Below are 222,022 nucleotides of genomic sequence, written 5' to 3' on the forward strand. Positions count from 1 at the left end.
TCCGACGTGGCTGGCGGCCCAGCCACCGCTGAGGAACAGCAACCAGACCAGCCCTCGGCGCGTCTCCGGGTCCGTGATGCGCCGTGCGCGGACGACGCTGGCGAAACAGACCAGCGCGGCGGCGCCGAAGGCGGCCACGTACGCGAACAGCAGTGGGTCGATACCCCGGTCTAGCACTGCGCTGTACTTCGAATCATCGCCGGATAAACATGCGTTCTAGATACTATGACTGGAGGGCACTCAGCAGCGCCACGGCGCCGCCGAGGAGCAGGACCAGTGCGAGCGACGACCCGCCGCCGACCAGCCGGAAGACGCCGTACGAGACGCCCGCCCCGAGGGCCGCGAGCAGGCCGCTCCCCGCCGCGTGCGCCCCGACCGCGCTCGAGACGCTGGCCCGGCGGCCGACCTGTTCACCCAGTCCGACGGCGTGTTCGGCGGTATCCCAGGCCACCAGTCCGGCGCCCGCGGCGACGAGCAGCGCGACCGGTCCGGCGCCGAAGGCCCCTGCCAGCAGCGTCCCCACCAGCAGCGTGAGTCCCCCGCCGCCGACGAGGTCCCGGCGCCCGTGATGGGTGCCGACGGCGAGCAGTCCGAGCCCCAGCGCGCCCGCGAGGGCTGCCGGACCCCCGGTCAGCAGCACGAGCGCCGAGACGACCCCGGGGACCAGCACGATGGCCAGCGCCGCGCGTCCCGGCCGGTCATCGAACGGCTCCGCCTCGTCGACTCCCGCCGACCCGCGTCGGGCGTCGACGCTCACGTCGACCACCGCTGGTCGGCCCGCACGAGGGCGGTCGCGAGCGGTTCGTCCTCCCAGTCGACCACGCGGACGCCGGCGCTCCGCAGGGTCGAGAGCCGGCGGTCGCGCTCAACGGCCGCAAGCGCGTGCCCGGCGGTATCACGCGCCGTCGGGTCGGGACTCACGACGGTCACCCGGTGGCCGTGGGCGTCGAGCCGGCGCGCGAGGTCGACGGGCCGGTCGTCGGCCAGCGGACTGAACAGCAGGACCTGTGCGTCCATCGGGAGCCGGCGCTCGACCCGTCGACGGGCGATGGTGGAGAGGAACGTCCGGTCGGGCGGGGTGGGGTCGAACGCCGGGTGCGTCCCGAGCAGTTCCCGGGCGCGGGCCCGATGCTCGCCGCCCGTTCCGGGGGCGAGCCAGCACGCCGTCGGCCCCCACGCCGCGATGCCGGCCCGGTCCCCGGCGTCCAGCAGCGAGGTGAACGCTGTCCCCGCCGCCGTCACACTCCGTTCGAGCGCCGTCGGCGCATCCGGTGCCGGCGCGCGGTAGGTCTCCTCGCGCGTATCGAGCAGGCAGACGACGGTCGCGGCCCGCTCCTCGCGGAACTGTCGGGTGGCGAACTCGCCGGTCCGTGCGACCCGGGCCCAGTCGACGCGCGAGAGCGGGTCCCCCGGACGGTAGCTCCTGACGGAGTGGAACTCCGCGCCCGCGCCGCCGAAGTCGGTCGTGACGCGACCGGAGAAGCCGGTCGTCTGCGGCCGGAGCGGGACGGCCTGCCCCTCGCCGAGGCGCGGGGCGCACGCGAGCCGGCCCGTCGTGCTCGTCGAAGCCTCGTCACCCGCGGCGGTCGTTCCTTCCTCCGTCTCCGTCGCCGTCTCTCCTCCCGTTTCTTCGCTCGGTGACTCCGGGGACGCGGCGGGCACCGCCAGCTCCCGCTCGACGGCACCGGTGAACCCCCGCAGCAGGACCGTCGCCGGGCCGAAGCGGTGGCGCCCACGACTCGCCCGGACCGCGTAGGAGAAGGTCGCGCGCTTGCCGGGGCGCAGCGCGGTGGCGTGCCGGGGTGACCCCTCGGCGACCGTCAGCCCGTCGGGAACGCCGTCGACGACCCGCACGTCGGGGAGCAACGCGTCGCCGGTGTTCGCGACGGTGACGGTCACCCGGACGGCCTCGCCGGGCTCGGCCCGTTCCCGCTCGACCTCCCGGTCGACGGCGACCGACGAGGCCGGCGGCCCGGCGGTGTGCGCGGCCGCGCCGAACAGGACGCCGGCCGCGCCGGCCAGCGCCAGCGACGGCCGCGACAGTAACACGCCCAGCGCACCCGCCAGCAGGGCGAACGCCGTCACCCCACGCCATCGCCGGGTCGTCCGGTCGATGGGGTCCCCCGGACTCGCCCGCTGGCCGGGCGCACGTGGGTCGCCGAGATGCGGGTCCGGGACCGGGCTACTCACGCTCGACACCTCCGTCGGCCGCTGCGGAATCGACGCTCTCCGGCGGGTCGGCGGCGTCACGCCCCGTATCCGCTTCGTGCGTGCCGACGCCGGGCGGTGGCACCTCGCGCTCGGCGTGGGCCGCGATGGCTGCCACGGCGCGCCGGGCCCGCCGGGTGAAGGCGAGGTCCGACCCGAAGACATCGCGCAGGCGCGCGCCGAACGACAGCTCCCGGTCGGCGGCGGGGACGAAGAAGCTCGCTGCCCGTTCGTCGGCGGTCCACGTCCCCGAGCGGAGATGCCGACGGGCACCGTCCTCGTCCAGCCCACGGGCGACCAGCACGTCGACGGCGACGTTCTCCAGTCGCTCGCGGATGGCCGCCCGCTCCTCGTCGCGCCGCCTGACGCGCAGGTCGGGCAGGTCCGTCAGGCGGTCGTCGAAGTCGTCGCCGGGAACGGGTGCACGGAACCGCCGTTCGACCGCACCCGGCTCGGCGGCGCGCCCCCCTCCGACGAGGCGGGCACTGACCGCGATACCTCCCTGTAGCAGCGCCAGCGACGCCAGCACCGTCACGACCACACGGTCGGTCCGGAGGCCGACCAGCGACGCGAGCCCCGGCTCCACAAGCACCGCGACCCCCGCGAGGACGGCGGCAGCGCCCACGACCGACAGATAGCCGCGTACGTTCATCCTCCGTCCCTCGTGCCCGCGTCACCGGGCGTCCGGTCGCCGGCATCCGTCGGCGCGTCAGCCGCCGGGTGCTCCCCGGACGGCGCCTGCTCGTCGGTCGCAACCTGCTGGCCGGCCGCCGCCTGTTCGGCCGGCAGTCCGTCGCCGTACGTGCGCTCGATGCGGCGGAGTGCGGCCGTTGCGCGCTCGGCGCGCTCCGCGGTCGCGGGCGCGTCGCCGTAGCGGACCGCCTCGAAGAGCCGGGTCAACTCGGCCACGTCGTCCCGGTCCATCCCGGCGGCGACGGCGGCGTCGGCGAACTCCGCGGGCGTGCTCGCGTCGGGCCGCTCGATGTCGAGGTGGGCCGTCATCTCGTGCCAGGAGCGGTAGACCGCGTTCTCGAGGTCGTCGGCCGCATCGAGGCGGTCGGCGGCACGGCCGGCCGCCTCCGCGACGCTCTCCACGTCCGACTCGGACGGTGGCTCGGGCGTGTCGGGCGTCGCGAGGGTGACCCGCTGGTCGCCGCTCGTCCGGACGATGACCGCGACGGCTCCGAGGAGGACGAGCCCGAGTGCCGCCAGCAGCGCCGTCGGCGGGTCGACAGCCTGCGAGACCGTGTCGGCGGCGCTCCCGCCTCCACCGGTCGGGAGCGACGGCTCCCCCGACTGCGGGCCGGAACCGGCGCCCAGCTCCGAGGGACGCAGTAGCGACAGGAGCCCGTAGAGTACCAGTGCGACGACGACGCCGACGGTGGCGGCGGTGACCAGCTGTCCGGCGCCGTACTCCCGGTAGAGCTCGTAGGTGCCGTATATCCCGACGAGCAGGACGACGACACTCAGGAGCGTGCGGGCCCAGTCCGGCAGGAACCCCTCGGGCGGGTCGAGTTGCTCGACACCGCCGCCGAGGCTGAACCGCGAGTCCGAGCCGACGCCGGACCCGTCCCCCTCGCCAGTACCGACACCGTCGGCCCCGGTCGCCGTGTCCAGCGTGGCGGCGATGCCCCCCAGCGCCAGCACGGCGAGGAGCGCCAGCAGCCCGCTCGCGACCTGCTCGCGGTTCACGGCTTCCGGTAGTCCACCGCGGCGTTTAGACGTTCGGGCGGCCGCGTCGGATGGGGCGCGTGGGGACGACTCAGCTTCCGCTCTGCCCGGCGGCCCGGCGCTCCAGCCACTGCGTCACCCGGTCGACGAGCGACTCGAACCACGCGCTCCCGAACAGCGCCACGACGAGCGCGCCGAGGGTGTCGAAGACGAGGTCGACGAGGCTGTCCTCGAGCCCGTACTGGATGAGGACGGGGTCGAACCCGAGTGCCTCTGCCAGTTCACGGGCACCCAACTCCAGCACCTCCCAGAGGACGCCCGCGGCGAGCGTGAACAGGACGATGAACACGGCGAGAAAGCGCGGCGGGACGTGGACAGCGTCGGAGTGGCGGTCGAGTGCCCGGACCGTCGTGTAGCCGACGCCGGCCACCAGCGTCGCCGACAGTGTGTGGGTGGCGTGGTCGTACCACCAGACCCCGTCGTAGAGGCCGAGCATCCCGAGGCTGTGACAGAACAGCGCCACCGTGAGCGCCAGCACCAGCCAGGAGTCGAGGTGGAGGTCGAGGTCGCGGGCCAGCACGGCCGGCAGGAACGTCGCCGCTAGCGCGAACGCGGCGTTGACGACGACACTCAGGGTCCGCGTCACCGTTCCCGCGAGCAGGATGCCGCCGATAGCGACCTGGAGCAGCCGGCTCATCTGCCGGGCACTGGGTCGGAGTGCGACGAGGCGGGCCACTTGCGTCCGTAGCCCGGGCGGCGACTTAATCCCCGGGCGGGCGCGTCGGCTAGCGGGGTTCTGTCCTTCAGTGCCCGATACGTGTATATTTCCGCGTCACGAACAACCGATGATGATGGCCACCACGCACGTGCTGGTCGCGGCCGGGGTCGCGAGCCTGACGGCCCTCGTCGCGCCCGAGTACGCCCCCGCAGCGGCCGCTGCCGCGGGCCTGGGCGGCCTGTTCCCCGACCTGGATATCTACGCCGGCCACCGGCGAACCCTCCACTTCCCGGTGTACGCGAGCGGGACGGCGCTCGCCGCGCTGGCCCTGGCCGTGACGACCACCTCGGCCGTGACGGTCGCGGTCGCCGCGTTCCTCGTCGGGGCCGCCCTCCACGCCGCGATGGACGCCCTCGGCGGCGGCCTCGAACTCCGGCCCTGGGAGGGCCGCTCCGAGCGGGCCGTCTACAGCCACTACCACGGCCGCTGGCTGTCCCCCCGGCGCTGGGTCCGCTACGATGGCGCCCCCGAGGACCTCCTCGTCGCCGCCATGGCGGCCGTCCCGACGGCGCTGCTGGTCGACGGGGCGCTCCCGGTCGTCGCCGCGATTCTGGGCGTCTCGACGGTCTACGTCACGCTCCGGCGGCGGCTGGCCGCGCTGTGGGCCCGCCTCGCCGACGCCCTCGTCCCGCGGCTCCCGCCGACCCTCAAGCACCGCGTCCCGGAACGGTTCGTCGACGCGGACTGACCGCTGCGCTCCACGTGAGCACGGGGCCCGGCACCCCGATTTATCCCGCCGCCCGTCGAACCCCACGAGCATGCAGTACGAGCGCGAGGCCGCTGATTTCGAGTCCGAGGGTGAGCTGTGCGCCGCGTGGCTCTACCGACCGGAGACGCCGGCGATGGCCGACGGCGAGGACCCGCCGGTCGTGGTGATGGCCCACGGGTTCGCCGGCACGCGGGAGATGGCCCTGCCGCAGTTCGCCGAGCGATTCGCCGAGCGCGGGTTCGCGGTGCTGCTGTTCGACTACCGCTCGTTCGGCGACAGTGCCGGCGAGCCCCGCAATCTCGTCTCCCCGGACCGCCACGTCGCCGACTGGCGGGCCGCCGTCGACCACGTCCGCTCGCTGGATGGCGTCGACCCCGACCGGGTGGCGGTGTGGGGCTCGTCGTTCTCCGGCGGCCACGCGCTCGTGACGGCCGCCCGGGAGAACGTCGCCGCCTGCGTCGGGCAGGTCCCGTTCCTGGACGGGATGCGGACGCTCCCGTACCTCGTCGAGCAGAACGGGCTCTCGTTCGGCATCGACGCCACCGTCGCCGCGCTCGACGACTTCGCGCGCAAGTACACCTTCCGCGAGCCGCGCTACATCCCCGTCGTCGGACAGCCGGGCGAGCTGGCCGCGCTCAGCACGCCCGGCTCCGAGGCAGGCTACCGCGAGATGGTCCCCGACGACCTGCGGGAGGAGGAGTGGAACCGCTGTGCCGCGCGCATCCTGCTGACCGTGGCGACCTACCGACCGCTCGAACACGCCGGCCGGGTGGACTGCCCGGCACTCCTCGTCGAGGCCCGCGAGGACCAGCTCGTCCCCGGGAGCGCCGTCGACGCCACGGTCCAGCGTCTGGGCGATGTCGAGCGCGTCCGCATCGACGGCGACCACTTCGACCCCTACACGGACGCCTTCGAGCCGGTCGTCGAGCGCGAGGCGACGTTCCTCGAACGACACCTCGCCTGATTCCCTCCGGTCGAGCCCGTGTTGCCGGTCGGAGTCCGGCTCAGAACTCCTCTTCGCCCCCTTCCTCGAACCCTCCCTCTTCTTCGAAGCCGCCTTCCTCCTCGAACTCGCCCTCTTCCTCCTCGTCGCCGCCGAGTGCGCTGGCGATGGTACCGAGGATGCCCTCGTCCTCCGCTTCCTCCCCCTCCTCTTCGTACTCCTCCTCGAACTCGTCCTCGAACTCGTCGTCGTGGTCCGAGTGGTGGTGGCGGTGGCGGTGGTGCCCGCCGTGGCTCTCGGTCAGTGCCTCCAGCTCACCGGGGTCGAGCCAGACGCCACCACAGCTCGGACAGTAGTCGATCGTCACGCCGTGTTCGTCGCGCTGTGCCATCGATTCCCCACAGGACAGGCAGGATAACCCCTGGCGTGTCGTCATGACAGAGCGATATTCCGCATTCCTGTTAAATGTTGACGCTGAGCAGGGCTGGACCCCACACTCGGGCGCGTCGGGGGCAGCGGTGCGACCGAGGTCCGGCTTCAGTCGAAGCGGGGGACGGTCGCTACGCGCTCACTCCGGCTGGTGTCCATGACCCAGCGCCACCGTCGTGGCGTGGAGCGCCAGCAGTGCCGGGAGGGTTCCGACGGTGGCGATCGGGTCCGCCGACAGGACTGCGGTGTGGGCCGCTGCCGGGGCCGGGAGCGCCCCCGCAGTGTGGAGCAGTGCGGCCGGGTAGAGGACCGGCAGGACGACGGCGACCCAGAAGGCGACGCGACGGAGGGACGCGACCACGAGATCGGCGCCGGCGCGCAGTTCGGCCGCGACGCGACGGAGTACCGGCCGGCGGGCGACCGGGTCCGGGACGGAGGGGGAGGGCGTATCGGACATGGTCGACCGTGCGGACGGCTCCACCATCAACCACCCGTAGGGACAAACATCCGCTTGAGCCATCCGGGTGCCGGGTCTGCAGGCCATCGAGAGCCCGGCAGCTGGCAGGCCATCGAGAGCCGGCGGGGAGCGAGTCAGCCGGGGCTCACTCGACGCCGGACTGGAGGTTCTCGAGGAGTTTGCCGACGAACAGGCCCATCCGTGGCGAGAGGTCGTCATCGCCGCGGGGCTGTTCCGGGAGCGCACGCAGTGATTCGACGAAACCGCCGTCGTGTTCCATCGCCGCCAGCATGTCGCGAACGTCGACGACCAGCCCCTGGTCGCTCGTGTCGAGGTCGGGGTAGCGCTCGCGCTCCCAGTCGGAGTAGTCGATGGTCCACGCGGGGCCGCCGACGGCCTCGATGACCGCCGCGGCGTCGCCGACGAGAAGCGGGCCGTCGTCGCTCTGGACGTACACCTGCCCGTCCTCGATACGCGTCCGGTAGCGAACACCCTTGTCGGCGCCCCGACGCCCACGCCCGTCCATGCCGTGCCACTTGGGCACACGGACACATCAACGTTCGCAGTGGCCCAGCCCCCGAAGCGCTCACCGGCTGTCGACGGCCGGGTGTGCCGCGACGTCGTCGACCAGCCTCGAGAACGCTGCCACGGCGCGGTCACCGACCGCGCTCGGATCGAGGTGGTAGTGACCGGCGTGGCCGCCGACCCGGATTCGGTCGGCCATCGTCTTGCAGAACCGGAGCGTCCGCCGTGGTTCGGCGAACTGCAGCAGGACCGTCAGCGAGTCCAGGCAGACGACGACGCGGCCGTCGCCCCACGTGTCGAGTCGGTCGCTGATGGCCATCCAGAGGCCGACCAGATCGGGCGCCGGCCCGATCCGCTCGACGGTCGCGCTCGCGTCGCTCCCCGGAACCGGGAGCCGCTCGGTCTCACCGTCCGCGACGCCGGGCGCGAGGACCGCCACGCGCTCGGGCGGGGACGTGGTCGCCCGCTCGCGCCACGCCGCGAGGCGTGCATCGGGGCTGCTCGCGAGGCTCACGAGGACGACCCCTTCGGGTGCCGCCGTCTCGCATAGCAGGCCACCGCATGGTGCGCCCGCCCGCTCGCCCATCGACGGGCTCAGGAGCAGGACGTTCGCCGCGTGTGCCACGTCGCCCTGGACAGGCTCCGGAGTCGGCTCGTCGGCGGTCGGGGCGCGTGCGGCGTGCCAGCCCTGTGCCATCTCGTCGGGGCGTAGCGGGCTGCTACGCATAAAATCGTGTCAGACGGCCGGCAGACGTCGGGAACGGCTTCTACAGGTTGTCCAATCTTGCATCGATTAGATACTCCTCGTGCCAATTGATTCCGACCGATTGATTGTTCGCAGGAGGTGTCAGACGGATTTCCATCTTCCCCGCGGCTGCGTCTTCGACTGGAACCAGATATACGTCGTCGACGACCGGGTTGTATACCGCGAATAAATCAGAATCCCCGTGGTATGCGCGGCGTTCGTACCCGCTAGCGGTCCTTCGGGTACTCACCGTCTCGAATTGGACTGTATCCGGACCACCGTAGGCCGTCTTGCACTGGAGTCGGTAGAACTCCCCATCCACCTCAATTGCGAGGTCGTATGGCTCGTTATCGTATTCAGGGACCAGGACCGGAACGTCTCTCACCACCAGTTCCGCCTTGATTATCGCCTCAGATGCTTGCCCGCGTTTCTGCGGTTCATCAAGCCGGTTGAATCGATTAGTCTCATCGGACATACGGGAAGTGGTTCCCGATGTCAGAAGAGATTATGTCCGGACAGGCAGACGGTGTTCGTCGCTGTGTAGATAGTTCGGAAGGAGAAGGACGCCACCTCCAGGGCTCGAACCTGGGACCACCTCGTGTCTGCGGCCCGTGGGCAACCCCACGCACCTTAACAGCGAGGTGCTCTACCAACTGAGCTAAGGCGGCGCGCACTCCCCGATAGATTGGTCCGATAAAAACCGCTTTCGCTTCGCCGGCACCGTGTGGCTCGGCCGCACGATACCGTCCCCCACCGTCTCCGGCGGCGGGACCGCCACCCTTTCGACCGGACCCCGACAACCCCAGCGCATGAGCGACGACGCTGCCGGCAGCGACGACCCGTTCGAGCGGGTCGTGGCCCGCGTCCGCGAGCGGGTGGTGCCCGACGACGACGAGCGGGCCGAGATGGAGGCCGCCGCGGCCGAGGTCGTCGACCGGGCCGCGGCGGCCGTCGCGGAGCTGGACGTCGAGGCGGACGTGGTCCGGGTCGGCTCCACGGCACGGGGGACGTGGCTCTCGGGCGACCGCGACCTCGACGTGTTCGTCCGGTTCCCGCCGGCCCTCGACCGCGCCGCCCTCGAACGCTACGGACTGGAGGTCGGCCACGCCGTCCTGCCCGACGGCCACGAGGAGTACGCGGAACACCCGTACGTGAAGGGCGAGGTCGACGGCTTCGACGTGGACCTGGTCCCGTGCTACCGGCTGGACGACGCCACCGACATCCGGTCGGCCGTCGACCGGACGCCGTTCCACACGGAGTACCTCCGCGAGCGGCTGGACGACGACCTCGCGGCCGATGTCGTCGTCGCGAAGGCGTTCCTGAAGGGGATCGGCGCGTACGGCTCCGACCTCCGGACGCAGGGGTTCTCGGGCTACCTCACGGAACTGCTCGTACTGGCGTACGGCGGCTTCCGGGGACTCTGCGAGGCGGCAGCCGACGACTGGCACCCGCCCGTCGAGTTCGACCCCGAGAACCACGGCCGCGTCTCCTTCGATGACCCGCTCGTCGTCATCGACCCGACGGACCCCGAGCGGAACGTGGCCGCCGTCTGCTCGGCCGCGGCGGTCGGGCGGCTCATCCACTACGCCCGCGACCTCCTCACGGACCCGCGCGAGTCGCTGTTCGAACCCCGGGCGCCCGCGCCCATCGACGCCGCGGCGGTCCGGGACGCCGTCGCCGACCGCGGCACGCATCCGGTCGCGGTCCGGTTCCGTGCGCCGGACGTGGTCGAGGACCAGCTCTACCCGCAGCTGGACCGCTCGCTGGCCGGCTTCCGGGGCGAGCTGGAACGGCGCGGCTTCGAGCCCGTCCGCGCCGACCGGTTCGCGCAGGCCGACGGGGATGTCGGGGCCGGAGAGGCGCCGACCGCCGCACTGCTCGTGGAGTGCGCCGTGGCCGAGTTGCCGGCGGTCGAGCGTCACGAGGGTCCGCCCGTGGCCGTCCGCCAGCACGCCGAGGGGTTCTACGGGAAGTACGCCGACGACGAGGGCGTGTACGGGCCGTTCCTCGACGGCGACCGCTACGTCGTCGAGCGCCCGCGCGACGTGCGGACACCCGCGGGACTGGCCGAGACGGAGCTGTTCGACTGCTCGCTCGGGCCACACGTCGAGTCGTCACTGGAGGACGGGTACGACGTACTGGCCGGGGCGGCCGTCGCGGAGCTGGCCGAGCCGTTCGGGACGGAGCTGGCGGCGTACTTCGACCCCGTACCGTAGTACGTGAATGTCTCATATATGTCAATATGCCCAATAATTATTCACTAATCTCGGATGCAAGATTGGGGAGAAAATACTAACAGCGTTATAGACACCTCCGAGTTCCTCGCGCTCTCTCACCGAGACGACGAACACCATCGGGACACCCACGAAGCCCTCGCGCTCTGCGAGTCCACCAGGACCGCACGCTGGTCAGTCGTGCTGTGTACGCCTCATACCTCCCCAACCGCCTGCGATACTCGCCGTGCTCACTTCGTTACGCGCGGCTGCGCTTCTCGGCCCTCGCACGGTGTAGAGGCGGCTGGCCTGCGGCACAGCCGCCAGCGCGCGCCCGTTCGACTGACGGGCTACACGCACCAGCCGAGCAGTGAGGCGGCCGGCCGGTTCCGAGACCAGAAAGCGCGCGAGCGCCACTCGCGCCGAACCACGAGCCGGGCGGGGGCTTTCAACAAGACTCCGTCGTCGTTGTCGTCGTCATAGAGAGAGCGAGCGGGAGGCTTTCGACAGGGCCCGGTCGTCAGTATTCGTGCTGTGATCCGAGCAGACAAGAGCTATCGACGTGGCTCCATCGGGACCCGCAACCCTAGCCCGAATCATTCGCGTCCAGATTGAAGTACGGGGCCGCGGAACCCCCGCGTATGTACGACCATATCTGCCTCCCGTCGGACGGGAGCGCCCACGCCACGAACGCGGCCGAGCACGCGCTGGCCCTCGCGCGGGCCTTCGACGCCACCGTCCACGTTCTCGGTGTCGCCGATATCGACCGTGCGGCCGGGCTGTTCGATGCGGGCGGCGTGGATGCCGAGTTCGTCGAGCGTGTCGAACAGGAGGCCGAGGACGCTGTCGAGCGGACGGCCTCGCTGGCGGCGAGCGAGGCCCACGTCGAGACGGCCACTGTCCGGGGAGACCCGGGCGAGGCCATCGTCGACTACATCGACGAGCAGGGGCTCGACGCCGTCGTCATGGGGACCCACGGTCGGCGGGGACTCCGTCGGTTCATCGCCGGGAGCGTCACCGAACACGTCGTCCGGGTGGCCGAGGTCCCCGTGTTCACCGTCCGGCGGCCGGACGACACCGACGAGGGCGACGAGTCGACCGGCGCGGCCGGCGACCTCCCGGCGTACGAACGGGTGCTGGTGCCGACCGACGGCAGCGACACGGCCGACCGCGCGGTGGACCACGCGCTCGCCATCGCCGAGGCGTTCGACGGGGAGCTCCACGCGCTCAGCGTGGTGGACGTGGGAGCCGTCGCGTCGAGTTCCGACATCGTTCCCTCGGACAGGGTCATCGAATCGCTGACAGAGCGCGGCGAGCGCGCCGTGGGGTCGGTAGCCGACCGGGCCGAGGACCGGGGCGTCGAGCACGCCACCGAGGTCGTCCAGGACTTCCCCGGGAGCGGCATCCTCGGCTACGTCCGCGACGAGGGGATTGACATCGTCGTGATGGGCACGCACGGCCGGACCGGCCTCGGCCGGGCGCTGCTCGGGAGCACCGCCGAGCGGGTCATCCGCCGCTCGGATGTGCCGGTCTGTGCGGTTCCCGCCGAGGGGCGCAAGGAGGCGCTGGAGGAGGAAGAGGCGGAGGACGGGCTGCTGTGAGCGCGAAACGGCTGTTCGTGAGTGTCGACCTCGACGGCCTGACCGACGCCGTCCGCGAGGCACAGGCGCCGTTCCGTGACCAGCCGGGGATAGCCCCCACGGACCCCGAACAGGTCCACGTGACGCTGAAGTTCCTCGGCGACACAGACCCCGACCGGCTGGACGAGTTGCGCGAGGCACTCCCCACGGCCGTCGCAGACGCCGGCGTTGGGGCCTTCACCGCCGATATCGGTGGCTACGGGGTCTTCCCCTCCCTCGACTACATCAGCGTCGTCTGGCTCGGTGTCCGGCGGGGGAGCGGGGAACTGACCGCGCTCCACGAGGCCATCGAGGCCCGGACGACCGACCTCGGCTTCGACCCGGAGGACCACGAGTTCACCCCCCACGCTACCATCGCCCGGATGCGCGACGCCCGCCGGAAGGAACACGTCCAGGAGGTAGTCCGCGAGCGGACGCCCGATATCGGCACGCAGCGCATCGAGGAGGTTCGTCTCACAGAGAGCCTGCTGACCGACGAGGGGCCCGTCTACGAGACGCTGGCGGCGGTTTCTCTGTAATCGCCAGCCGACGGCACGGCGTCGCCGTTTAGGCCCGCCGAAAACATCAACTCCGTGACAGTTATGCGTGGCGGCACGTTACCCTCCGATATGGCCGACGTGACGCTCGCCGCGCTGGTGCTCGTCTTCGTCGCCGGGCTCATCACGGCTCTTGCGACGGGGCTGGGCGCGTTCCCGTTCTTCGTGCTCGATGAGGTGAGCGACCGGCTCAACGTCGTGCTCTGGGGACTGGCCTCCGGTATCATGCTCGCAGCCTCCCTGTTCGGGCTCGTTCGCGAGGGGCTCGCCGAGGCCGACCGCGGACCCCAGCTATTCTCGCTCGGCACGTACAGCGGTGAGGTCGCGGTCGTGGTGGGCCTGCTCGCGGGTGTCCTCCTCGTCGTCGTGGCCCACGAGGTCGTCGAGGGTGCCGAGGTGAACCCGCGCCAGTACGAGGAGGCCGACTTCCGGAAACTGGTGCTCATCCTGGGTATCCTTACGGTCCACTCGTTCCCGGAGGGGGTCGCTATCGGCGTCTCCTTCGCCGACCTCAACATCGAGGGGATGACCCTGCTCGGCTTCACCGTCCCGCTGCTCGCGGTGTTCATGACCGTCGCTATCTCCATCCACAACATCCCGGAGGGCGTGGCCATCTCCATCCCGCTGCGGACGATGGGCGTCTCGAACTGGAAGATGGTCTGGTGGGCGGTGTTCTCCTCGCTTCCCCAGCCTATCGGCGCGGTGCTGGCGTTCTACTTCGTCCGCCTCGCCCGGGCGTTCCTGCCGGTCGGCTTCGGCTTCGCCGCCGGCGCGATGATCTACCTCGTTCTGACGGAGTTCGTCCCGGAGGCGCTGGAGGAGGGCGCCGGGTTACCGGGTAACGGCTACCGGGAACTCGTCGCCGGAATCGTCGTCGGGGTCGCGGTGATGGTGCCGCTCGCGTTCATCTGAGAGCGGGCACGACTGCCGGGAGCGAGTGCGGGAGCCGAAAAGGGATGCCGCGCCGAGCAGCGCCGGCTCAGAACTGCGGGCCGCGGATGTCGTTCCGGGTGGAGGACCGGCCATCGGAACGGTTCCGCATCCGGAACCACTTCGCGATGCCGAGGACGCCGCCGGTGGCGCTCAGCCCGACCAGCAGCGGCCCCAGCGTGTTCGCCGGGAGCTGCGCGTAGATGTACGACCCCGTCCCCAGCCCGAAGAGCGCCACCGCCAGCGTCGCGGCGACGATGAACGCGTCGAGTGCTCGCCCCATACGAGGACGAACGGTAGCCCACGCTATTCCCGTTCTGCCGGGTATACGGCCCGGTTTAAGACACGTCCTCGCCGGCGTCCGCGTCGGTGTCGGAATCCGGCGTCGTCGGTTCGGGTGTGTGCTCCGTCGGCGCGTTCGCGTTCGTCGCGTCCTCGAACAGCGGTTCGGCAGGACGCGTCAGGTCGTACGTGTCCCGGACCGTCTCCGCGACCATGCCGCCCTTCTCGACGACGATGTAGACGACGACGTACGGGTCGTCGGGGTCGAGGACGAACGCCTCGAACGGCGGGTCCTCGCCCTGTGCGAGGCGGTCGACCAGCGGGTCCAGTGGCTTCACGCCGTCGCGGAACTCGGCGAACAGGTCCCGCTGTCCGGGCTGGTCGGCGAACGTGTAGACGACGCCGGCGGGGTCGCCGTCGGTGGTGTAGGTCACCCGGGAGTTCATCGCCTGTCCGTCGCGGCGGGCGGTCTCCCAGCAGGACTGTGCGGCCTCGAACACGGGGTCGGCGTCGGCCACGAACGCGAACAGGGAGCGCTCCAGCACGTCGAGCGACTCGACGACGGGGTCGTCGCCGGTCCAGTCGAACTCGGCGTCGACGCGGTAGCCCGGGCGGAGACCGCGGACCCGCTCGTCGAGGGCGCCGTGGCCCTCGTGGGGCACGTACGTCGGGTCGCCGGCTGGGTCGATGAACAGCCACTCCTCGCGGTCGCGCGTGCTCTCGAGGACCCGGTACGGCCCGTCGAGCAGGGGCTCGTCCGGGTCCTCCCGTTCGGTCGTCGTCTCCGGGCGCCTCCCGGCCGCCTCTGCGGGGTCGTCGGGCGCGTCCGGTACGCTCGGTTCCGTCACTGCGCAGTGCTTGGTCGTGCGTGGACAAAGGCGCCCCGGGTTGGGTCCGAAGGCTGTCCCGGTGAGGTTCGTGTCCGCCGCGACGACGGAACCGCGTAGAAAGCCCCCGGCCGCTGAGGGCCCCGCGGCTCGCTGTGCGCGCTCGCTTCGCTCGCGTGCTTGCTTCGCCGGGGTGGTTCGATGAGCGAAGCTCATCGTCATCCCAGAAATCTCCGATTTCTGGAGAGACCGCTCAGCGGGTGGCCCCTTTCAGTCCCACCCTGTGGCCCGTCGCACCTGAGCGTTCGCGCGTGGTGGTTCCGGCGGAGTGCTCGTGCCCCCACACCTCCCCGCGCCAGCGCCGTGGTGGCTCACCACGCTCGCGTTGCTCGCGGGTTCGCCAGGGTGGCGCTGGCGCGCTTCCTGGTCCCGGAACCGGCCGGCCGAGCAACCGTCACCCGGACGGGAGCGTCAGAGCTTCGCAGCCGTCCCCGTTGTCGTCGCTGTCATAGCGGTGTTGGGGGATATCCTCCATAAATACGACATTCTATACATAAAATCTACACTTTTATGTAAAATTCGAGGGTAACTCAATTACGGGAGAAATATGACTACTACGTCAGCGAGATGCTCTCGACCACGTTCTCGTGGTAGGCGTCCCACACGTCGATACGCTCGATATCCCACTCTATCGGCCCCGCTTCCCGTCCGCGCAGTTGCCCTGCATCCCCACCGCGAGCGATGGTCACGTGGGGTTCGTACTCGTCGCCCTCCAGCACCTGGCCGAAGGGGTCGACGATGTCGCAGCAGGCCTCGTGGACGTTCATCAGGCCGGGCGAGTGGACATCGAGATAGGCAACCGGCGCCGCGCCGCTGGGCGGGGCCTCGAACGTGTCGACGCCCTCGACCCGGGCCGGAATCGGCCCCGTCCCGTCCAGCAGGTCCCGGACCTGGCCGATGAGCCGGCGGTAGTCCTCGGCCTCGCCGAGGCGCTTCAGCACCATCGTGTGGTGTTCACGGGGCTCGGCGGTCAGACACTCGGTCGCGAGCCCGGCCGCGAGCCGGGCGACCTCGGAGGGAACCGGGACGTTGAGGCTGTACGCGGGCACTGGAAGGCGGTACGAGTCGAGGCGGAAAGAGGGTGTCGAGAACGGTCGGTCCGGAGCCGCGGCGAGCGAACCGCCGGTGAGCGAACCACCGGCGGGGAGCCCTGACGCGTGGAGGGGTCGCTGTGGGTGGTCGTCGTGCTCAGATGTAGTCGAGGAAGTAGAGGACGATGAGGACGACGATGACGAGTCCGATGAGGTTGGTGAGCGGCCCGAGGAGGGGGGCGAGCGCGAACTCGATGAGGTCGAAGAGGAGGTTGACGACGATGTAGACGATGACCAGCGCGAGGATTATCTTCAGCAAGTCCTCCACGTCGAGGTCGGCTCTGTCGAGCATGACGGGCGGGACTGCGACCGGATACCGCAAAAGCGTGCTGGCCGTATCGACCGGCCCGAGAGCGACCCCCACGACGAACGGGCGTCAGTCGTCGTCACGGCGGAGCAGGAGCAACACGAGACTGGCGAGGACGACCGCCGTGACAAGCGGCGTGAACGGACCGAGCGCGACGTTCAACAGCCACGAACCGAGCCACAGCAGCCCGAGCGCGACCCCTACGGCCAGCGCGAACCCGAGCAGCCGCGTCCCGAGCGACCCGTCGGCCATGCCCCCGATTCGCCGGGGGCACGCAAAAGCGCCGTGGCCCGCGAGTCGTGGCGGGCCCGTGAGGACCGTGCGAACGCCGACGGGCTTAACCCGGAGGCGACGAACCTCCGGTCGATGACCAGGAGGGACTGGCGCGCAGTGCTGGCCGTGTGCGCGCTCCTGACCGCGAGTCTCGCCGCCGTACCGGCCGGCGCCGTCCACGATACGGGTCGGCAGCTCACCGTGCAGGTCCACGAGAGCGGCGCCGCGACGGTCACGTTCGAGCGCTCGTACAACCTCTCGGTCCCCGCCGAGCGTGACCGGTTCGACCGGCTGGCGAACAACACGACGGCGCTGCGCGAGCGGCGCGCCGCGTTCGGCCAGCAACTGCGCGCCGCCGCCGCCAACGGGACCGACCGGACCCCTCGCGAGATGCGCATCGAGAACGTCACCGTGGCGACCCGGACCGTGAACGGGACGGGTGTCGTCGAGTTCCGGGCGCGCTGGGTCGCCCTCGCCGGCATCTACGGGTCACAGGTCGTCGTCAACGAGCCGTTCGGGACGAGTTTCGACCCGAACGGGACGCTGGTGGTCCGTGGCCCCGAGGGGTACGTCCGCGAGCAGATGAGCCCGCCCCCGGACCGAGCTCTGAAGAACAGCGGGTTCTGGGGCGAAGGAACCGACCTCGAGGGCTTCTCCGCGCGGTTCGTCGACCCCGATGCGACCACCACCGGGGAGGAGTCGACGCCGCCACAGCCCAGCGGCTTCGGACGCCTCGTCGGCGCGAGCGGCCTCGCCCTTCTCCCCGCGCTGCTGGTCCTGCTTGGGGCGAAGCGCCGTGACCTGCTTGGCGGCGACCGCGGTGGCGACGGGAGTGGGAACGACGGGAGCGGCAGCCGCGATGGTGACGGGTAGCAGTTCCACCGTGGTCACGGCCCGTTCAAGTACCCCCACGACCGAGAGCCGGTATGGCGAACTCGAACGCGAAGGGTGACCGCCGGGAGCGCGAACTCGTCAACCGGCTGGACGAGCGCGGTTTCGCGGTGATGCGGGCCCCCGCCTCGGGCAGCGCGACCGAGCGCGAGCTCCCGGACGTGCTGGCTGGCGACGGCGAGGTCTTCTACGCCGTCGAGGCGAAATCGTCCGCGGGCGACCCCATCTATCTCGACGGGCAGGAGATCGAGAACCTCGTCTACTTCGCGCAGAACTTCGGTGCCGCCCCGAAGGTCGGCGTGCGCTTCGACCGCGAGGACTGGTACTTCTTCCACCCCGCGGACCTCTACGTCACGGACGGCGGGAACTACCGCGTGAAGAAGGAGGTCGCACTCGCCGAGGGCGAGGACATGGACGAGCTGACTGGCCACTCCGAGCGGACCGGACTCGACGACTACGCCGACACCGAGGACGAGGAGGACGACGACGAGGACGGGACGGGCGTCCGCGACGTGCTGCTGGCGTTCGAGCAGGGCGCCATCACGCTGGAGGAGGCCACGGCGATGCTGGAGTGAGGAGATTTATCCCGTCGCGGGGCGCCCGCTCCGGCGTGGCCGAGTCGATTCATCGCCGGAACCGCCGCCGGGGGATGCTGTTGCTACTCTGCTCGCTCTGTCTGCTCGCGCAGCCGGTCGTCGGCAACGGGCCCGGCCCCGACTCCCAGACCGTCTACACGGGCCAGCCCGTCGACCCGGAGACGGAGGCCACGGACGGAGTGCTGGCGCTTCACCCCGGCGTCAACGGCGATTTCATCATCACCGGCACGGTCCGGCGCGCGGCGAACGGCACGTTCGAGCGCCCGGCGGAGAACGTCAGCGGCAACCTCCGGGCGCTGACCGACGCCGAGTTCTACTGGGACAACGGCGGTCAGCAGTACTACGCGGTGAACGCCACGGTGAGCGATGGCATCTTCCGGCTGCGTGCCGAGGCCGTGCCGGCCCGGCAGGTGGCCGAGGGGCTCGAGGTGCCCGTCGCCGAGGTCTCCGAGCCGGTGGCCCGTGCGGCCCGGTCGAGCAACCACCGCGCGGTGGTCGACCGCGGCCGGACCGCCCCCGTCGACTCGGACCCGACTCTCGTGGCGACGGGCGAGGGCTACGTGTTCGTCACGCGCTCGCTGGAACCCGCGCGTGACCCGTACCGGGCCGCGAAGCTGGGGCTCTACGCGCTCGCGGGGTCGGGGATGGTCGCCGGGGTCCTGCTGCCGATTCTGACGCGGCTCCGACGGACCTGAGTCCGACGCCGGTCAGAACGTCTCGCGGAGGTGTCGAACACGCTCGTCGACCGACCGGTGTGCGGCATCGAGCAGGACCCGTCCGAAGAACAGGTCGTACGGGGCACGGAGGACCGACCGAACGGTGCGCACGCGGCTGGTGGACGGTGAGATACGCCCGCTCCCGTCGGCGACGGCCGCGCCAGCGCCCCTGGCCTGAAGCGCCTCCAGCCGACGCAGCGCCCGGACCGTCGCGTCCGGCCCGACCGCCCGGGCGGCGTGTTCGTCGGCGGCCTGCTCGGCCGCCGCGTAGTCGTAGAACGCCAGCAGCGCGTTCCGGCCGCCGAAGCCGAGGCCGGCGAGCGCCGCCGCCGCGGCCGCCGTCAGATCGCGTCCGTCGAGGTGATGGGCCTCGTGGGCGACGACGGCGCGGAGTTCGTCCGCTGCCAGCGTCTCGACCACGGGCCGGTCGACGAGGACGCCGCGCCACAGGCCCGCGACGGCCACCGGGCGTACGAGCGGCCGGTCCGTCGAGACGACGCGAACGGGAACCGGGAACGCGTCGGGGACGCCGTCGCCGGTGTCGCGGGCGGCCGCGTCGAGCGGCTCCGACCGGGCGAACGCCGCGAGTCGCCCGCCGACGCTCCCGGCGAGGTGTGCGCCCCAGCCGACGGCGAGGAACGCCAGCGGCGCCACGAGCAACAGCGTGAACCCGGCCACCGCCGGGTCGCCACCCAGCGCCGTCCGGAGGGCTGCGCGGGACGGGACCACCGGCACCGGGCGGCCGGTGACGACGGCGAGAAAACCGAGGCCGACGCTGCCCGCGAGGACGAGCGTCAGAGCGCCGTAGCCGGCCGCTGCCAGCGCACGGTACCGGCGGGCGACGGGCGCCAGCCGCGCGGCCCGGAAGCGCCGGAGCGCGAGGTGACAGTACGCGACGAACAGCGCCGCGAGCACGAGCGCGAGCGCGCCAGCCAGCCCGACCGCGAGCGTAGGCGACCGTGCGTCCCGCAGGAGCGCGCCCCCGACGAGGAGGTTCGTCGCGGCGACGAGCGGCGCGAGCAGCCCCGACAGTGGCACGTCGAGCGCGGTCACGCGCCGGCCCGTCCCCGCGAGCAGGTACGCGCCTGCCCCGATAGCGGTCAGGACCGTGACGGGCGCGGCCGCCACGGTTGGCGGGAGTGTTCCCCGGAGCGTGCCGAACAGCGCCAGCGCCGTCGCCGCGTAGGGCGCCAGCGTGGCCGCGGTCAGCCCGCGGTCGACGACGTGGACGCCCGGCGTGTCCGGGAGTGGGCCGACGAGCAGATGGCCGACGGGGAGCAGCGTCAGCACGACGCCGCCCCAGAGTGCCGGGAGGAAGGTCCACGGGGGCGCTCCCAGGGCCAGCCCCGCGGCGACGGCCAGGAGGAGGCCGACGGCCCCCGGCGCGTACTCGCGGGGGAGCGCGACGCTGACCCGAAGGTCGCCCGTGGCCGCGTCGAGTTCCGCGGTCGTCCGGTAGGGACCGCGCCGGGCGACCCAGCGGCTCGTGGCGGGGGTCTCGGCCGCTTCGTCCCGGTCGTCGTCCCCGCCCTCGCTGTCGGCGGTGAAGCGCGCGTCGTCCTCGAACGCCGCCCGCACGAGCGCGGCGGGCCGGTCGAGCGCGCGGGTCTCGTGGTAGGCCTGCATGGATGGTCGGTGGGCAGGTGGGCGTGGACGCGGGGAGCGTCGGGGGGAGCGACGGCGGGAGCCGCCTCAGGGCGGCGGGAGGAAGCCGGGCATCCGCAGCAGTGCCTCGGTCATCGCGCCGTCGTCGCCCGCCGTGGGGTGGCCGGCCTCGTCCGGCAGGAGCGCGAGCAGCTGCGCCGTCGAGAGCAGGTAGACCGAGGGGTTCTCGGCGTCGACCATCTCCTCGTAGGCGAGGTAGACGACCCGCGACTCCGGTTCGAAGTTCGACCGGACGACGTCGTCCAGTCGTTCGGGCGGGCGGACCCGGCGCTGTCGGTTCTCACCGCCGTCGTACACCTTGTACCGGCCCACGTCGACGTACTCCGGGGCCTCCAGCGGTCGCCGCGAGAGGACGACGTAGTCGGAGTGGCGCTCGTAGTTCCAGTGGACGCTCTCGCCGTCCAGCGGATGCTCGAACGCGATGGTCTCGCGGACGGCGGGCGGGAGCGGGACGTACCGGTTCGCCCCGACCGTCTCCTGCACCGCCAGCGTCCAGTCCCGGCTCATGTAATCACTTCCGCGCGTGCAACACCTGAACCTGCCGCGCTTGTCACGGTGTGACTCGTTTCACGGGTGTAACTCTTTCCTCGGTGACGGGGCGTTTTCTTGTATGAAGTTTGATATTTTGTAAGTGGGTCGGGTGTGTGGGTTGGGTATGGAGTTCACAGAACTGGTGCGGGACGACGAGGCGGTCTCGCCGGTCATCGGCGTCATCCTGATGGTCGCGATTACGGTGATTCTGGCGGCGGTTATCGGGACGTTCGTGCTAGGGCTGGGGAGTGAAATCGAAGGGGGCCAGCCACCGCAGGCGACATTCACGTTCGACTTCGAGTCGGGGACCACCACATCGCCAGATTGTGACACCGATTTCACCGGCGGATCCTCAAGTGACACAGACGGGACCCTGACCGTCACTCATGACGGTGGAGACGGTATCGCCCCGGCACAGCTAACCCTCCGAGACGATGACGGGAACAGCAACACGTTCGACGGCAGCAGCGGATGTGGGTTGAGCAGCGAGGTAAGTGCCGGTACCAGCGTCACAGTCAATTCGGAGACGAGCGACACCGTCCGCGTCACCTGGGAGTCCTCGAACGGCGGTGACACGGCCACCCTCGGCAAGTGGACTGGACCGGACGCCTAAACGCAGTACACTATTCACCTCAATTATTGGATAGACAGACGGTTTCAGATTTTATGGCCCAAATTATGGGCTAATACTGCGCACTCGAATCAAATACCTACGAAGCCCTCACGCTCTCGACTCGGGGGCCTCGCTGCGCGCCTCGCAGTCCGGGCATGCGGCGCTCGCTTCGCTCGCGCCGTTCCGGGCATGTGCTGCGGTGCTTGCGTCGGCCGCCGTCGTCGAGAGCGTTCGCCCTTCGAGTCCACCAGGAGGTTGTGTTTAGAGTCGAGCGACGCAAATAGTGGTTCCAGCGAAGTGCTAGTGCCCCCACACCGCCCCGCGCGGGCGCCGGAACTCGGCGGGCCCTCACCCGCAAGGGGTTCGGGCACCGCCTGCGGGGAGGCGCCCGCGCGCTTCCTGGTCCCGGAACCGGCTGTCCGAGCAACCGCCATCCGGCCGGGAGCGCGTGGCGGAGCGAAGCGGAACCCGCGCGACCTGGGGAAGGGCAGGGGCGCCGCGCCCGTGACACGGCCGACACCCCTGGCGGAATCGAAGGGCGAGCGCGCGAGGGCTTCGTAGGTCGTTTTGCTGTCCGAGCCGCTGTCGTCGTGGAGCGCGAGGGGCCCATCAGCGGTGCCGACCACACTCGCAAAATCGCAGAACTAGAACTCTCAGAGCCAGTACCAGCCCTACACTAGCCGGTCACGGAAACGGAAGGCCACACCTGCAACCACCAGCACCACGACCCCACCGACCACGACAGGCAACCCACCCAGACGCTGGACCACGCCATCCACAGCCCCACCGGGCGCGAAGAACGACCCTCGACCCGCAGCCGCATCCAGCGTGCTCGCGCACGCCTCCTGCTGGTCGAGGCTGAACGCCGTATCACCACTCAGATTGTACGTCCCCGCGGCGCCCTGGTCGGCGATGGTGGGGCCGCCGTCCTCGTTCCCGTTGGAGACCCGCGCCACGTCGTACACCAGCCACGGGGCGTACACCTCCCAGACCACCTCGCCCTCGGGCGTGACTTCCAGCACGCGGTTGTGCCGGGAGTCGCCGACCAGCGTGTTCCCGTTCTCCAGACGGTCGGCGTCGCGGGGCCACTGGAAGGACTCGGCGCTGCCGAGGGTCCACGTCCGGCGCCAGGCGCCGCCCTCGCCGGCGGTCCCGGCCGTCGCGTTCGCGCCCTCGCGGAGTTCGTACTCGACGAGGCGGTCGTTCTCCGAGTCCGCGACGAGGAACGTCGGCCGGCCGGAGTCGCTCTCCAGGTACATCGGGTTGTGCTGGGCGTGGAGCGTGGACCACTGCTGGTCGCGGCCGAGGCGGGCCTCGATCTCCCCGGACGAGCGGTCCACGAGGATGACCTGGTCGAGGTTGCGCGGGGAGGCGAGGAACGCCTCGCCGCCGCGGACGGGGTCGATGTCGTTGACGTGGGTCCAGTCGTCGCTGTAGTTGCCGCCGACGCTCGGCGGGTAGTGGTCGTCGAAGTGCCACTCCCACTCCACCTCGCCGGAGGTGCGGTTGAAGATGGCGAGGCTGTCACCGTTCGTGCCGTTGGCGGGGTCCGGGTCACGCATGTTCGCGACGGCGATGCGGTGCTCGTCCAGCAGGTCGGCGTCGTGGGTGTCGTGGAAGTCGGCGGTCACGGACCAGACGGCCGACTGGTTCTCGGGGTCGAACCTGACGAACTTCGTCTTCCCCTCGCCCTCGACGCGGGTCGTCGCCGTGAGGAACAGGTCGCCGTCGGGGAGCGGGTCGATGTCGTACGACCAGACGACGCCCTCGGGTTCGTGGACCCACCGGACGTTCCCGCGGGGCCCGAACGCCACGAGGCGGGCGGTCGTCTTCTTCACCTCCGGGCGGAAACGCGCGCCCTGCACGCTGACGACGGTGATACCGTCGGCAGGGTCGGTCATCGTGCCGGTGCAGGCGCCCAGTTCGGGCGTCGGCTCGGCAGTCGCGGTCGCGTTGGTCGTGCCGGTCCCCGTGGCGCCGTCCTGCGCGACCACGGGCGCCACCGGCCCGAGGACGAGACAGACCGCGAGCACGGCGACGGCGAGTCGGGACATGCCACCTCCTCGCGGGGTGTTGGCAATCAGTCTTTCCTCACGCGGTCGGAGACGTGCCCCGCGGAGGAGAGGCCCGTTCTCAGTCGGCCGCCGGACCCGACCCGCCGGCGTACTCGCGTGTGATATCGACCAGCGCCTTGCGGTACTCCGAGTCGTCCGTGTCGGCCGCGAGCGTGCGGAAGTGCGTCTTGAACGCAGACAGCGACACCTCCGGCGCGTCGGCCGCGGCGGCCTCGGCGAGGTCGTAGAGCCGGTGGTCCCGCGAGAGGAGGTCGTGGCGCTCGCAGAGCGCGAGGGCGAACGCCGCGTTCACCGCGGTTATCTCGGGGTCGGCCGCCGGCGTGAGCCGCTGCCAGCCGCCGCCGTCGCGGGTCGTCCCCGCTGGTCCGGACGCCGTGGCCGCGGGCGCCCCGTCCGGCCGCCACCCGCCACGGTCGCCGGCCTCCGCCGGGCGGTCCGCGACCGCGGCCGCGAGCGAGGACTCGAGGAACGACACCAGTTTGTCCGCCGGCGCGACGTCGAGCGTGATGTCGTCGGCGTAGATGTCCTTCATGTGGTTGGCGATCTGGTAGCAGTGGGTGAGTTTGCGGCGCTCGACCGAGCGCCCGGCCAGCGCGAGGAACAGCGCCTCCTCCATCGACTGCGTGTGGGAGGGGTGGGCCTCCTCGTAGCGGAGCATGTGCGAGAACTCGTGGAGGGCGAGTTCTCGGGCCATCGCTCCGCGGGCGGCCTGCTCGCTCATCACGAGGACGTGGCGCTCCTCGTCGTCGTAGTGGCCGGTCAGCGTCCGTTCGTCCGGGTCGGCGCGGACCTCGACCTCGACCGGCCAGTCGAGGTCGTGTTCCGTCTCGAAGAGGTCGCGGGCCGAGAGGAAGGGGTCGGCCGGCCCACGACCCTGTACGCGTAGGTCCATGTCACCCACACAACGGGTCCGTACCGTTTGAGGCTTATCCCCACGGCCGACGTGACCGGATGACGGCACCCGGCCGTGCGGCCGCGACCTCGTCAGACGGCTGTCGTCGCCCCGGGCGAGGGGTTTACAACGACGGGAGACGTTCACACGGGCGTGGACACCGGATGGCTCCTCGTCGGGGTGGCCGGCCTCGCCGGCGGTCTCGCGCTTGTGCTCGTCGGAGCCGGCATCGCGGCCGCGCCGCTGCTGCTCCCCGTCGGACTCCTCCTCGCCGCCGGCGCCTACCTCGCGTGGGCCGCCGGGAGCGCCCGTATCGTCGCGACCGTCTACGAGGAGGTCGGCGATTCGGGACGGAGCGCCGCGGCGGACGGCCGGACCGGTCGCCCCGAGGACCGGGCGGACCCGGACGGTAACTGGCGGAGCACCGCGGCCGACGGCGGTGCGGCCAGCGGCCGAGCCGCGTCGGACCAGCGGTCCGACGGTGGTCGGGCGGACGCCAGCGCTGGTCCCGGCGCTGGCACCGGTACCGGCACGTCCGACGACGGGCCCACGCCCGGTGAACGCCTCGGCGACGCCGGCGGCGAGAAGAGGCGGGCGGGTGGCCGAACCGCCGGCGGAGGTGACGGGGCCGGCGCCGGACTCGGCCCGGGCGGGGAACGTATCTGGGACGCCGACGAGCGCGACCGCGTCGGCGGCTGGGACGACTGGGACGCCGACTGGGAGTGGGCCGACCGCCACTGGCGCTCGTTCCAGCAGGAGTACGACCGGGCGGACGACGGGACGAGGCGCGGTACCCGGTCGCCTGGCGCCGGGAGCCGCCGTGAGCGACACGGCGGCACCGCCGGCCGGGCCGGTGCCCGACAGCGCGGCCGGCAGAACCAGCAGCGCCGCGACCGCCAGCGACACACCGGGCCGGGTGACCGTGGCCGCGCGCGCCGCGAGCGACGACCCGACCGCCGGGCGGAACAGGCCCGCGAACTGCTCGACGTGACCGCCGATGCAGACTCCGAAACCATCCGCGAGGCGTACCGCGCCCGGGTGAAGGAGGTCCATCCCGACCGCGGCGGGGACCCGGAGCGCTTCAAGCGGGTCCAGTGGGCGTACGAGTACCTCACCGAGGACTAGCTCGGGACGGCGCAGGCAGCGGTATCGCCCCGGGACGGCGCGGGTCACCTTCGGGACGGGTGCCGCCTGGAGAACGTGTGTTGCCGTCGCACGGCCCGAGACCCGGGCGCACGGCGAAACACTACCCTTTTCACGGTGCTACCGGTACCCCTCTCCATAATGGGCCGACGCAAGAAGATCGTACAGGAGTGCGAGAAACTGATGGACAAGCCGGAGCAGATCCGGAACATCGCCATCGCCGCACACGTCGATCACGGCAAGACAACGCTGACTGACAACCTTCTCGCGGGCGCCGGGATGATCGGCCAGGAGAGCGCCGGCCAGCAGCTCGCGATGGACACCGAGGAGGACGAACAGGAACGTGGTATCACCATCGACGCGGCTAACGTGTCGATGACCCACGAGTACGAGGGGAACAACCACCTCATCAACCTCATCGACACGCCGGGTCACGTCGACTTCGGTGGCGACGTGACCCGTGCGATGCGTGCCGTCGACGGCGCGCTCGTGGTGGTCGACGCTGTCGAGGGTGCCATGCCCCAGACGGAGACGGTGCTGCGGCAGGCGCTCCGCGAGGGCGTCAAGCCCGCGCTGTTCATCAACAAGGTCGACCGACTCATCTCCGAGCTCCAGGAGGGGCCCGAGGAGATGCAGCAGCGCCTCACGAAGGTCATCCGCGACGTGAACGAGCTCATCCGTGGGATGACCGAGGAGATGGACGACGTGGACGACTGGACTGTCTCCGTCGAGGGGGGTACCGTCGGCTTCGGGTCCGCCCTCTACAAATGGGGCGTCTCCATGCCGTCGATGCAGCGGACCGGGATGGACTTCGGCGACATCATCGACCTGGAGCGAGCGGACAAGCGCCAGGAGCTCCACGAGCGGACGCCGCTCTCGGACGTCGTCCTCGACATGGTCTGTGAGCACTTCCCGGACCCCATCGACGCCCAGCCCCGGCGTATCCCGCGGGTCTGGCGTGGTGACGACACCTCCGATGTCGCCGAGCAGATGCGTCTGGTCGACGACGACGGCGAGGTCGTCCTGATGGTCACCGACATCGGTGTCGACCCCCACGCCGGCGAGATCGCCGCGGGCCGTGTCTTCTCCGGTACCATCGAGAAGGGCCAGGAGCTGTACGTCTCCGGGACCGTGGGCAAGAACCGCGTCCAGAGCGTCGGCATCTACATGGGTGGCGAGCGTGAGGAGGTCGAGCACGTCCCCGCCGGCAACATCGCGGCCGTCACCGGCCTGAAGGACGCCATCGCCGGCTCGACGGTGTCCTCCATCGAGATGACCCCGTTCGAGTCCATCGAACACATCTCGGAGCCGGTCATCACGAAGTCCGTCGAGGCCAAGAACATGGACGACCTCCCGAAGCTCATCGAGACGCTCCGGCAGGTCTCCAAGGAGGACCCCACCATCCGCATCGAGATCAACGAGGACACCGGCGAGCACCTCATCTCCGGACAGGGTGAGCTCCACCTCGAGGTCATCACCCAGCGTATCGAGCGCAACCAGGGCATCCCGGTCACGACGGGTGAGCCCATCGTCGTCTACCGCGAGGCACCCACGCAGGCCACCCCCGAGGTCGAGGGTATCTCGCCGAACCGCCACAACCGGTTCTACGTCTCGCTGGAGCCGCTCGACCAGGATATCATCGACGTGCTGAAGAAGGGTGAGGCGACGATGGACATGCCCGAGCTGGAGCGCCGCGAGGCGCTGCAGGAGGCCGGCATGGACAAGGAGACCTCCCAGAACGTGGAGCACATCTTCAAGTCCAACATCTTCATCGACGACACGAAGGGTGTCCAGCAGCTCAACGAGACGATGGAACTCGTCCTCGAAGGGTGGGAGGAGGCACTCGAGGACGGCCCGCTGGCCGCCGAGCCCGTCGAGGGCGCCCTCATCCGGCTCCACGACGCCCGGCTCCACGAGGACGCCATCCACCGTGGTCCGGCGCAGGTCATCCCGGCCGTCCGGAACGCGGTCCACCGAGCGCTCATCCACGCCGAGGTGCGGCTGCTCGAGCCCATCCAGAACGTCCGCATCGACGTGCCCAACGAACACATGGGCGCCGCCTCCGGCGAGATCCAGGGACGCCGTGGCCGCGTCGACGACATGTACCAGGAGGGCGACCTCATGGTCGTCGAGGGCATCGCACCGGTCGACGAGATGATCGGCTTCTCCAGCGACATCCGCTCGGCCACCGAGGGTCGAGCGTCCTGGAACACGGAGAACGCTGGCTTCCGCGTCCTCGCGGACAACCTCCAGCCGGAGATCATCGAGGAGATCCGCGAGCGGAAGGGCATGAAGCTGGAGCTGCCCGAGGGCGTCGACTACTTCTAAACTCGAGCTTTTTCCCGCTCGGGTTTCCTCGGCGCTCGCCTCCGGCGAGCGCCTGCGGAACCACTCACGGAAAAAACGTTCAGAAAAAGGCCGCTCTCCGTTCGCTTCGCTCACTCCGAGCGGTGAAACGCGCGCCGAAGGCGCGCGTATGCAAGACGAATAATTCTGCCTCACCGAGCCTCGCTACCAGCTCCCCTCGCCTTCCTCGGGCGGCCAGTCGAGCGCGTCGAGTTGCTCCAGCATCTCCAGCGAGTCGCGGGTCGCCCGGATGCCGGTGATGTGGCCGTCCGCGACCTCGTAGAGCGCCCACTCCTCGTAGGAGAGGCTGTTGCCCGTCGGCGCAATGCCCGCGAAGTTGCCGTCGTGGGTGGCGGTCACGTGCCAGCGGACGAACACCCGGTCGCCGTCCGGGGCGGCGAACAGGTCTTGGATGGTCGCCGTGGCGTCCGGGAACGACTCGAAGAAGGCCATCTCGGCGTCGAGTTGCTCGGCGCGGGAGCGCGTGTCGGGTTCGGCGTTCGGGACCGCGAGTTCCTCGGCGTACCGTTCCGCCATCGCCTCGCGGTCGTGGTCGTTCCAGGCCTCGGTGAGCCGCTCTCTCACCGTCGTGGGTGTCGCTGTGGATGCGTCCATGGTGGTGTGTCGGGCCGCCTGCCCCCTCGGGGCGAGAATCCCTGGCTCAGGTGCGCGTGACGGGGGCAAAGCGTTTGCCCCGGTCACGGGGTCAGTCCCCGGACCAGTCCGTCGGCACGTACTGCTTGAACCGTGGCCCGGGGGAGAGCGCCGTCGGCCGGAACGCCGGCTCGCCGTCACGCCGGAACCCGCGAATGATCGCCTGTGCCGGACCAGTCAGGTAGCCGACGTAGGCCATCGCGAGCGGGTAGGCCACGTTGTGGCGAGCCGGGTTGACCGGGATGAGTCCGTACCCGTTGCGCAGGAGCGGCGGCGGGTCCGCGATGCCGCGGTCGACGTGGGCGACGAGGTCCACGTCCGGGCGGAGCGTGAGGAAGGTCCCGCGGTCGGTCAGGGTGTAGGCGTCGACCTCGTCGGCCGTCGTCAGGGTGTCGCCCATGCCCTGTCCGGTCTCGCGGTACCACGTGCCGGCCGGGTCGACGCCGGCGGCGTCCCAGACACGGCGCTCCCGGACGTGGGTGCCGGAGTCGTCGCCGCGGGAGAGGAACGGCGTCTCGGCGCCGGCGATTGCGCGGAACGCCGCTGTGACGGGGCGGCCGGCCGCATCGGCCGGGTCACCGGGTGGACCGACGAGCAGGAAGTCGTTGCGCATGAGCGCCCGCCGGTTGACGCCGTGACCGTCGCGGAGGAACCGGTCCTCGAGCGGGCGGGCGTGGACGAGTACCACGTCGCAGTCCCCGTCCCGGGCGGTGCGCAGCGCCGCGCCGGTCCCCTCGACGAGCGTCCGCACCTCGACCCCGAACGCGTCGCGAAAGCCCGAGTTGAGCCGCCCCAGCAGGCCGCTGTCATGTGCCGTCGTCGCCGTCGCGAGCGTCAGCCGACCGGCAGCGAGCGACGGCGACCCGGAATCCCCCTCACCGTCCGCGACATACCCCGAGAGCGACGCCGCCCCGCCGACGCCGAGCACCCGGAGGTAGTCGCGCCGGTCCATGTCGGGTAATGGCTCGGCGTTGCATTAGTCATTTTTCGGAATCGATTCAGGTTTCGCATGGTCAGAACGGGAGGTACTGCTCGTACAGCTCGTCGAGTTGCTCGTTGTACTCGCGGCCGGACGCCTCGTCGACGCCCCAGGGATGCCGGGAGAAGTAGAACGCGGCCGCGGCGGCGACCCCGACGCTGGTGGCAGCCCGTGGTGCGACGATGCTCATCGGGAAGGCGACGAGCCCCGCGATGAGTCCGGCGAGCAGGATATCGACGATCTGGTGGGCGGTTGACATGGGGTCGGCTTCGGGTCGAACCGGCAACGGGATTGCGGTTTGCCGTCTCGCTGGCGAGCGATTTCCTATCGAAACCGCGATATAAGTCCATAATTCGACGCATTAATGGCCAAATATCGGGTGGGACTATTTATCCACCGGCAGCGGAAGGACCGAGCGGACGCCCCCGGCTCACGCGACCCATCGCAGGAGTAGCACCGCGAGCACGACCACCACCAGTGTCCCGGCGAGACCGACGCCGGGGTCGGGACTGGCGGCGCCGGAGACGGCGGCCGTGGTCGTGGTCGGGGAGGGCGTCGGTGGGAGCGTCACGTTCGTCTCGAACGGTGCGGAGGGCTTGAAGCCGACGCGAGCGGGCGCGGCTGTCGGGCACGATAGCCTGCCCGGGAGCGGGCACGGCGAGACTGCCGGGTTCCGGGGGGCTTATGCCCGGCCGTGCCGGGTATCCGGCCATGCAACCGAGTCGTCACGCACGTGAGGTGATGGCGTGAGCGAGTCCGAGCCGGTCCGGGCCTACACCGTCCGCCTGGAGCTGCAGGACGAGCCCGGCGAGCTGCTGCGGGCGCTCGAACCCATCGCCGACAACGGCGGGAACCTGCTCTCCATCTTCCACGAGCGCGGGAACATCACCCCCCGGGGCCACATCCCCGTCGAGGTGGACCTGGAGGCGACGCCCGAGCGGTTCGAGGAGATCGTCGCCGCGCTCCGCGAGAACGGCGTCAACGTCGTCCGCGCGGGCGCCGAGGAGTACGCCGAGGAGCTCGTCGTGCTGCTCGTCGGGCATCTCGTCGACACGGACCTCTCGGATACCCTGTCGCGCATCGAGGACTGCGGCGGCGCGAGCATCGACGACGTGGCGCTGTCGGCGCCGGACGGCACGGACGAGCTCTCCTCCGCTCGCATCCGCATGGACACGCACGCGGGCGCCGCCAGCGCCGCGCTCGCGACCGTCCGCGAGGTGGCCGAGGAGAAGGGCCTCGATGTGGTGGAGCCGCTCGCCGGGGGTGGTGACGCGTGAAGCTCGCAATCCTCGGCGCGGGCGCGGTCGGGCGCTCGGTCGCGGAGCTGGCGGGCGAGTACGGCCACACGGTGACGGCGCTCGCGGATTCGTCGGGTGCCGCCATCGACCCCGACGGGCTGGACGTGGACGCGGTGCTGGAGCGGAAGGACGAGACCGGCACGGTCGGTGACGACACCGTCGACGCCGCGCTCGACACCTCCTACGACGCGCTGGTCGAGGCGACGCCGACGACGCTGGACGACGCCCAGCCGGGCTTCAGCCACGTCGAGGCCGCCCTCGAACGCGACCGGCACGTCGTCCTCGCGAACAAGGGCCCGGTCGCCGAGCGGTACGACGAGGTCCGGGCGCTCGAAGCCGAGTCGCGCGGCCGCGTGCTGTTCGAGGCGACCGTCGCAGGCGCCATCCCCACGCTCTCGACGGTCCGCTCGCTCGGCCCCGAGCGTGTCACCGCGGTGCGCGGTGTCCTCAACGGGACCGCCAACTTCGTCCTCTCGCGGATGGCCGCCGAGGGGCTGGACTACGAGCACGTCCTCGCCGAAGCACAGGACCTCGGGGTGGCCGAGGCCGACCCCTCCTTCGACGTGGAGGGGACCGACGCGGCACTGAAATGTGTCATCCTCGCGAACGTGCTGTACGACGGCGGCTACACGCTCGACGACGCCGAGGTGGCCGGCATCCGTGATATCCCGGGGAGTGCGCTCGAACTCGCCGCCGAGGACGGCCGTACCGTCCGGCTCATCGCCGAGGTGGCCGACGGTGACGTGCGGGTCGGGCCGCGGCTCGTCCCCGAGCACGGGACGCTGGCGGTGGGCGGCACGACGAACATCGTCCAGCTGGAGACCGAGCACGCGGGGCGGCTCAACATCTCCGGCGCGGGCGCGGGTGGTCCGGAGACCGCGAGCGCGGTGCTGGCGGACGTGGGGCTGCTGGAGCCGCTGGAGTAGCCGGGCGGACACTTTTCATTCCGGGGTCGGACGCGCCGCTATGTCCACCCGTGCCTGCCCGGACTGTGACGTGGCCCTCCAGCGTGTCGACTACTCCGCCGGCCCGCAACGAGAGCGTCCGCATCGACGACTCCGGCTCCGACAGCCTTGGGGTAGTGGGCGGGAGCGCCTCCCTCGATGCGTGTCTCCGTGGTGAATGCGGGCCGGTCCGGTTCTACGCCAACTGACGGCAGCCTGGCCCCACCGAATGCGGGACCCGTGTGAACGGCACGCACGGCCCGCGAAACGGGCGGATTCGTGGGATTCCGGCCCGTGGTATCGAAATCTTCTTACGGGCGTCGGGGTAACGTTCTCCGCACATAGCGCCACGCGAGGCGCGACATCAACCATGAGCGACAAACCGCACCAGAACCTGGCCGTCATCGGCCACGTCGACCACGGGAAGAGTACGATGGTCGGGCGGCTCCTGTTCGAAACAGGGAGCGTCCCCGAGCACGTCATCGAGCAGTATCGAGAGGAGGCCGAAGAGAAGGGCAAGGGCGGCTTCGAGTTCGCCTACGTGATGGACAACCTCGCAGAGGAGCGCGAGCGTGGTGTCACCATCGACATCGCCCACCAGGAGTTCGACACGGACACCTACTACTTCACGATCGTCGACTGTCCGGGTCACCGCGACTTCGTGAAGAACATGATCACGGGCGCGAGCCAGGCCGACAACGCCGTGCTCGTGGTCGCCGCCGACGACGGCGTCCAGCCCCAGACCCAGGAGCACGTCTTCCTCGCGAAGACCCTGGGCATCGACGAGCTCATCATCGCGGTCAACAAGATGGACCTCGTCGATTACCAGGAGAGCCGCTACGACGAGACCGTCGAGGAGGTCAAGAAGCTCCTCAAGCAGGTCCGCTTCGACACGGACGACGCGAGCTTCATCCCGACCTCGGCCTTCGAGGGCGACAACGTCTCCGAGGAGTCGGAGAACACGCCCTGGTACGACGGTGAGACCCTGCTGGAGGCGCTGAACAACCTGCCGGAGCCCCAGCCGCCGACGGACGCGCCGCTGCGGCTGCCCATCCAGGACGTCTACACCATCTCCGGCATCGGTACCGTGCCGGTCGGCCGCATCGAGACCGGTGTCATGAGTCCGGGCGACAACGTCAGCTTCCAGCCCAGCGACGTCGGCGGTGAGGTCAAGACCGTCGAGATGCACCACGAGGAGGTCGACCAGGCTGGCCCCGGTGACAACGTCGGGTTCAACGTCCGCGGCGTCGGGAAGGACGACATCCGCCGTGGCGACGTCTGTGGCCCCGCCGACGACCCGCCGAGCGTCGCCGAGACGTTCCAGGCCCAGATCGTCGTGATGCAGCACCCGTCGGTCATCACCGCGGGCTACACGCCGGTCTTCCACGCCCACACGGCGCAGGTCGCGTGTACCATCGAGTCCATCGACAAGAAGCTCGACCCCTCGTCGGGCGAGGTCGCCGAGGAGAACCCGGACTTCATCCAGTCCGGCGACGCGGCGGTCGTCACCGTCCGCCCGCAGAAGCCTCTCAGCATCGAGCCGTCCTCCGAGATCCCGGAGCTCGGCTCCTTCGCCATCCGCGACATGGGCCAGACCATCGCCGCCGGGAAGGTCCTGAGCGTCAACGAGCGATAGAATGCAGCAGGCACGCGTCCGTCTGGCGGGGACCAGCCCCGAGGACCTCGACGACATCTGCGACGACGTCCGTGAGATCGCCGACAACACGGGCGTCCAGCTGAGCGGCCCGGTGCCGCTCCCGACGAAGAACCTGGAGATTCCCTCGCGGAAGTCCCCGGACGGCGAGGGGACCGCCACGTGGGAGCACTGGGAGATGCGCGTCCACAAGCGGCTGATCGACATCGACGCCGACGAACGCGCGCTCCGGCAGCTCATGCGCATCCAGGTTCCGAACGACGTCTCCATCGAGATCGTCCTCGAGGACTGAGTGAACGCTTCGCGTTCACGAGGGTCGGCGAACTCCGTTCGCCGGAACTGAGCGGATGCATCGCATCCGCGAAGGCCGGAAGGCGCGTCGCACCTTCCGGAACTGAGCGCCCGACCTGCGGGTGCACGGTCGAGGGACGCGGTGTGTCTCTCGGGACCGCCGGGCCTCGGCCGACGACATCAAACCGCGAGGCCGGACCACCCGGCACCGTGACGGCCACGGTGCGGCTTTTGCTCTCGCTCGTTCACGGGCCGCTGCATCCTCACCATCGCGACCCGCGGGTGCGCCCAGCACGCATACACCCCCACTTCAAACAGCGAACTATCCGGCTGCACCGACACGGAGGGGGCGATGGTAGGGCCGGGTGCTATGGACGAGGCACTCGAAGCCGCGGAGGCCGTGGAGGGGACTGAACTGGAGGGCATTCTGGTGACGCTCCTCCGGGTCATCGGTGCCATCATGGTCCTCGCCGGCCTCGGGCTGTGGCTGTTTACCAGCATGAGTATCCTCTGGACGCCCGCGCTGCTCATCATCGTCGGCATCGTGTTCATCACCATCCCCGGCCTCGCGTTCGAGTTGCTCGGCGCGTAGTCGGGGAAACGGAATCCTCAAGTGAACCGCTCGACTTCTTCGGATTGCGGGCTCGTAGATCAGCGGCAGATCGCTTCCTTCGCAAGGAAGAGGCCCGGGGTTCAAATCCCCGCGAGTCCATTCCGTTCGGTCGTTCCTTCGCGAGAGTTGTTCCCGACAGTGGCACCGCCGCGTGCTCCCTCGACCACCGGAGCCGAGCAGCGGGACACGGGCCGAGAGCCCCCACGCCCTGCGTCCGGAGACAACTATTTGCGGCGTCTACCGGGATACGGCGTATGGGTAACGAAGACGAGTCCCGACCAGGGGAAGCCAGAGACCCGCCACCCGTTCTCGAGGACGTGTCGACGCCGGGCGAGCGGGTTCCGGCGACGGAAGCGGCGGCCAGGGAGGCCGGGCACGAAGGGCCGTTCGAACGGCACCCTGTGTACGAAATCCGTGAGGCATCGGACCCGCCTGTAGACGTGCCAGTGCCGGGGATTCGCTGTGAGAACTGCGGACGGAAGGGGACCGAGCCGGCCGACTTCGAGGAGACGGAGTGCAGGTCGATAGACCCCGGAGCCCTCGCGAAGAGCGAGACGGATTCCTCCGAGGGCGAGTGACGCCGCGTGGTGACTGCAACGGGCGGCGTCCGCCCGCGGCGAATGCGTGGCCTCGGGAGCACGCGCTTTCGCGTACGACCACCAGCAGGGGGGAGCGCCGGGAGCCGAGGGACTTCGGCCCGTCCTCGGAGGGGCCCGTCGGCAAGCCGGGTCGCCGCGGGCCCGCACTTGTGGCCACCGTTCTAAGAGGAGACGACGAGAGGAGTCAGTCCCCGCTGGAGCGGGCCTTGTCGAACCGACTCGCCGGCAGGAGTAGCTCCTCGAGTCCCGGCAGATGCTTCACGTTGAACACGACCTGCATCTCGTCGGAGACGGGGGCACTCACGCAGGAGAGCCGGATGCCGCGGTCGATCCACTCCTGCGGGAGGATGTGGCTGGAGTGCATCGGCATCTCGCCGTCGATGACGGCGACGGCACAGTTGGTACAGGCGCCGCCACGGCAGGCGAAGGGCCATGCGTGGCCTGCTTCCTCGGCCGCTTCGAGCAGCGGCGTCCCCGGGTCGGCGACGAAGGTCCCGTAGTCGTCCCCGTCGAGGTCCGTGTCGGCGGCCTTCTCGAACAGGTCCGCGTCGGTCAGCTCCCAGCCCTGGTCGGCGAGCGCCTGGTAGTCGAGGTACTCGACGGTGACACCGGCCGCATCCGGTTCGTCGGGCTCGGTGCCCTCGTCCTCCGGCGCCGGCGTCGCTCCGTTCTCGCTGGGGTCGTACCCGTTCTCGATGCGCTCGTAGGCCCGACGGATGCGCTGGAACTCGGCCGCGGAGCCGCCGTGGTCCGGGTGCGCCTCGAACACGCGTTCTCGGTACGCCTGCTCGATGGTTTCGTCGTCGGCCTCGGGGTCGACCCCGAGCACGTCGAACGGAGATGCCACGTTCGAGCGTAGGCAGTCGGGCCGGTAAAACCTGCTTCTCGCGGTAACCGGGCCGAGTCCGTCGTCAGCGTATGAATCACCTTACAGAACCGGTCTGTTTATATGACTGTATCTCATCGGTGCGAACAGTTGGCATGAGTTTGTATCCCACGGGGCAGTGGTTGGAATCCTTCGGGCGCGCACTCGACCGAAGCCGCAGGCTCGACACGATCGCCTCGGGCTGGGGTGTGGGATTCAACGGGGACGTGATGCTGGTCATCGACGACATTCCGCTGGCCGAGACCACGCTCGGTGACCTGCCCGACCCGGTGCTGGCGGACCTGCCGGAGAACATCCGGGCCGGCGTCAGCGATGTCTCGCTCGAGGAGGCCCCCGAGCGGTTCGGGGAGACGTTGCGCCCCTCGCTGCCCGCGAACGTACAGGACCTGCTCTATCAGATCGAGACGAAGGTACACGACGGGACGATCTACGCCTATGTCGGGCTCGAGGAGGGTCAGTGCACCGGAACCGAGGTCCTCGACGACCCGACCGAGAAGGACGTGGGCTACGTCGTGAAGGGCCCGTACCAGACCTGGCGGCGCATCGTCGACGGCCGCCCGGTCACCTCGGCGTGGCTGAACGGCGACCTGGTCATCGAGGGGAACAAGGTGCGGCTCCTCCGGCACGGCTCGGTCCTCCAGGTCGTGGGTGACGTCGCCGCCGACGTGGAGACGACCCATCTCTTCCCCGGCGAGGCCGCCACCCCCGGCGAACTCGTGCTCGACGAGGCCGTCCGCCAGCCCATCGCCGTCGGCCTCCTGGCCGAACAGCAGGCCAGCCTCGTCACGAATACGCTCAGCCCGTTCTGACGCGTTCGGCCCGGAACGCCTTCGAGTCGTCCCGCCGCCCGTTCGACCCGTACCGTTACGTGACCGTCACCCGAGGGTCCAGCCATGCCAGCCAAGGTGACCGCCGCACCGACCGGATACGAGGAGGGGCTCCGCTGGGCCCATGGCGTCGAGTGGCTCGTCCATCCCGAGGAGACGATGGAGCGTGCCAGCACGGCGCTCGCGACCGACGAGGGCGTCTACCTCGTGGACCCGCTCGACGCGCCCGGCGTCGACGACCTGCTCGCCGAGTTCGGCGAGGTCGCGGGTGTCGTCCTCCTGTCGAACCACCACACCCGCGACGCGGGGCTGTTCGCGCGGCGCCACGACGTGCCCGTCTACGTGGGCGGGGGCGTCCCCGACGAGGAACTTCCCGACCTCACGGTTCCCATCGAGCGCGTCGGCGCGGGCGAGCGACTGGGAGATTACGAGTTCGTCGAGGTCGCGACCGGGACGGCGCTGGGCGCGCCCTGGTACGAGTACGCGCTCTGGAACGGTGAGACGCTGCGTGTCAGCGAGTGTGTCGGGACGGCCGAGTACATGCGTGTGGGCGACGAGCCACTGGGCGTGATGACGATGCGCCGGCGCCACCCGCCGACGGCGCTCCGGGGCCTCGAACCGGAGCGAATCTGCTCCGGCCACGGTCGGGGGCTCGACGAGAACGCCGCCGCGGCGCTGGAGGCGGCCATCGCGAACGCCGAGGACGACTTCGCGAAGGCGCTGCTGACGAACGGTCTCGACCAGGCCCGGACGGTGCTAGCGGCGCTCCGGTCGGACCTGCGGGACTGACCGACCAGTCGCTCCCCGGCGGACCCGGACTCGTCCGTCGGTCGGGCGACGGCTTCAAGTTCACTTGTCCGAAGACAACCACAGTGACTCGACAGCGACACCCGGCTGGAGGTGCCCGATGACCCGGTTCGTCCTCGTTGCGGGGGGCACCGCCACCGCCGAGATCGAGGGCATCAGCGCCGCCGGGGCCGACCCGGCGCTGATGGCCCACACGCCCAGTGCGGACGCCGAGATCGTCCTCCACGGCGAGCCGACCGCGGCGCCTGTCGTCCCGGTCAGCCCCGCCGGCTGTCCGACCCCTGCCGTCGTGACACGGGCGGTCCGCGAACTCCTCGACTTCGACGCGGCCGTCGTCGACGCCGGGCTGTCGGCTCCGACGGGTGCCGAGACGACGGCACTCGCCGACGGGCCCGGCGCCGACATCCGGACCGCCGAGGCGGTGCCCGACGCCGGTGAAATCGTCGAGCGAGCCCGGAACCACGGCCGCACCCTCGCGGCCGAGACAGACGACCTGTGGCTCGCCGAGACCATCCCCGGCGGGACGACGACGGCGCTCGGGACGCTGGCGGCGCTGGGGGAGCCAGCGACCGTCTCCTCCTCGCTGCCGGCGAACCCGCTCGACCTGAAGCGGCGGGTGGTCCGCGAGGGACTCGACGCGAGCAGCATCGACACCGGTGCCCACGCTGACGCCCCCGTGGCGGCCGTGCGGGCGATGGGCGACCCGACGCTGGCGGCGACGCTCGGCCTCGTGCAGGGCGCCGCCGACGCCGGAGCGACCGTGACGCTCGCGGGCGGGACCCAGCAGGCGACGGCGGCGTTGCTCGCCCGCCACGCCGGCGTCGAACACGACCTGACGGTGGCCACCACGGCGTTCGTGGCGGGCGACGAGAGCGCCGACTTCCGCGCCCTGGCGGCCGCCGCGGACGCCGACGTCCGGGTCTCGGACCCCTCGTTCGACGGGCGCGACCACCCCGCGATGCGGGCCTACGCCGACGGCGAAGCGAAGGAGGGCGTCGGGATGGGCGGCGCGCTGGCCCTCGCGGCCGATGCCGGAGTCGGAACAGGAGCCGTCCACGAGCAGATACGGGCCGTCTACGACCGACTGCTGGCCGGGACCGAGCGAGAGCCCACGGCCGGGGGCGAGCGCTGATGCGGGGCCTGGTGCTCGGCGGCACCGCCTCGGGCGTCGGCAAGACGGTCGCCACGCTGGCCGTCTGCCGCGCCCTCGAAGCCGAGGACGTGGATGTTCGCGCGGGCAAGGCCGGCCCGGATTTCATCGACCCGAGCCACCACCGCGCGGTCACCGGCCATCCATCGCGGACGCTGGACCCGTGGCTGGAGGGCGCGGACGGCGTCCGCCGCAACTTCCACCGCGACGCGGGCGAGTTCCGCGTCGTCGAGGGCGTGATGGGGCTGTACGACGGCACCGTCTCCTCGACGGCGGACGTGGCTGCGGCACTGGACCTGCCGGTCGTGCTCGTGGTCGATGCGGCGGCGGGGATGGAGAGCGTCGCTGCGACGGCACTGGGCTTCCGCGAGTACGCCGCCGAGGCCGGCCACGACATCGACGTGGTCGGCGTCCTCGCACAGCAGGCCCACGGCGGCCGCCACGCGGACGGAATCCGCGAGGCGCTCCCGGACGGCCTGACCTGGTTCGGCCGGGTGCCGCCGAACGGCGACCTCGAAATCCCCGAGCGCCACCTCGGCCTCCACATGGGCGCGGAGGACCCGCTCCCGGACGATGCGCTCGACGCGGCCGCCGAACACGTGCGGGCCGACCGGCTGCTCGCCGCCGCGCGCGAGGCCCGACAGCCCGACGAACCGGCACCCGAGCACTCCTGGACGGGCGCCCGGGTCGCGGTCGCGCGGGACGCCGCGTTCCGCTTCTGTTACCCCGCGACCCGCGAGCGCCTCCGGTCCCGCGCGGACGTGACGACGTTCTCGCCGGTCGCGGGCGACCCCGTCCCCGACTGCGACGGGGTCTACCTCCCCGGCGGCTACCCTGAACTCCACGCCCCCGCTCTCGCGTCGTCCGGAACGCTCGACGACCTCGGCGAGCGCGCGGCCGACGGCCTCCCCGTTCTCGGGGAGTGTGGCGGCCTGATGGCGCTGGCGGAGTCGCTGGAGACCGACGACGGGACCCACGCGATGGCGGGCGTCCTCCCCGCCGAGGTACGAATGTGTGACCGTTACCAGGCGCTCGACCACGTCGAGCTGCGGGCCCGCGACGGGACGCTCACCGCACCCGCCGGAGCGACCGTGCACGGCCACGAGTTCCACTACTCCGAGGCGACGCTCGGTCGGGACGCCCGGTTCGCGTTCGACGTGGTCCGCGGCGACGGCCTCGACGGTGGCCACGACGGCCTGACCGAACACCGGACGCTCGGGACGTACGCCCACGTCCACGCGTCGAGCGGCGCGTTCGACCGGTTCGTGGAGGGCCTCTGAGCGATGAGTGGCGCGAGCGACCCGGATGGGCCCGACGCCCCGACCCTGCTCGTCGCCGGCACGGCCAGCCACGTCGGCAAGTCGACGGTCGTCGCGGGGCTCTGCCGGGCACTCGCCGATGCCGGCGTCGACGTCGCGCCGTTCAAGGCCCAGAACATGAGCAACAACGCCCACGTCGCGCTGCGGCCGGCGGCGGTTCGGGGTGACGACGGGGCGGCCGACCGAGCGGGCGACGGGACGACGAACGGCCGGGTGGACGAAGAAGCGACGGACGACGACCCCGAGCGTGGCGCGAGCGGCCAGTGGGGGGAGATCGGCGTCTCCCAGCACACGCAGGCCCGGGGCGCCCGCGTCGCGCCGACGACGGACCTGAATCCGGTGCTGCTGAAGCCCCGCGGCGACGGCGAGAGCCAGGTCGTCGTCGACGGCGTCGCCGTCGGCCACTACAGCGCCGGAACGTACTACGACGACCACTGGGAGGAGGCCCGCGACGCGGCGGTCGCGGCCCACCGGCGGCTCGCCGCCAAGCACGACATCGTGGTCGCGGAGGGTGCCGGCAGCATCGCCGAGATCAACCTCCACGACCGCGACCTCGCCAACATCGAGACCGCACGCTTCGCCGACGCGTCGGTCCTGCTCGTCGCGGACATCGAGCGCGGCGGCGTGTTCGCCTCGCTCGTCGGGACGCTGGAGTTGCTCCCCGACGATGTCCGGGAACGGGTGGTCGGCGTCGTCGTCAACAAGTTCCGCGGCGACCGCTCGCTGCTCGCGCCGGGGCTCGATGCCTTCGAGGACCGCACCGGCGTCACCGTCCTCGGTGTCCTCCCGTACGAGGACCCGGGGCTGCCGGACGAGGACAGCCTCTCGCTCCCCGCCCGCGGCGAGCGGGCGGTCAGGGGCGCCGACGACGGCGTGCCCGACGAGGCGGCCGTGACGGTCGCCGTCGTCCGGCTCCCGCGCGTCTCCAACGCCACCGACGCCGACCCGCTGGCGCGGGTGCCGGGCGTCCGGGTCGCGTTCCGGCCGCCGGACGCGTCGCTGGCCGACGCCGACGCGGTCGTCCTCCCCGGGACGAAGAACGCCGTCGACGACCTGCTCGCGTGTCGTGAGGCGGGCCTCGGCGACGAGTTGCGGGCGTTCGATGGCCCCATCGTCGGCATCTGCGGCGGCTACCAGCTGCTGGGCGAGCGACTCGAACGGGTCGAGCACGAGAGCACGCGTACCGAGGGGTGTGTCGCGGGGTTCGGCCTCCTGTCCGCCGTCACACGGTTCGCACCGACCAAGCGGGTCACCCGGGCCGACCACACGATGACACCCGCCGGGCCGCTGGCCGACGTGGTGGCCGCCGCCGACACCGCCGGAGCGACGGCCGGGGACGATACTGGGGCCCCGACGGTCACCGGCTACGAGATCCACGCCGGGACGACGACGGCCACGGGCCCGGTCGCCCGACCGCTTGGACCGGACAGTGCCGCCGAGGGGTCCGTTCTCGGCACGTACTGTCACGGGCTGTTCCGGTCGCCCGCAGTCCGTCGGGCGTTCCTGACCCCGCTGTTCGACGGCGACCCCCCCTCGGCGACGGCGGCTGGCTCGCCCCTGGACGACGCGGCGGCGCTGGTCCGCTCGGGCATCGACCTCTGTGCGGTGCCGGCGCTCGACGAGTCACTGCCAGCATCGGGCCCGTAGCCGACACGACGGCCGGCGCTGGCACCAGCCTTAACCCCGCCCACGGAGAGGTGAGAGTATGCGAGCGGAGGACCGGAGCTGGGGCGTCAAGCTCCTGATGGTCATCGTACTGGCCGCAGTCGCGTGGCTCGGCGGCGGCGCGGTCAGAGCGGGCCTCCTGTTCCTGGGGAACGACGCCGACTTCGCCAGCGACGTGGGTGCCATGTCCGCGGTCGCGCTGTTCCTCCTGCTGGTGCTCGGCTACTGGCTCTACGACTACGTCCCCTGGTCGCAGGGCGAGCCCCGGAGCGGCCGGACCCGGTGAGGTCGTCAGAACAGCCGTAGCGCCGGCGCCACGCAGTTCTCGCGCACCACCGCGCGGTCGTCCCTGTCCCTCCTCCGCCCGAGTGCCGTGTCGCCGTACCGCCCACAGTCTGCCCCGAGGAGCACCGCGACGGCGTCAGTCATCCGCACCTCTCGGAGCGCGGCGACCAGCCATCGTCGGGTCCGTCGATGCCGTCCCCACGCGCTCGCCGCCGCGGTCGACGAACGCCGCGATGCGGCGCAGGTCCTGTTCGGAGACCATACGCCCGCTCCGGCGACCCGACGGAGAACGGTTGCTATGAGCGGTACGGACCGCGCTATATCCCTCGGGACCGGTCGACAGCGGCGATGGGCGGGCGCAGTGGCGACCCAGTTGGCGGGAAGTTCCGGCATGACGGGCGACCCGCCGGAAACTAATTGCGCCTCCTGCCCGTAGGGTCCCCGTGAACGTCACCGGTAGCTGGTCGGCCGCCGAAGCGAACTCCTTTCTCGCCGAGACGACCGTCCCCATCCGTGTCGCCTGCCGGACGCCCGGTGGGGGCCTCTGGATGCTCTCGCTCTGGTTCCTCCCGTGTGACGGGTCGCTCTGGTGTGCCACCGGGGCCGACGCCGACGTGGTTCGTTACCTCGACCACGATGACGGCGTCAGCTTCGAGGTGTCGACCAACGACCCACCCTACCGGGGAGTCCGCGGCGCCGGGACGGCGACGGTCGAGCCCGACCACGACAAGAGCCTGCTCCGAGCCCTGTTCGACCGCTATCTCGGCGGCACCGACAACGGCCTGGGCGACCGGCTGCTCCGCGCGGACCGCGACGAGGTCCGAATCCGCATCGACCCCGACCGGCTGTACACCTGGGATTTCACCGAGCGGATGCACGACGCCGTCGAGTAGCGCCCACGACCCACGTGACCGTCACTGGACGTGCCCGTTCGGTGGGTAACGGCCCGCTGTCGCCGGTTCGTGCCGTTCGGGGGCGACTTATACCAGCCCCCCATGCAAGGGGAAATGAATATCCTACTAGGTCTACTAGCGATATCGCCGGCGTGGAGGACACCCGCTGCCATGTACGTCGGGTCCCGTTTACGGACCCGACATACGTCCCCACCATCCCACCACCACACCGTGCTCCGGCGCCGGCACCATCTCTCTACTTTCCCGACGAACGGCGAGCGACGGCTCAGACGCTCTCCGGCCCGCGGTGGACCTCGATAGCCACGTCACGGCGCTCGCCCTCCAGGTCCTCGGCGATGCCGGCGACGATGCGCTCGGACTCGCTCACCACGAGCGGCCTGATACGGTCGAACAACCGGTCCAGCGTCCAGCCACCGAGCGGCACGGCCCCGAGCGTGTCCGGGTCGAACTGGATGCGGAGCCGGACCCGGGTCGCGTGGTCGTGGTCGTCGGGCGGCTCGACGTTCGGAAGCGGTTCGATACCCCAGTAGCCGCGCGCCTTCAGCCCCTCCGTGGTCCGCCAGTCCACGCGCTCGGGCGGGTCCGTCCCCGTGACGGTGGTGTGGGAGGTGTAGGAGAGCCGCCACCAGGAGACCACGATCTCGTAGTCGGTCCCGGGGCTGCCGTCCCCGTACTGGCGAATCTCGTCCAGATGCGGCGAGTACTTCGAGTAGCCACGCATCCCGGTGACGAACTCGTACAGCTCCTCGGGCGGTGCGTAGAGAACTGCGCTGACGTCGAGCCCGTCCACACCGTAACAAGGCGGGGGAGCCGCATAACGATGCCCCCGTGGCGTGCGGTTCGACGGGCACCACACGACTCCATATCAATCATCACAAATAATGTCGAACGTGTTCGGCGGAACCACCAGTGTGGTGGCGCCACCACACTCGTCGTGATGACGGAGGGGTCGCGGTCGCTCGCACGAATCGGTGCCACTCTCGAGCGTGGGCGCCCGCTCGTCCTGGCCGGGACGGCGTGCGTGCTGGGTGCCCACCTGCTCGCCGGGTGGCCGGGAATCTCGGTTCCACACGGCCCGCTCGCAGTGGTGAACCGACTCCTGGCGAGCTACTACCTGACCGACCTGGGTGTGGACCTGCTCCGGCACGGGCCGGAGTGGTTCCTGGCCGAGCGAGCAGCCGACGCCGCCGCGTACCTCCCTCACGCGTCGCTCGTCGCGCTGTCGGCGCTGGGAGCAGCCGTGGCGCTCCCCGCGTGGATGGCGTGGGTAGAGCCCGCTTGCGGAGCGGCCTGCGTCTACCGCGAACTGGTCGCGCTGGACCTGCTGCTGGGCGGCGAACTACTCCGGAAGGCAGTCCCCGGTGGCGTGGTCGTCTCCCTGCGGAGTGGCGACGGCGAGTAACGCCGCCCCGGGTCAGTCGCGGAGTGCGTCGACGGGCTCCTCGTTGGCGGCCCTGTACGCGGGGTAGAGGCCGGATGCGAGGCTGATGAACACGCCGAACGCGAACGCGACCACGAGGTAGACGCCGTTGCTCGGGTGGAGGACCACGTCCAGCCCGATGGGACTGAACTGGTAGAGGGCGCCGACGGCGACGGCCGTCAGCACGACGCCACCGAAGCCACCGACGATGCCGAGCAGCGTCGCCTCCACGACGAGCGTCCGGAGCACGTCGTCCTTCTGCACCCCGACAGCCCGGAGGACGCCGATCTCCCCGCGACGCTCGGTCGTGGACATCAGCATCACGTTGAAGATGGCGACACCGGCGACGACGAGCGAGACGGCACCCAGGGCGACGAGGAAGCCGTTCAGGAGGCCGAAGAACTCGTTGATGCGGTCGAGGATGCTCGACAGCTCGAAGACGCTCACCCGGCGCTCGCGGGCGTTGAGCCGGTCGCGGACCGTCGAGGCGACGTAGGAGGCGTCCTCGCCGGAGTCGGCCTGGACGACGATCTGACTGGGGGCGTCCTGCGCGAACGCGTCGCGGGGCAGGACGACAGCGTTCGACGGCTGGATGGGCGTGATGTCGTCGCTCTCGGCCAGCACCGCGATGACGCGGAAGCGCTGCCCCTCGATCTCGACGGCGCTCCCGGGCTGGAGTCCCAGGCGGCCGGCGACCGAGGAGCCGACCAGCGCGCCCTGGCGGTGGAACTCCGGCACCGTCCCCGCCCGGGCCGTGAACAGCGCCCGTGGCCGGTCGAGGCCGTACAGTTGCGCGAACGTCTGCCCGCTCGGGCCGTTCACCACCGCGCCGTCGGTCACCAGCGGGACCGCCGTCCCCCGGCCCTCCGCGATGCGTTCGACCGCCGCCACGTCCCGTGGCGAGAGGGTCTCCGCGCCGGTATCCTCGTTCGGACTGACGATGACCTGGTTGCCGAGGCCGCCGAGTTCGTTCGTCGCCGAGAGCTGGAGGACGTTCCCGAAGATGCCCAGCGTCGCGATGGCCAGCACGCCGATGACGATGCCCAGCGCCGCCAGCCCGGAACGGAGCCGGTTGCGCGAGAGGTTCCGCCGGGCCATCAGCACCGACGGGAAGCGCTCGAGGAGGCCGAGTCGCCCCTCTGCGTCGGGGCCGGGTGACGAGTCGCTATCGGACATCGCGTATCACCCCGTCGACGAGTTCCACGACGCGGTCGGCGAACTCGTTGACCAGCGGGTCGTGCGTGACGGTGACGACGGCGACCCCCTCCTCGCAGACGGCGGCGAACTCCTCGAGGATGGTGGTGCCGGTCTCCTGGTCGAGGTTCCCCGTCGGCTCGTCGGCCAGCACCACGGCCGGCTCGTTGATGAGCGAGCGCGCGATGGCGACGCGCTGTTTCTGCCCGCCCGAGAGCTGCGTGGGCCGGTGGTCGAGGCGGTCGCCCAGCCCCACCCGCCGGAGGAGGTCCTCCGCGCGCGCCTCCGCGCCGGGGTCGCGCTGGTAGACGGTCGGGAGCGTGACGTTCTCGACAGCGGTGAGCGCGTCGATGAGGTAGAACTGCTGGAAGACGAAGCCGATGTACTCGCGCCGGGCGTCCGTGCGCTGGGTGTCGTCGTAGGTCGCGGCGTCGACGCCGTCCAGCAGCACCTCGCCCGACGTGGGCGTGTCAAGCAGGCCGAGCATGTTCAGCATCGTCGACTTGCCCGACCCGGAGGGGCCGATGACGGAGACGAACTCGCCGCGCTCGACGGCGAAGTCGACGCCCTTCAGCGCTCGCACCGTCTCCGCGCCCGACTCGTACGCCTTCACCACGTTCGTCAGTTCCAGCGGGGTCTCGGTGTCGGCTCCGAGCGAGGCGTCGGCGCCGCCCGCCTCGGCCCCGTCCGCACCGCCCGCCTCGGCCCCGTCTGCGCCCGCCGCCACGCCGATGTCCTCGCTCATCGCCGGCGGAGGTAGACGAGCGGTGCGCCGACGACCAGTAGCGCGGCCGCGACACCGAGCCCGGTCAAGGGCGCGATGCCGAGCGAGAGCAGGCCACCGCGCTTCCGCTCGGGCGGTTCGAGGTCCCGGTCGAACGGGAGCGTCGCCTCCCGGGTGCGCTCCTCGCCGTCCACGACGTAGGTGACCCGGACGGGGAGCTCCGTGGCGTTCGCGGCGTCCACGTCCGCCGTGAGTTCGAAGGGGGCGAACTCGCTGCCGTCGACGGTGCCGACGAAGTACGTCCGGCCCGGGTAGGCGGGCTCGACGAACTCGTTGCTGCCCATCTGGACGACCACGCCGTCGACCGGGGCGGTGCCGATGTTGCCGGCGTTGCCGCTGATACGAAGTGTGCCGTCGTCGTCGAAGGCCAGCGAGACATCCGTCACGCGGATGTCGCCGGCGGGCTGGCGGAACTCGAAGCTCCCCCGTGCGCGTCCCTGCCGGGCGCGAGCGTCCGCGTCGCGAACGTCGGCGTCGCGGGACCCGGCGGGCCCTGTCCCAGCGACCGTGTAGTTCGCGGCCGCGACGACTGTCGCCGAGCCCTCGACGGTCGAGAGGTCGACCTGGACGGTACCGGTCTCCCCGGGTGCGAGGCGGCCGACGTACTGCCGGGGGAGTCGACGGTCGCCCGCCCGCGGCCGGACGACGACGGTCTCCAGGGGCGCGTTGCCGAAGTTCGTCACCGCGACCTGCACGCGCTCGGCGGTGTCCTCGCCGCCGCCCTCCTCCTGGAGCGCACCGCCGCCACCGCCGCCGAGACCGGCCGCGCCGCCAAGCAGAGCGGCGACGTTCGCGTTCCCGCCGCCCTCCTCCGGCGGCGGCACGCGCGAAATCGCGACGCCCACGTCCTCGCGGAGCGGCGGCGCGTCGACGGTGACGCGCCGACGGGTCACGTCGCGCTCGCCGGTGGCGGTGGTGTAGGCCGTCGCGACGACGAGCGTCTGTTCGCCCGCCGTCGGGCGCATCGAGAGATTGACCGAGGTGGTCGCGCCCGACGCGAGCGTCGGGACCGTGGCGCGCTTGCGGACGCCCCGGTCGCCCTCGAGCGTCACCTCGAGGTCGCTCACGGCGTCGGCGTTCGGGTTCGACAGTTCGACCGCGACCCGGCTTTCGACGCCGGCGACCGGGTCGGGGACGGTCACGTCCATCCCGGGCGGCGAGTCACGGACCACCAGCGTCACCGGGCGCTCGATGCGGACGGTCTCGTTGGCGGTCGAGGAGTTGGCGACGGCGACGAGGGTGAGGTCCTTCTGCCCCCGGGCCTCGAAGGAGGTGACGAGGTCGACGGTGAGGCTGTCGCCCTGTGAGAGCGACCCCGGGCCGACGGCGCGGGCGAGGGTCGTCGAATCGTTGCGGAGGAGGACACGCTCGATTTCGGCGGTGGCGGCGCTGCCAGCCGAGAGCTGGACGGTCGCGGAGACGGTGACGGGCTCACCCGTCGTCGGGGCAGCCGGCGCAGCCGCGACGCTCGAGAACTGCAGGCGGGCGTCCGGCACCGCGGCGGCCGTACCGAGGGTCGACGCTGCCGGTGCGAGCACCAGGCAGGCGACGACCAGGACGAGTCCTGCACGGGCGGGCGAAATCGCGGGCTGGCGGCGCATCTGGTTGCCAGAAGTAGGGGGCGGACGCGCAAAAGGGTTCGCGTGGCGGTCCCGACGACCCGACGCCGGCGTCGGATTTCCGGTGACTCCACCGAACGAGTGGGCCGCTCACGATGCGCCGGCGGGATATCCTTCACTCCGCTTGCGAGCGCAGGCGCGCGAGCGCAGGGTGGTCGAATTCGAATCCGACAGCCGGGCGCGGCTCCGCCGCGGATGCCCCGGACGCCCCGAACCGGGCGTCGAACCGCCCTCCCAGAACCGCCGGCGGGTGGCCGTCGGCCGTCCCCGGGACCCGGACGGTGATGCCGGTGTCGTACGGGCGGTCGGGGAGCGCGGCCAGCGAGACCTCGACCCGCTCGACCACCTCACCGGCGGCATCGAGGACGGTCCGGAGGTCGTCGACGGCCGACCGGACGGCCTCGGAGCCGGTCAGGTCGGCCAGCGCGTCCAGGTCGGTGATTCCGACCCCGACCAGTTCGGCCAGCGTGTCCGCCTGGCCGTAGTTCATGCCGGCGTCGACGAGCGCGTCGTGGTACGCCTCCGTGGTCGTGTCGTGGGTCGCCGTCGCCGCCAGGGCGGCCTCGATGTCGATATCGCCGCTGAACGAGTCGAAGACCGCTGCAAGGAGTCCCCGGTGGGAGACGCGGAGCCTCGCGGCCGGGCCATCGAGGCCACACGCATCGAGCGCCGACGCCGCGAGCGACAGCAGCTCGGCGTCGGCATCGGGGCCGCCCCCGGTGTGGATAGCCGCCGTGCGGTGGAACTCGCGGCGGTCGTCGGCACGGACGCCGGCTGCCCGCCAGCAGGGTCCCGTCGCCCGCCACCGCCCCGACTGCTTCGGGTCGGCGTCGTCACCCGCCGTGACCGCTCGGGCGAGTGCCATCGTCAGCTCCGGGGCCAGAACCGTCTCCTCCTCGGTGTCGTCAGTGTCCTCGTCACCGTCGTGGGCCAAGCGCTCGCCCGACTCGTCCGCCGGGTCGGCGACTGAGAGGAGCCCCCCGTGGCCGTGGTCGGCGTACCGGCTCGCGGGGGCCAGCGTCGGGTAGTCGACCGGCTGGTACTCCTGCCGACGCAGGGTCGTCTCTAGGCACTGCCGGACGGGGCGCGTGGTCGGCTCGGTCGTGTCTAGGTTGGTCATAGGTGTGTGGCGACCGGTCGCCCGCCGGGCGGCCCCGGTGGCGGCCGTCGTCCTGAAACGCTCCGCGAGACATAAAAAGGAATACCCGAACCCGTTCGCCCCGGCTTCCCGCCCACTGGGCGCCGGCTTCCCGGTATATCCGGAGGCGGGGTCGATGGACGGATGTGAGCCAAGCATGACGACACGGCGAACCCTCATCCGGAGTCTGGGCGCAGCGACGGCCGTCGGCCTCGCCGGCTGTACGTCCGGCGACGGTGGCGACGGCGATACCGGCGGTGACGGCGGCGGCGGTGGCGATGGCGGGAGCGACGGTGGCGACGGCGGCAGCGGCGGCGACGGCTGGACGCAGACCGACACCGTCGACATGACCGACGAGCTGGCCTTCGACCCCCCGAAGGTCGAGGTGGAGGCGGGCACGACGCTCACCTTCGAGAACGTCGGCAGCATCGGCCACACGGTGACCGCATACGAGGACAAGATCCCCGACGGCGCCACGTACTTCGCGTCTGGCGGGTACGACTCCGAGTCGGCGGCAGTCGAGGCGTACAACAACGAACAGGGCGGCAACATCCCGAAAGGCGAGACCTACGAGGTCACGCTCGAGACGACCGGGACGTACGAGTACTACTGCGTCCCGCACGAGATGAACGGGATGGTCGGCGAGATAAAGGTGATCTGATATGTCCACCGATGAGCGCCGTGACCCGAACGACGTGATCGAGGAGTACGAACAGCGGCTCGACGACGTGCTCGCGGAGGTCGAGCCAGCCCCGGACGACCGAGCAGCCGACGAGCCGGTGGTGTCGCTGGACCTGCCGGACCTGTCGCTGAACCGGCGGGACTTCATGAAGGCCGGCGCGGCCGCCGGCGCGATGGGGGCGCTGGCCGGCTGTTCGAACATCACTGGCGGCGGTGGCGGCGACGGCGGTGCGAGCGGCTCCGGCCCCGACCACAAGGTCGCGCCGGGCGAGCACGACGAGTACTACGGCTTCTGGTCGGGTGGTCACTCCGGCGAGCTCCGCGTCGTCGGCATCCCGTCGATGCGCGAGCTGACGCGTATCCCCGTGTTCAACACGGACTGTGCCACCGGCTACGGCTACACCGACGGCTCGAAGGAGCTGCTGGAGGAGGGCGGCGACTACACCTGGGGTGACAACCACCACCCGAACCTCTCGGAGACGGACGGCGATTACGACGGTGAGTACCTCTACGTCAACGACAAGGCGAACGGTCGCATCGCCCGGGTGAACCTGACGTACTTCGAGACGGACGCCATCACGGATGTCCCGAACATGCAGGCCATCCACGGCTGCTGTGTCCTCTCCCCGGACACGAAGTACGTCCTTGGGAACGGGGAGTTCCGGGCGCCCCTGCCCAACGACGGCCGCGACGTGGACAATCCGGACGCGTACACGTCGCTGTTCGTCGCGGTCGACCCGGAGTCGATGGAGACCCTGTGGCAGGTGAAGGTCGACGGGAACCTCGACATCGTCGACAGCGGCAAGGAGGGCCGCTGGGCCATCGCCTCCGCGTACAACAGCGAGGAGGCGACCAGTATCACCGGGATGACCAAGAACGACCGCGACGACGTGAAGGCGTTCGACATCCCGGCCATCGAACAGGCCGTCGAGAACGGCGACTACGAGGAGGTCAACGGCGTGCCGGTCGTCGACGGGACGAAGCAGAGCGCCCTCAACCAGGGGGACCGCCCCATCGTGAAGTACATCCCGACGCCGAAGAGCCCCCACTGCGTCGAGGTGGGGCCGAACGGGGACTACGCGTTCATCGCCGGAAAGCTCTCCCCGACGGTGACGATGCTGGATATCAACGCACTGAGCGAGGTTTCGGACCCGTCCGAGGCGGTCGCCGGGCGCCCCCGGGTCGGCCTCGGGCCGCTCCACACCACCTTCGACGGTAACGGCCATGCCTACACCTCGCTGTTCATCGACAGCCAGGTCGCCAAGTGGGACATCCAGGCCGCCGCCGAGGCCGAGACCGGCTCCGAGGACCCGATCATCGAGAAGCAGGACGTCCACTACAACCCCGGCCACATCCAGGCGCTGGAGGCGATGTCGACCGACCCCGACGGGGAGTGGCTGGTCTGCCTCAACAAGCTGTCCAAGGACCGGTTCCTCCCGGTCGGGCCGACGATGCCGGATAACGACCAGCTCATCCACATCGGCCAGGGTGAGACGTCGATGGAGCTGGTGGCCGACCACCCGGCGTACCCGGAGCCCCACGACTGCGTCTTCGCCCACCGGGACAAGATCGACGCCAAGAAGGTCTACGACCCGGCCGACTACGAGGAGACGTACATCGAGGAGGCCGACTCCGGCGTCGAGCGCACCGGTGAGAACAGCGTCCACGTCAAGATGATCACCAAGCGCTCGGAGTTCGGCCTCCCGGACTTCACGGTTCAGGAGGGCGACGAGGTGACGCTGACGACGACCAACATCGAGAGCGTGCAGGACATCGTCCACGGGGTCGCCATCCCCCAGTACGACATCAACTACGCCGTGCCGCCCCAGGACACGGAAGCGGTGACGTTCACCGCCGATGAGCCCGGGGTCTACTGGATCTACTGCACGTTCTTCTGCTCGGCACTGCACCTGGAGATGCGCAGCCGGATGCTCGTCGAGCCCGCCTGAGAACGGAGGTGACAGGAGATGCAACGACCGACCCTCGACGAGTTCACCGAGGTCCGACGGGCGTTCCCCGTTGCAGCGGCGGTGCTGTTCGTCGCCGCGCTGGCGTTCCCGATGTGGCGCATCAGCGTCCACGCCGTCCAGTACCCGAGCACGGTGCTGCAGGTGGAGCTGTACGCCTACCCCCGTATCGCGGGCGACTTCACGGAGATGGCGCGGCTGAACCACTACATCGGGTTCTACTTCCCGGACCCGGTGTTCGTCGAGCCGAACTATCCCGTCCAGGACGGCGCCATCGAGGTGCCCGAGTGGTCGCTGGGACCGGTCGCGTTCGTGCTCGTCTCGCTGCTGTCGGCCTTCGTCGCGCTCGCGCCGACAGTAGAGAAGCTCAAGCGCGGCCTGACCTACCAGCTGGTCGGCACCGTCGCCGTCTTCGCCGTGCTGCTGGCGGACATCCAGTATCGGCTCCACCAGGCCGGCCACACGCTGGACCCCGACGCCCCGGTGATGGGTGTCGCGGGGTTCACGCCGCCGCTGTGGGGCCGTTACGAGGTCGCAAACATCACGAGCTACTCCCGGTTCGGGGTCGGCGCCTACATGGCGATGACCGCGGTCGCGCTGCTCGCGGTGGCGTACTACTACCGCGACACGACCGTCGGCCTCCGGGACCTCCCTGGCCGCGTCCGGAGTCGAGTCGCGGTCATCCGCGAGCGGCTGCCCGGGGGCGGCTCCGGGGAGGTGCCCGGGGACCAGGCGACCGGGGACCGCACGTCGGTGGACGACCGCGCACCGACGGAGAACCACGCATCGGCGGACCAGCCGACGGAGAGCGGCACGACGACGGGCGCGTCGACGGAGAACCACGCGGTGAACGCCATCGAGGACACGACGACCGCGGACTGACAGACGATGCTCGATACAATCGCGCTGGAACGGGCGTTCGCCGTCGCGGCAGCCCTGGCGCTGCTGTGCTCGCTCGGGGCGGCCGCCGCCGTCGCGCCCGGCGACGCATCGTCGGACTCGGCGCCCTCGGGATTCGAGCCGTCCGTGCCCGACACGGACGCGTACGAGGCGCCGACGGCCGACGGCGTCGCGACCGTCGATGGCGAATCGTACGACAGTCTCCAGCGCGCCGTCGCGGCGGCCGAGCCGGGCGCGACGGTGACTGTCGACGGCCGCCTCGACGGGACGGTCGTCGTCCGGACGCCGAACGTCACCATCGCGGGGAGCGGCGTCGACTCGGCGCTCCTCCACGGCGACGGCGAGGGCGACGTGCTCACGATTCGGGCGCCCGGCGTGACGGTGCGTGACCTCTGGGTCCGCAACAGCGGCCGCGACGCCTCGGGCAACGACGCCGCCGTCTTCATCAACGCCAGCGGCGTCACGGTACAGGACAGCCGCATCACCCGGACGACGTTCGGCGTCTGGCTGAACGGGGTCAGCGACGCCCGCGTGTCGAACACGACCATCGTCGGGCGCGAGGAGATCACGACGCTGTCCCAGCGCGGGAACGGCATCCAGGTCTGGAACACCGAGGACAGCGTCATCCGGAACAACGACATCACGACCGTCCGGGACGGGCTCTACTACAACTGGGCCTCGAACGTGACCGCGAGTGGCAACCGGCTGTGGAACCTGCGCTACGGAGTCCACTACATGTACTCCGACGACTGCCGGCTCGTGGACAACGTCGCGTTCGACAACGACGCGGGCTACGCGCTGATGGTGTCGAAGCGGCTGGTCGTCGCGGACAACGTCGCGGTCGACAACACCGGCCAGTCCGGCCACGGCATCCTCCTGAAGAGCATCGATGACACGACGGTCCGCGGGAACCACCTCGTCGGGAACGGCAACGGCGTGTTCATGTACAACTCGGTGGGCAACACGCTGACCGATAACCTCGTCGCCGACAACGAGGTCGGTGTCCACCTCACCGCGGGCAGTACGGACACGACCGTCACCAACAACAGCTTCCTCCGGAACGACCGCGCCGTGCTGGCCGTGCTGGAGGAGCAGGTGTACTGGAACACGAGCACCGGCAACTACTGGGCCGGCGCGAACCCGGTCGACCTCGACGACGACGGGGTCGGGGAGACCCGCCACCAGCCTGCCGGGGCAATCGAGCAGGTGACCGCCAGGCAGCCGGCGACCCGGGTGTTCGCCACCAGCCCGGCGTTCGATGCCGTCCGCCTGGCCGAGGCGACCGTCCCCGCCATCGAGTCGCCGGGCATCGTCGATAGCCGACCGCGTACCGAACCAGCACACGACGACTGGAGGCAGTACTACGATGATTGAGATTACCGATGTTTCGGCGGCGTACGGCGACGTGCAGGCGCTCGATGGGGTCTCGCTATCGGTCGGTCGCGGCGAGTCCGTCGGCGTCTTCGGCACCAACGGGGCCGGGAAGACGACCCTGTTCAAGCTCCTGGTCGGGCTGAACCGGCCGGACGAGGGGACCGTGCGCGTCGCGGGCGCCGACCCGGCCGACGGGAACCGGGTCCGGGAGCTGGTCCGCTACTTGCCCGAACACGCGGGCTTCCCGGCGAACCTGACCGGGCGCGAGGTGCTCCGGTTCCACGCCCGCGTCCGGGGCGTCCCCGCGGACGGCCGGGACCACCACGTCCGGCGGATCCTCGCGACGGTCGGGCTGGCCGATGCCGCCGACCGCCGGGTGGGCGGCTACTCCAACGGGATGAACCGTCGGCTCGGCCTCGGGACGGCGCTCGTCGGCGACCCGGCCGTGCTCATCCTCGACGAGCCGACCGCGGGGCTCGACCCGGACGGCATCGCCGCGTTCCACGATGTCGTCGGTGGCCTCGCCGACCGGACGGACGTGACCGTCCTGTTCTCCTCGCACGCGCTGTCGGAGATCGAGCGGCTCTGCGACCGGGCGGTCCTGATGAACGACGGGCGGGTCGCCGCCGACGGCCCCGTCGAGCGGCTCCGCCGGTCGGGGGACACGGTGACCGTCTCGCTGGCGCTTCCGGGCCCGGAGGCCGCCGCCGCCGCCGCTCGACTGCTCCGGGAGCGGGCGGCCGTGGCGGCCGTCTCGCAGCGCGGGACGCGGGTGACCGCGGACTGCCCGCCGGGCGAGGCGTACGACGCGCTGGTCGCCGTCGGCGAGGCCCACCCCCTCGAACGGTTCGAGGTGACCGAACCGGGGCTGGAGGCCGCGTTCCACGAGGCCGTCGGCGGCACCGAGGACGACGGGACGCGCCCGGAGCGCCCCGCCGGAACAGGAGGTGAGACGGCATGACCGACGAGCGGGATTCCCGGGGCGACGACCAGCCCGGGGGAGCCGACGGTGCCGGAGCCAGCACGGGCGACCCCTCGCCCGACGGCGGCGTGGCGGCTTCGGGCACGACGGGAACCGGGGACGCGGCAGCGACTGCGGAACCGGTCCGGCGGTCGGCCCGGTTCCCGAGCGGTGACCCGCTCGCGGCGGTCGCCATCCGGGAGTACCGCATCCTCGTCCGGAGCCGGTGGGCGGTCGGTCTCGTCGCCCTGTTCGGGCTGTTCACGGTCGCGGTGGTCCGGTTCGGCGGCTCGGCGGTCGGTCCGGTCCGGGCCGACGCCGTCGTCGCGACGGTCGTCGAGCTGGGAGTCTACCTCGTCCCGCTGGCTGCGGTCGCGGTTGGCTACGACACGGTCGTCGGGGCCGACGAGCGCGGGTCGCTGGAACTCGTGCTCGCGTTGCCACTCTCCCGCGCGGAACTCCTCGTCGGCCGGTTCGCGGGCCGTGCGGCGGTGCTCGGCGGCGCCACGCTGGTCGGCTTCCTCTCCGGCGGGCTCCTGCTGGCCCTGACGCTCGGGACGAGCGGCCTCGGCGCGTACGCCGTCGTCGCGCTCGCCGCGGTCGCGCTGGGCTGGGCCGTGCTCGCCGTCGCGGTCCTGGTCTCGACGGTGGCCGCCGAGAAGACCCACGCGCTGGGGCTCTCGCTGGCGGGCTGGCTCTGGGTCGTGCTGTTACACGACCTTGTCGCGTTCGCCGCCATCGCCGGGCTCGACCTCGGGTCGCGGGCGGTCGCGGTCGCCGTGCTGCTCAACCCGGTGGACTGCTTCCGCGTGCTGGCGCTCTCGCAGGTTGACGTCGTCGCGGGCGGCTTCGGGAGCGTGCTGGCGGCCGCCGGGCTCTCGTTGCCGGTCGTCGCCGCCGCGCTCGCCGGCTGGGTCGTCGTGCCGACGGCCGTCGCTGCGCGGCTGCTCGGGCGCCGGCGAGTCTGAGCGCCGGGTGACGGTTCGCCGGGTGACGATTCCAGGTCGCCGGCGCGGCCGGCGAAACCCACATGCCGCCGCCCCGTGTCCGGCCCGTATGACCGACGCCGACGCGCTCGTCATCGGTGGCTCCCGCTTCATCGGCCGCCACACCGTCCAGGCCCTCCTCGCCGAGGGGTACGAGGTGACCACGTTCAACCGCGGCAACCGCGAGTCACCGTTCGGGGATGCGGTCGGCCACGTCGAGGGCGACCGCCGCGAGGACGAGGACCTCCGTGACGCGTGCGACGCCGTCGACCCGGATGTCGTCGTGGACTGCGTCGCCTACTACCCCCGCGATGTGGAAGTCGCCTGCGAGGTCTTCGCCGACGTCGACGCCTACGTCTTCGTCAGTTCGGGTGCCGCCTACGGCGCCGAGCGCATCCCCAAGCGCGAGGGCGAGACGCCCCTCCACGACTGCACCGACGAGCAGGCCACCGACGACACCTGGGACACCTACGGGAACAGAAAGGCCGAGGCCGACCGGCGGCTGTTCGCCGCGGCCGAGGACGGCGTGAACGCGATGAGTCTCCGCCCGCCCATCGTCTACGGCCCCCACGACTACACGGAGCGGTTCGACTACTGGGTCGACCGTGTGGACGGCGCCGACCGTGTCCTGGTGCCGGGCGACGGTACCAACCTCCGCCACCTCGTCTACGTCGCGGACGTGGCCGACGCCATCCTGACGCTCATCGACCGTGGCGAGCCGGGCGAGGCGTACAACTGCGGCGACGACCACCTGCCGACGCTGGGCGAGTGGGTCGACCTCGTGGCCGATGCCTGCGACTCGCACCCCGAGATCGTCACGGCCGGCACGCGGGAACTCGAGGCCGGCGACCTGACCCACGAGGACTTCCCGCTATACCGGGGCTACCCCCACGTGCTCGACACGACGAAGCTCCGGGACCTGGGCTGGCGGTCGACACCCCACGAGGAGGCCGTGGCGGCGACCGTCGAGCACGTCCGCGAGCGCGGCTTCGAGGGGGAGCGTGGTCCCGAGCGCGAGAACGAGGAGCGCGTGCTGGACATTCTCGAAACGATGTAGAACGGGTCTGGTGGAGGAGTTGCGTTTTGTCATTCGGGGCCCGGCGACGGCTGAGACCCCTGCGAAGCCCTCGCGCTTCGAGTCCACTAGGATTCGGCTGTTCACCGGAACGTTCGCGCCTGGTGGTTCCAGCGGAGCGCAGTGTCCCCACACCTCCCCGCGCTCGCGCCGTCAGAGCAAGCTCTGACGAGCCCTCGTTCGCTTCGCTCACGAGGACGCCGCGGTGTTCCGGCACGCTCCCTGCGGTCGCGGTCGTCCGAAAACCGGAGATCTTCGTGATCACGAGAGGGCGTCGCTCTCTCGAACGACCTCCACGGCGGAGGCACAAGCGCGCTTCCTGGTTCCGGAACCAGCCGGTCGACCCAGCCGCTCGTCTGGTGCGTGCCAGCCTCGTCAGCCCAACCGGCGCGCGCTGGTGGACGGCGCCCGCCTCCGCGAGCGGCTTCATGCCGCGAGCTGCCAGCGGTCGCCGTCCATCTCTAAGCGCGCGAGGGCTGAGGAGCGCAGCGGTAGCGAGCACCGCAGGCGGCTGGGGAGGCATGAGGCCCATGGACCCGACTGACCCACGCGCGGGCCTGGTGGACTTCCGAAGGGCGAACCCGCTCGACCCATCCCGGACCCGGCAAGCACCGCAGGCCGGAGCGTAGCGGAGGCCGAAGAGCGCAGCCGTCGCCGAAGGCGACGCGAGGGAGCGAAGCGACCGAGCGGGTCCCGGATGGTCGAGCGGGTGAGGGCTTCGGGAGCGGTTCCGTCGGAGTCACACACCACCCCGGGAGAGCGGGTGAGGGCTTCGGGAGCGGTTCCGTCGGAGTCACACACCACCCCGGGAGAGCGGGTGAGGGCTTCGGGAGCGGTTCCGTCGGAGTCACACACCACCCCGGGAGAGCGGGTGAGGGCTTCGGGAGCGGTTCCGTCGGAGTCACACACCACCCCGGGAGAGCGGGTGAGGGCTTCGGGAGCGGTTCCGTCGGAGTCACACACCACCCCGGGAGAGCGGGTGAGGGCTTCGGGAGCGGTTCCGTCGGAGTCACACACCACCCCGGGAGAGCGGGTGAGGGCTTCGGGAGCGGTTCCGCCGTAACAGTGATATAAGTCGATGTGGGAATCTGTATGCCTGTATCTATGTTATGCTTTCAAAGTGGGGGATTAGTGATGGAGGTGTCGTATAAGTCCCGAAGTATTTCGTTTCTGGTAAAATGAACGAATTTATCAGTCTACTCGTAGATGCCGAACCCGCGCTGCAGGTTCTCGCAGATGTCGCCGATCGCCTCGTGGGCCCGCTCGAGTTCGACGGGTTCGGTGAGCATCGTGAGGAATCCGTGGATGACATCGTCGTAGTTGCGGTGCTCGACGTCGACGCCGGCCTGTCCCAGCTTCTCGGCGTAGGCGATGCCCTCGTCCCGGAGCGGGTCGAACCCGGCTGTCACGACCGTTCCCGGGGGCAGGTCGTGGAGGTCGCCCTCCAGCGGGAACGCGTACGGGTTCTTCTGGTGGATGTCGCTGCCGTAGTAGCAGTCGAAGAACCAGAGCATGTCCTCCTCGACGAGGAAGTAGCCCTCCCTGTTCTGCTCCCAGGAGGGTCGGTCCTGCCGGGCGTCGACGGCCGGGTAGAGGAGCACCTGCCGGTCGATGTCCGGGATGGGCATCGCGGGCTCTCGCGTTCCCTCGCCGGTTTCACCGGCTGCGGCGGGGTCCGCCTCCTCCCGCCGGTCACGGGCCATCTGACAGACCGCGGCCGAGAGGTTGCCGCCGGCGCTGTCGCCCATCACGGCGAGCTGGCCGTTGCCGTCGACCTCCTCTGGATGCTCGTGGACGTAGCTCGCGGCGGCGTAGGCGTCCTCGATTGCCGCGGGGAACGGGTCCTCCGGAGCCAGGCGGTAGTCCACGGAGACGACGTTGACCTGCGCGCGGTTGCAGATATGCCGGCAGGTCACGTCGTGGCTGTCGAGGCTCCCGATGACGAACCCGCCGCCGTGGTAGTAGACGACCGTCGGGCGGTCCTCGTTGGCCTCGCCGGGGCGGTAGTGCCGGACTGGCACGGGGTCGCGCTGCTCGCCCTCCTGGGGCTGGTAGCCGGGGACGGTGAAGTCGTGGACGCGCCCGACCTCGGGCTCGTCCTCGTCGGCGTTGAACTGCGAGAACAGGTCGCGGGCGCCCCGGGGGCCGTACTGGTTGAGCGGGAGCGCGTTCAGGGCGGCGAGTTGTTCGAGAACGAGTTCGACCTCGGGATGTGGTTCGTCGGCTCGCAGAGCCATACCCCCGCCTCTCGCCCCGGTCGCATAAACACGGTGCGACCGATTCGGGGCTCGTTTAACCGCTGCCCGCTGGCGGTCAGCCACCGCACCGACGCGGCGCCGGTCGCCGACCGCTCGGTTGCGGTTGGGGTGCGCTGGCGACCGGGTGGCGGGCGTATTTGTGGCTCCCACCCCTCGATGCCGGTATGGACCCATCCACGAGCCGGCGTCGCCTTCTCCGGGTGGCGGCTGCCGGCGCCGCGGCCGGCCTCGCGGGCTGTACGCTCCCGGGCGACGGCGGCGACGGCGGCGACGGCGCGAGCACCCCGACCGACGAACTCCCCGAGGAGACCGACCTCCCGGATGCGGTCGGGCTGGAGCCGTTCGTCGAGGGACTCCGGGCGCCGCTCGATATCCAGTTCGCCCCCGACGCCGACCGCTCGTACGTCGCCGAACAGCAGGGCATCGTCCACACGATAGAGGGTGGTGAGCGCCGCGAGGAGCCGTTCCTCGACCTCCGAGAGACGGTGACAGCGGGCGGCGAGAAGGGACTGCTCGGCATCGCGCTCCATCCCGACTTCGCCGACAACCGGCGCGTCTTCGTCCGCTACAGCGCCCCCCCGCGCGATGGGACGCCGTCGAACTACTCGCACACGTTCGTCCTCGCCGAGTTCGCGGCCACGAGCGACGGCCGCCACGCGAGACACGACAGCGAGCGCGCGCTGCTGGAGATTCCCGAACCGCAGGGTAACCACAACGCCGGCGACCTCGCGTTCGGTCCCGACGGGTTCCTCTACGTCGCGGTCGGTGACGGCGGTGCCGGTGGCGACCAGGGCACCGGCCACGTCGCGGACTGGTACGACGCGGTCGGCGGCGGCAACGGGCAGGACGTGACCGAGAACCTGCTCGGCTCCATCCTCCGCATCGACGTGGACGGCGAGGGCGACAGCAGGCCCTACGCCATCCCCGAGGACAACCCGCTCGTGGGTCGCGAGGGGCTCGACGAGCACTACGCGTGGGGCCTGCGCAACCCCTATCGGATGGCGTTCGACGATGGCCGGCTGTTCGTCGGCGACGTGGGACAGAGCAAGTTCGAGGAGATAAGCCTCGTCGAGAAGGGCGGCAACTACGGCTGGAACGTCAGGGAGGGCCGGCACTGTTACGGCGCGGACGACTGTCCCGATTCGACGCCCGAGGACGTGCGCGGCGGCGAACCGCTGGCCGGCCCCATCGTCGAGTACCCCCACTCCGGCGACGGCGTGAGCGGCATCTCCGTCATCGGCGGCCAGGTGTACCGCGGTGACGCGATTCCCGGGCTCGAGGGTGCCTACGTCTTCGGCGACCTGCAGGTCGACGGCCGGCTGTTCGTCGCGACCCAGCCCGAGTCGGACGGCCGCTGGCCCACCCGGACGCTCGGCCTCGGCGACGACGCGAGCGCCCTCGGTCGGCTCCTCTCGGTCGGCCGCGACGCCGACGGCGAGCTGTACATGCTTGGGACGGGCGCGAACGGTGGCGGGGTCTACCGGCTCGTGCGCGCCGAGTAGTCCCGCCGGGACCTGCATCCGGCCCCGTGATTTTTGCCGCTTGTCCTCCGAGAGCCGACCATGCGCCGCCGACGCACCCGGCGCCGGGTACTCGCGACCACGGGAGCGGCGCTGACGACCGGCCTGGCGGGCTGTTCCGGGCTGACCGGCGACGGGAGCGACGGCCCCGACCCGACGGCGTCGGGCGAGTCGCCCGTCTCGCCGACCGACCGTACGCCCGCAGCCGGGAGCTTCCGGTTCACCAGCGTCCCGGACCTGTTCAACGCCGACATCCCGTATCCGATGGCGGGCTGGGCGGACGCCCTGAGCTGGTTCCTCGACCGGCTCAAGCGCGAGGGCCCGGCCTTCACGCTCGTCGCTGGCGACATCATGGACGCGCGGTGGTGGGAGTCTCACAAGCAGGTCCGGCTGTACGCCAACGCCTACTGGGGCGGCTACGTCCGCCGGATGCGCGACCACGACATCACGCTCTACCCCGCTGTCGGCGACCACGAACTGGGCGACGACGAGTGGGAAACGGAGGACACGTACGGCCTGACGCCGACGTTCGAGCGCCAGTTCGCCCGCCAGTTCGACACCCCACGGAACGGGCCCGAGGGCTACCGGGGGCTCGCCTACACCGTCGAGCGGGAGAACTTCCTGCTGGTCACCGTCGACACCTTCGAGCGGCGCGACGGCGAGGTCCACGTCTCGGTCACCGGCGAGCAGCTGGCGTGGCTCCGCTCGGTCCTCTCGGCGACCGACGCCGACCACGTCGTGGTCCAGGGCCACGTCCCTGTCCTGCGACCGGTGAAGTCGCGCCACTCCAGCGCGCTCTACCTCGACGGCGGCCGCGAGTCTGGCTTCTGGCGCGCGCTCCGCGAGTTCGACGTGGACACCTACCTCTGTGGCGAGCACCACGCGCTCACCGTCGACCGTGCCGACGGGGTCTGGCAGGTCACCCACGGCGCGCTCTGGGGGGCCCACTCCCCGGTCAACTACCTCGTCGGCGCCGTCCGCCCCGACGGGCTCCGGCTGGAGCTGAAACGGTTCCCGCTGGAGTACAGCGGCCCGACCATCTACCAGATGAACCGCCCGAGACCGTTCGTCAGGACCGAGGTCACTGTACCGGACACGGTTCGGGAGGACGGCCCACGGTCGGCCGGCCGCGTGCTCATCGGCGCCGACGGGAAGAGCCGGGAACGGACCGGCGTGTTCGCCTGACAGCCGCCCCTCGTCGCGTCGCCGCGGCCGCCCCGCTCCGCGAACGTTTAACACGGGAGTGGCCCGAACCTGTAGCAATGGACGACGAGCGGTCCGGCGGACAGGTACTGGTCGGCGTCGGGAACCCGGAGGCCGCCCAGCAGCTGGTCCGGACCGCGGGTGACCTCGCGGCCCTCGGCCCCGGCACGGTCCGGCTCGTCACCGTCGCGGTGAAGCCCCACGACTCCCCGTTCGGCGTCTTCGCCGACGAGACCATCGTCGACGAGTTCGCCGAGGAGAGCCACGAGCTGATCGAGTCGGTGACGACGCCGGAGGGTGTCGCCCTCGAGCGCGACGTGGTCACCGGACGGTCGGTCGCGAAGGGGCTGCTCGCGACGGTCGCGGAGACGGACCCGGCTGCGCTCGTCGTCGGCTGGCACGGGCAGCGACGCCGGAGCGACGCCGTCCTCGGGAGCACCATCGACACGCTCGTCGAGCGGGCACGCTGTGACCTCTACATCGAGCGCGTCGGCCGCGAGGCGAACGGGGTCGAGTCGGTCCTGCTCCCGGTCGCGGGGGGGCCTCACGCCGACGCGGCGGCCAACGTCGCGCGGGCCATCGCCGCCCGGAACGATGCCCGCGTCCTCGTGCTCTCGGTCGCCACCGACGGGACGGACACGGACACTGCGGAGGCCTTCGTCGCCGAGGAACGGGAGGCCCTAGCCGACGACGGCCCGGACGTGTCGACGGCGACGGCGGTCGGGGCGGCCGACGACGTGGCCGACGCCATCGTCGCGGAAGCGAGCGACCACGACGTGGTCGTCATGGGGGCGACTCGACAGGGGGCCATCAGGCGGAAACTGGCCGGATCGGTCCCACGGCGGGTCGTCGACCGCACCGGCCGGACGGTCATTCTCGCCCGCGATGGCGACACGGTTGGGGGACTCCGCCACTGGATCGGGGGGCTGCTCCGACGGTGACCGCGGTCGTCTTCTGGGGTCTGGTCGTGCTCGCGACGGTCACCAGCCTCGGGACGGCGTGGGCGCTCGGCGCGAACAGCAACTCGCCGCCCTTTGCCCCCGCTATCGGCGCGAACGCAATCTCGACGATGCGGGCGGCCTTCCTCATCGGCATCCTCGCGGCGCTGGGCGCGCTCACGCAGGGCGGGAGCATCTCCGAGACGGTCGGCGCCGGCCTCATCGACGGCGTCGCCATCACGTCGCTCGCGGCGACGGCCGGCCTGCTCACGGCGACGGCGTTCATGGCGTTCGGCATCTTCACCGGCTACCCCGTCCCCGCGGCGTTCGCCACCACGGGCGCGATGGTGGGTGTCGGCCTCTCGCTTGGGGGTGCCCCCGCCATCGACACCTACCGTCGCATCGCCGTCTTCTGGGCGCTGGTCCCCCCTGTTTCCGGCGGACTGGCCTACCTGACCGCCACCCTCCTGCGCCGCGACGACGTGCCCGAGACGGTGAGCATCCCCCTGCTCGCGGGGGTCGTCGGCGGCATCGTCGCGAACGTCGAGTTGAGCATCATCCCCGCGCCCGGTGAGGCCACGCAGAACTCCATCGCCGGGTATCTCGCTGGAGCCGTCTCCTCCCCGGTCGTCGCCGATATCGACCTCGCGGTCGTCGCCGCGACGCTGCTGGCCGCGGCTGCCAGCTTCTGGTTCATCCGCCGACGGACGCAGGCCTCCGTCGACCGGGGCGTGAAGACGTTCCTCGTCGCGCTGGGTAGCATCGTCGCGTTCTCCAGCGGCGGGAGTCAGGTGGGACTGGCGACGGGCCCGCTGGAGAACCTCTACGTCTCGGAGCTGGGACTGCCGGGAATCGTCCTCCTGTCGGTCGGTGCGGTCGGCATCCTCGGGGGCGCGTGGATGGGGGCGCCGCGACTCCTGCAGGCCACCTCACGGGAGTACGCCCAGCTCGGCATCCGGCGCTCCATCGCCGCGCTCGTCCCGGGGTTCATCATCGCCCAGGTCGCCATCGCGCTCGGCATCCCCATCTCGTTCAACAACATCATCATCTCCGGCGTCATCGGTGGCGGTCTCGCCGGGGGCTCGGCGGGCGTCTCGCGCCGGAAGATCGGTATCACGCTGACCTTCTGGGTGCTCACGCTCGGCACGTCGGTCGGCATCGGGTTCGGCCTCTACCGGGTCTTCGCGACGGTGCTGGGCTCGTAGCTATCGGATGACCGCGCCGCGTTGCTACCGGACGACCGTCACCGTCACCGACGCCTCGCCGACGACCTTCGTCGCGACGGTTCCGAGGAGCCGCCGCGCGAGGTCGCCCCGCGACCCGCCGTGCCCGCCCATCACGACGTGGTCGATGTCGTGGTCCTCGACGTACCCGAGGATGGTGTCGGCGGGGTCGCCCGCTTCGACGGCGGTGTCGATGGTCCTTCCGGCCTCCTCGGCCCGGCGTTTCGCGTCCGCGACCAGTTCGTCGGCCCGCTCGCGGGCGGCCGCCTGTCGCTCCTCCGCGGTCTCGAGGACGCCCCCCTCGCTCATCCCGGCGTCGAGCGGTGTCACCACGTTCAGCACCGTCACCGGACAGTCGAACACCGCGAGTGCGTGGGCCAGCGCGTCGTCCGCGAGCGGCGACCCGTCCAGCGGGACGAGGACGTGGGACGGCTCCATGCCCACGCTCGGTGGCCGAGGTACAAGTATGTCGGCGGTGCCCACCGGCCGCGCCGCTGGAGATTCCACCGGCCGCCCCGCGGGCCGCTCCACCGGCCGCGTCGTCGCGGTATCCGCGGGTGTTCGCCGCTCTCCACCCACATCGTGTCATGATTTAACACCCATGGTTCGCAAGGACAACCTGAGATGAGAGGGGAACCACGGGAACAGCCATCCGGGACGGAGGGTGGCGCCGGGACGGGGGGTACAGGACACGGGAGCGCCAGCGTCGAGGACCGGCTGGCGGATGTGTACCAGGGCCGGCCCAGCCTGGACTGGCGGTATCTGGTCGTCGGGATCGGACTGCTGGTCGGGTGGTGGGTCCTGTTCGGGCCGTTCAGCGCCTTCCTCGCCATGATGGGGCTGGTGGCCCTGGCAGTGGGCCTCGCCCCGGCACGAACGGCGCTCGCGGCCCGGGGGTGGCCGACCACCGAGGCCGTCGTCCTCGAGTCGCGGGTGTTCACGCTGCGCGAACTCCGGGACAGCTTCGGCGGCCTCACCACGACTGGCTCGACATCTGGCGGCTACGTCCCGTTCGTCCGCTACGAGTACAGCGTCGACGGTGAGACCTACGTCAACGTCCGGGTGTCCCCGTTCGACGGGCCGATCCGCCGCCGCCGCTACGCCGAGCGTATCGCCGACAGCTACGAGGAGAACACCCGCGTGACGGTCCCGTACGACCCCGCGGACCCGTCGCGGTCGTTCCTCCGGACGTGGACCTGGTCGACGCGGCTGCTGTTCTTCCTCGTCGGCTCCGTCGTCTTCCTCGTCCCGGCTATCGTGCTCGCGGCGGACGTCCCCGTCGGCATCCCCACCGCCATTGCCGGCGACATCCCGCCGGTGACCCTCGTCTTCGCCTTCGGCGGGCTGTTCCTGCTGTTCGGCCTCCGAACCATGGTGAAGGGGCTCCGGACCTACCGCTGGCCGACGACGAGCGGTGTCGTCCGTGGACAGGATATCACGAGCAGTACCTCCTCGGAGGGGGGCTCGACCAGCTACAGCCCGAAGCTCCGGTACGAGTACGAGGTGGACGGCACCACGTACGTCAGCTCCCGCATCGCCGTCGGCAGCGGTCCGTCGTTCAGCTCCCGCTCCGGGGCCCGCGAGTGGCTGGAGGCGTACCCGACCGACAGCGAGGTGACCGTCCACTACAACCCCCGTCGCCCGGACCGCTCGGTACTCCAGCCGGGGGGCGTCCTCGGAGGACTCTTCCTGGTCGTGCTCGCAGCGGCCGGGCTGACGGTCCTGATGGCCCTGACGACCGGTCTCCCGGCGCCGGTCGAACGGTTCCTCGACCGGCTGCCGCTGGAGCGGTTGCTCCAGCGCGTGCTCGGCTGAGGGCACGACACCGGAACCGCTGCCCGTCCGGTGATGTGCGAGCGTTCGAGCGAGATGCCGGGCGACCGATGTCAGTACGACGCGATGCCGGCGGCGATGCGGTCCAGGCCGGTCCGGAGGCGTTCCTTCGAAGCAGCGAAGGAGAGCCGGAGCCGTCCCTCGCCGGCGGTCCCGAAGCCGCTGCCCGGCGCGAGCACGACGCCGTGCTCCCGGAGGAGGTACTTCGCGAACGAGAGGGCGTCGGCGTCGACATCGGGGTCGAGGAACGCGTAGAACGCCCCCTCCGGACGCGGCGCGGAGAGGCCGTCGATGTCGGCGATGCGGTCGACGACGAGGTCACGCCGCTCCGCGAACGCCTCGTACATCGCCTCGAACGGTTCCTGTGACCCGGTGAGCGCCTCGATGGCCGCCGCCTGGGCGACACTGGAGGGGCAGGCCGTCGTCGACTCGCGAACCTTCGTCACCTCGTCGATTACGGCCCGGTCGCCGGCGAGCCAGCCGAGGCGCCAGCCCGTCATCGCGTACGTCTTCGAACACGAGCCGACCGTGAGGACGTGCGGCGGGTGCCCGGTGAGTGCCGCGACGCCGCGCGGGTCGCGGTCGTAGGTCAACCCGGCGTACACCTCGTCGGCGATGACGTACGCCCCGCAGTCGGCGGCCGCCTCGACGACCGCCCGGATGGCCGCGGGCTCGAACACCCGCCCGGTCGGATTCGACGGCGTCGTGAGGACGACCGCCGCCGTCTCGGGACCCATCCGCTCGACCAGCCGGTCCGGGTCGAGGGCGAACCCCGTCTCGGCGGGCATCGGGACCTCGACCGGCTGTCCGTCGGCCAGGAACGCCTGCGTCTCGTAGTTCGGCCACGCCGGCCCTGGATAGAGCAACTCCTCCCCCGGGCCGACGACCGCCATCGTCGCCAGGTGGAGCGCCTCCATCCCGCCGACCGTGACGACGATCTCGTCGATGGTATGCTCGACCCCGTAGTCGGCCGCCATCGCGTCCCGGATGGCCCGCCGGCACTCGGGGGTCCCCGCGTTCGGCGTGTAGTGGGTCGCGCCGTCCCGGGCCGCGGCCGCGGCGGCATCGATGACGTGCTCGGGCGTGTCGAAGTCCGGCTCGCCGACCTCCAGCCGGACGAGGTCGCGGTCGGCCGCCTCCGCGAGGTCGTACATCACCCGTATCTGGGAGCGTGAGGCCCGCTGCACCCGCTCGGTCGGTTCGTGCACGGGCGTGATTGGACGGGTGCGGGTAAAGGGTTGGTTCGTGGGGGAGAACTCCTCCCGGACTGGTGTCACGACGGTCGTGACGCCGGACTCACGATGCCGAATAACTCGGTAAAATGTGAAGTTAAAGAGTTATAGTCCATCCTGGATTCGAACCAGGGTCGTTGCCCCCAGAAGGCAACAGGATTGGCCGATCTACCCCAATGGACTGCGTCTACAGACATCGCTAGCGGACATCGATATATGAGTGTTGCGGAGTCCCGTTACTGGCTCCCGGTTCTCAGTGTTCATCGGGCGCTGGCGGTTCGTGATGTTCCCGCCGGTGGCAGTTCGCACAGAGGACGACGCAGCGGGCGATCTCCTCTCTGATTATCTCGTACGGTCGGTCGTTCGCCAGTAACCGGGCGACGGTCGTCCGCTTCGCTCCGTCGTGGTGGCAGTCGAGGGCCACCGGGTCGTCCTCGTCGCAGCGCCCACACCCACGGGTCGCCTTGTGGGCGTGGACCCAACCCCGCAGGCCGTCGGTTGCCGTGTCGTGATGCTCCCGCCGGTGACAGTTCGCGCACAACACCTCGCAGGCGTCGAGTTCCTCCCGGAGCCGCTCCCGGCCGTGGCCGTGGGTGATGAGCTTCCCGACGGCGCGCTCCTTCGCGGCCGGGTCGGTGTGATGGAGGTCCAGACAGGCGGGGTCGTCTTCTGTGCATCGTCGGCAGCCGCGTTCCTCCTTCCGCTCGTTCACCCACGCCCGGTGCCGTGCGCGTCGCTTCAGGGTCAACTGGGCGTTCCGTTCGCGGTTCCGATAGTCCCAGCGCCGGTCGACCGACAGCTCAGCCCACTCTTCGTCGGTCACGTTCACATCGTCGGGCCTGGGGCCCACCCTGGACCCTGTGGAGGCGTTCGTTTCCAGGCCCGCTTGCTCCTTCGCCACGTTCCAGCCCCCGACCTGTCGGATGATCGTCGCCGACGCGGGCTGCAGTCCAAGCTCCTCGTATGCCGCTTTCGTCGGCGATTCCTCCAGTCGCTCGGCGGCCTCTCGTAGCGCGTCCAGGCACTCCTCCGGCGTCGTCGCCATGCCGTCGGTGCCCACGTCATCGGAGAAAAGTATCGGCCGACCGCCGCGGAACTAGAACGGGCGTTCAGGTCACTCCGTCCGCGCGAAGGCGAGCTGGCCGGAGATGTTCTCGATGTAGACATCGACCACGTCGCCCTCCTGGGTGCCGGGGACGAAGATGGTGTAGCCGCCGCGCTTGGCGACGCCGTCGCCCTTGCGGCCGGTGTCGGTGATCTCGACGGTGTAGCGGCCGCCCTTCTCGACGGCGTCGGCCTGCTGCTGGCTGGACGAGCGGCGCTTCGAGACCGGGCGGAAGGCACCACAGGCGTCACAGCGGAGCATCTGCGTGCCGTCCTCGTTCACGATGCGGGTGTCCGGCAGGCCACACTCCGAGCAGCGGACGTACTCCTCGATGTAGTCGGTGATGGCGGCGTCGAAGTCGGCGCCGTCGAAGCGGCCGTTGTAGCGGCCGACGCCCTCGCTGAGCTGGCCGGCCGTCGCGAGCGCGCGCTGGACGAACGAGTGGACGTGCTCGGTCTCGCGGCTGAGCGCGTCGGCGACATCGTCGAGGTTGGTGAACCGGGTGAAGGCGCCGTCGGCCTGGCCCTCGGGGTCCGGGACGGAGAGGCGGGAGCTCTCCGCGCTCCGCTCGGGGAGCGCGTCGAGCGCTCTGGTGAGTGAGGCTTCGTAGTCCATACGCGAGTGAGTCCGTGCGAACGTATACGCGTTCCGTGTCGCTCTCTGACGGGCCGCGTGGCCCCGAACGACACGGTTCCGGGGCTCCCAACGGTTATTGTCGGTCCCGGCCGACCGGCCCGTATGACCGACGACCTGCCGGCCGACGGGTCGGCGCCGCGGGCCGACGAGAATCAGCCGACCGACCGCGAGGTGGCGTGCTTCGAGGCGGGTGTGAAGTTCGGCTCGCTCTACCATCAGTTCGCCGGGACACCGCTGTCGCCCGACAGCGCCGACGCGCTGGCGACCGCGATGGAGGCGAGCATCGAGAACCAGCCCCACTGCGAGGACGTGGCCGTCGAGATGCGCGACGAGGAACTCGCCGCCGCGCTCGCAGAGGGCAGCGCCGATTACACCGAGTGGACCGGCCGGTTCTCCGAGGTCCGGATGCGCATCGAGTACGGGGACGTGACCGTCCACACCGAGATGGCGATGCAGGACGGCTACCCGCTGATGTCGGTGGACTCGGTCGAGGAGTCCTGAGTTTTCGGAATCTTCGGCGAGTAGCCTGCGTACCTCTGGAACAATCGGCGAGCTTCGGAAACCTATCGATAATCTCCACTTCCGTCCGGTTTCGGGGTGTGGGATGGTCCCACACCTGACGGGAGCGGCCGTCACGAAAGGGTTTAGTAGAGCGCTGTGCCCAGAATCATTCACGATGACGACGGACTCCCCCCTGTGCTCGGTCGCCCCGAGCGCCGGGGCCCGGACTGCGGGCGTGCCCGCAGTCTCGTTCGATGGCGGCAGCGCCGCCATCCGTCACTTCGCCCCGCGACGACCGCGACCGGGCCGTTAGGCCCGACTATTCTCACTTCCCCTGACGACCGCATCGCTCCCTGGCCGCGCCACTCGCTCGTGGCGCGGCCGCGGATATCGAACGACCCATCACACACCGCACGCACCACACATCCATGACACACGAGAAAGTCGCGCTCGCGTTCTCCGGCGGGCTCGACACCACCGTCTGCGTTCCGCTGCTGGAAGAAGAGTACGGCTACGACGAGGTCATCGGCGTCACCGTCGACGTCGGGCAACCGGCCGACGAGTTCGACGAGGCCCACGAGACCGCCGAGGCGCTCGGCCTCGAGCACTACGTCGTCGACGCACAGGAGGAGTTCGCCGACCTCTGTATGGACGCCATCCGCGCGAACGCCACCTACCAGGGCTACCCCCTCGGGACGGCGCTCGCGCGCCCGGTCATCGCGAAGGCCATCCTCGCGGTCGCCGAGGAGAACGACTGCACCGGCATCGCCCACGGCTGCACCGGGAAGGGCAACGACCAGCTCCGGTTCGAGGCCGTCTGGCGCGACTCCGACCTCGAGGTCATCGCGCCGGTCCGCGAACTCGGCCTGACCCGCGAGTGGGAACAGGAGTACGCCGCCGAGCGCAACCTGCCCGTCGAGGGCGGCGATGGCGGCGCCTACTCCATCGACACCAACCTCTGGAGTCGCTCCGTCGAGGGGAGCGAACTGGAGGAGCCGAGCCACGTCCCGAGCGAGGACATCTACGACTGGACCTCGGCCCCGGGCAGCGAGACACAGGAACTCATCATCGAGTTCGAGGAGGGCTACCCCGTCGCCCTCGACGGCGACGACCTCGACCCCGTCGAACTCATCGAGACGCTGAACGAGACCGCCGGCTCGTACGGCGTCGGCCGCACGGACGTGATGGAGGACCGCATGCTCGGGCTGAAGGTGCGCGAGAACTACGAGCACCCGGCGGCGACGACGCTCCTGAATGCGCACGAGGCGCTGGAGTCGCTCGTCCTCACCCAGGAGGAGCGCCAGTTCAAGAACTACATCGACCAGGAGTGGGCCGAGAAGGGGTACCAGGGCCTCGTCGACGCGCCGCTCGTCCGCGCGCTGGAGGGATTCATCGACGAGACCCAGCAGCGCGTCACCGGCAGCGTCACCGTCCGCCTGGAGGGCGGCCAGGCGCGCCCGGTCGGGCGCGAGAGCCCGTACGCGGTCTACTCCGCGGAGGCCGCCTCGTTCAACACCGAGGACGTCATCGGCGGCATCGAACAGAAGGACGCCACCGGCGTCGCGAAGTACCACGGGTTCCAGCAGCGCCTCTCGAACAAGGTCACGAAGGCCGCCGACGCTGGCCAGCCCCTCGCCGACGGAGGCGACGAGGACGACGAGTAGACGGATGACCTGGCGCGAGCACGAGGACGACGTGGATGCGGGAACGGGCACGAACGACGCGGTCGCCACCGATGGCGGGAGCGACGGCAACGATGTCGTCCGCCGGGACCGCTTCAGCGGCGGCCCCGCCCGCGAGTTCCTCTCCTCGCTCGCGCAGGACGAGCGCATCTTCGCCGCGGACCTCGCGGTGGACCGCGCGCACACGGTGATGCTGGCCGAGCAGGACATCATCGGCGACGACGAGGCCAGCGAGATACTCGGGGCCCTCGCGGACGTAGAAGGGGCCGGCCACGCCGCCCTCGACGGCGGCGAGGACGTCCACGCCGCCATCGAGACGGCCGTCATCGAGCGCGTCGGTCCCGTCGGCGGGAAGATGCACACCGCGCGCTCGCGCAACGACGAGGTGGCGACGTGCATCCGGTACCGCCTCCGCGAGGACCTGCTCGATACCGTCGAGGCGGTCCTCGCCGCGCGCGACGTACTGCTGGAGGCGATGGACGCCGAACGCGAGACGCTCGCGCCCGGCTACACCCACCTCCAGCCCGCACAGCCCACGACCGTCGCGCACTGGCTCGGCTCGTACGAGGGCGCGCTGGCGCGTGACACGGGTCGCCTGCTGGACGCGTTCGAGCGCACCAACCGCTCGCCGCTGGGCGGGGCTGCCTTCGGCGGGACGCCGTTCGACATCGACCGCGAGCGGACGGCCGACCTGCTGGGCTTCGACGGCCTCGTCGAGAACAGCATGGACGCGTCCTCGGCGCGGGACTTCCTGCTTGAGGCGACGAGTGCGCTCGCGACGCTCGCGACGCACCTGTCCGGACTGGCAGAGGACCTCGTCGTCTTCGCCAACCGCGGGTTCGTGGAGCTGGACGACGACTACGCCTCGACGTCGTCCATCATGCCCCAGAAGAAGAACCCCGACACGCTGGAACTCGTCCGCGCGGTCGCGGGCGACGCGGCGGGCGACCTCCAGGCCATCCTGACGAGCCTGAAGGGGCTGCCCCGGGCGTACAACCGCGACCTCCAGCGGGTCCACCCGCACGCGTTCGACGCGGCCGACGCCGTCTTCGACGCGGTGGAGGTGGCGGCCGGCGCCGTCGCCACCGCGGACTGGAACGAGGCCGCGCTCGCCGAGGCTGCGGGCGAGGGCTTCTCGACGGCGACGGGTGTCGCGGACCTGCTGGCGATGGCCGGGGTGCCGTTCCGCACCGCGCACGAGGTGGTCGCGCGGGCTGCCGAGGAGGGAGACGACTTCGAGACCGTCGAGCGCGTCGCCGCCGACGTGCTGGACGCGCCGCTCGCGGAGTACGTCGACCCCGACGAGGTGCGCCGTGCGCTCGACCCGGCCGAGAGCGTGGCGATGCGTGACTCCCGTGGCGGGCCCGCACCCGCGGCGATGGCGGACGCACACGAACGCGCCGCCGAGCGCCTCGCGGCCGACCGTGCAACACTCAGAGCCCGTCGCGAGACGCTCGACGAGGCGGCCGACCGACTCGCCGCGGAGGTGGCGGACTATGTCTGAGGGTGACCACGCGGTGGCCACCCGTCCGGCCCGCGGTGTACGGCCCTCACCCGGCGGGCCACGGGCGCCGCCGCCGTCCCCGCCGCGGTGACTGACAACTATCTGATACAGACTGCTGGAGTGGGGTTATGGGCGTTCTGCGGACTGTTAGCGGACGGTGCGATTATACCATCTTTTCGACAAGTTCGACATGCTTAAGTGGCGAGGCCCCCAGGTACGGGTACAATGGTAGACTGTCCCGAGTGTGGGGCCGACGTGGACCTGCACGACGACCTCGAGGTCGGAGAGATCGTCGACTGTGCGACCTGCGGTGCCGAGCTCGAAGTGGTCAACGACGACCCCGTCGAGCTGGACACGGCACCCGAACTCGAGGAGGACTGGGGGGAGTAAGATGACCGTGCCCGGCGCGATTCGTGCCCTCCTGCTCGCGGCTCCGCCGCTCGCAAGGGGCGGCAGTGCCGCCCCGCAGGCCCGGCGCGACCGCGCCGGGCGACCGACGCCACCGGCAGCAGTAGCCACCACCTCCCGGGGAGGTGACTGCTGATGCAGGTCGGCATGCTGTACTCGCGCATCCGGCGCGACGAGAAGCTCCTGCTCAGCGAACTGCGCGACCGCGACCACGAGGTGACGAAGGTCGATGTCCGCAAGGAGCACTTCGACGTCCACGAGACACCCGAGGCGTTCCAGGACGTGGACCTCGTGCTGGACCGCTGTCTCGCGACCAGTCGCTCGCGCTACGCCACGGAGTTCGTCGCCCACTACGACGTGCCTGTGGTCAACGACCCGCGGACGGCGGCCATCTGCGCGGACAAGGCCCGGAACAGCCTCGTCCTCGCCGAGGCCGACGTGCCGACGCCGCGGACGACGGTCGCGTTCACCAAGGAGTCGGCGCTGGAGGCCATCGAGAACTTCGGCTACCCGTGTGTGCTGAAGCCCGTCGTGGGCTCGTGGGGTCGCCTGATGGCGAAGATCGACTCCCGGAATGCCGCCGAGGCCATCCTCGAACACAAGGAGACGCTCGGCCACTACGAGCACAAGGTGTTCTACATCCAGGAGTTCGTCGAGAAGCCGGGCCGTGACATCCGCGTCCTGGCGACGGACGGGGAGCCGGTCGCGGCGATGGCCCGCTCCTCGGACCACTGGCTCACGAACGCCGCGAAGGGTGCCACCACCGAGCGCATCGAGGTGACCGACGAGATGCGCGACCTCGTCGAGCGCGCCAGTGCCGCGGTCGGTGACGGCCTCCTCGGTGTCGACCTCATGGAGACGGGCGAGAACTACACCGTCCACGAGGTGAACCACACGGTCGAGTTCAAGGCGCTCAACGAGGTCGCCGACGTGGACGTGCCCGGCACGGTCGTCGACTGGCTGGAGGGGAAGGCCGACACGGAGACCGCGGAGGTCCAGACATGACCACGACCGCCAGCGTCGTCGGCGGCACCGGCTTCACGGGCGGGGAACTCCTGCGCCTGCTCGACGGCCACCCCGAGTTCGAGGTCGTGCAGGCGACCTCGCGCTCGGAGGCGAACAAGACCGTCGGCGGCAGCCACCCGAACCTGCGCCACATGGACCTGCGGTTCTCCGACCCGGAGGACCTCGAGTCCGTGGACACGCTGTTCGCGTGTACGCCCCACGGCGTCTCGATGGGCCAGGTCGACGAGTTCCGCGACGCCGCGGGCACCGTCGTCGACCTCTCGGCGGACTTCCGTCTGCCCGAGGAGCAGTACTACGACGACTACTACGACGGCCACGAGCGGCCGGAACTGCTGGACGAGGCCGAGTACGCCCTGCCGGAACTCAACCGCGAGAACCTGCCGGGTGCCGACCTCATCGCGGCGGGTGGCTGCAACGCCACCGCCAGTATCGTCGGCCTGCTCCCGCTGTTCGAGGCGGGCATCCTCGACGGCGACGAGCAGCTCGTCATCGACATCAAGGTCGGGTCCAGCGAGGGCGGCGCCGGCGGCGGCGCGGCCTCCTCGCACGCCGAGCGCTCGGGCGTCGTCCGCCCGTACGCGCCGACCGGCCACCGTCACGAGGCCGAGATAGAGGCGTACCTCGGCACGAGCGTCTCGTTCACCGTCCACGCCGTGGACATGATCCGCGGCGCGAGCGCGACCTGCCATATCTTCCCGAACGGGCCCGTCTCGAAGGGCGACCTCTGGCAGGCGTACCGGGGCCAGTACGAGGACGAGCCGTTCGTCCGCATGGCCGCCGGCGGCGGTGGCGTCTACCGCTACCCCGAGCCGAAGGCCGTCGCGGGCTCGAACTTCGCCGAGGTCGGATTTGAAATCGACCCCGGCAACAAGCGCCTCGTCGTCTTCTCGGCCATCGACAACATGATGAAGGGCTCGGCGGGCCAGGCGGTCCACGCCGCCAACGTCGCGCTGGGCTTCGAGGAGACCGCCGGGCTGGAGCACACCGGGTTCCATCCCATCGGCGCACCCTGAGGACAGCAACGCAACTGCAAAGCGTGCGGAATTTTTCGAAAACGATGCAACTTCACGACGAAAACGCGTGTTCTACGACGAACGATTCGACGAGCAGCCCTGGGGCGCCCGTATCTGGGCGACCAGTCAGTCCACGAGCGGCTGCTCGACCACCCCGCACGCCAGCCACGGTGCACGGAGGTGAGGCGGCGTGAGCGACGTGGCAGACTACGACTGCGTCGTCGTCAAGATCGGCGGCGCGAAGGCCGTCGAACCGGAGGGTGCGCTGGCCGACATCGCCGACCTCGTGGACGAGAGCGTCGAGATGGCCGTCGTCCACGGCGGCTCGACGGCGGTCGACGACACGCTCGAACGGATGGGGATGGAGCCCGAGTACGTCGAGACCCCCTCGGGTGTCGTCGGGCGCTTCACCGACGAGGAGACCATGGACGTGTTCAAGATGGCCATGGCCGGCCTCGTGAACACCGACCTCGTGACGGGCCTGCGCGACGCCGGCGCCGACGCCGTCGGCCTCTCCGGGGTGGACGGCGGGCTCCTGACGGGCTCGCGCAAGTCCGCGGTTCGGGTCGTCGAGGACGGGAAGAAGAAGATCCGCCGCGGCGACCACTCGGGCACAATCAAGCAGGTCAACGGTGACCTGCTCGAGACGCTGCTCGATGACGGCTACACGCCGGTCGCGTCGCCGCCGATGCTGGCCGACGACGGTGTTGCGGTGAACACCGACGCCGACCGCGCGAGTGCGGCGGTGGCGGGCGCGCTCGGCGCGACGCTCGTCTCGCTCACCGACGTGGAGGGCGTCTACCGTGACCCCGACGACGCCTCGACGCGCATCGAGACGGTCGAGACCGCCGACGACTTCGCGGAACTCGAATCGGCGGCGGAGGGGTTCATGAGCCGGAAGGTGATGGCCGCGACGGAGGCGCTCGAGGGTGGGTCCCCCGAGGTCGTCGTCGCCTCGGCCAACGCCGACCGCCCCGTCCGCGCGGCGCTGGAGGGCGGCGGCACGCACGTCCTGCAGCGCGCGCTCCCCGAGGGGGACGAGACATGACCGACCGGCAGCACTGTCACGGACCGACAGGTTCGATAACGCAGGCCCGCCACACGTACGCATGACCGGATTCGTCTTCTCCGAGAAGCCCATCCGCATCGAACGCGGCGAGGGCGTCCACCTCTACGACGCCAACGGGACCGAGTATCTGGACTTCGGCGCCAGCTACGCCTGCACGCCGGTCGGCCACTGCCACCCCGAGGTGGTCGACGCCGCGACCAGCCAGCTGGAGGACCTGATGTACGTCCAGGCCTCGTACCCGACCGACGTGCGCGACGCACTGTACGAGGCGCTCGCGGACTCTGCGCCGGGCGACCTGGACTACGTCTGGCTCTGCAACTCCGGGACCGAGGCGAACGAGGCCGCCCTGAAGTTCGCCCGGAGCGCGACGGGGAACGAGAAACTCGTCGCGACCACGCGTGGCTTCCACGGCCGCACGATGGGCGCGCTCGCGGCCACCTGGAAGGACAAGTACAAGAAGCCGTTCGAGCCGCTGGCCGGCGGCGTCGAGTTCGTGGAGTACGGCGACGCCGACGCGATGGCCGAGGCCGTCGACGACGAGACCGCCGCGGTCATCCTCGAACCGCTGCAGGGCGAGGGTGGCATCAACCCCGCCGACCCCGAGTACCTGCACGCGGTCCGCGAGACCGCGACCGAGCACGGCGCGGCGATGGTGCTGGACGAGATACAGACGGGGCTCGGGCGTACCGGCCACATGTGGGCCGCCGAGAAGCACGACGTCGTCCCGGACATCCTGACCACGGCGAAGGGCCTCGGTAGCGGGCTCCCCATCGGCTCGACGGTCGTGAAGGAGTGGGTCGCGGAGAACTGCGGCGACCACGGCTCCACCTTCTCGGGTGGGCCGGTCGTCTCGGCTGCGGCGGGCGCCACGCTGGACGTGCTCCAGCGCGAGAACGTCCCCCAGCACGCCGCCGAGGTGGGCGACTACCTCATGGGCGAGGTCGAGAGCCGCCTCGGTGACGAGGTGCGCGACGTGCGCGGGCACGGCCTGATGGTCGGCATCGAGGTGAAACGTGGGGCCAACCGCCTGCTGCGCGACCTCGCCATCGAACACCAGATACTCGCGCTCCCCGCGGGCCGGACGGTGCTGCGGCTGCTGCCGCCGCTCACCATCGAGCGCGAGCACGCCGACGAGGTCGTCGACGCGCTGGAGGCGATCATCGCGTGAGCGACGCCGCCGAAGCGCCGGCTGAGGCCGCGGTGCCCGTCGACGAGGAGGCGCGCGACCTCCTCGAACGCGTGGTCGATACGCCCTCTCCGACGGGCGAGGAGTCGGCCGCGGCCGCCGAACTCGTCGCGTTCTTCGAGTCTCACGGTCGGGAGGCGTGGACCGACGAGGTCGGCAACGTCCGCGCGCCCGCGGACGAGAGCGTCCTGCTCACCTCGCACGTCGACACCGTCCCCGGCGACATCCCCGTCCGCGTCGAACCCGGCGAGGGCGACGAGAGCGACGTGCTGTGGGGCCGGGGCAGCGTCGACGCGAAGGGGCCGCTGTGTGCGATGGCCGTCGCCGCGGTCCGCACCGGCGTCTCCTTCGTCGGCGTTGTCGGCGAGGAGGTCGACTCCCGGGGTGCGCGTCATCTCGTCGAGGACCGCGAGGCGCCCGACGCCGTCGTCAACGGCGAGCCGTCGGGCTGGGACGGGGTGACGCTCGGCTACCGCGGGTTGACCGCGGGCCGCTACGTCTGCACCTCGGAGTCCGGGCACACCTCGCGCGAGGACGCCAACGCCATCCAGTCGGCCATCCGCTGGTGGGCCCGCGTCGAGGACCGCTACGAGACCGACGAGTACGAACCGGTCTTCGAGCAGGTCACGACCAAGCCCGTCGCGATGGACGGCGGCCTCACCGAGGACGGCCTCTCGGTGGAGGCGACGATGGACGTCCAGTTGCGGGTGCCGCCGTCGCTGACCGTCGAGGGCGTCCGCGAGGCCGTCGTCGCCGAACTCGACGAGGGGACAATCAACTGGAAGGACGCCGTCCAGCCGGTGATGGTCTCGCCGCGGACCGACGTGGCGCGGGCGTTCCGCGTCGCCATCCGCGACGTGGGCGGCGACCCGCGGCTCCTGCGTAAGACCGGCACCAGCGATATGAACGTTTTCGCCGGCGCGTGGGATTGTCCGATTGCGACCTACGGCCCCGGCGATTCCGACCTGGACCACGCGCCGAACGAGCACCTGCCGCTGCGCGACCTGGACCGTGCCGTCGCGGTGCTCGAACACGTCGCGAGCGATTTCACCGACGACGCGGCCGACAGCGACCCCTCCCACGATGACTGACGACACCGAGCCACGCAACTTCGTCGATATCGACGACCTGACCACCGAGGAACTGCACGCGGTGCTGACCCGCGCGACCGACCTGAAAGAGCGCGAGCGCCGCGGGAAACACCACCCGCTCCTCTCTGGGCAGACGCTCGGGATGATATTCGAGAAGCCCTCGACGCGGACGCGGGTGTCGTTCGAGACAGGGATGACCCAGCTGGGTGGCCATGCCATCTTCCTCGGCCCGGACGACATCCACCTCGGGCACGGCGAACCCGTCAAGGACACCGCCCGCGCGCTCTCGCGCTACGTGGACCTGCTGATGGCTCGCGTGTTCGACCACGCCGACATACAGGAACTGGCCGAGTACGCCACCGTCCCGGTGGTCAACGGCCTGACCGACGACGCCCATCCATGTCAGACGCTGGCGGACCTGCTCACCATCCGCGAGCGGTTCGGCGACTTCGAGGCCGAGGTCACGTGGGTCGGCGACGGCAACAACGTCGCACAGTCGTTCGTGCTGGGCGCGGCGATGGTCGACCTCGACCTGACGGTGGCGACGCCGCCGGAGTACGCCATCAGCGACGAAGTGCTCGACCGGGCGGCCGAACTCGGGACGCCGCCCGAGACCACCGACGACCCCGAGGCGGCCGTCGAGGGCGCCGACATCGTCTACACGGATGTCTGGGTCAGCATGGGCCAGGAGGACCAGCGCGCGGAGAAACTGGAGCGGTTCCAGCGCGGTGGCTTCCAGGTGGACGACGACCTGCTCGACCCGGGCACGGAGGTGATGCACTGTCTCCCCGCCCACCGTGGCGAGGAGATCACCGACGAGGTGATGGAGTCCGACCGTGCCCTGGTGTGGGACCAGGCGGAGAACCGGCTCCACGCCCAGAAGGGGCTCATGACCTGGCTGGACTGACCGACGCGGTCGAAACGCGGCTTTCTTGTCCGTCTGCCCGGACCGTTCGGTGATGCCCTCTGACCCGCCGTTCCTCGACTCGACCGACCGGAGCCTCGACACCGACCAGCTACTGTACGAAGCCGTTCCCGTCGCCAAACTCGTCGCCCTGGTCACCCTCGTCGCGTTCGTTCCGTTCGCGCTCCAGTTCGGCGTCGGCGGAAACGAGTTCCTCGGCGTCCTGTTCGGTGTCCTCGGGCAGTTCGTCCTCGCGGTCGGCGCCGCCGTCGTCCTGCTGTACGTCGTCGCCCGCGCACGGCAACTCGCGTAGGGTGGGCGGTCCCGGCCAGCTACCCGCCGTGCGTGTACCCGCGGTCCGGGAGCGGGTCGCCGTCGATGGTGAGCCCCGCGTCGGCCTGGACGACCGTTCCGACCCGCGTCAGCGCGACCGGGCACGCATCGCGCGCGGTCGCGAGCGCCGCCTCCGGCACCGTGACGACGAGTTCGAAGTCCTCGCCGAAGAAGGCCGCCAGCTCCCGTTCGTCGGCCGCGTCGGCGGCCACGTCGGCCACGGCGCCGTGGATGGGGAGCGCGTCGCCCTCCAGCGCGATACCGCAGTCCGAGGCCTCGGCCAGCTGGTGGCACGAGCGCGCAAGGCCGTCGCTGGAGTCCATCATCGCCGTCGCACGCGGTGCGAGTGCGCGGCCCGCAGCCACGCGCGGCTCGAACCGGAAGAGGTCGTTGGCGCGCTTGGGGTCGTCGGCGAACAGCCGGAGCGCCGCGGCCGACCGCCCGAGCTCGCCTGTGACGCAGAGCGCGTCTCCCGGCGTTGCGCCGGAGCGCCGGACCGGTCCCGCCTCCCCGAGTCGGCCGAGCGCCGTCGTCGCGACCGTGAACTCGTCGTGGCCGTCGAGGTCGCCGCCGACGTACTCGGCGTCGACGGCCGCGCAGACCTCGCGGGCACCGCGGACGAACTCGCGCACCTCGTCCGGGCGGAACTCGGGCGCGCCGTAGACCGCGACGGCGGCGGTCGCGGCCGCGCCCATCGCGGCCACATCCGAGAGCGAGGCCGCGACCGCCCGCCAGCCCGCCGTGTAGCGCGTCGTCCCGTCCGGGAAGTCCGTCGTCTCGTGGAGCATGTCCGTCGTGAGGACCTGCCCGTCGACGACGGCGGCGTCGTCGCCCGCGGCCGGGAGGGTGTCCGCGATGAGGGCGAGGGCAGCGCGCTCGTCGAGGGGGGTGTCGGGGTCGGGGTCGCTCCCGGACTCGGTCATCGTCGGAGGAGGGGGCGCGCGGGGTAAAGGGATGCCGGCAAGGAGGTGGAGTTAATCGAGACGGTACCCGTGTGTCCAAATTCTCCGCCTGCTCTCTCTGGAACAGCGGAGACGACAACGAGAGAACCGATAGAAAGCCCCCGCCCGCTCGACCAGCCGCGGCTCGTTGCGCTCCTCGCGCTCACTCCGCTCGCGCTGCGGTGCTTACGTCGCCGGGGCTGGGTCGAGGCGGATTGTCGGCTCCGCCGACAATCTAGTAGCTGGCGGCTTCGCCGCCAGCCGGGCGGCCCCTTTCAGTCCCGCCCTGTTGCCTGTGGCACCGAGCGTTCGCGGGTGGTGGTTCCAGCGGAGCAGGGTGCCCCCACACCTCCCCGCGCCGTCGCCGCGAGGCTTCGACACGCTCGCTTTCGCTCGCGGTCTCAGCCGGGGGGCGACGGCGCGCTTCCTGGTCGCGGAACCAGCCGGCCGACCAACCGCCACCCGGCCGGGAGCGCGTGCCGAGGGCCGGACGGCCCGAGTGCCGCGCGACCTGGGGAAGGGAAGGGGCGCCGCGCCCATGACACCGGCCACGTCGGGTGGGAATGAAAGCGGCCGGGGGCTTTCGACAGCCTCCCGTCGTCGCCGTCACCACCATCCCCGTACACCCACCACTTCCACTCCGCCACCGAACACCTTTAGACGGCACCCGCCCACCGGCCGGACATGGATTATCGTCAGGTCGAGGGCGCCCGGGAGTTCGTCGCCCGACTCGACCACGGCCGGGACTGGCGCGCGCAGATCGAGGAATTCGCCGCCGACGAGGGCATCGACGCGGCCTTCTTCGTCGGCCTCGGGGCGGTGCAGGACGCGGAGATATACTTCTACGACCAGGACGAGCAGGAGTACTACCCCGAACGGTTCGACGAGCCGTTCGAGGTCGCCTCGTGTACGGGCAACGTCTCGTGGCTCGACGGGGAACGCTTCGCGCACACGCACATGGTCCTCTCTCGCGAGGACGGCTCCTGTGTCGCGGGCCACCTCAACGAGGCCACGACGTTCGCCGGCGAACTGTACGTCCGTGAGTTCGACACCGACCTCGTCCGGGAGCACGACGAGACGACCGACCTCGACCTGTGGGGCGGGCTCTGAGGACGGGAAATAACCTGGAAATGTGGGCGGAAAACGGCGTGGGAACGACATACGACTTGAACTGACTGGATAATCGACGAAACCGTGATACAACGATACAATATCTGGGGGCGGTCGTAGTGCGCGAGGCCGACGAGCGCTACTTCGAGCGCATCGAGGACCAGCTGGACGACGCCTTCGCCGCGGCGCGCGCGGCCAAGGAGCGGGGTGGCGACCCCTCGACCGAGATCGAGATTCCGGTCGCGAAGGACATGGCCGACCGGGTCGAGAACATCCTCGGCATCGACGGGGTCGCCGAGCGGGTCCGGGAACTGGAGGGGGAGATGTCCCGCGAGGAGGCGGCGCTGGAACTGGTCACCGATTTCGTCGACGGGAACGTCGGGGACTACGACGGGCGCGCCGGGAAGGTCGAGGGCGCGGTCCGCACGGCGGTCGCGCTCCTCACCGAGGGGGTCGTCGCGGCGCCCATCGAGGGCATCGACCGCGTCGAACTGCTGGAGAACGACGACGGCACGGAGTTCGTGAACGTCTACTACGCCGGCCCCATCCGCTCTGCGGGCGGGACGGCACAGGCACTCTCGGTGCTGGTTGCGGACTACGCCCGGGCGCTGCTGGGCATCGAGGAGTACCGGGCGCGGGACGCGGAGGTCGAGCGCTACGCCGAGGAGATCGGCCTCTACGACAAGGAGACGGGGCTCCAGTACACCCCGAAGGACCCCGAGACGAAGTTCATCGCCGAGAACCTCCCCATCATGCTGGACGGGGAGGCCACCGGCGACGAGGAGGTCTCGGGCTTTCGCGACCTCGACCGGGTCGACACCAACAACGCTCGCGGGGGGATGTGTCTCGTCCTCGCCGAGGGTATCGCGCTGAAGGCCCCGAAGATACAGCGCTACACGCGCGGGCTGGACGAGGTCGACTGGCCGTGGCTCCAGGACCTCATCGACGGGAACTACAAGGAAGACAAGGGCGATGGCGACGAGGCCGAGACGGAGGCCGACGACGACGGTGAGGGGGAGGAGGCGGCCGAGGACGACGCCGACCCCGAAGCCGACGGCCCCGCGGGCCCGCCGCGCGTCGAGAAGTCGAAGAAGTTCCTGCGCGACCTCATCGCTGGCCGGCCCGTGTTCGGTCACCCGTCGGAGGCGGGGGGCTTCCGCCTGCGCTACGGCCGCGCGCGCAACCACGGGTTCGCGACAGCGGGCGTCCACCCGGCGACGATGCACCTCGTCGACGACTTCCTCGCGACCGGGACCCAGATCAAGACCGAGCGCCCCGGCAAGGCGGCGGGTGTCGTCCCCGTCGACTCCATCGAGGGGCCGACCGTCAAACTCGCCAACGGCGAGGTCCGGCGGGTGGACGATGTCGACGAGGCCAGGGAGATACGCAACGGCGTCGACGCCATCCTCGACCTGGGCGAGTACCTCGTCAACTACGGCGAGTTCGTCGAGAACAACCATCCACTCGCGCCCGCCTCCTACACGGTCGAGTGGTGGACCCACGAGATGCGGGACTCCGAGGCCGACGTACAGGCGCTCGAGGACGACCCGCACGTCGACCTCGCGCATCCCTCGGCCGCGGAAGCGCTGGAGTGGGCGACGACGTACGACGCGCCACTCCACCCCACCTACACCCCCTGCTGGCACGACATCTCCGTCGAGGCGTTCGACGCGCTCGCGACAGCCGCGAGCGAGGGCTCCTGGGCCGAGGCCGATGGGCTGGCGATGCCCGACGACGACTCCGGGACGGGCGGCCGCGACGTCGCCGGCGGCGAGGGTCGGACCCTCGTCCTCCCGCGCTCGGACCTCGCCACGGACGCACTGGAGGCCCTTCTCGTCGAGCACACGCAGGGCGAGGACACGCTGACGGTTCCGGACGCGCTCCCGCTCGTGCGCTCGCTCGGACTCACCGAGGGGCTCGAACGGACGTGGACGCTCGACGACCTCCCGTCCGAGGCCCGCGAGTACGACGGCGGCGACAACGCAATCGAGGCTGCGAACGCGGTCGCCCCGTTCGCGCTCCGCGAGCGCGCACCCACCCGCATCGGCGCGCGGATGGGCCGCCCGGAGAAGTCCGAGAGCCGCGACCTCTCGCCCGCGGTCCACACGCTGTTCCCCATCGGCGAGGCGGGCGGCAGTCAGCGCTCGTTCGCCGACGCCGCGAAGTACGCGCCCACGATGGAGCATCCGCAGGGCCGCGTCGACGTGGAACTCGCACGCCGGGAGTGCCCGGACTGCCGGACCGAGACCTTCCGTGCGCGCTGCCCGGACTGCAACGCCGTCACCGACGCCGTCTACGTCTGCCCGGACTGCGACAGCGAGGTCGTCCCCGACGAATCCGGTCGTGCGGAGTGCCCGCGCTGCGAGACGCTCGCCTCACCCACCCAGTACGTCACGCTCGATGCCAACGACGAGTATCGTGGCGCGATGGAGAGCGTCAAGGAGCGCGAGAACGCCTTCGGGACGCTGAAAGCGGTCAAGGGACTCACCTCCGAGGAGAAGGTCCCCGAACCCGTCGAGAAGGGCATCCTCCGGGCGAAGAACGGCGTCTCGGTGTTCAAGGACGGCACCGTCCGCTACGACATGACCGACCTCCCGGTCACGTCGGTCCGGCCGGAGGAACTCGACGTGACGGCCGAGGACTTCCGCGAACTCGGCTACCACGAGGACATCGACGGCCAGCCGCTCCGCCACGACGACCAGCTGGTCGAGCTGAAGGTGCAGGACATCGTCCTCTCGGACGGCGCGGCCGAGCACATGCTCCGGACGGCGGACTTCGTCGACGACCTGCTCACCCAGTACTACGGAACGGAGCCGTTCTACGACGTGGACGAACGGCAGGACCTCGTCGGGGAACTCGTGTTCGGGATGGCGCCACACACCTCCGCGGCCGTGGTCGGGCGGGTGGTCGGGTTCACGAGTGCTGCGGTCGGTTATGCCCACCCATATTTCCACGCAGCGAAGAGGCGCAACTGTGACGGCGATGAAGACTGTGTTATGCTACTTATGGACGGCCTTCTCAACTTCTCGCGGAAATATCTCCCGAATCAGCGCGGTGGACGGATGGACGCGCCCCTCGTCATGTCCTCGCGCATCGACCCCTCCGAAATCGACGACGAGGCGCACAACATGGACATCGTCACCTCGTACCCCCGCGAGTTCTACGAGGCGACCCGCGAGATGGCCGACCCGGAGGAGGTGGACGTCCAGATCGCCGAGTCCACCCTCGGCACCGACGAGGAGTACCGCGGGTTCGACCACACCCACGATACGACGGACATCGCGCTCGGCCCGGACCTCTCGGCGTACAAGACGCTCGACGACATGGACAAGAAGATGGACGGCCAGCTGGAGCTGGCCCGGAAGATACGGGCGGTCGACGAGACCGACGTGGCCGAGCGTATCATCGAGTACCACTTCCTGCCGGACCTCATCGGGAACCTCCGGGCGTTCAGCCGGCAGGAGACGCGCTGTCGGGACTGCGGGGAGAAGTACCGCCGGATGCCGCTCTCGGGTGACTGCCGGGAGTGCGGCGGCGAGGTCTCGCTCACCGTCTACCAGGGCTCCGTGAACAAGTACATGGACACCGCCCGGCGCGTGGCCGAGGAGTACGGCGCCCGGCCGTACACGAAACAGCGCCTCGAGATACTGAACAAGGCGCTCGAATCCATCTTCGAGAACGACCACAACAAGCAGTCAGGCATCGCGGACTTCATGTGAACGAGCTTTTTTACGCCTCGGGTACCGCTTGACCGGCGTTCGCGAGAGCGAAGCTCTCGCAGCCCATCAGAACCGCGGAGCGGTTCTGAGGACGGCGAGGCCGCCGGTCTGCGGGTACCGGCTGGCGGCTACGCCGCCAGCTAATAGATTGTCGGCGTAGCCGACAATCCACTCGGCGCAAAAAACGTTCAGAAAAAAGGCCGGCCTCCGCGCCCTCAGCCAGAGCAAGCTCTACCACGGCCCTCGTTCGCTTCGCTCACGAGGACTCCGGGCGCTCCGGCCGGTGAAACCGCGCCTTCGGCGCGGTATGCAGACGGTCTACGGTCAGCGGAGTCGAAGCGGCCACCGCATGGGAAGCGCACACCGGTCCCGAACACGCTACCACATCACACGGCAAGTGTGGAACCTTTTGAAGGAGGAGGGTGCAAGCGGGGGTACATGGCCGCCATCGAATTAGACGGGGTCACCAAGCGATACGGGACCCTCACGGCCCTCGACGACCTGTCGCTGACGGTCGAGGAGGGCGAGGTGTTCGGGTTCCTCGGGCCGAACGGGGCGGGCAAATCGACGACGATCAACGTCCTGCTGGACTTCGTCCGGCCGGACGACGGCGAGGTACGCCTGCTCGGCGAACCCGTCCGGCGCGAGCAGAGCGACGCGGTTCGCGAGCGCGTCGGCGTCCTCCCCGAGGGGTTCGGCGTCTACGACCGCCTCTCCGGGCGCAAGCACCTCGCGTTCGCCATCGATTCGAAGGACGCGGCCGACGACCCCGACGAACTGCTGGAGCGGGTCGGGCTCGACGGTGACGGCGACCGGCCGGCGGGGGATTACTCCCGCGGGATGAAACAGCGGCTCGTCCTCGCGATGGCGCTCGTCGGCGAGCCGGAGCTGCTGGTACTGGACGAGCCCTCGACCGGACTGGACCCCAACGGCGCGCGCCGGATGCGCGAGGTGGTCCGCGAGGAGGCCGCCCGCGGTGCGACGGTGTTCTTCTCCTCGCACATCCTCGGGCAGGTCGAGGCGGTCTGTGACCGCGTCGGCATCATCCGCGACGGCGAGATGATCGCGGTCGACTCCGTCGAGGGGCTGCGCGAGGCCAGCGGCGCGGAGAGCGCGCTCGAGGTTTCGACCGAATCGGAGGCCTCCGAGACGGCGCTCGACGACGTGCGGGCCCTGGCCGGCGTCTCCGAGGTCCGGGCGGCGGGCACGCAGGTGACGGTCACGCTGGGGGACGAGGTCCGGAAGACCGAGATACTGGATGCGCTCGAGTCGGCCGGCGTTCAGGTCGTCGATTTCGAGACCCGCGAGACCTCGCTCGAGGACCTGTTCGCAGCCTACACCGAGGGTGACGAGGCCGAGAACGGTGACAGCGACGCCGAGGACGCCACCGCTGCCGACGAGGGTGACGAGGCCGACCCCGACGGGTCCGTGGGCGACGAGGGGGGTGAGACCGCGTGAACTCGGTGCTCGCCATCGCGCGCAAGGACTTCGAGGACGCCATCCGGTCGCGCGGCGTGTTGCTGGTCTCCGTGCTGTTCGTCGGGCTGTTCGTGTTCGGTGCGTACTTCTTCGCCGACGCGGTCTCGCAGGCGGCACAGCAGGCCGGCAACGCGCCCGCCCAGGGCGGCGGTGGCGGCAGCCCGGACTCGAACACGTTCCTTCGGGTCCTCTCCTCGGGCGTGACGCTGCTCGTCCCCGTGGTCGCACTCGTCGCGTCCTACAGCGCCATCGTCGGCGAGCGGACGGACGGGACCCTGAAGCTCCTGCTCTCGCTGCCCCACTCCCGCCGGGACGTGGTCGTCGGGAAGCTCCTGGGCCGCGGTGCGGTCGTCTGTCTCCCTGCGGTTGGGGGCCTGCTGCTGTCGATGCTGGTGTTCCCGCTCACCGGCGTCTCGCTCAAGCCGGCCACGTTCCTCGGGTTCATCCTCCTGACAGGGCTGTTGGCGGTCACCTTCGTGGCGCTCTCGGTGGGCATCTCGGCCGCTGCCTCCACCGGCCGCCGCGCGGTGGTCGGCACCGTCGGCGCCTACATCGGCCTGCTGGTGTTCTGGAACCAGGCGGTCGACCCTCTCGTGAGCCGGCTCGCCAACACCCTCGACTGGGGCCAGGCGACCGTCCTCAAGGCCTCGATCACCCTGAAGCTCCTCAACCCGCTCGGGGCCTACAACTCGCTCGTCGCCTCGCTCGTCACCGACTCGACGGCTAGCGCCCGGGCCGCCGTCACGGGTGGTATCCAGCTCTCACGCCAGGCGGGGCTCCTCCAGCGAGTGTACGCCCAGCAACTCAGCCAGCAGGGGATTCCGTTCTACCTCACCGACGCGGCCGTCGTGGTCTACCTGCTGCTGTGGCTGGTCGTGCCGCTCCTCGTGGGGTATGCCCTGTTCCGGTCGGCCGACCTCTGAGCGGCACACGCCGGGGAATTGATAGATAACGAGAAAAAGCTCGCCATTCGGTTCGTTTATTGGTGAATATATCTATATGTGGCCTCCTAGTTGATTTATTCGGCCCGTATTAGTCTTGATATGGTGCCTGGGCCACGCGGTTTATGACCCTGCGTGGCCTACCCCTGGGTACATGACAGATTTCGGACTGCGACTGCGGATGGTCGTCGTCGGGACGATCCTGTTCGCGTTCTACCTCGCCGCGGGCACCTTCGTGGCGGCGGCAACCGGGCTGCCGCTTCTGCCGGTCCTGGCGGTCGGTATCCTCGTCGTTCCGGCCGCCCAGTACAAACTCGGGAAGTGGCTGGCGACGCGGAAGGCCGAGGAGATTCCGGCCGAGGCGACCGGCCAGTACGGCCAGGTCCGGCAGATGACGCTGCAGCTCGCCGAGGAGATGGATGTCCCCGAGCCCACCGTCATGCGGATGCGGATGGGCGTCCCCAACGCCTTCGCCGTCGGCCGGAAGGGTGCCGGCGTCGTCTGTGTGAGCGAGGAGCTCGTCGCCATGCTCGACCGCGACGAGCTGGAAGGCGTCATCGCCCACGAGCTGGCCCACATCAAGAACCGCGACGTGATCACGATGGTTATCGGCCAGTCTATCGGGATGATTGTCGGCTACGTCGCCTACTTCGCGGTGCTGATGGGCGGCGAGCGCAACATCGGCTCGTTCATCGTCGCGATGGTCGCCTCCTCCCTGGCGAACGCGCTGGTGATGGTCTTCGTCCTCGCCATCTCGCGCTACCGGGAGTACGTCGCCGACTCCGACGCGAAAGAGGCCATCGGCTCGGGTGACCCGCTCGCGCGGGCGCTGGAGAAGATATCCCGCGGCTCCGAGGGCCGCGAGATGGAGATGGACGACTCGATGAGCGCGCTCTGCATCTTCAACTCCGAGCGCGGCCTGCTGGAGAAGGTGTTCTCGACGCACCCGCCGATGGAGAAGCGTATCGAGCGGCTTCGGGCCTGACCCCGAGCCTTTTTGACGCTTCGGGTGTCCTCGGCGGCCTCCGGCCGTCATCGGCCACCACTCGGCGTCGTGGAATCGCTTCGCGATTCTACGGACAATCAGAACGCTTCGCGTTCTGATGACGGCACAAAACGTTCAGAAAAAATGCCGGCACTCGAGCGCTTCGCGCTCTCGTGCCGGTGAAACCGCGCCTTCGGCGCGGTATGCAATGAAAAGAATCGGCTCTGCTCTACTCCAGGAGTAGTAGTTCCGGGTTCTGCAGATACTCCATCAGCGTGTTCGCGAACTGTGCGGCCTCCGCGCCGTCGATGACACGGTGGTCGATAGACAGCGAGATGGGGATGGTGTGCTTCGCGACCACTTCACCGTCCTCCACGACGGGGCGCTGCTTCAGCTCGCCCAGCCCGAGGATGGCGGTCTCGGGGTAGTTGATGATGGGCGTGGCGTACTCGCCGCCGATGGCGCCGAAGTTGGTGATGGAGAAGGTGCCGCCCTGCATCTCCTCCCGAGAGATGGAGCGGTCGCGTGCCTTGCTCGCCAGCTCGTTGACGTCGCTGGCGATGGTGAGCATGTCCTTCTCGCCGGCGTTCTTCACGACGGGGACCATCAGGCCCGCGTCGGTGGCGACGGCGATACCGATATTGTGGTAGTGCTTGACGAGGATCTCCTCGTCGTCCTCGTTCAGCTGGGAGTTGAGGACGGGGTACTCCTTCAGCGCCGCGACGATGGCCTTCACGATGAAGGGCATGTAGGTCAGCTTGATATCCCGTTCCTTGGCCTTCGGCTTGAGGCGGGCGCGGGTCTCCACGAGGTCGTCGACGACGACGGTGTCGTGGTGGGTGACGTGGGGCGCGGTGTACTTCGAGTTCTCCATCGCCTTCCCGATGGTCCGGCGGATGCCCCGGTAGGGGACCCGCTCGACCTCGCCCTCGGGCGTGGTCTCCGTGTCGGCGGCGGCAGCGGCCGTGGCCGTCTCCGCAGCCTCCTGCTGGACCGCCTGCGTGTCGGCCTCCTGTGCGACGCGCTGGGCCTCGGCGTACTCGCGGACCTGCTCGGCGTCGACGAACGGTTCGCCGTCCCGTATCTCGTCGGTCGGCACGTCGTCGATATCGATTCCCTCCTCCTGGGCCACCTGCCGGGTCGCTGGCGCGGCCAGTGTCTGGTCGCGGCCGGCCGCCTCGGGCGCGCCACCGGGGTGCGCGTCGGCCGGTGCGGGTTCGGCGTCGCCCTCGGCCGCCGGTTCGTCGGTCACCTTCCGCGTGGCCGACCGCACGGCGGGTTCGGCGTCGCTCTCGCTCGCGGCCGACTCGGGCTCGCCGCCGGCGTCGGCCGCCGCACGCACGTCACCCTCGGTGACGCGGCCGCCGGGCCCGCTCCCGGCGACCGTCTCGATATCGACGCCGAGTTCGCGGGCCAGCCGTCGTGCGGAGGGCGCTGCGAAGACGCGGCCTCCCTTCGCCGACACCTCGCCGCCGGACTCGCCGTCCGTGCTTGCGTCGTCGACCGCGGAGCCGGCGGACTCGACCTCGTCGGTCTCGGATGGTTCGGACCCGGCGCCCTCGTCCGCCATCGGCTCGACGGGCTCGCCCTCCACGTCGAACGTGATGATGACCTCGCCGACGGGGACCATCTCGCCCTCCTCGGCCAGTATCTCCCGGACGGTGCCGTTGACGGGCGCGGGCACCTCGACGACGGCCTTGTCGGTCTCGACCTCGGCGACGGGCTGGTCCTCGGAGACGGTGTCGCCGGGCTCGACCAGCCAGCTGACGATCTCCGCCTCGGTCAGCCCCTCACCGACGTCGGGGAGTTTGAACTCGCGGACCATGCTCAGAACTCCACCGTCTCCCGGATACCGTCTGCGATACGCGCGGCCTCGGGCAGGTAGTAGTCCTCCAGCGCGTACAGCGGGAACGGGACGTCGAACCCGGTGACGCGGTTGACCGGTGCCTCCTGGTACAGCAGGGCCTCCTCCTGGATTGTCGCCGTGATTTCACCGGCGAGACCGCCCGTCTTGGGGGCCTCGTGGACGACGACCGCGCGGCCGGTCTTCTTGAACGACTCGAGGATGGTGTCGGTGTCCATCGGCGACAGCGTCCGCAGATCGACCACCTCACAGTCGATGCCCTCGTTCTCGGCGAGGTCCTCGGCCGCCTCCATCGTCGGGCGGGTCATCGCACCCCAGGTGTAGACGGAGACGTCGGCGCCCTCGCGCCGGACCGCGGCCTCGCCGAGCGGGACGGTGTACGTCTCGTCGGGCACCTCCTCGCGGAAGGCACGGTAGATGAGCTTCGGCTCGAGGAAGACCACGGGGTCCGGGTCCCGGATGGCGCTCGCGAGCAGGCCCTTCGTGTCGTACGGCGTCGAGGGGATGACCACCTTGAGTCCCGGTTCGTGGACGAAGAACGCCTCCTTGGATTCGGAGTGGTGCTCGGGGGCCCGGATGCCGCCGCCGTAGGGCGCGCGCACGACCATCGGGCACGTGTACCGCCCACGCGAGCGGGTACGCATCCGCGCGGCGTGGGAGATGATCTGGTCGAACGCGGGGTAGATGAACCCCATGAACTGGATCTCCGGCACGGGCCGCATCCCGTAGGCCGCCATCCCGACGGCGGTGCCGACGATGCCGGCCTCCGCGAGCGGCGTGTCCACGACGCGGTCGTCGCCGAACTCGTCGTAGAGGCCCTGCGTGGCGCGGAAGACGCCGCCGTTCTGGCCGACGTCCTCGCCCATCACCAGCACCGAGTCGTCTCGTTCCATCTCGCCGTACAGTCCGTCCCGGACGGCCTGTACGAGGGTGAGGTTCTGCGTGCTGCCCGCCGTGTCCGCGTCTTGCGTGCTCATTCCAGGAGTACCTCGTCACCGTGCGTTTCGCGTAGCCGCTGGAGGTACGCGAGCTGTTCCTGCAGTCGCTTGGGCTGGTCGGCGTAGACGTGCTCGAAGATGTCCTCGGGCTCGGGGCGCTCGACCGTCTCGGCCGTCTCGATGGCGTCCGCGACGGCCTCCTCGACCTCCGCCTGTATCTCGGCGTGGCGCTCGTCGTCGAGCAGCCCCTGATTGCGGAGGAATGCCTCCAGCCGGGGGATGGGGTCTTTGGCCTTCCAGCGCTCGACCTCGTCCTCGTCGCGGTAGACCGAGGGGTCGTCGGCCGTCGTATGCGCGCCGAAGCGGTACTGGACCGCCTCGATGAGTGTCGGCCGGAGTTCGTCCTCGTCGGGGTCCTTGGCCTTCTCGACGGCCTCGCGGGTCACCTTGTACACCGCGAGCGGGTCCATCCCGTCGACCTGGACGCCCTCGAAGCCGTAGCCGACGGCCTTCTGTGCCAGCGTCTCCGCCGCGGTCTGCCGTTCGCGCGGCACGGAGATGGCCCACTGGTTGTTGTTGCAGAAGAATATCGCGGGGGCGTCGAACACGCCGGCGAAGTTGAGCCCCTCGTGGAAGTCACCCTCCGAGGTCGCGCCGTCGCCGAAGTAGCAGATGAACGCCTCGTCGTTGCCCTGCAGCCGGGAGGCCCACGCCATCCCGGTCGCGTGCGGAATCTGCGTCGCGATGGGCACGGCGACGGGGAAGATGTTCAACTCGTCCAGCTTGTTCCCCCGCTCGTCGCCCATCCAGTAGCGCAGCGTCCCGCTCAGACTCTGCCCTCGGACCATGGCGACGCCGTGCTCGCGGTAGGAGGGCACGACCCAGTCCTCGTCGTCGAGGGCGTACGCCGAGCCGACCTGTGCGCCCTCTTGGCCCGACAGCGGGGGGTAGGTCCCCATCCGGCCCTGTCGCTGGAGGCTCACCGCACGCTGGTCGAAGTGGCGCGCCAGTTTCATGTCGCGGTACATCCCGAGGAGGTCGTCGTCGTCGATATCGGGGACCTCGGCCCCGTCGAGGACGCGCCCGTCCTCGTCGAGGACCTGGACCTGTTCGCGGGGGTCCCGCTGTAACGTGCTCATGGGTGTCTCACCCTGCGGTACGGCATAGGTCCGACTGCCGCCGCCGATGCCGTATAGTTTACGTAAGATTTGCCCGAAACGCACGGACGTTCGGCTCCGACCGCTGGAACTGTTGGACATCACGGGAGCTATCTGAACGGTCGGTGAACGTTCGGGGCGTGTCGCCGCCCGGGAACGTCCCGGCAGTTCGACCGGTCACGCGCCCGGCGCCGGCGCCGTGGGACCCTCAGTCCCCGCGTGCCCGTGCCTCCGCGCGGGCCTCCTCGACGCTCTTGCCCTCGCGGGCGACGGCCTCGACGAAGAACTCGCCCGCCTTGAACGACGACCGGACCATCGGGCCCGAGGCACAGTAGCGGAACGCGAACTCCTCTTCGGCCACGTCGCGCCAGACATCGAACTTGTCGGGGTGGACGTAGTCGAACACCTCCAGGTGCGACCGCGAGGGCTGGAGGTACTGCCCGAACGTGACGATGTCCGTGCCGACTTCCCGCAGGTCGCCCAGCGTGCGGTACACCTCGTGGTCGTACTCGCCGACCCCGAGCATCAGGCTCGTCTTCACGTACGCGTCGGACTCGCGGGCGTACTGCTCGAGCACCGAGAGCGACTGCTCGTACCCCGCGCGACGGTCCCGGACGGGCCACTGGAGCCGCTCCACCGTCTCGACGTTGTGCGCCAGCACGTCCGCGCCGGCCTCGGCTACCTCCCGGACGAGGTCGGACTCGCCCTGGAAGTCCGGGGTGAGCGCCTCGACGAGGATGGAGGGGTCGCGGTCCTTGATGGCGCGGATGGTGTCGGCGAAGTGGCCCGCGCCCTGGTCGGGCAGGTCGTCGCGGTCGACCGAGGTGAGGACGACGTAGTCCAGGCCGATCTCCGCGACGGCGTCGGCCACGTTGTCGGGTTCGTCCGGGTCCGGCGGCTCCATCCCGCCGGTCTGGACGTCACAGAAGTTGCAGCCCCGCGAGCAGCGGTCCCCTAGCAGCATGAACGTCGCCGTGCCGGGGCCGTTGCGCCCGGACCAGCAGTCGCCCAGGTTCGGGCAGGACGCCTCCTCGCAGACGGTGTGGAGGTCGTGCTCGCGGAGGGTCGATTTTATCTCCGTGAACCGCTCGCCCGACGGCGGCCGCATCTTCAACCAGTCGGGCTTGCGCGCGCCGCTCATTACGTGGCTGGTTGGTGTGGGTCGGTGAAAGACCTGTGGTTGGGGCGGCCCTCACCCCTTCACGTCGGACTCCTGGTCGGCCTCCGGGGGGTAGACCCCGGCGTCGGGGTGCTGGTCGGCGTCCTCGACCAGCCGCCCCTCGTCGCGCAGGCGCTCTAGTTCCGCCTTCGCCGCCTCGCGGTCGAACCCGCCGACTGCGGCCGCCACGTCCAGCAGGTCGTCCTCCGGGACCGTCCTGTCGGCCCACGCCGCGACGCCCTCGAAGTCGGCGTCCGTGAGGTACCGAACCATCACCACGAGGTCGCGTGACCCGCCCAACGCGTCGTGCCACGCCGGGGGATACGCGCTCAGTCGGCCGCTGCCGAGCGCGTAGACGGTGGTGTCGTCCACCCATTCCTCCGACTCGACGGTGGCCTCCGTCAGCGCGTCGCGGAACGACGCCCCGTCGACGTGGCTGTCACGCTCCGCGAGGGCCGTGACGTGCTCGACGACGGTCGAGTGTTCGACACCCGGCGCGCTCGCCTCGTCGGGGACGTACCGCTCGGCCAGCAGCACCAGTCCCCGTGGGTGGAGGTACTCGCTTCGACCGCCGGCTTCCTCGAGCAGCGGCTCGGAGAGTGACATACCCGGCGGTTGGGGACTCGGCCGATAAGGTGGCCGTCCCCCGGCAAGTCCGACCGGAGGGCCAGGACGTGATATGGGGGTCGAGAGCGCGGCCCCTCCACCGCCGACACCACCGTACACCCTCCCGCCTCGCGCGCCAGCCGGGGCCGAGACCAGGAAGCGCGCGCCCCGGTGAGGGCGCGAGCGGAGCGACCGGACAAGCAACGGGGCGGAATCGAGCGGGGCCGCCATCGGCGGGGCGAGCGGGCGGGGGCATTCGACGGGCCTCCGTCGTCGCCGTGACTGCTGGCGAAGTCGCCCTCGCGATTACGTCCGAGATAGTCGCTCTGATGGCGAAAAGATGACTCTGCTCGAAAAAATGGGGGGATAGAAGGGATATACGACGGATTACCGAGCTGCAGCGGCGACGCGCTCCTTCTCTTCCTTCTGGGAGATGGCGTACGTCTGCAGGTCGTAGTCGGCGGCGCCGATGAGCTGCTGGGCGAGGGCTTCGGCGGCCGTGGTCTTCGTCTTGTAGGAGTTCTGCTTGACGCCCTGGGCGATGAACTTCAGGGCCTGGTCGACGCGGCGCTGCGGGGCCACGTCGACGGCCTTCGGGACGGAGATGCCACCGTACTTCAGGCGGACGGTCTCCTCGCGGGGACCGCTGTTCTCGACGGCCGTGACGAGCACCTGCACCGGGTTCTCCTCGGTGCGGCTCTCGATGGTGTCGAACGCGTCGCGGACGATCTGGGTCGCCATCTGCTTTTTGCCCGTGTTCTCGTCGGTCTGCATCAGGCGGTTGATGAGCCGCTCGACGACGGATATCTCGGACTTCTTGAACTGCTTGTTCGCGTGACGGCCCATCGTGTGCGCGACCGGTGTGACGGTGATGTAGCGTCGTGTCGAGGGGTCGTCGTACTCGATGTCGTCGACGGAGTAGCGCTCGAACAGCTTCGCGGAGATGCGCTCGTCGTCGGTGTCGGCGGGTGCGTCGGGGTCAGGCTGTTCCGTGCTCATTATCGGACGGGTTTCTCCGCGTTCCCGCGGACGAGTTCGATCAGGGAGACGCCGTTCACCTTCTCGACCTTGTAGTTGACACCGGAGAGGTCGCCCATCGCGCGGCCCTTCGCGCCGCCGATGCCGGCGATGGTGACCTCGTCGTGCTCGTCGATGAACGAGATGGCACCGTCACCGGGACAGAACGCGGTGACCTGCTTCCCGTTCTTGATGAGCTGGACCCGGACACACTTCCGGATGGCCGAGTTGGGCTGCTTCGCCTCGATGCCCACCTTCTCCAGTACGATACCACGACCCTGCGGGGCGCCTTCGAGCGGGTCGGACTTCTTGCCCAGCCCGCGTGCCCGCCGTGCGTAATCCGAGTCGGACCACCGGTGCTTCTGGCGGTCCTTCTTCAGCTTACGCGCGGCGTACTTGCCGTTCGCCATAGTGCACGTCTGTTTCTGATGGAGGGACTTAAGCGTCCCTTTTCGTTCGCCGCCGCGTGAGGTTCTCACGTGGGGGCGGGCATTCGACCGCCGCCATCCGGCTGTCGCCACCTGACCGCCGTCGCCACGCCGGGGTGCTCACTCATCCAGCGTGAGCTCGTTCTCGGTGGAGATGTACGTGTCCGGGTCCTGCGGGCGGGCGATGAGCCGGCGGAGTTCGAGTTGTTCCATCGCCTCGTCGGCCAGCGCTGAGAGCCGCCACTGCTCGCCGTCCGACAGCGGCGCCGAGCGCGACTCGTCGTACACCGCGAGCGTGCCGACGGGGTGGCCGTCCGGGGCGACCAGGCGCGCACTCGCGTACCAGCGGAAGTCGTCGCCGGGCGCGAACCCACCCCACTCGTGATTCTTCAGGTCCGGGATACAGGCCACGCCCGGCTCCAGGAACGTTCGGGCACAGAGGCTCTCGCGCCGGGGCTGGGTCACGTCCGGCGTACCGTAGGCTGCGAGCGCCTGGTAGCGGGTGCGGTCCACGAGTCCGAGCAGCGCCGCCGATACGCCGAGCGTCTCGGCGGTCAGCCGGCAGAGCCGCTCCAGACTGGGCCGCGCCAGCAGGGGGGCCATCCCGTACCGGTCGGCCGTCACCGAACGCTCCTCCTCGGCCTCGGACAGGGGATAGTCGGCCTCATCGGGTCGGATGGCCTCCAGAACCCGGTCGGCCAGCCGCTCGAACTGGTCGGGCTGTGACTTGTCGACGTGGCCGGCCACCTCCGGCCGGTCGGCGAGCGCCGGCCGGCCCGCGGAGAAGGCGATGACCGTCACGTCACGCTCGGCCGCGGTCCGGAGGGTCTCGTCCCACTCGTCGTCCTGTCCCACCCCTGGCTCGAAGACGAGGACGTCGATGCCCTCGCGCTCCAGCGTCGCGGTCGCGACCCGCGGGTTCGAGGCGTCGAGCACGTCCACCCCGTCCGCGCGCATCTCCAGTGCCAGCCCGGTCGCCTCCGCTGTGGGCCCGCCATCCACGCAGAGCACCGTGATACCCGTCTCCATTACTCCCTCACGGTGGCCGCGAGTACTTGAGCGTTCGGTGAAGAAGGGCCGGCTATCCACTGTTGCGTCGCGCTGCGACCTCAGTTGTCACCGGGGACGGCCGTCGCCTCCTCGCCGCCGAGGCCGGCCGAGACCTGATTCTGGATTGAACGGACGGAAAGCAAGTGTTGGGTTGGGGCGGTCCGCGCGCTCAGGTCAACTCGATATCGTCGATATCGAAGTGTCGCTGGGCCAGTTCTCGGGCCCGCCGGATAGTCCGGCCCTCGGTGCCGATGGCGACCCCGCGGTCGGCCGAGTCGACCTCGGCGTACGCGATACGGTCGCCGTTCTCGCTGACGGTCACGTTGTAGACGGCGGCGGGGGCGAGCGCGTTCGCCACGAAGTCGGCGGCCCGGTCGGCCCCCTCGACCAGCTCCACGTCGCGGTCCAGCTGGCGCTCCATCCGCTTGACGTGCTTGCCGTCCGGACCGATGGCCTTCCCCATCTCGCCGGCCGGCACGACGAACACCACGCGGTCGAACTCGTCGTCGACGAGGCAGTCCCGGGCCGCCACGTCGGTTTCGTCCTCGAACAGCGCGACCAGCCGACGTGCCTCGTCCGACAGCGTGACCCGCATACCTCGCTGTTCGACAGGAGCGCGGATAAGTTCGCCGTCCTGACCCGGGCGAGTCGACCGGTTCGACGGGGCCGTGATGCCGGATTCGACTAGCAGCCGGCACGATGCACCGAAGAAGTGACCTACGTCCGTCGCTAGGTTCCCCTAATGGCAACGCAGGACGTTACCCCGCTGGACGTCGAGCGCATCCGGGCGGACTTCCCCATCCTGGAGCGTGAGATCGACGGCCAGCAGCTCGTCTACCTCGACAACGCGGCCACCTCGCAGACGCCCGAGCGCGTCATCGACGCCATCAGCGACTACTACCGCGAGTACAACGCCAACGTCCACCGCGGCATCCACCAGCTCTCCCAGGAGGCCTCCATCGCTTACGAGGAGGCCCACGACCGGGTCGCGGAGTTCGTCGGCGCCGACGGCCGCGAGGAGATCGTCTTCACAGGGAACACGACGGAGGCCATGAACACCGTCGGCTACGCCTGGGGGCTCAACGAACTCGGTCCCGGCGATGAGGTGGTGCTGACGGAGATGGAGCATCACGCCTCACTGGTGACGTGGCAGCAGATCGCGAAGCTGACGGGCGCCGAGTGCAAGTACATCCCCATCACCGACGAGGGCTACCTCGATATGGAGGCCGCCGCGGAGCTCATCACCGACGACACGGAGATGGTGAGCGTCGTCCACGTCTCCAACACGCTCGGGACCGTGAACCCGGTGTCGGAACTCGCGGACATCGCCCACGACCACGACTCGCTCATCTTCGTCGATGGCGCCCAGTCGGTCCCCCACCAGCCGGTCGACGTGGAGGCCATGGACTGTGACTTCTTCGCGTTCTCCGGGCACAAGATGTGTGGCCCCACGGGTATCGGCGCGCTGTACGGCAAGGAGCATATCCTCGAGGAGATGGAGCCGTACAGCTACGGCGGCGACATGATTCTCAAGGTCACCTTCGAGGACTCGCAGTGGAACGAACTCCCCTGGAAGTTCGAGGCCGGCACCCCCAACATCGCCGACGGCATCGCCTTCGCCGAGGCGTGTGACTACCTCGACGACATCGGCCTCGAACGCATCCACCGCCATGGGCAACAGCTCGCGGAGTACGCCTACGACCGCCTGACCGAGTGGGACGATGTCGAGGTGTACGGGCCGCCGGGTGACGACCGCGCCGGGCTCGTCGCGTTCAACCTCGAGACCACCCACGCCCACGACCTCTCCAGCATCCTCAACGACTACGCCGTCGCCATCCGCGCTGGCGACCACTGTACCCAGCCGCTCCACGACGTGCTGGGCACGGCTGCGTCCGCGCGAGCCTCGTTCTACCTCTACAACACCCGCGAGGAGGTCGACGCGCTCGTGGAGGCGATCGACGAGGCCCGGCAGCTGTTCGCCTGAACGGGGCCACTCCCGCCCCGAACCCGTACCGCTTTTGCGCGAGGCGGCCGTTCCTCGGCCCGAGGGCGCGTAGCTCAGCTCGGATAGAGCGTCGGACTTCTAATCCGATGGTCGTGGGTTCGAATCCCACCGCGCTCGCTATCTCCGAGCAACGCGAGGAGTAGCGACGCCCGTGGGATTCGAACCCTGGAAGTCGCGCGGAGCGAAGCAGTGAGCGAGCACGTCTTCCTCCGGTTCGAATCCCACCGCGCTCGTTCACTCGTCGCTGGCGCTCGTCAGCTGCGAACGAAGCGGCGATAATGACGTGGCGAGCCGCGGGCCCGGCGGAAGACACTTGCCGGCCCGAAGCCCACGCCCGGCCGTGTCTCCAGCCTCCCGCCGGTCCCTCCTCGGTAGCATCGCCACGGTCGGCCTCGGCGTGTCCGCCGGTTGTTCCGCCTTCGGGACGGTCACGTCGCGCGGCGCGACCGACATCGTCCTCCACAACGAGGCGCCCGACCAGCGCAGCGTCGCGGTGCTGGTCACGCAGGACGGCGACGACGAGCCACGGATCGATACCAGCTTCGAGCTGGCGCCGAACACGCGAGAGACCATCAACAACGAGGTGCTGATGAACGCCGATTACGATGTCGAGGTCACGATGACCGGCGAGTTCGCCGACTCGCCCTACAGCGAGACCCACTCGTGGCAGGACGCCGGCCAGCCCCTCCACGTCATCGTCCACGAGCAGATCGTCTTCGCGGTGCAGGTCGGCTGACGGCGGGTCTATTCGCTGTCCTCGTCCGTGGGGACCTCGTCGCCGGACATCGCGCCCGGCAGGAGCTCGCCGAGCGTCCACTCTTCGATGCCATCGCCCACGTCACAGAGCACCCGGAGGTCGTCGTCGCAGAGCTCGGCGAGCGTCTGCCGGCAGAGTCCACAGGGCGTGACGCCGTCGCGCTCCGCCGAGGAGACGGCGACGGCGTCGAACTCGCGGTGTCCTGCCGCGACGGCGGCACCGAGCGCGCCGCTCTCGGCGTGGATGGTGTTGGTGAACGTGACCATCTCGACGTTGCAGCCACGGAAGACTGTGCCGTCACGGGTACGGAGCGCAGCGCCCACGTCGTACCCCGAGTAGGGGGCGTACGCCCGGTCGCATGCCTCACGCGCCCGGGCAACGAGTTCGTCGTCGGTGGTCATACCGGCGTCTCGTCGGGGGACCGCTTCAACTGCACGGCGGCGGAAGAGCGGACCGACCGGTGAGAGAGAAAGAATCAACGAAATATGGAGATATGGGGATTCTACTCCATTCTTCCGACCAACATGTGGTGTAGGCTGAAAACGTTCTCGGGCGACGGTCCCTGCGCCAGTCCGTAGGTATTACCCCCTCGGGCCCGAAGGGGGTGGTAGTGCCAGTCTCTCGAACGTACCGGTGTCTGAACTGCATGGAAGGCACCGTCACCCGGTCGTACGATGTCTCCCACCTCACGCGGAGCTGCGATGTCTGCGGCGAGTTCGAGCGACACGTCAACCAGCGGGTGGTCGACCAGTACGAGGCGTTCGAGGCCGACCCACCCGAGGGGCTCGACTGGGCGGGCCTCGACCGGACGCGGAAGTTCGTCGTCGCCGAGCGGGTCGCCCGCCACGGTCGCTCCGTCGAATCGCTCGCGGGCGACCGGAGAGAGCCCGAGATCGAGTCCGACGAGGAGACGGCCCCCGACAACGGGACGGCCGGCGAGCGTCCCCCGGCCGACGCGGCCGTCTCTGGTGAGTCGGCCGACGCGACGGACCCGGACAGCGAGGACGCCGGCGACGGGGAGGAAGCGGGGGAGGCGGACACGGCCCAGGAGGCGGAGCACGCGGAAACTGACCCGGACCCGGACGGCGACGGCGACGCGCCAGCCGGCCACGACTCGACGCCGAGCGGGAGCGATTGAGCCCCGCCGCGAGCGCGGACGCCACGGAAAGCGTTTAGCGTCCCGACCGATTATCCCGTGTAAATGGTACTCGACAATCTCGGCTCCTCGCTGCGCGGCTCCCTCGAGAAGCTCCGGGGGCAGTCCCGTCTGAGCGAGGAGGACGTCGAGGAGATCGTCAAGGAGATCCAGCGGGCGCTCATCCAGGCCGACGTCGACATCGCGCTGGTCCAGGCGCTGTCGGACGACATCAAGGAGCGCGCGCTGGAGGAGGAGCCACCCGCCGGCACCACGGCGCGCGACCACATCCTCCGCATCGTCTACGAGGAACTGGTCGCACTCGTCGGCGACTCCACGGAGATTCCCCTCGAACCGCAGACCATCGTCCTCGCCGGCCTCCAGGGGTCGGGGAAGACCACGACGGCCGCGAAGATGGCGTGGTGGTTCTCGAAGAAGGGCCTGCGGCCGGCGGTCATCCAGACCGACACCTTCCGCCCGGGCGCGTACGACCAGGCCAAGCAGATGACCGAGCGGGCGGAGGTCGACTTCTACGGCGACCCCGACGAGGAGGACCCCGTGAAGATCGCCCGAGACGGCCTCGAGAAGACCCAGGACGCCGACGTCCGCATCGTCGACACCTCCGGTCGCTCCGGTCTGAACGAGGAACTCGTCGACGAACTGGAGGAGATCGAGGCCGAGGTCAACCCGGACCACAACCTGCTCGTGCTGGACGCCGCTATCGGCCAGGGCGCGAAGGACCAGGCGAAGGCGTTCGGCGACGCGGTCGGCATCGACGGCGTCGTCATCACCAAACTGGACGGGACGGCGAAGGGTGGTGGCGCGCTCGCCGCGGTCGACCAGACGAACTCCACCATCGCCTTCCTCGGTACGGGGGAGGAGGTGCAGGACATCGAGCGGTTCGAGCCGTCGGGGTTCATCTCTCGGCTGCTCGGGATGGGCGATCTGAAGCAGCTCACCGAACGCGTCGAGCGCGCGATGGAGGAGACGGGGGAGGAGGACGACGACTGGGACCCCGAGGACCTGATGGAGGGGGAGTTCACCCTCCACGACATGCGCAAGCAGATGAACGCGATGAACAAGATGGGCCCGCTCGACCAGGTGATGGACATGATTCCGGGGCTGGGCGGCGGGCTGATGGACCAGCTTCCCGACGACGCGATGGACGTCACCCAGGACCGGATGCGCAACTTCGAGGTCGTGATGGACTCGATGACCGAGGAGGAACTCCAGCAGCCCCGCTCCATCGGCAAGTCGCAGGTCGAGCGCATCGCCCGCGGCTCCGGCCAGGGGGAGGAGGTCGTCCGCGAACTCCTCGAACAGCACAAGATGATGGCCCGGATGCTCAAGCAGTTCCAGGGGATGGGCGATGGCGACATGCAGCGGATGATGAAGCAGATGCAGGGCGGCGGCGGTGGCGGCGGTGGCGGTATGGGCGGGATGGGGCCGTTCGGGGACTGAGCCCTACCGCGCTCAGTCCGCCTCGACCTCGTTCTCCTCGGTTCGGAGGCGTGCCAGCCGCGCGTCCACCCAGTCCGGCGTCTCGACCCGCTCGGCCGTCCGGGCAGCCGCGAGGCCGGCGAGCACGAGACAGCCCCAGAGCCCGGGCTGGAACAGGAAGTACGCGGGACGGAGGGCCTCGAACGCCGGGACGTGGTGAGGGATGGTGTCCACGATGAACTTCAGCCCGTAGCTGTGGAACTGGAGGAGAAGGAGTCCGACCAGCGGGAGCGCCGGTCGGCCGCTCGGGTGGTCGAACTCGATAGCGAGCAGCACGACGACGGCCGGGAGGACGGCCGTGAAGTAGTACGTGTACACGAGCGGTGCGAGCAGGGGGATGCTCGCGACGCCCAGCGCGAACACCTCGCGGTCGGCGTCGGTCGCGAGCATCGCGTAGCCCGCGACGACGGCGCTCCCGACGAGCCTGAGGGCGATACTCCCCGGGAGCCACGCCAGCGGCTTGTAGTACGGCGGGAGCCAGAGTGCCGGGTTCCGGGCGCCGCCGCCCGATTCGACGCCCCACGCCAGCACGTCGACGTAGAGCCGGTGGCTGTCGACACCGAAGACGGCCAGGGAGACGGCGAGCAGGACGACGCCGGTGCCGATGGCGGCGGCGAACCGGCGCTTGCTCCGGAGGAGGTGGGCGCTGGCGGGGGCGAACGGGAGCTTCAGGAGCCCGACGCCGGCCGTCGCCGCGCCCGCGAGCGTCGCCCACGCGCCACGGAACCGCCGTCTGGCGGAGTCGTTCATCACGCCGGCGCCGGCGAGCGCGAGCAGGCCGCCGGTGACACCGACGGTCTGGCCCATCTTCACGCCGAGCAGGAACGGCTGGAAGCCCAGCAGTGCGAGCAGGCCGAGGAGGCGCTCCGGGACCGAGAGTGACCGTCCCAGCGAGGCGACCAGCGCCTGCAGGCCGACCCACATGACTCCGACCGAGACGGCGCTCCAGACGAGTCGGGTCACGTCGGGTTCGAACAGCGCCACGAACGGGTAGAACAGCAGCACCGAGAACGGTGGGTAGAGGTAGCTCCCGTGGAAGCCACCGTTCTCGTTCCGGACGTAGAGCGGCTCGCCGGCCTGCCAGCGGTTGACGGCGTTACCGTAGGCCCCGAAGTCCCAGAAACGAAACTGTGGGGCGATCTCGATGCCGCGGAGCCACCAGTCGACGGCGGGCCACGCCAGCAGTATCGCGAGCGTGGCGACGGCGAGCGCCGTCCAGCGCGGCCGTTCCCGGCGGCAGCGCTGGAGGGCCTGGAGGGCGGACATGCGCGAGGGGTAGGGGTATCTCGGCATATGTCTTGGGTCATTGCTCGGCGCCAAACGCTCGTTTATATATGCCGGTGATGAAGAGAAAGCATGGATTCCCGAATCGCTGTCCTCCTCGCCGGCCTCGTCGTCGGCGCCATCATCGGTGGCGTCGGCGTGCAGGCGGCCCAGCCTCCACAATCCGGTGTCAGTGTCCCCTCGATGGGAACGACCGCCGCGACCGGCTGTCTCACCGGTGACGAGCCCCGTGCGTGGGTCGGCCAGACCAGCGCCAACGCGGGCGAGTACCGCGCCGTCTACCTCCAGAACTACTCGTTCACCCACGACACGCCCAACCTCGCCGTCCGCGGTGACCTCACCGACGCGGGCGACGGCCGGTGGGAACTCGCGCTGACGACCGACCCCGACACGCCGACGAAGGAGGCCCCCGAGGACTGCACGCCCCGGACCACGGTGAGCGCCTCGGCCGCGCTCCCGCCGGAGTTCGAGACGCTGCGGGTCACGCTCGACGGTGACGAGGTGGCGACGGTCCGGAACTCCGGGAACCAGCCGGCGTTCCGCTACCTGAACGACTCGGGGGACTGAGCGGTTCACCAGGCTTTTAGTCGGCCAGTCCCCGGTGCCGGGCGTGCCATCGAGACGGGGACTGCTGGCGAGTGCCGGGGCGCTCGCGGCTGGGACGGGGTGTATGGGGCTGAATCCACTGGCCGAGCGCGAGCCGTTGCCGCGGCTGGGTCCCGTCAGGTTGTCGAACGCCGACGACGTTCCGCACGAACTGTCGGTCCGTATCCGGCGGGCCGGCGAGCAGGTGTACGCCGAGACGTTCGAACTGGAGACGGACGGCGAGGAAGGGACGTTCGGTGGGCTGGCCACCGTCGAATGTGGGCCCGGGTCCGAGCGCGGTCGCTATACGCTGTCGTTCGAAACCGAGACAGGAGAATCGGCGGACATCGAACTCGAACGTGGTGACGGCCCAGCGCTGTCGGTCCTGGCGGAGATACGTGGGGGTGGGGAGGTCGGTATCTTCAGCGGTGCCAACAGCTACGGGAATATGTGCGACGCTCCGACGCCGACGCCGGAGTAGCCGAGCGCCCTACCGGAACAGCCGCCGCACCCGGTCGGCCAGCGACTCGCCTGATGCCGCCGGAACGCCCCCGTCCGCGCGCACCTTCGCCGAGAACTTCTCGCGGACCTTCTCGACCTTCGGCCGGACCTGCGCGGCGCAGTAGGGCTGGTTGGGGTTCTTCTCGAAGTAGTCCTGATGTTTCTCCTCGGCGCGATACCACTCGCCCAGGGGCTCGACCTCCGTGACGATACCCTCGTAGACGCCCTCCGTTTCGAGTGCGTCGATGAACCCCTCGACGAGTTCCTGCTGCTGGTCGTCGTGGTAGTAGACGGCCGAGCGGTACTGCGAGCCCACGTCCGGGCCCTCGCGGTCCTCCGTCGTCGGGTCGTGGATGGAGAAGAACACCTCCAGCAGTTCCTCGTACGTGATGACGTCGGAGTCGTACTCCACCTGTACGGCCTCGGCGTGGCCCGTGCTGCCCGAGCAGACCGCACGATAGCTGGGGTCCTCGGTGTGGCCGCCGGTGTAGCCGGATTCGGCGGCGTGGACGCCGTCGAGTTCCTTCATCGCCGCTTCGATGCACCAGAAGCACCCGCCCGCGAACGTCGCCGTCTCGGTCATGGTCGTACTTGGTGTCGGAGGGGCATAAGGGTCCGCTCGGTGGGTGACACGGGGCGGAAAACGGCTCCTGTACCGACGAGTCTGGCGTCGAAGCCCTCGCGCTCTCTCTTGGTGACTCCTCTCCTGATGACTCTGAGGTCAATAGGGACGGCTACGAAGCCCTCGCGCTCTCGACCATCCGGGGCTCGCTGCGCTCCTCACCCGCTCCCTTCGGTCACTCGTTGCGGTGCTTACGTCGCCCGGGATGGGTCGAGAACGCTCGCTCTTCGATTCCGCCAGGAGAGCCGTTCCTCAGTCAGTTAGCCTGTACCTCATACCTCCCCAGCCGACTGCGGTGCTCACTTCGCTTCGCTCGTTGCGCTCCTCGTCCCTCGCGCGCTTAGAGGCGGCTGGCCCTGAGGGCACAGCCGCCAGCGCGCGCCCGGTCGACTGACGGGTATGCGCGACCCGCTACAGTCCACGGGCCGGGAGCGCGTGGTTCGCGGCTTGTCCGCGAACCCGTGCGACCTGGGGAAGGGCAGGGCCGCAGCGCCCGTGCCACGGTCCCCATCCCTGGTGGAATCGAAGGGCGAGCGCTCTGGACGAAGCACGACGACGCAAGCACCACAGCGAACGAGCGCAGCGAGTGAGCGAGGAGCGCAGCGAGGCGCGCGAGTCCAGAGCGCGAGGGCTTCGTAGGTGGTTCCGTTGTCGCTGTCCTGAGAGCGCGCGAGGGCTTCGTAGGTGCCTCGGAAGGGGCTGTCGCCTCGGCTGTAGGTCTGTTACTTTCCAAGCTGGAGTTTTAAACCAATAATGGCCGAATTATCCTTCCAATTTGGAGATACATAGGAAATATAGAGTTTATTTGGAAAATTCACATCCGCCACATTCACCCGCTCCACCCGAGAACCCCGCTCACATGACCACACCAGAGGCGGGAACCTACCGCATCACCGGTGGGCACGTTCTCCGACCCGATATGAGCGTCGAGCGGGCGGATGTCGTCGTCGACCGCGAGGCGGGCGTCATCGAGGCCGTCGGCGACCCATCCGAGGACGACCTGCCCGACGCCGAGGCGACACTCGACGCCGAGGACTGTCTCGTGCTGCCCGGACTCGTCAACGCCCACACGCACGTCGCGATGACCCTCCTCCGGGGCTACGCCGACGACAAGCCACTCGACGCCTGGCTGCAGGAGGACATCTGGCCCGTCGAGGGCGTCCTCGAACCGGCGGACGTACGCGCCGGCGCCCAGCTCGGCGTGCTGGAGATGATCCGGTCCGGAACCACGGCGTTCGCGGACATGTACTTCCATATGGAGCAGGTCGCCGACGTGGTCGCGGAGGCGGGCCTCCGCGCGCGGCTGGGCCACGGCGTCGTCACCGTCGGGAAGGACGAGGAGGCAGCGCGGGCCGATTTCGAGGAGTCGCTGGACGTGGCGCGCGACCTGGATGGCGCCGCGGACGGCCGCGTCCGGACCGCGCTGATGCCCCACTCGCTGACGACGGTCGACGCCGACCTGCTCGACGAGTACGTCGCGAAGGCGCGCGAGGCCGGCGTCCCGGTCCACCTGCACGCCAACGAGACACGCGAGGAGGTCGAGCCCATCGTCGAGGCGCACGACCAGCGACCGCTGGCGTACGCCCACGAGCACGGCCTGCTCGATGGCACGGCGGGCGACTTCCTCGCGCACGGCGTCCACCTCGACGATGCCGAAATCGATCTGCTCGCGGAGACGGGCACGGGTGTGGTCCACTGCCCTGCCTCGAACATGAAGCTCGCGAGCGGGATGGCCCCGGTGCAGGACCTGCTGGACACGGGCGTCCCCGTGGCTCTGGGGACGGACGGCGCGGCCTCGAACAACGACCTCTCGATGTTCGACGAACTGCGCGACGCCGCGATGCTGGGCAAGCTCGCGGCCGACGATGCCAGTGCGGTCCCCGCCGAGGCTGCCGTCGAGATGGCGACCGCGGGCGGCGCCGAGGTGCTGGGGCTCCCCGGTGGACGGGTCGAACCGGGCGCGGCCGCCGACCTCGCCGTCGTCGACCTCGATGCGGCGCATCTCACGCCCCGGCACGACCTCGTGAGCCACCTCTCGTACGCGGCGAGCGCGAGCGACGTGCGCCACACGGTCTGCGACGGGCGCGTGCTGATGCGCGACCGCGAGGTGCTGACGCTCGATGCGGCGGCGACGAGACGTGCGGCCGAGCGCCGTGCTCGGGAGGCGGCCGACCGGGCCGAATCCGGCGGCGACTGACGGGATCTCCGGCCGACACTCTTACCGATTTAGATGTGCTATTGAACAGTATGGGGGCCTCTGAGCCGCTCTCGGGCTGCTTGGTCTCCATCGTTTGAACGGCCTGAACGGTACGAACGTCGAACACGGTTTATGAAGGGATAGCCCCTCGACTGCGAGTGAGATGACCCAGACCAGAAGGAAACTGTTCGCGGTGCTGCTGGCCTCGCTGCTGATGTGCTCGGCGTTCGCGCCGGGGGCACTGGCGGCGACAGCGACAGCGGCGAATGCGCAGGTCAGCGTCGATACGGATGCAGCGGCGGACGTGTCCGCCGACAGCGCCAGGCTGAACGGTAACGTGACGGAGCTGAACAACTCGAACGCCACGGTCTCGTTCGAGTACTGGATGCAGGGTGACCAGGCGAACTCGACGACCGTGGAGGTCGGCGAACTGACCGGTCCGGGGACGTTCGATGCCGAGGTCACGGGCCTCAGCGCGAACACGACGTACGTGTACGTGGCCAAGGCCGAGGCGAACGGCAGTGCCGCCACCGGCAGTCAGGAGACGTTCACGACGCTGGAGACGCTCTCGGTGAGCGTCGAGACCGGTGCCGCGACGAACGTCACCGAGCGCAACGCGACGCTGGCTGGCAACCTCACCCACGTGAGCGGGACGGAGAACGCCTCCGTGGCCGTGCGATACTGGGTGCAGGGTGACCGGACGACCACGACGGTCGTTCAGGCCGGCGAGCAGTCCGAGGGGGACTTCTCCGTGGCCGTGAGCGGCCTCGACGCGAATACGACGTACAGCTACGTCGCGCTCGCGGAGGCCGAGCGTGGTGACGAAACCGCCGAGGACAGCGGGAACGAGAGCACCTTCACGACAGGCGAGACCGAGGAGTCGCTCGGTGTCGAAACGCTCGACGCCAGCGACCTGACGAACGACTCGGCGACGCTCAACGGTGATCTGACCGGAATCGGCGGCGCCGAGAACGCCACGGTCGCCTTCGAGTACTGGGTCGAGGGAGACCGTGCCAACTCGACGAACACGACCGATGTCGAACTCGATTCGCCGGGTACGTTCAGCGCGGCGGTCTCGGGCCTTCAGAACGACACCGCGTACGTCTACGTGGCACAGGCCCAGGCCAACGACACGACTGTCACCGGCGAACAGGTGACCTTCGAGACGGAGGTGGGGACGGAGAACGAGACCGACACCGGCAACGAGTCCGACGGTCCGTTCGGGCAGACTGTCTCCGCGTTCGTCGCCGAGCTTGTCCAGCAGCGCACGGACGCGAACGAGACCCAGTCCCAGAACATCGGGCTGCAGGTCGCAGCGTTCGTGACCGCTACCAACCCCGGCCAGGGCAACGGCCCGCCGGCCTTCGTCTTCGGCGACGGTGGGAACGAGACCGACGACCGCGGCCCGCCGGCGTTCGTGACCGGTGACGACGACGGCAACGAGACCGACCGCGAGCGCGGCCCGCCGGAGGACCGCGGCCCCGACGAGGACAAGGAGCGTGGCCCGCCGGAGGACCGCGGCCCGGACCGGGCTGACGATGACGACACGGACGAGGAAGAGACCGAAGAAGAGACGGAGACCGAAGAAGCGGACGAGGAAGAGACCGAAGAGGACGATGACGCCGACACCGAGGACGGCGACGACGGTGCCGACGATGCGGAGAACGACGACTCCGCGCCCGGCAACAGCGGCGACGCGCCCGGCCAGTAGACGCTGAACGGTTCCCTCGCGACCCCCACTTCCTGATTCCCGTTCTCGCCCCGCCAGCGGCCGCGCTGCGCCGGGGTTCGGTAGCGTTTTCCGGCCGCTTCCCGTCCGCTCGGGCATGACCGAGTCCATCACCGCCCGGGTCGAGGACCCCGACGCGGCCCGCGAATCCGGCCGACAGAAGATGGCGTGGGCACGCCAGCACATGCCCATCCTGGAGTCGCTGCGCGAGGAGTTCCGCGACGAGCAGCCCCTCGACGGCGAGGTGGTCGGGATGGCCATGCACGTCGAGGCGAAGACCGCGGTCCTGACCGAGACGCTCGCCGAGGCGGGCGCCGAGGTCGCCATCACTGGCTGCAACCCGCTCTCGACGCACGACGACGTGAGCGTCGCGCTCGACGCGCACGACTCCATCACCTCCTACGCCGAGCGCGGCGTGGACGACGAGGCGTACTACGAGGCGATGGAGGCCGTCATCGGCCACGAGCCGACCATCACCGTCGACGACGGTGGGGACCTCGTCTTCCGCATCCACGAGGAGCACCCGCACCTCATCGAGAGCATCGTCGGCGGCTGCGAGGAGACGACCACCGGCGTCCACCGGCTCCGCGCGATGGCCGAGGACGGCGCGCTCGACTACCCGATGTTCGCCGTCAACGACACGCCGATGAAGCGGCTGTTCGACAACGTCCACGGCACGGGCGAGGCCTCGCTGTCGAACATCTCGATGACGACGAACCTCTCGTTCGCCGGGAAGACGGTCGTCGTCGCCGGCTACGGCTACTGCGGCCGCGGCGTCGCGAAGAAGGCCGCCGGACAGAACGCCCACGTCGTCGTCACGGAGGTCGACCCCCGGCGCGCGCTGGAGGCGCACATGGAGGGCTACGAGGTCCTGCCGATGCGCGAGGCCGCCGCCGAGGGCGACATCTTCGTCACGACCACGGGCAACCGCGACGTCATCACTCGCGAGGACTTCCGGGAGATGCAGGACGGCGTCGTGCTCGCCAACGCCGGGCACTTCGACGTGGAGATCAACCTCGACCAGCTCGAGGAGATGGCCGACTCGCACGAAGAGGTCCGCGACGGCGTCGAGGCGTACCAGCTCCCCGACGGCCGGCACATCAACGTCCTCGCGGAGGGGCGACTCGTCAACCTCGCCTCGCCCATCGCGCTCGGGCACCCGGTCGAGGTGATGGACCAATCGTTCGGCGTACAGGCGGTCTGCGTGCGCGAACTCGTCGAGAACCCCGACGACTACGGCGCGGGCGTCCACGAGGTGCCCGATGACCTGGACCGCGAGGTCGCGGAGGTCAAACTCGACGCCGAGGGTATCGATATCGACGCGCTGAGCGCCGACCAGGAGGAGTACATGGGCTCCTGGGACCACGGGACCTGAGAGTGGCCCACCCTATCCGGCACGTTCGACGGCCCGCCCACCCCGCACCAGGAGAACGGCTCCGCCGACCCAGCCCGCGTACCGGATACCGAGGACGACGAGGAATCCGGGCTCCTTCCAGCCCCACCCGGTAATCCGGGTCCGTTCCGAGACGCGACGCACCTCGTACATCGTCCCGTTCTTCACGACGCCCATCCTGAGCGGGAGGGCCGACTCGGTCGGTCCAGGGTCCTCGGGCACGGGGACCGTCACGCTCCCCCTGTCGACGGCGGTCCGTGCCGTCTCGGGTGCCTCGTCGTAGGGGACCGCCAGTGCCCGCAGCACGGTCCCCCACTCGACCCGTTCGAGGTCGAGTACGACGCTCTCGTTCTCCAGCCGCTCGGTGGTCCGGTAGTATCGGGTGGTCGTCCGGTCGGGTTGTAGCCGGACGTATTCCGTCCCGTCGAGCGGCGGGTCGAGGTCGGTGCCATCCCTGACCCGGATGGGGCCGTCGGCGGCGATGTGGCGCGCGACCGCACAGGTCCGTGTCTCCCCGGACCGGCAGTCCAGATAGGACGTGTCGCTCTCCCACCGTTCCGGGGACAGCGGTTCCTGTGCGGCCTCGTACTCGCGGACCTCCTGTCCGGACACCTCCTCGGGGTAGGCCCACGCGCCGTTGGCGAGCAGGGCGAGTCCGAGCAGCACCAGCAGCGCGGGACGGGCGTACCGATGCACGTCCCCGGCCAGTGACGCCGCTGGTAAGTGCCTTCTGCAGAGTCCCCAGTCGGCCCACCTCGCGCCGGGTTTCACTTCCGGTTCCCGGCGTTTCTTTAAAACCCATCCGGGCCAACGCGGGGCCATGAGTCAGTCCACCTTCGACGACGACGAGCTGTTCGATGAGGCGACGATGGAGATGCGCGAGGAGGTCGAGGCCGCCCTCGCCGAGGCCCGTGCCGCGCTCCCCGAGCCCGACAGCATCTGGGACGTGGAAGCCGACAACACGCTGGGCGTGCTGAACGCGCTGAAGGGCGCGCTCGACCTCGGTGATGCCGAGGAGCACCTCCGCGAGGCGAAGAAGCAGTTCGTCCTCGGCCAGCGCGCCGACGCGTTCGAGGACGCCGACGACCTCGAGGACGAGATCGGCGAGCTGGAGGAGCTGTTCGGCGACATCGAGACCGCCCACGAGGAGGTCTCCGACCTCGCCTCCACGATTCCCGGCGTCCGTTCGGCACTGGAGGACGCCCACGAGGCCGCCGAGGCCGACCAAGAGGAAGAGGGAGAAGAGGAGGAAGAAGAGGAAGAGGAGGAGTGACCGCACGGCCACCGCTGGTGCTCGCCCGGGAGTATTCGGTGGAACCGTAAGGGATAATCGGGGGACGGCAGTCGGGTTCGGTTGTGTCGAAGCAGAACACGACCGACCCGGGGGGGTCATCGATGCACCCGTCGAGTGTCACTCGGCGTCGCATGTTGACCGCGCTCGGAGCAGCCTCGATGCCGCTCGCCGCGGGGTGCTCCGGTCTCCTGGGTGACGGGACTACCGAGACTCCAACCGACACGGACAGTCCGACGAACACCCCTCCCGACACCGAGACCGATACGATGACCGAAACCCCACAGCCCGAGGCCGTCGACCCACGATTCGGCTACATCGGGACGACCGACGAGGAACCGCCCACGGAAGCCGACCACACCGTCGACCTGCTCATCCGCGAGCGCGAGAACGCCCCCATCCCGGAGTTCTACTTCGAGCCGACGGGGCTGTACGTCGAACCCGGCGACACCGTCCGGTTCAACCTCGCGACGCCGCATCACAACGTCAACGCCTACCACCCGGCCTTCGGCTACACCCAGCGCGTCCCCGACGAGGTGCCGCCGTACTCCTCGCCCATCCTCGGCGTGGGCGAGTACTGGCTCTACACGTTCGAGCGAGAGGGGGTCCACAATCTCATGTGTGCCCCGCACGAACTGTTCGGGATGGTCGGCACCGTCGTCGTCGGGTCGGCCTCGGGTCCGGGCGCGAACCCGGTCGGCGAGGCGCCCGGCGGCGAGCGCGCGCGGCCGCCGGAGTTCACCGCTGCCCTGGTCCTCAGTGACCCCGCGATGGACCCCGAGAACATCGTCGAGCAGGGGAGCGTCTCCTGGGATGACCTCGCCGACGAGAGCAAGCGGCCGCTCCTCCGCCCGGTCGAGGAGGGTGGTGGCGGCGAGGAGACACCCACGCCGACGGAGACCGCCACGTCGACCGAGACCGCGACGGACACGGCCACCTCAACTGCGACGCCGACCGACTCTTCGATGTAGGGGCGCCGCGGCGACTCACTCGCCGTCCGCTTCTTTCGGCCACTCCCGCTCCTCGACAGCGGCCAGCACCCGCACGCAGGCGTCGGCCGACGACGCGAGCAGCCGCTCGCCCTCTTCGGCCGTCGCGGGCGTCGGGTCCGCGAGGTTGCCGCTCTCGGAGAACTCGTCGAAGTCGTAGGCGAGGTTGGTGCCGTCGACGAAGACGCCGAACTCGTGGCCCGCGCCCTCGGCGGCCTCCTCGTAGCGCTCCTCTCTGACGAGGTCGGGTGCGAGGTGGAGCATCAGGCTGGTCTCCGTCGGCCCACCGTGCCCGAGTTCGAACTCCGGCGCGACCACGTCGAACCAGGTGAACGGGACCGCGTAGCAGTCGCCGTCGCGGGTCAGGCGGCCGCAGACCTCCCGCAGCGCGCCCGTGTTGCCGCCGTGCCCGTTCACGACGACGACGCGGTCGAAGCCGTGGTGGGCCAGCGACCGGCAGACGTCGCCCACGTAGTCGCGGAAGGTGTCCTCCGTCACCCAGAGCGTCCCGTCGAAGGCGCGGTGCTCCTCGGCGACGCCGACGGGGACGGCGGGTGCCACGACGGGTTCCTCGCCGTGCTCCTCGGCGTAGCGCTCGGCCGCTTCCTCGGCGATGGCCTCCGCCGTCATGTGGTCGACCCCCAGCGGCGCATGCGGGCCGTGCTGCTCGGTGGAGCCGACGGGGACCAGTGCGAGGTCCGTCTCGGCGTCGCGGGCGTCCGTCCAGGTCTGCTCGGCGAGGTTCATGTCCGCTCGTGCGGAGGGCACGGGCTAATAGCCGGGTGGTCCGTGCGACTCCTCCCGGCCAAACCTTCATCCGTTCCTTCGCGGTAGCGGAGCGTATGCCCGACCGCATCGGCTACCGGATGGTCCAGGATGATGTCCTCGCGCTCGTCAGGGAACAGGGACACGGCGTCCTCTCGCTGGCCAGCGGCAACCGTGCCTACGGGGTGCCCATCTCCTACGGGTACGATGCGGACGGCGAGCGGTTCGTCCTCGAGTTCGTCAGCACCGCCGACAGCAAGAAACGAGCGTTCGTAGCGGATTCGACGGAGGTCACGCTCACCATCCAGGATGTCCAGGGTCCCGACACCTGGCGGAGCGCCATCGCCACCGGGACGCTCCATCCGCTGACCGAGGACGACGTCTCCGACCGGCTCGCGGCGCTGTTCTTCTCCCAGGCGACCGATATCGCGAAGGAGGCCCGCTGGACGGAGTTCGAGGGCTTCCAGCGGGACTGGTACGAACTCCGCGTGACGGAGCTCTCCGGCCGGCAGGCGACCAAGGAGCCGGTCTCGCGGTAACCCGGCCAGCGAGGGGGAGGTGGAGGGGGTACGAGTCAGTCGTCGCTCTCGACCGCCGCCCGCCGCTTCGCCGCGCGCTCGACGAACTCGTCGGGCAGCTCGTCTATCTCGCCGGCCTGCACGCCCCAGAGGTGGGCGTACAGTCCGTCGTCGTCGATGAGGTCCTCGTGGGTGCCGCGCTCGACGATGCGGCCGTCCTCGAGGACGACGATCTGGTCGGCGTCCTTGATCGTCGAGAGGCGGTGTGCGATGGCGAAGGTGGTCCGGTCCTCCGTCAGGCGGTCCAGCGAGCGCTGGATGAGCATCTCCGTCTCCGTGTCCACGTCGCTGGTGGCCTCGTCGAGTACCAGAATCTCGGGGTCCTTCAGGATGGCACGGGCGATGGCCAGCCGCTGGCGCTGGCCGCCCGACAGTTTGACCCCGCGCTCGCCGACCTCGGTGTCGTACCCGTCCGGAAGGTTGGTGATGAACTCGTGGGCTTCTGCGGCTTTGGCGGCCTCGACGATTTCCTCCTCCTCGGCGTCGAACGTGCCGTACGAGATGTTCTCGGCGACGGTGCCGTAGAACAGGAAGGTGTCCTGGGAGACGTAGCCGACCCGCTCGCGCAGCGAGGTGATGGTCACGTCGCGGAGGTCCTGGCCGTCGATGGTGATACGGCCGTCGTCGACGTCGTACATCCGGAGCAGGAGCTTCAGGACGGTCGACTTGCCGGCACCCGTCGGCCCGACCAGGGCGAGTGTCTCGCCGCCCCCGACCTCGAAGGAGATATCCTCGACGATGGCCTCGTCGTCGTAGCCGAACGTCACGTCCTCGTAGGTCACGTCGCCGTCCGCGACGACGAGGTCGTCGGCGTCGGGGTTCTCGGCGATGCGCGAGGGTTCGTCCATCAGCCCGAAGATGCGGGCCGCGGAGGCGTACGCCCGCTGGTACATGTTGATAATCTGCCCGAACTGGGCCATCGGCCAGATGAACCGCTGGGAGAGCAGGATGAAGATGACGAACTCGCCGGAGGTGAGCTCCCCCGTGAAGAACAGGGGTGCCCCGCCGGTCTGCTGATAGGTGAGCACCCAGACGCCGCCGAGGAGGAAGGTGGCGACGAAGCCGACGCCGGCCATGATTCGCAGCCCCGGGAAGAACTTGATGCGGGTGTCGATGGCGTCCCAGTTGGCGTCGAAGTAGTCCTGGGAGACGTCCTCGACGCGGTCGGATTCGTAGTCCTCCGTGTTGGCGGACTTGATGACCTGGATGCCGCCGAGGTTGTTCTCCAGCCGCGAGTTCACCTGGCCGACCGACGACCGCACGTCGGCGTACTTGGGCTGGATGGTCTGGATGAACCAGTAGGTGAACACCGCCAGCGCCGGGACCACGAACAGCGTCACGAGTGCGAGTTGCCAGTTGATCCACAGCAGGATGACCGCGATGCCGACGACCATCACGCCCAGCCGGAACGCGGCGTTCATCCCGTCGTTGAGGAACCGCTCAAGCCGGTTCACGTCGTTCGAGAGGATGGACATCATCTCGCCGGTCTGCTTGTCGGCGAAGAAATCCATGTTGAGCCGCTGCATCTTGTCGTACGTGTCGGTGCGGATCGCGTGCTGGATATGCTGGGCGAAGGAGTTCCAGCCCCAGTTCCGGGAGTAGTGGAAGGCCGCACCGCCGAAGAACGCGACGGCGATGAGGCCGACCGTCAGGTAGAGCTGGCCGGTCTTCGTGGCTGGGAGCCATGCGTCCGGGACGAACAGCAGGCTGTACTCGCGCTCGACGGTCTGTGCGAAGATGGCGTCGACGGCCAGTCCGAGCAGCAGCGGCGGCAGCAGGTCCAGCACCCGGGCGACGACGCTGGACAGCAGGCCGACGGTGAACGCGAACGTGTTGTCGGCGCCGTACTCGGTGAACAGCCGGCGCATCGGGTTCTCCGCGTTCTCGCGCTGCTCCTCGAACGGGTCGTCCTCCTCGGCGGGAGCAACGTCCATTGACCGAAAGTCAGGGTCTGAATCGGATAAGGGTTCCCTGAAATCGCGCACACCTCCTGACGCCGGGGGCACCAGACCACCCGTGGGTGACGCCCCGGCTCCCCGTTATCGCTCGTACCCTTCGATGCGCACCTGGTCGCCGACGGTGACGTTGTGGCGGGTCGTCCAGTCGTAGTTCACCTCGAGGACGTACTGGCCGTAGCCGGGGTACTCGTAGTCGTTCCCGTCGGCCCCCTCCGGTGGCTCCTCGGCGTGGTGGATGCGCGTGATAGTGCCGTTGCCGGCGACGTAGACGATGTCGATACCGAAGCTCATCCCGCGCATCACGTACGTGTGGTCGTCGTTCCCGTCGTAGGGGAACAGCATTCCGCGGTCCGGTGGGAGGTACGCCGTCTCGGAGAGCCCGGTGTACTTCTGCCGGTAGCTCTCGGCGACGGCCGCGCGGACGCGGCCGAGTTCAGTGTCGTTCTCGGCGTCCTCGACGACGACCGTCGCGTGCTGGTAGTCTGAGTTGACCGGCGTGGAGGTGCCCTGCGCGCCGGCGTTCCCGCCCGCGCTCGTGCCGTTACCCGCCGCAGGCGCGGCGGTCGAGTTCGGTGGGTGGTAGCCGTCCGTCGTCAGGAACGGTCCGACGAGCCCCTGGACGCCGACGGTCAGTACCGCTAGCAGCAGGCCACCGAGCACGACCGCCAGCGCCACGCGACGGGTCTCCATCACCATCCGGTAGGACGGAAGGGCGGCTAAGCGTTGTGGACGGGGACGGTACCGACCCTGTACTCGGAGGGTAATTACTCTAAATCGGTAATAATGGAAATATTCTCCAATAATATTAGATAGATTGGGTATATATCGTGAATGTTTCTGGTCCCCGTGCTCGCGCGGAAGGCAAGCGTTATTCCGGTCGCCCGTTCACTCGCGGATGCGGGGCCGTGGTCTAGTGGTTATGACGCTTCCCTTACAAGGAAGAGGTCGGTGGTTCAAATCCGCCCGGCCCCATCGAGGACCGCCGAACGCAGTGAGGCGTATCCGAGCCGTCCGGCGGTTTGAACCAGGGAGTGGAGTGAAGCGGAACGACCGTGGTTCAAATCCGCCCGGCCCCATCGAGGACCGCCGAACGCAGTGAGGCGTGTCCGAGTCGTCCTGCGGTTTGAACCCCGTCACGAGCGACCTGCGGGAGCGAAGTGACGACGGTTCAAATCCGCCCGGCCCCACTCCGCCCGGCACTGCTCGCCCGACTATCACCGGTCGATGACGACGATTTCGGGCTCTGAAGCTCCCCCGCTCACTACTTATCCGTGGAGACCCCTCATCTGGACGAACGGATGGACAAGCGCGCGGTATCCCCGGTCATCGCGGTGGTGCTGATGGTGGCGATAGTGGTGGTGCTGGCTGCTACCGTCGGCGCGCTCGCGTTCTCGTTCGGTGACTCGGCCCAGCCGCGTGAGCCGCAGATTCAGGTCTCGCACACCGTCACCGACGACGGTGACCCACTCATCGCCATCACGCACGAGTCCGGCGACGCCATCGCCGTGGACCAGCTCTACGTGACCGCGTCCACGAACGTCGATATCGGGAGCAAGTCAGTGGCCGACGACAAGCACGCCAGCGAGCGAGAGGCGTTCGCGGAGTCCAGCAGCGGCAACCCGCAGGTCGATGTCGGTGACACCTGGGATGCGGGCGAAACGGTGTATCTCGACCCCGACGGCGATGTCGAGGGGGTCACGGTCCGCATCAACTGGAACACGCAACCGGTGCAGGACGTGAACCCGGGGAAGGTGGAGGGAGCGGACAGCTACGAACTGGTCGAGTTCACGGTCTGAGGGGGCGACGCCCCTCGTCCGGTGCACGGCGTCGGCGCAAGGGGTTTGTCGGGGGCTCTCCAACGGGAGGTATGTCAAGTCAGGCAGGGTCGGACTGTCCGGAGTGCGGCGGACAGCTCGTCTCCGACGACGGGATGGAGTACACGTGCCGGGAGTGCGGGCGCACGTTCGACTCGGCGGACGTGTTCCTGCTGTGAGCGCCCGGTGCGGCGGTGACCGGTCCGCTCCGGCGAGACCACGCGAGGGCAGCGTCCCCCACGGCGTTTCGACACCCTTTTGGTGGGAATCGTCCTTCGGTCGAATGCACGCCGCCTTAGCTCAGCCTGGGAGAGCACTCGACTGAAGATCGGGCTGTCCCCCGTTCAAATCGGGGAGGCGGCATATTTCGAGACGGTGAGCGTAGCGAACCGTCGAGAAAACGACGCCGAGCCGATTTGAGCCTGGAAGTCGCAGCGCCGAGCGGAGCGGGGCGACCGTCTTCCTCCGTTCAAATCGGGGAGGCGGCCCGTTTCTGCGGTAGACCACGCGAACGAGCGTAGCGAGTGAGCCGCGTCGTCGGTGGTGCCGTCTCGCTGGACATGCGCCTGGCGGTTCGCGCGTCTGGAGAACGCGTCGGGAGCGCCCGGCGGAAACCATTACTCGCCGGCCCCGGACGAGATGGTATGGCAGCCGACGAGCCGGTCGACGACACCGAGCCTGCGGACGCGTTCGCGCTCGTGGGCAACGAGACCCGCGCCGAAATCCTCCGAGTGCTGGGCGAGGACCCGTGGTCGGGCCTCTCGTTCTCCGAACTCCGCTCGCGGGCCGCGCCCGATATGGACAGCGGGCAGTTCAATTACCACCTCCAGCAGCTGGTCGGGCAGTTCGTCCGGCAGACCGACGACGGCTACGAGATGCGCCCGGCCGGGGCGACCCTCTACCGGACCATCCGCGCGGGGACGTTCAACCGCCGCGCCAGCGTCGAGCCGTTCCCGGCTGGGTTCGACTGCTACTTCTGTGGCTCCGGCGTCGAGGCCAGCTACGACGACGGGATGTTCGACCTGTCCTGTTCGGGCTGTAGCCACGTCTACGCCCGCACGATGGCGCCTCCCAGCGCCGTCGAGGGGGTCGCCCCGGACGACCTGCTCGCCCGCATCGACCAGTACAACCGCCACAACATGCTGGCGTTCGCCCGCGGGGTGTGTCCCATCTGCGTGAGCGGGCTCGACAGCGAGTTCCTGCCCGGCGAGGAAGCCTGGACCGAGGGCGCCGAACGGTTCGACGTCTTCGTCCGCCACACCTGCGACCACTGTGGCAACACCCACTACATGACGGTCGGGCTGGCGCTGCTGTACCGCCCGGAGCTGGTCTGCTTCTTCCACGAGCGCGGCCTCGACGTGACCAGCGTCCCACACTGGGAACTCCCCTTCCTCATGACCGACCGGGACGTGACCATCCGCGCCGCGGACCCGTGGGAGGTGGCCCTCGAGACGACCTACGACGGCGACCGCCTGGAACTCGTCGTCGACGAGGACCTGACGCTGGTCGAGCAGCGAGTTGTCGAGAACGTGTAGCTCGCTATTCTCGAATAGTCTTGATACGTCTGTTATGTTTGTGCTATGTGGCGAACCTGTATCGAATTCCGGGGTGAACGGAGCTATCGCTGGTCCGTCGGCCGCACCATGAGTTCGTTGACGCTGACGTGACGTGGCTGGCCGACCGCGTAGAGGACGGCGGCGGCGATGTCGTCCGGCTGGAGCGCCTCCATCGACTCCACCCAGCCCTCGAGTCGCTCTTTCACCTCCTCGTCCGGGATGTGCTCCTGCAGTTCCGTGTCGACCGCGCCGGGTTCGACGATGGTCGTCCGGACGCCGTTCTCGGTCTCCTCCTTGCGAAGCGCGTCGGTGAATCCGTTGACGCCCCATTTGGTCGCGTTGTAGCCCGCCGCGGTCTGACTGGTGGTGCGCCCGGCGACCGAGGAGACCTGCACGAGGTCGCCCCCGCCGCGGAGGTGCGGGAGCGCGGCCTTGCTCGCGTTCATCAGGCCGAGCAGGTTCACCTCGACCATCGTCCGCCAGTCGTCCGGGTCGGCGTCCGCGACCTGCTGGAGGAGCATCACACCCGCGTTGTTCACGAGCACGTCGAGGTCGCCGAACGCGTCGACCGTCTCCGCGACGAGGTCGTCGACGGCCTCGCGGTCGGTCACGTCCGTCGGGACGACCAGCGCCTCGCCGGGACTGCCATCGATGTCGGCGGCGAGCGATTCCAGCCGGTCCGCGCGCCGGGCCGCCAGCGCCACCGAGACCCCCTCCTCGCCGAGTGCTCGGGCGGTCGCCGCGCCGATGCCGGAGGAGGCCCCGGTCACGATGGCCACCTCCCCGTCCATGTCGCGTGTGAGCGAACGCATCGCTGGTCGAAGGGGTGGCTGGCGTATGAAGCTACGTGCGCCGGCGAGCCGGGCGGCGTTCCCGGCGCCGCGCGCGGCCGCTCGCTGGCCGGGTCAGTACCGGACCACGGCGTCGACGATGCCGGCCGTCTGGCCGACGCCCACGAGGACGAGGCCGGCGACGAGCGCGCGCTGGCCGCCGGCGCCGAACAGCCCGCCGAAGTAGACGACCGCACCGGCCACGCAGAGGCCACCCGCCGCGAGGTAGACACTCCGTGGGCCGTCCTCGGTCATCTCGCGGCCGGTCTCCAGGAGGCCGACGGCCGGGAGCAGCATCCAGCCGCCGACGGCGAGCGAGAGGAACACCTGTTCGAGGGCAGGGACGCCGAGCCCGACGATTCCGGCCACCGTGACCGGGATGCCGGCGGCGACGACCAGCCACCAGACCGAGAGGATTCCCTCGCGCATCTCCTGGTAGGAGAGCGCCGCGAAGCCGACGAGGAGGACGGCCATCACGACGTGTGCGACGAGCAGCGTGCGCGTCGTCACGAGGTCGACGTGGGCAGCGATGACGACTGCCCACGCTGCTGGGACCAACAGCGCCGGGCCGTTCGCGCGAAGGCTACGGAACACAGGTGGGGTTCGTGTCCGGGGCCAATCAATCCGCCCGGTCGTCGGTTCACCCGTTCGGGGTCCGCTGGACACAGCCGGGCTCGAACTACCGGCCCACCGACTCGACAGTGAACGTCGGGTCCGGCTGGCACGGTTGTCGAGGTCGACGGCCACGTCCGCCGTCTCGTTGCCCCCGGTTTCCCGTCGTCGTCGGCCAGTCCCGTTATTGCCTGTCTCACCGGGTGAGAACCCGTCTCGTGGGTGTCTCGTCCCGGAAGGATTATATGTGCGACTCTCCCCGGTGGTTGTATGGCAACTGGCAAAGTTGATTTCTTCAACGACACCGGCGGCTACGGTTTCATCGAGACGGAAGACGCAGACGACGACGTGTTCGTCCACATGGACGACGTCGAGGGTCCGGACCTGGAGGAGGGCGAGGAGCTCGAATTCGACATCGTCGAGACGGACAAGGGCCCCCGCGCCCAGAACCCGCGCCGCGTCTGAAGCTGGACGACTCGGCCGCACCGTAACCAAGACTTTCTCCGTATTTCACCGCGAACAGCGACAGCACCGGCACCGGTCTCGCGACCGACGGGACCCGCTCAGCTGCTACCCGTCGCCTCGTCCAGCCAGGGCGGGTCGTCGACGGTCGTGGAGCCGACGCCGGTGATGCTGTACGCCGACTCGAACGTCGCCGTCCCCCCATCGGCGGTCGTTCCGGTCCAGCCCCACGACTCGGAGCGGACCAGCCCATCGCCATCGACGAGGACCGTGTAGGTCCAGTCGACCTCCTCGAGTCGGTCCGGGTCGGCCCCGCCGGCGCTGCCGGCGCCGCCCGCGGCGAACCACGGAACGGTCGCACGCTCGGCCAGCTCGTAGCGCGTGACCTGCACGCCGTCGAACGTCTCCTGGCTCGTGGCGACCAGGTCGTCGGTGTCGGTCGCCGCGTAGAGGCCGCCGTACGCGAGACCGGTGGCCACGAGGTCGGTGTCACCGGGGGCACTGGCGTAGCCGGCCTCGTCCCCGGCACCGTATCGGGTGTACGTGACGCCGTCGACGTGGAACTGCTGCCAGCCCTCGGTCTCCGCGCCGTCGCTGGATTCCCAGGTGGTCAGCGAGCGCTCACCGGCGAGGTCGACCGCGTGGGTCACGCTGAGTTCGCCGGTCTCGGCGTCGAGCCCCGTTCCGCCGTAGCGCCACGTCGCCGTGAAACTCCCCGCGTCGCGCAGCACCTGTTCCCGGTCCGCCGCCGCGAACCCATCGCCCGACGCGTCGCCGTCGGTGACGCCACCACCACCGTCGCCCCCGGGAGCGTCGCCACCGTTCCCGTCCGAATCACCGTCGCCGGGCGCGGCGGGACCGCCTATGTTCGTGCAGCCGGCGAGCAACACGAGCACCGCCACGCCCAGTACAGCCGCTCTCCTCGCAGTCATGCGGCGGGTACGCCGTTCCTGCATATGAACCTATCCCGCGGTCGTTGACCGGATGTCGCGAGGCGCGCAGCGACCCACACGTCGCGTCACCGCTCCGGACCGACCTTCTCCGTGACGCGGAACCCCTCGGGCGGTGCGAGGACGCCCGCGATGGTCCCCATCGAGTGGACGACGGTGACGAGCGGCGCCAGCGGCACCGCGAGCGCCCACGTCAGCGAACTGCCGCCGTAGTAGACCGCGCCGCGGACGAACCAGAACGCGGTGGCGCCGGCCAGCCCCAGCGAGACCAGCAGGAACAGCCCACCGTACGCGACCGAGACGCCCAGCAGCGCCAGCGGCACCGCGACGAGGGTGACGACCGGCGAGAGCGCCCACGCGTAGTTGCGGACGCGGGTGAGCGCCTCGTACCGCGCCGGGAGCATCGAGGCGGCCTGCAGGTTCCCCGCGGCCCAGCGCCGGCGCTGCTGCATGATCTCGTACAGCGACGGCGGCGCCTCGTTACGGCAGGTCGCCTGTCCCAGTGCGAACGTCGGGTCGGCCTCGCGGAACGCCGCCCAGACGAACGCGGTGTCCTCGACGATGGTCTCGCGGTTCCACGTCACCTGGTCCTCCAGGTCCGCCCGGACCGCGATGCCGCCACCCCACGCGAACAGCGGGATGTCGAGCCGCGCGAACGCGCGCTGCTCGATCTGGACGCCCATCCGGTAGATGTCCGCCAGGTAGGGGAGGACGCCGCCGCTCCGGCGTGGTTTCTCGCGGAGTTGGACGACATCGGCATCGGGCAGCCCCTCGAACGACTCCACGACGCTGTCCTCGTCGAGGTACGCGACGAACTCGCGGTCGTGGTCGACGTTGCGGCGGGCCCACTCGATGGCGCGGCCCTTCCGGACGGCCTCGCAGTCGAACTCGTCCGGGACGACGTGGACCGTCGCGCCCGCCACGTCGATGGGCGCCTCCGCGACGACGTGGACGTCGTCGAACCGATCGGGAAGCGAGTCGACGGTGGCCTGTACCACGTCCTCGGCGTCGATGGTCAGAACCCGGACGTGGACCTCATCGGGGCCGTACTCGACCTCTGGTGGCTCGTATCCCGCCCCCACGACGTAGGTGAGGACGACCCAGACGAGGGCCGTCCCGCCGAAGAGGACCGTCGTGGTCCAGAGCGTCGCGTCGAGGAGCGTCCACCCCGGAGCCACACCGGGCAGCGCCAGCGGTGTGAGTGCCGCAGTCGCCACGAGCAGGAGCGCCCCGGCGACCGCGACCAGCGAGTAGCGTTCGGCGTTCATGTCACTCGTGTCGAGTCGTCGGACACACTTCAACCGGGAACGCCGTTCGGGCGGTTCGTGGCCGTTCACGGGCGATGAACGGTCTGAACGGTCGGCCGTCGGGGGCCTACAGCGGCTCCTCGGCCCGGTAGTGGATGGCCATCGGGAGCCCCTCGGCGTCGGTCGGGGGGTCGGGCGGGAGCGAGCGCAACGTCGCCCGGCCGGGGCGGGCGGTGTAGGCGAGCGCCAGCGCGTCCAGTACGTCGTGGACGGTGACGCGGGCGTCGCCGGCGGCCTCGGCGGCCGACTGGACCGCGGGCGGGGCATCGTGGTCGAACTCGGCGAGCGCGCGCATCCGCTCGGCGTAGCCGCCGGCCGTCGAGCGCGGGTGTTCGGGGGGATCGCCGGCGAACGCGGCGAAACAGACCTCTGGATGGGACTCGGCCACGATGTCGCGGGCCTCGGGCACCTCGCTCAGGAGGTCGTCGAGCGCGGCGGCGGCGTCGGCCAGTTCGAAGGCGCGCTCGGCCAGCTCCCGGCCCGTCACGCGCTCGTGGACGCGCGCCGCGGCCGGGTAGCGACGCTTGCGCGCGGCCTCGCGAACGGGCGGGTCGACCACTACGTGTCCCCGCTCGCCGAGCACCTCGCGGGCCAGTTCGTCGCACCCGCGGGGGCTCCCGTCGCTCCCGACGGAGCCGATGGGCGCGCCGACGAGGATGCGGGCGGCCGTCTCCTCGTAGTGGGTCCAGCAGGCGCCGATGCCCTCGTGAGCACCGGCGCCGGCGAGCCCGTCGCCGTCGAACGCGGCCGCGAACCAGCCCTCGCCGTCGCTGGGCACCGCCCCGACGTACAGCGACCCGCCCACGGACATGCCTCCGGTTCGGAGACCGGCCGAGGAAAACCCTCCGGCGCCGTCGGTCAGGCGTCGGACGCGCCCGGACGGGGACCGCCGTCGGGACGGTCGTCTGCCGGCCGTCTGACGCGGTTTGATATACCATGACACGAAATCTTGCGGTCGCCATGTCGACCCGACGGGGCCCACCCGAGCCGCTCGTGGCCGGCTACAGCGGGCCGCTCGGCCGGCGGCTCCTCCGTGTCCGGCGGGGCTGCCGGCACGCGCGCGATTCCTGTCGCGCGGTGCTCCGCCGCCGCATCGGCTCGACGCGCACGTTCCCGCTCGACCCCTCGGACATGCGCCTCGCCTACGGCTACCAGCAGGTCCTCCTCACCGTGCTGGTGGTGGCCGCGCTGTCGGGGCTCGGAATGCGCCTGTTCGCGACGGAGCTGTTCCGGGCGCTCGTCTCCCGTGACCTGCTGCTGGTCGTCGGGTTCAACGCCAGCATCAGCGCGGGTGGCGTCGTCACGGGGCTCGCTGCCCGGCGCTACTGGCGGTGGTCCCGCCGGGCGTCGGTCAGGTTCACGGCGCTCGTCCGCGCGACGTCGGAGACACGACGGCTCTGACCCGGGAGGACCGTTCAGTCGCCCAGCATCGTGGCCATCTCCTCGACGAGCCACTCGATACGGTCCGCGTACGTCTGCATGAACCGGTCGGCCCCGTCCGAATCGAACTGCGTCCGGAGGTAGCGCCCGAAGATCCGCACCTGCCCGTCCAGCGACGCCACCCCCAGCCCGACCGGCGACCCCCGCCACGACGGCGGGGTGAAGAACGGCCGCTCCTCGGTGTCCGTCCCCACCGAGGGGTAGGTCGGGATGTTCCCGAGATTGGTCAGGATGATGGTGTCGGTCAGGCGCATCCCCGGCCCCCGGAGGAGTTCGGGGAGTTCCTGCCGGAGCCCGATGGGGAGCTCGTCGGGGAGTAGCGCGAGCGCCTTGTAGAGCGCGGCGGCGCGGTCGCGCTCCTTGATGCGGGTCGTCTGGAAGGAGACGTGGTCGAGGAGGTCCGCGGCATCGCGCCGGTCGCCCCGGCCGCTCCGGACCGACTCGAACATGGAGTACATCGCCATCACCTGGTGGAACCACTCCTTCGGCCGGAGGTTGACCGGCATCATCACGCTCAGGCGCCCGGTCACCTTCCCGTGGGCGTCGTTCCAGTCGGCCATCGCGAGGTGGAGTGCCGACAGCAGCACGTCGTTGACCGAGATGTCGTCCGGACGGTCGCGGACGAGGCGGGTGGTCAGCTCCTGGCTCAGGTCGTACCGGGCGTATCCCCACCCGTCAACGTCGCGGCCGCCGTCCGTCGCGAGGCTCGTGGGGCGCGTGATGGATTCGCGGGCGCGTCGGGCCAGCGAGTCCATCGCCTGCACCGCGTCGGCGATGCGGCTCGGCTCGATATCCTGGAGGAACGACCGTGACTCCTGCAGCGTGACCGGGTCCCGCATCGGCTCGTTGCCCTTGTACGCCTCCCAGACCGCCTGCGAGTACCGGAGCGTGCCCAGGCCGTCGCCCGCGACGTGGCTGGTCGACTGGAGGACACGGTCACCGCCGTCGAGGCCACCGCCGCGGTAGATGCAGATGCGGACCGGCGGCTCCTCGGTCAGGTCGAAGCGCTCCCCGTAGATGCGGTTCCGGACGGCCTCGAGTGCCGTCTCGTCGCTGTCCACCTCGATGATGTCGAGCGGCTCCGGGTCGTCCGGGACGACCCACTCGTACCGGGTGTCGGTGAGGCTGGACGGGCGGCGGCGGGCGCTCGCGAGCGGGTGGTAGTCCATCGCCGTGGCGGTCGCCTCCCGGAGCTGCGGGATGTCGACAGTTCCCGTCGACTCGATCTCCCCCTGCATGTTCCACGGCTCGAACGTCTGGTCCATGTGATGGGTCATCTCCTCGAGCGGAGTGAACGGGAGCGTCTCTGTCATGGGGATACGCGACCTGCCGGCGCGGGCAGGTTAAGTGTGGCTCCGGGTCTCAGCCATCGGGACCACCCCCGCCGAAGCGCCAGTCGTCGGTCAGCGCGTCGAGCGCCTCGTGATGGCTGATGCCGTGCGGGGCCGTCAGTGGCGTCACCGACACGTCGCCGGCGAGGATGGCGTGACGGTCTGATTCCTCGGGGTACTGTGCGGGGTCGTGCGCGGGGAGGTGGGGCGGGTTGTCCAGGCCGAGGTCAGCCTCGATGCCGGCAGAGGCCCAGAACGTGTTGTTGAACCTGATGGTGTCGCCGTCGCGTTCGATGCGGGTGTCGTAGTCGGTCAGCGGGCTCGTGACGCGCATCTCGGCGCCGGACTGGGGCGCGATGGCGGGCGCGTTCACGTTGAGGAAGCCGACGCGCTCGCCCGCCCGCTCGCTCGTGGCCTTGCGTCCGGCGGCCGCACCGAACCCCTCGAAGCCGTCGAAGACGGCCGTTTCCAGCGCGCCCGTGACGAGGTGGCGGGTCGCGGCCGCCGGCAGGGCGTAGTCCTCCGGGTCGTCCGGGTCCGGGAGGAAGCCGGTCGGGTCGTACGCGGAGACGGCGATGGCGGGCGTCCCGAGGAAGGCCGCCTCGACGGCGGCCGCGACGGTGCCCGAGTGCCCGAGGATGTACGCGTCGAAGTTCGGCCCGACGTTACACCCCGCGACGACCAGGTCCGGGCGGTCCTCCAGCCCACGCAGGCCGAACGCGGTACAGTCCGCCGGCGTCCCGTCGACCGCGTAGACATCGTCGTCGCGCCGGGTCACCTCGACGGTGTCCGAACGCGCGCGGCCGACGCCGCTGTGGTCCGTGGTCGGCGCGGCGACCGTCACCCGTGCCTGCTCGGCGAGCGCCGTCCGGAGGGCTTCGAGCCCGGGGCTGTCGATGCCGTCGTCGTTCGTGAGGAGGACGTGCGGGCGCTCGTCGGCGTCGGCGGGACCGCCGGCCTCGCTGGGGGTCGCGTCCACATCGGGAGAGGGAGCGCCCCGGCCTTGAACCCGCCGGCTGTGGCGGTGTTCGGAGGCCGGGGTTGGAATCTCGTGGGGGTCATCGAGCTGTCTCGTATCGACGTGCCCCACGGACCATCCGGACGGTCAACAGTACGACACCGAGGAGATAGGGGAGCCATATCACCCGGTATCTCTCGAGTGGTTGTACGTACTCCGTGATGGCGACGACCATCGAAGCGACTGCGATGTAGAGGGTGTTCGTTCCGATGAAATCCGCCAGTCCCTCCCTGTCGGTGACTCGCTCCGGGTCGTAGCCGGCAATCAGGTTGAGCATCCCGCGATACTTTATCAGTATCCCGAGGGTCGCGACGAAGCCGGCTGCGAGGAAGAGCGAGATCGCTGTCTCCGTACCCATGGCCGACGGATGCTCCTGTACGCCCAAAAATTCCCTTCCCGGAGTGTGGCGAGAGGGCCGAGCCTGTCGGGCATCGCTGGATTCGGCCGCCGACCCGGCGATGCCGCTCCCGACGAACGAGGGGTACTGCTGGGCTGTCCCAGTCGGTGTTCTCTCTCCGCCCGGTCCTCCGTCCGTGGCGCCCGGCTTGAAGTGGGGTCCCCCCCACGACTCCAACGATGGGTGTGCGCGAGGTGGCCGGCCAGGCGTATCGCGAGGCGCTGCCGGCGCTCGCCGCGTCGGCCGTCGGCGGGCTCCTCGCCGGCCTGGTTCTCGGCGGGATGCGCGCGGACCTCGGGAACGTGGAGGGGCTGCTGGTCCTTATCCCGGCGCTGCTCGCGACCCGCGGGAACGTCTACGGTTCGCTGGGCGCCCGCATCGCTACCGGCCTCCATCAGGGGCTCGTCGAGCCTCGCGTGACGGCGGGCGACGAGCGCCTCCGCGCCGCCGTCGCCGCCGCCATCGGGAACGGCCTGCTCGCGAGCCTGTTCGCCGCGACCGTCGCCTTCCTCATCCTGACGCTGCTCGGGGGGTCGCCCGCGCCGCTGCCCGTCCTGGTCGGCATCGCGCTCATCTCCGGGCTGCTCTCGGGCATCGCCCTCTCGACCGTCGTCGTGGTCGTCGTCTTCGCCGGCTACCGGCGCGGCCGCGACCCCGATACGCTGGTCGGGCCGATCGTCACGACCGCGGGCGACGTGTTCGGGCTGACCTTCCTGCTGCTGGCGGTTCGTATCGTCGTCGGCGCGCCCGGAGGTGGGGTGTAGATGCCCACCGAGTGGACCGTCCGCGCCATCACTCGCGCCACGCTCCCCGTCCTGCTGGGACTCACCCTCGTTGAACTCGTCAGTGGCCTCGTCCTCGGCTCCTTCGAGGCGACGCTGCTGCAGTACCCCTCGCTGCTGGTCCTCGTGCCTGTCACCATCGGGACCGCCGGGAACCTCGGGAGCGTACTCGCCTCGCGGCTCTCGACGGCGTTCCACCTGGGGACGCTCTCGTTCGCACCGGACGACGACCGGCTGGCCGGGAACGCGCTCGCGACCGTCCTGCTGGCGCTGACCCTGTTCCCGTTCGTCGGCGGCGGTGCGTGGGTCCTCCAGTCACTCGTCGGCGGGACGGAACTTCCGTTCCTCAGAGTCGTGCTGGTCGCGCTCGTCAGCGGTGCGGCCCTCGCTGTCCTCGCCGTCTTCGTGACCCTCGTCGCGACCTACGTCGCCTACCGCCAGGGCCTGGACCCCGACGACGTGGTCATCCCCGTCGTCACGAACGTCTGCGACGTGCTGGGTGTCGTCGTGCTGTTCCTGGCTGTCGTGCTGCTGGTTCCATAGTGGTCGTCCAGTCGAGATATTGCAATCGGGGGTCGAACCCCCGGGTACTGGGGGAATAGCGAGAATGCTCGTGGCTGATGTCGCCGCCGCACTCACCGCGCGTCCGGTTCGATGTCGGCGAGCAGGTCGAGCGCGAGCTCCGGTGCCCCCCGGTCGGCCAGTTCCTCCAGCTCGACGGCCTGCGAGTCCGTGAGCAGGTCCCGCCGGTAGTACGAGTCGACCAGTTCCTTCGTGGCGCGCGTATCCCAGGGGGTCATACGTTGTATCGTACTCCGTGCGGCGTGGTCGCCGGAGCGGTCCAGTTGGAGGGTGGCGGCCGAGACGTGTAGCGGTGGCGCTGGTTCCCGGATTGCGAGAACTGCTACTCCGTGCCGCGTGTCTCGAGGAACTCGACGACGGAGAGCGACCCGACGAACAGCGCCAGCGGGGCGACGTAGAGGCCGGCCTCCGCGAGCGGGGCCAGGGACCCGGCCGGCCAGAGGGCGACGACGAGACTCACCACCAGCAGGAGCACGACGTGGTCGCGGCGCAGTGTGAGATGCATACCCGCTCGTTCGGGCACGCGGAGCCTATCTCCCCGTACCACCCCACCGTGCGAGACGGTGGCCGGGGCCTGCCGGCTGTTGAAGTGATTCGGTCGGTAGCGCGGCTGCCAGCCACGCCTGCGCACACCCAACAGCATTAGTACGGTCGCGCCACCACCACCGGCAGTGAATCGGCGGGGGCTGCTGTCGCTGGTGCTGGTCGGCGTGTGCGTCGTGAGTCTCGTCGCCGCGGTGCCGCTGCTCGACCAGTCCGGGAACCCCGCCGTGCGGACGTTGCTGGGCGTGGAGGGGACGCCGACGCCGTCCGAGGGGCCGACGAAGCCGACCGTCGGCGCCGTCGAGCGCCCGTACTGGCGGTCGATGTCGTACGACCGGTACACCGGCAACGGCTGGGAACGCACCGGGAACGCGACGGCGTACGACGGCCCGCTGTCGGGGCCCGCGGGCGACGCCGGGCGCGTGACACTCCGCCTTCGCACGGGGAGTGCGGTCCAGACGCTCCCGGCGCCGTGGAAACCCGTCCGCGTGGGGCGGAGTGTTGCCGACGAGACGCGAGTCTACGACGCCGGCCTCCAGCCGGCCGACGAGTTCCGCTCGGGCCGGGCGTTCACGGTCACCAGCCGGGTACCGAACTGGACGGTCGCGGACCTCCGGGCCGCCGGCACCGACTATCCCGCGGCAATCGAGGAGCGCTACACCCAGCTCCCGGCCGAGACGCCGGCGCGGGTCCGACGGCTGGCCGGCAACGTCACGGCGGGCGCGGAGACGCCGTACGCGAAGGCCGTCGCCGTCGAGCGGTGGCTGGAGACGAACAAGCGCTACTCGCTGGATGCCCGCCGGCCCGCCGACGGGTTCGCCGACACCTTCCTCTTCGAGATGGAAGCGGGTTACTGCCAGTACTTCGCCACGGGGATGGTGGCGATGCTCCGCGCCGAGGGGGTGCCAGCGCGCTACGTCTCGGGCTACTCGCCGTACGAGCAGACCGACTTCGGGACCTACACCATCCGCGGCAAGTACGCCCACACGTGGGTCGAGGTCTACTTCCCGGGTGAGGGCTGGGTGACGTTCGACCCGACGCCCGCCGCGGCGCGGGCCGCCGCGCGCGGGAGCGTCGAGGCGGACCTCGGTGGGCAGCGTGCCGCCGCCCGCCGCGCGGCTGCCGCCCGGACCCCCGGACAGGCGGGCGCCGGCGGGCCGCCGCTCGCGACCCTCCAGAGCGACACGGAGTACGTCCGCGTGAACGCCGAGGTTGACGTCGCCGGGCGTCTCGTCCCGGGGAACGAGGTGACCGTGGCCGCGCGCGCCCCCGACACGGGCGACCCCCTGGTCGACCATCAGGTCCGGTTCAACGGCGACCCCGTCGGCGTGACCAACGGCTCCGGGCAGGTGACCGCCAGGGTCCCGTACGCGGACGCGCTCCGGGTGAGCGTCCACCGCCCGGTCGAGGCCACGGCGACGGGTGGCGATGACGGTGGCGGTGGCGACGACTTCCCGATAGCGACGCCGACGTCCGAGGCGGGAACGCCCGGCGGCGGCGCGGACGGCGGCGATGGCGGCACGGCTCGACCCCGCCAGCCCCGGACCGTCCAGGACCTCCGATACAGCGGCCGTTCGGTGACGCTCGGCGGCCCCATCCAGAACCTCTCGGACGAGGTCCTGTTCACCGTCACCGTCGTCGAAGGTGCCGGACGGTTCACCCCCGGGACCGGCGGCGTCCGGACGGCCACCGCAACCTCGGTCCCTGCCGGGACGGCGGCACCCGACGCGTCGGCACTCCACGCTACCCCCCGGCGGGTGACGAGCGTCCGTGCGCTGGGCGCGGCGCCCCGCGCAGCGACACGTCCGTCCGTCCGCCCGGAGAACACCACCTTCGACCTGAACACCTCCATCGACGTGGCGCTCGCCCCGCGGGCCGCTGCCGCGCCCGGCCGCGAGGTGACCGTCACGGCCGCCATCCAGGGCGTTCCGGTCGCGGACGCGACGGTTTCGGTCGCCGGAGAGACCTACACGACCGACGCCGCCGGCCGCGCCACGTTCCCGGCGCCGTTCAGACCGCGGGCGAACGTCACCGTCCGCCGGGACGCGGCGACGGGGGCCGCGATGCTCGCGGTCCGGACCGACGAGCGGACCCTCGCCTTCGCGAGCGACCCGCGTCCCGGCGGGAACGTCAGCCTGCGCGGGTCCGTCGCGGGCGTCCCGCTCTCGGCGGCGACGGTGACGGTGAACGAGCGCCGCGTCGCTGTGACCGACGACCGTGGGCGGGCGACGGTCCCGGTGCCGTACGCCGAACGGCTGAACGTGACTGTCCGGCGCGACCGGGTTGCCGTGAACGCCTCGCGCGACCTGTCGACCCGGCTTCGGGTCCGGCCGCGCGGCCTCGTCTATCCGGGCGGGAGCGTCGAGACGCGCGTCACGCTGGCCCGGGAGCCGGTGGCGAACGCGACCGTCTTCGTCGGCAGCGAGCCGGTCGGCCGGACGGCCGCGGACGGGTCCGTGACCGTGGACCTCCCCGTCTCGCTCGGGACGAGCGTCGGCGCCCGACGCGGCGCGGCGACCGGCGTCCACCGGGTGACACTGTGGCCGTGGTGGTTCGCCGGGCTCGCGCTGCTCGGCGCGGGCCTCGCCCTCGTCGCGTCTCGGGGCCTCGCGGCGGCCGACATCGACCTCGCCGTCGACCGGTCGCTCCTGACGCGCCCTCGCGAGCTGTTGCGGCTGCTCCGGCTGGGGGTGTTGCTGGCGGGACTGGTCGTGCTCCGGGCCGTCGCGCGCCGGCTCGGCGGCCCCGATGTCGACGTGCCCGACTTCGACGAGGACGAGCCGGCGCCCCCCGACGTGCCGGCGCCCGACGCCGACGAGAACGCCGTCTACCGGACGTGGGCGCGCTTCGCCGACGCGTTCGGCATGGCCGACCGCGCGCCCGGCGAGGTGGCTGACGAGGCGGCGCGCCGGGGGCTACCCGCCGAATCGGTCGCGCGGCTGCGCGAGGCGTTCGAGGCGGTCCGCTACGGCAGCCGCGACCCGGCGGCGACCGAGGACACGGCCCGCGAAGCGTTCCGCGAGGTCGAACGCGCCGGCCGCGAGGTGAACGCCGACGCCCGCGACGAGTCGCGCCACGGACACGACGGCGCCGGTACGAACCGGGGTGATGGCCGATGAAGCGACGCGCACTGGCGGCACTGGCGGTAGCGCTGGCGGCGCTGGGTCTGCTCGCCCGCTCGGGGTCGGTACTGCCGCCGGGACTCACCGCGACCCTCGCTGCTGCCGGCCGCGCCGCCACGCCGGTCGCGGCTGGCGCCCTCGCGCTCGGCACGGCCGTCGGCGCGGCGGCCCTCGTCCGGGGACGGCTCGGCACGACGGCCGCCGACCCGGCCGCATCGTTCCGGGCCACACGGACGCCCCGTGACGACTACCCGCTGCTGGGTGCCGACGTAACTGCGGCGCTCGACCGGGTGGCGCGCGAGGGCCCCGGCGCCGACCCCGACGACCGGGCGACCGTCCAGGCGGCCGTCGAGCGTGCGGGGATGACGGTTCTCTCGCAGACCGAGGGGCTCGACGCGGAGACGGCCCGGCGCCGCTTCCGCCGCGGCGAGTGGACCCGCGACCCGGCGGTCGCGGCGTTCTGCGGGGCCGACGTACAGGTGCCGCTCCGGCGGCGACTCGACGAGGTGCTCGCACCCGACCCCCGGTTCGTCCAGCGTGCCCGCCTGACGGTCGACGCGCTGGCGACGGTCGCCGAGACTCCCTCGAACGCGGGTGCTGTCGGGGCCGCGGGCAGTGTTCGGCACGGCACGGACACGGCCACCGACCGGCCGGGGGGTGAGCGAGCGTGAGCGACCGCGACGTCTCCCCCGATGGCGAGTCGGCGGCGGCCGACCCTCCCTCGCCGGTCTCCAGTGGGCGCTGGGCGGTCGCGGCGGGTATCGCGGTCCTCGCGCTCGGACTGGGCGTGGTGACACAGAACCGCGCGGTGCTGGTGGCTGCGGCGGTCCCGCTGGCCTTCGTCGCGTACGGTCGGCTCTCGACCACGCCGACGCCCGAGCTGGAGGCCCGGCGCTCGTTCGACCCCGCCCAGCCCGCGGTCGGCGAGCGCGTCGCGGTGACCGTCACCGTTCGCAACCGGGGACCGGCACTCCGGGACTGTCGGCTCGCGGACGCCGTCCCGGCGGCACTCGGCGTCGTCGAGGGGGTTGCCGCGTCCGCGACGACGCTCCGCCCCGGCGAGGAGACCTCGTTCACCTATCGAGTGTGCGCGCGCCGCGGCGACCACGAGTTCGGACCGGTCCGGGCAGCGGCCGTCGGCGCGGGCGCGAACGCCGAAACCGTCGCCCTCTCGACCGAGTCACGGCTTCGCTGCCGGGCCACGGGAACGGGAGACGCGACGACCGCGCCGAACGTGAGCAGTGTCGACGGCGCCGCCGACTCGAAGGGCGGCGGCGTCGAGTTCCACGCCGTCCGCGAGTACCAGCGCTCGGACCCGCTCTCACGGGTCGACTGGCGCCGTTTCGCCCGGACGGGCGAACTGGCGACCGTCGAGTTCCGCGAGCACCGCTCCGCGACCGTCGCCATCGTGGTCGACGCCACGGCGCCGACCTTCCAGCGGGCGGGCGACTCGGCGCCGACCGCCATCGAGTACACGCTGTTCGCCGCCGAGGGGGCGTTCGAGGCACTGCTGGAGCGTGACGCCACGGTGGCCCTCGGGTTCGTCCCGGACGCGCCGGCCGCCCTCGGCCCGGGGAGGGGCGTCGACCACCGGACGCTGGGGCGGCGTGCGTTCGACGCCTACGGCCCCGGCGCAACCCGCCCCTCTGCCGAGGTACCCGTCGCGCTCGGTGCGGCCGGCGACCCGGCACGGCGCGACGGGGGGTCCCCCGGAGGGAACGAGCGGGACGGGCCGAGCGGACCGTCGACGGGCGCCGAGGCGGCCGATGGTAGCGGGTACGGCGGGCGCTCGACCGTCCGCTCCGACGGCGGCGACCCGTTCGGCGACGCCTTCGAACCGGCCGACGAAGCGTCCGGGGCGTCGGACGACGAGCGCCCACCCGCCGACACGGAGCCGGGTGTGTACGACCCCGACCTCGATGCCGTCTTCGGCGGCGTGCCCCGCGACACGCCGGGTGAGAACGGGGGCGATGCGGCCGACCCGGTCACGGCGCTGCGGGCGGCGCTCCCGTCGGGCGCGCGAGTGCTGTTCTGCTCGCCGCTCCTCGACGACGAGGCGGCGTCGCTCGTGCGGACGCTCCGGGCCGACGAACACGATGTCCGGGTGCTGTCCCCGGCCCTGGATGCGCCGACGCCGGCCGCGCAACTGTCGGGGTTCGAGCGGGCGGCCCGGGTGACCGAACTCCGGGGCGAGGGTGTCGGCGTCGTGGACTGGACGGACGAACCGTTGCGCGAGGCGCTCGCTCGCACGCTCCGGGAGTGGTGACCGTGGCACGAAGGACCACCGAACGACCGGACGAACGGGACGACGCCGGCGCCCGCGAGTCGGCTGGAACCGGTCCGGCCGGAGTCGACTCGACCCGGCGACGTCCCACGCCGACGAGCGGCGCACTGGCGGCCGTTGCGGCGATACTGGCGGCCGGAGTCGTGCTCGCTGGCGTCGCGACCGTCGGGGCCGTCGCGGTCGTCGCCGAGGGGGCGGTAGCGATGGGCGCCGCGACGCTCCTGCTGGGTCGGTCGCGCCCGCCCGCGCTGGCGGCAGGGGCGTTCCTCGCGGGGGGCGGCGGCCTCCTGCTGGCCGGGGGCGTCGCGGTCACCGCCGCCGGGTCGCCGCCGGTCGTGGGGCTCTCGGCGGCGCTCGCGGCCGGTGGGGTGCTCGTCCTCGTCCCGGTCCTGCTCGGAGCGCCACCGAATCGCCTGGCAGCCGGGGTCGGATTGCCGGGCTGTCTCGCGCTGGCCGGGTTCGGCCTGGCCGTGGCGGCCACCGTCCGCGGGAACCCCATCGCCGCCGCCTCGCTCACCAGCACGCTGGAGGCACTGGCTCCCGGCGTTCTCCGGCCGGCGGCGCCGCTCGCCGAGGCCGGCGTCGTTCTCGGGCTGTCGTGGCTGTGGGCCCGGCGCGCCGTCGCCGACGGCCTCGCGGCGCCAGCCGGGTCGGTCGCCGCCGTCCGTCCGTGGCTCCTGCGCGGGACGGTCGCCCTGTTCGCGGCGACGCTCGTTGCCCCCGCGCTGGGCCCGGGGCTGGCGAGTGCAGCCCGTGACGGGGCCACACACGCGACGCTGGGTGGCCTCGCTGCAGTCACGACCGCGGGATACGCCGCGACGGTCCTGCTCGGTGCGGCCGGCGTCCCCGCGTCGCGCCGGCCGGCGGGGTGGCTGGCGGTCGCCGTCGGCTCCGGGGGGGTCCTGCTCGGGGCGCTCCTCGCCCCGTCGGCGGTCGGCGCGGCCACGCGCGCGCTCGTCGGCGTCGTTCCCGGGTTCGTGCGTGCGGCTGGGTTCCTCACCGACGCCGCCGGGTCGGCCGGCGCCGTCCGGGGCGTGGTGACGCCGCTGGTGGTGTTGCTGGCTATCGCACCGGCGTTCGTCCTGCTCGCGGCGCTGACGGGGGCTGAACGTGTGGGCCTCCTCCGGGGGGAGCGGGGACTCGGCGCGGTGGCTGCGGGCCTCCTGGCGGCCGGCACGCTGGGGTCGGCGGTCCTGACCCGGGACCCTGCGCGGACGGTCGCCGCGGTGGCACTGGCGGTGCTGGTCTGGGACTTCACGGAGTTCGGGCTGTCGATGGACGGGCTCGTCGGCCGGGGAGAAGCGGACAGTACGGCGGATACCGCCGCGCGTTCCGGCCGGCAGTCGGCCGTCGAGCGCGGGCACGCGACGACGAGCCTGGCGGTCGCCGGGGTCGCCATCGCGGCCGGCGTCGGGCTCGGGTCCGTTGCCGACGCCGCCTCGGTGGCCGGACCGGGCGAGGGAGCGGCGGTTGCGTTGCTACTGGGTGCGGCGGCGACGGCGCTCGTCGCCCTCCGCGGTGACTGATTCAGGCACGGAGTCGGTCGATGACGTCGTCCAGGCCACGCTGGGCGCTCTCGCCGTCGTAGTCGGTGGTCAGCCGGCGGACGGTCGTCCCCGTCGCCAGCGAGTAGAGGGTGTCGGCCACGAACTCGGCGTCCACGTCGCGGAATCGGTCGCGGGCGATTCCCTCGCGGACCGCGGCCGCGAACTCCGCCTGCACGCGCTCGTCGAGCGCGTCGAACCGCTTTGCGAACCGCTCGTCGCGTGGCGCGCGCATCCGTAGCTCGAGGAGCGACAGCCGGATGCCCTCGGACCCGTCGTCCTCGGGGACGAGCATCTCGAAGAGGTCGCGCACGCGGTCCTCCGGGTTGCCGGCCGGGTCGGCGCCGACCTCGGAGGCGAACTCCTCGACGAGCCAGTCGAGGAAGTCGACGAGCAGGTCGTCCTTCGCGTCGTAGTGGTAGTACAGCAGCGACTTCGACTTCGAGAACTCGTCGGCGATGGTCTGGATGGTCAGGTCCGCGTACCCGTGTTTCCCCAGCGCCGTGTAGGTGGCGTCCATGATTTCCGCTCGAGTGCCCTGTTCGGTGGGTCGGTGCGAATCTCCGCCGCTTGCGGTCTGTCCGGTCATTGTCTGGTCGTGGAACCGTTCCACTTGACCGAACGAACAGTCCGGGTACAAAAGGGGGTTGTGACGAATCCATCCAAACGTATGCTCTGGGGTCTAACACGTCCGATTTTTCTAGGTGTGGCGTGGCGTTCGGGGGTACACTCGCCCGATTGACCCGGCAATTTAAGTCCGATGAGCCCCCCGATAGGAACGAGCATGTCCCCCAGCGACGAGTCCGGCGGTAGCCGGCTCTTCGCCGTCGTGGTCACCGCGTGGCTCCTCTTCGGGGCCGTCGCAGGCGTTCCGCTCGTGGCGGCGAGCGACGCCACGGCCACACCGCTGGGGGACGACGACGGTCTTCTCAACGAGACCCTCGACTCGACGACGGACACCGTCGACAGCACGGTCGGCGGAACGGCTTCGACGGTGGAGACGACGGTGGACTCGACGACGGATGCGGTGGACGAGACGACCGATTCGACGACCAGTGCCGTCGACGGCACGGTCGAATCCACCGGTGAGACCCTCGACACCGCCACCGGCGGGGCCACCGACGACACCACGGATGCGGTCACGGTCGCGACCGACGGGGTCACCGATGCCACGGACACGACGACCGGAGAGGTGACGGAGACGGTCGGCGTGACCGCCTCGACGGTGAACGCGACGGCCGACGACACGACGAACGTGGTGTCGTCGACCACCGACGGTGACCTGGAGGGTGCGACCGGGTCGCTGACCGACGCGACGGGCGAGGTCACCGACCTCACGACCGACCGGGTGACCTCGCTGGCCGAGACGACGGAGACACTGACGAGTGACCTCTCCGCGGGGACGACCGGCGCAGTCGACGAGCTGACCGGCGACGGTACGCTGGTGTCGACCGATGGGGCGACCGAGGAACTGACCAACACCACGGGAGGGGCGCTCTCGACCGGTTCGGACGGCGGGCTCTCGTCGAGCGAACGGGTGGCTCGGCTCGACGACGGGTCCGATGATTTCGGTGGCGGCGCTGCCGAGGGCGGCAGCGGTGACGGGGACGACGACGCACCCGTCGGTGCTTCGGACGGTGAGCGTTCGCTCGCGGCGGGGTCGGGCGCTCCGACCGCTTTCGGTGGCTGGGAGAACCTGCCCGTCTCCGAGGAGGAGGCGACCGGCCTCGGTCTCGGCGCGCTGCTGGTCGGTGGGGCCGGGGTCGCGGTCCGGCAGGCATCGATGACGGGCGGTACCGGCGCCGGGACTACGGCCGCGCGGGCGAGCGCGACCGCACTCGCGGCCGGCGATGGGCCGCTCTCGCGGCTCGCCCGGATGCTGTCGCTGTTCCGGTACTCCCGGTACGACGACTCGGACCCGCTGGAGCTCGACGCGCGGCGGCACGTCTACGAGGCAATCTCCGACCAGCCCGGCGAGCCGATCACGGCGGTCAGCGACCGGGCGGACGTGAACCTCTCGACTGCCCGGCACCACGTGAAGGTGCTCGAGCGCGAGGGGCTGGTCGCGACCGGGCGAGTCCGCAACTGCGAGCGGTTCTACCCCGCCGGCACGGACGACCTCGAACTGGCGGCGGCGATGGCCGACGAGAGTACCGCGGATATCCTCGACGCGCTCGTCCGTCTGGAGCCGGCGTCGGTCAGCGGCCTGGCCGAGGAGGTCGACCGCTCGCCCTCCACCGTGACGCATCACCTCCAGAAGCTCGAGGACGACGACATCGTCGTCCGCGAACGCAACGGCCGGGCGGTCGAGAACAAGCTCTCCGAGGCGGCTCGCGCCGCCCTCGACCCCGAGACCGAGCGCCGCCAGCACGCCGCCGAACGGCAGCTCGAGGCCGACCGGGCCGACGCGGCTTCCGGGGCCAGCGCGGACTGACCTACTCCTCCAGCCCGCTGGCGAAGATGGCGACCCACTCGCCGAGTTCACGGCGGCGCGTCACGCGGACCGACTCCACCCACTTCACCCACTGGAAGCCGCGGCGCTGGGGGGCGACCAGCCGGAGCGGGAAGCCGTGGCCGTGTGAGAGCGTCTCCCCGTCGACCGCCGTCGCGAGGAGCGCGCCGCGGGCCTCGTCCAGCGGGAGCGACCAGCGATAGCCCGTCACCGAGCGGAACTGCACCCAGCGGGCGTCCTCGGCGACGCCCACCCGGTCGAGCAGGTCGCCGACCCGAAGACCCTGCCACGCGTGCTCGGAGTACCAGCCGCTCGTGCAGTCGATGACCGCGGTGCGCTGGGCGCCGGTCGGCAGCGCGTCGTAGTCGAGCGCGAACGGCTCCTCGACGGTGCCGTCGACCGAGAGCGACCACGTCGCCGCGTCAACGATGGAGGGGTCATCGGCGACCCACATCGTGACGGGGAAGCGGTTGCCGTCGCCGGAGCCACGCTCGCGCGAGCCGGTGAACCGGCGGTCCGCGCTGTCGGTCCCGAGCGCGCGGTTGACGGTCTTCTGTGCGCGCCACGCGACCGCGCCGACGCCGACGAGCCCTGCGTAGCGGAGCGCGTCCCGGCGGTCGCCGCCCGCGAGGGCGTCGGCCGGCGAGTGCAGGCGGTCGCGGAGGTGGAGCCACAGGACGGGGACGACCGCCAGCCCGAGCAGGACGTGGATGACGAGCAGCGCTAGCGGGCCGAGGAAGAGCGGGCCGCCGAGGACGAACCAGAGGCCCGTCCCGAGTGCGCCTACGACGAGGGCCGCGAGCAGGAGCGAGAGCCCGACCGTCCCGGAGCGTGCGCGGACGCCGGCCCGGACGCGGCCACGGACCCGGTACAGTTTCACCCCGACCAGCGCGACCAGCGACAGCCCCGCCACACCGTGGACGACGAAGAGCCACGCGTCGCCGAGGCTGCCGGCGAACGCCGTCGCTAGCCCCGTCGCCACGAGGACGACGACGGCCGCGAACAGCGACCAGTCCACCAGCGTCGAGGGGGGCGTCAGGCGCCCGAGCCGGTCGGCGAGCGACACGCCGGCGCTACGGGCGCGAGCGACTTAGCCGTCCGGTCGCCTGTGTCGCTCCCGGAGCGACGCGCTGCCGGGCCGGGCCGCTGCTGTCGGCGAACATTCGACGGAATCGGCCGCAGGAACTATGCACACCCCCTCGAACGTTGGCGTGGGGGAGTGATATGGGGGTCAGACACGTAATCGGACTCTGTCTCGCGGCCGCTGGACTCGCGGTCATCGTCGCCGCCTCGGCGACCGCGCCGATAGCGGGCTGTCCGTCGGCAACCGCGGATTCGGCGGCCATCACGCTCACCGACGGCATGACCGTCGACTACTGCGCCGGGAACGTGCCGGCCGAGGACGCCTTCGGGTGGTTCTTCCTCCTGAACGGTGTCGGTCTCGTCTCCTTCCTCGGCGGACTGGGGCTCCTCTCCTTCCAGCGACTCGTCGACATCCAGCAGCAGCTGGCGGGCTGAACGAGCGTGGAACAGAGTGCGGTCAGTTCTCCTCGAGCTGTGCGGCGTTCTCCTCGTCGCAGGTGTTGCGGAGCCGGCGGGTACAGAACGGGTCGAAGGTTCGCGGCGCACGCGCGGTCGCGAAGGGGTCGTCGGTCTCGGCGGTGGTCCAGGACTCGGTTCGGGTCGCGCTCGGGGCGCCGGCGCGGGGCTGGTCGTCGGTCGGGGCGGTCGGTGTCGCGTCGCGTGTGGCGGGTGAGGGTTCGGTGCTCATCTGTCGTGTTGGGTGTGGGTCGCGGGTCGCAGGGTGGTCGTCGTCGGTACGGTCGGATGGAGAAGGGTCAGCGTACCCGTACGCGTACGACGCCATGGGAGGTGCCACGGGACGAGGCTCGATAGACGGACGAACCGGATCTATCGGGAGTGGTCAGCATCTACCTCTACCGAGCAGGCGAACCATAATGAAAGTTCCTGTTACAGGCGACGGGCACGGCCGCTCCGACCGCCCCCGCTGGCTGCTCATTCTGACCAAAATGCGGTCGTAGTCCTCGAACGGTGCTGGTATCGTACCAAACAGCGAAATAGTTATGTAATCGCGCCGTGTGGGTTGGCGTATGGCAACGTTCACAGTCGAAGGCGAGTCCATGGACGAGATCGGCGACGCACTGAAAGAAGAGGGTGTCATCGGCCCGACGGACCCCCGGTTCGAGGAGATGACCGATGACTTCGCGAAGCTCATCGAGGCCGTCGAGGACGCCACCCAGCGCACGAACGGGCGCGGGAACCAGCAGTCGAAGATCGCCGAGTACGCCGGTCTCCACAACCGCTACTCCTCCGAGCAGGTCGGCGACATGCTGGATGTCCTCTCGTACTTCGGTCACGTCGAGAAGGTCGACCGGCGCTACCGCAGCCCGCAGTAACACCCACGAACTTCTCCGTTCTTTCACTCGTCCGCCAGCGACGCGTGGGTCCCCGACTCGGACTCGGCCGTTCGACAGCAGCTCCGGCGTTTCTCCCCCACGCTCTCTCGGACACCCGATAGCGACGGACCTGTCGTCGAACGGCAGTTCCAGCCCCCGGCTGTTCCACAGACCCGACGGCTCGTTCGCTGTCCGTCGGAGAGTCATCGCTCTCGGTGTGGTACTCGACGAGCATCCTGGAGAGGTGACGGACGTCAGTGGTTCGACTACAGGCCCGGTAGCGGCGCGTACAGCACCACCGCGACCGCCAGTGCGATCCAGACCACCTTCAGCGCCGTGTTCACGACGACCACTCTGGTGCCGAACTCGGCGCCCCAGATGCCGTACTGGAACGGGATGGAGCGCTTGAACGTGGAGACGGCGAACGAGACGATGCCGCCGATGAGCATCGTCGCGACCGCAGCCCGCACCCCGAAGGTGCCGTCACGGACCAGTGGCGCCAGCACCAGCGCACCGTTGGTGGTGTCGATGGCGTAGACGGCGATGACGGGCACCGAAGCGCCCGGGAGCCCCGTCGCGTCCGAGAGTGGACCGGCCAGCGACGTGAGGTTCGCGGGGTCGTAGAACCGCGTGAAGAGGACGACGAGCGCGTAGACCAGCGCCAGCCGGGGCAGGATATCGCGGACCTTCTCGGCGCCCGTCCACGCCGCGCCGAGCAGCCGGTCGCGGGTCGTCTCCGGGGGCTCCGACGCGGCCGCGGGACCGCCGCCGCCGTCCGCCTCGACGGTCTCGGACGCGGCAGTGTCGGCGACGACAGCCTCGGCCGCGGGCGCGGGCGGGTCAAGCAGGAGCGCCCCTGCGACGACGCCGGTGAGCGTGATGGCCAGCGCCACGAGCGCCCGGGCGGTCACGTACGCCAGGCCCACCCGGAGGCCGAGGATGGGGATGAGGACGGGCGCGTAGAACGTCGGGATGTGCTGGACGAAGCCGAAGAACGTGTTGATGGTGACGGCGACGAGCGTCGCGCGGTCGTCCATGCGCCCCTCGTCGCGGTACTCGGCGAGCATCCCGTAGCCCGCGGTCGTGGAGGCGGCGGTGGTGACGATGGCGGTGCCGGCCTCGTCGGGGAGATTGGCGGGTCCGGTGAGCCGGCGTGAGAGCCCCGTCACCTTCTCCAGCAGGCCGAACGAGACCAGCAGGTCGGCCAGCGCGACGCCCAGTCCGATGAACAGCCCGATCTTCGCGACCCGTGGCAGGACCGTGGCGAGGACGTCCCACACGAGCGCGAGGGACAGGGACGGCTCCATCGACCGGAGACACGGGCGCGACCGACAAGTCGCTGGCCATCCGGCCTGCGGATGCTCTCGGCGGCCTGCGTGACTGTACGGGCTGTAGAAGCGCTGAGTCCGCTGGGAACCATACAATGGTCTGCTGTGCATATCCGCAGGTGGTTCCCTCCCCCAGCGAGGTACGGTCCGAGAGAGGCGACCTACCGCCAGTGTGCGGGAGTCGGCCAGCGGCGGCACCGAAGTGCGTACGCTCGGGCGGCGGTGCATCCGGTCGGTCGCCGTCGAACGCGGGCACGGCCCGGGGGTCGCTCCGACTCCGAGTGTCGAGTCACCCGTCGACTCACGATTCGATACGCGCCGTGTTCTGAAGTGCAGAAGTAGAGTGACCCGACCGTTCAAATATCAGGATTCGGGTAGAGCAACCGTTCAAACCCCGTCCCGTGGTATCCTCGTGTACATGCTCGGATGGTTCCTGTTGTCGGTGGGCGGGGCGGCCCGGGCGGCCGTCGTGTGGCTCCTCCCGGGGTGGGTATCGGTGCGGCGCTGGACCGGTCGGCTGCTCGCGGTCGGAGGGCTGGCGGTGGCGCTCGGACTCGAGAGTATCGCCGACATCCCCAGCGCCGGTCCCGATGCCGTGGGGCCGTTCTATCCCGGCGCCGCGGCCATCGGCTTCGTCTGTCTCGCGCTCGCGCTCGTCGTCCCCGTCGTCTACTGGGCCGTCGCGCTCGGCACGGCCACGGGGTCGCTGCTCGGGCGCCGGGTGGTCGCGCTTGGCCGGGCGCTGGTCCCCGGCCGTCGCACACCAGATAGCACCGGTCGCTCCCGTCGAGACCATGGGGGGCGCGGGTGTGACCGACGGAGCCGCCCGCGGTGAGAGCACGTTCGTCACCGCGGTCGTCGTCTGCCGCGCGTCTTGCGGATTCGTCCCACGATTGAAGTAGTGTGGGTTGGTACCTGGTGTCACATGGTCGGACGCCTGCTGCTCGCTGCCGGCGGCGGTGTACGCCGGGTGGTCGTCTCCGTGCTCCCGTCGTGGGACACCGTCCGCGGACTGACGTGGCGTCTGTTCGCGCTCGGTCTGCTACTCGCGGGCATCGGTCTGGAGAGTATCGCTGATATCGCACGGGCCGGAACCATCGCCACGGGACCGGTGTACTCCGGCTACGCGGCTATCGGGTTCGCCTGTCTCTCGCTCGCGGTGCTCGTCCCGGCCACCTACCTGGCGGTCGTCTTCGTCACTGCCACCGGCTCGCTGGTCGGCCGCCGCGTGGTCGCCATGGGACGGGCCGTGTCGGCCGTCGGTCGGCGGCGAGCCGGCCTGCGACGCCGGACCCGCCCGCGGTGAGCGCGGTTCGATTGCGCCCCCGGCGCTGGGAACTGGATGTGCCTCCGCGGACCGGCATCGAATCGGAGGGGCTACCCGTCGGCCGCCGCGACCGTGAGGCGTGCTCGGGTCGCTCCCTGCGGGTGTCGCGCTCGCCGTTGCGGCCGCACTCGCGTTCGGCGCCTACCTCTTCGGCTACAAGCTGGCGGTCGCCCACCTCCCGGCGACGGTCTACGTCGCCGCGAACGAACTCGCCGCGCTGGGCTGGTACACCCTCATCGCCGCGGCCACGTGGCCCGCGGGCGAGCCGCTGGTCCCGCCCGGCTTCGGGCTCCGTGACGGGCTGCTTATCACGGGTGTGGGGCTCGCGGCCGGCGCGGCCACGCTCGTCTCGGTCCGCGCGTTCAAACTGGGCGAGGTCTCCTACGTCGCGCCGCTGAACAAGCTCGTCCCGGTGTTCGTCCTCCCGCTCGAGCTCGTCCTGCTGAGCGAGCGGCTCGGCCCGCTCCAGCTCGGCGGCGTGCTGGTCGCGACCGCCGCCATCTACGTGGCCAACTACGAGGGCGGCGGCCTCCTCGCTCCCTTCCGGCGGGCGGCCGCGTACACGCCTGCGCGGCTCGCGCTCGCCGGCGCCGTGCTGTTCGCGGTCGCGGACGTTGGGACGCGCGCGGCGCTCTCGACGACCGCTCTCACGCCACAGGCGGTCGCCCTCGCCACCTTCGTCGGTGTCACGGTTGTCTCGCTCCCGCTCGCGCTCCCTCGTGCCCGCGTCGATGACCTCCGCGAGGCGCTTCCGGAACTGGTCGCGCTTGCGGCCCTCTTCGCCGTCGCCGTCCACCTCACCGTCCTCGCCTTCGACGCGGCCCCGGCCAGTGTCGTCTCGCCGGTCGTGAACACGCAGGCTGTCGTCGCCGTGGTCCTGGGTGGTGTCCTGCTCGGTGAGCGTGGCTTCGGCCGGCGACTGCTGGCTGCGGCCCTCGCCGTAGCCGGGGTGGCGCTCATCGCGGTTGGGTAGCTGCCGGAATCGTCGGTATTGTTAACAGGGTACAAGCCCGGGGCGCTGTATGGCGGACGTGGCCATCATCATCCTGGCGGGCATCGAGACGGAAGCTGACTATGCACGCATGTACAACGGGCTCGACGCCGCTGTCTCGCTCTCGCAGAGCGTGACCGACAACGTGCGGCTGATATTCGACGGCGCCGGGACGAGGTGGATTCCACGGCTCGAAGAGTCGGCCCACGAGTTCCACGACCTGTACCGGGAGGTCGCGGACATCGCGGCCTGCGAGGACTGCGCGAAGACCCTCGGGGTCGACGAGGCGCTGGACGCGGAGGGGGTCACCGTCCTGCGCACCCGTGACGACTACACGAGCGTGCTCTCACTCGTTCGCGACGACTACGAGGTCATCACCTTCTGAGCCGCCTGCCCCGGCCGGCCGTGATTCCGACCGGCCACAGCTACCGCCGGACTGTCGGGACGGGTACCTCGTCGAGCACCTCGTCGACGATGCTGGCCCGTGAGATGTCGTTGACGCGGGCGTCGGCGGTCAGCACGAGCCGGTGGGCCAGCGTCGGCTGGGCCACCTCGCGCACGTCGTCGGGGGTGGTGTAATCCCGCCCCTGGACCACGGCGTGGGCGCGCGATAGCTCGAACAGCCGCTGTGTGCCGCGTGGGGAGACGCCCACGTCGACCTGCGGGTGCTGTCGGGTCGCCTGCGCGAGCCGCGTCATGTACGTCCGGAGGTCGGGGTCGACGGTGACCCGCTCGGGGACGGCCTGCAACTCGCGGACGTCGTCCGGCGTCAGGACCTGCCACGCCGTCGGCGTGTCGTCGTCGCGCTCGGCCCGCCGGTCGAGAATCTCCACCTCCCGGTCGGGGTCCGGGTAGCCGATGCTCGACTTGAGGTGGAAGCGGTCGATCTGTGCCTCCGGGAGCGGGAAGGTCCCCTCCTGTTCGATGGGGTTCATCGTCGCGATGACGAGGAAGGGGTCCGGGAGGTCGTGGGTCTCGCCGTCGACGGTGACCTGCCCCTCCTCCATCGCTTCGAGCAGTGCGGCCTGGGTCTTCGGTGGCGCGCGGTTGATCTCGTCGGCGAGCACGACGTTGCCGAAGACGGGGCCGGGATTGAACTCGAACTCGCGGTCGCGCTCGTTGAACACGTACGAACCGGTCACGTCCGCGGGCAGGAGGTCCGGCGTGAACTGGACCCGCGAGAACTCCAGTCCGAGCGCCGTCGCCAGCGCCCGCGCGGTCAGGGTCTTGCCCGTTCCGGGCACGTCCTCCAGCAGGACGTGCCCGCCGGCGACGACGCCCGTCACCACCGTCTCCACGAACGGCTGGCGCGTGACCACCACGTCCGAGACCGACTCGACGACCTCGGTCGCGCGCTGGCTCGCGTCCGCGAAGTCCATATGGCCTGGCTGTCGTGGTGCGGTGGTTTAGGCGTGCCGCTAGATGGTTCGTACGTTACCGGTCGTGCCGCCCGGGGCGATGGGGGGCTGCTGGATGTCTCCCACTTGTCCCGACATCCTTTCCCGCTCGCCCGCGCACCCCCGGATATGCGCAGAACCACCATCGTGCGGGGCGACGCCGACGAGCCGGCGGTGGCAAACGGCGTCGTCACGCACCACCCGGACCACGACCGCGTCCGGCTGTCGGGGATGACCTGGCCCGAGGGGACCCCCTCTGAACAGACCCGTCATCTCCTCGCGTACGTCGAGACGCTCCTGGAGCGCGAGTGCGACGGCGAGATGGCCGATGTGACCTATCTCCGGTTCTTCCTTCGGGGGGAACACGCGACCGAGGAGACGAAGACAGCCATCGAGCGTGTCGCGCGAGAGTTCTTCGAGGCGCCCGCCCTGCCGGGGACGACGATGGTCGGCGTCGCGGACCTGCTCGTCGAGGAGGCGGCGTTCGAGCTGGAGGTCGAGGCGATGGTTCCGACGCGCGACCGCGAGGTCGAGCTACGGCGGCTCTCGCCGGGTAGCGACGGGGGTGCCTGAGATGGCGCGCATCGTCACCGACGATGTCATCCGCGACGCCCTCCCGATGCGCGAGGTCGTGAAGACGATGCGGATGGCCTGTCGCGAGCAGGCCCACGGCTCGCTGTACGCGCCGCCGCGGTGGTCGCTGGACGTGCCGGACGGCTCGCTCGTCCTGACCGCGGGCGCGGCGATGGGCGTCGGGACGATGGGCTTCCGCGCGTACGAGACGCTCGGGCGGGGCCCGGGCCACGAGGGGCTCGTCGCCGTCTGGAACGCCGAGGCCGGCTACTTCGACGGCTGCATCGTCGGGAACCGGGTCGGCCTCCTGCGGACGGCCGGCCTCAACGGCGTCGCCGCGGACGCGCTCGCCCGTGCGGACGCGACCACGCTCGCGGTCCTGGGCACGGGCCCGCAGGCGCGCCAGGGCGCGCGGGCGGTGTGTGCCGTGCGTGATGTCGACGCGGTGCGCGTGTTCTCGCCGACCGCCGAGCATCGGGAGACGTTCGCCGAGCGGATGCCCGAGAAGCTGGGGCTCGACGGCGACGCCGTGACGGCCCACGACGGCCCGGAGGCGGTGGTCCGGGGTGCGGATGTGGTGTACGTTGCGACCGACAGCGAGACGCCCGTGCTGGAGCCCGAGTGGCTCGACGCCGGTACGCACGTCCACACGCTTGGGCCGAAGTGGGCCGACGGGAACGAGCTGCCGACAGCCGTCTTCGACCGCGCGGACGTGGTGGCGACGGACTCGCTGAACCAGGTCGCGGCGTACGAGGGCGAGGGCGGGTTCGTGGTCGACGACTGGGAGGAACGCGTCGTCGAACTCGGCCCCCTCGTGGTGGAGGGCGTCGAGCGGGACCCCGACGCCGTCACGGTGTTCTGCTCGGTCGGGCTGGCCGGGACGGAGGTGGTGCTGGCGGATCGATATCTGCGTGAACTGGAGCGGAAAGAGGAATAACGTTATAGATTTTGGCTTATATTATTTAATGTCTGGGTTACAAACTCATCGGCTATTGCAAAGTCTTATCGGTTCGATAAACTCGTAATTCGGTCTCACGACGACAGCGACCGCGGAGCCGCCTGCGAAGCCCTCGCGCTCTCGGGGTGCCGGGAGTCGCTGCGCTCCTCGGCCTCGCTTCGCTCGGCCTGCGGTGCTAGCTTCCTCCGGGCACCGCCGAGAGCGCTCGCCCTTCGATTCCGCCAGGAATCCCCTGACCGGCCGAGCGTTCGCGCGTGGTGGTTCCGGGCTAGCAGGGTGTCCCCACACCTCCCCGCCCGCTCGCCGGGGCGGTTCGACCCCTCGCCCGCAAGGGGCTCGGGCGTCTCACCGGCAGAGGCGAGCGGGCGCTTCCTGGTTCCGGAACCGGCCGGGCGATTCAGCCGCTCGGCTGGTGCGTGCTCCCCTGTCAGTCGAACCGGCGCGCGCTGGCGAGCGGCAGCCGGCTCTCGTGAGCGGCCTCGTGCCGCGAGCAACCACGCCGGCTGCCGCGTACCTCTAAGCGCGCGAGGGCTGAGAAGCGCAGCGCAGCGAGCATCGCAGGCGGCTGGGGAGGTGTGAGGCCCACGGACCCGACTGACGAATCCGCGGTCCTGGCGGAAAGTCTGAAGGGCGAACCCGCTCCGGAGGCCCCGAGGAAGCAAGCACTGCACCACATGCCCGGAACGGCGGGTGAGGGCTTCAGCAGCCGTCCCGATTCCGCCGAACGCACCCGGTCAACGATTCTCCCTGTCCCCTAGTTCGCCGTCGAGACGATCTTGATGACGTCACCCTCGCTCAACTCGTGGTCCTCGCTGATGCGGCGGTTCTCCCGGGCGTCGATGGCGTGCAGATATCCGTCGCCGATATCCGAGTGAACCGCGTATGAGAGGTCCTTCGGGGTCGAGCCGTCGGGCAGCAGGAAGGCGTCGGGCAGCATGTTCCCCTGCCCGTCGGTCCAGTGGGTCTCGTTCTGGACCGGGTAGGCGGTGAAGTGGTCGAGCAGGTCGTAGACCGCGTAGTTGAGCGCGGTCTGGACGCCCGTGCCGCCGAACTCGTCCATCACGCCGCGAATCTGCTCCAGACCCTGCTGCTGGGCGTCGCTCAGGTCGGCCACGATGTCGAAGTCCGCGTCGCCGGGGTCGTAGTCGACGGCACCCTTCTCGGCCGCCCTGCGGAGCGCGAGTTCCCCCTCGGCGGTCGCCGGAATCACGTGGTCGGCCGCGTCCTGCAGGCGCTCGATGTTGTCGTCGGGGGCGATGTCGGCCTTGTTCGCGATGACGACGAGTGGTTTCGTCTGCGCGCGCAGGTCCCGCGCGAGGCGCTCGCGGTCCGCGTCGTCCCAGGAGAACGGGTCGTCCGGGTACTCCATGTTCCGGAGCACCATCATCACGTCGTACTCCGTGGCGCCGACGCCGGTCAGCATCTCCGTCAGGGCCGCCTCCTGGTCGAAGTCGGGGGAGCGGGACTTGCGCTGGATGGACTCCCAGTTCTTCTCGACGATGCTGGCCAGCCACAGGTCCAGTTCCTCCTGGATGAACTCCACGTCCTCGACGGGGTCGTACTCGCCGACCTCTACCGGTTCGCCCTCCGCATTGGTGCCGCCGGAGGCGTCGACGACGTTGAGGATGACGTCCGCGCCGGTGAGCGCATCGAGGAACTGGTTGCCCAGGCCGCGTCCCTCGTGGGCGCCCGGGACGAGCCCGGCCACGTCGAGCAGTTCGACCGGGACGTAGCGCTTCCCGTCGTGGCAGTGTTCGTCGCCACACCGCTCCTCGCGGTCGAGACAGGGACACTCCGTGCGGACGTGGGTCACCCCCCGGTTCGGGTCGATGGTGGTGAACGGGTAGTTGCCGACATCGACGTCCGCGAGCGTCGCCGCCGTGTAGAACGTGGACTTGCCCGCGTTGGGCTTGCCCGCCAGCGCGACCGAGAGCATACCCCACCCACCCGGGCGGGCGGGTTGGCGCTTTCGGTCCTGCCGGGCCGTCACAACACACATGACCGGCGGGAGCAACAGCTACGCCAGTGACCACTGCCGTCCACTTCGACCTCGACGGGACCCTGCTCCAGTTCACCCGTCCGTACGGGACCTTCGTCGCGGAGGTGCTGGACACGCACCTCGGGCGGGCCCCGGACGAGCTGGTCGAGGCCTACGACGAGGCGTTCTACGAGCGGTTCGTGTCGATGGAGCCGGCACCCGTCCGCGGGGCGATGCGGGCCGTCGTCGAGCAGGCCCAGGAGGCGGGCTACCCGGTGGGCGAGCCGGACGTCGACGAGATGGTGGCGACGCTCTCGCGGGCGGAGTACGCCGGCACCCGCGTGAGCGAGGGCGTGCCGGGCCTGCTGGACCGGCTCGACGCGGCGGGCTGCCGACTGGGGGTCCTCACGAACGGGCTCCCGGAGTGGCAGACCGGCAAACTCGACACGCACGGGCTCACCGACCGCTTCGAGGCCGTCGTCACCTCCTACGGGGCCGGAGCGCACAAGCCGGACGCCGTCATCTTCGACGAGGCCGCCGAACGAATCCCCGCCGACCGGCACGTGATGGTCGGTGACGACTTCGAGCCGGACGTGCAGGGCGCCCGCGACGCCGGCTGGGCGGCCATCCACCTCGACGGCATCACCGGCGCCCGTGCGGGCTCCATCGGGGACCTGAAAGCGATGCTCGCGCTGCTCGGTGGGGAGTGACCGGTTGCAGCCGGGACTACGTCCGGTTGCGCTCGTCGAAGACGAGCTCCGACAGATGCGAGGCGAGCGCCCGGGCCTCGCGCTCGGTGGGCTGGTGGACCTCGCCGGAGACGGGGCCCACGTCGCCACCGATGCGCTCGGTCTGGGAGTGCCCGTCGGCACGGCGCTCCAGCCGGCGGAAGTCGAGCACGCGGTCACGGAGGCGCTGGAGCGTCTCGTCGGACAGTTCGCGGCGCAGGTGCTGCAGGTCGTAACGGACGATCCAGCCCCGGCTGGCGTCGCGCACGGCGACGACGGCCTGGTCCCGGTCGGCACAGCGGTTCCAGACCGCGCGCTGTTCGTCGGGGGTCTCGTAGACGGGGACGTGCCCCGCGGCGAGGTGGTCCATGCTCCCGTTCCGGGTCGAGCGGGTATCAGTTCCCCGCCCCCGGCGACCGCCGTCCGGCCCGACGCGGAACAGCGGCGGACCCGGCTGGGTGGCCGTCGCATCCGGGTCGTGTCGACCGGCGGATACCCGACCCGACTGGACCGGACCGATCGCCCGTGTTCCGCCGGGACGGTCGCCACGAACCGCGACCCGGCTCCGCTGGTCGGTCAGTCGACGCGGAACGTGTCGAACCGCCGTGCCGCGTTGCGGTAGCCGCGATACCCCAGCAGCGCGACCAGGACGAGCGGGCCGGCGTAGCCGACTCCCCGCACGAGGCCGATGTCCAGGGCACGGACGGGGTCGCCGAAGCCGGCGACCGTCGCCGCGGCCTCGGCGGTGGGGAGTCCCTGGCTCGCGAGCAGTGAGAGGACCAGCGCGGGGAGGTCGCCGACCAGCGCGGCGACCAGCCCACGCGTGAGCGCCGGTGCGAGCAGCGACAGTGCCGCGACCCCGCCGGTCAGTCCGACGACAAGCGAGTAGACCGCCACCGCCGACAGTGCCGGCGGGATGACCTCCTTCGACCGGCCGGCGCTCACCGCGTCGAACCGGGGGTATCGCGTCCCGACGCCGGGCGCCAGCCCGAGCGCGGCGATAGACAGGACGAGCGCCAGGACGACCAGCCCGGTGCCGTCCACCGGGCCGTACCCGGTGGCGACAGCCGCGGCCGCCGTGCCCAGCACCGCCAGCGGAACCCCGACCAGTGCCCCTGGCAGCGAGAGCCCGCGGACGAAGCGGTGCCCGCCGACCGTCGAGAGGAGCGTCCCCGGGAGCACCGGGCCCTCGTCGCCCAGCGGGTTGAGCGAGAAGGTAGCGCCAGCCAGCCACGCCACCGCGAGCGGGAGGACCGCCGGGACAGAGCCGGGGGCCAGCGCCCCCGACCCCGCACCCAGCAGGCTCAGCAGCATCGACCCCACGATGGCCAGCGGTGCCAGGAGGAAGGAGAGACGCGCCGGATTGCGGCGGGTCCGCAGGAGGGACAGCTGTGCGACCCGCCGGGTCGGCCGGGCGGCGACCGCGGGCACCGAGACGGGCGCGATGGCCGACGCGAGGGCGTCACGGCCGGCACCAGCCCGCTCGGGCGTGGCGCCGTCCGTGGTTCCGGCCCCGTCGCCGTCGTCGGTCGGGTCGACCGCGTCGGTGTACCAGTAGGCCGTCGCGACCCGCACCGCGACGGCGGTGAGTCCGGCGACCGCGAGTGGTCCTCCGACCAGGACCGCCGCGACCCGTGCGAGCGAGCCGTCGACCGGTGACCCGACCACGAACAGGTCCACGACCCAGCCCGGTGGCAGGAGTCCGAGCATCCCGATGTCGAGGGGAAGCCCGGTGGGCGCCAGCTGGAACGCCATGTAGGCGCCGAAGAACACCAGAACGAGGACGGTCCCGAGGGCGGTCTTGTTGCGCGCGACGAACGGGACCCTGGCGACGAGCAGCGCGGCGGTCCACCCCAGCGCGGCACCGACAGCCACCGCGCTGGCGAGGAACAGGCCGACGGCGACCGGCACCGCGACCACCGCAGCGACGGCCCCCGTCGCGTAGACGAACGCACCCGTCAGCACCAGCGTCGGCACCGCGACGACGGTCACCGCCCGGAGCGTCTCGGCGACGAGGAGCCCGACCGCGGTGGTCCGGGTCGAGACCGTCGTCAGCACGAGCGCCTCGGCACCCACCCGGTCGTACAGCGAGACGGCCCGCTGCCCGACCATGAACCCGAGGAACAGCCACAGCAGGGACAGGTTTCCGCGGATGCCGTCGGTCACGCGTAGCCCCGACGCGTCGTCGAGCAGGAAGACGATGGCCGCCGCACTCCCGACGAGGAACAGCAGCCCGAAGAGGGCACTCAGTGCGTAGATGACGAGCTTCGACGAGTCGGCCCGTGTCGCCCGGACCGACCGCCGCCACTCGACGACCCCCATCCGGAGCGCGTGGCGGAGCCAGCCCGACTCAGCCATCCGCCGGCCCCTCCGCTGCCGTCGCCGCCCGTTCCCGGTCGTCGGCTGCCGCGGGGTCCTCGGCGGTCACCTCGAGGAACACCTCCTCCAGCGTCCGGTCCCCGGCACCGTCGCCTTCGACGCGGCGTTTCAGCTCGGACGGCGGCCCCTCGGCCACCAGGCGACCGTCCGCCAGCACGCCCACCGTGTCGGCGTGCTCGTCGACCACCGGAAGGACGTGTGTCGAGAGGAACACTGTGGTCCCCTCGTCGGCGAGTCGGTCGAGCGTGTCCCGGAGCGTCCGGGCCGCCCGCGGGTCCAGCCCGTTGGTCGGCTCGTCGAGGAAGAGGACGGACGGCTCGTGCAGCACCGCCTGGATGAACCCCAGTTTTCGGCGCATCCCGCTGGAGTAGCCCTCGACCCGCCGGTCCAGCGCGTCGAGGTCGAGCAGTCCGGCCAGTTCGGCCACCCGCTCGCGGACGCGCTCGCCGGGGAGGTCCCGCAGGCCGGCGACGTAGGTGAGCTGCTCGCGCCCGGTCAGCTCGTCGTACAGGGGCGGTTCCTCGGGCAGGTAGCCGATGCGCGCGGCGACCGCGTCGCGGTCGGTGATTTCGGCCTCCGCGACCCGGGCCGTCCCGCTCGTCGGCTCGGAGAGCGTCGTCAGCAGGCGCATCGTGGTCGTCTTCCCGGCGCCGTTCGGCCCGAGGAACCCGTACACGGTCCCCTCGGGGACGGACAGCGATAGCGACTCTACGGCGGTCACCGACCCGTACCGCTTGGTGAGGTCGGTGGCCTCGATGGCGATGTCGGAGGGCATCGTTCCCGTCGGGGTTGAACGAACATTCACCTAAAGCCCGTGGCTCGTGTCGATACCCCTCCCGCCGAAGCGACAGGTCTACCCCCGTGTACTCCCCACGCCGAAGCATGCAGGGTTTCTCGGAGGTGGCGGTCCTCCGACTCGGGCACCGCCCGGGGCGGGACGACCGGATGACCACCCACGTCGGGCTGACGGCACGGGCGCTGGGGGCCGACCGCGTCATCCTCCCGGACGAGGCGACCGGGCCGGCCGGGACCATCCGGGACATCACGGGCCGCTTCGGCGGCCCCTTCGAGGTTGAGGTCCGGGAGGACTGGCGGCCCGTCCTCCGGGACTGGCCCGGCGTCGTCGTCCACCTCACGATGTACGGCCTCCCCGTGCAGGACGTGGAGACGGCGGTGCGCGCGGACCTCGATGAGGGGCCCGTCCTCGTCGTGCTGGGCGCCGAGAAGGTCCCGTTCGAGGTGTACGACCGCGCGGACTACAACGTCGGCGTCACGAACCAGCCCCATTCGGAGGTCGCGGGGCTGGCCGTCTTTCTCGACCGACTGTTCGATGGCCGCGAGCTCGACCGCGAGTGGGCCGACGCGGACCGGCAGGTGGTGCCGAAGGAGACCGGCAAGAAGGTCGTTCCGCTGGACGAGGACGGCGTTCCCGATGAGTCAGCTGATGCCGAGGAGTAACCGAACTTACCGATCTGAATCCCGACGAACGTGACGATGGCACCCAGAACGAACCGGGACTCCTGATATTCCGTACGTGCGAGCGGAGCGAGCGCGTTTCACCGGCATTTTTCCTGAACGTTCTTTGGCGTCATCAGAACGCTTCGCGTTCTGATTGCCCGTGGAATCGCTCAGCGATTCCACGACGCCGAGTGGTACCCGAGGCGTCAAAAAAGCTCGAGGCTACTCCTCGACGGTGACGTCCTCGATCTTCGCCTCGACCTGCGGCTGGTCGTTGCGGCCGGTCGGCACGGAGCCGAGGTCCTCCACGACGTCCATCCCGTCGACGACGTGGCCGAAGACGGCGTGCTTGCCGTCGAGGTGGGGCTGGGCGTCGAGCGTGATGAAGAACTGCGAGCCGTTCGTGTTCGGCCCGGAGTTGGCCATCGACAGGATGCCCGGGCCGGAGTGGGTGAGGTCGTCGTGGAACTCGTCGTCGAACTGGTAGCCGGGGCCACCGCGGCCGGTCCCCTCGGGGTCCCCGCCCTGGATCATGAAGCCGCCGATGATGCGGTGGAACTCGGCGCCGGCGTACAGCGAGTCACCCCGGACCTCGTCGGTCTCGGGGTCCGCCCACGTGTTCGTGTCGCGTGCGGGGTCGGCGTCCGCGGCCGGGTCGTGGCGCGCGAGGCCGAGGAAGTTCTCGACCGTCTTCGGCGCGCGGTCGGCGAACAGCTCGATAGTGATGTCGCCGTGGGTCGTGTGGAGGGTCACCTGCGGGTTGTCCGGGTCCGTGACGTCGTAGTCGTCTGCCATATCCGGGTGGAGAACCGCCTGGCCGATAGGTGTGTGGGTCCTGGGACGGCGAGGCCGGGCGCTCGGGCTACCGAAGCTCGCGCGTCTCGTCGACGCGGACGCCGTCGTCGAAGGCGAGCGCGAGTGGGTTCGGCGGGATGGACCCCCGGCGGCACTTCTTGACCACCAGCTTCCAGGAGACGCGGTCCTCGACGAGCATCCGGAGGTCGAGCACCACGTCGGCAAGCCCCAGCGTCAGGTCGCGGCCCGCGGGCGTGTCGGGGACGGTGTGGGCGTTGAGGACGCCGATGCCGCCGGCCGTTCGCAGGCCCGCGACGAGACCGTCGAGGAAGGTGCGGTAGTCGTCGCGGTCGGCTCGCTCCAGCGTGTTCACCGGGTCGACGACGACCGTCTCGCCGGCCGACAGGCTCGCGAACCGGTCGCTGGGGCCTGTCAGCAGGTCCCCGCGACGGACGTCCTGGACCCGGGTCGGACTATCCTCCTCGTCTCGGAAGTCGAACTCGTCGACGCCGGCCGAGGAGGCGGCCATCGCCTCGTCCACGGCGCCGCCCGGCCGCAGTGTCGAGTAGTACCGGGCGGGATGCGCGTCGGCGAAGGCGTACGGGATTCGTTCGGCCGGCGAGTCCGCCTCCGCGGTCACGACCACGAGGCTGCCCGGCGGCACGCCACCGTCGAGTGCCCGGTCCAGCCCCCCGATTCCTGTCGACAGGCGTTCGTCGCTCACGTCCGTTCGGGAGAGGCTGACCACCAAGTCAGTTCCGCCGTGTGTACCCGGGCCCCTTTCCGGCGTTCCCGCCCGCGATCCCGAGCGCTCAGACGCCCCATCCGTCCAGCGTGGTGGGACTCCGCCGCAGGTCGACCGGAATCGGCTCTGCCGGCGGGAGCCCGTGGCGGAACTTCCCCACGTCGAGGTAGCTCCGGCTCCCCTCGGAGTCGACCTCGCGGTGGAGGACCAGCGTCGTGTCCGCTCGCGCGAGCGTGAGGTCGCGCCGGAGCGTGCGGGGCGTCGTTCGCGGACAGTGCAGCACCGCGACGCTCTCGGTCGTCCGGCAGTGGCGCTTCAGGTCGTCGAGGAACGACCGGTAGCGGTCCTCGCCCGCCCGCTCAAGCTCCGTGGCTGGGTCCACGACCACGACCGAGCCCGCGTCGAGGCCCGAGAGATGGTCCGCGGGGTCATCCAGCAGGCCGTCGCCGTCGACCTGGCGGACATCCACCGCTCCCTCCGGCAGGTCGACGGCAGCCATGGCGCCGCGGACCTCCGCGGGCGGCCGGAGCGTCGAGAGATAGCGCGTCGGGTTCCCGACCGCGGAGGCGTACAGCAGGCGCTCGGCCCCGGAGGTGGGCGGTGCGACCAGCGCGACGAGGTCGCCGGCCGGGAGTCCACCGCCCAGGGCCTCGTCGAGGCCGTCGACGCCGGTCGCGAGCCGCTCGCGGTCGGCCCCGTCTCGCTCGCTCATACCCGGCTCTCGGCCCGCCCCCGAGGAAACGTTTCGGGTGGCGTGGCGGCTGCCCGAGACGGCCATCGACGGCCCGCCCCTGCGGATTGCTCCGGAGTCGGCGAGCTGATCTACAGATGTCCGTGTTGACTCTCGGACCCTGTCAGAAGTCCTGAAGCTCCTCCAGCGTCGCGGCGGCCGCCCCGGAGTCCAGCGCCTCGCGGGCGGCCTCGAGGCCGGCGTCGATGTCGTCGGCGTCGCCGCGGGCGTAGATACGGAGCGCGGCGTTCAGCGCGACGGCGTCGGCGAAGCGGTCCGTCCGGTCGCCGTGCAGGACGGCCTCCGTGATGGCTGTGGAGTCGCCGGCGATGTCGTCGACCTGCAGGTCCTCGCTCTCGAAGTCCATCCCGTACTCGGGGGTCTCGATGTCGAAGTCCTCCACGTCGTCGTCGCCAGCATTCCAGACGGCGACCTTGGTGCTGCCCGGGCGGATGTCGTCGTATCCCTCGAGCCCCTGGAACATCACGACCCGGTCCATATCGGCCGTCTCGGCCTGCTGGAACGTCTCGATGATGCGGACGGCGTAGGGGAGGTGGTAGAACGAGCCCAGGTGGACGCCGGCGTCGGCGGGGTTCGCGAGCGTCTCGATGGTGTTGACGAACGTGCGGACGCCCATCTCGTCGCGGCGGCCGAACAGGTCGGTCACGCCCGGGTTGAAGTTGGGCTGGAAGTAGTAGCCGAAGCCGACCTCGTCGGTCATCGCCGCCGAGGCCTCCGGGTCGAGGTCCGTCTCGACGCCGAGTTCGTCGAGGACCTGCTTGTACGAGTCCTGCTTCTGGGTGGGGACGCGGTCACCCGAGTGGGCCACGACGGGCGTGCCCGCGGCCGCGGCCGTGACGCCCGCGGCGACGCCCAGCAGCGCGGTCCGGCCCTTGCCGTCGTAGTTGGCGCCGCAGTCGACCGGGTCACAGTCCGGCGCGTGCTGGACGACCGATTCCTCGGCCATCACATCGACGTAGGCACCCAGCTCTTCGGGCGTGTTGCGCTTCCAGCGATTGGCCAGCCAGAACGCACCCAGCGTGGTCGGGTCGGGTTCGCCCGCGAGGATGCGCGCGAACGCGTCGCGGGCCTGCTCGCGAGTCATGTCGTCGGCGGACTTGTGTCCCGAGCCGACGACCTCCGTCATGAGTCGCTTCAGCGGCCACTCCCCGAACTCGCCCTCGCGTCCGGTCGCTTTCGACATGGACGGTGGTCCGGGCGCCGGCGGCAAAAACACCCCGTTCGTCCCCACGTTCTGGGCACGTGTCCGGTCGCCGCCGCAGCGGGTGGTTCCCCGCTACGCCCCGTCGCCGGCGTCGGCCTTGATGCGCTGGGCCTTCGAGGGGCCGATGCCGCCGACCGTGGTCAGGTCGCCGACGGTGGCCGCGCGCACGTCGGCCACCGACTCGAAGCCGGCCTCCCGGAGTGCCTCGGCGGTCGTCGGTCCCACGCCGTCCAGGTCCGTCAGGTCGCGCTCGTCCGGCGCCGCTCCGGTGTCGGTCACCTCGACCTGGACCGTGTCTCCCTCGTCGGCCTGCTCCCGGTCGTCATCGCCAGTGGCCTCGTCGGCGGTGGCCTCGTTCATCCCCTCGTCGGCGCTCGCGTCGGTCACGTCGATGCGGACGCCTCGCGAGGCGCGGCCGTCGGGCTCGGCGTCGCGGGTCGCCGCCCCCTCCGGTAGCTCCGGCTCGACGCCCGCGAGGTCGGCGGTCAGGTCCCAGAGGTCGCGGGCCAGGCGGTCGTTCTTCGCGCTCACCGCCGGGTCGGTCAGCTCTCGCTTGTCGAAGTACTCGCCGGTGATGCCCGTGACCGCCTCGGCGGCTGCGAGGTAGGCCAGCGCGCGGCCGCCGTCCTCGATGCTGTCGGTCACGCCCGGGATGTCGGGGAGCTTCGAGACGAGGTCGACCCCCAGCGACAGCGGGAACGGCACGTCCCGGGCGAAGTTGCTCCCGGGGATGTTGCCGGGGTGGAAGCAGTTGGCCGTCGCGGTCCCGAGCCGCCGCGCGAGTTCGCGCGTGAACAGCACGTTGCACAGCTTCGACTCGCAGTAGCGCTCGACCGCCGGCCCCGTCAGCGCCCGCTTGCGCTCGACCATGTCGAGGTCGAGCTGGGCGAAGCGGTGCGCGACCGACGCCGTGTTCACCACGCGCGCGTCCGCGCTCAGGTGGTCAGCCAGCTCGTGCGTGAGGACGAACGGCGCGACGTGGTTGACGCCGAACAGCATCCCGAACCCCTGCTCGGTGCGACCCCGGTAGGTCGTGTAGAGGCCGGCGTTGTTGTAGAGAACGTCCAGCCCGTCGGTCGCCCCTTTCACCGCGTCGGCGAGGGCGCGGACCTCCTCGAGGTCCGTGAAGTCGGCCGGGTGGAACGACGCGTCGCCGCCCGCGTCCTCGATGGCGTCGACGGTCGCCTGCCCACGCTCCTCGTCGCGGCCGTGAACCAGGACGCGTGCCCCGCGTGCGCCCAGCCGGATGGCGCCGTCCCGCCCCACGCCGCTGGTCGCCCCTGTCACGAGTATCGTGCGTCCGGAGAGGTCCGGTAGCTCCATACGGCGGGTACGGTCGCGAGCCTAATGCCAGTTCCCGCGGTCATGGATGGGGGTTCTTTGCCCGGATTCGGACGCGCCAGCGGGTGCCGGCGTGCCGTCGGGGACGTGGCGGTCCGCCGTGGTTCGGCCGCCCGGCTCAGGGCCAGTTCGGGTCCACGTCGACGAGGTCGGCCGACAGCGCCCACAGCCGGGTCGCCCGGTCCTCGTCGCGGGCGCTGGGTGAGGCGCGGGCCTTCCGTCGCTTGTTGAAGTACGCGCCGGTCACGGTCACGTTCGGGTCGGCGGCGAGTTTCACCATCGCCCTCCCGCCGTCCTCGACGGTGTCGCTCACGCCGGGGACGAGGTCCAGGCTCTCCCACAGCAGCGAGCCGGGGAAGGCGAGGTCTCGGCCGACGCCGCTGCCCGGGATGATGCCGGGATGGAAGCAGTTGCACTGCTGGTCCTCGCCGAGCCGACGCGCGAGCTCCTTCGTGAACAGCACGTTGCAGAGCTTGGAGTTGGAGTAGAACGCGAAGCCGTTGAGTCCGGTCCGTTCGGTCACACCGGTCGCCTGGCCGAGCTTCCGCAGGGGAGCCAGCTCCTTCGCGCCCGTGATACCGGGGACGCCGGTCCGGCCGCTCTCGCGGATCTCCTCGAAGTCGAGGTCACCGTTGCGGTGTGCGACCGACGCCGTGTTGACGACCCGGCCGTCGTCGGCCAGCAGGTCGACGAGTTCGTGGGTGAGGAGGTAGCCCGCGAGGTGGTTGACGGCGAAGTGGAGCTCGAAGCCCTGCTCGCTCTCGCGGAACTCGTTGATGGCGAGTCCGGCGTTGTTACAGAGGGCGTCGAGTTCGTCGACAGCCTCGCGCACCTCGTCGGCGAAGTCCCGGATGGCGTCGAGGTCGGCAAAGTCAGCGGCGTGGAATGAGGCCTCGCCACCGGCGTCCTCGACCTGTGCGACCGTCTCGGCGCCGGCCTCGGCGTCGCGGCCGTGGACCAGCACGTGCCAGCCCTGTTCGCCGAGCCGTCGTGCGGCGTCCCGGCCGATTCCGCTCGTGGCGCCAGTGATGAGTGCCGTCGGCATGCCTGTCCGCTCGACCGTCCGTGGCTTCACCCTTTGGAGGCAGGCAGTATTGATGCGGACCGGTGTCTCGACCACCGGTACGCCCCCATCAGCCGCGGGTGCCTCGATACCGGAACCGCCCGCCCGCGACCGACGGAGGCAAGTCACCCCGACTCCAAGTTGGGGCAATGAGTTCGCTGGGGGCTGGCGGGAGCGACGAGGACTGGCGCGCCGGGCTCGACGATGTGGACGCGGCGCTGGTCGACGGCTACCAGTCCGGTTTCCCCGTCGTCGAGGAGCCGTTCCGGGTCGTCGCCACGGACCTCGGTGTCGAGGAGGCCGAGGCGCTCGAACGGGTGCGGACGCTCCGCGAGCGCGGCGTCTTCCGCCGCTTCGGGGCCGTGCTCAATCCGCCCGTCATCGGCTCCTCGACGCTGGCGGCCGTCAGCGCTCCCGAGGACCGGTTCGAGGAGGTCGCGGAGGTCATCAATGGCTACCGGCAGGTGAACCACAACTACCGCCGCAGCCACGAGTGGAACATGTGGTTCGTCGTCACTGCCGGGAGCCGGGAGACCCGCGACCGCATCCTCGAGGAGATCGAGGCACGGACGGGCTGTGAGGTGCTCGTGCTGCCGATGCTGACGGACTTCTACATCGACCTGGAGTTCCCCGTCGTCAACGGGGACCGGTTCGCCCGGGAATCACTCTCCGAGACCGAGGTCGACGCGACCCGCATCTCCGAGGAGGCAACCGCCGACTTCAGCGACCTCGAACGGCGGCTCCTGCTGGAGATCCAGGATGGCTTCCCGCTGACCCGGACACCGTACCGCGACGTGGCCGACGCCATCGACGCGCCCGTCGACGACGTGCTTGCCGCGGTGAAGCGGCTCCGAGACAACGGCTGCATCAAGCGCATCGGCTGTGTCGTCAACCACCTCGTCACGGGCTTCGACGCCAACTGCATGGTCGTCTGGGACGTACCCGACGAGGAACTGGACGAACGTGGCGAGGCGGTGGGGGCGCTCCCGTACGTGACCCTCTGCTATCACCGGCCCCGTCGGCCGGAGCAGGACTGGCCGTACAACCTGTTCACGATGGTCCACGGTCGTGAGGCCGCTGCCGTCGACGCGAAGGTGGACGAACTCGCCGGGGAACACCTCCCATTCGAACACGAGCGGCTGTTCTCGACGGAGACGCTGAAGCAGACAGGCGCGCGATACGACGACATCGTCGGCGGCGAGGAGTGAGTGGGCAGCGTTCGGATGGCTCTGATGATCTGGTGATAGTCGACGGCTGAACGGAATGTTTCGGAGGGTCGTGGTGGGGCCATCGATGACCCGTCACGACCGTCCCTGCCGCACCCGCGACGGCTACCGCCAGCCCTCGAGGTCGAGGGCCTCCGCGGCCTGCATCGAAAGCCAGGCGCCGTCGCGACAGATGGCCGCGATGACGAACCGGTCATCGTCGACGGAGCCCATCACCTCACAGTCGAGCGCCAATCCGGACGCCCGCGCGGTGTCGGGTGTCATACTATGATAGTAAGTGACAATCCAACATAAACGTGCCGGATATCGACGCCGATTCGGCCTCTCTGTGGCCGGGAATCCCCGGCACGGGGTGAACGAACGGTCGGTTATCTGCGGTGCATGCGTCCGCATACCACCGTTAGTGAAATCGTGATTTCAGCATACGATAGTTACTTGCGTATATATCGATACGTTCGGCTGTATGGCACGCGGACACGGTGAATCGACGTTCGGCCACGGCGCGTCGGAGACGCGTCGGTACTCCTGACACAATACACGATACATGACCGAGAACGACCTTTCGCGTCGTAGTTTCCTGAAAGCGACTGGCGGTGCCGCAGCGGCCGCGACCGTAGCTGGCTGTACCGGCGACGGTGACGACGGCGGCGACGGCGACGGTGGCGACGGTGGCAGCGGCGGTGTCGAGTGGTATCCCGTCCCCGAGCCCAGCGAGGGCGACACGGGCGGAACCCTCCAGCTCATCAACTCTACCATCACGACCTTCGACCCCATCCAGAACACGGACACCGCCGGCGGTGTCGTCATCCGGCAGCTGTTCGAGGGGCTGACGAAGTACCCCAACGGGGAGCCGAAGACGGAGAACTCGCTGGCCAGCGACATCAGCGTCAGTGAGGACTTCACCACGTACACGGTCACGCTCAAGGACGGCGTCACGTACCACGACGGGTCGGAGCTGACCGCGTCGGACGTGGTGTACTCGTGGGAGCGGCTGGCCCAGTCCGAGAACTCCAATCGGCAGTACTTCATCCTCGACAGCCTCGGCGTCGCACACGAGACCCAGGACGGGAGCTACGTGCCCGGGAGCATCGAGGTGGAGGCCACGAGCGACTCCGAGCTGACGATCCAGCTCTCCGAGCCGTTCCACTCCTCGCTGGAGATGCTGGCCTACTCCTCGTTCGCGGTGATTCCGGAGGGTGCCGTCGGGGATATCGAGGGGTACGAGGGCGAGATGAGCCAGTCCGAGTTCGCCACCTCCAACCCCATCGGCACCGGGCCGTTCCAGTTCGTCGAGTGGACGGAGGGCGACCACGCCGAGATCGAGGCCTACGGCGACTACCACGTCGACGGCCGCCCCTACCTCGACGGCATCTACTGGGCCATCATCGAGGAGGACCAGGCGTCCTACACCTACTCGACCAACAAGAACTCCGACTTCCTCATCATCCCCACCTCGAAGTACGACAAGGGGCAGGTGACGGTCCAGCAGGAGACCGACGACGGCAAGAAACTGGGCAAGTACGGCCCGCTGGGCTCCGGTGAGGCCAGTGGCGAGGAGGTTCGCTACTCCCAGTCGCCGACACTGCTGACCTACTACATCGCGTTCAACGCCAAGCAGGCGCCCAAGCCGGTCCGGCAGGCCGCTGCCTACGTCCTCAACCGCGAGGAGGTCAACCAGTCCGTCTTCAAGGAGCGGTTCCAGCCGGGGTACAACCTGACGCCGCCGGGCATCTACCCGGGCGGCGCGAGCGCCTACAACAGCGACGTCGAGGAGAACTACCCGTACGGTATCGGCGAGACCCGTATCGACGACGCCAAGCAGGTCATGGAGGACGCCGGCTACGGCGAGGACGACCGGTTCGACCTGACCATCAACGCGTACAACTCGGGGGCGTTCCAGCAACTCGCCCAGGGACTGCGCGACAAGCTCTCCTCGGCGTACATCGACGTCACCGTGGAGCCGACGGACTTCTCGACCATCATCGAGAAGGGGAACAACGGGAACCTGCAGTGTTACACGCTGGGGTGGATCGCCGACTGGCCCGCGCCGGACAACTTCCTCCAGCTGATGGCGCCGGCACTCACCGACGTCGACGAGCTGGGGTCGGCCGCGACGACCTACACGGACTGGGACGACGCCGACACCCAGGCCAGCGAGGACGCACAGGCCGCCTGGGAGAAGATACAGACCAATCAGGCACCGACCGACGAGGCCCAGCAGGCCCGCGACGAGGCCGCCGTGACGATGGAGCAGGCCAACTGGGAGGACGTCATCCTCCTGAACGTCATCCACGCCTCCGACGAGCGGTTCTGGTACCCGAACACGAACGTCCAGCCGTTCGGTTCGATGGGTCCGTCGCGGCAGATGCACGACACCACCTGGATGGACGGCGGCGGCAACTGAGGCCGCCGACCGGCCTCGCCGCTGGGCGGACCGCGGATGATGCGGTGGTGTGACGCCGCCGCGTCATCACTCGTGAGTCCCGTCCAGCGGTCTCAGCTCGCGTATCGAGCGGCCAACACCAAAGGGTATATTCACGCCCGACGTTAGCATTTCAGCGTATCGAATCATGCGAAGTTCGCTCCAACAGGACCGTTCGGAACGATGAGCAGGTGGCGCTACTTCGGTCGGCGGGTCGCTCTGTCGATCCCCATCCTGTTGTTCGCCATGTCGATGGTGTTCCTCATCACGCGGGCCGGGCCAGCGGACCCGGTCCGTAGCATCATCGGCCCGACCAGCGGGGCCGGCGACTACCACCGCATCGCGGTCCGGCTCGGTATCGAGCGACAGGTGATGGTCAACGGGGAGGTCAGGTACGTGGACGTGCCGCTGTGGCAGCAGTACCTCGACTTCATGACCCAGCTGCTGACGTTCGACCTGGGGGAGTCCTGGGTGCTCAGTCCGGCGACCTCCGTCATCGAACTGGTCGCGGTGCGGGCCCCCCGGACGATCTGGCTCGGCTTCTGGTCGGTCCTCATCGCCCTGTTCGTCGGCATTCCGCTCGGGTTCTACGCGGGACTCAATCCCAACACCCGGAGTGACTATCTCGCATCCTTCGGCGGTATCGTCTGGCGCGCGATGCCGAACTTCTGGCTGGCGGTCATCCTGCTGCAGGTGCTATCGAACAGTCAGAAGCTGTTCGGCTTCTCCTGGCAGGACCTCGGTGTCGAGACGACCATCGTCCGGGCACCGGACCTGGCGTTCTTCGCCGATCCGACGATGTTCGTCACCGCGCCCGCGGCGGCGCTCACCGGACTGTTCGCCGCCATCAAGGTGGTGTTCCCGGCGGCGCTGGTACTGGGTTCGTCGTCGATGGGCAACGAGATGCGTATCGGACGGACCGCCGTGCTCGAGACCATCAACTCGAACTACGTGGAGACGGCCCGGGCGAAGGGGCTGAGCGAGCGCGCCATCGTCTGGAAGCACGTCTTCCGGAACGCGCTCATCCCGCTGGTGCCCATCATCACCGGCGAGGCGTTCCTCCTCATCGGCGGCTCCATCATCGTCGAGTCCGTCTTCTCGTACAACGGACTGGGCCAGCTGTTCTTCTCGGCGGCGCTGGCGGGTGACCTCCCGCTCGTCGGTGCGCTGTCGTTCATCTTCATCCTGCTCACGCTGGTGCTGAACATCATCCAGGACCTACTGTACACCATCATCGATCCCCGAGTGGGGTACGAGGAATAATGAGCAACGAAACCATCCTTCCGGGCGTATCGGACGACGAGACGACGATTCCACGGGACGCCAGTCTGTTCGAGCGCATCGCGGCCAACCCCCGGCCGGCGGCCATCTGGGCCGGGGTCCTGGCGGTTCTGGTCCTGCTGGAGGCGGGGGCGATTGCCAGCCTGCTCGCCTCGTTCCTTCGGGGGGCCGTGGCAGCGGCACCCGGCGTGACCCCCTCCGCCTACGGACTCGATGCGATGGTCCAGAGTGCCAGCGAGATTCCGACGCTTCTCTCGCGTGACATCATCCCCAACCAGGGGTACGACGTGAACGGCGGCAACGACGGCCCGTGGGCGTCGACCTTCCTCGGGCTTCCGCCAGCGTTCGCCTGGTTCATCCGGTTCGTGCTGGTCTACGTCTACGCCGCGGCGCTGTTCGGGTGGCTCGCCAACGGCTACCGGGTCTTCCGCCGGCACTACCGCTACGCCGACTGGACGCCCCGCGACGACGTGGTCAACCGGTTCAGCGGCCACACCTGGGGCCAGTTCGGGGCCGTGGTCGTGCTGGCGTTCATCGTGATGGCGTTGTTCGCGCCGGCACTCTCGCCCACCACCGTCGAGCGCAACATCGAGCAGCCGTACAGCTACGAGATCTCCTACTTCGACGAGGAGGCCGGCGGTGTCGAGCAGACCTTCGTCGGCGCGGCCAACGGCGACTCCCGGTCGCAGGGCGGTGGCGACTCGAACTACGGCCTGCTGAGCTACGACGACTACGGCAGGTTCCATCCGTTCGGAACGCTCGACTCCGGGAAGGACCTGTTCACGTTCATGATGTACGGGTCGCGGGTCTCGCTGTTCGTCGGCCTGATGGCCATCGGGCTCTCCGGGCTCATCGCCACCGTCGCGGCGATGCTGACGGCCTACTACAAGGGACTGGTCGACCTCGCGACGGTCGTCGTCGGAGACTCCATCATCTCCATCCCGCAGTTGCTGTTGCTCCTCATGGCGGTTGCGGTCTTCCGGGGGCACCCCATCGCGGCCATCTACAACCGCGGGTTCCTCATCGCGCTCATCTTCGCGTTCACCGGCTGGCCGCTGCTGTGGCGCGCCATCCGTGGGCCCGCGTTGCAGGTGTCGAACCAGGAGTGGATCGACGCCGCTCGCTCGTACGGGCAGAAGCCGTCGGCGACGATGCGCAAGCACATGCTGCCCTACGTGGTCGGCTACCTGCTGGTGTACGCCTCGATGACGCTTGGCGGCATCATCATCTCGACGGCGGCGCTGTCGTTCCTCGGACTCGGTATCACCACGCCCACCCCCGAGTGGGGCCGGGCGGTGGCCATCGGGGAGCCGTACATCGCCACCCAGTCCTGGCACATCGGGACCATCCCCGGTATCATGATCGTCGTCGTCGTGACCGCGTTCAACGCACTGGGTGACGGCATCCGTGACGCCATCGACCCACAGAGCGAGGGCGGCGAGAGTACCGAGGGCGCCATGGCGGGTGGTGGCGCATGAGCGCCGAACCCACCCTGGCCGTCGAGGACCTCCGGACGGCCTTCTTCACCGACAAGGAGGTCATCCGTGCGGTCGACGGCGCCTCGTTCACCATCGGGCCGGGCGAGACCGTCGGTATCGTCGGTGAATCCGGTTCGGGCAAGTCCGTCACCGCCCGCTCCATCATGGGGCTGGTGGACTCGCCCGGCCGCATCCTGGAGGGGTCGTCCATCGAGTATCGCGGCGAGGAGCTGGTCGGCAAGAGCGAGAAGGCCTACCGGAATATCCGGGGCGGCGACATCGCGATGGTCTTCCAGGACCCGCTCACGTCGCTCAATCCGGTGTACACCGTCGGCAACCAGATCCGCGAGGCCATCCGGCTCCACCGCGGGCTGGAGGGCGCCGAGGCCCGGGAGCTGGCGGTCGAACTGCTCGAATCGGTGAGCATCCCGGACGCCCGCCGCCGTATCACCGAGTACCCCCACCAGTTCTCGGGCGGGATGCGCCAGCGGGCCGTCATCGCGATGGCGCTGGCCTGTGACCCGGAGCTGCTCATCTGCGACGAACCGACCACCGCGCTCGACGTGACCATCCAGGCACAGATCCTGGAGCTGCTGCAGGACCTGCAGGACGAGCGGGACCTCTCCATCATGTTCATCACCCACGACATGGGCGTCATCGCGGAGATCGCCGACCGCGTCAACGTGATGTACGCGGGCGAGATCGTCGAGTCGGCGCCCGTCGGGGACCTGTTCGACAACCCCAAGCACCCGTACACGCAGGGGCTCCTCGAGTCCATCCCCGGCCGGCACCCGGACGAGGATCGACTCCGAACCATCGAGGGCGACGTGCCGACCGCGAACGAGCCGGCCCGTGACTGCCGGTTCGCGCCGCGCTGTCCGGAGGCGTTCGACGCCTGCGAGGCGGTCCATCCGGTCCCGGTCGACGTCGGGCAGGACCACACGGACCACGCCGCAGCCTGTCTGCTGTATCCGGAGGGCTCGACCGAGGAGGAGCGCGTCGAGCGCCACCGCCAGCTCGGCAACGCCGCCGAGCGGGTCATCGGCGGTGAGACGGATACGACCCCCGACGGCGAGGAGCCACAGACCGCGGCCGACGGCTCCGGAGGTGAGCACCGATGAGCACCGATACGCCGGCCGACGGTGAGGGGTCCGAGAGCGGCACCGACGCCGACGCCGACGCGGACGGTCGGGGTGCCGACCCGCTCGTGCAGGTGAACGAGCTGAAGACCTACTACGATACGGACAACCTGCTCGGCGGGAATCCGGTCAAGGCCGTCGACGGCGTCTCGTTCGATATCGAGCGCGGGGAGACGCTCGGGCTCGTCGGCGAGTCCGGCTGCGGGAAGACCACGCTCGGCCGGACGCTCGTCCAGCTCGAGGACGCCACCGCCGGCGAGGTGCTGTTCGACGGGACGGACATCACGGAGCTCTCGGGGAGCGACCTGAAGCAGTGGCGCCGGAACGCCCAGATCGTCTTCCAGGACCCCGAATCGTCGCTCAACGACCGGATGACGGTCGGGGAGATCGTCCGCGAGCCGCTGGAGGTCCACGGCTGGCCGCACCTGTCGGTCCGGCTCACCGGGAGCGGCGCCGACGCGGCGACGGTGCAGGGCAAGAAGGTCACGCGGGCACCGGCCGACGCCACCGGTCGCGACGTGGATATCACGGTCCACCTCGACGGCCCCTCGGTCGATATCCGCGAGGCTCTGCCGCTCTCCGAGGACGACCTCGGCGTCTCGGTCGAGGGGAACACGGTCGCGATAGACGTGATTCCGACGCGGGCACAGCTCCAGCGAGCGCACGTCCGGGAGCTGCTCTCGACGGTCGGCCTGCAGGAAGCTCACTACTACCGCTATCCCCACCAGTTCTCCGGCGGCCAGCGCCAGCGAATCGGTATCGCCCGGGCGCTCGCCCTGGAGCCGGAGTTCGTCGTGCTGGACGAGCCGGTGAGCGCGCTGGACGTCTCCGTACAGGCGAAGATCCTCAACCTGCTCGACGACCTGCAGGACGAGTTCGACCTCACCTACCTCTTCATCGCGCACGACCTGAGCGTCGTCCGGCACATCTGCGACCGCGTCGCCGTGATGTACCTCGGCAACATCATGGAACTGGGCCCGACCGAAGAGATGTTCGATGCGCCGGCGAACCCGTACACCTTCTCGCTGCTATCGGCGATTCCCGAGCCCGACCCCTCCGTCGAGAAGGACCGGGTCACCCTGCGCGGGACGCCGCCGTCACCACGCTACCCGCCGTCGGGCTGTCCCTTCTCGACGCGATGTCCGGTGAAGATCCGGCCCGAGGAGTACCAGCACCTCGACGACGACACCTGGCGTGCCATCGAGACGTTCCAGGAGATCCTCCGCGAGCGTGACCGCGCCGAACGGTCGCTCCGCGAGATCGCGAAGGAACTGCTCGGCCTCGAGACGCGGTTCTCCGATATCACCGAGATCAACGAGGAGGTGTTCGCCGACATCGAGCTGCCGGGAAGCGTCCGTGAGACCGTCGAGGAGGCCGAATCGCTCGTCCAGTCCCGGAGCGAGTCCGCCGCCCTCGATCTGCTGCACGAGGAGTTCGGCGGTGTCTGTAGCGCCGAGCGCCCCGACCTCCGAATCGTCGGGTCCCGGGGCCGGGAGTCGCTGTGTCACCGCCATCGCGACGAACACGCCGAGCCACACGAGGAGTTCGGCGACGTGTTCGCCGCCGCCAGCGGCATCGGGAACCGGCGCAACGTCGCCGACGACGACTGACGGCGTACGCGGCGGTGACACTCGTTCTGCGATGCCTTCGCCTCTTCGTGGAGAACTCTCCCCGAAACGGGGATATGAATCGAATATTCGCGCCCGTCTGCCGGATGTCGGCCACGAGTCGATATCAGTGCGGAGCCGTCTCCGTCGTCGACGGAGGCGGCCGGGCAGTTCCGCTCGCCGTTCGGGGAGGCGACTCCCTGTCGGGCGCCGTCAGTTGGCGCTCGTGGCGTTGTAGGTGACCAGCGCCTGTGCGCGGACGGTCACGGTGCCGCCCTCGAAGGAGGTGCTGGCGCCACCGCTGTCGCCAGCCGCGGCGAAGGCGGCCGTCTCCTCGACGCGGTACGGTCGGACGCTGGTCTCGGCGGTCTCGACCGAGGTGACGCCCGTGATGTCGAGGCTGGTGCCGTCGGCGGCCGTCTCGGCCTGCGTGCGGCCGGCATCGACGGCCTCGGCGAGCGCCTCGTTCCGGAGTTCACGGCGCGTCTCCTCCGTGAGGGTGAACTCGATGCCCTCGACGCGGTTGGCGCCGTTCTCCAGTGCCGACACGACCGTCGGCCCCGCACGGGAGGTGTTGTTCAGCGTGATGGCGAACGCGTGTTGCCCCTGGTACCGGGGCTGGTCGGGGTTGCGTTCGGGGTCGTAGCGGTAGTTCTGCCGGATGTCGTACCGGGTGGTGACGACCTGGTCGGCCTCGATACCGGCCTCGGTGAGCGCCTCGCGCATCGCCGTGGCGTTCTCCGCGAGCCGGTCGCGGATGACGGAGATGTCGTCCGACCGGGCGACGACCGCCACGCGGACGACCGCGCGGTCGGGTTCAGCCTCGGCGGTACCGCTGGCGGCGACCTGGATGGTTCGGTCGGCGCCGTTGGGCGCCATCTCCGGCTGGCTCTCGGGGCCGTCACCGGAGTCGGCAGGGTTCTGGTTCACCCCATCGCTGGGGGCACCGGTCAATCCGAGCGGGGCGCTACACCCGGCGGTCACGAGCAGGACCGCCAGGCTCAGCGCGGCAACACTGTGTCGCATGCACCCCGTGCTGCGACGGGGTGGGAAAAGTGTCTCCTCGAATGTCAAACGGCCCTTTGAGCGTCGGTCGTCGGGGCCGGCGCCGCCACAGCCAGCGTCGTCGCCCCCGGGGTCCCCACTCCCCGCGCCGTCGGTGCGAGCCGCTCGGCGTGCTCGACGGTGACGAACCGGACCTCGACGCGCACGTCGTGTCCGACGGCCTCGTCGATGCGCGCGTCGAGCGTCGACACCAGGCCCGCCGTCTCCCCATCCGGCGGGACCCCGACCGTGACGACGACGCCGGTGGGCCGCTGCATGACCAGCAGGCGTTGTTCGTACTCGACGGTGGTGTCGAGCCGGTCGACCGAGCCGTAGTCGGCAGCCAGCGCGTCGTCGATGGCCGCCTCGATGGCGTCCTCGGTCTGTGACTGCTGGTAGGAGTCGTAGGTGACCCCTCCGAGGAACACCGAGAGGACGGCGATGCCGACGAACAGGGCGCCGACGCGCTTGACCGTCGCCATGCGTGCGCCCTTCGCCCGGAGGAACCCCTCCGGCGTGTAGCCGGCGTAGTAGAGGACGACCAGTGCCGCGAGTTCGATGGAGAGCAGGTTGACGAGCGTGAGGACGCCGGCCGACAGGGCGACCGTCTCCAGCCCGTAGGCGATACCGATGCCGACGGTGGCGGCGGGCGGGATGAGTGCGACGGCGATCATGACGCCGACGAGTGCGGTCGAGACGCCGGTGGTGAGTGAGACGGCACCGGCGGTCCCCGCGCCGAGTGCGACCGCGAGCGAGAGGAAGTCGGGGGCGAGGCGCTCACGGACCTGCTCGATGGCCCGGGGGTCGGTCACCTGGACGAGGTTGGTCGACTCGACGAGGAAGGCGAAGGCCGTCGCCGCCAGCACCGAGAGGACGACGCCGAGCGCCTGGAACTTCACGCCCCGGCGGAACAGGTCGCCGTCGTCGATGACGGTCCCGACGGCGGCGGCCATCGCCGGCCCGATGAGCGGGGCGATGACCATCGACCCGACGACCGTTGCGGGGGAGTCGAGCAACAGCCCGGCGGTCGCGACGACCGCGCTCACGACGGTCAGCGTGACGTACGTCGACGGTGTCGAGGCGAGGCTCTCGGCCGTCTCCCGGAGCTCGACCTGCGCGATGCGGTCCTCGCTCGCTTCCTCCTCGGCGAACCGTGCCTCCAGTTCCTCGAACTGTCTCGAGGAGACTGCCTGGGCTTCCGTCACCACCGTGACCGCGTCCTCGTCGACGCCGACCTCCGCGAGCGACGTGAGAACCGGCTCGACGGCGTTCGTCGGGAGCGGGAACGTCACGACGTGCGTGTAGCGGTCGCTGGTCTCCTCGGTGACCGTGTAGTCGATGCCCTCCTCCTCGAGGAGGGCGACGACCTTCCCGTACGTCCCCGGCGGGAGCGAGGCGTGGACGAGTCGCACGGCCGGGGTTGTGGCGGGCCCGGAGATAAGTGGTCGTGGTTCGGCCGGTCCCCGTCGCCCGAAACGCCTTCCCCGGTCGGCCGCGAGGGGGCGGTATGCGCATCGCGGTACCCAACAAGGGACGCCTCCACGAGCCGACGCTCTCCCTGCTCGAACGCGCCGGACTCCACGTCGAGAACGGGAGCGACCGGAAGCTGTACGCCGACACGGTCGACCCGGACGTACAGGTGCTGTTCGCTCGGGCGGCCGACATCCCCGCCTACGTGGCCGACGGCGCTGCCGCGGTCGGCGTGACCGGCCGCGACCAGGTCCACGAACACGAACACGGCGCGGACCTCGAGGAACTGCTGGACCTGGAGTTCGGACGATGCCGGCTCGTTCTCGCGTCGCCCGAGGACGGCCCCATCCGCGAGACGGCCGACCTCGAGGGCGGGACCGTCGCCACGGAGTTCCCGAACGTCACACGGACCTTCTTCGAGGGGACCGAGGTGAGCCCCGACATCGTCGAGGTCTCGGGGGCCACCGAACTCACCCCGCACGTCGACATGGCCGACGCCATCGTCGACATCACCTCGACGGGGACCACCCTCCGGATGAACCGGCTCGCCATCGTCGACGAGGTGCTCCAGTCGTCCGTGCGGCTGTACGCCCATCCCGACCGGGTCGACGACGAGAAGGTCCGGCAGGTCGAGACCGCGCTCGCGAGCGTCCTCGCCGCCGAAGGGAAACGTTACCTGATGATGAACGTCCCGAGCGACTCGCTGGCCGATGTCGAGGACGTCATCCCCGGGATGGGCGGGCCGACGGTGATGGAGGTTGACAGCCGGGCGTCGGAGACGCCCGGTGAGGACGGCGAAGCCGCCGACGGACAGGACGCCGTCGCGGTCCACGTCGTGGTCGACGAGCGCGAGGTGTTCGAGACCATCACCCGCCTGAAGGAGGCCGGCGCCCGGGACGTCCTCGTGACCGAAATCGAGCGCCTGGTGGAGTGAGAGCGCACGAGGAGGGAAGGCTTACAAGCGCATGGACCGCACACTCGGGTGATGGACGACGAGGGGTCGGACCGGCGGTCGTCGGACGAAACCGACGAGCCGGCCGAGGACGCGTCCGAAGCCGTCGACGAATCCGAGAGCGACGGCTCCGGCGACGAGGACCCTCACGAGGAACTCTCTGACTCCGAGGACAGCTCCACGGACGAGGTCCACTCCGAACCAGATGATGCCGACGAGGGAGCCTACGAGCTGGAAGACGGCCCCACGGACGAGGTCGGCGACCACTCCCCCTCGTCCGAGGCTGACCCGGCCGCGGCAGCGGACGAGGCCGTCAGCGACGGTCCGTACGGGGGCGACGTGGCGGACGATGCGGGTGCGGACGCGGATGACGTGGCTGCCGACACGGACCCGGCGGCCGACGCTGGGGAGCGCATCGTCACGGACGATGCGGCGGAGCGCTCGCTCGAGAACGAGGTCGTCTCGCCGGGTCCGGAGGAGGACGACGAGGCCGACGAGACCGAGACGCCCGAACCGTCGCCCGAGCAGGAGCCGGTGTCGCAGTCGGACCTCGAGCCGGCAGGCGACCCCGAGGCCCAGTGGGGCCCGGCGGACGACGAGGAGTGGGAGGACCCGTTCCCCGACGTGGAGACGGAGGTCCCCGACTACGACGCCGACGACGAGGCGGTCGAGGCCTATCCCGCGAACCCGAACACGCCCGACTCCTCGGTCGAGACCGAGGACGTGGTGGGCGGGGCCACCGGACAGCCCGAGTCGGACGGCGGATACGCCGACCCGACCTCGACGACGACCGTCGAGGACGACTTCGGTGACGGCCCGGCCAGCGACCAGGAGATGCCACTGGCCGACCACATCGAGGAGATGGTCCGGCGGCTGGGCGTCGTCATCGTCGTGCTGGCGGTGGTCTCGGCCATCGTCTTCCCGTTCGCCGAGCGCATCATCAACTTCCTCTGGTTCTCCTACCTGCCCGGCCAGCTCTCGCAGTGCCCGGCCAACCCCAGCATCGCGAACGGCGGTGCGGCCTGTGCCCGCGTCTACAACCCGCTCGCGCTCATCTTCGCGCGGCTGAAGATGGCTTCGCTCGCGGGACTCGTGGTGTCGCTCCCCGTGTTCGTCTACGAGACGTACCTGTTCATGCGACCGGGCCTCTACCCGAAGGAGCGCCGCTACTACCTCGCCAGCGTCCCGACCAGTCTCGTTCTCGCCGCGGCCGGCATCGCCTTCGCGCACCTGCTGGTGCTGCCGGCCATCTTCACCTACTTCGTCTTCTACTCCCAGGACGCGACGGTCATCGCGTTCGGCCTGACCGAGACGTTCGACCTGATGGTCCTGATGCTTGGCGGGTTCGCCATCATCTTCCAGATTCCCCTGTTCGTCAGCCTCGCGCTGATGATGGGGCTGGTCACCCGGCGGTGGATGGCGCGCAAGCGGCTGTACTTCTGGGGCGCGTTCGCCGGCCTCGCGTTCCTGTTCAGCCCGGACCCGACCGGGATGGCGCCCATCATCGTCGCCGCGACCATGATCGTCCTCTTCGAGGGGACGCTGCTGCTGGCGAAGTGGACCGGGCGGGAGTAGGGTGACCGACGTTCCGGTTCCCCGGCGTTCTCGTGTCAAGGCAATGCCGAGTGTAAGGGCAGCGGCGACTGCGACGGAGTTCTGTTGGAAGCCCTCGCCCGCTCGGCCGGTGCGTGCGACCTCAACCGAACGGGCGCGCGCTGGCGGCTGTGCCCGGAGAGTCAATCGCGGTACATGCTGCGAGACTTCCGTCGACGCTGTGGCGCAGATATCTGCACGGAGCCGCGAACAATCCGGGAAAGATGGTGTTTGACGGTTATCTGTCCACTTCGCCCATGATGGTGTCCAGGCTTCCCAGCGTCGCCACGAGGTCTGGGACGAACTCGCCCTCGCTCATCTCCGGGAGCGCCTGCAGGTTGGAGAAGCACGGCGACCGGATCTTGAACCGGGCCGGGGTATCGGTGCCGTCGCTGCGGATATAGATGCCGAGTTCGCCCTTCGCGGCCTCGACGGCCTGGTACACCTCCGTGTCCGGCTCCGGCTTGATGGTCCGGGGGACGTTGGCCTGGATCTCGCGCTCGGCCTCCGGCCAGTCGCGCAACAGGTCGATGCACTGCTCGATGATCTTCGCCGACTCCTCCAGCTCGCGGAGCCGGACGAGGACGCGCGCGTAGTTGTCCCCGTCCGGCTCGGTGACGACGTCCCAGTCCAGCTCGGGGTAGTAGCCGTAGGGGTCGTCGCGCCGGAGATCGTAGTCGATGCCCGACCCGCGGGCGACCGGACCGGTGCAGCCGTACGACTTCGCGGTCTCGGGGTCGAGGTGGCCGGTGTCGACACACCGCAGCTGGAAGATCTCGTTGCTGGTCATCAGGTCGTGGTACTCCTCGAGCTTCGCCGGGAGCTCCCCGAGGAACGCCAGGACGTCGTCGAAGAACTCCTCCCGGGGCTCCGGGATGTCCCACGCGACGCCACCCAGCCGGAGGTAGTTGAACATCATCCGCTGGCCCGTGAGATCCTCCAGCCGGTTGAGCACGGTCTCGCGGTCCTGCATCGCGTACATGAAGATGGCCGTGAACTCGCCGAAGATGTCCAGCGCGTACGTCCCGATGGCGATGAAGTGGTTGGCCAGCCGTGAGAGTTCGGCCCCCATCGTCCGGATGACCTGGGCGTAGTCGGGCACCTCGATGTCCGCCAGGTCTTCCGCGGTTCGGGCGTACGCCCACTCGTTCAGCAACCCGGAGGAGAGCCAGTCCCAGCGGTCGGGGTACGGCATGATCTGGTGGCGGTAGGTCCCCTGCTCGCACATCTGCTCCTCGCACCGGTGGATGTAGCCGATATCCGGCTCCACGTCGGCGACCGTCTCCCCGTCCAGCGTCACGCCGAGGTGGAGCACGCCGTGCGTGGAGGGGTGGTGCGGGCCGATGTTGAGGAACATCGTGTCGCCGGCGCGCTCGTCGTCCTGCAGCGGGTTCACGTGCTCGCGGAGTGTGACGACCTGGGGCTGCTCCCGGTCGTAGTCCTCGCGGAGCGGGTGGCCCTGCCAGGTTTCGGGGAGCAGGATGCGCCGCAGGTCGGGGTGGTCGTCGTACTCGATGCCGAACAGGTCGTAGGCCTCGCGCTCGTGCCAGTCGGCGGTGTCGAAGACGCTCGCGCCGGACTCGCTGACGGGCCCGTCGTGGCGCGTCGGGACGACGAGCGCCGTCTCGAACGTGGGGTCGTCGTAGCTCCGGAGGTGGTAGACCGTCTCGAAGCGGTCGTCGTACTCCTGTGCGGTGACGCAGGCGCAGTGGTCGAACCCGGCGGCTCGCAGGCGCGCGAGCGCGTCGGCGACGGCGTCCGCGCGCACGACGAACGCCTCGCAGTTGCGGTGTGTCTCGCGCCCGACGATACGGTCTCCCAGCGCGTCGGCGGCGACGGCGGCCGGGTCGCGGTCGGCTGGTCCGTCCGGTTCTCGTGGCTGCTCGGTCGTGGCGGACTCCTGGAGGGCGCCCCCCGACTCTCGCTGCATGGATGAGGCGTGTGGCGCCGTCCCCGTGGCCGTTGACACGAACACACTAGCCTCCTCAAGTACCACTCTGTCATCCCGCCACGCTCATACTCGCCCCGCCCGTCCGTCCGGTAGTGACGACCGTCCTGTTGCTCCGGCACGGGGAGACGACGTGGAACCGCGAGGGTCGGATGCAGGGGTGGGCGCCGACGCCCCTGACCGAGCGTGGTCGCGAGCAGGCCCGCCGTGCCGGCGCGGCTATCGCCGACGCGTACGCGGTCGACCGCATCGTCGCCTCGGACCTCCGCCGGACGCGCGAGACGACCGTCGAGTTGCTGGCCAGTCTCGGCCTCGACCCCTCCTTCGACCGGCGGTGGCGCGAGCGCTCCTTCGGCGACCTTCAGGGACTCACCGTGGAGGCGGTGTTCGAGGGGCACCCCGAGTACTCGCTGCTCGCCTCCGGGGCTGCGGGCGCACGGGCGACACCGCCGAACGGGGAGTCGCTCGTCGACGCCCGGGAGCGTGTCCTCGACGGCTGGGACGCCCTCGTGGCGGGTGGCGACCCGGACGAAACGGTTCTGGTCGTGACCCACGGCGGCCCGCTCTTCCTGCTGCTCGCGCACGTCCGCGGGCAGGACTTCGAGACCGCGATGAGCGAGGGCTGGCCCGAGAACACCGCCCTCGCCGAACTCCGGGTCGACCGGACCGACGACGGCATCGCGGTCGACGTGGTTCGGGACGCCGAACCGCTGCACGACCCCATCGTCCCGCACGACGACCGCCACCCGGCCGGCCGGGACGGGGAGTCGACGGACGAGGGCGCGAGCGGCGACGGGGCGCTCGAGACGACCGCCGCGGTCGAGGAGCGGGTGACCGACCGGAGGGACGGCGCGGCGACACCGGCCGAGGGCGGCGAGGCGAGCGAGACGGAACACGAATAGGGCCACCTGCCCGAAGCCGTCGTATGACCACGGCGGTCGTCGTCCGGCACGGGCAGACGGACTGGAACAGCGAGGGTCGGATGCAGGGGTGGGCGCCGGTACCGCTGAACGAACTGGGACGCGAACAGGCCGTCGCCGCCGGCGAGTACCTCGCCGGAACGTACGACGTGGACCGGGCGGTCTGCTCGGACCTGCTTCGCACCCGCGAGACGACCACGCGCCTGTGCGAACCGCTCGGTATCGACCCAGGTGGCGACCGCGTCCGCTACACGCCGGCGTGGCGCGAGCGCGACCTCGGCGTCTACCAGGGACTCTCCTACGCGGACATGTACGACCGGTTCCCGGAGTTCGGACTCGGCGAGGCCGCCGTACAGGCCGCGGCCGAGACCCCCGAGGGTGGCGAGTCGCTGCTCGACCTCCGCGACCGCACGCTGGAGGCGTGGACCGACCTGCTGGAGCGAGCGGGAGAGAACGAGACCGTGCTCGTCGTCACTCACGGCGGCCCCATCCACTTCGTGCTTGGCCACGTGAAACGACTCGACGTGCGCGATGCCTTCCTCGAACACTCGATGGCCAACTGTGGTATCACCGTGCTGGAGCATCCGCCGGACGCGTCGGTCGCGGACACCGCCGACGCCGTGACGGTGGTCCGGGAGAACGTGACCGAGTGGGCGGACTGAGCTACCCGCCCGGAGGCCCCCGGCGCCCCGGGTGCGGGTCCATCGCACCGCCACGGGCCGTGCGACCCGGAATGGGTGGATGCTTTGTTCCTGCAGCCGCACCCCTCGCCCATGGTCGACGATTCCGTGGACGTCCCGGCACGGTGCCGCGAGACGACGGCCCCGTTCACTATCCAGTTCGAGACCCGCGGGGATGGCTGGGTCGCGACGGAGGCCACGTCAGCCGACGGAAGCGGCAACGGCGTCGGCATCCCCGACGCCGGCCGCCGTATCCAGGGCGAGTTCCGCTCGGGAACGACCTACGACGGGTGCCCGGACTGTGGCGAGCTGCTGTTCTTCCGGTGTGGTGGCTGCGGGCACCTCGGCTGTTACGACGGCTCCGACGCGGTCGTCTGTCCGTGGTGTGAGGAGCGGACCGTCATCCGGGGCGATATCGAGGAACTGGAGGGCGTCGGCCGTGACGACGACGGCCGGCCCTCGAAGACGGACGACGTGGGCGGGCTCTCGAAGCGGTGAGCCCCCCGACACGGGTGCCACCGGGTGACGACCGTGCCCGCGAGACCTCATGTGTCCCCGCGGCGTAGGCGGGCGTATGAGCGACACCGACGACCCGGAGGTCACTGCCGAGTTGCCCGACGCACCGTTCCACACCACCGGCACCGACCATGTCACCATCTGGGGCTCGAACGAGGCGGATACCCTGGCGTTCTACCGAGACCTGCTGGGGATGCCGCTCGTGCTCCGGCAGCCGAACCTCGACGACCCCTCGCAGACACACCTGTTCTTCGACACCGGGGACGGCCGCATCCTCACCGTCTTCGTCGGCGACCGGGCGTCGAACCAGGGCGGCCAGCGGACGCAGACCGGCGGGGTTCACCATCTCTGCTTCTCGCTCGACCCCGAGCGGTACGAGGACGTGATGGACGCGCTGGACGAGGCCGGCAAGCGCTACAACGTCTTCGACCGCGGCATCTTCCACTCGCTGTACACCACCGACAACAACGGCCTCGTCATCGAGCTGTCGGCGGACAAGTACGACATCCCCGACGACCGCCGGGGCGAGGTGCTGGCGACGGCCCAGCGGCTGCGGGTCGAGGACGGTGCCGACTACGCGAAGGACGAGCACCTCGCGGCCGCCATCGAGGAACTCGGACTCGACGTCGAGCAGTACGACCTGCCCGAGGCCGAGAGCGGCGTCGGCGGCGTGGAGTAACCGGCCCGCTCAGCAGACGGGCTTCGGGTTGACGCCCAGTTCCTCCAGCGTCGAGAAGTAGTCGTCGTAGGCCGCGCCGATGACCTCGTTCGCCGCCGCTTCGGCCTGCTCCCAGTCGTCGGCGTCGTCGGTGAGGATGTCGAGGAGTTCGACACCGTCGGCAAGGTGGTCATCGAGGTCGTTCCCCAGCCCCCGGAAGGTGCTGGCTGTCGTCGGGTCGGCCTGGCCGGTGAAGAAGCCGGTCGCCTGCGAGCGGTGTGCCTTCGCGACGAGCGTTCGACCGACGAACGCGCCCAGGCGCTCGACCGGCGTCCCGGCGCCCTCCATCGCCGCGTACAGGTCGGGCGCCTCGCCCGGGTCGTGCGCGTCGAGTTCCCCTGCGACCACCTCGTAGGCCTCCTGCTCGGCCTCGGCTGCCCCCGCGAAGAAGCCGCTCACATCGCTGTCGGCTGCTCCCCACCCCTCGTACGTCTCGGCGGCGGCGGCGTGGTCGTCGGCCATCGCCGTCAGCACGGCGTCGGGTTCCATCTCGCCCGCGGTGAGCGCGTACAGCGCCTTCGAGGAGCCCAGACGGGAGAGCTCGGTCTTGTTCGCTTCGCGAACCGCCGGCACGAAATCCTCCGGAGTCATGCGCGGCCGTTCGGCGGCCTGCGGTTTATGCTGGTCGGTCGTCGTGGTCGTCGCGGTCGCCACCCGGTTCCCGTCGGAGATGGGCCTTCCGACTCCCCGACCCCGGGAATCAGATGCCCGCTATATCTCGGGTCAGAGCGTCTCTCTAGCCGTGATGATGATGAACGCCAACCCCACTGCCGACCGCTCGATCCGCCTCTCCGGGCTGCGCGCTCCGTTCGGGCTCTGGGGCGTGATGGCCGGCCTCGCCGTCGCGAACGGTATCTTCCGCGAACTCGTCCTCGTCCCCCGCATCGGCGAGTACGCGGGACACGTCCTCAGCACCGGGCTGCTCGTGGGTGCCATCCTCGCCGTCTCGGCGCTGTACTTCACCCGGACCGGGACCGAGTACTCACGGGCCGAGCTGGCCACCGTCGGCGCCGGCTGGACGCTCCTGACCGTCGGCTTCGAGTTCCTCGTCGGCTACGCCGAGGGAACGCCCGTGAGCGTGACGCTCGGCCAGTACGACGTGCTCGCCGGGCAGGTGTGGATCGCCGTCCCGCTGACGTTGCTGGTGGCGCCGTACCTGTTCGGGTGGGTGCTGCGGGGGTGAGCAGCCTCGGGGTCGGGCGGCCCGCTCACCGACGACGGGGGTTATAGTCACCCGCGACCTACCCGCAGGTATGGACTGGAAGACCGACTGGGGACTGCGAGGACGGATGTTCCTCACGATGTTCCTGCTGTTCGTCCTCTACATCGTCTTCGTCGGCGTGCTCGCGGCGCTCGACGTGGGGCTGTTCGCCATCGTCGGGTTCATGGCCCTGTTCTCGCTCGGTCAGTTCTTCTTCAGCGACAAACTCGCGCTCTACTCGATGGGCGCCAAGGAGGTCAGCGAGGAGGAGTACCCGGAACTGCACGCGATGGTGACCCGGCTCTCCCAGCAGGCCGACCTCCCGAAGCCGAAGGTGGCTGTCGCCGACAGCCGCGTCCCGAACGCCTTCGCGACGGGTCGCTCGCAGAAGTCCAGCGCCGTCTGCGTGACGACGGGCATCATGCAGCGCCTCGACGAGGAGGAACTCGAGGGGGTGATGGCCCACGAACTGGCCCACATCAAGAACCGTGACGTGATGGTGATGACCATCGCCTCGTTCCTCTCGACCATCGCGTTCCTCGTCGTGCGGTTCGGCATCTACTTCGGCGGCGGCCGGAACCGCAACGGGCAGGTGTTCGTGGCCATACTCGCCTCGCTCGTGGTCTGGATACTCTCGTACGTCCTCATCCGGGCGCTCTCGCGGTACCGGGAGTTCGCCGCCGACCGCGGCGGGGCCGCCATCACCGGCAAGCCCGCGGCGCTCGCGTCGGCGCTCCTGACCATCGACGGCTCGATGGACCGGGTACCCAGCGAGGACCTCCGCGACCAGGCCGAGATGAACGCGTTCTTCATCATCCCCATCCGCTCGGGCGTGGTCGGCCGGCTGTTCAGCACGCACCCGCCCACGGAGAAGCGGGTGGAGGCGCTCCGAGACCTGGAGCGGGAGATGGAGACCTGACCGGGTGGCTGTCGACGCGTTCGGTTATCTGGAAAAGGCCTTTTTATATGGGCCAATTCGAATATAATTGGAAAATTGTAGACTTATAGAACGAATAATCTGATTATGTGTTCAGTTTCGGGGGAAGACATATGTCGGAGCGGTCGCGTGCTGTGGACCATGCGACCGACACGTCGACGCTTTCTGACGGCGCTCGGGGTGGGTGCGACCGGCCTGGCGGCCGGCACGGCGGCCCTTCGGGGAGCGGACGGCGGCGCTCGCGCCGGTGGTGGCACCTGGCCCCAGCCGGGCGCCGACGCCGGGAACACCGGGTTCGTCGCCGAGCGGGGTCCGCGGACCGGACGGGAACTGTGGCGTCACGAGGCACCTGGGCCGGGCACCGCGCCGCTGGTGGCCGGCGGCCTCGTCCTCCCGCCGAGCGCCCGACGACCGCTCGATGTGGCCACCGGTGAGCCGCGCTGGCAGGTCCAGCCGACCCCCACCGGGACCGCCGTCCCCGGTGGCCGTCGGACCCCGTACAACGAGGTGACGGCCGTTGCCGGGGACGTCGTCCTCGTCCGTGGCGGCGAGACGCTGTACGGCCTCTCGATTGCGGACGGGAGCCGAGAGTGGGCCCACGCGCTCCCGGGTCCGAACGCCGCCGTGACCGTTGCCGACGGGACGGCGTACGTCTGGACCGGGAACATGAGCCAGTCGGTCATCATCGCGCTGCGGGCCGCCGACGGGGCGTTCCGGTGGCGCTACCGGACCGACCCGGGTGTCGGCCTCCCGGCGGTCAGCGACGGCACGCTGTTCCTGAATATCGAGGGGCGGGTCACGGCGCTGGCTCCCGAGAGCGGCGAGGAGCGGTGGTCTGCCGACCCACCCCCGGCCCCACCGACCGCGGCCGAGCAGGCCAGCGGTGAGGACCGCGAGCACGGGTTCGCACGCTCGCCGGTCGTCGCCGGCGGCACGGTGTACATCGCAGACACGGCCGGCCGGCTCCACGCCCGCTCGGCGGCGGAGGGGCGCGAACTGTGGCGGTTCACGCCCGAGGAGCGGCCGCCGGCTGCACCCGGCGAGTCCGCGGCCGGCTCCCGCCCCGTCGTCGCTGACGGCACCGTCTACGCCGGGTTCGCGGACGGCCGCGTCCGTTCGCTCGACGCCGAGACGGGCGAGGAGCGCTGGTCGTTCCGGGCCTGGAACGCCGTCACCGGCACGCCCGCCGTGACCGAGGGGATGGTGTACATCGGCGGCAGGGACACGATGGTGTACGCGCTCGACCGGGTGAGCGGCGAGCGGCGCTGGGAGTTCTCGACCGGGAGCGGTGTCACGGGCATCGCAGTCGCGGGTGGGCGGGCGTACGCGACCACGCGACGTGGCGTCGTCCACGCCCTCGGCCATGGGGGTGGGGCCTGATGCGCCGGCGTGACCTGCTCGCAGGTCTCGGCGCGATTGTCGGGACTGGGCTCGCGGGCTGTGCCGGGTACTGGGAGGAGGACGTGGCATCCGAGGGCCCCTGGGTCACCGAGTCCGGGCCGGGGCCGGTCGAGCGCCAGTCCATCCGGTTCCACGAGTCCCGTCGGAACCGCCGGGTCCGCCGGGTCCGGGTAGCCTGGGACGGGGCCGCGAGTGCGGTCCACGTCACCGGGCTGATGCAGTACGGGTCGTCGACATGCTCCCGGCCCGGAATCCAGACGGTCCGCTACGACGGCGACGCCGACCGGCTGTTCGTCCGGCTGGCGCCGACCGAGCGCGACGGCGTCGACACCTGTTCGATGGACCTGGCATCCGACGTGTACCGCGCGACCATCGCGTTCGCGGGGTCGCTGCCGGCGACGGTCCACGTGGAGTCGGCGAAGACGTACCGGGGCCGGCGGCTGGGCGGGGACCCGACCACCGTCGAGCGCACGGTGAACCGCGCCGAACAGCGCGAGCTCTGCACGACCGACCACCCCGAAGGGAGCGACGCGGCCGAGCGAGCCCACTGGACCTGTCCGGAGCAGTACGTCCGCGCCGCGGAGAGCCACCCGGAGCGGACCCCAACGGCCACGCCGGAGGGGTGATCGTCACCGGACGACTGAAGCGTCGGGGTGGCGTATCCGGGCGCCAAGATGGGACTCCTCGACACGCTCCGCGAGGCGCTGGGGATGCGCGCGGAGGCCGACGCCACCCGCTCGGCGAACCCGGACGACCTGTTCGGGATGTCCACCGCGTACGTGACGATGGAGGCCGACCTCGACTATCGCTCGACCGGCGACGCCGCGCTCTGCTTCTCCGGCGTCGACTCGACCGATTTCACGGCCGCCGTCCGGGCCATCGAGGATATCCTCGCTGCGGGCGAGGAGGAGACGGGGACGGCGTTCGACGTGCGCACCGACGGGAAGGGGTACGAGTGGGTGGTACTGCACGACGACGACCCCGAGGACCTCGTGACGAGCGTCCACTTCGCAGCCGACGAGCTGGTCGAGCGGGGGTTCGGGTCGCGGCTGCTGGCGGCCGTCTTCGCGTTCGAGCAGCCCGACGAGGACTACACCGCGTACTGGCTCTACTCCTTCCGCCGGGGCGCGTACTACCCGTTCGTCCCCGACACCGACGGCCGGAAGGAGCGCGTCGAGCGCGCGGAGTTCAAACTGGAGACGGTGTTGGACGGCGAACTCGAGGTCGAACCCGAGAAGGAGTACTGGTACCCGCTGTGGCCCGACGGTGGGCGGCATCCGTGGGAGTGAGTTTTCGAGTCGGGTGAGCCGGGGCAAGACACTTGCCGCGGGCGTCCGCGCCCGGTCGCATGCGCCGCCGCCGCGCGCTCGCCTGTCTCGCGGGCGGGCTGGCCGGACTGGCTGGCTGTAGCGGGTTCGGGGGCTCGCGTGGCACGCCGGGCTCCGTCGGCGAGCGGCCGGCGACCGACACTGCCGCGCCCGCCCCGTACCGCCCGGGCGAGGTCGTGACTGTCGGCGACGCCGGGACCTTCGTGTTGCAGGACCCCCGCGTGCAGGAGGCCGTCTTCGACAGCGAGGCGGCAGGGCTTCGGCTCCGGCAGCAGGCGGGCGTGCAGTTCCTGCTGTTCGACCTCCAGCACCGCGGCGAGGAGTACTACCCGCCGCCGACGCTCCGACTCGACGGCGAGGCCGTGCCGGTCGAACGGTTCCGGACCCGTGGCGCCGAGCCGTTCGTCGCGCGGGTTCCGGTTCGGGCGGTCGGTCGTGCGACCGTGGCGCTGAACGGCGTCCGCTGGGCCCTCCCGGGGTCGGTGACCGAAAGCCTCGCACGCCGGCCGCGCTTCCGGGTCCGCGAGGCCGACCTGGTCGCACGTGGCGACGGTGCCGCGCTCTCCCTGACCATCGGGAACGACGGTGACCGGGACGGCATCTGGCGGGCCGTCGCGAACTCCCGGCAAGTCGACGACGGCGGGGACCCCATCAGCCTGGAGGTCCCCGCCGACGAGACGACGACCGAGGACGTGCTGTCGTTCGACCGGCCGCCGGCAGCGGTCGATGTCGCCGACCTCGGGCCCGACGACCGCGTCATCGACCACGGGCCGGACCCGGAGGGCTCGGTCGGCGAGCCCGTTCCGGTGCCCGGTGTGGGCGACGTGACGCTCACGGCTGCAGGCGTGCAGGAGGCCGTGTTCCGCTCGCACGACGGGGCGGGGCTCACCGTCCAGCACGACACCGACCGGCAGTACCTCGTCTGCTCGTTCACGGGCGCGACCGGGGGGCTCTCGACACCGACCGTGCGACTGGAGGGCGAGCCGCTACCCGCCGAGCGGGTCCGGCGGCCGAATCCCGGCCGGCTGGTCGCGGCGGTCGATCTGGCGTTCCAGCGCCTCCGGTCGGCCGAACTCCATGCCGACGGCGCACACTGGATACTCCCGAACGAGGTGGCGGAGCACCTCGCGAAGCCGGCCGCGTTCCGACTGCGGGCGGCGGCGTTCGTTTCGGATGGAGCCGACGGGACCGCGCTCGAACTCACCGTCGAGAACGTGGGGACCCGCGCGGGCGTCTTCCGGGCGCTGGCAGCGCCCGTCGACTCGGACGATGCGGCGATACCCCTGACACTGCCGGTCGAGGCGGGCGAACGCCGGACCGGCCTCCCGCTGTCGTTCGAGCGGCCGCCGTCGGCGTACACCTTCGACCCGGAGCCGGCGGCGACCGACCGCACCATCCGGTACCGCGAGGCCGACGCGGGGTGAGCGGACCGTCGCGTTCAATAGGACGGCTCCACACCGAGCGTCCGTGCAACGGCTCCACGCGCGCTACCCGTTCCTGTCCGCCGCCCGCGAGGCCGTGGAGGCGGCGGACGTGGACCTCGTCGCCCTCGTGCAGGAGGGCGGCCCGGCGGTCGAGCGCGGCGTCGAGCGGGTGCGCCGCGCACTGCTCGAGGGGACCGCCGAGAGCGAGGAGCGCCTGAGCGCGCGCCCGGAACTGCTCTCGTACCCGGTCGCGCGCGTGCTCGTCTCGCTGGTCGATGCGCCCGGCGCGACCGAGAAGTACGCCCGCGCGGAGGCCGCGCTCGCCCAGCGCCGCTTCACCACCGACTTCCAGGAGGAGCGCTCGCTCCAGAGCGGCGGCGAGACGCTGTCGCTCCAGCAACTGCTGGCGGATTTCGACCTCTCGGGCGACGTGCGGCCGACGGGCGACGGCCGGTTCGAGGTCGCCGTCACCGCGTACCTGCGCCTGAGTAGCGGCCTCGACGGGGAACACTGGCGGCTCGTCCGGCGGACGCTACGCGACGGGACGGTCCCCGTCACGAGCGACGAGCTGGAGACGCTCCTGCGCGAGGCTGTCCGCGAGCGGGTTGCCGACGGCCTCCCGCTGAACGTGCCCGACCCCATCGCCGACGCGCTGAGCGAGGAGGTAGGCCGCCTGCGGACGGCGGTCGCGGACGCGGACCCACCGCGCTCGTTCGCGGAGTTCGAGGTCGAGGCGCTCCCCCCCTGCGTGGACGCGCTCATCGACCGCGCCCGGGACGGGGAGGACCTGCCCGACAACTCCCGGTTCGCGCTCGTCGGGTTCCTCGCCGCGTTCGAGGAACTGGACGCGCACGACATCACGGCCGTCTGTGGCTTCGACGACCCCGAGCGGGTCCGCTACCAGCTCGACAGGCTCCGCGACGACCGCGGGGTCGCCTTCGCGCCGCCGTCCTGCGCGACGATGCAGGCCTACGGGGACTGCGTGAACAAGGACGACCTCTGTGCCGAGATCGTCCACCCGCTCTCCTACTACGCGCGGCGGACCGAGGACGGCGAGGAGGAAGTCTCCGCGGACTGAGCGGCAGGCGTTTTTCCGTGACGGCAGCGACGGCCGGACCGTCTACGAAGCCCTCGCGCTCTCGACCGGCCGCGACTCGCTGCGCTCCTCGGGGCCGGGTCGAGAGCGCTCGCCCTTCGATTCCGCCAGGGGATTGTATATGTCACAGGCGCGGCGTCCCTGCTCTTCCCCGGGTCGCGCGGCACTCGCGGGCAAGCCGCTCGGCACGCGCTCCCGGCCGGGGGTCGGTTGCTCGGCCGGCCGGTTCCGCAAACAGGAAGCGCGCGGGCGCCCTCACTGGCGAACCCGCGAGCGCTAGCGAGCGTGGTGAGCCGCTCTCGGCGCCGGCGCGGGGAGGTCTGGGGACACTAGTGCTCCGCTGGAACCACCACGCCCGAACGCTCGGCCCAACTGGCCACAGGGCGGGACTGAAAGGGGCCGCCCGGCTCGACCGTTCCCGGGCGACGTAAGCACCGCAGCGAACGTAGTGAGCGAGGAGCGAAGCGAGCCCCGGAACGTCGAGCCGGCGGGGGCTTTCAACAGGGTTCCATCGCGGTCGTCGCTGCTGTCGCAGGGAGAGCGGGCGGGGTATCCGATTCCGTCGTTGTCGGTCTCTGGTTCCGCCGTCGCTGTAGTCGCAGCCATCGTGAGAAGCGTCAGTGGTGGTTTTCTCACCGACCGCGCCACGATTTCGATTTCAACTGTTACCGCCGAGCCTATCGGCATATTCGCAGATATATGACAAAATATCCAATTAACTATCGAAACGTGAACTATGGGGGGAAATGGGCAGAAAAGAGATGCTGGGTGTGAAGGAGACTCACCTGTACGCGAACGCGGTCCCGACGCCGGCCATCACGAGGACGAAGGCGGCGATGGCGCCGACCAGCATGAGGCCGTCGATGTTCTTGCCGGAGGACATCCCGACAGCGACGATTCCGGCGGCGAACAGCGCGACGGCGGCGACGGCGACGAGAATCTCGACTATCGTCTCCCTGTCGGGGGCCATACAGCGGCGTTCCGCCGGTCAATTAAAAAGGGCTTCGAAGGCGCTCCCGAGATGCCGGTGCCGCCCGGTCGCGCTCGCCGGGCGGAGCGGCCGCGCTGTCGGCGTGTTTCACTTCCACCACGCTAGCGCGGGTCTTATGCCGATAGAAACCCTCGTTTCGGATGGAGACAGAAGTGATCGCACTTATGACGCACACAGAACACACAGCCGCGTCATCGGATGAATCGCAGTGGAAACGAAGGGGGGTATCACCCCCGCGTGAGCGTCCGGTACTCGAGCACGTGACCGACACCACCGCCGATGGGGGTGGGTCGACCACTCGGGCCGGTGGGGACAGCGGCGGCCATCGTCGGACCGGCGACCCCCGGCGGCCGCACGCCCTCGCTCCCGACACGAGTCGGCTGGACGGGCGCTCGGCCCGCGCGTGGACGGAGCCGATGGCGGTGACGGCGCTGGGCGAGGGTCGCTACGAGGTCGAGAACAGCGAGGGGCGTACCTACGTCGTCGACCTGCCCGAGAGCGACTGCACCTGCCCGGACCACCGCATCCGGGGCGAGTCCTGCAAGCACCTCCGCCGGGTGGCTATCGAGGTGACGCGGGGACAGGTTCCGGCCCCCGGAAAGATTCGGGGGACCTGCCGGGGCTGCGAGCGCGCGGCGTTCGTCCCCGAGGACGGGCCCGCGTTCTGCCGGGCCTGCCGGCTGGAGCCGGGCGACCTCGCGACCGACCGCGAGACGGGCGACGCCGTCCTCGTCGTCCGGGTGACCGACGAGCGCGCCGACGCGGTCGCGGTCGACGGGACGGGCCGCTCCGTCGCGGACTACGAGACGAACGACGGCTACCCCGCCGACGACCCCGTGGTCGAGGTGGTGTACCCGTTCGGCGGCAACGAACCCCTGACCGAGCGCCGGCGCTACTCGTTCCCGCACTCGCGGCTCCTGCCCCGCGACGCGGCGCTGGTCGACGCGGGCGTCGGCGACGCCTGAGGCGGCGCCCCACGAGCCTACTCCTCGCCCTCGAGCCCGACGAAGACGGTCTTCAGTTTGCGACCACAGTCCGGACAGCAGAAGCTCTGCCACTTCTCGGGGTCGAGGCCGCCGATGGTCTCGGTCCGCGTGGCGGCCTCGGCAGCCACGTCGCGGTCGCACGTGTCACAGTGGAACGAGTCCGGGACGCCTGGCACACCACGGCGTAGCCGTCGCGCTGCCGAGTGCGTTTCGCCCGGACGGTCGAGACTTCGCCGAGTCACTCGGGGGTCGGCCGCTCCCCCAGCGTCAGCGAGACGGTCCGTTCCTCCCCATCGCGGATGATGCCGACCGCGAGTTCGTCGCCGGGACTCGTCTCCAGCGCGAGGTGGATGGAGAGGTCGTTCAGCGTCTCGATGGGCGTGTCGTCCAGCCGGCGGATGACATCGCCGCCGGTGGGGACCTCGACGTTGTTGACCGTCTTCGAGCCGTCCGACCCGCGGAGGACACCGGTCGCCGGGCTGTCGTCGCGGACGCTGGCGACGTAGGCACCCTTCACGGCCGGCAGGTCGTTCCCCTCGGCGAGCACGGGCGTCACCGGCCGGAGCCCGACGCCCATGAACGAGTGCGTGTACTCGCCGGACTCCACGAGCGCGGGCAGCACGCGCTTCGAGAGCGCGGCGCTGACGGCGAACGCGATGTTGTCGCCCCCGCCGGAGTTGACCACGCCGACCACGTTCGCGTCCAGGTCGACGAGCGGGCCGCCGCTGTTGCCGGGGTTGGCGGCGGCGTCCGTCTGGACCGCGTCCGGGATGACGAAGTCGTTCGCGGCCGGGAGCGAGCGGTCGATACCGCTGACGATGCCCGCCGAGACGGACTGGCCGAGACCGAACGGCGCACCCACGGCGATGACCTCCGTCCCGACCGGTGGTTCGCGCTCGACGAACGAGAGCGGGGTCGCGTAGTCGGGGAACGAGTCGACGCTGATGACGGCGAGGTCGGAGTAGACGTCGGCGCCGACCACCTCTCCCTCGCGCCAGTCCTGCTCGGCGAAGCCCACCTCGAACGTCTCGCCCCCCTCGACGACGTGCTGGTTGGTGACGACGTGCCCGTCGTAGACGAAGCCCGAGCCCTGCCCGGCGCGCCCGTCCGGGCCGTACGCCCGGATGACCGCGACGCTCGATACCGTCGCCTCGTACGCCGCGGTGTACGGACTCGCCCCCTCGCCTGTCGAACCGGGGCCGCCCCCCGACGCGTCGGTCGGCGTGTCGGTCGCGCCGTCGGGCTGGTCGGTGGTACTCCCGACGAACCCGGTCGAACAGCCGGCCAGCGCCGCCGCTGTCCCGGCTGCACCGAGCAGGAACGCCCGCCGGGAGCGGGGCACGCTGCCCTCACCGCTGGTCCGCCCCCCCGGGCTGGCTCCCGTACCGTCACCACGACCGTCGTTGCCGTCGTTCACACGCCGGATTCGGCCGCCCCGGCCAAAGACCCACCGCCATCGGGCACGGACGGGGCCGACCCGGGACGCCGGCTCGGTCGGCAGTCCGTGCACGGGCACGGCTGCTGACCCGTGCGCTTTTGCTTGCGCTCGCCCTCGTTCCGACGATGACCGACGACGCTGCTGCCGACCCGGCGGAGGAGTCGCTCGACCCCTCGGTCCGCGAGCGGGCGGCGGCCGTCCGCGAGTCGCTGGCCGAGCTGGACGGCGTCCTCGTCGCGTTCTCGGGGGGTGTCGACTCCGCCGTCGTGGCCGCGCTGGCCCACGACGCCCTCGGCGACGATGCGGTCGCCTGTACCGCCCGGAGCGAGACCCTCCCCGCCGAGGAACTCGACGACGCCCGCCGCGTCGCCGAGGAGATCGGTATCCGCCACGAGGAGGTCACCTTCTCCGAACTCGACGACCCGAACTTCGTCGAGAACGGCGGCGACCGCTGCTACCACTGCCGGACGATGCGCCTGGGCGCCATGTTCGAGCGGGCCCGCGAACTCGACATCGACACCGTCTGCGACGGGACGAACGCCTCGGACCCCGGCGAGGGCCACCGCCCCGGCCTCCGCGCGGTCGAGGAGATGGACGCCTACTCCCCGCTGCTGGCCCACGATATCGACAAGGAGAACGTTCGCGCCATCGCCCGGGAGTACGACCTCTCGGTCGCGGACAAGCCCTCGATGGCGTGTCTCTCCTCCCGTATCCCGACCGGACTCGAGGTGACCGAGGAGCGCCTCTCGCGCGTGGAGAAGGCCGAACGCCTCCTCCGGACGTGGGGCTTCGAGCAGTTCCGCGTGCGCGACCACGACGGCCTCGCGCGCATCGAGGTCCGCGCCGACGAACTGGAGTACGCGCTCGACACCGACTTCGCGGCCGCCGCCCGCGACCACCTTCGCGACGCGGGCTTCGACCACGTCACGCTGGACCTCGCGGGCTACGAGACCGGCAGCGTCTCGCCCGAGGGCGAGACGGGGGCCGACGCCGACGACGGACTTCCCAGCGAGGCCGACGTGCTGGACGCCGAGTACCCGACCGGGGACGACTGACCGCGCCGCTCTCCTCCCGACCGTTCTGACCACCGCCCTTTACGGGTGCGTCCGCCGACCGTCGGGTATGGATGCGGACGCGGCGTCGGGGACGAGGGCGGACCGCCCCGGCGACGAACTCTGGGACGCGCTGGTGGCCGCCGGTGACCCGCTCGAACCGGCCGTCGAGGAGGCGGTCGAACTCGCCGCGGCGGGCGACCCGGTGGCCGTCGTCGGGGCCCCGTTCGGCGGCCGCGGCCGGGTGCTCGAGCGCGTCGCCGACCGGCTCGACGCGACCCACGAGCGGCTGGTGCCGGGTGCGGGCCTGCCGGCGCTCGACGGCCCGACGGTGCTGGCCGATGCCCACCACTCGTACCAGCGGACGGTCGGTGGGTTCGGGACGCTCGAGACGCTCCTCGAGCGGGGCGCCCGGGCCGAGGGCCCGACCGTGACGGGCTGGAACCAGCACGCCTGGTCGTACCTCCTGCACGCCGTGGACATCGACGAGGCGTTCGAGGGGGTCGCGGTCCCGGCGGTCGACCGGGAGGTGCTGGGTGCGCTCGTCCGGCACTGGTCGCCCAGCATTACCTTCCGTGCCCCACCGGAGGAGGCGCGGGGTCTCCTCGGAATCGACCGACGGGTCTACTCGATTCCGGGCCTCGGTGAACGGGAGATCCCCGTCCCGGTCGTCGACACGGATGCTCTCGACCACCGCGACGCCGAGGAGGACCCCGAGGCCGCGGTCATCCGGCGGCTGACGACGCTGTCCGACGGGAACCCGGGCGTCGCGCGGGCGCTCTGGGACGACTGTGTCGGGGATGCCGACCACGCCGCGGTCGACCCGACGGCGTTGCAGACGCCGGTCGAGCGCACGAGCGAGCGGGCCCGCGAGCGCGAGCGTGACCAGCGCGACCGCGGCACTGCGGGCGCGGGCACACCCTCGGGTGCCGACGACGCTGGCCTCGACCGTCCGACCGCGTTCTGCTGTCGGCTCGTTCTCGCGGCCGAACGGCTCCCGCGCGAGGTCGTCGCCGAGAGCGTCGGGGATGCCGACCGCCTGCTCGGACGCCTCGAACGCCGGGGCTACGTGACGACGACCGATACGGCGGTCGCATTGCGGCCCGCGGCCGTCCCGGACGCCGTCGCCCTGACCGACGGGAGGCGGATACCGTGACGGGGTTCGTACCGGTCGCGCAGACGAACCCGCTCGCCGGCCTCCGGGTCGACGCCGGGACCGTCACCCAGGCGGTGCTGGTGCTGGTGGTCGCGTACGTGCTGGCGCGGCTCGTCGCCGCGGGCCTGTCGTTCGTCGCCGAGCGTGCGGGCGACCGCCGTATCGCGGTGAAGGTGTTCATCCCACTGGCCCGGTTCGTCATCTACGCGGTGGCCACCGCCTCCATCCTGGGCGGCATCTTCCAGCTCGGTTCGACGGAACTCGTCGCCGCCGGCGGCCTGCTCGGGGCCGCGCTCGGCTTCGGCATCAAGGACCTGTTCGCCAGCGTCATCGGCGGGCTGGTGGTCGTCTTCGAGCGGCCCTACCGCGTCGGCGACAAGGTCGGTCTCGGCGAACACTACGGCGAGGTGACCGACGTGGGACTGCGCGCGACCCGGCTCGTGACCCCGGACGACACGGAGGTCGTGGTGCCGAACCTGGCAATCTTCGGCGATTCCGTGGCGAACGCCAACGCCGGCGCCGCGGAGATGCTGGCGGTCGCCGAGGTCCACGTCGCCCCGACCGCCGACCACGAACGCGCCGTCGACATCGTCCGCGAGGCCGCGCTCACCTCGCCGTACGTCCGGCTCTCCGGCGAGCATCCCGTGACCGTCATCGTCGAGGATGGGCCCCACTACACGACCATCAGGGGGAAGGCGTACGTCGCGGACCTGCGCGACGAGTTCCCGTTCACCTCGGATGTGACCCGGCGGGCGCTGGCGGAGTTCGACGCGGCCGGCATCGAGCGCCCCCGGTTCGCGCCCGACGAGGCGTAGGGGCCCACGTCGGCGGCGGCCGTCCCCGCACGGGATTTAAGATGTTCCCACGCGCCCCCACGGTATGGACTACGAGTTGGCCATCGAGGGCGCGCCGGACACGATTCCCGGCGGGACCGGCGTGTTGCTGGTCCACCCGAGCACGGGCGAAACCGACCGCATCGACACGGACTTCCTGAAGACGGACACCGACCACCTGCTGGTCGTCTCCACCCGGACCACCGCACGCGAGGTCCAGCAGAAACTGGAGTACTACGGCGTCGACGAGGAGAACGCCGTCATCCTCGATACGCTCTCGGTCGAGCGGGGCTACTCGCGGCGCTCGGCGAGCAACTTCCACTACGTCGGTGCGCCCGACGACCTGGACGGCATCGTGGAGGTCGTCCGCGAGTTTCTCGACACCCACGACGGCAAGCTCCGCATCAGCTTCGACTCCATCACGGAGCTGGCGTACTACGCCGACGAGGACCGCGCCCGCGGCGCCGTCGAGGACGTCCTCGCACTGCTCGCCGAGCACGACGCCGTCGGCCTGTTCCACCTCGCCGAGGAGGTCCACGACGAGGCCGTCGTCGAGGGGTACCGCGAGCTGTTCGACGGGGTCGTCACACTCACGGCCGACGGGACGGTCACCTGCGAGTTCTGAGGGCGCTCGCCGGCCGGCGGCCGGCACAGAAGAGGGCCGGTTCAGGCGCCGGCGCGCTCCAGCGCGTCCTCGATGTCGTCGCGCTGGGTGACGCCGACGAACCGCTCGACGATGCCGTCGTCGTTCTCGATGATGAGCGTCGGCAGCGAGCGGACCTGGTACTCGTTGGCGACGTCCTGTTCCTCGTCGACGTTGACCTTCTCGAGGTCGAACCGGTCGCCCCAGTCCTCCTTCAGCTCGTCGAGGATGGGGTCCTGTGTCTTGCAGGGGCCACACCAGTCCGCGTGGAAGTCGTACAGGTTGACAGTCATGCTACCGCTGATTGCCGAGCCTCGCGCATAAGGATTTCCCAGCCGGGGGGTGCCGCCGGTTCATGCCGCCACGCCTGGGCGTTCCCGACAGGCCGAAAGGCTTAGGCACGGCGCTCGCCCACAGGTGGGTATGAGCAGCGGACAGAACTCCGGCGGCCTGATGTCCAGTGCCGGGCTGGTCCGGTACTTCGACTCCGAGGACCGCAACGCACCGACCATCGACCCCAAGACGGTGGTCGCCTTCGGCGTCCTCTTCGGCGTTCTCATCCAGGTCCTGAACGCGGTCGCCTGACCGGACCGCATCGTCTCCGATTCTCTCCACTCCCGCCAGCCGTGCCGCCGTGCACGAACGGTCGGACCAGCGAGCGCGAACGGGTCGCACTACCACGTCCAACGGAGAGCCAGCGCCCACGAAGAGATGCGCCGCTCGACGGGTGGAGAACGGGGAGAGAGAACCGCTGCCGGATCGGTTCTCGGGCTAGTCGTCGGCTGCTGCGGGGGCCTCGGGTTCGCCCTCGGTCTCGGGCTGGACGATCTCGTAGAGGTTCTGCCGGGCGTCGGCGAAGTAGACGTCCTCCTCGACCGTGTCTATCTCCTCGAGTCGTTCGAGCGCGTAGCGGACCGTCCGGGCCGACAGCATCGACTCCTCGACGATGCCCTTCTGGGTCATGGGCCCGTTGTACTCGAGCACCTTGAAAACGAGCTTCGCGCTCGGCGGAAGGTCCGAGAGTTCCTCCGCGTCGGATTCTGCCATCTGTACCTCCTACTGACGCGTGCCATCCGTATAAAGATTGAGGCATCGAGGCGCGTGCCGCCCGGAAACGGGGAGAACGGCATGGGCCGACCCGGTGGCACGAGGGTTACCACACGGATGTCGGAGCCGGTCTGTGGCGCCATCGCGTGGTCGGGTCGGCGGACGGAGCGAACCGCTTTTGCCCGCGGGCAGACGAGACGAGGTATGGCAACCGACACGGTCGACCGTCGGACCGCGCACCTGCGCGGCGTGACGGTGACGACACTCGCGGCCCTCGCGGGCATCGCGGCCGCGCTGGTGTCGACCACCATCGCGACGGGCGCGACCGACCGGAGCGCGCTGTTCGTGCTCGTCGGCTTCACGTTCGCCCAGTTCGCCGTCCTGCAGGGCATCGACACCGTCGGCCTCCTCCAGCTCGATGTTGACGATTTCGGGGCCAAAGACGTTCTCTACGTCGTCTTCATGACGTTCGCGTTCTGGTTCGTCAGCTGGGGTGTCCTGCTCACCTCGGGGGCGTCGCTGTAATGGCCGAGGACAGTATCGCGGTCGTGGACCTGGACCGGTGCCAGCCCGACCGCTGCAACTACGAGTGTGCCAACTACTGCCCGCCCAACCGCACCGGAAAGGAGTGTATCGTCACGCGCGAGGAGCGCCACGGTGACGAGCCGTACGAGGGCGGGGCCGACCAGATATCCATCTCCGAGGAGATCTGCCTGGGCGAGTCGTGTGGCATCTGTGTGAACAAGTGTCCGTTCGACGCCATCGAGATCATCAACCTCCCCGGAGAACTGGAGGAGTCCCCGGCCCACCGCTACGGGGAGAACGCGTTCGGGCTGTACGGCCTCCCCGCCCCGCAGGAGGGCCGCGTGACCGGTGTGCTGGGGCCGAACGGTATCGGGAAGTCGACGGCCGTCCGCATCCTGGCGGGCGAGATAACCCCCAACCTCGGCGACCACGAGGACGAGCCCTCGTGGGAGTCCGTCCTCGACGAGTACCGCGGGACCGCCTTACAGGACTACCTCGAGGACCTCCGGGACGGGAAGCTCGACGTGGCACGCAAGCCCCAGTACGTCGACCGTATCCCCGACCAGTTCGACGGGAAGACCTCGGAACTGCTGGACGGCGTCGACGAGCGCGGCGTCGCCGACGAGATCACCGAGCGCCTGGGCATCGCGGGCGTCGTCGACCAGGACATCGATACGCTGTCCGGCGGCGAACTCCAGCGCGTCGCGCTCGCGGCCGCGCTGGTCCGCGACGCGGACTTCTACTTCATCGACGAGATAACGCCGTACCTCGACATCGGCCAGCGGGTGACGGCGGCTCGCCTGATTCGGGAACTCGCCGAGGCGGAGGACCGCTCGATGATGGTCATCGAACACGACCTCGCTATCCTCGACCTCGTGGCCGACACGGTCCACGTCACCTACGGTGAGCCCGGGGCGTTCGGTGTCGTCACGACGCCCAAATCGACGCGCAACGGCATCAACGAGTACCTCGATGGCTACCTCGAGGCTGAGAACATGCGCATCCGGCAGTCGCCCATCCGCTTCGAGGAGCACGCGCCCCGGCAGAGCGCCCGCGGCGATGTCCTCATCGAGTATCCCGAACTCACCAAGTCCTACGGCGAGGGCGAGTTCACGCTCGAGGTCGAAGCCGGCGAGATACGCAACAACGAGGTTCTCGGCATCGTCGGCCCGAACGGCATCGGGAAGTCGACGTTCGCGGAACTACTGACCGGCCGGCTGGAGCCGACGGCGGGCGAGGTGGACACGCGCCTCGACATCGCCTACAAGCCCCAGTACATCGAGATCGACCAGCCGATGCGGGTCGACTCGTTCCTCGCCTCCATCACGGACGACTTCGGGTCCTCGTACTGGAACACCGAAATCGCCCAGCCCCTGCAACTGGAGCGCATCATGGAGCAACAGCTCACGGACCTCTCGGGCGGGGAGCGCCAGCGCGTCGCCATCGCGGCCTGCCTCTCGAAGGACGCCGACCTCTACCTGCTGGACGAGCCCTCCGCCTTCCTCGACGTCGAACAGCGGGTGCAGGCCACCAGCGCCATCCGGCGCTACACCGAGAACCACGACGCGACGGCGATGGTCATCGACCACGACATCTACATGATCGACCTGCTGGCCGACCGCCTGCAGGTGTTCGACGGCGAGCCGGCCGAACACGGCCACGCCGGCGAACCGGTCGGGATGCGCGAGGGGATGAACCAGTTCCTCGCCAACCTCGACGTGACCTTCCGCCGCGACCAGAACACGGGCCGCCCGCGCATCAACAAGCCCGGCTCGCAACTCGACCGCAAGCAGAAGAAGCAGGGCGAGTACTACTACGCGCCGGAGGATGCCGAGGAGCTGGACGAGGAGTAGCCGACTCGTTCGACGCCGTTCGTTCAGCCGTCGAGTCGCATCCCACACTCTGGACAGAACGGCGGGCCGCTCGATGGTGTGACCTCGGAGCCACACGACGGACACTCGTTGTCGCTTGCTTCCTCAACCGGGTCGGCATCGCCGGCCGAGCCAGCGTCCGCGGACGGCTCCGCTCCGGTCGCCGTCACCGCGTACAGGTTCCCGTCCCGGCTCGCGATGTAGACGGTGCCGTCGGCGACCGTCGGGTCGGAGAACACCCTGTCACCGGTCTCGAATCGCCACCGTTCGGTGCCAGTGTCCGCGTCGAGCGCGTACAGGTTCCCGTCTCGGCACCCGAAGTAGACGGTCCCCTCGGCGAGTGCGGGGGTACATTTGACTGAGTCCGCCACCTCGTGCTGCCAGCGACAGGTCCCGTCTTTCCGGTTCACCGCGAACAGGGCTCCGCGGTTCGGATATCCGTTGGCCCGACCGACATAGACCACATCACCGCTCACCAGCGGCCGACTGATGATCCCGTCCCCCGTCTCGAACTCCCAGTCCCCGGCCCCCGTGGCGGCATCCACCGCGTACAGGTGCCCGTCTTCGCTCCCGACGTAGACGGTTCCTTCGACGACGGCGGGAGGTCCGACATCGTCGCCCGTCCGGAACCGCCATCGCTCCGCTCCGGTCTCGGCATCCACGGCGTAGAGCCGTCCGTCCCAGCTGCCGAAGTAGACTGTCCCGCCCGCTACCGCTGGTGACGGGAACACCTCCCCGTCCGTCCCGTACTGCCACCGCGTCTCCCCACTCTGCCGGTCGATTGCGTACAGGTTCCCGTCGCTGCTGCCGACGTAGACGAGTTCTCGATCCACCGCCGGGGAGAATCCCGGCCACTCCCCGATTTGGATGCGCCACCGTTCCGTCCCGTCGGACGCGTCCACCGCGTACAGGTGTCCGTCGTTGCTGGTGACGTAGACGGTGTCATCACGGACCGTCGGTGACGGACGCATCGGCCGGCCGGCCCCGAACCGCCAGCGCTCGGTCCCGGTCCGTCTGTCGACCGCGTACAGCCGGTCGCTCGAGAGATAGATGGTGTCCCCGGCCAGCACCGGGCTCGAGTCGGGTGACCCGCTCGTCCGGAACCGCCACTGCTCCGTCCCACCCGCCTCCGGGGCGTCCGTTCCTGGCCCGCTCATGGGTGGCACCCTCCCCGGAACGGGAAAAACGTGCTGCCGTCCACTCGGCCGGGGGACCTGCCGGCGCGGAGCACGACTCTCGAAACGCTTACGCCCGGCCACCCGCCACGAGCAAGTATGATCCAGGTCGCGGTCAACGGCTACGGGACCATCGGCAAGCGCGTCGCGGACGCCGTCACGCTCCAGCCCGACATGGAGCTGGTGGGCGTGGCGAAGACCAGCCCCAACCACGAGGCGGAACTCGCCGTCGAGAACGGCTACCCGCTGTACGCGGCGGTCGAGGACCGCATCGAGCTGTTCGACGAGGCCGGCATCGAACTCGCGGGCACGGTCGACGAACTCGTCGAGGCGTCCGACATCGTCGTGGACGCCTGCCCGTCGGGTATCGGCGCCGACAACAAGTCGATGTACGAGGAACTGGACACGCCCGCGCTCTACCAGGGCGGCGAGGACGCCGACCTCGTGGACACGTCGTTCAACGCCCGGGCGAACTACACCGACGCCGAGGGCGCCGACCACGTCCGCGTCGTCTCCTGCAACACGACCGGCCTCTCCCGGCTGCTCGCGCCGCTCGAGGAGGAGTACGGCGTCGAGAAGGCCCGCGTCACGCTCGTCCGGCGCGGCGGCGACCCCGGGCAGACCGGCCGCGGCCCCATCAACGACATCCTGCCCAACCCGGTCACGCTCCCGAGCCACCACGGCCCGGACGTGAACACCATCTTCCCCGACCTTTCTATCGACACGCTGGGGCTGAAGGTGCCGGCGACGCTGATGCACACGCACTCCGTGAACGTCCAGCTGGAGCCCGACGCTGCCGACATGCCCAGCGCCGACGAGGTGCGCGAGCTGCTGGCTGGCGAGGAGCGGACGTTCATGGTCCAGCCGAGCCACGACATCGACGGCGCGGGCAAGCTCAAGGAGTACGCGCTGGACCGCGGCCGGCCGCGGGGGGACCTCTGGGAGAACTGCATCTGGAGCGAGTCCATCAGCGTCGAGGACGACGACCTCTACCTGTTCCAGGCCATCCACCAGGAGTCCGACGTGGTGCCCGAGAACGTCGACGCCATCCGCGCGGTGCTGGGCGAGGCCGACGCCGCCAAGTCCCGCGAGCGGACGAACGAGACGATGGGCGTCGGGCTGTAACCGGGACGGCGCCATCCGGCTCCACGCCGCGCAGTCGCGCGGAGTAGCCGCCGGCTACTCGTCGCGCATACCGCTCCTGTCTCACGGCCTGTGCCGTGTCACGGTTTGTCAATGTGCGAAGCCTTTTGCCGCGTGATACCGTAGCGTCGGCCGTAATGCGCCGCGACGACCGCGACGACGACCCGTTCTCGGATGTCTCGGATTTCTTCCGCGAGATAGAGCGGATGATGGGTGGTGCCGACTCCGGCTTCGGCGACGACGTCCACTTCCGGGTCGACCGCGAGGACGACCTGGTGCGGGTGGTGGGTGACCTGCCGGGTGTCGAGAAGGAGGCCATCGACGTCCAGTGTGACGGGCACGACCTCATCGTCGGCGCCGACACCGACCGGCACGAGTACCGCGAGCGCATCGACCTCCCGGTCCGGGTCGACGAGCACTCCGCGGAGGCGACCTTCAACAACGGTGTCCTCGAGATCACGCTCGACCCCGTCGAGAGCGGCACCGGAATCGACCTCGACTGACGACCGACGCCGACTCCGTTCCGCGTTCTTCCTCTCGGAGACGCCATGCGCCAGCGGAGCGACGGCCCCGGACATCACTATCACGCTCCGTCGGCCGTCCGCCGAACCAGCGCCGCCAGCCGGTCGTAGAAGCCGGGTTCGTACTTCGTCGCGGTGTCGACCGTCGGCCGGGCGTTCGTCTCGTTGACCACGGCCCGGCCGTCCCCGTCGTCGGCGACCAGCAGGTCAACGCCGAGCCAGGGGATGTCGAGCGCCGTGGCAGCCCGCTCGGCGAGGTCGCGCAGGTCGGCGGGCAGGTCCACGCCGGTCGCCTCGGCGCCGCGGTGGACGTTGTGCTTCCAGCGGCCCGCCTCGCGAGCGGTGTCGGGGAGCCGCCGTTCGACGGCGCCGACGTACTCCCCCTCGACGCACATCACCCGGTAGTCGCGGGCGTCGGGTACGAGCGACTGGACGAGGAAGGAGCGGTCACCGGTCGCCGGGAACTCGTGGAGCAGGTCGAGGTAGTCGGTCACGCCGAGCAGGGAGTCGGCATCGCCGACCCGCGCGACGCCGATGCCGCGCGTCGCCGAGTTGGGCTTGACGACGGCGGGCGTCCCCACGCGGTCGAGCGCGTCGAGGAGCGCGGCCTCGCCGGACGGGTTCGAGACGACGACCGAATCGGGTGTCGGGACGTCTGCCCGTCCGAGTCGAGCCAGCGTCTCTCCCTTGTGCCGCGAGCGGAGCACCGCCTCGCGGTCGTTCACCCACGGCACGTCGAGCAGGGCGGCGGCGACGCCGCCCTCGGCGAGCCGCGGTGGCGCGACGAAGCCGACATCCACGTCGGGGTAGGCGTCATCCGGGGCGGTGAGGTCGACCGTTCGCTCGGCCGTCGGCAGGTGGACCGCCTCGATACCGCGCTCGGCGAGGGGTTCACGGACCCGGTCGAGGGTCTCCGCGTCGGTCGCAACCCCGAGTCTGAGCATGTCCGGCCGTGGGGCCGCCGCCCATATCAGTCGTTGGAACGGTCGGTCCGGTCCCCGGGAGCCCAGGCCTCACCGACTGGTACGGACAGGCGAACGTCCCCCGACGACTGTCAGGGCGGTGTCAGCGATCACTGGATGGCGGAACTCAGGCACTGATCTCAGCGAGCTTCGGCAGGACCTTGTCGGTGGCGATGGCATAGGCGAACCCGAGGCAGACGACGCCCGGGATGACGGCCCACAGGCCGACTGTCGTATCCCCTCCCTGGACGGTTACGAAGGCGAAGTGTTCGAGGTACGCTCCCGCGGCGGAGAGCGCCACAGTCGCCAAACCAGAAAGAACCAGTTCCAGGAGTTCAGGGAGGAGGTCAACTGTCTGGGGTCGCATCGTTACTGTCCGTATCAGTACGGGTGTTGATTAGCTTGCCGAAAGAGGAATAATAGTTCCTCTCGTTCCCACGGGTACCGATGCAGAGAGGTAACAGCACAACCGATTACGCCAAGTTCGCGAAACAGGGGTTCCTGCTCGGTGTCGGGGCATTCCTCGTCGGGGAACTCACCGAACCGATCCAACATAGCTTCGGGATGGTGGTTCCTGGCTGGGAACACAGTCTGCTGTTCCTTCTGACGGTACTGGGGGTACTCACAGCCCTGCTCGCTCCGTTCGTGTTCGGGGTCGCCCTCCCGCTCACCCAGTAGGTGGTTCGCGACAGACGCGACGGTGGGCTCTTTCGTCGCCGATGTTCCGGTTGCCGTCGAAGGGGTTCTAGTCGTCCGCCTTGACCTCCGAGGCGTCTGCGGTCCCCCTGAACTGGCTCCGGCTGAGCGAGGCGACCCGCTTCGCGTCGTCGAACCGGCTCGCGAACAGGCCCACCCCCAGCACGATGTAGAGCGCGGTGAAGGCGAGCAGGAGGGTGACGCTGGCGCTCTCGGCGGCCGCCTCGCTCATCGTCTGGATGAGGACGAACTCGCCGACGACCTGCGAGAGGAACAGCACGAGTAACACCACCGCTTCCTTCATCGAGATGCGGAAGTTGATGAGGATGGCCAGTGCGAAGAAGCTCTGGGCGGCGGTGAGCCATATCTCGGCGGCCTGCTTCTCGCCGAACGGGAGCGCGCCGTACTGGCCGAGTGCGATGGAGTAGACGACGACCAGCGTCCCGATGAGCAGCGTCCACTGGTTCAGCTTCGAGGAGATGAGCGCGTTGAACGAGGCCGTCGTCCGGGCCTTGTTGACGAGGTAGGCCGTGACGATGAGTTCGGGCGACTCGCTGGCCAGCGGCGCGAACCACTGGACCATGAAGAACTCGGGGATGCCGTAGTTCACGCCGATGGCCTCCAGCCCGTGTGCGAACGGCTCGACGGCGGTGAAGATGAGAAAGCCCGAGTAGACGAACAGCCCCAGGACGATGGGGATGCGGAGCTGTCGACCGAACCCCTGGAGGTAGGCGGGGACGCCGACGTGGGCCTCGCTCTCCTCGATGTCGCCACGGATGATGACGAAGATGTACGTGACGTACAGCCCCACGAGGACCAGCATATCGACGATGTCGATGCCACGCCCGCCGCCGAGCATCCCGAACGGTACCAGGAACGCCCAGACGGTGGCGGCGGTGAGAAAGAGTATCTCGGTGGCGATACTCTCGTCGAGTTTGACGGCGCTCGAGAGGAACCCGTCGCCCCGGTCGACCGCGGTGTCGCCCGAGGAGCGGGCCTTGTAGATGGAGAACAGGGCGATACCGGACCAGCCCAGGCCGATGAGGATGCGGTTAGCGCCGGTCATGTTGGCGACCGCGAGGTCGCCCCCGCCGGAGCCGGGGTTGGCGCCGGCCTGGTACGCGTAGAGGGCGTCGACGGCGTATTCGGGCGCCACCGCGAGGACTGCGAGGACCGCGAGCGCGAATGCCCGGGGAACGTCCTTCTCGGCGGTCTCGGCGCCCCACGCCAGCAGGAAGGAGGCGCCGAGGACGGCCGACCCCGCGACGAGGACCTGCAGCACCGTGGAGAGCGTGTCGACGGAGCCGGTCGCCCAGACGCCGACCCACGGCAGCGTGAAGAGAGCCGCAACCGCCAGCGAACCGATAGAGTACCGGGCGTTTGCCATCGTTCGAGGTACGCTGCCGGGGGCTTGTATCGCTTCTGCTTCCGGGACCGGGTCGGGTCACGCTCCCACGGATGGGAACCGTCGCGCCCGTTCGTACGGCGCATGTCGGATTCTCTCCACGCTCAGATGTCGTCCGGCTGGTCGGCGGCCTCGACGGTCCGGACGGCTGCGACGTTCTCGGCCACGTCGTGGACCCGGACCACGTCCGCGCCGCGGTCGGCCGCGAGTGCCGTGGCCGCCACCGTGGGTGCCAGCCGCTCGTCCACGTCCGCACCCAGCAGCCCGAACATCGACTTGTGCGAGTGGCCCACCAGCACGGGACAGCCCAGCGCCCGGAACTCGCCGATACGGCCCAGGAGTTCGAAGTTCTCGTGACGCGACTTGCCAAAGCCCAGGCCGGGGTCGACGAGTATCTGCGAGCGGTCGAGCCCGGCCTTCTCCGCGAGCAGGACGCGCTCGACCAGCCCCGCCAGCGTGTCCTCGACCACATCGTCGTACTCGACCTCGGCGTCGGGGTCGACCGGCGCGTTCACGGAGTGCATCACCACGACGGGCACGTCGCGCTCGGCCGCGAGCAGGCGCATCGCGGGGTCGGCCAGCCCGGAGACGTCGTTCAGCAGGTCCGCGCCCGCGTCCAGCGCGGCCTCGGCCACCTCGGCCTTCCGCGTGTCGATGCTCACCATCGCGTCGCAGTCGGCGATGCGCTCGATGACGGGCACGACGCGCTGTCGCTCCTCCTCGGCTGGCACGGGGTCGGCACCGGGCCGCGTGGACTCCCCGCCCACGTCGACGATGTCGGCGCCTGCCTCGACCATCGCCTCCGCGCGGGCGACGGCGTCCTCGACGGCGTCGTACTCGCCGCCGTCGTGGAACGAATCGGGCGTGGCGTTCAGGATGCCCATCACGGCGGTCCCGTCGGCCCACGGGTACCCCCGCTCGCGGGCGGCGGCATCGGGGTCCGTCCGGATGCCGAGTCGTCGCCGGAGCTGTTCGCCGAGCTGCGAGAGGCCGTACGGCTGGCCGTCGAGTTTCTCCAGCAGCGAGTTGAACTGCGCGAGCGTCCCCGAGAGGACGACATCGACGGGCTCCTGGTCCTGTCGGGAGAGTCCCGACGTGGCACACTCCCCGCCGAGCGAGAGCATCTCCTGCTTGAGGTACTCGGCCTGTCGCACCTGGACGCGGGTCTGCAGCGTCCGGTGGACCGTCTTCCCGCGCATCCGCCAGACGCCCGGGTCGGTGACGTTGGCGTCGCGGAGCGCCGCCTCGGCGGTCGGGAGGTCGTCGACCCGCTTGGGGACGTGGAGCCGCGTCCAGCGCGTCCGGGCCTCGGCGACCGTGTACAGCGAGCCCGTGACGAGGACGGCGTCGTCCTCGTCGGCAGCGTCGAGCGCCGCGTCGAGCGCGCCGGGGACGTTGCCCGTCCGCTCGACGGTGTCGTACCCGTCGGCCGCCTCGAAGGCGGCCGCGAGCGCCCCGGACGACTCCGCACGACTCACGTCCGGGCGGCAGGTGTACACCGCGCCCCGCGGGAGCGCGGCGGCCATCCCGGCGTGGTCCTTGTCGGCCATCGCGCCGACGACGAGGTGGCAGTCCGCGAACTCGGCGTCGAACTCGGCGAGCGTCTCGGCCACCGACTCGCAGCCGCCGGGGTTGTGGGCCCCGTCGAGCACGACCAGCGGGTCCTGCGAGAGCACCTCGAATCGACCGGGCCAGTGGGCGTTGCGAAGGCCCGTCCGCAGCGCGGTGTCGGGGTCGGCCGTCGCCCGGTCGTCGAGCGCGTGGAGGGTCTGCCGGACGAGCGCGGCGGCCACGCCCGCGTTCCGGGCCTGATGGGCGCCGGGGAGCGCGAGCCGCGCGTCCAGTGACCAGTCCGGGCCAGCCAGGGTGGCGGCGCCCTCGATGCCCTCGCGCCCGTGGTAGTCGACGGTCACGTCCGGCGCCTCGTCGCGGTCGTCAGCGGCGTCGGCGGCGTCCTCCGTTCCGACCGTCAGCACGCCCCCGCGCTCGTCGGCCACCTCGTGGACGGCTGCGAGCGCCTCGCCCGTCGCCCCCGTGACGAGCGGTCGGTCGGCCGGCGTGACGTGGGCCTTGTCCCGGGCGATCTCGGGCACCGTGTCGCCCAGCACGTCGGCGTGTTCGAGCGTGACGCTCGTCACGGCGCTCGCCACCGGGTCGACGACGCTCGTGGCGTCGTGCTTGCCTCCGATGCCCACCTCGAGGACGGCCACGTCGACGTCGGCGCGGTCGAACGCCCACAGCGCCATCGCGGTGACCGCCTCGAAGAACGTCGGTGACTCGCCCGCGCCCGCTCGCTCGACGATGTGGTCCTCGGCGGCGTCGACGAACTCGCAGACGGCACCCTTCGTGACCTGGCGGTCGTTCACGAGGATCCGCTCGCGGAGGTCGTCCAGGTGCGGGGAGGTGTACAGCCCCACGTCGAGGCCGGCCTCGCGGAGCGAGCACTCGACCATCCGTGCGGTCGAGCCCTTCCCGTTCGAGCCGGCCACCTGCACGGGGACGAGCCCCTCGTGCGGGTCGCCCAGGTGTTCGAGGAGGCGCTCCGTGGACGCCACGCCGGTCCGGGGCGAGTACCGGCGGAGGTCGAACAGGAAGTTCGCCGCCTCGTGGTAGTCCATATCCGAGCCTTCCGTGCGGAACGCTTCAGGGTGTCGGAGTCGGTGGGTGTCACGCACCCGTCTGCGGCTCTACACCGGGAGGCGACGCTGTGCCCGGTCGACCAGCGACCGCAGTCGCTCGCTGTCGATGTCGTCCAGCGACACCTCGCGTGCGACCGTCACCAGTGCCGCCACGACCACGACGACCTCGACGAGCGCGAGCACCACGAGCGCGACGAGGTACGGGAGTGCCGTCTGGAGCAGCGCCAGCAGCGTCGTTCCGCCGGCAAGCGCCACCAGCAGCTGCCACAGCCCGACCAGGCCGACGCCGACGCCCAGCAGCAGGACGACGACCGCCGCGCCGAGATAGCCCCACGGAATCGCGTCGGTGACGGTGCTCATGCGTGGGGGTAGTCGTGGTGACCGTATCAATATGACGGCCGTATTTGGGATAAGGCGGGATAGGTCTGGAAATAGGAACTAATGGTGCTGTTCTTATCACTGTTCTATGAGCATAGGTTGAAAATGGCGATTAGAATAAATATGGGTTGCCGCTGGCGGTTCGGGGGGCGGTCGGTGGACTGCATCCGCGCGCCGAAGGCGCGCGGTTCACTCGTCCGGGGCGAGTGGTGAGTCGGCCGAAGGCCGGCGAACCCGATGCCGAGGACGAGCCTTTTCTGAACGTCTTTTCGGCAAGCGGTGACCGAAGCCGGCCGCAGGCCGGCGAGGTCACCCGCAGCGGAAAAACGCTCTACATCATGCCGCCCATGCCGCCACCCATGCCGCCCATGCCGCCCATGCCGCCCATGCCGCCACCGGGGCCGCCCTCCTCTTCCTCGCCCTCGGTGGAGAGGTCGCCGGCGGCGATGATATCGTCGATTTTCAGGACGAGCGTGGCGGCCTCCGTTGCGCTGGAGAGCGCCTGCTCCTTCGCGTGGGCCGGTTCGACGACGCCGGCGTCGTAGGTGTCGACCACGTCACCGCTGAAGACGTTGAGCCCGGCGTGGGCGTCGCCGTCGGCGTGCGCGGCACGCAGGTCGACGAGCGTGTCGATGGAGTCCAGCCCCGCGTTCTCGGCGAGCACGCGCGGGACGAGCTCGAGCGCGTCGGCGAACGCTTCGACGGCCATCTGCTCGCGGCCCTCGACGGAGTCGGCGAAGTCGCGCAGGCGGCTGGCGACCTCGACCTCGGCGGCACCGCCGCCGGCGAGGACACGGCCGTCAGCGACGGTGGTCGCGACGACGTCGAGCGCGTCACCGATGCCACGCTCGGTCTCGTCGACGACGTGGTCGGTGGAGCCGCGGATGATGAGGGTGACGCCGTGGGCGTCCTCGTCGCCCTCGACGAGGAACATGTCGTCGGCGTCGTCGCGGGAGACATCGGCGTGGCCGAGGTCTGCGGCGTCGAAGTCGTCGAGGTCGGAGACGACGTTGGCGCCCGTGACCTCCTTGAGGAACTTCAGGTCGGACTTCTTCACGCGGCGGGCCGCGAGGATGCCCTCCTTCGCGAGGTAGTGCTGGGCGAGGTCGTCGATACCCTTCTGACAGAAGACGACGTCCGCGCCGGAGTCGGCGATCTGGTCGACCTTCTCCTTGAGGCGCTCCTCCTCCTGGTCGAGGAAGTCCTGGAGCTGGTCCGGGCTGGAGAGGTTGACCTGCGCGTCACCGTCGGGCTCTTCGACCTCGATGGGCTCGTTGACGAGGAGGACGTCGGCGTCGGCGACCTCGCTCGGCATGTCCGGGTGCGCCGGGTCCTTGTCGATGGCGGCGCCGTTGAGGAGTTCGGATTCGCCGACCGAGCGGCCGGTCTGGGTCTCGATGTTGACGAACTCGAGGTCGACGACCGTGCCGCCGTCGTCCGTCTCGACGGAGACGGCGCTCACGGCGTCGACGATGAGCTGGGCGAGCAGGTCCTTGTTCTGTTCGGCACCCTTGCCCGTCATCGACGTCTCGGCGAGCTTCTTCAGGAGGTCGATGTCGTCGGGCTCGACCTCGGTGGCGATGTCGTCGACCAGACTCCGGGCCTCCTCGCTGGCGAGGTGGAAGCCACGGATGATGGCCGACGGGTGGATGTCCTGCTCGAGCAGGTCCTCGGCGTTCTTGAGGAGTTCGCCCGCGGTCGCGACGGCGGTCGTGGTGCCGTCGCCGGCCTCGTCCTCCTGTGTCTCCGCGACCTCGACGATCATCGATGCCGTGGGGTTGTCGATGTCCATCTCCTGCAGGATGGTGACGCCGTCGTTCGTGATGGTGACGTCACCCATCGAGGAGACGAGCATCTTGTCCATCCCCTTCGGGCCGAGGGTGGTCCGTACGGATTCGGCGACCGCGCGAGCCGCCTCGATGTTGTGGCTCTGGGCGTCCTTGTCCTTCATCCGCTGGGAGTCCTCCCCCAGGATGATCATCGGCTGGCCCTGCATTCGCTGTTGGCTCATAGTCAGCGAAAGATTGCGAGCAGTTCTATATAAAAGTGGCGTTCGCGGGCCCGAATGCGTCGCTGGCCCTGCCGACATTCTCGACCGCAAACCAGCCGATGACAGCCGAGCGGCGCCGAACGCCGTGTGAATGGCTCCCAACGATACGCGCCGAGAGACGGAACTTGTTGCCGGGGTTTATATGTGTCGTCGCGGGCCGTGCTGGTCGGCTACTCGACCGGCTCTTTCCAGTGGACCGTCGCGGTCCCGATGACGAACGCGTCGTCGGTGGCCGCGTCGCGCCGGATCCGGAGCGTGTTCTCCCCGCCGACGAGGTCGGTGCCGGTGATGGAGTCCATCCAGCACTGCCAGCCCGGCGCCGGGGGGATATCGAACCCGGAGAGCGGCTCGCCGTTCACGACGATCTCGTGGCCGAACTCGCTCACGTCGTAGGCCTGGAGCTGGACGAACCCCTCCGTCGGGTCGTCCGCGGGGATCTCGAACGCGTGTGCCTCGGTCCGGTCGCCGACGAACTCGGCCCACGGCGTATCGAGGTCGTCCGCGTCCTCGCCGAGCAGCTCCATGAAGTTCACCAGCGCGTAGTTCGCCCGACGTGTCATACCTCACCCGTCGGGGGGTGACTGTATAGGTGCGACGCTACCCGGACGTACGAGCTATCGCAGATACCTGCTCAGAAAAGAATAGTATCCTGCATATCTGTCTAGAGGGGGTAGTAATCAGAGAAGCGCCGGGACAGGGATTTGAACCCTGGATCCCAGAGGGAACACGCTTTCCAGGCGTGCGCCTTACCACTCGGCCATCCCGGCTCGAACGAGGCTAACCCGTTGTGCCGCTTAAGGTTGTTCCTTCTTCCCGGTCGACTCCGTTCCGTCGGTTTCCGGGACCTCGAACGCGGGTCCGACCCGTCGTTCCAGCCAGTAGGCCGTACCGCCGGCGCCGACGCCGACGAGCGCTGCGACGCCCAGCGCGACCTGGAGCGTCACCGTCGCGCTCGTCAGCAGCTGGAGCGCCTGTACGCCCGCGAGGAAGGCGAGCGCGCCGACGGCACCCCACAGGAGCGCCGACTTCCGCCGGGGCCTCATTCGACGACCGCGACGGCCTCGATCTCGACGGCGACACCCTTCGGGAGTGCGCCGGCCTGCACGGCCGACCGCGCCGGCGGCTCCTCGCGGAAGTAGGTGGCGTACGTCTCGTTCATCGCCTCGAAGTCGTCGATGTCCGCGAGGAAGACCGTCGTCTTCAACACGTCCGAGACGCCGGCGTCGGCCTCCTCGAGCACGGCGACGAGGTTGTCCAGTGCCTGCTCGGTCTGCTCGCTGACCGGTGCGTCGTCGAGCAGCTCCCCACCGGGCGTGAGGGGAATCTGCCCGGCTGTGAACACGAGGTCGCCGTTCGTCGTCGCCTGGCTGTACGCGCCAACCGCCTCGGGCGCCTCGTCGGTGTGGACGATGTCCTTCGGCATGGTCGGCGGTCGGGCGCCCGGGGCGATAAAGCCCGGGTGCCGCTTGCCTGTCGGTAGGCTGGTCGTTCGTGGTTACTGACCTGGGGAGTGGATAACAGCGCCGACGACCTCCTGTTGAAAGCCCCCACGGGCTGAGGGCACGGGAAGACGTTCCTGCTCGCCCTTCGGGCTGCGCGGTCGTCGGCGCTACGCGCCGACTGCCTGCGGGACGGAGTCCCGCTCTGGCTGCGACTTCCCTGGTTCGCGCCGTGGGCGCTCACCCCCGCGGCTCGCTGCGGTCCTCGGGCTCCAGAGGAGCCCTGCGGTCCTTACTTCGCCGGGGGACCGCTCAGCCCGCGGCCCCTTTCAGTCCCGCCCGGTGTGGTTTTCCGAGGTCGCGTCCACACCATGTTAGCTCGGTGTGTGCGCCCCGTGGAACGAACAACCTCGGGTGGGAATGGAAGGGGCTGGCCGCCTCGACCCGGCCCGGCCGACGCAAGCACCGCAACGAGCGACCGAAGGGAGCGACGTGAGGAGCGCAGCGAGGCCCGGCCGGTCGAGCGGTCAGGGGCTTCCGAGGTGGTTTCTTCCAGGGAGATATCGACTACACTTCCCTCCAACTACGTCCCCTCTCCCCACCGAACCGGGGGCGCCATCCTCGCCGGAGCGTTACTTCACGTCGATGCGGACGCCCTGCCCTCCACGAGCGCGGGCCTCACCCGAGACCGTCGCCTCGCGTTCCTGCCGGCCGACGAGTCGCTCGATGCGCTCCTCCATCTTCGGGTGGGTCGCCAGCAGGCGCGTGAGCGTCCCCTCCTCGTCACCGTGGATTACGAGGTCCGAGAGAAGGCCGCTGGGCGGGCGCGCCGCGCGGTCGATGCGGGCGAGCGCGCTGGCGAGCGCCATTGGCCGGCCGGTCACCTCGACGGCACGGTCGTCGGCCGCAAGCTCCCGCCGCCGGGAGTAGGCCCGGAGCGCGAGCGTGAAGACGAACAGGACGACGACCGCACCCGCGGTCGCGTACGCGTGTGCCGCCGTGGCGGCCTCGGTGATCTCGCGGGGGGAGTCACCGCGGAGATAGGCGACCGCGCGGGCGACGCCGACCGTGAGGATGATGACCGGGAGCAGCGCCAGCGTCACGAGCCCGGTCACGGTACGGACGACGCTGCTTCCGAGCGTCTTCACCAGCCCGTCCCGGTTCTCGAGGTGTGCCAGTTCGTGTGCGAGGATGGTCTCCAGCTGGGGGCCATCGAGCAGCCGGAACAGGGACGGGTCGATGACGAGGAGGCCGTCGCGGGGTCCGCCGAGCGCCAGCGCGTTCGGCGTCCCCAGCTGCCCGACGGCCAGCGTGGGTGGGGCGATACCCATCTCCTCGGCCATCGCGCCGACGCGGTCGTAGAGCTCCGGGGCACGGGGCCGCGGAATCTCCGTGGGTTCGAGCTCACGCCGGAGCGACACCAGGCCGCCCCGGTAGCTGGCGTAGCCGAACGCGAGTGCGAGGCCGAGCACGACCGCGACCGTCGTCACGGGGTCCGGACGTCGCGCCCAGAGGTAGAGCAGCCCCCGGTAGACGACGAACGCCGCGGCGGCGTACAGCACCAGCACGACGACGCCGACGACGGCCATCAGGAGCCGGAGGCCGGCCCCCGGGTCGAACGAGGTCGACGAGCGCCGCATCGCCAGGGTATCCTCCGACGGGGGACGGGGACCGCGACGAGACACACCCGCGGGTAGGCACGGGAACGACAAGACGGTTGCCGTGGGGACGCGCCGGTCCCTCGCCCGTCCGAGCGGGCGCTACTCTTCCGGGTGGATGTCGGTGACGGTGCCGACGCCCTTCGACTGTCCCTCGCGGAAGACGAAGCGCTGGCCCTCCTCGACGAGGTAGGGGTGGAACTTGAACCGGAGGCGCGCACGGCCCGTGTCTCCGGGGAGCAACTGGCCGCCCTCGGGGTAGATGGCGGCGGCCTCGCTCACTGTCTCCAGATGGACGACGGGTTCGTACCCCTCGTCGATGCGTGTGGGATGGTTGAGCACCATGACCTCGGCCTCGAACTCGCGGACCGGTTCCGGGTCGGCCGAGCGCGGCAGGAGCACCATCCCACGCTCGATATCCGCCTCGCGGACGTTCTTGAGCGCGATGCCGACGATGCGGCCCGCGCTGGCCTCGTCGACGCGGTGGTAGTGCATCTCGATGGAGCGGACCTCCACCTCACGGAAGGAGCCGTCCTGCATGGGGCCGAGCAGCAACTCGTCGCCCGCGGAGACGGTCCCCGAACGGATGGTGCCCGACGCGACCGCGCCGACGCCCTTGACGTTGTAGCTCCGGTCGATGTACATCTGGAACGGCTCGGCGGCGGCGCCGCTCTCGGTCTTCGGGAGCCGGTGGAACAGCTCGTCGAGCACCTGCATCCCCTCCATCGTCACGGCGCTCGTCGTGACGACGGGGACGACCGTCTCGGAGATCTCCTCGATGGCGGCCTCGACGCCGTGCCGGGCGACCGAGAGGGGCGTCCGGTCGGCGCCACGAAGGAGCCGCTCGACCTCGCGCTCGACCTCGGCGAGGCGCTCCTCACTCACCATGTCGGCCTTCGTGATGGCGACGATGGTCGGCAGCTCGGTGGCGAGGAGGATGCCGAGGTGCTCGCGGGTCGTCTTCGTGGGGCCGTCGTCGGCCGCGACGACGAGCAGGCCGTAGTCGAGTTTCTGCCCCACCAGGCCGCGGATGGTGGTGCGGAGCCAGGGTTCGTGGCCCACCGTGTCGACGAAGCTGACGAGCCGGTCGGCCTCCTCGACGACGCCGGCGCGGTCGGATTTGCGGTGCGGGTTGTCCATTCGGACGGGGCCGTCCTCGTCGTCGAAACCGTAGACGCCGTACGAGAGGTCCGCCGAGAGCCCGCGCTCCATCTCGTGGGGCTGGACGTCGAGGAAGCTCCGGGTCCCCCCCTCGCCGTCGTCGGGTTCGCCCGTGACGAGCGAACCGACCAGTGTCGACTTCCCGTGGTCGACGTGGCCTGCCGTCCCGACGACGATGTGCTCGTCATCCGTATCGAGGACGGCGCCCTCGCGGATGGTGGCGACGCCGACGATGCCGCGACTCGCCGACGGATCGACCCCATCTTTTCCGACGCCCCACGTCTGCACGTCGTCGATGTGGGCGCCGGCTTCCTCGGCCAGCAGGCTCAGCACGTCCATCGACTCGGAGAAGGCGTCGGGGCTGATGCCCGCGATGCCGCCGTCGTCGGTGACGCCGACGACGTAGGTGGCCTCGCCGTCGCCCGAGAGGACGCGGTGGCGCAACTGCGCGGCGAGGGATTCGAGGCGGCCGTCCGTCAGGTGGACGGCCCGGGTGAGCCGTTCCTTGAACTCGACGCTGCCGCCCTCCTCCTCACCGTGCTCGATGGCACGGTCGAGGAGGGCCCGGTCGGCTGGCATACGGGAACAGGTAACAGCCGCCCCGGCAAAAGGCTTCCCGACGGGGTGTGGCGCGGTACCGTGGAGCAATCGACGTACGCCGCGGGGCTCCGGTCGCGTCGGCCCCGTCAGGGCCAGACCAGCCCACGCAGGCTGGTCAGCGTCTCGGGGGAGGCAAAGGGGGTCTCGTCGTGGGCCATCGGCCGCAGGGCGACGAGGCCGTCGAGGCGGTCCTCCAGCCCGGCGCGGTCGGTCGTGTCGTAGCCGGTGACGGTCCACGGGGGCCAGACCGTGAGCAATTCGAACCGGCTCCCGGACCAGCGGGCGTAGACGTCCGCCGCGCCGTCCTGGGCGACGAGCGCCAGCTCGCCGTCGGTCGCGCGCATCGTCTCGACGTGGTCCGCGAGGTCCGCGTCGCCGTCGTCGGTGACCGCCTGGAAGACGTTACGGACCGGTTGCTGGTCGGAGTGTGCCAGCAGTACGTCCCGCACTTCTGTCTCGTCGCTCATCGGCCGTGTGTATGTGTGGCACGCACATAATCTCGGGGGTGCCGGCGGCTCCCGCCGAGGGTGGAACCGCGGGCGGGCAGGGCCCTGCTCCCGGGTGGTCCTCGGTCGTCCGCCGACGGTCGCGGAGGCCTCGCCGTGGCCGCCACCGCTTTGCCGTGGGCTCGCGTGGGACCGGTATGGAACGGTCCCGGCTCGTGACGGTCCTGCTCGCGATACTGCTGCTGACGGCCGGCTGTGCCGCCTCGCCGTCGACGGGCCCCGCGGGCCCGTCGGACGATGGCGCGGGCAACGGGGGAAGCGCCGGGCCGGCCGACCTCCACGGTGCCGACACGACTGGCAGCGTCACGGTCACCGTCACGCGGGTTGTCGACGGTGACACCCTGAAGGTGGAGTACGACAACGGGACCGCCGATACCGTCCGGCTGCTCGGGGTCGACACGCCCGAGGTCCACACCGACAACTCGCCCGACGAGTTCGAGGGAATTCCCGAGACCGAGGCCGGGCGCTCCTGTCTCGGGCGCTGGGGCGAGCAGGCCAGCAGCGACGTGAAGGAGACGCTGACCGGCGAGGAGGTCACGCTCTACTTCGACGCGAACGAGGGTCGCCGTGGCTACTACGACCGCCTCCTCTCGTACGTCGTCCACGACGGCTCGAACGTCAACTACGGCCTCGTCTCGGGCGGCTACGCCCGGGTGTACGACTCGCAGTTCACCGCGCGTGAGGCGTTCTACGACGCCGAATCGACCGCACAGAACGAGGGCACGGGCCTCTGGGAGTGCGCTACCGAGTCGCCGCCGACCGGCACGGCGACGGCGACCGCCGATGGCGGCTCCACCGACGGCCGCCTCGCCGTCACCACCATCCACGCCGACGCCGAGGGCAACGACAACGAGAACCTCGACGACGAGTACGTGACTCTGGAGAACACGGGTGACTCGGACCTCTCGCTGTCGGGCTGGACCGTCAGCGACGAGGCCGGGAAGACGTACACCTTCGGCGACGTGACGCTGGCGCCCGGCGAGACGGTGACGCTCCACACCGGGAGCGGCTCCGACACCGCGAGCGACGTCTACTGGGGCCGTGATGGGGCCGTCTGGAACAACGGCGGCGACACCGTGACCGTCCGGGACGACTCGGGGTCGGTCGTCGCCGAGCGGTCGTACTGACCGCTCCTCTCCAGGGTCCTGCTTTCTGGTTGGTGGGGTGCGCTACGGCGTGAGATAGTGCCTGGTTTCCTCGGCCACCCTGTCTACGAACCAACCGTGGAGTGCGCCGATGTAGGGGTCGGTGATGGCATCTTGAGCCGGTGGAGGAACGAAGTGGCTATGGAGTGGAGAATACACACTCCAGGGTGAGACGTACGACTGCTTAGGCGTCCCCCCTCGTGCCCAGTACCGCTCCTCGAGTGGGTGGGAGATCAGTCGGTCCGTCGTCGTCAGCGCAACGACCAGATACTGGGTTCCGTGGAAGGGATGACTGTTGTCGGAGAGAATCAGGCACGGACGCGTCTTTATCTCCCCCTCATCGACCTCTGTGGAATCACCGGCGTCGATGATCGACCTCGCCTCTCCCGCCAACCGGAAGGGGTCGATACTCCAGACAACATCTCCACGCTGGTATGTTCGGGTGTCCCACGAACTCATCTATCGACAGGCAAGCCTGCGAGTCTCAAATGTGTATTTCGCTGCTGACTCTCGGCTGACATCAGTGGCCATTCTGTTCCGATTCCCCTCTCTCCGTGTCGATCTCAACGATTGCCGGTTTCGGTGAATCCGGGAGCATTCTGAACCGCGAGTCCGACGAATGGGTATCGAAGACCCGGGAGAACGTGTCGCTCTTCCCGCCGTCGCGTCCCTCGGAATGCTGGCCTGCCAGTTCATTGGTCGATGGCTCTCCATCGTAGTCTGCTGCTGCGTCCGCCCACTCTTCCGCATCAGTATCGTCCTTGATGAACGGCTCATCGTCCTCGAACGGTTCTCCCGGTATCGATTCCATCGTCTCCAGAAGCTCGGCGAGCCGGTCCGAGTCTGTCGTGATGGCCCAGTGCTGACCGCGATGCTCGACGAATCCCCGACTCTTCAGCCGTGTGAGATTCGTACTGACTGTGTTGGGGTCCCTGTCAATCGCCTCAGCGATCTCGCCACGTGTGAAGGCCATCTCCTCGTTCTCAACGAGGAACTCTACGACCGCTTCGGCAGTAGAGCGTTCTCTATCAGTGCTCTCCGCCGTCTCGAACTCATCGCGAGTAATCGGCATTCGTGGACACCTGCTTAGCTAGTGTAAGCTGTACTCGATGAAAAGTGTACTGGTGAAAATCTCCGCCCCGTCCCCACACCCTCGGTCGAGATTCATCGACACTCGGTAAGATATTCGGGGGGAATCCCCCTCGCATTGGGGTCACTACGCACTCCGCACCCGCCGACCGTAACCTTTCAACCCGCGCCCGGCGAACCGCGCGGCATGTACGAGCGTCTGAAGGGCTTTCGCGACTTCTTCCCCGCGGAGATGGCCGCCCGGCGCGCCGTCGTCGACACCGTCGAGGACGTCGCGCGTCGCTACGGCTTCCGTGAGATCGACACGCCCCGCCTCGAATCCGCCGAGATGTGGGCCGACAAATCCGGCGACGACATCGTCGACGAGCTGTACGCCTTCGAGGACAGGGGTGGGCGCCACGTCACGCTCACGCCCGAGCTCACGCCGACGGTCGCGCGCATGGTCGTCGACAAGGGGCAGGAGCTGAGCAAGCCCATCAAGTGGGTCTCGACCCGCCCGTTCTGGCGGTACGAGGCGGTCCAGCAGGGCCGCTTCCGCGAGTTCCACCAGACCAACGTCGACATCTTCGGGACCGACGAGCCGACGGCCGACGCCGAGGTACTGGCGTTCGCCGCGGACTCGCTGACCGAACTCGGCCTCACGGGCGAGGACTTCGAGTTCCGCGTCTCGCACCGCGACATCCTCGGGAACCTGCTGGAGTCGTTCGAGCCCGATGTCGACACGCGCGCGGCCATCCGCGCGGTCGACAAGCGTGCGAAGGTCGACTACGACGAGTACCTCGACCTGCTCGCGGCGGCGGGGATGGAGCGGGCCGACGCCGAATCGTTCGACGACCTCGTCGCCGGCGACGACCTCGAGGCCGTGGCCGAGGCCGGCAACGAGGACGTGAACGCCGCCGTCGACAACCTGCGTGCTGTCCTCGACGCCGCCGAGGACTTCGGCGTCCGCGAGTTCTGCGACGTGTCGCTCGCGACCGCCCGCGGCCTCGACTACTACACCGGCGTCGTCTTCGAGTGCTTCGACTCGACGGGCGAGGTCTCGCGCTCCGTCTTCGGCGGCGGCCGCTACGACGACCTCATCGAGTCGTTCGGCGGCCAGCCCACGCCCGCTGTCGGCGTCGCGCCCGGACACGCCACGCTCCACCTCCTCTGCCAGCGCGCCGGCGTCTACCCCGACGAGGCCGTCACCACGGACTACTACGTGCTGTCGGTGGGCGAGACGCGGCCCGAGGCCCTGCGCGTGGCCCGTGACCTCCGCGAGCGCGGCCACGTCGTCGAGACGGACCTCAACGACCGCGGCTTCGGCTCGCAGCTCTCCTATGCCGACTCCATCAACGCCGAGACGGTCGTCGTCGTCGGCGAGCGCGACCTGGAGGACGGCAACGTGACGGTCAAGGACATGGCCAGCGGCGACGAGACGACGGCGCCGTTCGAGAGCTTCCCCGGCGACGCGGAGCGGCCGACGTACGACGATTTCGCGTAACTCGGAGGTTTGTGTTCAGTTGCCGAAATTGTGGGGATGAATCTGAGGTTATGGAGTTATCTGCTGGATAATTCCCCGAATAGCGACTCGTACTCGCCCGCGACCCGTGACCAGTCGTAGTCCAGCGCCCGCTCGCGAGCGCGCTCACCCATCGTACCCAGTGTCCCGCGGTCGGCCGCGAGCGCGTCCAGGGTTGCCGCCAGCCGCTCGGGTTTCGGGTCGACCACCCGTCCCACGGCGTCGTCGACCACGTCCGTCGCCGCGCGCGGCGAGGCCACCACGGGTGTCCCCGACGCGAGCGCCTCCAGCACCGTCAGTGGCATCCCCTCGTACGCGGAGGGCAGGACGAACACGTCGCTCCGGGCGTACCGCGCGGGGAGGTTGGCATCGGGGACGTAGCCGAGGAACGCCACGCGGTCGCCGACGCCGGTGCGCCGGACGCGCCGCTCCAGTTCCTCGCGCAGCGGGCCGTCGCCGCCGACCGTGAGCCGCCAGTCGCCGTCCGACTGCGCGACGGCGTCCACCAGCCGTTCCGGTCGCTTCTGCTCGACGAGCCGACCCTGGAAGTGGACGCGGACGGGCCCCTCGCCGTCGGATTCGGCGTCACCCGCGCCGGGGTGGAACCGCTCGGTGTCGACGCCGTTCGGGATGTCGACGAGCCGGCCGTCCGCAGCCGGGTCCGGTCCCCCGAGCCGGCCGACACGTGCGATGTCCTCGCGGACGTTGCCGGAGATGGCGACCACGCGGTCCGTGCGGCGGGCGATGCGGCGCTCCAGCGCCGCGTAGGCCAGCGCCTGGGGCTTGCCGAGGACACCCCGCGCGCCAGCGCGGGCGAGCCAGCCGTGCCAGACGAGGTGGAAGACCATCGCCGTCGGCACGTCGAACTCGACTCCGAGGGCGGCGCTCTCGTCGGTCAGGAGGAGGGCGTCGCAGGCCTCGGCGTCGGCGCGGGCGGCGCGGGCCAGCCCCAGTTCCGTGACGGGGTTGGCCTTCACGCCGCGCGGCGATGGGTACATCCGCACGTCGATGTCGTCGATGCCGTCGCGGCGCTCGCGCGGCTCGTCGGTGAAGACGGTCACGTCGTGACCGCGCGCACCGAGCGCGCGAGTGAGGTGTTCCGTGTGGCGCTCGCCGCCGCCGGGCTCCGGGCGGGCGAAGTACGCCTGGAGCACGCCGACGTGCATCAGCGCCCCTCCGTCGGGCCGGGGGCGACCCAGCGCATCAGAAACGCGCCTGGAAGTCGGCGTAATGCCCGGTGACCAGTTCGCGGAGGCGTGTCTCGAAGGTCTCGCGGGAGAACTCTTCGACCGCCGCGCGGGCGTCGCCGTCGGCGAGTCCGTCACGCTCGAAGCGTGCGAGTGCGGTCCGGATGCCCGCGGGCGTGCCGTCGTGGGTGTAGCCGTTCTCGCCCTCGTCGACGTGCATCCCGGGGAAGCCCGTCTCGTTGACGAGACACGCCTTGTCCGAGGCGTTCGCCTCGACGGGAACGATGCCGAAGTCCTCCCGGTGGCCGTTGAACACGACCGCGCGACAGTTCGAGAGGAGCGCGCGCTTCTCGTCCTCGCTGACGAAGCCCCGGTAGTCGACGTTCGGGAGCGAACTGACCCGCTCGCGGACGCGCGCGGCCACGTCACCCTCTGGCCCCGCGAGCAGGAGTCGGCGGTCGGTGCCGGCGAACGCCTCCACGACGGCCTCGACACCCTTCTCGTCGTCCAGCCGGCCGAGATGGAGGTAGTAGCTGCTGTCCGTCCCGGCCGAGGGGTCGGTGTCGCCGGGGTGACCACCACGCTCCCGCGCCACCGGTGCCCCGCCGTCTGTCCGGTACCGTTCCAGCGGAACCGGTGGGTAGAGCACCTCAGATTCGCGGTCGTAGTACTTCCAGAGTCGGCGCGCGATGACCGGGCTGTTGGCGAGATAGTGGTCGACGCGGCGGTCGACCGCCGCATCACGCGTCCGGAGATAGCGCAGGAGTGGTCGGCCGAGCAGCCCCAGAGCCGACCCCTTGCGCTCGTGGTAGAGGTCGTAGAACCAGCGGGGCGGGGAGTGACAGTAGTTGATGTGGAGGGTGTCGTCGGGCGTCACGACGGCCCGGGGGGTCGCCCCGGAGGTCACGAGGACATCGATGTCACCGTACTCGCGCCAGTCGACGTCCTCCCAGATGCCGTACTCGAAGACGCGGTCGATTCCTGCCTGGGCGCGCCGGAGGGGTGTCAGCGAGAGGTCCTCCAGCACGTCGTGGAACGGGATATCCGACGGGCCGGCGGTCTCGGTCGGGGGGTCGACCGTGTAGATACAGTCCGCACCGAGCGTCTCGGCGATCGCCCCGGCGACGCGGACGGCGCCGCCGATTCCCCGGACGCGCCAGTGTGCGACCGCGATGTTCAGGTCCGCGATGTCGACCGATGGTCGTTCGGGGATGTCGACCCCAGCCGTCGCGCCGGTCGACTCGCTACTCACTGCGGAACACTGAGGCGAAATGCATAGAAAATCCTTGTGGCCTGTGGCGGTCGGGTCGGTCGATACCACCCCTCGGCTTCGTTCGCTAGAGGATGTCACTCCCTTATATTCGTTAGTCGAACCTAGCGCCGCGTAACTCCTTAGACGATATTACCATTATAATTCATAAGGGTTTTATCCGCCCTCGTTTCACGGTCGGACAGAGTACGGGCCTTCGCGCCCGCTCAGACAACCAATGGCACACGACAACGACGGCAAGGACGAGGTTGCGAGCCGCGTCCAGAACACGGAATCTATCGTTCGAGAGGTCGACAACAAGGCTGCGCGCGAGCTGCGCCAGAAGTTCGAGGAGCAGGACTTCACGTTCGCGCCCGGTCTCTACCACGCGCTCGACGCGCGCCTGGCCGAGATGGCCGGGCTCGACGCCGCGTACATGTCGGGCTACTCGACGGTCCTGGGCCAGTTCGGCTTCCCGGACCTCGAGATGGTCACGATGACCGAGATGGTCGAGAACGCAAAGCGCATCGTCGAGTCCACGAACCTGCCGGTCGTCGCCGACTGTGACACCGGCTACGGTGGCATCCACAACGTCCGCCGCGCGGTCCGCGAGTACGAGAAGGCCGGCGTCGCCGCCGTCCACATCGAGGACCAGACGACCCCGAAGCGCTGTGGCCACATCGCTGGCAAGAAGATCGTCCCGCGTGACGAGGCGAAGGCCCGATTCGAGGCTGCCGTCGACGCCAAGCAGGACGAGGACACCATCATCATCGCCCGTACCGACGCCTACGGCTCGGCCAACGGTGACTGGGAGGAGCACCTCGAGCGCGGCCGGATGTACGCCGACGCCGGCGTCGACCTGGTCTGGCCCGAGATGCCGGACCCGTCTCGCGACGACGCTGTCGAGTACGCCGAGACCATCCACGAGACCCACCCGGACCTGAAGCTGGCGTTCAACTACTCCAGCTCGTTCGCGTGGTCCGAGGAGGAGGACCCGCTCACGTTCCAGGAGCTGGGTGACCTCGGCTACCAGTACATCTTCATCACCCTCTACGCCCTGCACAGCGGTGCGCACGCGGTCTACGAGGACATGAAGAACATCTCGGAGAACGACGAGGAAGCGCAGTGGGACCTCGAGGACCGCTACCTCGGCCACGAGACCGAGAGCCACCACGAGCTCTCGTTCGTCTCGCGGTTCCAGGACATCGAGGCGCAGTTCGACCCCGAGGCCAAGAAGCGGATGGAGGAGTCCGCCGGCTTCACCGAGGAGGAGTCGGACCCGCTGACCTCGAACGACGACGACTGATTCCGTCGCAACTCGCGGCCGATTGCGGTTTTTTCTTTCTTCGCCCACTAGTCGCCGCTCTTCCTGATTTATATCTGTCATTCGACATCAAGCGGCGACGTTTGCTGGAAATCTGGCCCCGGTGCGCGCTTCGTCGGTCGGGCCCCGAACATATGGCCCGTCCCGCCGTCGTCGCCATCATGTTCGACCAGCACGCCGACCCGGACCCGCTCGGCCGTACGCTGGCGGGGCGGGCGTTCGCCGACCCGTTCCCGTGGCAGTTCCTCACACGTATCGCCGAGATTCCCGACCGGCTCGGCGGGTCGGCCGGGGAGCGCCGTGCGGCCGACCTCGCCCGCGAGGCACTCCCCGGCGCCCCCACGCTCCAGTCGTTCCCCATCGAGCGATGGACCCGTGGCACGACCGA

The 222,022-nt window shown here is 70.1% G+C and carries 229 protein-coding genes and 7 tRNA genes (2 of these 236 cut by a window edge); 127 read left to right on the forward strand and 109 right to left on the reverse strand.

The window, feature by feature from the left end; all coding sequences use genetic code 11:
• From NL115_RS11320 to NL115_RS11345, 6 genes are all read right to left on the reverse strand, one after another.
• Positions 1-177 carry the start of a sensor histidine kinase gene (locus NL115_RS11320; RefSeq protein WP_254829477.1) on the reverse strand. It extends 1,626 nt beyond the left edge of the window, so 177 of the gene's 1,803 nt are visible here — the first part of the coding sequence; the start codon lies at positions 175-177; its stop codon lies beyond the left edge, outside the window.
• Between the two features lie 46 nt (positions 178-223).
• Positions 224-757 (reverse strand): DUF7519 family protein, encoded by a 534-nt coding sequence (locus NL115_RS11325; RefSeq protein WP_254829478.1) that lies wholly within the window; start codon positions 755-757, stop codon positions 224-226.
• Positions 754-2,190, reverse strand: coding sequence for a DUF58 domain-containing protein (locus NL115_RS11330; RefSeq protein ID WP_254829479.1), 1,437 nt, complete (start codon positions 2,188-2,190; stop codon positions 754-756). Before NL115_RS11330 ends, NL115_RS11325 begins: the two co-directional genes overlap by 4 nt.
• Positions 2,183-2,860 (reverse strand): DUF7269 family protein, encoded by a 678-nt coding sequence (locus NL115_RS11335; protein ID WP_254829480.1) that lies wholly within the window; start codon positions 2,858-2,860, stop codon positions 2,183-2,185. The genes NL115_RS11330 and NL115_RS11335 overlap by 8 nt, the downstream gene beginning before the upstream one ends.
• Positions 2,857-3,900, reverse strand: a complete 1,044-nt coding sequence (locus tag NL115_RS11340) for a DUF4129 domain-containing protein (RefSeq protein WP_254829481.1) — start codon at positions 3,898-3,900, stop codon at positions 2,857-2,859. The genes NL115_RS11335 and NL115_RS11340 overlap by 4 nt, the downstream gene beginning before the upstream one ends.
• Before the next feature lie 70 nt (positions 3,901-3,970).
• On the reverse strand, positions 3,971-4,576 hold the full coding sequence (locus tag NL115_RS11345; RefSeq protein WP_350355311.1) for a DUF2238 domain-containing protein: 606 nt from the start codon (positions 4,574-4,576) through the stop codon (positions 3,971-3,973).
• A 151-nt stretch (positions 4,577-4,727) separates the two neighbouring features.
• On the opposite strand from NL115_RS11345, the gene NL115_RS11350 reads away from it, so the two are divergent.
• The gene (locus tag NL115_RS11350) at positions 4,728-5,345 is read left to right on the forward strand and encodes a metal-dependent hydrolase (protein WP_350355244.1); all 618 of its coding nucleotides are present in this window, start codon (positions 4,728-4,730) and stop codon (positions 5,343-5,345) included.
• A gap of 70 nt (positions 5,346-5,415) precedes the next feature.
• Positions 5,416-6,330 carry an alpha/beta hydrolase gene (locus NL115_RS11355; RefSeq protein ID WP_254829483.1) on the forward strand — a complete coding sequence of 305 codons (915 nt, stop codon included), beginning with the start codon at positions 5,416-5,418 and terminating at the stop codon, positions 6,328-6,330.
• A gap of 40 nt (positions 6,331-6,370) precedes the next feature.
• On the opposite strand, the gene NL115_RS11360 is transcribed toward NL115_RS11355, so the two are convergent.
• From NL115_RS11360 to NL115_RS11385, 6 genes are all read right to left on the reverse strand, one after another.
• The gene (locus NL115_RS11360; RefSeq protein ID WP_254829484.1) at positions 6,371-6,745 is read right to left on the reverse strand and encodes a TFIIB-type zinc ribbon-containing protein; all 375 of its coding nucleotides are present in this window, start codon (positions 6,743-6,745) and stop codon (positions 6,371-6,373) included.
• Positions 6,746-6,877: 132 nt separating this feature from the next.
• On the reverse strand, positions 6,878-7,195 hold the full coding sequence (locus tag NL115_RS11365; RefSeq protein ID WP_254829485.1) for a DUF8028 family protein: 318 nt from the start codon (positions 7,193-7,195) through the stop codon (positions 6,878-6,880).
• 145 nt (positions 7,196-7,340) lie between these two features.
• On the reverse strand, positions 7,341-7,721 hold the full coding sequence (locus tag NL115_RS11370) for a hypothetical protein (RefSeq protein WP_254829486.1): 381 nt from the start codon (positions 7,719-7,721) through the stop codon (positions 7,341-7,343).
• Positions 7,722-7,781: 60 nt separating this feature from the next.
• Positions 7,782-8,417 carry a DUF7504 family protein gene (locus NL115_RS11375; RefSeq protein WP_254829487.1) on the reverse strand — a complete coding sequence of 212 codons (636 nt, stop codon included), beginning with the start codon at positions 8,415-8,417 and terminating at the stop codon, positions 7,782-7,784.
• 70 nt (positions 8,418-8,487) lie between these two features.
• Positions 8,488-8,940 carry a group I intron-associated PD-(D/E)XK endonuclease gene (locus tag NL115_RS11380; RefSeq protein WP_254829488.1) on the reverse strand — a complete coding sequence of 151 codons (453 nt, stop codon included), beginning with the start codon at positions 8,938-8,940 and terminating at the stop codon, positions 8,488-8,490.
• Positions 8,941-9,029: 89 nt separating this feature from the next.
• Positions 9,030-9,133: transfer RNA gene (locus NL115_RS11385), tRNA-Asn, on the reverse strand.
• Positions 9,134-9,274: 141 nt separating this feature from the next.
• On the opposite strand from NL115_RS11385, the gene cca reads away from it, so the two are divergent.
• The 4 genes from cca (at position 9,275) to NL115_RS11405 (ending at position 13,766) form a co-directional block, all read left to right on the forward strand.
• The gene (cca, locus tag NL115_RS11390; RefSeq protein ID WP_254829489.1) at positions 9,275-10,681 is read left to right on the forward strand and encodes a CCA tRNA nucleotidyltransferase; all 1,407 of its coding nucleotides are present in this window, start codon (positions 9,275-9,277) and stop codon (positions 10,679-10,681) included.
• A 638-nt stretch (positions 10,682-11,319) separates the two neighbouring features.
• A complete protein-coding gene (locus tag NL115_RS11395) occupies positions 11,320-12,279 on the forward strand; it encodes a universal stress protein (RefSeq protein WP_254829490.1) in 960 nt (319 codons plus the stop codon).
• Positions 12,276-12,836 (forward strand): RNA 2',3'-cyclic phosphodiesterase, encoded by a 561-nt coding sequence (gene thpR, locus NL115_RS11400; protein ID WP_254829491.1) that lies wholly within the window; start codon positions 12,276-12,278, stop codon positions 12,834-12,836. Before NL115_RS11395 ends, thpR begins: the two co-directional genes overlap by 4 nt.
• A 90-nt stretch (positions 12,837-12,926) precedes the next feature.
• Positions 12,927-13,766 (forward strand): ZIP family metal transporter, encoded by an 840-nt coding sequence (locus tag NL115_RS11405; protein ID WP_254829492.1) that lies wholly within the window; start codon positions 12,927-12,929, stop codon positions 13,764-13,766.
• Between the two features lie 67 nt (positions 13,767-13,833).
• Here the strand turns inward: NL115_RS11405 and NL115_RS11410 are convergent, their stop codons facing one another.
• The 5 genes from NL115_RS11410 to NL115_RS11430 all read right to left on the reverse strand — a co-directional run bounded on the left by NL115_RS11410 (position 13,834) and on the right by NL115_RS11430 (position 16,603).
• A complete protein-coding gene (locus tag NL115_RS11410; protein WP_254829493.1) occupies positions 13,834-14,067 on the reverse strand; it encodes a hypothetical protein in 234 nt (77 codons plus the stop codon).
• 55 nt (positions 14,068-14,122) lie between these two features.
• Entirely contained in the window at positions 14,123-14,914 is a 792-nt protein-coding gene (locus tag NL115_RS11415) for a DUF6663 family protein (RefSeq protein WP_254829494.1), read from the reverse strand.
• 593 nt (positions 14,915-15,507) lie between these two features.
• Entirely contained in the window at positions 15,508-16,002 is a 495-nt protein-coding gene (locus tag NL115_RS11420; protein WP_254829495.1) for a 2'-5' RNA ligase family protein, read from the reverse strand.
• A 139-nt stretch (positions 16,003-16,141) separates the two neighbouring features.
• A complete protein-coding gene (locus NL115_RS11425; RefSeq protein ID WP_254829496.1) occupies positions 16,142-16,336 on the reverse strand; it encodes a DUF7554 family protein in 195 nt (64 codons plus the stop codon).
• An 84-nt stretch (positions 16,337-16,420) separates the two neighbouring features.
• Positions 16,421-16,603: a hypothetical protein gene (locus NL115_RS11430; RefSeq protein ID WP_254821065.1), complete on the reverse strand. Its 183-nt coding sequence runs from the start codon at positions 16,601-16,603 to the stop codon at positions 16,421-16,423.
• Between the two features lie 114 nt (positions 16,604-16,717).
• Here NL115_RS11430 and NL115_RS11435 point away from each other — a divergent pair, with 114 nt between their 5' ends.
• Genes NL115_RS11435 through NL115_RS11445 form a run of 3 tightly spaced genes read left to right on the forward strand, consistent with a single transcriptional unit; the run spans position 16,718 to position 18,806 of the window.
• Positions 16,718-17,497, forward strand: coding sequence for a DUF7345 domain-containing protein (locus tag NL115_RS11435; RefSeq protein ID WP_254829497.1), 780 nt, complete (start codon positions 16,718-16,720; stop codon positions 17,495-17,497).
• A gap of 53 nt (positions 17,498-17,550) precedes the next feature.
• Positions 17,551-18,090, forward strand: coding sequence for a Holliday junction resolvase Hjc (hjc, locus tag NL115_RS11440; RefSeq protein ID WP_254829498.1), 540 nt, complete (start codon positions 17,551-17,553; stop codon positions 18,088-18,090).
• Positions 18,091-18,125: 35 nt separating this feature from the next.
• A complete protein-coding gene (locus tag NL115_RS11445; RefSeq protein WP_254829499.1) occupies positions 18,126-18,806 on the forward strand; it encodes a DUF8127 domain-containing protein in 681 nt (226 codons plus the stop codon).
• Positions 18,807-18,818: 12 nt separating this feature from the next.
• Here the strand turns inward: NL115_RS11445 and NL115_RS11450 are convergent, their stop codons facing one another.
• A complete protein-coding gene (locus NL115_RS11450; RefSeq protein ID WP_254829500.1) occupies positions 18,819-20,453 on the reverse strand; it encodes a M48 family metalloprotease in 1,635 nt (544 codons plus the stop codon).
• 66 nt (positions 20,454-20,519) lie between these two features.
• Positions 20,520-20,999: a hypothetical protein gene (locus NL115_RS11455; RefSeq protein WP_254821070.1), complete on the reverse strand. Its 480-nt coding sequence runs from the start codon at positions 20,997-20,999 to the stop codon at positions 20,520-20,522.
• Between the two features lie 148 nt (positions 21,000-21,147).
• Between NL115_RS11455 and NL115_RS11460 the strand changes: the two genes are divergently transcribed.
• Positions 21,148-21,636: a type IV pilin domain-containing protein gene (locus tag NL115_RS11460; RefSeq protein ID WP_254829501.1), complete on the forward strand. Its 489-nt coding sequence runs from the start codon at positions 21,148-21,150 to the stop codon at positions 21,634-21,636.
• A 671-nt stretch (positions 21,637-22,307) separates the two neighbouring features.
• Here the strand turns inward: NL115_RS11460 and NL115_RS11465 are convergent.
• Entirely contained in the window at positions 22,308-23,690 is a 1,383-nt protein-coding gene (locus NL115_RS11465) for an aryl-sulfate sulfotransferase (RefSeq protein ID WP_254829502.1), read from the reverse strand.
• Positions 23,691-23,769: 79 nt separating this feature from the next.
• The gene (locus NL115_RS11470) at positions 23,770-24,603 is read right to left on the reverse strand and encodes a DUF5781 family protein (protein ID WP_254829503.1); all 834 of its coding nucleotides are present in this window, start codon (positions 24,601-24,603) and stop codon (positions 23,770-23,772) included.
• Between the two features lie 153 nt (positions 24,604-24,756).
• Between NL115_RS11470 and NL115_RS11475 the strand changes: the two genes are divergently transcribed.
• Positions 24,757-25,728 carry a DnaJ domain-containing protein gene (locus tag NL115_RS11475; protein ID WP_254829504.1) on the forward strand — a complete coding sequence of 324 codons (972 nt, stop codon included), beginning with the start codon at positions 24,757-24,759 and terminating at the stop codon, positions 25,726-25,728.
• Between the two features lie 159 nt (positions 25,729-25,887).
• Entirely contained in the window at positions 25,888-28,074 is a 2,187-nt protein-coding gene (locus NL115_RS11480) for an elongation factor EF-2 (RefSeq protein ID WP_254829505.1), read from the forward strand.
• A 183-nt stretch (positions 28,075-28,257) separates the two neighbouring features.
• Here the strand turns inward: NL115_RS11480 and NL115_RS11485 are convergent, their stop codons facing one another.
• From NL115_RS11485 to NL115_RS11500, 4 genes are all read right to left on the reverse strand, one after another.
• Positions 28,258-28,707 carry an ester cyclase gene (locus NL115_RS11485; RefSeq protein WP_254829506.1) on the reverse strand — a complete coding sequence of 150 codons (450 nt, stop codon included), beginning with the start codon at positions 28,705-28,707 and terminating at the stop codon, positions 28,258-28,260.
• A gap of 91 nt (positions 28,708-28,798) precedes the next feature.
• On the reverse strand, positions 28,799-29,698 hold the full coding sequence (locus NL115_RS11490; protein ID WP_254829507.1) for an ABC transporter substrate-binding protein: 900 nt from the start codon (positions 29,696-29,698) through the stop codon (positions 28,799-28,801).
• Positions 29,699-29,759: 61 nt separating this feature from the next.
• On the reverse strand, positions 29,760-29,984 hold the full coding sequence (locus NL115_RS11495; protein WP_254829508.1) for a hypothetical protein: 225 nt from the start codon (positions 29,982-29,984) through the stop codon (positions 29,760-29,762).
• Between the two features lie 171 nt (positions 29,985-30,155).
• Positions 30,156-30,296 (reverse strand): hypothetical protein, encoded by a 141-nt coding sequence (locus NL115_RS11500; protein WP_254829509.1) that lies wholly within the window; start codon positions 30,294-30,296, stop codon positions 30,156-30,158.
• Positions 30,297-30,471: 175 nt separating this feature from the next.
• Between NL115_RS11500 and NL115_RS11505 the strand changes: the two genes are divergently transcribed.
• The 7 genes from NL115_RS11505 (at position 30,472) to NL115_RS11535 (ending at position 35,103) form a co-directional block, all read left to right on the forward strand.
• Complete coding sequence (locus NL115_RS11505) at positions 30,472-31,002, forward strand: amino acid-binding protein (RefSeq protein ID WP_254829510.1); 531 nt, start codon at positions 30,472-30,474, stop codon at positions 31,000-31,002.
• Entirely contained in the window at positions 30,999-31,949 is a 951-nt protein-coding gene (locus NL115_RS11510; protein ID WP_254829511.1) for a homoserine dehydrogenase, read from the forward strand. The genes NL115_RS11505 and NL115_RS11510 overlap by 4 nt, the downstream gene beginning before the upstream one ends.
• Before the next feature lie 388 nt (positions 31,950-32,337).
• On the forward strand, positions 32,338-33,603 hold the full coding sequence (tuf, locus tag NL115_RS11515; RefSeq protein WP_254829512.1) for a translation elongation factor EF-1 subunit alpha: 1,266 nt from the start codon (positions 32,338-32,340) through the stop codon (positions 33,601-33,603).
• Position 33,604: 1 nt separating this feature from the next.
• The gene (gene rpsJ, locus NL115_RS11520) at positions 33,605-33,913 is read left to right on the forward strand and encodes a 30S ribosomal protein S10 (protein WP_254821084.1); all 309 of its coding nucleotides are present in this window, start codon (positions 33,605-33,607) and stop codon (positions 33,911-33,913) included.
• 351 nt (positions 33,914-34,264) lie between these two features.
• Positions 34,265-34,504, forward strand: a complete 240-nt coding sequence (locus NL115_RS11525) for a hypothetical protein (RefSeq protein WP_254829513.1) — start codon at positions 34,265-34,267, stop codon at positions 34,502-34,504.
• 48 nt (positions 34,505-34,552) lie between these two features.
• Positions 34,553-34,624, forward strand: a tRNA-Ala gene (locus NL115_RS11530).
• A 155-nt stretch (positions 34,625-34,779) separates the two neighbouring features.
• A complete protein-coding gene (locus NL115_RS11535; RefSeq protein WP_254829514.1) occupies positions 34,780-35,103 on the forward strand; it encodes a hypothetical protein in 324 nt (107 codons plus the stop codon).
• 205 nt (positions 35,104-35,308) lie between these two features.
• Here NL115_RS11535 and fer read toward each other — a convergent pair whose 3' ends face one another.
• Positions 35,309-35,971, reverse strand: a complete 663-nt coding sequence (gene fer / locus NL115_RS11540) for a ferredoxin Fer (RefSeq protein ID WP_254829515.1) — start codon at positions 35,969-35,971, stop codon at positions 35,309-35,311.
• Positions 35,972-36,198: 227 nt separating this feature from the next.
• On the opposite strand from fer, the gene NL115_RS11545 reads away from it, so the two are divergent.
• The 6 genes from NL115_RS11545 (at position 36,199) to NL115_RS11570 (ending at position 42,064) form a co-directional block, all read left to right on the forward strand.
• Positions 36,199-36,819 (forward strand): sterol carrier protein, encoded by a 621-nt coding sequence (locus tag NL115_RS11545; RefSeq protein WP_254829516.1) that lies wholly within the window; start codon positions 36,199-36,201, stop codon positions 36,817-36,819.
• Between the two features lie 84 nt (positions 36,820-36,903).
• Entirely contained in the window at positions 36,904-37,626 is a 723-nt protein-coding gene (locus tag NL115_RS11550) for an MBL fold metallo-hydrolase (RefSeq protein WP_254829517.1), read from the forward strand.
• 118 nt (positions 37,627-37,744) lie between these two features.
• A complete protein-coding gene (cobT, locus tag NL115_RS11555) occupies positions 37,745-38,776 on the forward strand; it encodes a nicotinate mononucleotide-dependent phosphoribosyltransferase CobT (RefSeq protein ID WP_254829518.1) in 1,032 nt (343 codons plus the stop codon).
• Positions 38,776-40,074: a cobyrinic acid a,c-diamide synthase gene (locus NL115_RS11560; protein WP_254829519.1), complete on the forward strand. Its 1,299-nt coding sequence runs from the start codon at positions 38,776-38,778 to the stop codon at positions 40,072-40,074. The genes cobT and NL115_RS11560 overlap by 1 nt, the downstream gene beginning before the upstream one ends.
• Positions 40,075-40,077: 3 nt before the next feature.
• A complete protein-coding gene (locus tag NL115_RS11565) occupies positions 40,078-41,760 on the forward strand; it encodes a cobyric acid synthase (protein WP_254829520.1) in 1,683 nt (560 codons plus the stop codon).
• A gap of 58 nt (positions 41,761-41,818) precedes the next feature.
• On the forward strand, positions 41,819-42,064 hold the full coding sequence (locus NL115_RS11570; protein ID WP_254829521.1) for a hypothetical protein: 246 nt from the start codon (positions 41,819-41,821) through the stop codon (positions 42,062-42,064).
• A 5-nt stretch (positions 42,065-42,069) separates the two neighbouring features.
• Here NL115_RS11570 and NL115_RS11575 read toward each other — a convergent pair whose 3' ends face one another.
• Entirely contained in the window at positions 42,070-42,207 is a 138-nt protein-coding gene (locus NL115_RS11575) for a hypothetical protein (protein WP_254829522.1), read from the reverse strand.
• Positions 42,200-42,325, reverse strand: a complete 126-nt coding sequence (locus NL115_RS20620; RefSeq protein ID WP_286666466.1) for a hypothetical protein — start codon at positions 42,323-42,325, stop codon at positions 42,200-42,202. The genes NL115_RS11575 and NL115_RS20620 overlap by 8 nt, the downstream gene beginning before the upstream one ends.
• 181 nt (positions 42,326-42,506) lie before the next feature.
• Between NL115_RS20620 and NL115_RS11580 the strand changes: the two genes are divergently transcribed.
• Positions 42,507-42,956 (forward strand): pyridoxamine 5'-phosphate oxidase family protein, encoded by a 450-nt coding sequence (locus NL115_RS11580; protein ID WP_254829523.1) that lies wholly within the window; start codon positions 42,507-42,509, stop codon positions 42,954-42,956.
• A gap of 286 nt (positions 42,957-43,242) precedes the next feature.
• On the opposite strand, the gene NL115_RS11585 is transcribed toward NL115_RS11580, so the two are convergent.
• The gene (locus NL115_RS11585; RefSeq protein ID WP_254829524.1) at positions 43,243-43,767 is read right to left on the reverse strand and encodes a type II toxin-antitoxin system RatA family toxin; all 525 of its coding nucleotides are present in this window, start codon (positions 43,765-43,767) and stop codon (positions 43,243-43,245) included.
• Between the two features lie 147 nt (positions 43,768-43,914).
• On the opposite strand from NL115_RS11585, the gene NL115_RS11590 reads away from it, so the two are divergent.
• The gene (locus NL115_RS11590) at positions 43,915-44,379 is read left to right on the forward strand and encodes a hypothetical protein (RefSeq protein ID WP_254829525.1); all 465 of its coding nucleotides are present in this window, start codon (positions 43,915-43,917) and stop codon (positions 44,377-44,379) included.
• A 12-nt stretch (positions 44,380-44,391) separates the two neighbouring features.
• On the opposite strand, the gene NL115_RS11595 is transcribed toward NL115_RS11590, so the two are convergent.
• The 4 genes from NL115_RS11595 to NL115_RS11610 all read right to left on the reverse strand — a co-directional run bounded on the left by NL115_RS11595 (position 44,392) and on the right by NL115_RS11610 (position 49,114).
• Positions 44,392-45,573, reverse strand: coding sequence for an ABC transporter permease (locus NL115_RS11595; RefSeq protein ID WP_254829526.1), 1,182 nt, complete (start codon positions 45,571-45,573; stop codon positions 44,392-44,394).
• Positions 45,563-46,336 carry an ABC transporter ATP-binding protein gene (locus tag NL115_RS11600; RefSeq protein WP_254829527.1) on the reverse strand — a complete coding sequence of 258 codons (774 nt, stop codon included), beginning with the start codon at positions 46,334-46,336 and terminating at the stop codon, positions 45,563-45,565. The genes NL115_RS11595 and NL115_RS11600 overlap by 11 nt, the downstream gene beginning before the upstream one ends.
• Complete coding sequence (locus NL115_RS11605; RefSeq protein ID WP_254829528.1) at positions 46,333-47,976, reverse strand: COG1361 family protein; 1,644 nt, start codon at positions 47,974-47,976, stop codon at positions 46,333-46,335. Before NL115_RS11605 ends, NL115_RS11600 begins: the two co-directional genes overlap by 4 nt.
• Before the next feature lie 133 nt (positions 47,977-48,109).
• A complete protein-coding gene (locus NL115_RS11610; protein ID WP_254829529.1) occupies positions 48,110-49,114 on the reverse strand; it encodes an ATP phosphoribosyltransferase regulatory subunit in 1,005 nt (334 codons plus the stop codon).
• Between the two features lie 175 nt (positions 49,115-49,289).
• On the opposite strand from NL115_RS11610, the gene NL115_RS11615 reads away from it, so the two are divergent.
• The 7 genes from NL115_RS11615 to NL115_RS11645 all read left to right on the forward strand — a co-directional run bounded on the left by NL115_RS11615 (position 49,290) and on the right by NL115_RS11645 (position 57,058).
• Positions 49,290-49,793, forward strand: a complete 504-nt coding sequence (locus NL115_RS11615) for a plastocyanin/azurin family copper-binding protein (RefSeq protein WP_254829530.1) — start codon at positions 49,290-49,292, stop codon at positions 49,791-49,793.
• A 1-nt stretch (position 49,794) separates the two neighbouring features.
• Positions 49,795-51,762 (forward strand): TAT-dependent nitrous-oxide reductase, encoded by a 1,968-nt coding sequence (nosZ, locus tag NL115_RS11620; protein ID WP_254829531.1) that lies wholly within the window; start codon positions 49,795-49,797, stop codon positions 51,760-51,762.
• An 18-nt stretch (positions 51,763-51,780) separates the two neighbouring features.
• Positions 51,781-52,662, forward strand: a complete 882-nt coding sequence (locus NL115_RS11625) for a hypothetical protein (RefSeq protein WP_254829532.1) — start codon at positions 51,781-51,783, stop codon at positions 52,660-52,662.
• A gap of 6 nt (positions 52,663-52,668) precedes the next feature.
• Positions 52,669-54,054: a nitrous oxide reductase family maturation protein NosD gene (gene nosD / locus NL115_RS11630; RefSeq protein ID WP_254829533.1), complete on the forward strand. Its 1,386-nt coding sequence runs from the start codon at positions 52,669-52,671 to the stop codon at positions 54,052-54,054.
• Positions 54,047-55,015, forward strand: coding sequence for an ABC transporter ATP-binding protein (locus NL115_RS11635; RefSeq protein WP_254829534.1), 969 nt, complete (start codon positions 54,047-54,049; stop codon positions 55,013-55,015). The genes nosD and NL115_RS11635 overlap by 8 nt, the downstream gene beginning before the upstream one ends.
• On the forward strand, positions 55,012-55,983 hold the full coding sequence (locus NL115_RS11640) for an ABC transporter permease (protein ID WP_254829535.1): 972 nt from the start codon (positions 55,012-55,014) through the stop codon (positions 55,981-55,983). Before NL115_RS11635 ends, NL115_RS11640 begins: the two co-directional genes overlap by 4 nt.
• Positions 55,984-56,071: 88 nt before the next feature.
• The gene (locus NL115_RS11645; RefSeq protein WP_254829536.1) at positions 56,072-57,058 is read left to right on the forward strand and encodes an NAD-dependent epimerase/dehydratase family protein; all 987 of its coding nucleotides are present in this window, start codon (positions 56,072-56,074) and stop codon (positions 57,056-57,058) included.
• Positions 57,059-58,272: 1,214 nt separating this feature from the next.
• Here NL115_RS11645 and NL115_RS11650 read toward each other — a convergent pair.
• Positions 58,273-59,313 carry an alpha/beta hydrolase gene (locus NL115_RS11650; protein ID WP_254829537.1) on the reverse strand — a complete coding sequence of 347 codons (1,041 nt, stop codon included), beginning with the start codon at positions 59,311-59,313 and terminating at the stop codon, positions 58,273-58,275.
• 185 nt (positions 59,314-59,498) lie between these two features.
• Between NL115_RS11650 and NL115_RS11655 the strand changes: the two genes are divergently transcribed.
• The 4 genes from NL115_RS11655 to NL115_RS11670 all read left to right on the forward strand — a co-directional run bounded on the left by NL115_RS11655 (position 59,499) and on the right by NL115_RS11670 (position 64,200).
• Positions 59,499-60,836, forward strand: a complete 1,338-nt coding sequence (locus NL115_RS11655) for a PQQ-dependent sugar dehydrogenase (RefSeq protein WP_254829538.1) — start codon at positions 59,499-59,501, stop codon at positions 60,834-60,836.
• Between the two features lie 60 nt (positions 60,837-60,896).
• Positions 60,897-62,039: a metallophosphoesterase family protein gene (locus NL115_RS11660; RefSeq protein WP_254829539.1), complete on the forward strand. Its 1,143-nt coding sequence runs from the start codon at positions 60,897-60,899 to the stop codon at positions 62,037-62,039.
• A 77-nt stretch (positions 62,040-62,116) separates the two neighbouring features.
• Positions 62,117-62,998, forward strand: coding sequence for a universal stress protein (locus tag NL115_RS11665; RefSeq protein ID WP_254821111.1), 882 nt, complete (start codon positions 62,117-62,119; stop codon positions 62,996-62,998).
• Entirely contained in the window at positions 62,995-64,200 is a 1,206-nt protein-coding gene (locus NL115_RS11670; protein WP_254821112.1) for an inorganic phosphate transporter, read from the forward strand. Before NL115_RS11665 ends, NL115_RS11670 begins: the two co-directional genes overlap by 4 nt.
• Before the next feature lie 24 nt (positions 64,201-64,224).
• Here NL115_RS11670 and NL115_RS11675 read toward each other — a convergent pair whose 3' ends face one another.
• The gene (locus NL115_RS11675) at positions 64,225-64,656 is read right to left on the reverse strand and encodes a universal stress protein (RefSeq protein ID WP_254821113.1); all 432 of its coding nucleotides are present in this window, start codon (positions 64,654-64,656) and stop codon (positions 64,225-64,227) included.
• Positions 64,657-64,842: 186 nt separating this feature from the next.
• On the opposite strand from NL115_RS11675, the gene NL115_RS11680 reads away from it, so the two are divergent.
• Positions 64,843-66,033, forward strand: coding sequence for a DUF3592 domain-containing protein (locus NL115_RS11680; RefSeq protein ID WP_254829540.1), 1,191 nt, complete (start codon positions 64,843-64,845; stop codon positions 66,031-66,033).
• Positions 66,034-66,104: 71 nt separating this feature from the next.
• On the opposite strand, the gene NL115_RS11685 is transcribed toward NL115_RS11680, so the two are convergent.
• The 4 genes from NL115_RS11685 to NL115_RS11700 form a co-directional block, all read right to left on the reverse strand.
• On the reverse strand, positions 66,105-67,259 hold the full coding sequence (locus NL115_RS11685; protein ID WP_254829541.1) for a pyridoxal phosphate-dependent aminotransferase: 1,155 nt from the start codon (positions 67,257-67,259) through the stop codon (positions 66,105-66,107).
• A gap of 132 nt (positions 67,260-67,391) precedes the next feature.
• A tRNA-Gln gene (locus tag NL115_RS11690) sits at positions 67,392-67,466 on the reverse strand.
• Positions 67,467-67,536: 70 nt separating this feature from the next.
• Positions 67,537-68,328: a homing endonuclease associated repeat-containing protein gene (locus NL115_RS11695; protein ID WP_254829542.1), complete on the reverse strand. Its 792-nt coding sequence runs from the start codon at positions 68,326-68,328 to the stop codon at positions 67,537-67,539.
• 69 nt (positions 68,329-68,397) lie between these two features.
• The gene (locus tag NL115_RS11700) at positions 68,398-69,003 is read right to left on the reverse strand and encodes a translation initiation factor IF-2 subunit beta (protein ID WP_254829543.1); all 606 of its coding nucleotides are present in this window, start codon (positions 69,001-69,003) and stop codon (positions 68,398-68,400) included.
• Between the two features lie 123 nt (positions 69,004-69,126).
• Between NL115_RS11700 and NL115_RS11705 the strand changes: the two genes are divergently transcribed.
• The 11 genes from NL115_RS11705 to NL115_RS11755 all read left to right on the forward strand — a co-directional run bounded on the left by NL115_RS11705 (position 69,127) and on the right by NL115_RS11755 (position 79,721).
• Positions 69,127-69,525 carry a dihydroneopterin aldolase family protein gene (locus tag NL115_RS11705; protein ID WP_254829544.1) on the forward strand — a complete coding sequence of 133 codons (399 nt, stop codon included), beginning with the start codon at positions 69,127-69,129 and terminating at the stop codon, positions 69,523-69,525.
• Between the two features lie 428 nt (positions 69,526-69,953).
• A complete protein-coding gene (locus NL115_RS11710; protein ID WP_254829545.1) occupies positions 69,954-71,189 on the forward strand; it encodes an argininosuccinate synthase in 1,236 nt (411 codons plus the stop codon).
• Positions 71,190-71,193: 4 nt separating this feature from the next.
• Positions 71,194-72,711, forward strand: a complete 1,518-nt coding sequence (gene argH, locus NL115_RS11715; RefSeq protein WP_254829546.1) for an argininosuccinate lyase — start codon at positions 71,194-71,196, stop codon at positions 72,709-72,711.
• Between the two features lie 225 nt (positions 72,712-72,936).
• Entirely contained in the window at positions 72,937-73,101 is a 165-nt protein-coding gene (gene lysW / locus NL115_RS11720) for a lysine biosynthesis protein LysW (RefSeq protein ID WP_254821121.1), read from the forward strand.
• Positions 73,102-73,254: 153 nt separating this feature from the next.
• The gene (gene lysX / locus NL115_RS11725) at positions 73,255-74,124 is read left to right on the forward strand and encodes a lysine biosynthesis protein LysX (RefSeq protein WP_254829547.1); all 870 of its coding nucleotides are present in this window, start codon (positions 73,255-73,257) and stop codon (positions 74,122-74,124) included.
• Entirely contained in the window at positions 74,121-75,158 is a 1,038-nt protein-coding gene (argC, locus tag NL115_RS11730; protein ID WP_254829548.1) for an N-acetyl-gamma-glutamyl-phosphate reductase, read from the forward strand. The genes lysX and argC overlap by 4 nt, the downstream gene beginning before the upstream one ends.
• 190 nt (positions 75,159-75,348) lie before the next feature.
• Positions 75,349-76,206: an acetylglutamate/acetylaminoadipate kinase gene (locus tag NL115_RS11735; protein ID WP_254829549.1), complete on the forward strand. Its 858-nt coding sequence runs from the start codon at positions 75,349-75,351 to the stop codon at positions 76,204-76,206.
• Positions 76,207-76,267: 61 nt separating this feature from the next.
• A complete protein-coding gene (locus NL115_RS11740) occupies positions 76,268-77,395 on the forward strand; it encodes an aspartate aminotransferase family protein (RefSeq protein WP_254829550.1) in 1,128 nt (375 codons plus the stop codon).
• Entirely contained in the window at positions 77,392-78,504 is a 1,113-nt protein-coding gene (locus NL115_RS11745) for a [LysW]-lysine hydrolase (RefSeq protein WP_254829551.1), read from the forward strand. The genes NL115_RS11740 and NL115_RS11745 overlap by 4 nt, the downstream gene beginning before the upstream one ends.
• Positions 78,497-79,411 (forward strand): ornithine carbamoyltransferase, encoded by a 915-nt coding sequence (gene argF, locus NL115_RS11750; RefSeq protein ID WP_254829552.1) that lies wholly within the window; start codon positions 78,497-78,499, stop codon positions 79,409-79,411. Before NL115_RS11745 ends, argF begins: the two co-directional genes overlap by 8 nt.
• 52 nt (positions 79,412-79,463) lie before the next feature.
• The gene (locus tag NL115_RS11755) at positions 79,464-79,721 is read left to right on the forward strand and encodes a hypothetical protein (protein WP_254829553.1); all 258 of its coding nucleotides are present in this window, start codon (positions 79,464-79,466) and stop codon (positions 79,719-79,721) included.
• A 19-nt stretch (positions 79,722-79,740) separates the two neighbouring features.
• Here the strand turns inward: NL115_RS11755 and thiL are convergent, their stop codons facing one another.
• Positions 79,741-80,664, reverse strand: coding sequence for a thiamine-phosphate kinase (gene thiL / locus NL115_RS11760; RefSeq protein ID WP_254829554.1), 924 nt, complete (start codon positions 80,662-80,664; stop codon positions 79,741-79,743).
• Positions 80,665-81,366: 702 nt separating this feature from the next.
• Between thiL and NL115_RS11765 the strand changes: the two genes are divergently transcribed.
• From NL115_RS11765 to NL115_RS11785, 5 genes are all read left to right on the forward strand, one after another.
• Complete coding sequence (locus NL115_RS11765; protein ID WP_254829555.1) at positions 81,367-81,792, forward strand: PPC domain-containing DNA-binding protein; 426 nt, start codon at positions 81,367-81,369, stop codon at positions 81,790-81,792.
• Between the two features lie 119 nt (positions 81,793-81,911).
• Positions 81,912-85,511 (forward strand): DNA polymerase II large subunit, encoded by a 3,600-nt coding sequence (locus tag NL115_RS11770; protein ID WP_254829556.1) that lies wholly within the window; start codon positions 81,912-81,914, stop codon positions 85,509-85,511.
• A gap of 438 nt (positions 85,512-85,949) precedes the next feature.
• A complete protein-coding gene (locus tag NL115_RS11775; RefSeq protein ID WP_254829557.1) occupies positions 85,950-86,969 on the forward strand; it encodes an ABC transporter ATP-binding protein in 1,020 nt (339 codons plus the stop codon).
• Positions 86,966-87,913, forward strand: a complete 948-nt coding sequence (locus NL115_RS11780; RefSeq protein WP_254829558.1) for an ABC transporter permease subunit — start codon at positions 86,966-86,968, stop codon at positions 87,911-87,913. The genes NL115_RS11775 and NL115_RS11780 overlap by 4 nt, the downstream gene beginning before the upstream one ends.
• Before the next feature lie 172 nt (positions 87,914-88,085).
• Positions 88,086-88,916 carry a M48 family metallopeptidase gene (locus NL115_RS11785; RefSeq protein ID WP_254829559.1) on the forward strand — a complete coding sequence of 277 codons (831 nt, stop codon included), beginning with the start codon at positions 88,086-88,088 and terminating at the stop codon, positions 88,914-88,916.
• A 229-nt stretch (positions 88,917-89,145) separates the two neighbouring features.
• On the opposite strand, the gene NL115_RS11790 is transcribed toward NL115_RS11785, so the two are convergent.
• The 9 genes from NL115_RS11790 to NL115_RS11830 all read right to left on the reverse strand — a co-directional run bounded on the left by NL115_RS11790 (position 89,146) and on the right by NL115_RS11830 (position 97,730).
• Positions 89,146-90,741 (reverse strand): dihydrolipoamide acetyltransferase family protein, encoded by a 1,596-nt coding sequence (locus tag NL115_RS11790; protein WP_254829560.1) that lies wholly within the window; start codon positions 90,739-90,741, stop codon positions 89,146-89,148.
• A 2-nt stretch (positions 90,742-90,743) separates the two neighbouring features.
• Positions 90,744-91,757: an alpha-ketoacid dehydrogenase subunit beta gene (locus NL115_RS11795; protein WP_254829561.1), complete on the reverse strand. Its 1,014-nt coding sequence runs from the start codon at positions 91,755-91,757 to the stop codon at positions 90,744-90,746.
• On the reverse strand, positions 91,754-92,857 hold the full coding sequence (gene pdhA / locus NL115_RS11800; protein ID WP_254829562.1) for a pyruvate dehydrogenase (acetyl-transferring) E1 component subunit alpha: 1,104 nt from the start codon (positions 92,855-92,857) through the stop codon (positions 91,754-91,756). Before pdhA ends, NL115_RS11795 begins: the two co-directional genes overlap by 4 nt.
• A 226-nt stretch (positions 92,858-93,083) precedes the next feature.
• On the reverse strand, positions 93,084-94,016 hold the full coding sequence (gene lipA / locus NL115_RS11805; RefSeq protein WP_254829563.1) for a lipoyl synthase: 933 nt from the start codon (positions 94,014-94,016) through the stop codon (positions 93,084-93,086).
• A gap of 51 nt (positions 94,017-94,067) precedes the next feature.
• The gene (locus tag NL115_RS11810) at positions 94,068-94,640 is read right to left on the reverse strand and encodes a hypothetical protein (RefSeq protein WP_254829564.1); all 573 of its coding nucleotides are present in this window, start codon (positions 94,638-94,640) and stop codon (positions 94,068-94,070) included.
• A 387-nt stretch (positions 94,641-95,027) separates the two neighbouring features.
• On the reverse strand, positions 95,028-95,639 hold the full coding sequence (locus NL115_RS11815; protein WP_254829565.1) for a 30S ribosomal protein S7: 612 nt from the start codon (positions 95,637-95,639) through the stop codon (positions 95,028-95,030).
• On the reverse strand, positions 95,639-96,067 hold the full coding sequence (locus NL115_RS11820) for a 30S ribosomal protein S12 (protein WP_178289723.1): 429 nt from the start codon (positions 96,065-96,067) through the stop codon (positions 95,639-95,641). Before NL115_RS11820 ends, NL115_RS11815 begins: the two co-directional genes overlap by 1 nt.
• 138 nt (positions 96,068-96,205) lie before the next feature.
• Positions 96,206-97,114: a hypothetical protein gene (locus NL115_RS11825; RefSeq protein ID WP_254829566.1), complete on the reverse strand. Its 909-nt coding sequence runs from the start codon at positions 97,112-97,114 to the stop codon at positions 96,206-96,208.
• 190 nt (positions 97,115-97,304) lie between these two features.
• Positions 97,305-97,730, reverse strand: a complete 426-nt coding sequence (locus tag NL115_RS11830; protein WP_254829567.1) for a NusA-like transcription termination signal-binding factor — start codon at positions 97,728-97,730, stop codon at positions 97,305-97,307.
• A gap of 147 nt (positions 97,731-97,877) precedes the next feature.
• Between NL115_RS11830 and NL115_RS11835 the strand changes: the two genes are divergently transcribed.
• From NL115_RS11835 to NL115_RS11845, 3 genes are all read left to right on the forward strand, one after another.
• Positions 97,878-99,119 carry an aminotransferase class V-fold PLP-dependent enzyme gene (locus NL115_RS11835; protein WP_254829568.1) on the forward strand — a complete coding sequence of 414 codons (1,242 nt, stop codon included), beginning with the start codon at positions 97,878-97,880 and terminating at the stop codon, positions 99,117-99,119.
• 63 nt (positions 99,120-99,182) lie between these two features.
• Positions 99,183-99,257, forward strand: a tRNA-Arg gene (locus NL115_RS11840).
• Between the two features lie 223 nt (positions 99,258-99,480).
• Positions 99,481-99,876 carry a hypothetical protein gene (locus tag NL115_RS11845; RefSeq protein ID WP_254829569.1) on the forward strand — a complete coding sequence of 132 codons (396 nt, stop codon included), beginning with the start codon at positions 99,481-99,483 and terminating at the stop codon, positions 99,874-99,876.
• Between the two features lie 8 nt (positions 99,877-99,884).
• Here NL115_RS11845 and cdd read toward each other — a convergent pair whose 3' ends face one another.
• Positions 99,885-100,298 carry a cytidine deaminase gene (cdd, locus tag NL115_RS11850; protein WP_254829570.1) on the reverse strand — a complete coding sequence of 138 codons (414 nt, stop codon included), beginning with the start codon at positions 100,296-100,298 and terminating at the stop codon, positions 99,885-99,887.
• Between the two features lie 245 nt (positions 100,299-100,543).
• On the opposite strand from cdd, the gene NL115_RS11855 reads away from it, so the two are divergent.
• A complete protein-coding gene (locus NL115_RS11855) occupies positions 100,544-101,035 on the forward strand; it encodes a hypothetical protein (protein ID WP_254829571.1) in 492 nt (163 codons plus the stop codon).
• 63 nt (positions 101,036-101,098) lie between these two features.
• Entirely contained in the window at positions 101,099-102,493 is a 1,395-nt protein-coding gene (locus NL115_RS11860) for a signal recognition particle protein Srp54 (protein WP_254829572.1), read from the forward strand.
• 12 nt (positions 102,494-102,505) lie between these two features.
• On the opposite strand, the gene NL115_RS11865 is transcribed toward NL115_RS11860, so the two are convergent.
• Positions 102,506-103,798, reverse strand: a complete 1,293-nt coding sequence (locus NL115_RS11865) for a glycosyltransferase family 87 protein (protein WP_254829573.1) — start codon at positions 103,796-103,798, stop codon at positions 102,506-102,508.
• A 90-nt stretch (positions 103,799-103,888) separates the two neighbouring features.
• On the opposite strand from NL115_RS11865, the gene NL115_RS11870 reads away from it, so the two are divergent.
• Both NL115_RS11870 and NL115_RS11875 read left to right on the forward strand, forming a co-directional pair.
• A complete protein-coding gene (locus tag NL115_RS11870) occupies positions 103,889-104,383 on the forward strand; it encodes a hypothetical protein (protein WP_254829574.1) in 495 nt (164 codons plus the stop codon).
• Between the two features lie 43 nt (positions 104,384-104,426).
• Positions 104,427-104,882 (forward strand): Ig-like domain-containing protein, encoded by a 456-nt coding sequence (locus tag NL115_RS11875; RefSeq protein ID WP_254829575.1) that lies wholly within the window; start codon positions 104,427-104,429, stop codon positions 104,880-104,882.
• 9 nt (positions 104,883-104,891) lie between these two features.
• Here NL115_RS11875 and msrA read toward each other — a convergent pair whose 3' ends face one another.
• Entirely contained in the window at positions 104,892-105,485 is a 594-nt protein-coding gene (msrA, locus tag NL115_RS11880) for a peptide-methionine (S)-S-oxide reductase MsrA (protein WP_254829576.1), read from the reverse strand.
• Between the two features lie 898 nt (positions 105,486-106,383).
• Between msrA and NL115_RS11885 the strand changes: the two genes are divergently transcribed.
• The 3 genes from NL115_RS11885 to NL115_RS11895 all read left to right on the forward strand — a co-directional run bounded on the left by NL115_RS11885 (position 106,384) and on the right by NL115_RS11895 (position 110,825).
• Positions 106,384-107,721: an amidohydrolase gene (locus tag NL115_RS11885; protein WP_254829577.1), complete on the forward strand. Its 1,338-nt coding sequence runs from the start codon at positions 106,384-106,386 to the stop codon at positions 107,719-107,721.
• Between the two features lie 163 nt (positions 107,722-107,884).
• A complete protein-coding gene (locus NL115_RS11890) occupies positions 107,885-109,432 on the forward strand; it encodes a phage tail protein (protein ID WP_254829578.1) in 1,548 nt (515 codons plus the stop codon).
• A gap of 115 nt (positions 109,433-109,547) precedes the next feature.
• A complete protein-coding gene (locus NL115_RS11895) occupies positions 109,548-110,825 on the forward strand; it encodes an adenosylhomocysteinase (RefSeq protein ID WP_254829579.1) in 1,278 nt (425 codons plus the stop codon).
• Between the two features lie 12 nt (positions 110,826-110,837).
• On the opposite strand, the gene NL115_RS11900 is transcribed toward NL115_RS11895, so the two are convergent.
• The gene (locus tag NL115_RS11900; RefSeq protein ID WP_254829580.1) at positions 110,838-111,539 is read right to left on the reverse strand and encodes a DUF8127 domain-containing protein; all 702 of its coding nucleotides are present in this window, start codon (positions 111,537-111,539) and stop codon (positions 110,838-110,840) included.
• Positions 111,540-111,663: 124 nt separating this feature from the next.
• Here NL115_RS11900 and NL115_RS11905 point away from each other — a divergent pair, with 124 nt between their 5' ends.
• Positions 111,664-112,116: a DUF5790 family protein gene (locus tag NL115_RS11905; protein ID WP_254829581.1), complete on the forward strand. Its 453-nt coding sequence runs from the start codon at positions 111,664-111,666 to the stop codon at positions 112,114-112,116.
• Between the two features lie 287 nt (positions 112,117-112,403).
• Positions 112,404-113,105 (forward strand): cupredoxin domain-containing protein, encoded by a 702-nt coding sequence (locus NL115_RS11910; RefSeq protein WP_254829582.1) that lies wholly within the window; start codon positions 112,404-112,406, stop codon positions 113,103-113,105.
• Between the two features lie 15 nt (positions 113,106-113,120).
• On the opposite strand, the gene NL115_RS11915 is transcribed toward NL115_RS11910, so the two are convergent.
• Positions 113,121-113,870: a creatininase family protein gene (locus NL115_RS11915; protein WP_254829583.1), complete on the reverse strand. Its 750-nt coding sequence runs from the start codon at positions 113,868-113,870 to the stop codon at positions 113,121-113,123.
• A gap of 95 nt (positions 113,871-113,965) precedes the next feature.
• Between NL115_RS11915 and NL115_RS11920 the strand changes: the two genes are divergently transcribed.
• Entirely contained in the window at positions 113,966-114,427 is a 462-nt protein-coding gene (locus NL115_RS11920; protein ID WP_254829584.1) for a pyridoxamine 5'-phosphate oxidase family protein, read from the forward strand.
• A 35-nt stretch (positions 114,428-114,462) separates the two neighbouring features.
• Here NL115_RS11920 and NL115_RS11925 read toward each other — a convergent pair whose 3' ends face one another.
• The gene (locus NL115_RS11925; RefSeq protein WP_254829585.1) at positions 114,463-116,400 is read right to left on the reverse strand and encodes an ABC transporter ATP-binding protein; all 1,938 of its coding nucleotides are present in this window, start codon (positions 116,398-116,400) and stop codon (positions 114,463-114,465) included.
• A gap of 105 nt (positions 116,401-116,505) precedes the next feature.
• Positions 116,506-117,114, reverse strand: coding sequence for a DUF192 domain-containing protein (locus NL115_RS11930; RefSeq protein WP_254829586.1), 609 nt, complete (start codon positions 117,112-117,114; stop codon positions 116,506-116,508).
• A gap of 209 nt (positions 117,115-117,323) precedes the next feature.
• Between NL115_RS11930 and NL115_RS11935 the strand changes: the two genes are divergently transcribed.
• The 5 genes from NL115_RS11935 (at position 117,324) to NL115_RS11950 (ending at position 119,773) form a co-directional block, all read left to right on the forward strand.
• A tRNA-Val gene (locus tag NL115_RS11935) sits at positions 117,324-117,396 on the forward strand.
• A 326-nt stretch (positions 117,397-117,722) separates the two neighbouring features.
• Positions 117,723-118,220 (forward strand): type IV pilin domain-containing protein, encoded by a 498-nt coding sequence (locus NL115_RS11940; protein ID WP_254829587.1) that lies wholly within the window; start codon positions 117,723-117,725, stop codon positions 118,218-118,220.
• A 71-nt stretch (positions 118,221-118,291) separates the two neighbouring features.
• On the forward strand, positions 118,292-118,417 hold the full coding sequence (locus tag NL115_RS20625) for a hypothetical protein (protein ID WP_286666526.1): 126 nt from the start codon (positions 118,292-118,294) through the stop codon (positions 118,415-118,417).
• A gap of 110 nt (positions 118,418-118,527) precedes the next feature.
• Positions 118,528-118,601 (forward strand) — tRNA-Phe (locus tag NL115_RS11945).
• Between the two features lie 281 nt (positions 118,602-118,882).
• Positions 118,883-119,773: a winged helix-turn-helix domain-containing protein gene (locus tag NL115_RS11950; protein WP_254829588.1), complete on the forward strand. Its 891-nt coding sequence runs from the start codon at positions 118,883-118,885 to the stop codon at positions 119,771-119,773.
• Positions 119,774-119,856: 83 nt separating this feature from the next.
• Here NL115_RS11950 and NL115_RS11955 read toward each other — a convergent pair whose 3' ends face one another.
• A complete protein-coding gene (locus NL115_RS11955) occupies positions 119,857-120,606 on the reverse strand; it encodes an SDR family NAD(P)-dependent oxidoreductase (protein ID WP_254829589.1) in 750 nt (249 codons plus the stop codon).
• Positions 120,607-120,699: 93 nt separating this feature from the next.
• A complete protein-coding gene (locus tag NL115_RS11960) occupies positions 120,700-121,218 on the reverse strand; it encodes a hypothetical protein (protein WP_254829590.1) in 519 nt (172 codons plus the stop codon).
• Between the two features lie 288 nt (positions 121,219-121,506).
• On the opposite strand from NL115_RS11960, the gene NL115_RS11965 reads away from it, so the two are divergent.
• On the forward strand, positions 121,507-121,701 hold the full coding sequence (locus tag NL115_RS11965; protein ID WP_254821166.1) for a cold-shock protein: 195 nt from the start codon (positions 121,507-121,509) through the stop codon (positions 121,699-121,701).
• 98 nt (positions 121,702-121,799) lie between these two features.
• Here the strand turns inward: NL115_RS11965 and NL115_RS11970 are convergent, their stop codons facing one another.
• The 3 genes from NL115_RS11970 to NL115_RS11980 all read right to left on the reverse strand — a co-directional run bounded on the left by NL115_RS11970 (position 121,800) and on the right by NL115_RS11980 (position 124,760).
• Positions 121,800-122,630 carry a DUF7537 family lipoprotein gene (locus tag NL115_RS11970; protein WP_254829591.1) on the reverse strand — a complete coding sequence of 277 codons (831 nt, stop codon included), beginning with the start codon at positions 122,628-122,630 and terminating at the stop codon, positions 121,800-121,802.
• An 86-nt stretch (positions 122,631-122,716) separates the two neighbouring features.
• Positions 122,717-123,916 (reverse strand): glycosyltransferase family 2 protein, encoded by a 1,200-nt coding sequence (locus NL115_RS11975; protein ID WP_254829592.1) that lies wholly within the window; start codon positions 123,914-123,916, stop codon positions 122,717-122,719.
• 106 nt (positions 123,917-124,022) lie between these two features.
• Positions 124,023-124,760, reverse strand: a complete 738-nt coding sequence (locus NL115_RS11980; protein ID WP_254833085.1) for a DUF429 domain-containing protein — start codon at positions 124,758-124,760, stop codon at positions 124,023-124,025.
• A gap of 155 nt (positions 124,761-124,915) precedes the next feature.
• Here NL115_RS11980 and NL115_RS11985 point away from each other — a divergent pair, with 155 nt between their 5' ends.
• Complete coding sequence (locus NL115_RS11985) at positions 124,916-125,356, forward strand: hypothetical protein (RefSeq protein ID WP_254829593.1); 441 nt, start codon at positions 124,916-124,918, stop codon at positions 125,354-125,356.
• A 14-nt stretch (positions 125,357-125,370) separates the two neighbouring features.
• Here the strand turns inward: NL115_RS11985 and NL115_RS11990 are convergent, their stop codons facing one another.
• From NL115_RS11990 to NL115_RS12000, 3 genes are all read right to left on the reverse strand, one after another.
• The gene (locus NL115_RS11990; RefSeq protein ID WP_254829594.1) at positions 125,371-126,708 is read right to left on the reverse strand and encodes a hypothetical protein; all 1,338 of its coding nucleotides are present in this window, start codon (positions 126,706-126,708) and stop codon (positions 125,371-125,373) included.
• 49 nt (positions 126,709-126,757) lie between these two features.
• Complete coding sequence (gene surE / locus NL115_RS11995; RefSeq protein ID WP_254829595.1) at positions 126,758-127,705, reverse strand: 5'/3'-nucleotidase SurE; 948 nt, start codon at positions 127,703-127,705, stop codon at positions 126,758-126,760.
• A 79-nt stretch (positions 127,706-127,784) separates the two neighbouring features.
• Entirely contained in the window at positions 127,785-128,102 is a 318-nt protein-coding gene (locus NL115_RS12000) for a DUF3784 domain-containing protein (RefSeq protein ID WP_254829596.1), read from the reverse strand.
• A gap of 218 nt (positions 128,103-128,320) precedes the next feature.
• Here NL115_RS12000 and NL115_RS12005 point away from each other — a divergent pair, with 218 nt between their 5' ends.
• Together NL115_RS12005 and NL115_RS12010 are read left to right on the forward strand one after the other, a co-directional pair.
• Positions 128,321-128,905 carry a magnesium transporter gene (locus tag NL115_RS12005; RefSeq protein WP_254829597.1) on the forward strand — a complete coding sequence of 195 codons (585 nt, stop codon included), beginning with the start codon at positions 128,321-128,323 and terminating at the stop codon, positions 128,903-128,905.
• Complete coding sequence (locus tag NL115_RS12010; protein WP_254829598.1) at positions 128,906-129,466, forward strand: magnesium transporter; 561 nt, start codon at positions 128,906-128,908, stop codon at positions 129,464-129,466. It begins immediately after the preceding gene.
• A 92-nt stretch (positions 129,467-129,558) separates the two neighbouring features.
• Here the strand turns inward: NL115_RS12010 and NL115_RS12015 are convergent, their stop codons facing one another.
• Positions 129,559-129,723: a hypothetical protein gene (locus tag NL115_RS12015; protein ID WP_254829599.1), complete on the reverse strand. Its 165-nt coding sequence runs from the start codon at positions 129,721-129,723 to the stop codon at positions 129,559-129,561.
• Between the two features lie 104 nt (positions 129,724-129,827).
• Positions 129,828-130,010 (reverse strand): hypothetical protein, encoded by a 183-nt coding sequence (locus NL115_RS12020; RefSeq protein ID WP_254829600.1) that lies wholly within the window; start codon positions 130,008-130,010, stop codon positions 129,828-129,830.
• Positions 130,011-130,176: 166 nt separating this feature from the next.
• Here NL115_RS12020 and NL115_RS12025 point away from each other — a divergent pair, with 166 nt between their 5' ends.
• The 4 genes from NL115_RS12025 to NL115_RS12040 are packed head-to-tail and all read left to right on the forward strand — an operon-like array spanning position 130,177 to position 136,980.
• The gene (locus NL115_RS12025; protein WP_254829601.1) at positions 130,177-133,167 is read left to right on the forward strand and encodes a transglutaminase domain-containing protein; all 2,991 of its coding nucleotides are present in this window, start codon (positions 130,177-130,179) and stop codon (positions 133,165-133,167) included.
• Positions 133,164-133,841, forward strand: a complete 678-nt coding sequence (locus NL115_RS12030; protein ID WP_254829602.1) for a DUF7269 family protein — start codon at positions 133,164-133,166, stop codon at positions 133,839-133,841. The genes NL115_RS12025 and NL115_RS12030 overlap by 4 nt, the downstream gene beginning before the upstream one ends.
• Entirely contained in the window at positions 133,838-135,436 is a 1,599-nt protein-coding gene (locus tag NL115_RS12035; protein WP_254829603.1) for a DUF58 domain-containing protein, read from the forward strand. Before NL115_RS12030 ends, NL115_RS12035 begins: the two co-directional genes overlap by 4 nt.
• Positions 135,437-135,438: 2 nt before the next feature.
• Positions 135,439-136,980, forward strand: coding sequence for a hypothetical protein (locus NL115_RS12040; RefSeq protein ID WP_254829604.1), 1,542 nt, complete (start codon positions 135,439-135,441; stop codon positions 136,978-136,980).
• A 1-nt stretch (position 136,981) separates the two neighbouring features.
• Here the strand turns inward: NL115_RS12040 and NL115_RS12045 are convergent, their stop codons facing one another.
• Complete coding sequence (locus tag NL115_RS12045; RefSeq protein WP_254829605.1) at positions 136,982-137,518, reverse strand: TetR/AcrR family transcriptional regulator; 537 nt, start codon at positions 137,516-137,518, stop codon at positions 136,982-136,984.
• A gap of 264 nt (positions 137,519-137,782) precedes the next feature.
• Between NL115_RS12045 and NL115_RS12050 the strand changes: the two genes are divergently transcribed.
• On the forward strand, positions 137,783-139,432 hold the full coding sequence (locus tag NL115_RS12050; RefSeq protein WP_254829606.1) for a helix-turn-helix domain-containing protein: 1,650 nt from the start codon (positions 137,783-137,785) through the stop codon (positions 139,430-139,432).
• 1 nt (position 139,433) lies between these two features.
• On the opposite strand, the gene NL115_RS12055 is transcribed toward NL115_RS12050, so the two are convergent.
• Positions 139,434-140,516 (reverse strand): molybdopterin-dependent oxidoreductase, encoded by a 1,083-nt coding sequence (locus NL115_RS12055; RefSeq protein WP_254829607.1) that lies wholly within the window; start codon positions 140,514-140,516, stop codon positions 139,434-139,436.
• A gap of 158 nt (positions 140,517-140,674) precedes the next feature.
• Between NL115_RS12055 and NL115_RS12060 the strand changes: the two genes are divergently transcribed.
• Positions 140,675-140,968, forward strand: coding sequence for a hypothetical protein (locus tag NL115_RS12060; RefSeq protein ID WP_254829608.1), 294 nt, complete (start codon positions 140,675-140,677; stop codon positions 140,966-140,968).
• 22 nt (positions 140,969-140,990) lie between these two features.
• Here the strand turns inward: NL115_RS12060 and NL115_RS12065 are convergent, their stop codons facing one another.
• A complete protein-coding gene (locus NL115_RS12065) occupies positions 140,991-141,221 on the reverse strand; it encodes a hypothetical protein (protein ID WP_254829609.1) in 231 nt (76 codons plus the stop codon).
• Between the two features lie 340 nt (positions 141,222-141,561).
• Between NL115_RS12065 and NL115_RS12070 the strand changes: the two genes are divergently transcribed.
• Positions 141,562-141,867, forward strand: coding sequence for a hypothetical protein (locus NL115_RS12070; protein WP_254829610.1), 306 nt, complete (start codon positions 141,562-141,564; stop codon positions 141,865-141,867).
• Positions 141,868-142,133: 266 nt separating this feature from the next.
• Here the strand turns inward: NL115_RS12070 and NL115_RS12075 are convergent, their stop codons facing one another.
• Positions 142,134-143,174, reverse strand: a complete 1,041-nt coding sequence (locus NL115_RS12075; RefSeq protein ID WP_254829611.1) for a nucleoside recognition protein — start codon at positions 143,172-143,174, stop codon at positions 142,134-142,136.
• 439 nt (positions 143,175-143,613) lie between these two features.
• Here NL115_RS12075 and NL115_RS12080 point away from each other — a divergent pair, with 439 nt between their 5' ends.
• The 4 genes from NL115_RS12080 (at position 143,614) to NL115_RS12095 (ending at position 145,898) form a co-directional block, all read left to right on the forward strand.
• The gene (locus tag NL115_RS12080; protein WP_254829612.1) at positions 143,614-144,030 is read left to right on the forward strand and encodes a hypothetical protein; all 417 of its coding nucleotides are present in this window, start codon (positions 143,614-143,616) and stop codon (positions 144,028-144,030) included.
• A 90-nt stretch (positions 144,031-144,120) separates the two neighbouring features.
• Positions 144,121-144,501 carry a hypothetical protein gene (locus NL115_RS12085; RefSeq protein WP_254829613.1) on the forward strand — a complete coding sequence of 127 codons (381 nt, stop codon included), beginning with the start codon at positions 144,121-144,123 and terminating at the stop codon, positions 144,499-144,501.
• Between the two features lie 100 nt (positions 144,502-144,601).
• On the forward strand, positions 144,602-145,495 hold the full coding sequence (locus NL115_RS12090; RefSeq protein ID WP_254829614.1) for an EamA family transporter: 894 nt from the start codon (positions 144,602-144,604) through the stop codon (positions 145,493-145,495).
• Positions 145,496-145,544: 49 nt separating this feature from the next.
• Positions 145,545-145,898, forward strand: coding sequence for a hypothetical protein (locus NL115_RS12095; RefSeq protein WP_254829615.1), 354 nt, complete (start codon positions 145,545-145,547; stop codon positions 145,896-145,898).
• A 40-nt stretch (positions 145,899-145,938) separates the two neighbouring features.
• Here the strand turns inward: NL115_RS12095 and NL115_RS12100 are convergent, their stop codons facing one another.
• The gene (locus tag NL115_RS12100) at positions 145,939-146,892 is read right to left on the reverse strand and encodes an AAA family ATPase (protein WP_254829616.1); all 954 of its coding nucleotides are present in this window, start codon (positions 146,890-146,892) and stop codon (positions 145,939-145,941) included.
• A gap of 147 nt (positions 146,893-147,039) precedes the next feature.
• Here NL115_RS12100 and NL115_RS12105 point away from each other — a divergent pair, with 147 nt between their 5' ends.
• Both NL115_RS12105 and NL115_RS12110 read left to right on the forward strand, forming a co-directional pair.
• The gene (locus tag NL115_RS12105) at positions 147,040-147,483 is read left to right on the forward strand and encodes a RidA family protein (protein ID WP_254829617.1); all 444 of its coding nucleotides are present in this window, start codon (positions 147,040-147,042) and stop codon (positions 147,481-147,483) included.
• Position 147,484: 1 nt separating this feature from the next.
• The gene (locus NL115_RS12110) at positions 147,485-148,420 is read left to right on the forward strand and encodes a hypothetical protein (RefSeq protein ID WP_254829618.1); all 936 of its coding nucleotides are present in this window, start codon (positions 147,485-147,487) and stop codon (positions 148,418-148,420) included.
• 775 nt (positions 148,421-149,195) lie between these two features.
• On the opposite strand, the gene NL115_RS12115 is transcribed toward NL115_RS12110, so the two are convergent.
• Positions 149,196-150,377, reverse strand: a complete 1,182-nt coding sequence (locus tag NL115_RS12115) for a redox-regulated ATPase YchF (RefSeq protein ID WP_254829619.1) — start codon at positions 150,375-150,377, stop codon at positions 149,196-149,198.
• A gap of 89 nt (positions 150,378-150,466) precedes the next feature.
• Between NL115_RS12115 and NL115_RS12120 the strand changes: the two genes are divergently transcribed.
• Complete coding sequence (locus tag NL115_RS12120) at positions 150,467-151,129, forward strand: HAD family hydrolase (protein WP_254829620.1); 663 nt, start codon at positions 150,467-150,469, stop codon at positions 151,127-151,129.
• 16 nt (positions 151,130-151,145) lie between these two features.
• On the opposite strand, the gene NL115_RS12125 is transcribed toward NL115_RS12120, so the two are convergent.
• The 3 genes from NL115_RS12125 to NL115_RS12135 form a co-directional block, all read right to left on the reverse strand.
• The gene (locus NL115_RS12125; RefSeq protein WP_254829621.1) at positions 151,146-151,517 is read right to left on the reverse strand and encodes a hypothetical protein; all 372 of its coding nucleotides are present in this window, start codon (positions 151,515-151,517) and stop codon (positions 151,146-151,148) included.
• 206 nt (positions 151,518-151,723) lie between these two features.
• Entirely contained in the window at positions 151,724-153,505 is a 1,782-nt protein-coding gene (locus NL115_RS12130; RefSeq protein ID WP_254829622.1) for a hypothetical protein, read from the reverse strand.
• The gene (locus tag NL115_RS12135) at positions 153,498-154,301 is read right to left on the reverse strand and encodes an ABC transporter ATP-binding protein (RefSeq protein ID WP_254829623.1); all 804 of its coding nucleotides are present in this window, start codon (positions 154,299-154,301) and stop codon (positions 153,498-153,500) included. Before NL115_RS12135 ends, NL115_RS12130 begins: the two co-directional genes overlap by 8 nt.
• A gap of 107 nt (positions 154,302-154,408) precedes the next feature.
• Here NL115_RS12135 and NL115_RS12140 point away from each other — a divergent pair, with 107 nt between their 5' ends.
• Positions 154,409-154,984, forward strand: a complete 576-nt coding sequence (locus NL115_RS12140; RefSeq protein ID WP_254829624.1) for a tRNA (cytidine(56)-2'-O)-methyltransferase — start codon at positions 154,409-154,411, stop codon at positions 154,982-154,984.
• A gap of 222 nt (positions 154,985-155,206) precedes the next feature.
• Here NL115_RS12140 and NL115_RS12145 read toward each other — a convergent pair whose 3' ends face one another.
• From NL115_RS12145 to NL115_RS12170, 6 genes are all read right to left on the reverse strand, one after another.
• Entirely contained in the window at positions 155,207-155,779 is a 573-nt protein-coding gene (locus tag NL115_RS12145) for a peptidylprolyl isomerase (protein ID WP_254829625.1), read from the reverse strand.
• A 67-nt stretch (positions 155,780-155,846) separates the two neighbouring features.
• Positions 155,847-156,503, reverse strand: coding sequence for an RAD55 family ATPase (locus NL115_RS12150; protein WP_254829626.1), 657 nt, complete (start codon positions 156,501-156,503; stop codon positions 155,847-155,849).
• A gap of 88 nt (positions 156,504-156,591) precedes the next feature.
• Positions 156,592-157,236 (reverse strand): RAD55 family ATPase, encoded by a 645-nt coding sequence (locus NL115_RS12155; protein WP_254829627.1) that lies wholly within the window; start codon positions 157,234-157,236, stop codon positions 156,592-156,594.
• 142 nt (positions 157,237-157,378) lie between these two features.
• The gene (locus tag NL115_RS12160) at positions 157,379-158,458 is read right to left on the reverse strand and encodes an anthranilate phosphoribosyltransferase (protein ID WP_254829628.1); all 1,080 of its coding nucleotides are present in this window, start codon (positions 158,456-158,458) and stop codon (positions 157,379-157,381) included.
• 93 nt (positions 158,459-158,551) lie between these two features.
• Positions 158,552-159,802: an SDR family NAD(P)-dependent oxidoreductase gene (locus tag NL115_RS12165; RefSeq protein WP_254829629.1), complete on the reverse strand. Its 1,251-nt coding sequence runs from the start codon at positions 159,800-159,802 to the stop codon at positions 158,552-158,554.
• Between the two features lie 136 nt (positions 159,803-159,938).
• Positions 159,939-160,865, reverse strand: a complete 927-nt coding sequence (locus NL115_RS12170) for an SDR family NAD(P)-dependent oxidoreductase (protein WP_254829630.1) — start codon at positions 160,863-160,865, stop codon at positions 159,939-159,941.
• A gap of 167 nt (positions 160,866-161,032) precedes the next feature.
• Between NL115_RS12170 and ahbB the strand changes: the two genes are divergently transcribed.
• The gene (gene ahbB, locus NL115_RS12175; protein WP_254829631.1) at positions 161,033-162,091 is read left to right on the forward strand and encodes a siroheme decarboxylase subunit beta; all 1,059 of its coding nucleotides are present in this window, start codon (positions 161,033-161,035) and stop codon (positions 162,089-162,091) included.
• A gap of 123 nt (positions 162,092-162,214) precedes the next feature.
• Here the strand turns inward: ahbB and NL115_RS12180 are convergent, their stop codons facing one another.
• Positions 162,215-162,373 (reverse strand): DUF7556 family protein, encoded by a 159-nt coding sequence (locus NL115_RS12180; protein WP_254829632.1) that lies wholly within the window; start codon positions 162,371-162,373, stop codon positions 162,215-162,217.
• A gap of 280 nt (positions 162,374-162,653) precedes the next feature.
• Here NL115_RS12180 and NL115_RS12185 point away from each other — a divergent pair, with 280 nt between their 5' ends.
• From NL115_RS12185 to NL115_RS12205, 5 genes are all read left to right on the forward strand, one after another.
• Positions 162,654-164,513, forward strand: a complete 1,860-nt coding sequence (locus NL115_RS12185; RefSeq protein ID WP_254829633.1) for an ABC transporter substrate-binding protein — start codon at positions 162,654-162,656, stop codon at positions 164,511-164,513.
• A 201-nt stretch (positions 164,514-164,714) separates the two neighbouring features.
• Complete coding sequence (locus tag NL115_RS12190) at positions 164,715-165,794, forward strand: ABC transporter permease (RefSeq protein WP_254829634.1); 1,080 nt, start codon at positions 164,715-164,717, stop codon at positions 165,792-165,794.
• Entirely contained in the window at positions 165,794-167,290 is a 1,497-nt protein-coding gene (locus tag NL115_RS12195; protein ID WP_254829635.1) for an ABC transporter permease, read from the forward strand. The genes NL115_RS12190 and NL115_RS12195 overlap by 1 nt, the downstream gene beginning before the upstream one ends.
• Positions 167,287-168,411 carry an ABC transporter ATP-binding protein gene (locus NL115_RS12200; RefSeq protein WP_254829636.1) on the forward strand — a complete coding sequence of 375 codons (1,125 nt, stop codon included), beginning with the start codon at positions 167,287-167,289 and terminating at the stop codon, positions 168,409-168,411. Before NL115_RS12195 ends, NL115_RS12200 begins: the two co-directional genes overlap by 4 nt.
• A complete protein-coding gene (locus tag NL115_RS12205; RefSeq protein ID WP_254829637.1) occupies positions 168,408-170,039 on the forward strand; it encodes an ABC transporter ATP-binding protein in 1,632 nt (543 codons plus the stop codon). Before NL115_RS12200 ends, NL115_RS12205 begins: the two co-directional genes overlap by 4 nt.
• A 210-nt stretch (positions 170,040-170,249) precedes the next feature.
• Here the strand turns inward: NL115_RS12205 and NL115_RS12210 are convergent, their stop codons facing one another.
• Together NL115_RS12210 and NL115_RS12215 are read right to left on the reverse strand one after the other, a co-directional pair.
• Positions 170,250-171,062, reverse strand: a complete 813-nt coding sequence (locus NL115_RS12210) for an SIMPL domain-containing protein (protein WP_254829638.1) — start codon at positions 171,060-171,062, stop codon at positions 170,250-170,252.
• A 44-nt stretch (positions 171,063-171,106) separates the two neighbouring features.
• Positions 171,107-172,492, reverse strand: a complete 1,386-nt coding sequence (locus NL115_RS12215) for a TIGR00341 family protein (RefSeq protein ID WP_254829639.1) — start codon at positions 172,490-172,492, stop codon at positions 171,107-171,109.
• A 95-nt stretch (positions 172,493-172,587) separates the two neighbouring features.
• Here NL115_RS12215 and hisG point away from each other — a divergent pair, with 95 nt between their 5' ends.
• Together hisG and tatC are read left to right on the forward strand one after the other, a co-directional pair.
• Positions 172,588-173,484, forward strand: coding sequence for an ATP phosphoribosyltransferase (hisG, locus tag NL115_RS12220; protein ID WP_254829640.1), 897 nt, complete (start codon positions 172,588-172,590; stop codon positions 173,482-173,484).
• Between the two features lie 51 nt (positions 173,485-173,535).
• The gene (tatC, locus tag NL115_RS12225; protein ID WP_254829641.1) at positions 173,536-175,077 is read left to right on the forward strand and encodes a twin-arginine translocase subunit TatC; all 1,542 of its coding nucleotides are present in this window, start codon (positions 173,536-173,538) and stop codon (positions 175,075-175,077) included.
• 256 nt (positions 175,078-175,333) lie between these two features.
• On the opposite strand, the gene NL115_RS12230 is transcribed toward tatC, so the two are convergent.
• Entirely contained in the window at positions 175,334-177,025 is a 1,692-nt protein-coding gene (locus NL115_RS12230; protein WP_254829642.1) for an NADH-quinone oxidoreductase subunit D, read from the reverse strand.
• 113 nt (positions 177,026-177,138) lie between these two features.
• Between NL115_RS12230 and NL115_RS12235 the strand changes: the two genes are divergently transcribed.
• From NL115_RS12235 to NL115_RS12250, 4 genes are all read left to right on the forward strand, one after another.
• Positions 177,139-177,945: a histidine phosphatase family protein gene (locus NL115_RS12235; RefSeq protein WP_254829643.1), complete on the forward strand. Its 807-nt coding sequence runs from the start codon at positions 177,139-177,141 to the stop codon at positions 177,943-177,945.
• A 23-nt stretch (positions 177,946-177,968) separates the two neighbouring features.
• Positions 177,969-178,625, forward strand: a complete 657-nt coding sequence (locus tag NL115_RS12240) for a histidine phosphatase family protein (RefSeq protein ID WP_254829644.1) — start codon at positions 177,969-177,971, stop codon at positions 178,623-178,625.
• A gap of 111 nt (positions 178,626-178,736) precedes the next feature.
• Entirely contained in the window at positions 178,737-179,141 is a 405-nt protein-coding gene (locus NL115_RS12245) for a TerY-C metal binding domain-containing protein (protein WP_254829645.1), read from the forward strand.
• Positions 179,142-179,217: 76 nt separating this feature from the next.
• Positions 179,218-179,838: a VOC family protein gene (locus tag NL115_RS12250; RefSeq protein ID WP_254829646.1), complete on the forward strand. Its 621-nt coding sequence runs from the start codon at positions 179,218-179,220 to the stop codon at positions 179,836-179,838.
• A gap of 9 nt (positions 179,839-179,847) precedes the next feature.
• Here the strand turns inward: NL115_RS12250 and NL115_RS12255 are convergent, their stop codons facing one another.
• Positions 179,848-180,468 carry a rubrerythrin family protein gene (locus tag NL115_RS12255; protein ID WP_254829647.1) on the reverse strand — a complete coding sequence of 207 codons (621 nt, stop codon included), beginning with the start codon at positions 180,466-180,468 and terminating at the stop codon, positions 179,848-179,850.
• Positions 180,469-180,622: 154 nt separating this feature from the next.
• Here NL115_RS12255 and NL115_RS12260 point away from each other — a divergent pair, with 154 nt between their 5' ends.
• The 8 genes from NL115_RS12260 to NL115_RS12295 all read left to right on the forward strand — a co-directional run bounded on the left by NL115_RS12260 (position 180,623) and on the right by NL115_RS12295 (position 187,967).
• Positions 180,623-181,060 carry a hypothetical protein gene (locus NL115_RS12260; RefSeq protein ID WP_254829648.1) on the forward strand — a complete coding sequence of 146 codons (438 nt, stop codon included), beginning with the start codon at positions 180,623-180,625 and terminating at the stop codon, positions 181,058-181,060.
• 70 nt (positions 181,061-181,130) lie between these two features.
• A complete protein-coding gene (gene htpX / locus NL115_RS12265; protein WP_254829649.1) occupies positions 181,131-181,997 on the forward strand; it encodes a zinc metalloprotease HtpX in 867 nt (288 codons plus the stop codon).
• A gap of 159 nt (positions 181,998-182,156) precedes the next feature.
• Complete coding sequence (locus NL115_RS12270; protein ID WP_254829650.1) at positions 182,157-183,395, forward strand: PQQ-binding-like beta-propeller repeat protein; 1,239 nt, start codon at positions 182,157-182,159, stop codon at positions 183,393-183,395.
• Positions 183,395-184,042 (forward strand): hypothetical protein, encoded by a 648-nt coding sequence (locus NL115_RS12275; protein WP_254829651.1) that lies wholly within the window; start codon positions 183,395-183,397, stop codon positions 184,040-184,042. The genes NL115_RS12270 and NL115_RS12275 overlap by 1 nt, the downstream gene beginning before the upstream one ends.
• A gap of 48 nt (positions 184,043-184,090) precedes the next feature.
• Positions 184,091-184,705: a PspA-associated protein PspAB gene (gene pspAB / locus NL115_RS12280; protein ID WP_254829652.1), complete on the forward strand. Its 615-nt coding sequence runs from the start codon at positions 184,091-184,093 to the stop codon at positions 184,703-184,705.
• 59 nt (positions 184,706-184,764) lie between these two features.
• Entirely contained in the window at positions 184,765-186,168 is a 1,404-nt protein-coding gene (locus tag NL115_RS12285; RefSeq protein WP_254829653.1) for a hypothetical protein, read from the forward strand.
• Positions 186,169-186,211: 43 nt separating this feature from the next.
• Complete coding sequence (locus tag NL115_RS12290; protein ID WP_254829654.1) at positions 186,212-187,246, forward strand: DNA primase large subunit PriL; 1,035 nt, start codon at positions 186,212-186,214, stop codon at positions 187,244-187,246.
• 466 nt (positions 187,247-187,712) lie between these two features.
• Positions 187,713-187,967 carry a hypothetical protein gene (locus NL115_RS12295; RefSeq protein WP_254829655.1) on the forward strand — a complete coding sequence of 85 codons (255 nt, stop codon included), beginning with the start codon at positions 187,713-187,715 and terminating at the stop codon, positions 187,965-187,967.
• A gap of 78 nt (positions 187,968-188,045) precedes the next feature.
• On the opposite strand, the gene NL115_RS12300 is transcribed toward NL115_RS12295, so the two are convergent.
• On the reverse strand, positions 188,046-188,234 hold the full coding sequence (locus NL115_RS12300; RefSeq protein WP_254821241.1) for a DUF7472 family protein: 189 nt from the start codon (positions 188,232-188,234) through the stop codon (positions 188,046-188,048).
• Positions 188,235-188,515: 281 nt separating this feature from the next.
• Between NL115_RS12300 and NL115_RS12305 the strand changes: the two genes are divergently transcribed.
• Entirely contained in the window at positions 188,516-189,220 is a 705-nt protein-coding gene (locus tag NL115_RS12305; protein WP_254829656.1) for an SWIM zinc finger family protein, read from the forward strand.
• Positions 189,221-189,237: 17 nt separating this feature from the next.
• On the opposite strand, the gene NL115_RS12310 is transcribed toward NL115_RS12305, so the two are convergent.
• Entirely contained in the window at positions 189,238-189,417 is a 180-nt protein-coding gene (locus NL115_RS12310; RefSeq protein WP_254829657.1) for a hypothetical protein, read from the reverse strand.
• 62 nt (positions 189,418-189,479) lie between these two features.
• Positions 189,480-190,559 carry a S1C family serine protease gene (locus NL115_RS12315; protein ID WP_254833086.1) on the reverse strand — a complete coding sequence of 360 codons (1,080 nt, stop codon included), beginning with the start codon at positions 190,557-190,559 and terminating at the stop codon, positions 189,480-189,482.
• A gap of 245 nt (positions 190,560-190,804) precedes the next feature.
• Between NL115_RS12315 and larE the strand changes: the two genes are divergently transcribed.
• The 4 genes from larE (at position 190,805) to NL115_RS12335 (ending at position 194,345) form a co-directional block, all read left to right on the forward strand.
• The gene (larE, locus tag NL115_RS12320; protein ID WP_254829658.1) at positions 190,805-191,734 is read left to right on the forward strand and encodes an ATP-dependent sacrificial sulfur transferase LarE; all 930 of its coding nucleotides are present in this window, start codon (positions 190,805-190,807) and stop codon (positions 191,732-191,734) included.
• Between the two features lie 67 nt (positions 191,735-191,801).
• Positions 191,802-192,887 (forward strand): hypothetical protein, encoded by a 1,086-nt coding sequence (locus NL115_RS12325; protein WP_254829659.1) that lies wholly within the window; start codon positions 191,802-191,804, stop codon positions 192,885-192,887.
• Complete coding sequence (locus tag NL115_RS12330; RefSeq protein WP_254829660.1) at positions 192,884-193,702, forward strand: mechanosensitive ion channel family protein; 819 nt, start codon at positions 192,884-192,886, stop codon at positions 193,700-193,702. Before NL115_RS12325 ends, NL115_RS12330 begins: the two co-directional genes overlap by 4 nt.
• Positions 193,703-193,766: 64 nt before the next feature.
• Positions 193,767-194,345 carry a DUF7090 family protein gene (locus tag NL115_RS12335; RefSeq protein WP_254829661.1) on the forward strand — a complete coding sequence of 193 codons (579 nt, stop codon included), beginning with the start codon at positions 193,767-193,769 and terminating at the stop codon, positions 194,343-194,345.
• A 41-nt stretch (positions 194,346-194,386) separates the two neighbouring features.
• Here the strand turns inward: NL115_RS12335 and NL115_RS12340 are convergent, their stop codons facing one another.
• Positions 194,387-194,656 carry a thioredoxin family protein gene (locus tag NL115_RS12340; RefSeq protein WP_254821248.1) on the reverse strand — a complete coding sequence of 90 codons (270 nt, stop codon included), beginning with the start codon at positions 194,654-194,656 and terminating at the stop codon, positions 194,387-194,389.
• Positions 194,657-194,786: 130 nt separating this feature from the next.
• Here NL115_RS12340 and NL115_RS12345 point away from each other — a divergent pair, with 130 nt between their 5' ends.
• Complete coding sequence (locus NL115_RS12345; RefSeq protein WP_254821249.1) at positions 194,787-194,948, forward strand: preprotein translocase subunit Sec61beta; 162 nt, start codon at positions 194,787-194,789, stop codon at positions 194,946-194,948.
• 186 nt (positions 194,949-195,134) lie between these two features.
• On the opposite strand, the gene NL115_RS12350 is transcribed toward NL115_RS12345, so the two are convergent.
• Entirely contained in the window at positions 195,135-195,410 is a 276-nt protein-coding gene (locus NL115_RS12350; protein WP_254829662.1) for a MarR family transcriptional regulator, read from the reverse strand.
• Positions 195,411-195,614: 204 nt separating this feature from the next.
• Here NL115_RS12350 and NL115_RS12355 point away from each other — a divergent pair, with 204 nt between their 5' ends.
• Together NL115_RS12355 and NL115_RS12360 are read left to right on the forward strand one after the other, a co-directional pair.
• Positions 195,615-195,935, forward strand: a complete 321-nt coding sequence (locus NL115_RS12355; protein ID WP_254829663.1) for an EMC6-like membrane protein — start codon at positions 195,615-195,617, stop codon at positions 195,933-195,935.
• Positions 195,935-197,788: a ribosome biogenesis/translation initiation ATPase RLI gene (locus NL115_RS12360; protein ID WP_254829664.1), complete on the forward strand. Its 1,854-nt coding sequence runs from the start codon at positions 195,935-195,937 to the stop codon at positions 197,786-197,788. The genes NL115_RS12355 and NL115_RS12360 overlap by 1 nt, the downstream gene beginning before the upstream one ends.
• A gap of 23 nt (positions 197,789-197,811) precedes the next feature.
• Here NL115_RS12360 and NL115_RS12365 read toward each other — a convergent pair whose 3' ends face one another.
• Positions 197,812-198,963, reverse strand: a complete 1,152-nt coding sequence (locus tag NL115_RS12365; RefSeq protein ID WP_254829665.1) for an outer membrane protein assembly factor BamB family protein — start codon at positions 198,961-198,963, stop codon at positions 197,812-197,814.
• A gap of 117 nt (positions 198,964-199,080) precedes the next feature.
• On the opposite strand from NL115_RS12365, the gene NL115_RS12370 reads away from it, so the two are divergent.
• Together NL115_RS12370 and NL115_RS12375 are read left to right on the forward strand one after the other, a co-directional pair.
• The gene (locus NL115_RS12370; RefSeq protein ID WP_254829666.1) at positions 199,081-200,106 is read left to right on the forward strand and encodes a type II glyceraldehyde-3-phosphate dehydrogenase; all 1,026 of its coding nucleotides are present in this window, start codon (positions 199,081-199,083) and stop codon (positions 200,104-200,106) included.
• 155 nt (positions 200,107-200,261) lie between these two features.
• On the forward strand, positions 200,262-200,627 hold the full coding sequence (locus NL115_RS12375) for an Hsp20/alpha crystallin family protein (RefSeq protein WP_254829667.1): 366 nt from the start codon (positions 200,262-200,264) through the stop codon (positions 200,625-200,627).
• Between the two features lie 80 nt (positions 200,628-200,707).
• Here the strand turns inward: NL115_RS12375 and NL115_RS12380 are convergent, their stop codons facing one another.
• Entirely contained in the window at positions 200,708-201,589 is an 882-nt protein-coding gene (locus NL115_RS12380; RefSeq protein ID WP_254829668.1) for an ATP-grasp domain-containing protein, read from the reverse strand.
• A gap of 145 nt (positions 201,590-201,734) precedes the next feature.
• Positions 201,735-201,974 carry a DUF8151 family protein gene (locus tag NL115_RS12385; RefSeq protein WP_254829669.1) on the reverse strand — a complete coding sequence of 80 codons (240 nt, stop codon included), beginning with the start codon at positions 201,972-201,974 and terminating at the stop codon, positions 201,735-201,737.
• Between the two features lie 80 nt (positions 201,975-202,054).
• On the opposite strand from NL115_RS12385, the gene NL115_RS12390 reads away from it, so the two are divergent.
• The gene (locus tag NL115_RS12390; RefSeq protein WP_254821258.1) at positions 202,055-202,285 is read left to right on the forward strand and encodes a DUF7860 family protein; all 231 of its coding nucleotides are present in this window, start codon (positions 202,055-202,057) and stop codon (positions 202,283-202,285) included.
• 67 nt (positions 202,286-202,352) lie between these two features.
• Here the strand turns inward: NL115_RS12390 and NL115_RS12395 are convergent, their stop codons facing one another.
• From NL115_RS12395 to NL115_RS12445, 11 genes are all read right to left on the reverse strand, one after another.
• Positions 202,353-203,690, reverse strand: a complete 1,338-nt coding sequence (locus NL115_RS12395; protein WP_254829670.1) for a sodium/calcium exchanger protein — start codon at positions 203,688-203,690, stop codon at positions 202,353-202,355.
• A gap of 122 nt (positions 203,691-203,812) precedes the next feature.
• On the reverse strand, positions 203,813-206,326 hold the full coding sequence (folP, locus tag NL115_RS12400) for a dihydropteroate synthase (protein WP_254829671.1): 2,514 nt from the start codon (positions 206,324-206,326) through the stop codon (positions 203,813-203,815).
• 69 nt (positions 206,327-206,395) lie between these two features.
• Positions 206,396-206,707, reverse strand: a complete 312-nt coding sequence (locus NL115_RS12405) for a hypothetical protein (RefSeq protein ID WP_254829672.1) — start codon at positions 206,705-206,707, stop codon at positions 206,396-206,398.
• Positions 206,708-207,056: 349 nt separating this feature from the next.
• Positions 207,057-208,736 (reverse strand): thermosome subunit beta, encoded by a 1,680-nt coding sequence (gene thsB, locus NL115_RS12410; protein WP_350355247.1) that lies wholly within the window; start codon positions 208,734-208,736, stop codon positions 207,057-207,059.
• 209 nt (positions 208,737-208,945) lie between these two features.
• A complete protein-coding gene (locus NL115_RS12415; protein WP_254829673.1) occupies positions 208,946-209,335 on the reverse strand; it encodes a DUF7383 domain-containing protein in 390 nt (129 codons plus the stop codon).
• Positions 209,336-209,461: 126 nt separating this feature from the next.
• Positions 209,462-209,542 (reverse strand) — tRNA-Ser (locus NL115_RS12420).
• 27 nt (positions 209,543-209,569) lie between these two features.
• Complete coding sequence (locus NL115_RS12425) at positions 209,570-209,818, reverse strand: DUF7981 family protein (RefSeq protein ID WP_254829674.1); 249 nt, start codon at positions 209,816-209,818, stop codon at positions 209,570-209,572.
• Complete coding sequence (locus NL115_RS12430) at positions 209,815-210,198, reverse strand: Rid family detoxifying hydrolase (protein ID WP_254829675.1); 384 nt, start codon at positions 210,196-210,198, stop codon at positions 209,815-209,817. Before NL115_RS12430 ends, NL115_RS12425 begins: the two co-directional genes overlap by 4 nt.
• Positions 210,199-210,846: 648 nt before the next feature.
• The gene (locus NL115_RS12435) at positions 210,847-211,854 is read right to left on the reverse strand and encodes a M48 family metallopeptidase (protein ID WP_254829676.1); all 1,008 of its coding nucleotides are present in this window, start codon (positions 211,852-211,854) and stop codon (positions 210,847-210,849) included.
• Between the two features lie 120 nt (positions 211,855-211,974).
• Positions 211,975-213,612: a GTPBP1 family GTP-binding protein gene (locus NL115_RS12440; protein ID WP_254829677.1), complete on the reverse strand. Its 1,638-nt coding sequence runs from the start codon at positions 213,610-213,612 to the stop codon at positions 211,975-211,977.
• A 107-nt stretch (positions 213,613-213,719) separates the two neighbouring features.
• Positions 213,720-214,100 carry a hypothetical protein gene (locus NL115_RS12445; RefSeq protein ID WP_254829678.1) on the reverse strand — a complete coding sequence of 127 codons (381 nt, stop codon included), beginning with the start codon at positions 214,098-214,100 and terminating at the stop codon, positions 213,720-213,722.
• A 176-nt stretch (positions 214,101-214,276) separates the two neighbouring features.
• Here NL115_RS12445 and NL115_RS12450 point away from each other — a divergent pair, with 176 nt between their 5' ends.
• Positions 214,277-215,266 carry a lamin tail domain-containing protein gene (locus tag NL115_RS12450; RefSeq protein WP_254829679.1) on the forward strand — a complete coding sequence of 330 codons (990 nt, stop codon included), beginning with the start codon at positions 214,277-214,279 and terminating at the stop codon, positions 215,264-215,266.
• Between the two features lie 42 nt (positions 215,267-215,308).
• Here NL115_RS12450 and NL115_RS12455 read toward each other — a convergent pair whose 3' ends face one another.
• Together NL115_RS12455 and NL115_RS12460 are read right to left on the reverse strand one after the other, a co-directional pair.
• Complete coding sequence (locus tag NL115_RS12455) at positions 215,309-215,743, reverse strand: type II toxin-antitoxin system PemK/MazF family toxin (RefSeq protein WP_254829680.1); 435 nt, start codon at positions 215,741-215,743, stop codon at positions 215,309-215,311.
• A 61-nt stretch (positions 215,744-215,804) separates the two neighbouring features.
• On the reverse strand, positions 215,805-216,356 hold the full coding sequence (locus tag NL115_RS12460; RefSeq protein ID WP_254829681.1) for a winged helix-turn-helix domain-containing protein: 552 nt from the start codon (positions 216,354-216,356) through the stop codon (positions 215,805-215,807).
• A gap of 204 nt (positions 216,357-216,560) precedes the next feature.
• Between NL115_RS12460 and hisS the strand changes: the two genes are divergently transcribed.
• Positions 216,561-217,856 (forward strand): histidine--tRNA ligase, encoded by a 1,296-nt coding sequence (gene hisS / locus NL115_RS12465; protein WP_254829682.1) that lies wholly within the window; start codon positions 216,561-216,563, stop codon positions 217,854-217,856.
• Positions 217,857-217,912: 56 nt separating this feature from the next.
• On the opposite strand, the gene NL115_RS12470 is transcribed toward hisS, so the two are convergent.
• Both NL115_RS12470 and NL115_RS12475 read right to left on the reverse strand, forming a co-directional pair.
• Positions 217,913-219,040, reverse strand: a complete 1,128-nt coding sequence (locus tag NL115_RS12470) for a glycosyltransferase family 4 protein (RefSeq protein WP_254829683.1) — start codon at positions 219,038-219,040, stop codon at positions 217,913-217,915.
• A gap of 37 nt (positions 219,041-219,077) precedes the next feature.
• Positions 219,078-220,313 carry a glycosyltransferase gene (locus NL115_RS12475; RefSeq protein ID WP_254829684.1) on the reverse strand — a complete coding sequence of 412 codons (1,236 nt, stop codon included), beginning with the start codon at positions 220,311-220,313 and terminating at the stop codon, positions 219,078-219,080.
• A gap of 235 nt (positions 220,314-220,548) precedes the next feature.
• On the opposite strand from NL115_RS12475, the gene aceA reads away from it, so the two are divergent.
• Together aceA and NL115_RS12485 are read left to right on the forward strand one after the other, a co-directional pair.
• Positions 220,549-221,616, forward strand: a complete 1,068-nt coding sequence (gene aceA, locus NL115_RS12480; protein ID WP_254829685.1) for an isocitrate lyase — start codon at positions 220,549-220,551, stop codon at positions 221,614-221,616.
• 152 nt (positions 221,617-221,768) lie between these two features.
• A protein-coding gene (locus NL115_RS12485) for a M28 family peptidase (RefSeq protein ID WP_254829686.1) crosses the window boundary here: on the forward strand, positions 221,769-222,022 show its start. The gene runs 1,183 nt beyond the window's last position; the window shows 254 of its 1,437 coding nt (coding positions 1-254); it begins with the start codon at positions 221,769-221,771; its stop codon lies beyond the right edge, outside the window.

Origin of the sequence: Haloglomus salinum, from assembly GCF_024298825.1 — an archaeon.
Taxonomy (GTDB): domain Archaea; phylum Halobacteriota; class Halobacteria; order Halobacteriales; family Haloarculaceae; genus Haloglomus; species Haloglomus salinum.

Bases quoted from the DNA above. Each gene is read 5' to 3' on its own strand.
- NL115_RS12195 (WP_254829635.1), top strand. From the start codon at position 165,794: ATGAGCAACGAAACCATCCTTCCGGGCGTATCGGACGACGAGACGACG.
- NL115_RS12070 (WP_254829610.1), top strand. From the start codon at position 141,562: ATGGCAACGTTCACAGTCGAAGGCGAGTCCATGGACGAGATCGGCGAC.
- NL115_RS12425 (WP_254829674.1), bottom strand. From the start codon at position 209,818: ATGAGGCCCCGGCGGAAGTCGGCGCTCCTGTGGGGTGCCGTCGGCGCG.
- NL115_RS11830 (WP_254829567.1), bottom strand. From the start codon at position 97,730: ATGCGGGTCACGCTGTCGGACGAGGCACGTCGGCTGGTCGCGCTGTTC.
- NL115_RS12375 (WP_254829667.1), top strand. From the start codon at position 200,262: ATGCGCCGCGACGACCGCGACGACGACCCGTTCTCGGATGTCTCGGAT.
- NL115_RS20620 (WP_286666466.1), bottom strand. From the start codon at position 42,325: ATGGTCTCCGAACAGGACCTGCGCCGCATCGCGGCGTTCGTCGACCGC.
- nosZ (WP_254829531.1), top strand. From the start codon at position 49,795: ATGTCCACCGATGAGCGCCGTGACCCGAACGACGTGATCGAGGAGTAC.
- cdd (WP_254829570.1), bottom strand. From the start codon at position 100,298: ATGACCACCGACGACGAACTCGTTGCCCGGGCGCGTGAGGCATGCGAC.
- NL115_RS11865 (WP_254829573.1), bottom strand. From the start codon at position 103,798: ATGTCCGCCCTCCAGGCCCTCCAGCGCTGCCGCCGGGAACGGCCGCGC.
- NL115_RS12115 (WP_254829619.1), bottom strand. From the start codon at position 150,377: ATGCTCTCGGTCGCGCTGGCGGGCAAGCCCAACGCGGGCAAGTCCACG.
- NL115_RS11360 (WP_254829484.1), bottom strand. From the start codon at position 6,745: ATGACGACACGCCAGGGGTTATCCTGCCTGTCCTGTGGGGAATCGATG.
- NL115_RS11575 (WP_254829522.1), bottom strand. From the start codon at position 42,207: ATGACTGACGCCGTCGCGGTGCTCCTCGGGGCAGACTGTGGGCGGTAC.
- larE (WP_254829658.1), top strand. From the start codon at position 190,805: ATGACCGACGACGCTGCTGCCGACCCGGCGGAGGAGTCGCTCGACCCC.
- NL115_RS12135 (WP_254829623.1), bottom strand. From the start codon at position 154,301: ATGCCCTCCGACATCGCCATCGAGGCCACCGACCTCACCAAGCGGTAC.
- NL115_RS11635 (WP_254829534.1), top strand. From the start codon at position 54,047: ATGATTGAGATTACCGATGTTTCGGCGGCGTACGGCGACGTGCAGGCG.
- NL115_RS12355 (WP_254829663.1), top strand. From the start codon at position 195,615: ATGGCAACCGACACGGTCGACCGTCGGACCGCGCACCTGCGCGGCGTG.
- NL115_RS12165 (WP_254829629.1), bottom strand. From the start codon at position 159,802: ATGGAGCTACCGGACCTCTCCGGACGCACGATACTCGTGACAGGGGCG.
- NL115_RS12390 (WP_254821258.1), top strand. From the start codon at position 202,055: ATGCAGAGAGGTAACAGCACAACCGATTACGCCAAGTTCGCGAAACAG.
- NL115_RS11990 (WP_254829594.1), bottom strand. From the start codon at position 126,708: ATGACAGAGACGCTCCCGTTCACTCCGCTCGAGGAGATGACCCATCAC.
- NL115_RS11455 (WP_254821070.1), bottom strand. From the start codon at position 20,999: ATGAGCCGGGACTGGACGCTGGCGGTGCAGGAGACGGTCGGGGCGAAC.
- nosD (WP_254829533.1), top strand. From the start codon at position 52,669: ATGCTCGATACAATCGCGCTGGAACGGGCGTTCGCCGTCGCGGCAGCC.
- hisG (WP_254829640.1), top strand. From the start codon at position 172,588: ATGCGCATCGCGGTACCCAACAAGGGACGCCTCCACGAGCCGACGCTC.
- NL115_RS12270 (WP_254829650.1), top strand. From the start codon at position 182,157: ATGCGACCGACACGTCGACGCTTTCTGACGGCGCTCGGGGTGGGTGCG.
- NL115_RS12155 (WP_254829627.1), bottom strand. From the start codon at position 157,236: ATGAGCGAGCGAGACGGGGCCGACCGCGAGCGGCTCGCGACCGGCGTC.
- NL115_RS11535 (WP_254829514.1), top strand. From the start codon at position 34,780: ATGGGTAACGAAGACGAGTCCCGACCAGGGGAAGCCAGAGACCCGCCA.
- NL115_RS11820 (WP_178289723.1), bottom strand. From the start codon at position 96,067: ATGGCGAACGGCAAGTACGCCGCGCGTAAGCTGAAGAAGGACCGCCAG.
- rpsJ (WP_254821084.1), top strand. From the start codon at position 33,605: ATGCAGCAGGCACGCGTCCGTCTGGCGGGGACCAGCCCCGAGGACCTC.
- NL115_RS11615 (WP_254829530.1), top strand. From the start codon at position 49,290: ATGACGACACGGCGAACCCTCATCCGGAGTCTGGGCGCAGCGACGGCC.
- NL115_RS11790 (WP_254829560.1), bottom strand. From the start codon at position 90,741: ATGGTCCGCGAGTTCAAACTCCCCGACGTCGGTGAGGGGCTGACCGAG.
- NL115_RS11495 (WP_254829508.1), bottom strand. From the start codon at position 29,984: ATGTCAACCGCCCACCAGATCGTCGATATCCTGCTCGCCGGACTCATC.
- htpX (WP_254829649.1), top strand. From the start codon at position 181,131: ATGGACTGGAAGACCGACTGGGGACTGCGAGGACGGATGTTCCTCACG.
- tuf (WP_254829512.1), top strand. From the start codon at position 32,338: ATGAGCGACAAACCGCACCAGAACCTGGCCGTCATCGGCCACGTCGAC.
- NL115_RS11370 (WP_254829486.1), bottom strand. From the start codon at position 7,721: ATGGACGGGCGTGGGCGTCGGGGCGCCGACAAGGGTGTTCGCTACCGG.
- NL115_RS12470 (WP_254829683.1), bottom strand. From the start codon at position 219,040: ATGCACGTCGGCGTGCTCCAGGCGTACTTCGCCCGCCCGGAGCCCGGC.
- NL115_RS12455 (WP_254829680.1), bottom strand. From the start codon at position 215,743: ATGAGTTCGTGGGACACCCGAACATACCAGCGTGGAGATGTTGTCTGG.
- NL115_RS12240 (WP_254829644.1), top strand. From the start codon at position 177,969: ATGACCACGGCGGTCGTCGTCCGGCACGGGCAGACGGACTGGAACAGC.
- NL115_RS11765 (WP_254829555.1), top strand. From the start codon at position 81,367: ATGGATTATCGTCAGGTCGAGGGCGCCCGGGAGTTCGTCGCCCGACTC.
- NL115_RS11910 (WP_254829582.1), top strand. From the start codon at position 112,404: ATGACCGAAACCCCACAGCCCGAGGCCGTCGACCCACGATTCGGCTAC.
- NL115_RS11870 (WP_254829574.1), top strand. From the start codon at position 103,889: ATGGATTCCCGAATCGCTGTCCTCCTCGCCGGCCTCGTCGTCGGCGCC.
- NL115_RS11335 (WP_254829480.1), bottom strand. From the start codon at position 2,860: ATGAACGTACGCGGCTATCTGTCGGTCGTGGGCGCTGCCGCCGTCCTC.
- NL115_RS12360 (WP_254829664.1), top strand. From the start codon at position 195,935: ATGGCCGAGGACAGTATCGCGGTCGTGGACCTGGACCGGTGCCAGCCC.
- NL115_RS12075 (WP_254829611.1), bottom strand. From the start codon at position 143,174: ATGGAGCCGTCCCTGTCCCTCGCGCTCGTGTGGGACGTCCTCGCCACG.
- NL115_RS11590 (WP_254829525.1), top strand. From the start codon at position 43,915: ATGACGGAGGGGTCGCGGTCGCTCGCACGAATCGGTGCCACTCTCGAG.
- NL115_RS12125 (WP_254829621.1), bottom strand. From the start codon at position 151,517: ATGGACCACCTCGCCGCGGGGCACGTCCCCGTCTACGAGACCCCCGAC.
- NL115_RS12020 (WP_254829600.1), bottom strand. From the start codon at position 130,010: ATGCATCTCACACTGCGCCGCGACCACGTCGTGCTCCTGCTGGTGGTG.
- NL115_RS11710 (WP_254829545.1), top strand. From the start codon at position 69,954: ATGACACACGAGAAAGTCGCGCTCGCGTTCTCCGGCGGGCTCGACACC.
- NL115_RS11380 (WP_254829488.1), bottom strand. From the start codon at position 8,940: ATGTCCGATGAGACTAATCGATTCAACCGGCTTGATGAACCGCAGAAA.
- hjc (WP_254829498.1), top strand. From the start codon at position 17,551: ATGGCGAACTCGAACGCGAAGGGTGACCGCCGGGAGCGCGAACTCGTC.
- NL115_RS11775 (WP_254829557.1), top strand. From the start codon at position 85,950: ATGGCCGCCATCGAATTAGACGGGGTCACCAAGCGATACGGGACCCTC.
- NL115_RS11955 (WP_254829589.1), bottom strand. From the start codon at position 120,606: ATGCGTTCGCTCACACGCGACATGGACGGGGAGGTGGCCATCGTGACC.
- NL115_RS12335 (WP_254829661.1), top strand. From the start codon at position 193,767: ATGGACTACGAGTTGGCCATCGAGGGCGCGCCGGACACGATTCCCGGC.
- NL115_RS11450 (WP_254829500.1), bottom strand. From the start codon at position 20,453: ATGCAGGCCTACCACGAGACCCGCGCGCTCGACCGGCCCGCCGCGCTC.
- NL115_RS11705 (WP_254829544.1), top strand. From the start codon at position 69,127: ATGACCGACGACCTGCCGGCCGACGGGTCGGCGCCGCGGGCCGACGAG.
- NL115_RS11550 (WP_254829517.1), top strand. From the start codon at position 36,904: ATGCCAGCCAAGGTGACCGCCGCACCGACCGGATACGAGGAGGGGCTC.
- NL115_RS12005 (WP_254829597.1), top strand. From the start codon at position 128,321: ATGGGTGTGCGCGAGGTGGCCGGCCAGGCGTATCGCGAGGCGCTGCCG.
- thiL (WP_254829554.1), bottom strand. From the start codon at position 80,664: ATGACCGAGTCCGGGAGCGACCCCGACCCCGACACCCCCCTCGACGAG.
- tatC (WP_254829641.1), top strand. From the start codon at position 173,536: ATGGACGACGAGGGGTCGGACCGGCGGTCGTCGGACGAAACCGACGAG.
- NL115_RS12140 (WP_254829624.1), top strand. From the start codon at position 154,409: ATGCAGGGTTTCTCGGAGGTGGCGGTCCTCCGACTCGGGCACCGCCCG.
- NL115_RS11480 (WP_254829505.1), top strand. From the start codon at position 25,888: ATGGGCCGACGCAAGAAGATCGTACAGGAGTGCGAGAAACTGATGGAC.
- NL115_RS12300 (WP_254821241.1), bottom strand. From the start codon at position 188,234: ATGGCCCCCGACAGGGAGACGATAGTCGAGATTCTCGTCGCCGTCGCC.
- NL115_RS11570 (WP_254829521.1), top strand. From the start codon at position 41,819: ATGCGAGCGGAGGACCGGAGCTGGGGCGTCAAGCTCCTGATGGTCATC.
- NL115_RS11680 (WP_254829540.1), top strand. From the start codon at position 64,843: ATGAGAGGGGAACCACGGGAACAGCCATCCGGGACGGAGGGTGGCGCC.
- hisS (WP_254829682.1), top strand. From the start codon at position 216,561: ATGTACGAGCGTCTGAAGGGCTTTCGCGACTTCTTCCCCGCGGAGATG.
- pspAB (WP_254829652.1), top strand. From the start codon at position 184,091: ATGGGACTCCTCGACACGCTCCGCGAGGCGCTGGGGATGCGCGCGGAG.
- NL115_RS11650 (WP_254829537.1), bottom strand. From the start codon at position 59,313: ATGGCTCTGCGAGCCGACGAACCACATCCCGAGGTCGAACTCGTTCTC.
- NL115_RS12060 (WP_254829608.1), top strand. From the start codon at position 140,675: ATGGGGGTCAGACACGTAATCGGACTCTGTCTCGCGGCCGCTGGACTC.
- pdhA (WP_254829562.1), bottom strand. From the start codon at position 92,857: ATGAGCACGTTACAGCGGGACCCCCGCGAACAGGTCCAGGTCCTCGAC.
- NL115_RS12205 (WP_254829637.1), top strand. From the start codon at position 168,408: ATGAGCACCGATACGCCGGCCGACGGTGAGGGGTCCGAGAGCGGCACC.
- NL115_RS11825 (WP_254829566.1), bottom strand. From the start codon at position 97,114: ATGGAGACGGGTATCACGGTGCTCTGCGTGGATGGCGGGCCCACAGCG.
- NL115_RS11485 (WP_254829506.1), bottom strand. From the start codon at position 28,707: ATGGACGCATCCACAGCGACACCCACGACGGTGAGAGAGCGGCTCACC.
- NL115_RS11785 (WP_254829559.1), top strand. From the start codon at position 88,086: ATGACAGATTTCGGACTGCGACTGCGGATGGTCGTCGTCGGGACGATC.
- NL115_RS11975 (WP_254829592.1), bottom strand. From the start codon at position 123,916: ATGAACGCCGAACGCTACTCGCTGGTCGCGGTCGCCGGGGCGCTCCTG.
- NL115_RS11925 (WP_254829585.1), bottom strand. From the start codon at position 116,400: ATGGACGTTGCTCCCGCCGAGGAGGACGACCCGTTCGAGGAGCAGCGC.
- NL115_RS12345 (WP_254821249.1), top strand. From the start codon at position 194,787: ATGAGCAGCGGACAGAACTCCGGCGGCCTGATGTCCAGTGCCGGGCTG.
- NL115_RS12160 (WP_254829628.1), bottom strand. From the start codon at position 158,458: ATGTCGAAAGCGACCGGACGCGAGGGCGAGTTCGGGGAGTGGCCGCTG.
- lipA (WP_254829563.1), bottom strand. From the start codon at position 94,016: ATGAGCGGCGCGCGCAAGCCCGACTGGTTGAAGATGCGGCCGCCGTCG.
- NL115_RS12095 (WP_254829615.1), top strand. From the start codon at position 145,545: ATGGCGGACGTGGCCATCATCATCCTGGCGGGCATCGAGACGGAAGCT.
- NL115_RS11890 (WP_254829578.1), top strand. From the start codon at position 107,885: ATGACCCAGACCAGAAGGAAACTGTTCGCGGTGCTGCTGGCCTCGCTG.
- NL115_RS12105 (WP_254829617.1), top strand. From the start codon at position 147,040: ATGCGCAGAACCACCATCGTGCGGGGCGACGCCGACGAGCCGGCGGTG.
- NL115_RS11365 (WP_254829485.1), bottom strand. From the start codon at position 7,195: ATGTCCGATACGCCCTCCCCCTCCGTCCCGGACCCGGTCGCCCGCCGG.
- NL115_RS11835 (WP_254829568.1), top strand. From the start codon at position 97,878: ATGGCAACGCAGGACGTTACCCCGCTGGACGTCGAGCGCATCCGGGCG.
- NL115_RS20625 (WP_286666526.1), top strand. From the start codon at position 118,292: ATGTCAAGTCAGGCAGGGTCGGACTGTCCGGAGTGCGGCGGACAGCTC.
- NL115_RS11525 (WP_254829513.1), top strand. From the start codon at position 34,265: ATGGTAGGGCCGGGTGCTATGGACGAGGCACTCGAAGCCGCGGAGGCC.
- NL115_RS11915 (WP_254829583.1), bottom strand. From the start codon at position 113,870: ATGAACCTCGCCGAGCAGACCTGGACGGACGCCCGCGACGCCGAGACG.
- NL115_RS12395 (WP_254829670.1), bottom strand. From the start codon at position 203,690: ATGGCAAACGCCCGGTACTCTATCGGTTCGCTGGCGGTTGCGGCTCTC.
- NL115_RS11660 (WP_254829539.1), top strand. From the start codon at position 60,897: ATGCGCCGCCGACGCACCCGGCGCCGGGTACTCGCGACCACGGGAGCG.
- NL115_RS11600 (WP_254829527.1), bottom strand. From the start codon at position 46,336: ATGAGCGAGGACATCGGCGTGGCGGCGGGCGCAGACGGGGCCGAGGCG.
- NL115_RS12275 (WP_254829651.1), top strand. From the start codon at position 183,395: ATGCGCCGGCGTGACCTGCTCGCAGGTCTCGGCGCGATTGTCGGGACT.
- NL115_RS11395 (WP_254829490.1), top strand. From the start codon at position 11,320: ATGTACGACCATATCTGCCTCCCGTCGGACGGGAGCGCCCACGCCACG.
- lysW (WP_254821121.1), top strand. From the start codon at position 72,937: ATGGTAGACTGTCCCGAGTGTGGGGCCGACGTGGACCTGCACGACGAC.
- NL115_RS11640 (WP_254829535.1), top strand. From the start codon at position 55,012: ATGACCGACGAGCGGGATTCCCGGGGCGACGACCAGCCCGGGGGAGCC.
- NL115_RS11375 (WP_254829487.1), bottom strand. From the start codon at position 8,417: ATGGCACAGGGCTGGCACGCCGCACGCGCCCCGACCGCCGACGAGCCG.
- thsB (WP_350355247.1), bottom strand. From the start codon at position 208,736: ATGAGCCAACAGCGAATGCAGGGCCAGCCGATGATCATCCTGGGGGAG.
- NL115_RS12430 (WP_254829675.1), bottom strand. From the start codon at position 210,198: ATGCCGAAGGACATCGTCCACACCGACGAGGCGCCCGAGGCGGTTGGC.
- NL115_RS12170 (WP_254829630.1), bottom strand. From the start codon at position 160,865: ATGCCGACGGCACTCATCACTGGCGCCACGAGCGGAATCGGCCGGGAC.
- NL115_RS11355 (WP_254829483.1), top strand. From the start codon at position 5,416: ATGCAGTACGAGCGCGAGGCCGCTGATTTCGAGTCCGAGGGTGAGCTG.
- NL115_RS11740 (WP_254829550.1), top strand. From the start codon at position 76,268: ATGACCGGATTCGTCTTCTCCGAGAAGCCCATCCGCATCGAACGCGGC.
- NL115_RS11985 (WP_254829593.1), top strand. From the start codon at position 124,916: ATGTCGACCCGACGGGGCCCACCCGAGCCGCTCGTGGCCGGCTACAGC.
- NL115_RS11700 (WP_254829543.1), bottom strand. From the start codon at position 69,003: ATGGACTACGAAGCCTCACTCACCAGAGCGCTCGACGCGCTCCCCGAG.
- NL115_RS12230 (WP_254829642.1), bottom strand. From the start codon at position 177,025: ATGCAGCGAGAGTCGGGGGGCGCCCTCCAGGAGTCCGCCACGACCGAG.
- NL115_RS12350 (WP_254829662.1), bottom strand. From the start codon at position 195,410: ATGGCAGAATCCGACGCGGAGGAACTCTCGGACCTTCCGCCGAGCGCG.
- NL115_RS11565 (WP_254829520.1), top strand. From the start codon at position 40,078: ATGAGTGGCGCGAGCGACCCGGATGGGCCCGACGCCCCGACCCTGCTC.
- NL115_RS11645 (WP_254829536.1), top strand. From the start codon at position 56,072: ATGACCGACGCCGACGCGCTCGTCATCGGTGGCTCCCGCTTCATCGGC.
- NL115_RS11905 (WP_254829581.1), top strand. From the start codon at position 111,664: ATGAGTCAGTCCACCTTCGACGACGACGAGCTGTTCGATGAGGCGACG.
- NL115_RS12245 (WP_254829645.1), top strand. From the start codon at position 178,737: ATGGTCGACGATTCCGTGGACGTCCCGGCACGGTGCCGCGAGACGACG.
- NL115_RS12000 (WP_254829596.1), bottom strand. From the start codon at position 128,102: ATGGGTACGGAGACAGCGATCTCGCTCTTCCTCGCAGCCGGCTTCGTC.
- NL115_RS11405 (WP_254829492.1), top strand. From the start codon at position 12,927: ATGGCCGACGTGACGCTCGCCGCGCTGGTGCTCGTCTTCGTCGCCGGG.
- NL115_RS12380 (WP_254829668.1), bottom strand. From the start codon at position 201,589: ATGCTCAGACTCGGGGTTGCGACCGACGCGGAGACCCTCGACCGGGTC.
- NL115_RS11470 (WP_254829503.1), bottom strand. From the start codon at position 24,603: ATGGACCTACGCGTACAGGGTCGTGGGCCGGCCGACCCCTTCCTCTCG.
- cobT (WP_254829518.1), top strand. From the start codon at position 37,745: ATGACCCGGTTCGTCCTCGTTGCGGGGGGCACCGCCACCGCCGAGATC.
- NL115_RS12250 (WP_254829646.1), top strand. From the start codon at position 179,218: ATGAGCGACACCGACGACCCGGAGGTCACTGCCGAGTTGCCCGACGCA.
- NL115_RS11885 (WP_254829577.1), top strand. From the start codon at position 106,384: ATGACCACACCAGAGGCGGGAACCTACCGCATCACCGGTGGGCACGTT.
- NL115_RS11695 (WP_254829542.1), bottom strand. From the start codon at position 68,328: ATGGCGACGACGCCGGAGGAGTGCCTGGACGCGCTACGAGAGGCCGCC.
- NL115_RS11860 (WP_254829572.1), top strand. From the start codon at position 101,099: ATGGTACTCGACAATCTCGGCTCCTCGCTGCGCGGCTCCCTCGAGAAG.
- NL115_RS12370 (WP_254829666.1), top strand. From the start codon at position 199,081: ATGATCCAGGTCGCGGTCAACGGCTACGGGACCATCGGCAAGCGCGTC.
- NL115_RS12325 (WP_254829659.1), top strand. From the start codon at position 191,802: ATGGATGCGGACGCGGCGTCGGGGACGAGGGCGGACCGCCCCGGCGAC.
- NL115_RS12100 (WP_254829616.1), bottom strand. From the start codon at position 146,892: ATGGACTTCGCGGACGCGAGCCAGCGCGCGACCGAGGTCGTCGAGTCG.
- NL115_RS12145 (WP_254829625.1), bottom strand. From the start codon at position 155,779: ATGGCAGACGACTACGACGTCACGGACCCGGACAACCCGCAGGTGACC.
- NL115_RS12065 (WP_254829609.1), bottom strand. From the start codon at position 141,221: ATGAGCACCGAACCCTCACCCGCCACACGCGACGCGACACCGACCGCC.
- NL115_RS11665 (WP_254821111.1), top strand. From the start codon at position 62,117: ATGGACGACGAGCGGTCCGGCGGACAGGTACTGGTCGGCGTCGGGAAC.
- folP (WP_254829671.1), bottom strand. From the start codon at position 206,326: ATGGACTACCACGAGGCGGCGAACTTCCTGTTCGACCTCCGCCGGTAC.
- NL115_RS11460 (WP_254829501.1), top strand. From the start codon at position 21,148: ATGGAGTTCACAGAACTGGTGCGGGACGACGAGGCGGTCTCGCCGGTC.
- NL115_RS11930 (WP_254829586.1), bottom strand. From the start codon at position 117,114: ATGGAGACCCGTCGCGTGGCGCTGGCGGTCGTGCTCGGTGGCCTGCTG.
- NL115_RS12405 (WP_254829672.1), bottom strand. From the start codon at position 206,707: ATGAGCACCGTCACCGACGCGATTCCGTGGGGCTATCTCGGCGCGGCG.
- NL115_RS11425 (WP_254829496.1), bottom strand. From the start codon at position 16,336: ATGCTCGACAGAGCCGACCTCGACGTGGAGGACTTGCTGAAGATAATC.
- NL115_RS12190 (WP_254829634.1), top strand. From the start codon at position 164,715: ATGAGCAGGTGGCGCTACTTCGGTCGGCGGGTCGCTCTGTCGATCCCC.
- NL115_RS11655 (WP_254829538.1), top strand. From the start codon at position 59,499: ATGGACCCATCCACGAGCCGGCGTCGCCTTCTCCGGGTGGCGGCTGCC.
- NL115_RS11920 (WP_254829584.1), top strand. From the start codon at position 113,966: ATGCCCGACCGCATCGGCTACCGGATGGTCCAGGATGATGTCCTCGCG.
- lysX (WP_254829547.1), top strand. From the start codon at position 73,255: ATGCAGGTCGGCATGCTGTACTCGCGCATCCGGCGCGACGAGAAGCTC.
- NL115_RS11895 (WP_254829579.1), top strand. From the start codon at position 109,548: ATGACCGAGTCCATCACCGCCCGGGTCGAGGACCCCGACGCGGCCCGC.
- NL115_RS11855 (WP_254829571.1), top strand. From the start codon at position 100,544: ATGGAAGGCACCGTCACCCGGTCGTACGATGTCTCCCACCTCACGCGG.
- NL115_RS12080 (WP_254829612.1), top strand. From the start codon at position 143,614: ATGCTCGGATGGTTCCTGTTGTCGGTGGGCGGGGCGGCCCGGGCGGCC.
- NL115_RS11625 (WP_254829532.1), top strand. From the start codon at position 51,781: ATGCAACGACCGACCCTCGACGAGTTCACCGAGGTCCGACGGGCGTTC.
- NL115_RS11410 (WP_254829493.1), bottom strand. From the start codon at position 14,067: ATGGGGCGAGCACTCGACGCGTTCATCGTCGCCGCGACGCTGGCGGTG.
- NL115_RS11950 (WP_254829588.1), top strand. From the start codon at position 118,883: ATGGCAGCCGACGAGCCGGTCGACGACACCGAGCCTGCGGACGCGTTC.
- NL115_RS12435 (WP_254829676.1), bottom strand. From the start codon at position 211,854: ATGCGGCGCTCGTCGACCTCGTTCGACCCGGGGGCCGGCCTCCGGCTC.
- NL115_RS11965 (WP_254821166.1), top strand. From the start codon at position 121,507: ATGGCAACTGGCAAAGTTGATTTCTTCAACGACACCGGCGGCTACGGT.
- NL115_RS11795 (WP_254829561.1), bottom strand. From the start codon at position 91,757: ATGAGCACGCAAGACGCGGACACGGCGGGCAGCACGCAGAACCTCACC.
- NL115_RS11595 (WP_254829526.1), bottom strand. From the start codon at position 45,573: ATGTCCGATAGCGACTCGTCACCCGGCCCCGACGCAGAGGGGCGACTC.
- cca (WP_254829489.1), top strand. From the start codon at position 9,275: ATGAGCGACGACGCTGCCGGCAGCGACGACCCGTTCGAGCGGGTCGTG.
- argC (WP_254829548.1), top strand. From the start codon at position 74,121: ATGACCACGACCGCCAGCGTCGTCGGCGGCACCGGCTTCACGGGCGGG.
- NL115_RS11815 (WP_254829565.1), bottom strand. From the start codon at position 95,639: ATGAGCACGGAACAGCCTGACCCCGACGCACCCGCCGACACCGACGAC.
- NL115_RS12085 (WP_254829613.1), top strand. From the start codon at position 144,121: ATGGTCGGACGCCTGCTGCTCGCTGCCGGCGGCGGTGTACGCCGGGTG.
- NL115_RS11675 (WP_254821113.1), bottom strand. From the start codon at position 64,656: ATGGAGCCGTCCCACGTCCTCGTCCCGCTGGACGGGTCGCCGCTCGCG.
- NL115_RS12015 (WP_254829599.1), bottom strand. From the start codon at position 129,723: ATGACCCCCTGGGATACGCGCGCCACGAAGGAACTGGTCGACTCGTAC.
- argF (WP_254829552.1), top strand. From the start codon at position 78,497: ATGACTGACGACACCGAGCCACGCAACTTCGTCGATATCGACGACCTG.
- NL115_RS11430 (WP_254821065.1), bottom strand. From the start codon at position 16,603: ATGGCCGACGGGTCGCTCGGGACGCGGCTGCTCGGGTTCGCGCTGGCC.
- NL115_RS11490 (WP_254829507.1), bottom strand. From the start codon at position 29,698: ATGGACCGGCGCGACTACCTCCGGGTGCTCGGCGTCGGCGGGGCGGCG.
- NL115_RS11350 (WP_350355244.1), top strand. From the start codon at position 4,728: ATGATGGCCACCACGCACGTGCTGGTCGCGGCCGGGGTCGCGAGCCTG.
- NL115_RS12460 (WP_254829681.1), bottom strand. From the start codon at position 216,356: ATGCCGATTACTCGCGATGAGTTCGAGACGGCGGAGAGCACTGATAGA.
- argH (WP_254829546.1), top strand. From the start codon at position 71,194: ATGACCTGGCGCGAGCACGAGGACGACGTGGATGCGGGAACGGGCACG.
- NL115_RS11940 (WP_254829587.1), top strand. From the start codon at position 117,723: ATGGACAAGCGCGCGGTATCCCCGGTCATCGCGGTGGTGCTGATGGTG.
- aceA (WP_254829685.1), top strand. From the start codon at position 220,549: ATGGCACACGACAACGACGGCAAGGACGAGGTTGCGAGCCGCGTCCAG.
- NL115_RS12050 (WP_254829606.1), top strand. From the start codon at position 137,783: ATGTCCCCCAGCGACGAGTCCGGCGGTAGCCGGCTCTTCGCCGTCGTG.
- NL115_RS12210 (WP_254829638.1), bottom strand. From the start codon at position 171,062: ATGCGACACAGTGTTGCCGCGCTGAGCCTGGCGGTCCTGCTCGTGACC.
- NL115_RS11810 (WP_254829564.1), bottom strand. From the start codon at position 94,640: ATGTCACTCTCCGAGCCGCTGCTCGAGGAAGCCGGCGGTCGAAGCGAG.
- NL115_RS12365 (WP_254829665.1), bottom strand. From the start codon at position 198,963: ATGAGCGGGCCAGGAACGGACGCCCCGGAGGCGGGTGGGACGGAGCAG.
- NL115_RS12130 (WP_254829622.1), bottom strand. From the start codon at position 153,505: ATGGCTGAGTCGGGCTGGCTCCGCCACGCGCTCCGGATGGGGGTCGTC.
- NL115_RS12010 (WP_254829598.1), top strand. From the start codon at position 128,906: ATGCCCACCGAGTGGACCGTCCGCGCCATCACTCGCGCCACGCTCCCC.
- NL115_RS12440 (WP_254829677.1), bottom strand. From the start codon at position 213,612: ATGCCAGCCGACCGGGCCCTCCTCGACCGTGCCATCGAGCACGGTGAG.
- NL115_RS12385 (WP_254829669.1), bottom strand. From the start codon at position 201,974: ATGCGACCCCAGACAGTTGACCTCCTCCCTGAACTCCTGGAACTGGTT.
- NL115_RS12255 (WP_254829647.1), bottom strand. From the start codon at position 180,468: ATGACTCCGGAGGATTTCGTGCCGGCGGTTCGCGAAGCGAACAAGACC.
- NL115_RS12415 (WP_254829673.1), bottom strand. From the start codon at position 209,335: ATGACACGTCGGGCGAACTACGCGCTGGTGAACTTCATGGAGCTGCTC.
- NL115_RS12260 (WP_254829648.1), top strand. From the start codon at position 180,623: ATGATGATGAACGCCAACCCCACTGCCGACCGCTCGATCCGCCTCTCC.
- NL115_RS11605 (WP_254829528.1), bottom strand. From the start codon at position 47,976: ATGCGCCGCCAGCCCGCGATTTCGCCCGCCCGTGCAGGACTCGTCCTG.
- NL115_RS12340 (WP_254821248.1), bottom strand. From the start codon at position 194,656: ATGACTGTCAACCTGTACGACTTCCACGCGGACTGGTGTGGCCCCTGC.
- NL115_RS12045 (WP_254829605.1), bottom strand. From the start codon at position 137,518: ATGGACGCCACCTACACGGCGCTGGGGAAACACGGGTACGCGGACCTG.
- NL115_RS12445 (WP_254829678.1), bottom strand. From the start codon at position 214,100: ATGAGCGACGAGACAGAAGTGCGGGACGTACTGCTGGCACACTCCGAC.
- NL115_RS12110 (WP_254829618.1), top strand. From the start codon at position 147,485: ATGGCGCGCATCGTCACCGACGATGTCATCCGCGACGCCCTCCCGATG.
- NL115_RS11610 (WP_254829529.1), bottom strand. From the start codon at position 49,114: ATGACCAACCTAGACACGACCGAGCCGACCACGCGCCCCGTCCGGCAG.
- NL115_RS12180 (WP_254829632.1), bottom strand. From the start codon at position 162,373: ATGACACCCGACACCGCGCGGGCGTCCGGATTGGCGCTCGACTGTGAG.
- NL115_RS11560 (WP_254829519.1), top strand. From the start codon at position 38,776: ATGCGGGGCCTGGTGCTCGGCGGCACCGCCTCGGGCGTCGGCAAGACG.
- NL115_RS11435 (WP_254829497.1), top strand. From the start codon at position 16,718: ATGACCAGGAGGGACTGGCGCGCAGTGCTGGCCGTGTGCGCGCTCCTG.
- NL115_RS11345 (WP_350355311.1), bottom strand. From the start codon at position 4,576: ATGAGCCGGCTGCTCCAGGTCGCTATCGGCGGCATCCTGCTCGCGGGA.
- NL115_RS11755 (WP_254829553.1), top strand. From the start codon at position 79,464: ATGCCCTCTGACCCGCCGTTCCTCGACTCGACCGACCGGAGCCTCGAC.
- NL115_RS12450 (WP_254829679.1), top strand. From the start codon at position 214,277: ATGGAACGGTCCCGGCTCGTGACGGTCCTGCTCGCGATACTGCTGCTG.
- NL115_RS11465 (WP_254829502.1), bottom strand. From the start codon at position 23,690: ATGTCCCGACTCGCCGTCGCCGTGCTCGCGGTCTGTCTCGTCCTCGGG.
- NL115_RS12185 (WP_254829633.1), top strand. From the start codon at position 162,654: ATGACCGAGAACGACCTTTCGCGTCGTAGTTTCCTGAAAGCGACTGGC.
- ahbB (WP_254829631.1), top strand. From the start codon at position 161,033: ATGAGTTCGCTGGGGGCTGGCGGGAGCGACGAGGACTGGCGCGCCGGG.
- NL115_RS11970 (WP_254829591.1), bottom strand. From the start codon at position 122,630: ATGACTGCGAGGAGAGCGGCTGTACTGGGCGTGGCGGTGCTCGTGTTG.
- NL115_RS12285 (WP_254829653.1), top strand. From the start codon at position 184,765: ATGCGCCGCCGCCGCGCGCTCGCCTGTCTCGCGGGCGGGCTGGCCGGA.
- msrA (WP_254829576.1), bottom strand. From the start codon at position 105,485: ATGACCGAGACGGCGACGTTCGCGGGCGGGTGCTTCTGGTGCATCGAA.
- NL115_RS12030 (WP_254829602.1), top strand. From the start codon at position 133,164: ATGAAGCGACGCGCACTGGCGGCACTGGCGGTAGCGCTGGCGGCGCTG.
- NL115_RS12200 (WP_254829636.1), top strand. From the start codon at position 167,287: ATGAGCGCCGAACCCACCCTGGCCGTCGAGGACCTCCGGACGGCCTTC.